At 51.6% G+C, this 230686-nt stretch carries 214 protein-coding genes, 2 tRNA genes, 1 other RNA gene and 6 pseudogenes (2 of these 223 only partly in view); 126 read left to right on the top strand and 97 right to left on the bottom strand.

All coding sequences use genetic code 11. The annotated features are described in order from the left end of the window. The 3 genes in view from cpdA to parE are tightly spaced (at most 28 nt apart) and all read left to right on the top strand, a layout consistent with a single transcriptional unit that may run on beyond the window. Window positions 1-477 carry the 3' portion of a 3',5'-cyclic-AMP phosphodiesterase gene (gene cpdA / locus IB222_RS03350; RefSeq protein ID WP_008785825.1) on the top strand. It extends 351 nt beyond the left edge of the window, so only the last 477 of its 828 coding nucleotides appear in the window; its start codon lies beyond the left edge, outside the window; its stop codon occupies window positions 475-477. Further along, the gene (gene yqiA, locus IB222_RS03355; protein WP_003024575.1) at window positions 477-1058 is read left to right on the top strand and encodes an esterase YqiA; all 582 of its coding nucleotides are present in this window, start codon (window positions 477-479) and stop codon (window positions 1056-1058) included. Before cpdA ends, yqiA begins: the two co-directional genes overlap by 1 nt. Before the next feature lie 28 nt (window positions 1059-1086). Beyond that, window positions 1087-2979, top strand: a complete 1893-nt coding sequence (gene parE / locus IB222_RS03360) for a DNA topoisomerase IV subunit B (protein WP_003024571.1) — start codon at window positions 1087-1089, stop codon at window positions 2977-2979. Window positions 2980-3085: 106 nt separating this feature from the next. On the opposite strand, the gene IB222_RS03365 is transcribed toward parE, so the two are convergent. The 4 genes from IB222_RS03365 to qseB all read right to left on the bottom strand — a co-directional run bounded on the left by IB222_RS03365 (window position 3086) and on the right by qseB (window position 6127). After that, window positions 3086-3400: a putative quinol monooxygenase gene (locus IB222_RS03365; protein WP_003024557.1), complete on the bottom strand. Its 315-nt coding sequence runs from the start codon at window positions 3398-3400 to the stop codon at window positions 3086-3088. 30 nt (window positions 3401-3430) lie between these two features. After that, window positions 3431-4012 carry an NAD(P)H-dependent oxidoreductase gene (locus IB222_RS03370; protein WP_003828397.1) on the bottom strand — a complete coding sequence of 194 codons (582 nt, stop codon included), beginning with the start codon at window positions 4010-4012 and terminating at the stop codon, window positions 3431-3433. A 109-nt stretch (window positions 4013-4121) separates the two neighbouring features. Continuing rightward, window positions 4122-5471 carry a quorum sensing histidine kinase QseC gene (qseC, locus tag IB222_RS03375; protein WP_149384538.1) on the bottom strand — a complete coding sequence of 450 codons (1350 nt, stop codon included), beginning with the start codon at window positions 5469-5471 and terminating at the stop codon, window positions 4122-4124. Next, complete coding sequence (qseB, locus tag IB222_RS03380) at window positions 5468-6127, bottom strand: quorum sensing response regulator transcription factor QseB (RefSeq protein ID WP_003828394.1); 660 nt, start codon at window positions 6125-6127, stop codon at window positions 5468-5470. The genes qseC and qseB overlap by 4 nt, the downstream gene beginning before the upstream one ends. A 150-nt stretch (window positions 6128-6277) precedes the next feature. Here qseB and IB222_RS03385 point away from each other — a divergent pair, with 150 nt between their 5' ends. Then, on the top strand, window positions 6278-6676 hold the full coding sequence (locus IB222_RS03385; RefSeq protein WP_003024544.1) for a YgiW/YdeI family stress tolerance OB fold protein: 399 nt from the start codon (window positions 6278-6280) through the stop codon (window positions 6674-6676). 45 nt (window positions 6677-6721) lie between these two features. On the opposite strand, the gene IB222_RS03390 is transcribed toward IB222_RS03385, so the two are convergent. From IB222_RS03390 to tssD, 3 genes are read right to left on the bottom strand one after another with little or no spacing between them, the layout of a single operon-like run. After that, window positions 6722-7402, bottom strand: coding sequence for a DUF2931 family protein (locus IB222_RS03390; RefSeq protein ID WP_148361472.1), 681 nt, complete (start codon window positions 7400-7402; stop codon window positions 6722-6724). Next, window positions 7399-7842 carry a hypothetical protein gene (locus IB222_RS03395; protein ID WP_332873267.1) on the bottom strand — a complete coding sequence of 148 codons (444 nt, stop codon included), beginning with the start codon at window positions 7840-7842 and terminating at the stop codon, window positions 7399-7401. The genes IB222_RS03390 and IB222_RS03395 overlap by 4 nt, the downstream gene beginning before the upstream one ends. Further along, window positions 7791-8936, bottom strand: coding sequence for a type VI secretion system tube protein TssD (gene tssD, locus IB222_RS03400; protein WP_332873266.1), 1146 nt, complete (start codon window positions 8934-8936; stop codon window positions 7791-7793). Before tssD ends, IB222_RS03395 begins: the two co-directional genes overlap by 52 nt. A 277-nt stretch (window positions 8937-9213) precedes the next feature. Here tssD and parC point away from each other — a divergent pair, with 277 nt between their 5' ends. The 3 genes from parC (at window position 9214) to ftsP (ending at window position 13889) form a co-directional block, all read left to right on the top strand. Then, window positions 9214-11472 carry a DNA topoisomerase IV subunit A gene (gene parC / locus IB222_RS03405; RefSeq protein ID WP_003828391.1) on the top strand — a complete coding sequence of 753 codons (2259 nt, stop codon included), beginning with the start codon at window positions 9214-9216 and terminating at the stop codon, window positions 11470-11472. Window positions 11473-11667: 195 nt separating this feature from the next. Then, a complete protein-coding gene (gene plsC / locus IB222_RS03410; protein WP_003024540.1) occupies window positions 11668-12405 on the top strand; it encodes a 1-acylglycerol-3-phosphate O-acyltransferase in 738 nt (245 codons plus the stop codon). A gap of 71 nt (window positions 12406-12476) precedes the next feature. Further along, complete coding sequence (ftsP, locus tag IB222_RS03415) at window positions 12477-13889, top strand: cell division protein FtsP (protein WP_008785819.1); 1413 nt, start codon at window positions 12477-12479, stop codon at window positions 13887-13889. A 16-nt stretch (window positions 13890-13905) separates the two neighbouring features. Here ftsP and IB222_RS03420 read toward each other — a convergent pair whose 3' ends face one another. Continuing rightward, on the bottom strand, window positions 13906-15381 hold the full coding sequence (locus IB222_RS03420; protein WP_020996330.1) for a TrkH family potassium uptake protein: 1476 nt from the start codon (window positions 15379-15381) through the stop codon (window positions 13906-13908). Between the two features lie 199 nt (window positions 15382-15580). Here IB222_RS03420 and IB222_RS03425 point away from each other — a divergent pair, with 199 nt between their 5' ends. Next, window positions 15581-17752 carry a YgiQ family radical SAM protein gene (locus tag IB222_RS03425; protein WP_003024532.1) on the top strand — a complete coding sequence of 724 codons (2172 nt, stop codon included), beginning with the start codon at window positions 15581-15583 and terminating at the stop codon, window positions 17750-17752. A 155-nt stretch (window positions 17753-17907) separates the two neighbouring features. On the opposite strand, the gene IB222_RS03430 is transcribed toward IB222_RS03425, so the two are convergent. The 4 genes from IB222_RS03430 to yqhD all read right to left on the bottom strand — a co-directional run bounded on the left by IB222_RS03430 (window position 17908) and on the right by yqhD (window position 22092). Then, window positions 17908-18309, bottom strand: coding sequence for an HIT family protein (locus IB222_RS03430; protein ID WP_149384539.1), 402 nt, complete (start codon window positions 18307-18309; stop codon window positions 17908-17910). A 44-nt stretch (window positions 18310-18353) separates the two neighbouring features. After that, entirely contained in the window at window positions 18354-19808 is a 1455-nt protein-coding gene (locus IB222_RS03435) for a DASS family sodium-coupled anion symporter (RefSeq protein WP_003828381.1), read from the bottom strand. Window positions 19809-19996: 188 nt separating this feature from the next. Beyond that, window positions 19997-20824 (bottom strand): 2,5-didehydrogluconate reductase DkgA, encoded by an 828-nt coding sequence (gene dkgA / locus IB222_RS03440; protein ID WP_008785816.1) that lies wholly within the window; start codon window positions 20822-20824, stop codon window positions 19997-19999. A 104-nt stretch (window positions 20825-20928) separates the two neighbouring features. Then, complete coding sequence (gene yqhD / locus IB222_RS03445) at window positions 20929-22092, bottom strand: alcohol dehydrogenase (protein ID WP_149384540.1); 1164 nt, start codon at window positions 22090-22092, stop codon at window positions 20929-20931. 194 nt (window positions 22093-22286) lie between these two features. On the opposite strand from yqhD, the gene IB222_RS03450 reads away from it, so the two are divergent. Beyond that, window positions 22287-23186: an AraC family transcriptional regulator gene (locus IB222_RS03450; protein ID WP_032934199.1), complete on the top strand. Its 900-nt coding sequence runs from the start codon at window positions 22287-22289 to the stop codon at window positions 23184-23186. 90 nt (window positions 23187-23276) lie between these two features. Here IB222_RS03450 and yghB read toward each other — a convergent pair whose 3' ends face one another. Together yghB and metC are read right to left on the bottom strand one after the other, a co-directional pair. Then, window positions 23277-23936: a DedA family general envelope maintenance protein YghB gene (yghB, locus tag IB222_RS03455; RefSeq protein WP_149384541.1), complete on the bottom strand. Its 660-nt coding sequence runs from the start codon at window positions 23934-23936 to the stop codon at window positions 23277-23279. A 131-nt stretch (window positions 23937-24067) separates the two neighbouring features. After that, on the bottom strand, window positions 24068-25255 hold the full coding sequence (gene metC, locus IB222_RS03460) for a cystathionine beta-lyase (protein ID WP_149384542.1): 1188 nt from the start codon (window positions 25253-25255) through the stop codon (window positions 24068-24070). A 250-nt stretch (window positions 25256-25505) separates the two neighbouring features. On the opposite strand from metC, the gene exbB reads away from it, so the two are divergent. Further along, window positions 25506-26240, top strand: a complete 735-nt coding sequence (gene exbB / locus IB222_RS03465; RefSeq protein ID WP_003828371.1) for a tol-pal system-associated acyl-CoA thioesterase — start codon at window positions 25506-25508, stop codon at window positions 26238-26240. 6 nt (window positions 26241-26246) lie between these two features. Continuing rightward, window positions 26247-26672: a TonB system transport protein ExbD gene (exbD, locus tag IB222_RS03470; protein ID WP_003828370.1), complete on the top strand. Its 426-nt coding sequence runs from the start codon at window positions 26247-26249 to the stop codon at window positions 26670-26672. Window positions 26673-26749: 77 nt separating this feature from the next. Here exbD and IB222_RS03475 read toward each other — a convergent pair whose 3' ends face one another. Both IB222_RS03475 and IB222_RS03480 read right to left on the bottom strand, forming a co-directional pair. Further along, window positions 26750-27157 carry a cytoplasmic protein gene (locus IB222_RS03475; protein WP_149384543.1) on the bottom strand — a complete coding sequence of 136 codons (408 nt, stop codon included), beginning with the start codon at window positions 27155-27157 and terminating at the stop codon, window positions 26750-26752. A 1-nt stretch (window position 27158) separates the two neighbouring features. Continuing rightward, window positions 27159-27563: a hypothetical protein gene (locus IB222_RS03480; RefSeq protein ID WP_149384544.1), complete on the bottom strand. Its 405-nt coding sequence runs from the start codon at window positions 27561-27563 to the stop codon at window positions 27159-27161. A 104-nt stretch (window positions 27564-27667) separates the two neighbouring features. Here IB222_RS03480 and IB222_RS03485 point away from each other — a divergent pair, with 104 nt between their 5' ends. Next, window positions 27668-28171: a hypothetical protein gene (locus IB222_RS03485; protein ID WP_003828365.1), complete on the top strand. Its 504-nt coding sequence runs from the start codon at window positions 27668-27670 to the stop codon at window positions 28169-28171. Between the two features lie 68 nt (window positions 28172-28239). Here IB222_RS03485 and IB222_RS03490 read toward each other — a convergent pair whose 3' ends face one another. Then, the gene (locus tag IB222_RS03490; protein WP_079939987.1) at window positions 28240-29280 is read right to left on the bottom strand and encodes an aldo/keto reductase; all 1041 of its coding nucleotides are present in this window, start codon (window positions 29278-29280) and stop codon (window positions 28240-28242) included. A 155-nt stretch (window positions 29281-29435) separates the two neighbouring features. Between IB222_RS03490 and yghX the strand changes: the two genes are divergently transcribed. The 11 genes from yghX to hybG all read left to right on the top strand — a co-directional run bounded on the left by yghX (window position 29436) and on the right by hybG (window position 39304). Continuing rightward, window positions 29436-30323, top strand: a complete 888-nt coding sequence (gene yghX / locus IB222_RS03495) for a YghX family hydrolase (protein WP_149384608.1) — start codon at window positions 29436-29438, stop codon at window positions 30321-30323. A gap of 215 nt (window positions 30324-30538) precedes the next feature. Continuing rightward, entirely contained in the window at window positions 30539-32179 is a 1641-nt protein-coding gene (locus IB222_RS03500; protein WP_149384545.1) for a methyl-accepting chemotaxis protein, read from the top strand. 84 nt (window positions 32180-32263) lie between these two features. Continuing rightward, a complete protein-coding gene (locus IB222_RS03505; protein ID WP_003024490.1) occupies window positions 32264-32551 on the top strand; it encodes a DUF2623 family protein in 288 nt (95 codons plus the stop codon). Between the two features lie 189 nt (window positions 32552-32740). After that, on the top strand, window positions 32741-33859 hold the full coding sequence (gene hybO, locus IB222_RS03510) for a hydrogenase 2 small subunit (protein ID WP_003024486.1): 1119 nt from the start codon (window positions 32741-32743) through the stop codon (window positions 33857-33859). A gap of 2 nt (window positions 33860-33861) precedes the next feature. Then, window positions 33862-34848 (top strand): hydrogenase 2 operon protein HybA, encoded by a 987-nt coding sequence (gene hybA, locus IB222_RS03515; protein WP_149384546.1) that lies wholly within the window; start codon window positions 33862-33864, stop codon window positions 34846-34848. Further along, complete coding sequence (hybB, locus tag IB222_RS03520) at window positions 34838-36016, top strand: Ni/Fe-hydrogenase cytochrome b subunit (RefSeq protein ID WP_003828354.1); 1179 nt, start codon at window positions 34838-34840, stop codon at window positions 36014-36016. Before hybA ends, hybB begins: the two co-directional genes overlap by 11 nt. Next, window positions 36013-37716, top strand: a complete 1704-nt coding sequence (gene hybC, locus IB222_RS03525) for a hydrogenase 2 large subunit (protein WP_003828353.1) — start codon at window positions 36013-36015, stop codon at window positions 37714-37716. Before hybB ends, hybC begins: the two co-directional genes overlap by 4 nt. Further along, window positions 37716-38210: a HyaD/HybD family hydrogenase maturation endopeptidase gene (locus IB222_RS03530; protein ID WP_032944999.1), complete on the top strand. Its 495-nt coding sequence runs from the start codon at window positions 37716-37718 to the stop codon at window positions 38208-38210. The genes hybC and IB222_RS03530 overlap by 1 nt, the downstream gene beginning before the upstream one ends. Then, window positions 38203-38691: a hydrogenase-2 assembly chaperone gene (hybE, locus tag IB222_RS03535; RefSeq protein WP_149384547.1), complete on the top strand. Its 489-nt coding sequence runs from the start codon at window positions 38203-38205 to the stop codon at window positions 38689-38691. The genes IB222_RS03530 and hybE overlap by 8 nt, the downstream gene beginning before the upstream one ends. Then, on the top strand, window positions 38684-39025 hold the full coding sequence (hypA, locus tag IB222_RS03540) for a hydrogenase maturation nickel metallochaperone HypA (RefSeq protein WP_003828349.1): 342 nt from the start codon (window positions 38684-38686) through the stop codon (window positions 39023-39025). Before hybE ends, hypA begins: the two co-directional genes overlap by 8 nt. Before the next feature lie 30 nt (window positions 39026-39055). Next, a complete protein-coding gene (gene hybG, locus IB222_RS03545) occupies window positions 39056-39304 on the top strand; it encodes a hydrogenase maturation factor HybG (protein ID WP_003024459.1) in 249 nt (82 codons plus the stop codon). Between the two features lie 94 nt (window positions 39305-39398). Here the strand turns inward: hybG and yghU are convergent, their stop codons facing one another. Then, a complete protein-coding gene (gene yghU / locus IB222_RS03550) occupies window positions 39399-40265 on the bottom strand; it encodes a glutathione-dependent disulfide-bond oxidoreductase (RefSeq protein WP_048225529.1) in 867 nt (288 codons plus the stop codon). 218 nt (window positions 40266-40483) lie between these two features. Here yghU and IB222_RS03555 point away from each other — a divergent pair, with 218 nt between their 5' ends. Both IB222_RS03555 and gss read left to right on the top strand, forming a co-directional pair. Continuing rightward, the gene (locus IB222_RS03555) at window positions 40484-42772 is read left to right on the top strand and encodes an FdhF/YdeP family oxidoreductase (protein ID WP_149384548.1); all 2289 of its coding nucleotides are present in this window, start codon (window positions 40484-40486) and stop codon (window positions 42770-42772) included. Window positions 42773-42925: 153 nt separating this feature from the next. Continuing rightward, window positions 42926-44785, top strand: coding sequence for a bifunctional glutathionylspermidine amidase/synthase (gss, locus tag IB222_RS03560; RefSeq protein ID WP_126317419.1), 1860 nt, complete (start codon window positions 42926-42928; stop codon window positions 44783-44785). Between the two features lie 353 nt (window positions 44786-45138). Here the strand turns inward: gss and IB222_RS03565 are convergent, their stop codons facing one another. From IB222_RS03565 to tssB, 17 genes are all read right to left on the bottom strand, one after another. Further along, window positions 45139-45483: a hypothetical protein gene (locus IB222_RS03565; RefSeq protein WP_149384549.1), complete on the bottom strand. Its 345-nt coding sequence runs from the start codon at window positions 45481-45483 to the stop codon at window positions 45139-45141. A 438-nt stretch (window positions 45484-45921) separates the two neighbouring features. Beyond that, complete coding sequence (locus IB222_RS03570; protein ID WP_149384550.1) at window positions 45922-46833, bottom strand: LysM peptidoglycan-binding domain-containing protein; 912 nt, start codon at window positions 46831-46833, stop codon at window positions 45922-45924. 32 nt (window positions 46834-46865) lie between these two features. Further along, window positions 46866-47345, bottom strand: coding sequence for an Hcp family type VI secretion system effector (locus tag IB222_RS03575; protein WP_148361483.1), 480 nt, complete (start codon window positions 47343-47345; stop codon window positions 46866-46868). 22 nt (window positions 47346-47367) lie between these two features. Continuing rightward, window positions 47368-48714: a type VI secretion system ImpA and VasL domain-containing protein gene (locus IB222_RS03580; RefSeq protein ID WP_149384551.1), complete on the bottom strand. Its 1347-nt coding sequence runs from the start codon at window positions 48712-48714 to the stop codon at window positions 47368-47370. A gap of 10 nt (window positions 48715-48724) precedes the next feature. Next, a complete protein-coding gene (gene tssM, locus IB222_RS03585) occupies window positions 48725-52156 on the bottom strand; it encodes a type VI secretion system membrane subunit TssM (RefSeq protein ID WP_149384609.1) in 3432 nt (1143 codons plus the stop codon). Between the two features lie 110 nt (window positions 52157-52266). Beyond that, entirely contained in the window at window positions 52267-53688 is a 1422-nt protein-coding gene (tssA, locus tag IB222_RS03590; RefSeq protein ID WP_149384552.1) for a type VI secretion system protein TssA, read from the bottom strand. 2 nt (window positions 53689-53690) lie between these two features. Continuing rightward, window positions 53691-54419, bottom strand: a complete 729-nt coding sequence (gene vasI / locus IB222_RS03595; protein WP_149384553.1) for a type VI secretion system-associated protein VasI — start codon at window positions 54417-54419, stop codon at window positions 53691-53693. Beyond that, window positions 54416-57166, bottom strand: a complete 2751-nt coding sequence (tssH, locus tag IB222_RS03600) for a type VI secretion system ATPase TssH (RefSeq protein ID WP_149384554.1) — start codon at window positions 57164-57166, stop codon at window positions 54416-54418. Before tssH ends, vasI begins: the two co-directional genes overlap by 4 nt. Before the next feature lie 8 nt (window positions 57167-57174). Then, window positions 57175-57933, bottom strand: coding sequence for a type IVB secretion system protein IcmH/DotU (gene icmH, locus IB222_RS03605; RefSeq protein WP_149384555.1), 759 nt, complete (start codon window positions 57931-57933; stop codon window positions 57175-57177). Window positions 57934-57937: 4 nt separating this feature from the next. Beyond that, window positions 57938-59269, bottom strand: a complete 1332-nt coding sequence (tssK, locus tag IB222_RS03610; RefSeq protein WP_149384556.1) for a type VI secretion system baseplate subunit TssK — start codon at window positions 59267-59269, stop codon at window positions 57938-57940. Window positions 59270-59271: 2 nt separating this feature from the next. Next, window positions 59272-59775 carry a type VI secretion system lipoprotein TssJ gene (gene tssJ, locus IB222_RS03615; RefSeq protein ID WP_149384610.1) on the bottom strand — a complete coding sequence of 168 codons (504 nt, stop codon included), beginning with the start codon at window positions 59773-59775 and terminating at the stop codon, window positions 59272-59274. Between the two features lie 26 nt (window positions 59776-59801). Then, the gene (tagH, locus tag IB222_RS03620) at window positions 59802-61091 is read right to left on the bottom strand and encodes a type VI secretion system-associated FHA domain protein TagH (protein WP_149384557.1); all 1290 of its coding nucleotides are present in this window, start codon (window positions 61089-61091) and stop codon (window positions 59802-59804) included. Between the two features lie 24 nt (window positions 61092-61115). Continuing rightward, window positions 61116-62204 (bottom strand): type VI secretion system baseplate subunit TssG, encoded by a 1089-nt coding sequence (gene tssG, locus IB222_RS03625; RefSeq protein ID WP_149384558.1) that lies wholly within the window; start codon window positions 62202-62204, stop codon window positions 61116-61118. Continuing rightward, complete coding sequence (gene tssF, locus IB222_RS03630; RefSeq protein WP_149384559.1) at window positions 62168-64021, bottom strand: type VI secretion system baseplate subunit TssF; 1854 nt, start codon at window positions 64019-64021, stop codon at window positions 62168-62170. The genes tssG and tssF overlap by 37 nt, the downstream gene beginning before the upstream one ends. 4 nt (window positions 64022-64025) lie before the next feature. After that, a complete protein-coding gene (gene tssE, locus IB222_RS03635; RefSeq protein ID WP_149384560.1) occupies window positions 64026-64442 on the bottom strand; it encodes a type VI secretion system baseplate subunit TssE in 417 nt (138 codons plus the stop codon). After that, entirely contained in the window at window positions 64439-65911 is a 1473-nt protein-coding gene (gene tssC / locus IB222_RS03640) for a type VI secretion system contractile sheath large subunit (protein ID WP_149384561.1), read from the bottom strand. Before tssC ends, tssE begins: the two co-directional genes overlap by 4 nt. A gap of 290 nt (window positions 65912-66201) precedes the next feature. Next, window positions 66202-66705, bottom strand: a complete 504-nt coding sequence (tssB, locus tag IB222_RS03645) for a type VI secretion system contractile sheath small subunit (RefSeq protein ID WP_149384563.1) — start codon at window positions 66703-66705, stop codon at window positions 66202-66204. A gap of 626 nt (window positions 66706-67331) precedes the next feature. Here tssB and IB222_RS03650 point away from each other — a divergent pair. From IB222_RS03650 to IB222_RS03675, 6 genes and pseudogenes are all read left to right on the top strand, one after another. After that, window positions 67332-67850: an Hcp family type VI secretion system effector gene (locus IB222_RS03650; RefSeq protein ID WP_032944948.1), complete on the top strand. Its 519-nt coding sequence runs from the start codon at window positions 67332-67334 to the stop codon at window positions 67848-67850. A 216-nt stretch (window positions 67851-68066) separates the two neighbouring features. Then, window positions 68067-70208 (top strand): type VI secretion system tip protein VgrG, encoded by a 2142-nt coding sequence (gene tssI, locus IB222_RS03655; RefSeq protein WP_149384565.1) that lies wholly within the window; start codon window positions 68067-68069, stop codon window positions 70206-70208. Between the two features lie 67 nt (window positions 70209-70275). Further along, a pseudogene (locus IB222_RS03660) lies at window positions 70276-74505 on the top strand (RHS element core protein). A 391-nt stretch (window positions 74506-74896) separates the two neighbouring features. Next, entirely contained in the window at window positions 74897-75241 is a 345-nt protein-coding gene (locus tag IB222_RS03665; protein WP_149384566.1) for a hypothetical protein, read from the top strand. Window positions 75242-75248: 7 nt separating this feature from the next. Continuing rightward, window positions 75249-75530, top strand: coding sequence for a hypothetical protein (locus IB222_RS03670; protein WP_149384567.1), 282 nt, complete (start codon window positions 75249-75251; stop codon window positions 75528-75530). 366 nt (window positions 75531-75896) lie between these two features. Continuing rightward, window positions 75897-76477: pseudogene (locus IB222_RS03675) on the top strand (ISAs1 family transposase); the annotation flags it as partial. On the opposite strand, the gene IB222_RS03680 reads toward IB222_RS03675, so the two are convergent. Next, entirely contained in the window at window positions 76443-76862 is a 420-nt protein-coding gene (locus IB222_RS03680) for a SymE family type I addiction module toxin (protein ID WP_223240784.1), read from the bottom strand. The pseudogene IB222_RS03675 and the gene IB222_RS03680 overlap by 35 nt on opposite strands. Before the next feature lie 3 nt (window positions 76863-76865). Here IB222_RS03680 and IB222_RS03685 point away from each other — a divergent pair. From IB222_RS03685 to IB222_RS03705, 5 genes and pseudogenes are all read left to right on the top strand, one after another. Next, window positions 76866-76988, top strand: a pseudogene (locus tag IB222_RS03685) (transposase family protein); the annotation flags it as partial. A 139-nt stretch (window positions 76989-77127) separates the two neighbouring features. Next, window positions 77128-77304 carry a hypothetical protein gene (locus IB222_RS03690; protein WP_348925664.1) on the top strand — a complete coding sequence of 59 codons (177 nt, stop codon included), beginning with the start codon at window positions 77128-77130 and terminating at the stop codon, window positions 77302-77304. Next, window positions 77231-80263, top strand: a complete 3033-nt coding sequence (locus IB222_RS03695; protein WP_348925665.1) for an RHS repeat domain-containing protein — start codon at window positions 77231-77233, stop codon at window positions 80261-80263. The genes IB222_RS03690 and IB222_RS03695 overlap by 74 nt, the downstream gene beginning before the upstream one ends. A gap of 21 nt (window positions 80264-80284) precedes the next feature. Beyond that, window positions 80285-81271: a tetratricopeptide repeat protein gene (locus IB222_RS03700; RefSeq protein ID WP_149384568.1), complete on the top strand. Its 987-nt coding sequence runs from the start codon at window positions 80285-80287 to the stop codon at window positions 81269-81271. A gap of 80 nt (window positions 81272-81351) precedes the next feature. Continuing rightward, window positions 81352-81823, top strand: a pseudogene (locus tag IB222_RS03705) (RHS repeat-associated core domain-containing protein); the annotation flags it as partial. Between the two features lie 98 nt (window positions 81824-81921). Here IB222_RS03705 and IB222_RS03710 read toward each other — a convergent pair. The 3 genes from IB222_RS03710 to IB222_RS03720 all read right to left on the bottom strand — a co-directional run bounded on the left by IB222_RS03710 (window position 81922) and on the right by IB222_RS03720 (window position 84236). Continuing rightward, complete coding sequence (locus IB222_RS03710) at window positions 81922-82704, bottom strand: hypothetical protein (RefSeq protein WP_149384612.1); 783 nt, start codon at window positions 82702-82704, stop codon at window positions 81922-81924. 643 nt (window positions 82705-83347) lie between these two features. Continuing rightward, window positions 83348-83423, bottom strand: a tRNA-Phe gene (locus tag IB222_RS03715). A 105-nt stretch (window positions 83424-83528) separates the two neighbouring features. After that, on the bottom strand, window positions 83529-84236 hold the full coding sequence (locus IB222_RS03720; RefSeq protein WP_003825390.1) for a DUF554 domain-containing protein: 708 nt from the start codon (window positions 84234-84236) through the stop codon (window positions 83529-83531). A 468-nt stretch (window positions 84237-84704) separates the two neighbouring features. On the opposite strand from IB222_RS03720, the gene IB222_RS03725 reads away from it, so the two are divergent. Beyond that, on the top strand, window positions 84705-86840 hold the full coding sequence (locus IB222_RS03725) for an ornithine decarboxylase (RefSeq protein WP_126956591.1): 2136 nt from the start codon (window positions 84705-84707) through the stop codon (window positions 86838-86840). Window positions 86841-86892: 52 nt separating this feature from the next. On the opposite strand, the gene IB222_RS03730 is transcribed toward IB222_RS03725, so the two are convergent. The 4 genes from IB222_RS03730 to mutY form a co-directional block, all read right to left on the bottom strand. Further along, window positions 86893-88149: a nucleoside permease gene (locus IB222_RS03730; protein ID WP_008785778.1), complete on the bottom strand. Its 1257-nt coding sequence runs from the start codon at window positions 88147-88149 to the stop codon at window positions 86893-86895. A 210-nt stretch (window positions 88150-88359) separates the two neighbouring features. Beyond that, window positions 88360-89445: a membrane-bound lytic murein transglycosylase MltC gene (gene mltC, locus IB222_RS03735; protein ID WP_003825397.1), complete on the bottom strand. Its 1086-nt coding sequence runs from the start codon at window positions 89443-89445 to the stop codon at window positions 88360-88362. A gap of 86 nt (window positions 89446-89531) precedes the next feature. Next, entirely contained in the window at window positions 89532-89801 is a 270-nt protein-coding gene (locus IB222_RS03740; protein ID WP_003027126.1) for an oxidative damage protection protein, read from the bottom strand. Window positions 89802-89828: 27 nt separating this feature from the next. Then, window positions 89829-90881: an A/G-specific adenine glycosylase gene (gene mutY / locus IB222_RS03745; RefSeq protein WP_128611816.1), complete on the bottom strand. Its 1053-nt coding sequence runs from the start codon at window positions 90879-90881 to the stop codon at window positions 89829-89831. Between the two features lie 160 nt (window positions 90882-91041). On the opposite strand from mutY, the gene trmB reads away from it, so the two are divergent. The 4 genes from trmB (at window position 91042) to ansB (ending at window position 94091) form a co-directional block, all read left to right on the top strand. Then, window positions 91042-91761: a tRNA (guanosine(46)-N7)-methyltransferase TrmB gene (trmB, locus tag IB222_RS03750; protein ID WP_003825406.1), complete on the top strand. Its 720-nt coding sequence runs from the start codon at window positions 91042-91044 to the stop codon at window positions 91759-91761. Further along, entirely contained in the window at window positions 91761-92087 is a 327-nt protein-coding gene (locus IB222_RS03755) for a YggL family protein (protein ID WP_149384569.1), read from the top strand. The genes trmB and IB222_RS03755 overlap by 1 nt, the downstream gene beginning before the upstream one ends. A 49-nt stretch (window positions 92088-92136) precedes the next feature. Beyond that, a complete protein-coding gene (locus IB222_RS03760; RefSeq protein WP_079938671.1) occupies window positions 92137-92856 on the top strand; it encodes a DUF2884 domain-containing protein in 720 nt (239 codons plus the stop codon). A gap of 188 nt (window positions 92857-93044) precedes the next feature. Further along, entirely contained in the window at window positions 93045-94091 is a 1047-nt protein-coding gene (gene ansB / locus IB222_RS03765; protein WP_003027108.1) for an L-asparaginase 2, read from the top strand. Window positions 94092-94205: 114 nt separating this feature from the next. Here ansB and hemW read toward each other — a convergent pair whose 3' ends face one another. From hemW to IB222_RS03790, 5 genes are read right to left on the bottom strand one after another with little or no spacing between them, the layout of a single operon-like run. Next, complete coding sequence (gene hemW, locus IB222_RS03770) at window positions 94206-95342, bottom strand: radical SAM family heme chaperone HemW (RefSeq protein ID WP_048236736.1); 1137 nt, start codon at window positions 95340-95342, stop codon at window positions 94206-94208. Further along, window positions 95335-95928, bottom strand: coding sequence for an XTP/dITP diphosphatase (locus IB222_RS03775; RefSeq protein ID WP_003825414.1), 594 nt, complete (start codon window positions 95926-95928; stop codon window positions 95335-95337). Before IB222_RS03775 ends, hemW begins: the two co-directional genes overlap by 8 nt. A gap of 7 nt (window positions 95929-95935) precedes the next feature. Continuing rightward, on the bottom strand, window positions 95936-96226 hold the full coding sequence (gene yggU / locus IB222_RS03780) for a DUF167 family protein YggU (RefSeq protein ID WP_003027101.1): 291 nt from the start codon (window positions 96224-96226) through the stop codon (window positions 95936-95938). Then, window positions 96223-96789 (bottom strand): YggT family protein, encoded by a 567-nt coding sequence (locus IB222_RS03785; protein ID WP_003825417.1) that lies wholly within the window; start codon window positions 96787-96789, stop codon window positions 96223-96225. Before IB222_RS03785 ends, yggU begins: the two co-directional genes overlap by 4 nt. Before the next feature lie 18 nt (window positions 96790-96807). Further along, window positions 96808-97512 carry a YggS family pyridoxal phosphate-dependent enzyme gene (locus IB222_RS03790; protein ID WP_057067562.1) on the bottom strand — a complete coding sequence of 235 codons (705 nt, stop codon included), beginning with the start codon at window positions 97510-97512 and terminating at the stop codon, window positions 96808-96810. Between the two features lie 17 nt (window positions 97513-97529). Here IB222_RS03790 and IB222_RS03795 point away from each other — a divergent pair, with 17 nt between their 5' ends. After that, the gene (locus tag IB222_RS03795; protein ID WP_149384570.1) at window positions 97530-98510 is read left to right on the top strand and encodes a type IV pilus twitching motility protein PilT; all 981 of its coding nucleotides are present in this window, start codon (window positions 97530-97532) and stop codon (window positions 98508-98510) included. Here the strand turns inward: IB222_RS03795 and ruvX are convergent. From ruvX to metK, 8 genes are all read right to left on the bottom strand, one after another. After that, a complete protein-coding gene (gene ruvX / locus IB222_RS03800) occupies window positions 98507-98923 on the bottom strand; it encodes a Holliday junction resolvase RuvX (RefSeq protein WP_008785771.1) in 417 nt (138 codons plus the stop codon). The genes IB222_RS03795 and ruvX overlap by 4 nt on opposite strands. Continuing rightward, window positions 98923-99486: a YqgE/AlgH family protein gene (locus IB222_RS03805; RefSeq protein ID WP_003027086.1), complete on the bottom strand. Its 564-nt coding sequence runs from the start codon at window positions 99484-99486 to the stop codon at window positions 98923-98925. Before IB222_RS03805 ends, ruvX begins: the two co-directional genes overlap by 1 nt. A 175-nt stretch (window positions 99487-99661) precedes the next feature. Then, window positions 99662-100609 (bottom strand): glutathione synthase, encoded by a 948-nt coding sequence (gene gshB, locus IB222_RS03810; protein ID WP_003027083.1) that lies wholly within the window; start codon window positions 100607-100609, stop codon window positions 99662-99664. Window positions 100610-100628: 19 nt separating this feature from the next. Then, a complete protein-coding gene (gene rsmE, locus IB222_RS03815) occupies window positions 100629-101360 on the bottom strand; it encodes a 16S rRNA (uracil(1498)-N(3))-methyltransferase (protein WP_003825432.1) in 732 nt (243 codons plus the stop codon). Between the two features lie 74 nt (window positions 101361-101434). Beyond that, window positions 101435-102142, bottom strand: a complete 708-nt coding sequence (gene endA / locus IB222_RS03820; protein WP_008785767.1) for a deoxyribonuclease I — start codon at window positions 102140-102142, stop codon at window positions 101435-101437. Window positions 102143-102236: 94 nt separating this feature from the next. Beyond that, window positions 102237-102734, bottom strand: coding sequence for a SprT family zinc-dependent metalloprotease (locus IB222_RS03825; protein ID WP_003825440.1), 498 nt, complete (start codon window positions 102732-102734; stop codon window positions 102237-102239). A gap of 78 nt (window positions 102735-102812) precedes the next feature. Further along, window positions 102813-104207 (bottom strand): galactose/proton symporter, encoded by a 1395-nt coding sequence (gene galP / locus IB222_RS03830; RefSeq protein ID WP_008785766.1) that lies wholly within the window; start codon window positions 104205-104207, stop codon window positions 102813-102815. Window positions 104208-104605: 398 nt separating this feature from the next. After that, window positions 104606-105760: a methionine adenosyltransferase gene (metK, locus tag IB222_RS03835; RefSeq protein WP_020996311.1), complete on the bottom strand. Its 1155-nt coding sequence runs from the start codon at window positions 105758-105760 to the stop codon at window positions 104606-104608. Between the two features lie 418 nt (window positions 105761-106178). Between metK and IB222_RS03840 the strand changes: the two are divergent. The 4 genes and pseudogenes from IB222_RS03840 to speB all read left to right on the top strand — a co-directional run. After that, a pseudogene (locus tag IB222_RS03840) lies at window positions 106179-106280 on the top strand (hypothetical protein); the annotation flags it as partial. A gap of 258 nt (window positions 106281-106538) precedes the next feature. Next, window positions 106539-106670: an acid stress response protein YqgB gene (yqgB, locus tag IB222_RS03845; RefSeq protein ID WP_003027062.1), complete on the top strand. Its 132-nt coding sequence runs from the start codon at window positions 106539-106541 to the stop codon at window positions 106668-106670. Window positions 106671-106678: 8 nt separating this feature from the next. Continuing rightward, window positions 106679-108655 carry a biosynthetic arginine decarboxylase gene (gene speA, locus IB222_RS03850; RefSeq protein ID WP_071692619.1) on the top strand — a complete coding sequence of 659 codons (1977 nt, stop codon included), beginning with the start codon at window positions 106679-106681 and terminating at the stop codon, window positions 108653-108655. Window positions 108656-108862: 207 nt separating this feature from the next. Further along, on the top strand, window positions 108863-109783 hold the full coding sequence (gene speB, locus IB222_RS03855; RefSeq protein WP_003825449.1) for an agmatinase: 921 nt from the start codon (window positions 108863-108865) through the stop codon (window positions 109781-109783). A 99-nt stretch (window positions 109784-109882) separates the two neighbouring features. On the opposite strand, the gene IB222_RS03860 is transcribed toward speB, so the two are convergent. Then, window positions 109883-110641, bottom strand: coding sequence for a M48 family metallopeptidase (locus IB222_RS03860; RefSeq protein ID WP_003825452.1), 759 nt, complete (start codon window positions 110639-110641; stop codon window positions 109883-109885). A 279-nt stretch (window positions 110642-110920) separates the two neighbouring features. Between IB222_RS03860 and tkt the strand changes: the two genes are divergently transcribed. The 8 genes from tkt to IB222_RS03900 all read left to right on the top strand — a co-directional run bounded on the left by tkt (window position 110921) and on the right by IB222_RS03900 (window position 120673). Next, window positions 110921-112912, top strand: a complete 1992-nt coding sequence (gene tkt / locus IB222_RS03865; RefSeq protein WP_048215577.1) for a transketolase — start codon at window positions 110921-110923, stop codon at window positions 112910-112912. Window positions 112913-113403: 491 nt separating this feature from the next. Then, complete coding sequence (gene epd, locus IB222_RS03870; RefSeq protein ID WP_008785759.1) at window positions 113404-114432, top strand: erythrose-4-phosphate dehydrogenase; 1029 nt, start codon at window positions 113404-113406, stop codon at window positions 114430-114432. 39 nt (window positions 114433-114471) lie between these two features. Then, window positions 114472-115635, top strand: a complete 1164-nt coding sequence (pgk, locus tag IB222_RS03875) for a phosphoglycerate kinase (RefSeq protein ID WP_003027032.1) — start codon at window positions 114472-114474, stop codon at window positions 115633-115635. 214 nt (window positions 115636-115849) lie between these two features. Then, window positions 115850-116929 carry a class II fructose-bisphosphate aldolase gene (gene fbaA / locus IB222_RS03880; protein ID WP_003027029.1) on the top strand — a complete coding sequence of 360 codons (1080 nt, stop codon included), beginning with the start codon at window positions 115850-115852 and terminating at the stop codon, window positions 116927-116929. A 191-nt stretch (window positions 116930-117120) separates the two neighbouring features. Continuing rightward, complete coding sequence (locus tag IB222_RS03885) at window positions 117121-117981, top strand: small-conductance mechanosensitive channel MscS (RefSeq protein ID WP_149281256.1); 861 nt, start codon at window positions 117121-117123, stop codon at window positions 117979-117981. 196 nt (window positions 117982-118177) lie between these two features. Continuing rightward, on the top strand, window positions 118178-118813 hold the full coding sequence (gene argO, locus IB222_RS03890) for an arginine exporter ArgO (RefSeq protein ID WP_003027005.1): 636 nt from the start codon (window positions 118178-118180) through the stop codon (window positions 118811-118813). A 93-nt stretch (window positions 118814-118906) separates the two neighbouring features. After that, window positions 118907-119653 (top strand): oxidative stress defense protein, encoded by a 747-nt coding sequence (locus IB222_RS03895; protein WP_003825465.1) that lies wholly within the window; start codon window positions 118907-118909, stop codon window positions 119651-119653. Window positions 119654-119776: 123 nt separating this feature from the next. Continuing rightward, window positions 119777-120673: a LysR family transcriptional regulator gene (locus IB222_RS03900; RefSeq protein ID WP_003026999.1), complete on the top strand. Its 897-nt coding sequence runs from the start codon at window positions 119777-119779 to the stop codon at window positions 120671-120673. Here the strand turns inward: IB222_RS03900 and IB222_RS03905 are convergent. From IB222_RS03905 to argP, 5 genes are all read right to left on the bottom strand, one after another. Then, entirely contained in the window at window positions 120670-122136 is a 1467-nt protein-coding gene (locus tag IB222_RS03905; protein WP_149384572.1) for an acetyl-CoA hydrolase/transferase family protein, read from the bottom strand. The two genes, IB222_RS03900 and IB222_RS03905, sit on opposite strands and share 4 nt — an antisense overlap. A 24-nt stretch (window positions 122137-122160) precedes the next feature. Then, a complete protein-coding gene (gene scpB, locus IB222_RS03910; protein WP_008785757.1) occupies window positions 122161-122946 on the bottom strand; it encodes a methylmalonyl-CoA decarboxylase in 786 nt (261 codons plus the stop codon). A gap of 10 nt (window positions 122947-122956) precedes the next feature. Next, a complete protein-coding gene (gene meaB / locus IB222_RS03915) occupies window positions 122957-123952 on the bottom strand; it encodes a methylmalonyl Co-A mutase-associated GTPase MeaB (protein ID WP_149384573.1) in 996 nt (331 codons plus the stop codon). After that, a complete protein-coding gene (gene scpA, locus IB222_RS03920) occupies window positions 123945-126089 on the bottom strand; it encodes a methylmalonyl-CoA mutase (RefSeq protein WP_149384574.1) in 2145 nt (714 codons plus the stop codon). The genes meaB and scpA overlap by 8 nt, the downstream gene beginning before the upstream one ends. 233 nt (window positions 126090-126322) lie before the next feature. Continuing rightward, the gene (gene argP, locus IB222_RS03925) at window positions 126323-127216 is read right to left on the bottom strand and encodes a DNA-binding transcriptional regulator ArgP (RefSeq protein ID WP_003825477.1); all 894 of its coding nucleotides are present in this window, start codon (window positions 127214-127216) and stop codon (window positions 126323-126325) included. A gap of 170 nt (window positions 127217-127386) precedes the next feature. Between argP and rpiA the strand changes: the two genes are divergently transcribed. Together rpiA and serA are read left to right on the top strand one after the other, a co-directional pair. Beyond that, complete coding sequence (gene rpiA / locus IB222_RS03930) at window positions 127387-128046, top strand: ribose-5-phosphate isomerase RpiA (protein WP_003026986.1); 660 nt, start codon at window positions 127387-127389, stop codon at window positions 128044-128046. A 271-nt stretch (window positions 128047-128317) separates the two neighbouring features. Further along, window positions 128318-129550 (top strand): phosphoglycerate dehydrogenase, encoded by a 1233-nt coding sequence (gene serA / locus IB222_RS03935; RefSeq protein WP_003825480.1) that lies wholly within the window; start codon window positions 128318-128320, stop codon window positions 129548-129550. Window positions 129551-129670: 120 nt separating this feature from the next. On the opposite strand, the gene IB222_RS03940 is transcribed toward serA, so the two are convergent. The 3 genes from IB222_RS03940 to zapA form a co-directional block, all read right to left on the bottom strand. Next, window positions 129671-130267 (bottom strand): 5-formyltetrahydrofolate cyclo-ligase, encoded by a 597-nt coding sequence (locus tag IB222_RS03940; RefSeq protein ID WP_003825482.1) that lies wholly within the window; start codon window positions 130265-130267, stop codon window positions 129671-129673. Between the two features lie 19 nt (window positions 130268-130286). Further along, a non-coding RNA gene (gene ssrS / locus IB222_RS03945) (6S RNA) lies at window positions 130287-130470 on the bottom strand. A 41-nt stretch (window positions 130471-130511) separates the two neighbouring features. Continuing rightward, window positions 130512-130841 carry a cell division protein ZapA gene (gene zapA, locus IB222_RS03950; RefSeq protein WP_003026980.1) on the bottom strand — a complete coding sequence of 110 codons (330 nt, stop codon included), beginning with the start codon at window positions 130839-130841 and terminating at the stop codon, window positions 130512-130514. 167 nt (window positions 130842-131008) lie between these two features. Between zapA and IB222_RS03955 the strand changes: the two genes are divergently transcribed. From IB222_RS03955 to IB222_RS03990, 8 genes are all read left to right on the top strand, one after another. Next, window positions 131009-131587 carry a YecA family protein gene (locus tag IB222_RS03955; protein WP_003026978.1) on the top strand — a complete coding sequence of 193 codons (579 nt, stop codon included), beginning with the start codon at window positions 131009-131011 and terminating at the stop codon, window positions 131585-131587. Window positions 131588-131611: 24 nt separating this feature from the next. Further along, the gene (pepP, locus tag IB222_RS03960; protein ID WP_148361497.1) at window positions 131612-132937 is read left to right on the top strand and encodes a Xaa-Pro aminopeptidase; all 1326 of its coding nucleotides are present in this window, start codon (window positions 131612-131614) and stop codon (window positions 132935-132937) included. Then, a complete protein-coding gene (ubiH, locus tag IB222_RS03965; RefSeq protein WP_126317436.1) occupies window positions 132934-134112 on the top strand; it encodes a 2-octaprenyl-6-methoxyphenyl hydroxylase in 1179 nt (392 codons plus the stop codon). The genes pepP and ubiH overlap by 4 nt, the downstream gene beginning before the upstream one ends. A gap of 115 nt (window positions 134113-134227) precedes the next feature. Next, window positions 134228-135430, top strand: coding sequence for an FAD-dependent 2-octaprenylphenol hydroxylase (gene ubiI, locus IB222_RS03970; RefSeq protein ID WP_148361499.1), 1203 nt, complete (start codon window positions 134228-134230; stop codon window positions 135428-135430). Between the two features lie 452 nt (window positions 135431-135882). Then, entirely contained in the window at window positions 135883-136977 is a 1095-nt protein-coding gene (gene gcvT, locus IB222_RS03975) for a glycine cleavage system aminomethyltransferase GcvT (protein WP_003825494.1), read from the top strand. Window positions 136978-137002: 25 nt separating this feature from the next. Then, window positions 137003-137392 (top strand): glycine cleavage system protein GcvH, encoded by a 390-nt coding sequence (gene gcvH, locus IB222_RS03980; protein ID WP_003026965.1) that lies wholly within the window; start codon window positions 137003-137005, stop codon window positions 137390-137392. A gap of 127 nt (window positions 137393-137519) precedes the next feature. Further along, window positions 137520-140393, top strand: a complete 2874-nt coding sequence (gcvP, locus tag IB222_RS03985; RefSeq protein ID WP_003825499.1) for an aminomethyl-transferring glycine dehydrogenase — start codon at window positions 137520-137522, stop codon at window positions 140391-140393. Between the two features lie 78 nt (window positions 140394-140471). Then, window positions 140472-141215 (top strand): SDR family oxidoreductase, encoded by a 744-nt coding sequence (locus tag IB222_RS03990; protein WP_003825501.1) that lies wholly within the window; start codon window positions 140472-140474, stop codon window positions 141213-141215. A 93-nt stretch (window positions 141216-141308) separates the two neighbouring features. Here IB222_RS03990 and bglA read toward each other — a convergent pair whose 3' ends face one another. Then, complete coding sequence (bglA, locus tag IB222_RS03995; RefSeq protein WP_079938634.1) at window positions 141309-142742, bottom strand: 6-phospho-beta-glucosidase BglA; 1434 nt, start codon at window positions 142740-142742, stop codon at window positions 141309-141311. A gap of 120 nt (window positions 142743-142862) precedes the next feature. Continuing rightward, window positions 142863-143591, bottom strand: coding sequence for a MurR/RpiR family transcriptional regulator (locus tag IB222_RS04000; RefSeq protein ID WP_008785744.1), 729 nt, complete (start codon window positions 143589-143591; stop codon window positions 142863-142865). Window positions 143592-143643: 52 nt separating this feature from the next. On the opposite strand from IB222_RS04000, the gene yqfB reads away from it, so the two are divergent. Then, window positions 143644-143955 (top strand): N(4)-acetylcytidine aminohydrolase, encoded by a 312-nt coding sequence (gene yqfB / locus IB222_RS04005; RefSeq protein ID WP_148361500.1) that lies wholly within the window; start codon window positions 143644-143646, stop codon window positions 143953-143955. Window positions 143956-144118: 163 nt separating this feature from the next. Continuing rightward, window positions 144119-144781: a hemolysin III family protein gene (locus tag IB222_RS04010; RefSeq protein WP_063940912.1), complete on the top strand. Its 663-nt coding sequence runs from the start codon at window positions 144119-144121 to the stop codon at window positions 144779-144781. 130 nt (window positions 144782-144911) lie between these two features. Here the strand turns inward: IB222_RS04010 and ygfZ are convergent, their stop codons facing one another. Beyond that, a complete protein-coding gene (gene ygfZ / locus IB222_RS04015) occupies window positions 144912-145895 on the bottom strand; it encodes a tRNA-modifying protein YgfZ (protein ID WP_149281263.1) in 984 nt (327 codons plus the stop codon). A 257-nt stretch (window positions 145896-146152) separates the two neighbouring features. On the opposite strand from ygfZ, the gene sdhE reads away from it, so the two are divergent. Further along, window positions 146153-146419 (top strand): FAD assembly factor SdhE, encoded by a 267-nt coding sequence (gene sdhE, locus IB222_RS04020; RefSeq protein WP_003825514.1) that lies wholly within the window; start codon window positions 146153-146155, stop codon window positions 146417-146419. Next, the gene (locus tag IB222_RS04025; protein WP_003825515.1) at window positions 146400-146807 is read left to right on the top strand and encodes a protein YgfX; all 408 of its coding nucleotides are present in this window, start codon (window positions 146400-146402) and stop codon (window positions 146805-146807) included. Before sdhE ends, IB222_RS04025 begins: the two co-directional genes overlap by 20 nt. Window positions 146808-146908: 101 nt before the next feature. On the opposite strand, the gene fldB is transcribed toward IB222_RS04025, so the two are convergent. Beyond that, window positions 146909-147430 (bottom strand): flavodoxin FldB, encoded by a 522-nt coding sequence (fldB, locus tag IB222_RS04030; protein WP_148361503.1) that lies wholly within the window; start codon window positions 147428-147430, stop codon window positions 146909-146911. A gap of 113 nt (window positions 147431-147543) precedes the next feature. Here fldB and xerD point away from each other — a divergent pair, with 113 nt between their 5' ends. The 5 genes from xerD to lysS all read left to right on the top strand — a co-directional run bounded on the left by xerD (window position 147544) and on the right by lysS (window position 153633). Then, window positions 147544-148440 carry a site-specific tyrosine recombinase XerD gene (gene xerD, locus IB222_RS04035; protein ID WP_126317441.1) on the top strand — a complete coding sequence of 299 codons (897 nt, stop codon included), beginning with the start codon at window positions 147544-147546 and terminating at the stop codon, window positions 148438-148440. A 23-nt stretch (window positions 148441-148463) separates the two neighbouring features. Beyond that, entirely contained in the window at window positions 148464-149177 is a 714-nt protein-coding gene (gene dsbC / locus IB222_RS04040; RefSeq protein WP_003825520.1) for a bifunctional protein-disulfide isomerase/oxidoreductase DsbC, read from the top strand. A 5-nt stretch (window positions 149178-149182) separates the two neighbouring features. Beyond that, the gene (recJ, locus tag IB222_RS04045) at window positions 149183-150916 is read left to right on the top strand and encodes a single-stranded-DNA-specific exonuclease RecJ (RefSeq protein WP_148361504.1); all 1734 of its coding nucleotides are present in this window, start codon (window positions 149183-149185) and stop codon (window positions 150914-150916) included. A gap of 91 nt (window positions 150917-151007) precedes the next feature. Then, window positions 151008-152106 (top strand): peptide chain release factor 2 gene (gene prfB, locus IB222_RS04050; protein ID WP_100194817.1). Its coding sequence is split into 2 segments (ribosomal slippage): window positions 151008-151082 and window positions 151084-152106, totalling 1098 coding nucleotides; the frame shifts between segments, so codons are not numbered across the junction. 9 nt (window positions 152107-152115) lie between these two features. Then, entirely contained in the window at window positions 152116-153633 is a 1518-nt protein-coding gene (gene lysS / locus IB222_RS04055) for a lysine--tRNA ligase (protein WP_003026911.1), read from the top strand. Between the two features lie 95 nt (window positions 153634-153728). Here lysS and idi read toward each other — a convergent pair whose 3' ends face one another. Further along, a complete protein-coding gene (idi, locus tag IB222_RS04060; RefSeq protein ID WP_126317444.1) occupies window positions 153729-154277 on the bottom strand; it encodes an isopentenyl-diphosphate Delta-isomerase in 549 nt (182 codons plus the stop codon). 166 nt (window positions 154278-154443) lie between these two features. Here idi and actS point away from each other — a divergent pair, with 166 nt between their 5' ends. From actS to IB222_RS04100, 8 genes are all read left to right on the top strand, one after another. Next, window positions 154444-155202 carry an amidase activator ActS gene (gene actS, locus IB222_RS04065; RefSeq protein ID WP_032945492.1) on the top strand — a complete coding sequence of 253 codons (759 nt, stop codon included), beginning with the start codon at window positions 154444-154446 and terminating at the stop codon, window positions 155200-155202. A gap of 79 nt (window positions 155203-155281) precedes the next feature. After that, window positions 155282-155355: transfer RNA gene (locus tag IB222_RS04070), tRNA-Gly, on the top strand. Between the two features lie 1215 nt (window positions 155356-156570). Beyond that, entirely contained in the window at window positions 156571-157143 is a 573-nt protein-coding gene (locus IB222_RS04075; protein ID WP_016154337.1) for a recombinase family protein, read from the top strand. A gap of 269 nt (window positions 157144-157412) precedes the next feature. After that, window positions 157413-158192 (top strand): hypothetical protein, encoded by a 780-nt coding sequence (locus IB222_RS04080; protein WP_016154336.1) that lies wholly within the window; start codon window positions 157413-157415, stop codon window positions 158190-158192. Between the two features lie 783 nt (window positions 158193-158975). Continuing rightward, window positions 158976-159866: a hypothetical protein gene (locus IB222_RS04085; protein WP_149384575.1), complete on the top strand. Its 891-nt coding sequence runs from the start codon at window positions 158976-158978 to the stop codon at window positions 159864-159866. Beyond that, window positions 159853-160443, top strand: a complete 591-nt coding sequence (locus IB222_RS04090) for a hypothetical protein (RefSeq protein ID WP_050566847.1) — start codon at window positions 159853-159855, stop codon at window positions 160441-160443. Before IB222_RS04085 ends, IB222_RS04090 begins: the two co-directional genes overlap by 14 nt. 268 nt (window positions 160444-160711) lie before the next feature. Beyond that, a complete protein-coding gene (locus IB222_RS04095; RefSeq protein WP_016154331.1) occupies window positions 160712-161164 on the top strand; it encodes a hypothetical protein in 453 nt (150 codons plus the stop codon). Between the two features lie 404 nt (window positions 161165-161568). Then, window positions 161569-162096: an HNH endonuclease gene (locus tag IB222_RS04100; protein WP_016154330.1), complete on the top strand. Its 528-nt coding sequence runs from the start codon at window positions 161569-161571 to the stop codon at window positions 162094-162096. A gap of 2 nt (window positions 162097-162098) precedes the next feature. Here IB222_RS04100 and IB222_RS04105 read toward each other — a convergent pair whose 3' ends face one another. The 3 genes from IB222_RS04105 to IB222_RS04115 all read right to left on the bottom strand — a co-directional run bounded on the left by IB222_RS04105 (window position 162099) and on the right by IB222_RS04115 (window position 164365). Further along, window positions 162099-162500 carry a hypothetical protein gene (locus IB222_RS04105; RefSeq protein ID WP_016154329.1) on the bottom strand — a complete coding sequence of 134 codons (402 nt, stop codon included), beginning with the start codon at window positions 162498-162500 and terminating at the stop codon, window positions 162099-162101. A gap of 101 nt (window positions 162501-162601) precedes the next feature. After that, entirely contained in the window at window positions 162602-162973 is a 372-nt protein-coding gene (locus IB222_RS04110; protein ID WP_149384576.1) for a hypothetical protein, read from the bottom strand. Between the two features lie 162 nt (window positions 162974-163135). Continuing rightward, the gene (locus IB222_RS04115; protein ID WP_149384577.1) at window positions 163136-164365 is read right to left on the bottom strand and encodes a site-specific integrase; all 1230 of its coding nucleotides are present in this window, start codon (window positions 164363-164365) and stop codon (window positions 163136-163138) included. Between the two features lie 269 nt (window positions 164366-164634). Here IB222_RS04115 and IB222_RS04120 point away from each other — a divergent pair, with 269 nt between their 5' ends. After that, window positions 164635-165801 carry an integrase arm-type DNA-binding domain-containing protein gene (locus IB222_RS04120; protein WP_149384578.1) on the top strand — a complete coding sequence of 389 codons (1167 nt, stop codon included), beginning with the start codon at window positions 164635-164637 and terminating at the stop codon, window positions 165799-165801. Between the two features lie 236 nt (window positions 165802-166037). Here the strand turns inward: IB222_RS04120 and IB222_RS04125 are convergent, their stop codons facing one another. Together IB222_RS04125 and IB222_RS04130 are read right to left on the bottom strand one after the other, a co-directional pair. Then, the gene (locus tag IB222_RS04125; protein WP_149384579.1) at window positions 166038-168128 is read right to left on the bottom strand and encodes a UvrD-helicase domain-containing protein; all 2091 of its coding nucleotides are present in this window, start codon (window positions 168126-168128) and stop codon (window positions 166038-166040) included. Next, window positions 168115-170037 (bottom strand): AAA family ATPase, encoded by a 1923-nt coding sequence (locus IB222_RS04130; protein WP_223145828.1) that lies wholly within the window; start codon window positions 170035-170037, stop codon window positions 168115-168117. Before IB222_RS04130 ends, IB222_RS04125 begins: the two co-directional genes overlap by 14 nt. 533 nt (window positions 170038-170570) lie before the next feature. Between IB222_RS04130 and IB222_RS04135 the strand changes: the two genes are divergently transcribed. The 6 genes from IB222_RS04135 (at window position 170571) to arsC (ending at window position 175804) form a co-directional block, all read left to right on the top strand. Further along, complete coding sequence (locus tag IB222_RS04135; protein WP_149384580.1) at window positions 170571-171296, top strand: hypothetical protein; 726 nt, start codon at window positions 170571-170573, stop codon at window positions 171294-171296. A 199-nt stretch (window positions 171297-171495) separates the two neighbouring features. Continuing rightward, entirely contained in the window at window positions 171496-171849 is a 354-nt protein-coding gene (arsR, locus tag IB222_RS04140) for an As(III)-sensing metalloregulatory transcriptional repressor ArsR (RefSeq protein ID WP_320704912.1), read from the top strand. Window positions 171850-171897: 48 nt separating this feature from the next. After that, on the top strand, window positions 171898-172260 hold the full coding sequence (gene arsD, locus IB222_RS04145; RefSeq protein WP_149384582.1) for an arsenite efflux transporter metallochaperone ArsD: 363 nt from the start codon (window positions 171898-171900) through the stop codon (window positions 172258-172260). Window positions 172261-172277: 17 nt separating this feature from the next. Beyond that, window positions 172278-174029, top strand: coding sequence for an arsenite efflux transporter ATPase subunit ArsA (gene arsA, locus IB222_RS04150; protein ID WP_149384583.1), 1752 nt, complete (start codon window positions 172278-172280; stop codon window positions 174027-174029). 47 nt (window positions 174030-174076) lie between these two features. Beyond that, window positions 174077-175366, top strand: coding sequence for an arsenite efflux transporter membrane subunit ArsB (arsB, locus tag IB222_RS04155; RefSeq protein WP_079927713.1), 1290 nt, complete (start codon window positions 174077-174079; stop codon window positions 175364-175366). Between the two features lie 12 nt (window positions 175367-175378). Continuing rightward, window positions 175379-175804 (top strand): glutaredoxin-dependent arsenate reductase, encoded by a 426-nt coding sequence (gene arsC / locus IB222_RS04160; protein ID WP_054627857.1) that lies wholly within the window; start codon window positions 175379-175381, stop codon window positions 175802-175804. 34 nt (window positions 175805-175838) lie between these two features. On the opposite strand, the gene IB222_RS04165 is transcribed toward arsC, so the two are convergent. The 8 genes from IB222_RS04165 to IB222_RS04200 form a co-directional block, all read right to left on the bottom strand. Then, window positions 175839-176375, bottom strand: coding sequence for a GNAT family N-acetyltransferase (locus IB222_RS04165; RefSeq protein WP_149384584.1), 537 nt, complete (start codon window positions 176373-176375; stop codon window positions 175839-175841). A 124-nt stretch (window positions 176376-176499) separates the two neighbouring features. Beyond that, a complete protein-coding gene (gene arsA, locus IB222_RS04170; RefSeq protein ID WP_149384585.1) occupies window positions 176500-178257 on the bottom strand; it encodes an arsenical pump-driving ATPase in 1758 nt (585 codons plus the stop codon). A 20-nt stretch (window positions 178258-178277) separates the two neighbouring features. Further along, entirely contained in the window at window positions 178278-178640 is a 363-nt protein-coding gene (locus tag IB222_RS04175; RefSeq protein WP_149384586.1) for an arsenic metallochaperone ArsD family protein, read from the bottom strand. 75 nt (window positions 178641-178715) lie between these two features. Continuing rightward, window positions 178716-179261 (bottom strand): sigma-70 family RNA polymerase sigma factor, encoded by a 546-nt coding sequence (locus IB222_RS04180; RefSeq protein ID WP_149384587.1) that lies wholly within the window; start codon window positions 179259-179261, stop codon window positions 178716-178718. Between the two features lie 8 nt (window positions 179262-179269). Further along, window positions 179270-179983 carry an arsenical resistance protein ArsH gene (arsH, locus tag IB222_RS04185; protein WP_149384588.1) on the bottom strand — a complete coding sequence of 238 codons (714 nt, stop codon included), beginning with the start codon at window positions 179981-179983 and terminating at the stop codon, window positions 179270-179272. A gap of 2 nt (window positions 179984-179985) precedes the next feature. Continuing rightward, window positions 179986-180309, bottom strand: a complete 324-nt coding sequence (locus IB222_RS04190) for a metalloregulator ArsR/SmtB family transcription factor (RefSeq protein ID WP_149384589.1) — start codon at window positions 180307-180309, stop codon at window positions 179986-179988. A 319-nt stretch (window positions 180310-180628) separates the two neighbouring features. Further along, on the bottom strand, window positions 180629-181249 hold the full coding sequence (locus IB222_RS04195) for an inovirus Gp2 family protein (protein ID WP_149384590.1): 621 nt from the start codon (window positions 181247-181249) through the stop codon (window positions 180629-180631). 715 nt (window positions 181250-181964) lie between these two features. Beyond that, window positions 181965-182174, bottom strand: a complete 210-nt coding sequence (locus tag IB222_RS04200) for an AlpA family transcriptional regulator (RefSeq protein WP_149384591.1) — start codon at window positions 182172-182174, stop codon at window positions 181965-181967. Between the two features lie 364 nt (window positions 182175-182538). On the opposite strand from IB222_RS04200, the gene IB222_RS04205 reads away from it, so the two are divergent. The 10 genes from IB222_RS04205 to IB222_RS04250 all read left to right on the top strand — a co-directional run bounded on the left by IB222_RS04205 (window position 182539) and on the right by IB222_RS04250 (window position 189143). Further along, window positions 182539-183456 carry a hypothetical protein gene (locus IB222_RS04205; RefSeq protein ID WP_149384592.1) on the top strand — a complete coding sequence of 306 codons (918 nt, stop codon included), beginning with the start codon at window positions 182539-182541 and terminating at the stop codon, window positions 183454-183456. A gap of 121 nt (window positions 183457-183577) precedes the next feature. After that, complete coding sequence (locus IB222_RS04210; RefSeq protein WP_223240786.1) at window positions 183578-184462, top strand: GTPase; 885 nt, start codon at window positions 183578-183580, stop codon at window positions 184460-184462. Between the two features lie 305 nt (window positions 184463-184767). Further along, entirely contained in the window at window positions 184768-185319 is a 552-nt protein-coding gene (locus IB222_RS04215; RefSeq protein ID WP_149384593.1) for a hypothetical protein, read from the top strand. A 5-nt stretch (window positions 185320-185324) separates the two neighbouring features. Further along, complete coding sequence (locus tag IB222_RS04220; RefSeq protein ID WP_149384594.1) at window positions 185325-185951, top strand: hypothetical protein; 627 nt, start codon at window positions 185325-185327, stop codon at window positions 185949-185951. 397 nt (window positions 185952-186348) lie between these two features. After that, the gene (locus tag IB222_RS04225) at window positions 186349-187170 is read left to right on the top strand and encodes a DUF932 domain-containing protein (RefSeq protein ID WP_149384596.1); all 822 of its coding nucleotides are present in this window, start codon (window positions 186349-186351) and stop codon (window positions 187168-187170) included. A gap of 30 nt (window positions 187171-187200) precedes the next feature. Continuing rightward, the gene (locus IB222_RS04230; RefSeq protein ID WP_149384597.1) at window positions 187201-187644 is read left to right on the top strand and encodes an antirestriction protein; all 444 of its coding nucleotides are present in this window, start codon (window positions 187201-187203) and stop codon (window positions 187642-187644) included. 12 nt (window positions 187645-187656) lie between these two features. Next, window positions 187657-188199 carry a DNA repair protein RadC gene (gene radC / locus IB222_RS04235; RefSeq protein ID WP_149384598.1) on the top strand — a complete coding sequence of 181 codons (543 nt, stop codon included), beginning with the start codon at window positions 187657-187659 and terminating at the stop codon, window positions 188197-188199. Then, window positions 188196-188417 carry a DUF987 domain-containing protein gene (locus IB222_RS04240; RefSeq protein WP_149384599.1) on the top strand — a complete coding sequence of 74 codons (222 nt, stop codon included), beginning with the start codon at window positions 188196-188198 and terminating at the stop codon, window positions 188415-188417. Before radC ends, IB222_RS04240 begins: the two co-directional genes overlap by 4 nt. A 25-nt stretch (window positions 188418-188442) precedes the next feature. After that, window positions 188443-188799 carry a type IV toxin-antitoxin system YeeU family antitoxin gene (locus tag IB222_RS04245; protein ID WP_149384600.1) on the top strand — a complete coding sequence of 119 codons (357 nt, stop codon included), beginning with the start codon at window positions 188443-188445 and terminating at the stop codon, window positions 188797-188799. A gap of 20 nt (window positions 188800-188819) precedes the next feature. After that, window positions 188820-189143: a TA system toxin CbtA family protein gene (locus IB222_RS04250; RefSeq protein WP_149384601.1), complete on the top strand. Its 324-nt coding sequence runs from the start codon at window positions 188820-188822 to the stop codon at window positions 189141-189143. A gap of 963 nt (window positions 189144-190106) precedes the next feature. Here the strand turns inward: IB222_RS04250 and IB222_RS04255 are convergent. From IB222_RS04255 to IB222_RS04275, 5 genes are all read right to left on the bottom strand, one after another. Next, the gene (locus tag IB222_RS04255) at window positions 190107-190406 is read right to left on the bottom strand and encodes a hypothetical protein (protein ID WP_062773082.1); all 300 of its coding nucleotides are present in this window, start codon (window positions 190404-190406) and stop codon (window positions 190107-190109) included. A 22-nt stretch (window positions 190407-190428) separates the two neighbouring features. After that, complete coding sequence (locus tag IB222_RS04260; protein WP_062773085.1) at window positions 190429-190695, bottom strand: hypothetical protein; 267 nt, start codon at window positions 190693-190695, stop codon at window positions 190429-190431. Window positions 190696-190770: 75 nt separating this feature from the next. Beyond that, window positions 190771-190977, bottom strand: a complete 207-nt coding sequence (locus tag IB222_RS04265) for a hypothetical protein (protein ID WP_223240787.1) — start codon at window positions 190975-190977, stop codon at window positions 190771-190773. Between the two features lie 5 nt (window positions 190978-190982). Then, window positions 190983-191561 (bottom strand): tyrosine-type recombinase/integrase, encoded by a 579-nt coding sequence (locus IB222_RS04270; protein WP_050863218.1) that lies wholly within the window; start codon window positions 191559-191561, stop codon window positions 190983-190985. 1518 nt (window positions 191562-193079) lie between these two features. After that, window positions 193080-193541: a hypothetical protein gene (locus IB222_RS04275; RefSeq protein WP_085016858.1), complete on the bottom strand. Its 462-nt coding sequence runs from the start codon at window positions 193539-193541 to the stop codon at window positions 193080-193082. A gap of 564 nt (window positions 193542-194105) precedes the next feature. Between IB222_RS04275 and IB222_RS04280 the strand changes: the two genes are divergently transcribed. The 10 genes from IB222_RS04280 (at window position 194106) to IB222_RS04325 (ending at window position 200822) form a co-directional block, all read left to right on the top strand. Then, entirely contained in the window at window positions 194106-194273 is a 168-nt protein-coding gene (locus IB222_RS04280) for a hypothetical protein (protein WP_164530024.1), read from the top strand. A 102-nt stretch (window positions 194274-194375) separates the two neighbouring features. Continuing rightward, the gene (locus IB222_RS04285; protein WP_085016857.1) at window positions 194376-195155 is read left to right on the top strand and encodes a MarR family winged helix-turn-helix transcriptional regulator; all 780 of its coding nucleotides are present in this window, start codon (window positions 194376-194378) and stop codon (window positions 195153-195155) included. Window positions 195156-195166: 11 nt separating this feature from the next. Then, on the top strand, window positions 195167-195445 hold the full coding sequence (locus tag IB222_RS04290) for a hypothetical protein (RefSeq protein WP_047054422.1): 279 nt from the start codon (window positions 195167-195169) through the stop codon (window positions 195443-195445). Window positions 195446-195557: 112 nt separating this feature from the next. Continuing rightward, window positions 195558-195947, top strand: a complete 390-nt coding sequence (locus tag IB222_RS04295; protein WP_149384602.1) for a hypothetical protein — start codon at window positions 195558-195560, stop codon at window positions 195945-195947. Continuing rightward, entirely contained in the window at window positions 195940-196278 is a 339-nt protein-coding gene (locus tag IB222_RS04300) for a hypothetical protein (protein ID WP_149384603.1), read from the top strand. Before IB222_RS04295 ends, IB222_RS04300 begins: the two co-directional genes overlap by 8 nt. A gap of 667 nt (window positions 196279-196945) precedes the next feature. Beyond that, complete coding sequence (locus IB222_RS04305; protein WP_149384604.1) at window positions 196946-197170, top strand: hypothetical protein; 225 nt, start codon at window positions 196946-196948, stop codon at window positions 197168-197170. A 3-nt stretch (window positions 197171-197173) separates the two neighbouring features. Then, entirely contained in the window at window positions 197174-197551 is a 378-nt protein-coding gene (locus IB222_RS04310; RefSeq protein WP_063857745.1) for a hypothetical protein, read from the top strand. A gap of 18 nt (window positions 197552-197569) precedes the next feature. Continuing rightward, the gene (locus tag IB222_RS04315; RefSeq protein WP_149384605.1) at window positions 197570-198607 is read left to right on the top strand and encodes a major capsid protein E; all 1038 of its coding nucleotides are present in this window, start codon (window positions 197570-197572) and stop codon (window positions 198605-198607) included. Window positions 198608-198747: 140 nt separating this feature from the next. Further along, window positions 198748-198942: a hypothetical protein gene (locus tag IB222_RS04320; RefSeq protein ID WP_071889112.1), complete on the top strand. Its 195-nt coding sequence runs from the start codon at window positions 198748-198750 to the stop codon at window positions 198940-198942. Further along, entirely contained in the window at window positions 198942-200822 is a 1881-nt protein-coding gene (locus IB222_RS04325; protein ID WP_149384606.1) for a hypothetical protein, read from the top strand. The genes IB222_RS04320 and IB222_RS04325 overlap by 1 nt, the downstream gene beginning before the upstream one ends. A 27-nt stretch (window positions 200823-200849) precedes the next feature. On the opposite strand, the gene IB222_RS04330 is transcribed toward IB222_RS04325, so the two are convergent. After that, on the bottom strand, window positions 200850-201521 hold the full coding sequence (locus IB222_RS04330; RefSeq protein ID WP_161575269.1) for an EAL domain-containing protein: 672 nt from the start codon (window positions 201519-201521) through the stop codon (window positions 200850-200852). A 155-nt stretch (window positions 201522-201676) separates the two neighbouring features. On the opposite strand from IB222_RS04330, the gene IB222_RS04335 reads away from it, so the two are divergent. After that, window positions 201677-202824 (top strand): IS3 family transposase gene (locus tag IB222_RS04335; protein ID WP_113772681.1). Its coding sequence is split into 2 segments (ribosomal slippage): window positions 201677-201914 and window positions 201914-202824, totalling 1149 coding nucleotides; the frame shifts between segments, so codons are not numbered across the junction. 18 nt (window positions 202825-202842) lie between these two features. Here IB222_RS04335 and IB222_RS04340 read toward each other — a convergent pair. Then, a pseudogene (locus IB222_RS04340) lies at window positions 202843-203088 on the bottom strand (LysR family transcriptional regulator); the annotation flags it as partial. Window positions 203089-203478: 390 nt separating this feature from the next. Between IB222_RS04340 and IB222_RS04345 the strand changes: the two are divergent. From IB222_RS04345 to IB222_RS04375, 7 genes are all read left to right on the top strand, one after another. Beyond that, on the top strand, window positions 203479-204084 hold the full coding sequence (locus tag IB222_RS04345; RefSeq protein ID WP_038633392.1) for an ankyrin repeat domain-containing protein: 606 nt from the start codon (window positions 203479-203481) through the stop codon (window positions 204082-204084). A 126-nt stretch (window positions 204085-204210) separates the two neighbouring features. Next, entirely contained in the window at window positions 204211-204999 is a 789-nt protein-coding gene (locus IB222_RS04350) for a DUF2877 domain-containing protein (RefSeq protein ID WP_148361506.1), read from the top strand. Then, the gene (gene fdrA / locus IB222_RS04355; RefSeq protein WP_063940924.1) at window positions 204977-206524 is read left to right on the top strand and encodes an acyl-CoA synthetase FdrA; all 1548 of its coding nucleotides are present in this window, start codon (window positions 204977-204979) and stop codon (window positions 206522-206524) included. Before IB222_RS04350 ends, fdrA begins: the two co-directional genes overlap by 23 nt. Then, the gene (locus tag IB222_RS04360; protein WP_063940925.1) at window positions 206524-207942 is read left to right on the top strand and encodes a DUF1116 domain-containing protein; all 1419 of its coding nucleotides are present in this window, start codon (window positions 206524-206526) and stop codon (window positions 207940-207942) included. Before fdrA ends, IB222_RS04360 begins: the two co-directional genes overlap by 1 nt. Before the next feature lie 117 nt (window positions 207943-208059). Then, entirely contained in the window at window positions 208060-209610 is a 1551-nt protein-coding gene (locus tag IB222_RS04365; RefSeq protein ID WP_003825560.1) for a hypothetical protein, read from the top strand. A 26-nt stretch (window positions 209611-209636) separates the two neighbouring features. Then, a complete protein-coding gene (locus tag IB222_RS04370) occupies window positions 209637-210587 on the top strand; it encodes a carbamate kinase family protein (RefSeq protein ID WP_148361507.1) in 951 nt (316 codons plus the stop codon). Between the two features lie 12 nt (window positions 210588-210599). Further along, window positions 210600-211982 (top strand): amidohydrolase family protein, encoded by a 1383-nt coding sequence (locus IB222_RS04375; RefSeq protein WP_063940928.1) that lies wholly within the window; start codon window positions 210600-210602, stop codon window positions 211980-211982. Between the two features lie 45 nt (window positions 211983-212027). Here IB222_RS04375 and IB222_RS04380 read toward each other — a convergent pair whose 3' ends face one another. Beyond that, the gene (locus IB222_RS04380) at window positions 212028-212930 is read right to left on the bottom strand and encodes a nickel/cobalt efflux protein RcnA (RefSeq protein WP_149385079.1); all 903 of its coding nucleotides are present in this window, start codon (window positions 212928-212930) and stop codon (window positions 212028-212030) included. A 120-nt stretch (window positions 212931-213050) separates the two neighbouring features. Between IB222_RS04380 and rcnR the strand changes: the two genes are divergently transcribed. Then, window positions 213051-213323 (top strand): Ni(II)/Co(II)-binding transcriptional repressor RcnR, encoded by a 273-nt coding sequence (gene rcnR, locus IB222_RS04385; protein WP_149385078.1) that lies wholly within the window; start codon window positions 213051-213053, stop codon window positions 213321-213323. 52 nt (window positions 213324-213375) lie between these two features. On the opposite strand, the gene IB222_RS04390 is transcribed toward rcnR, so the two are convergent. Further along, window positions 213376-214605, bottom strand: coding sequence for an amino acid permease (locus tag IB222_RS04390; protein WP_149385077.1), 1230 nt, complete (start codon window positions 214603-214605; stop codon window positions 213376-213378). 142 nt (window positions 214606-214747) lie between these two features. Next, window positions 214748-215203 carry a multidrug/biocide efflux PACE transporter gene (locus IB222_RS04395; RefSeq protein ID WP_149385076.1) on the bottom strand — a complete coding sequence of 152 codons (456 nt, stop codon included), beginning with the start codon at window positions 215201-215203 and terminating at the stop codon, window positions 214748-214750. Window positions 215204-215304: 101 nt separating this feature from the next. On the opposite strand from IB222_RS04395, the gene IB222_RS04400 reads away from it, so the two are divergent. From IB222_RS04400 to araE, 5 genes are all read left to right on the top strand, one after another. Beyond that, window positions 215305-216189, top strand: coding sequence for a LysR family transcriptional regulator (locus IB222_RS04400; RefSeq protein WP_149385075.1), 885 nt, complete (start codon window positions 215305-215307; stop codon window positions 216187-216189). Window positions 216190-216291: 102 nt separating this feature from the next. Further along, window positions 216292-217470 (top strand): acetyl-CoA C-acetyltransferase, encoded by a 1179-nt coding sequence (locus IB222_RS04405; RefSeq protein ID WP_003825576.1) that lies wholly within the window; start codon window positions 216292-216294, stop codon window positions 217468-217470. A 484-nt stretch (window positions 217471-217954) separates the two neighbouring features. After that, the gene (gene kduI / locus IB222_RS04410) at window positions 217955-218791 is read left to right on the top strand and encodes a 5-dehydro-4-deoxy-D-glucuronate isomerase (protein WP_003825578.1); all 837 of its coding nucleotides are present in this window, start codon (window positions 217955-217957) and stop codon (window positions 218789-218791) included. Between the two features lie 57 nt (window positions 218792-218848). Beyond that, window positions 218849-219610 carry a 2-dehydro-3-deoxy-D-gluconate 5-dehydrogenase KduD gene (kduD, locus tag IB222_RS04415; protein ID WP_003033923.1) on the top strand — a complete coding sequence of 254 codons (762 nt, stop codon included), beginning with the start codon at window positions 218849-218851 and terminating at the stop codon, window positions 219608-219610. A 315-nt stretch (window positions 219611-219925) separates the two neighbouring features. Then, the gene (gene araE / locus IB222_RS04420; RefSeq protein ID WP_003033926.1) at window positions 219926-221344 is read left to right on the top strand and encodes an arabinose-proton symporter AraE; all 1419 of its coding nucleotides are present in this window, start codon (window positions 219926-219928) and stop codon (window positions 221342-221344) included. 106 nt (window positions 221345-221450) lie between these two features. Here araE and IB222_RS04425 read toward each other — a convergent pair whose 3' ends face one another. Beyond that, window positions 221451-221777 carry a cupin domain-containing protein gene (locus IB222_RS04425; protein WP_003825583.1) on the bottom strand — a complete coding sequence of 109 codons (327 nt, stop codon included), beginning with the start codon at window positions 221775-221777 and terminating at the stop codon, window positions 221451-221453. A 141-nt stretch (window positions 221778-221918) separates the two neighbouring features. On the opposite strand from IB222_RS04425, the gene IB222_RS04430 reads away from it, so the two are divergent. Next, window positions 221919-222626 carry an aspartate/glutamate racemase gene (locus IB222_RS04430; RefSeq protein WP_148362658.1) on the top strand — a complete coding sequence of 236 codons (708 nt, stop codon included), beginning with the start codon at window positions 221919-221921 and terminating at the stop codon, window positions 222624-222626. Here IB222_RS04430 and IB222_RS04435 read toward each other — a convergent pair. Next, window positions 222598-223533 carry a LysR family transcriptional regulator gene (locus tag IB222_RS04435; RefSeq protein WP_148361508.1) on the bottom strand — a complete coding sequence of 312 codons (936 nt, stop codon included), beginning with the start codon at window positions 223531-223533 and terminating at the stop codon, window positions 222598-222600. The two genes, IB222_RS04430 and IB222_RS04435, sit on opposite strands and share 29 nt — an antisense overlap. A 118-nt stretch (window positions 223534-223651) precedes the next feature. Here IB222_RS04435 and lysA point away from each other — a divergent pair, with 118 nt between their 5' ends. Further along, a complete protein-coding gene (lysA, locus tag IB222_RS04440; protein ID WP_148361509.1) occupies window positions 223652-224908 on the top strand; it encodes a diaminopimelate decarboxylase in 1257 nt (418 codons plus the stop codon). Between the two features lie 104 nt (window positions 224909-225012). Here the strand turns inward: lysA and IB222_RS04445 are convergent, their stop codons facing one another. Beyond that, window positions 225013-226023 carry a LacI family DNA-binding transcriptional regulator gene (locus IB222_RS04445; RefSeq protein WP_003825591.1) on the bottom strand — a complete coding sequence of 337 codons (1011 nt, stop codon included), beginning with the start codon at window positions 226021-226023 and terminating at the stop codon, window positions 225013-225015. Window positions 226024-226036: 13 nt separating this feature from the next. Continuing rightward, window positions 226037-227065 carry an HTH-type transcriptional regulator GalR gene (gene galR / locus IB222_RS04450; RefSeq protein ID WP_003033945.1) on the bottom strand — a complete coding sequence of 343 codons (1029 nt, stop codon included), beginning with the start codon at window positions 227063-227065 and terminating at the stop codon, window positions 226037-226039. Window positions 227066-227662: 597 nt separating this feature from the next. Between galR and aas the strand changes: the two genes are divergently transcribed. Together aas and lplT are read left to right on the top strand one after the other, a co-directional pair. Further along, the gene (gene aas / locus IB222_RS04455) at window positions 227663-229822 is read left to right on the top strand and encodes a bifunctional acyl-ACP--phospholipid O-acyltransferase/long-chain-fatty-acid--ACP ligase (RefSeq protein ID WP_148361511.1); all 2160 of its coding nucleotides are present in this window, start codon (window positions 227663-227665) and stop codon (window positions 229820-229822) included. Continuing rightward, window positions 229815-230686, top strand: partial view of a lysophospholipid transporter LplT gene (lplT, locus tag IB222_RS04460; protein WP_008785713.1) — the 5' portion only. It continues 322 nt past the right edge of the window; 872 of the gene's 1194 nt are visible here — the first part of the coding sequence; the start codon lies at window positions 229815-229817; the stop codon falls past the right edge of the window. The genes aas and lplT overlap by 8 nt, the downstream gene beginning before the upstream one ends.

The following is a 230686-nucleotide window of genomic DNA, read 5'->3' on the forward strand; positions in this document are numbered from 1 at the left end:
ATTGGCGAACAGTGGCAAATATTGTTGCTGGACAGCCAGGTGTTCGGCGTTCCCCACGGTGAGTTAAGTGAATTCCAGCTCGAATGGCTGGAGCGTAAACTTGCTGATGCGCCAGAGCGTAATACCTTGTTGCTTCTGCATCATCATCCTCTGCCTGCAGGCTGCAGCTGGCTCGATCAGCACAGTCTGCGTAATGCCGCTGAGCTGGATAACGTGCTGGTGAATTATCCTCGCGCCAGGTATCTATTGTGCGGGCATATTCATCAGGAACTGGATCTGGACTGGAACGGTCGCCGTCTGCTGGCGACACCGTCGACCTGCGTGCAGTTTAAACCGCACTGTTCCAACTTCACATTGGATACCATCAGCCCAGGCTGGCGGACGCTGGAGCTTTTTGCCGACGGAACATTGCAGACTCAGGTACGTCGTCTGCAGGGTAATCGGTTCCACCCTGATACCGCTTCAGAAGGCTACTGATGTCTACGCTTCTCTATCTTCACGGATTTAATAGCTCTCCTCGTTCGGCGAAGGCGTGTTTACTGAAAAACTGGCTGGCGGAGCACCACCCGCACGTTGAGATGATCGTGCCGCAGCTACCTCCGTATCCAGCGCAGGCCGCAGAGATGCTGGAATCGATCATTCTTGAACATGGCGGAGAGTCGCTGGGGATTGTCGGTTCCTCTTTAGGCGGTTATTACGCCACCTGGCTGTCGCAATGTTTTATGCTGCCGGCAGTGGTGGTGAACCCTGCCGTACGGCCTTATGAACTGCTGGTCGACTATCTCGGTCAAAACGAGAACCCCTACACGGGGCAGCAATATGTGCTAGAGTCACGCCATATTTACGATCTTAAAGTCATGCAGATTGACCCGCTGGAAGCGCCGGATTTGATCTGGCTGCTCCAACAAACGGGCGATGAAGTGTTGGACTACCGCCAGGCGGTGGCGTATTACGCCTCCTGCCGTCAGACAGTTATTGAGGGCGGAAACCACGCATTCACGGGCTTCGAAGATTATTTCAACCCGATTGTCGATTTCCTTGGACTGCACAGTTTCTGACGATCAATTCGAATTGCTTATTTAAACCATGACGCAAACTTATAACGCTGATGCCATTGAGGTACTCACTGGGCTTGAGCCGGTACGCCGTCGCCCAGGGATGTACACCGATACGACCCGTCCGAACCATCTTGGACAGGAAGTGATTGATAACAGTGTGGATGAAGCACTGGCGGGTCACGCAAAACGCGTGGACGTGATCTTACATGCCGACCAGTCACTGGAAGTCATTGATGACGGACGCGGCATGCCGGTAGATATTCACCCTGAAGAAGGCGTTCCGGCGGTTGAGCTGATCCTCTGTCGTCTGCACGCGGGCGGCAAGTTCTCTAACAAGAACTACCAGTTCTCCGGCGGTCTGCACGGTGTGGGTATCTCCGTCGTCAACGCCCTGTCCAAACGTGTGGAAGTGAACGTGCGCCGCGACGGGCAGGTATACAACATCGCGTTTGAGAATGGCGATAAAGTGCAGGATTTACAGGTTGTCGGTACCTGCGGCAAACGCAATACCGGGACCAGCGTGCACTTCTGGCCGGATGAAAGCTTCTTTGACAGCCCGCGTTTTTCTGTTTCGCGCTTAACGCACGTACTGAAAGCAAAAGCGGTACTGTGCCCAGGCGTTGAGATCACTTTTAAGGATGAGGTCAACAACAGCGAGCAGCGCTGGTGCTACCAGGATGGTTTAAATGACTATCTGAGCGAAGCGGTGAATGGCCTACCGACGCTGCCGGAAAAACCGTTTATCGGTAATTTCAGCGGTGAGACGGAGACGGTGGACTGGGCGCTGCTCTGGCTGCCGGAAGGCGGCGAGCTGCTGACCGAAAGCTATGTGAACCTGATCCCAACCATGCAGGGCGGTACGCACGTTAACGGTCTGCGTCAGGGACTGCTGGATGCGATGCGCGAGTTCTGTGAATACCGTAACATCCTGCCGCGTGGCGTGAAGCTGTCGGCGGAAGATATCTGGGATCGCTGTGCTTATGTGTTGTCGGTAAAAATGCAGGATCCGCAGTTTGCCGGACAAACCAAAGAGCGCCTCTCTTCGCGTCAGTGTGCGGCATTCGTCTCTGGCGTGGTGAAAGATGCTTTCAGTCTGTGGCTGAACCAGAACGTGCAGTCAGCCGAACTGCTGGCTGAGATGGCGATTTCCAGCGCGCAGCGTCGTCTGCGTGCGGCGAAAAAAGTAGTGCGTAAAAAGCTGACCAGCGGTCCGGCGCTGCCGGGTAAACTGGCGGATTGTACCGCACAGGATCTTAATCGCACCGAACTGTTCCTTGTCGAAGGTGACTCGGCGGGCGGATCGGCCAAGCAGGCGCGCGATCGTGAATATCAGGCGATCATGCCGCTGAAAGGTAAGATCCTCAATACATGGGAAGTCTCTTCCGATGAAGTGCTGGCTTCGCAGGAGGTTCACGATATTTCCGTGGCGATCGGCATCGATCCGGACAGCGACGATCTGAGCCAATTGCGCTACGGCAAGATCTGTATCCTGGCGGATGCGGACTCCGATGGCCTGCACATCGCCACGCTGCTGTGCGCGCTGTTTGTGAAACACTTCCGCACGCTGGTGAAACACGGTCACGTCTACGTGGCGCTGCCGCCGTTATACCGTATCGACCTTGGTAAAGAGGTGTATTACGCGCTGACGGAAGAAGAGAAAGCGGGCGTACTGGAGCAGTTAAAGCGCAAGAAAGGCAAGCCGAACGTGCAGCGCTTTAAAGGTCTGGGTGAAATGAACCCGATGCAGCTTCGTGAAACTACGCTGGATCCGAACACCCGTCGCCTGGTGCAGCTCATTATCGATGATGAAGACGATCAGCGTACCAACGCAATGATGGATATGCTGCTGGCCAAAAAGCGTTCTGAAGATCGTCGAAACTGGTTGCAAGAGAAAGGCGACCTGGCGGATCTCGAAGGGTAATTGCATGTAGAAAAGCCGGAGACGGGCGTAAAATGCCTTATCCGGCTCTCATCTGACGAAGCGATTTATGCCGGATAGCTAAGCGTCACCCGGCAAATCGACAATCTTAAATGCCCGACTCCAGAATACGAATATTCATGTCCAGCACGTCACCTTTCACGGCTTCGCTGTAGGCTTTCATATGCGGGGTCTGCAAATGCGCTTCAAGATGCGCGATGCTTTCCCACTGCTCAACCATCACGATTGAATCTGGCGCTGTGGTCTGAAAACTCACACCCGCGGCATGATCCACCATCGGCGCATAGCCGTGGCAGCCTTCTTCTTTCAGTACGGTCGGAACGATTTTAGCAAACTGATCCAGTACCGCCTGGCGGTGATGTTGACCTGGACGTGTACGGATTTCTGCAATAACGGTAAGCATGGTTAACTCCTTCTAATTCCAGGTTACCAGTTAACCAAAAATTTCGGTCAGATGCTTGCGATATTCTGCGATATAACGCGGGACGTCCGGCATTTTAATCACGTCATTGGTGATAAAGGTCGGCAGCGCTTCCATTCCCAGGAACTGGTTTGCTTTATGGAACGGGAGATAGACGCCATCAACGCCAACGCCATGGAAAAACTGGTCTTTTTCAGTGAAGGCTTCCATCGGTGCGTTCCAGGTCAGGGACAGCATGTATTTTTTGCCCTGAATCAGCCCGCCGGAGCCGTATTTTTTAGAGGCATCTGAACGTGTGCGGCCGTCGCTGGCGTACAGCGTACCGTGACCTTCGGTAAACACGTCATCGATGTATTTTTTCACGGTCCACGGTGCGCCCATCCACCAGCCAGGCATCTGCCAGATAACCGCATCGGCCCAGACGAAATTCTGCACTTCTGCTTTTACGTCATAATCGCTGTCTGCGCGTACGACTTTAACATCATGCCCGAGGTCGCGCAGGATACCGTCCGCGACCTCGGTCAGGGTGTCATTCAGTTGACCATTAGAATGGCCGAATTTTTTCGCCCCGTTGATAATTAGAATGTTGCTCATTTTGTGTCCTCAAGGAAATACGTTTGAGGACGATTTTACTCCCACCAGCGGTGCGGTGAAATTAGCAAAATGTGCAAAGTCTTTTGCTATGTGAGCAACAATAACGCAATTACCAACTGACTTTTGCTTCAAAGCCACCTTCCGGGGCATTGCCAAACGAGGCTGACATCCCATGTAATATCGCGATACGGCGGACAATCGACAGACCGAGACCGCTGCCAGTCACGCTTTGTCCCGGCGGACGATAAAAGCGTTCACCGATGTGTGTAAGTACCTCCGGCGCAACGCCAGGACCATTATCTTTGACGCTGAAGTTACGGGCGTTGAGCGTCACTTCCACAATGCTCCCCTGCGGACTGTAGCGAATGGCATTATCCAGCAGATTTCGTACCATCAGGCTCAGCAACAGCGGCTGTCCTGTGCGCGTTATATTGTGTGCGTTAATCTGCAAACGTACGTCAATATGCGCCTGCTGGGCCGGGTGGTAGATATCCATCACCGCGGATTGCAGTAGCTCCTCCAGCGAGATTTCTGCCACATCCTGAAGATTATCGAGGGAGTCGAGGCGCGAAAGCGTCAGGAGCTGATCGACCAGTCGGGTGGCGCGTTCAATTCCCGCATGCAGCTGCACCAGCGCTTTTTCCCGCGTTTGCGGGTCGTCGTCTGACAGTTGCACCACTTCGGTTTGCACCTTCAGCGCGGTCAATGGACTGCGTAGCTCGTGAGCAGCGTCAGAGGTAAAGCGTCGTTCGCGGACCATCATAGAGTGGATACGGGTAAACAGCTGATTAAGCGATTCAACCAGCGGGCGCACTTCGCTTGGCACACCTTTCGGGTCGAGCGGTTCTTCTGACTCCGGGGCGCGCCAGCGCAGAGCTTGCGCCAGTTTTTTTAGCGGCCTGAGTTCGCGACTCAGCATGACCACCAGGATCAGCAACATCAGCGGCAGCGCAACCAGCCACGGGGTTAACTGTGCGGTAAGGATCGACAGCGCCATATCCTCCCGGTACTCCCACTCCTGGCCCACCACAATGCGATATTTTCCATCAGCGGAATTCAGCCACAGGAAGCGCCAGGAATCGTTGTCGCCCCTGACTTGGCCGTCGCTAAACCCCTCCCGGCTGTAGCTGTAGGGAATATCCTGGCCATTGTCGCCATCGTGTAGCACCATTTTGCCGTCGGTGGAGTAGATGGCAAACGCCAGTGCGTCGTCATCAATATGGCCATGTTTCAGTTTTTTTGGCGTGCGGGCCATCGTGCTTGAGGTGGTGACATCGCTGATATCCAGCGTGCTAAGCCGCTTGGCGAACAGCATCAGCTGCGTATCAAACAGCTCATCGACATTATCGGTAGTCTGCCTCCAGGCCACAAAACTGGATACGGCCCAGGTCGCTGATGCCAGAATCAGAAAAATAAGCGTTAGCCTGACTCGCAGGCTGAGGCGTTGTGTGAGTTTCATGCGTCACCCAGGGTATAGCCAATGCCATGCACGGTACGGATAAAGTCGCTGCCGAGCTTACGGCGTAAGTGATGGACGTGGACCTCAACCGCATTGCTGGAGACATTTTCGTCCCAGGTATACAGTTTTTCTTCAATCAGTTTGCGGGGCAGGACGCGACCTTTGTTGCGCATCAGCAGTTCCAGCAGCGCGAACTCTTTAGGTTTGAGTGACAAAGGTTCACCCGCCGCCGTGGCGACCAGCGCGCCGGGATCGAGCGTTACCTGGCCATGGCACAATGTGTTGCTGGCCTGGCCGCTGGCACGACGTACCAGTGCCTCCAGTCTGGCGGCAACTTCGATCAGCGCAAAGGGTTTGCACAGATAGTCATCTGCGCCCAGGCGCAGGCCTTCAACGCGTTCTGCCAGCGCGTCGCGAGCGGTCAGAATCAGCACAGGCTCCTGCTTTCCGTTGGCTCGCCATTCGCGCAAAATGTCCCGTCCGTCTATGCCTGGCAGCGTCAGGTCGAGTATTACCGCATCATAAGGTGCGCTGTAGAGTGCTTCTTTCCCTTGCCGACCTTCGGTAAACCAGTCGATGCTGAAACCCATTTTACTCAGACCTGTTTTCAGGCCATCGCCAATCAACGTGTCATCTTCGATCAGTAAAATACGCATATGTTCATCCCTGCGATAACTCATTTGCAGTCAGTAAACCTGTGGCTACAGTCTCTGTACAGCAAAAAAAGTATCTTTTTTTGCCTTAAGAACTTGTTAAGGATTAACTTATTTAATAGTCGTAAACCAACATGAAAGGGAGACATGACGATGAAAAAATTAGCTGCAATGGTTGCCGTAATGGCACTGTGTTCCGCACCTGTTCTGGCAGCTCAGCAGGGCGGCTTCTCTGGGCCAACGACAACCACCACGCAGAGCCAAAACGGCGGATTTGTCGGCCCGAACGGTAGCAGCACGACGGTAGAAAGCGCCAAATCACTGCGTGATGACACCTGGGTTACCCTGCGCGGGAACATCGTTGAGCGTATTTCCGACGACCTGTACGTGTTTAAAGATGCGACCGGCACGGTGAATGTGGATATCGACCACAAGCGCTGGAACGGCGTAACCGTCACACCGCAGGATGTGGTTGAAATCCAGGGTGAAGTGGATAAAGACTGGAACTCCGTTGAAATCGACGTGAAACAGATTACCAAAGTTGCTAAGTAATCCCCATCAGGGCCGCATTCGCGGCCCTTTTCTTTAGAACCAGTCTCAATCCCAGTTGCCATAGGGGTAGGTTTTACCGTTGATAAATGCCTGCGTTGACGGGAGGAAGGTAAAACTGCCGCCCGGGACGACGTAGTCTTTACACAGGGTCAGGTCCTTGCCGGAGCGGGTTGTCAGTTTCAGGGGCGTGACCGGCAGGCTGGGGCGTCCGGCGACATCGGAAAACCAGATTTTGACCTTGCCGCCGGGAGACAGGCCAAACACCATACTGTCGTACCAGACGGTCTCGCCATACCAGGTATGATCGGCAGGTGTTTTCATCCTCTGCCAGGTTTCGGGGCCGAAGACGGCGCTGGTTTCATAGGTCTGCTGGTCAATATAGGAATCCCAGCAGAAGACAATGTACTGTGGGGGCTTGTTGACTTTGTTGAACTGATCGCCAAAACCATGCGCGTTTTCAGCCCATTCTTTGACGGAATCAGGGTCGGGAGAAGCCTGGTCAAGCGTATTAAACGTATACAGATAACCATCGGTGTCGATAACTCTTGCGTGGTTGACCATTGAGGGTAATTCATAGGGGGTGATAAAAGCGAAGATCCACTTACCGTAAGGTAGGGTCCAGTCGCCGCTGGCGGCCTGTTTTGACTGTAAAGGGTGAGACTGATGTGGGCTGCAGCCTGCAGCGGCCAGGAACAGGGCAAGCGCCAGGGCGTAAGATATTTTCATCGTTTATTTCCATCCATGTTGTAAATGGTTCTGATCCAGTTAGCGTCCGGCCGGTTGACAAAGCTGACGGTTTCCGAGGCTGATGCTCCACCCTGTAACTCCCCGCTCTGTTTGAGCTCCACTGCATTCCAGTGGGCTGAGCAGTGGATATAGCGGCCGGCAATCCGATCCACCTCTTCAGGCGTAAAGCCGGCGGTGCTTCTGTGCTGACGGGCTGCTTTTCCCATTTCCCGGGCTTGTTCGCACAACGGCTTTAGCGCATCCGGTAGGGCGTGTCTCTGAATTTTATCGACGTCCGACAGTAACGCCCCGGCCTCAACCGCCGCATCGACCATCACCCGCAACGCTACCTTCGACCAGTCGAAAAAGACCGTCCGCTGGCGCAACGTCAGGGCGGCAAAGGTGCGTTTCTGTGGCTGGCTGTAACGGTCAGCAGGCACCCGCGGGTCCTCCCAGACCTCCGGGATGATCTCATGGGTGCGTATAATGGGCATGATAGCCGGTGAATGTTCGAGCACACGCAGTTGCGCCATCGTCTGCGCGTATATGTGAGACTGCGCCCCGGGCTGGCTCTGCGGCTGGGTTTCCACCTGCGGACGGGTGAGAAAGAGGTCTTCGCGTAGTTGCGGCAAATAGCCGCCGCCGATATCGGAGTGCACGCCGGGAAGCGCCAGCTCTGGCCAGGCGGGGGCCACGCTGTTAAGGGCGAAGTACCCGCCCGGGTGCCAATTCCTTCTACATATAGTCTGTTTTGTACATAACTGCTGTCTGCAGGAAATTGCCACTGATATAACTCATTCAACCAGTGAATATTCGTGTAATAACCCAGATAGCTGGTCGCTCCTACCCCGCTGATCCCCATCTTCTCCTGCGCATTTCTGGCAAGAATGCTTTGGGCATCCGGACTCTCAATATCAAAATGCTGCGCGGTGAGCGCCTCAAGCATGTTGCGGGTATTCACGGCGTTATTGCCGGTGCCGTCGAAGAATATCCCCAGCACCAGCGTCACCTTACGCACCGGCTGCTCTGCGGGCAAAATGCTCTTTTGCACCACCGGGAAAAGCCGATCGTAATTGTCCGGTGTCAGCAGGTAATCAAACTCGGTGCAGGCAATCAGATGGCGACACAGAATATGATCGTAATTTATCGATATATATTCATAATCCATATCGTTCATCTTGGACTCCTGGTGAATAGCCTGCACCGTCGCACCACGAAGTTCGATTAAGTAATATTTTTCCATGCGACCGCATCGATTGATGCGGTATATATCAAACGTCATTTTAAGATGTTCATTATTATTAATAGCATTGCAGAATAACGGAGAGCTTTTATCCAGGAGTTTGCAAAAGCGCAGGCCGAGGTGCTTAACGCCGCCTTGTATGCTGCTTTGCGCCTGCGTCAGGCTGAAGACAAAGATACTATCTTCATGCGCTGACTGATAGCGATTGCCCACGGAGGCCTGCGAGTTACAGCCTGCAGAAATCGGTCCTTGAATATCACCCTCGAGCGTTAAATAAATAAGGCTGCTCATTTATTTTCCCTTAAGGAGGTTTTTACTCAGGAAGAAGCGTAATGATAAAACGGATAAAATAACCTGCCATCAATCAAATTAAGTCGCAAATTTAGTTTATTATTTAATCGTAAAAGGAAGCGCTAATAGAAAAAATAGCCTGCATTCTCTCTGCTCGTGATGGCGATACTGCCGCGTATCCGGCCCTTTTCTTTGTGACTCAACACGCCAGATAGGGTAGTATCTGCGGCAATATTGCCCTTCAATAGAGGGGTACAAAGTTGAGGAACCACGATTAATGAGCGATATGGCAGAGCGCCTGGCGCTGCATGAATTCACGGAAAACGCCTATCTGAACTATTCCATGTACGTCATCATGGACAGGGCGTTGCCGTTTATTGGCGATGGTTTGAAACCCGTTCAGCGTCGCATCGTGTACGCGATGTCCGAACTGGGGCTGAATGCCAGCGCCAAATTTAAAAAATCCGCCCGTACCGTCGGTGACGTGCTGGGTAAATACCATCCGCATGGCGACAGCGCCTGCTATGAAGCGATGGTGCTGATGGCGCAGCCGTTCTCTTACCGTTACCCGCTGGTTGACGGGCAGGGGAACTGGGGGGCACCGGACGATCCGAAATCCTTCGCGGCGATGCGTTATACCGAATCACGCCTGTCTAAATATGCGGAAGTCTTGCTGGGCGAACTCGGTCAGGGAACGTCGGACTGGGTGCCAAACTTCGACGGCACCATGCAGGAGCCGAAGATGCTGCCTGCGCGTCTGCCAAATATTCTGCTGAACGGCACGACCGGTATTGCCGTTGGTATGGCAACGGACATTCCGCCACATAACCTGCGTGAAGTGGCAAAAGCAGCGATTACCCTGATTGAGCAGCCGAAAACGACGTTGGATCAGTTGCTGGATATCGTGCAAGGGCCGGATTACCCGACCGAAGCGGAGATCATTACTTCGCGCGCGGAAATTCGTAAGATTTACGAGAACGGACGCGGCTCCGTACGTATGCGTGCGGTATGGACGAAAGAAGACGGCGCGGTGGTGATTTCCGCGCTGCCGCATCAGGTTTCCGGGGCAAAAGTGCTGGAGCAGATCGCTGCTCAAATGCGCAATAAAAAGCTGCCGATGGTAGACGACCTGCGCGACGAATCGGATCACGAAAACCCGACCCGTCTGGTGATTGTCCCGCGCTCGAATCGTGTGGATATGGAGCAGGTGATGAACCACCTGTTTGCCACTACCGATCTCGAAAAAAGCTACCGTATCAACCTGAACATGATCGGTCTTGATGGTCGTCCGGCGGTGAAAAACCTGCTGGAGATCCTCACCGAATGGCTGGCGTTCCGCCGCGATACCGTGCGTCGCCGCCTGAATTATCGTCTGGAAAAAGTGCTCAAGCGCCTGCACATCCTTGAAGGTTTGCTGGTGGCGTTCCTCAACATTGACGAAGTCATCGAAATTATTCGTCATGAAGATGAACCTAAGCCAGAGCTGATGTCGCGGTTTGGTATTTCTGAAACCCAGGCTGAAGCCATCCTTGAGCTGAAATTGCGCCACCTTGCCAAACTCGAAGAGATGAAAATCCGCGGTGAGCAGGATGAGCTGGCGAAAGAGCGCGATCAGTTGCAGGCCATTCTGGCTTCCGAACGTAAAATGAGTAACCTGCTGAAGAAAGAGCTGCAGGCCGATGCAGACGCCTATGGCGACGATCGTCGTTCTCCGTTGCAGGAGCGCGAAGAAGCGAAGGCGATGAGCGAGCACGACATGCTGCCATCTGAGCCGGTGACCATTGTGTTGTCCCAGAGTGGCTGGGTGCGTAGCGCCAAAGGCCACGACATCGATGCACCGGGATTAAGCTATAAAGCGGGCGACAGCTTTAAGTCGGCAGTGAAGGGTAAGAGCAACCAGCCGGTGGTGTTCGTGGACTCGACCGGACGCAGCTATGCCATCGACCCGATTACGCTGCCGTCGGCGCGTGGTCAGGGTGAACCGCTGACCGGGAAGCTCACGCTGCCGCCAGGCGCGACGGTTGAGCACATGCTGATGGAAGGCGACGATCAGAAACTGCTGATGGCCTCCGATGCGGGCTACGGTTTTGTCTGCACCTTCAATGACCTGGTCGCACGTAACCGTGCTGGTAAGGCGTTGATTACGCTGCCAGAAAATGCGCGCGTGATGCAGCCGGTGGTGATTGAAGATGAAACCGACATGCTACTGGCTATTACCCAGGCCGGTCGCATGTTGATGTTCCCGGTGAGCGATTTACCGCAGTTGTCGAAAGGCAAAGGGAACAAGATCATTAATATCCCTTCAGCGGAAGCGGCGAAAGGCGAGGATGGTCTGGCGCAACTTTACGTGCTGCCGCCGCAGAGCACGCTGACCATCCACGTCGGTAAGCGCAAAATCAAACTGCGTCCTGAAGAGTTGCAGAAAGTGACCGGTGAGCGCGGTCGTCGCGGCACGCTAATGCGTGGTCTGCAACGTATCGACAGCATTGAGATTGACTCGCCTCGACGCGCCAGTCACGGCGACAGCGAAGAATAACGCTACCGTCCGGCTCTCCCTGTTAAAGCCCAGGGAGAGCCAACGTTAAAAATTCCCGTGAAACCGTTGTTTATTCGTGCGTTGCGATTAACAATACGCTTTTCCAGAGAGCCGCCCTTAACAAAGCCCTAACCTGATACCGCATGATGAATCAGGTGACGTAAAATGCCAGGCTCTTAGGCCTTAGAGGTTGTTATGCTATATATTTTTCGTTTAATTATTACTGTTATTTACTGCGTTCTGGTCTGTATTTTCGGTTGCATATACTGTCTGTTCAGCCCACGAAATCCAAAACACGTCGCAACGTTCGGTCATATGTTTGGCCGCCTGGCTCCCCTTTATGGCCTGAAGGTCGAGTGCCGCATGCCGGCAGACGCGCAGAACTATGGTAATGCTATCTATATTTGTAACCATCAGAACAACTATGACATGGTTACCGCTGCGAATATCGTTCAGCCGCCGACGGTGACAGTAGGTAAAAAAAGCCTGCTGTGGATCCCTTTCTTCGGGCAGCTGTACTGGTTAACCGGTAACCTGTTGATTGACAGAAACAACCGCGCTAAAGCGCACAGCACCATTGCTGCCGTGGTGAATCATTTCAAAAAACGTCGCATTTCTATCTGGATGTTCCCGGAAGGGACGCGTAGCCGTGGTCGCGGTCTGCTGCCGTTTAAAACCGGTGCGTTCCATGCAGCGATTGCTGCAGGTGTCCCGGTCATTCCGGTGTGCGTTTCCACAACCTCGAACAAGATAAAACTCAATCGACTCAATAATGGTCTGGCGATTGTCGAGATGTTGCCGCCGGTGGATATTAGCCACTTTGGGAAAGATCAGGTTCGTGAACTGGCAGCGCATTGCCGCACGCTGATGGAACAAAAAATCGCAGAACTCGATAAAGAAGTTGCTGAGCGGGAAGCCGCCGGTAAGGTTTAATCCGCGCAATTCGGGTTTTTTACAGGAAATGACTTCCTGCGTGTTAATAGCCAGTTTTTTATGGAGTTTATATGTCATTCAGTCGGCGTCAGTTCATTCAGGCATCGGGGATCGCACTGTGTGCAGGTGCTGTTCCGCTGAAGGCTAATGCTGCCGGTCAGCAACAACCGTTACCTGTGCCTCCGCTGCTGGAATCCCGCCGGGGGCAGCCGCTATTTATGACGCTGCAACGTGCGCACTGGTCCTTTACGCAAGGCACGCGCGCACCTGTCTGGGGAATTAACGGCCGCTATCTGGGACCGACAATCCGCGTCTGGAAAGGGGATGACGTCAAGCTTATCTACAGCAACCGTCTGACTGAAAATGTCTCGATGACCGTCGCCGGGTTACAGGTACCTGGCCCGCTGATGGGCGGCCCGGCGCGCATGATGTCCCCGAATGCTGACTGGGCGCCGGTGCTACCGATTCGCCAGAATGCCGCCACGTTGTGGTATCACGCTAATACGCCAAATCGTACTGCTCAGCAGGTCTATAACGGTCTTGCCGGGATGTGGCTGGTTGAAGATGAAGTGAGTAAATCACTATCTATTCCCAACCACTATGGCGTGGATGATTTTCCGGTCATTATCCAGGACAAGCGGCTGGACAACTTTGGCACGCCGGAATACAGCGAGCCCGGCAGCGGTGGCTTTGTCGGTGATACGCTGCTGGTCAATGGGGCGCAAAGCCCGTATGTCGAAGTCTCCCGCGGCTGGGTGCGCTTGCGTTTGCTGAACGCTTCAAACTCGCGTCGTTACCAGCTGCAAATGAGTGATGGCCGTGCTCTGCATGTGATTTCCGGCGATCAGGGTTTTTTACCTGCGCCTGTTTCGGTGAAGCAGCTCTCGCTGGCTCCGGGCGAGCGTCGTGAGATCCTGGTGGATATGACTAATGGTAATGAGGTCTCTATCACCTGTGGTGAGGCGGCCAGTATTGTCGACAGGATCCGCGGGTTCTTTGAGCCTTCCAGTATTCTCATCTCCACGCTGGTATTGACGTTGCGCCCGACAGGTCTTCTGCCGCTGGTGACTGACAGCCTGCCAATGCGCCTGCTGCCAACGGAAATCCTCAGCGGTTCGCCGATTCGCAGCCGTGATATCAGCCTGGACGACGATCCTGGCATCAACGGTCAGCTGTGGGACGTCAATCGTATGGATATTACTGCCCAGCAGGGCTCCTGGGAGCGCTGGACGGTGCGGGCGGATATGCCCCAGTCCTTCCATATTGAAGGCGTCTCGTTCCTGATCCGTAATGTGAATGGCGCGATGCCGTTCCCGGAAGACAGAGGCTGGAAAGATACTGTCTGGGTTGATGGCCAGGTTGAATTACTGGTTTATTACGGACAGCCTTCCTGGGCCCATTTCCCGTTCTACTTTAATAGCCAGACGCTGGAAATGGCGGATCGTGGCTCAATCGGACAGATGTTGGTGAACCCGGCGCCGTAATGCGCCGGGGTATTCGTTACGCCCGCCAGAACATGCGCGAGAACAGGATCAGAATGGGGTAAATCTCCAGACGCCCCATGATCATGGCCGCGCACATCAGTAGCTTTGCTTCCTCGTTTAAGGTGCCAAATGTCGTGGCGGTGACGCCAAATCCTAGCCCCATATTGTTGATGCAGGCGGCGACGGTGGCGAAAGAGGAGAATAGATCGTAGCCCATCAGATTGAGCGCCCAGATAAAAAAGCTGGTGAACAAGACGTAGAGAAAGAAAAAGCTCCATACCGAACGCACCACCCGGTCGCTTACCACGCTATTGCCCACTTTGATATTCAGCAGGGCACGGGGATGCGCGAGCTGGTGTAACTCCTGACGGCACTGCTTGAACATAATCAAAAAGCGCAGCACCTTAATCCCCCCGCAGGTCGATCCCACACAACCGCCGAAGAAACTGGCGCTGAGCAGCATGAAGATCGTGTGCGAAGGCCACTGCGCGTAATCCGCCGTCGACAGGCCATTATCTGTCAGCATCGAACTGGCCAGAAAAAAAGCATGCACCAGGCTGTCCGTTAATCCGTACATGCCTGCCCGCCAAACTTGCCAGGTGGCGATCAGAGTGACCACCAACGCAATAAGCAAAAAGAAACGCAATTCGGCATTACGACGAAAGGGTTTGAAGGTACGTTTCACGATAGCAACGTACCAGAGGGTGAAGTTAAATGCAGACAGCAGTGAAAATATCCCGGCGACAAGCTCAATGGCATGGCTGTTATAAAAGCCGATGCTCTCGCTGCGAGTGGAAAATCCGCCGAGAGAGACCGTCGACAGCCCGTGGCATAAGGCGTCGAAAAACGACATCCCGGCAGCCCAGTAGGCCAGAGTACAGATCAGACCCAGAATGACATAGGTCATCCACAGCGTACGTGCAGTATCAGCAAGTCTTGGCGTGAGGCGTTCTTCTTTAAAAGGGCCTGGCATTTCAGACTGATACAGCTTCATGCCACCAATACCCAGCAGCGGCAATACCGCTACGGCGAGGACAATAACACCCAGACCGCCAATAAAATTGAGCTGAGCCCGATAGTACAGATACGACTTCGGCAAGGCGCTGACGTCATCAATCACCGTTGCGCCTGTAGTGGTAATTCCAGAAACTCCTTCAAACAGGGCATCCGCAAAAGAGAGGTTTAAGCCATCGTCCATCCACATCGGCATCGCGCTGATAAATGAAAACAACAGCCAGAACAGGACGATAATGACGAAACCATCCCGGGTGCGCAGTTGAATACCCGCATGTTTGGTTGCCAACCACGCCCCGCCGCCGAGGGTGAAGAAAGTCATAAATGTGCTGAAAAAAGCGAACAAGCTCCGCTCTTTATTTAACAAAGCGATGAGCATCGGTGGCAGCATAGAAAAGCTGTAGAGAAGAACCAGAAATCCGCACAGGTGAACAACAACCCGTAACTGGGAAATATGCAGTGAATCGTTGAGTCGCAATGAAAAATCCCCCGCCGAAAAAGAGTTATCTCAGCTGGCTGGCATGGTGTTAATTATGATTGATAAAAATGATCGTCGTAAAATTTAACAATTTATATAACTTTCTACTGGTCTGGTTCAGACTCCACTTCATTTCTTGCCGACATACAGCGTATAATCCTCGGCCTTTGATTATTTTTTTACCATTTTTGGAAGCATTATGAGCGCAATATCCCTGATCCAGCCGGACAGAGACCTTTTCTCCTGGCCGCAGTACTGGGCTGCCTGTTTTGGCCCGGCACCGTTTTTGCCGATGTCACGCGACGAAATGGACCAACTTGGCTGGGATAGCTGCGACATCATTCTGGTTACCGGTGATGCATACGTCGATCATCCCAGCTTTGGTATGGCAATTTGCGGACGTATGCTGGAAGCACAAGGCTTTCGCGTAGGGATTATCGCCCAGCCGGAGTGGAACAACAAAGACGATTTTATGCGTTTGGGTAAACCGAACCTGTTCTTTGGTGTGACCGCAGGCAACATGGACTCGATGATCAACCGTTACACCGCCGATCGCCGACTGCGCCATGACGATGCCTACACACCGGACAACGTTGCGGGCAAACGTCCGGACCGCGCCACGCTGGTCTATACCCAGCGCTGTAAAGAAGCATGGAAAGATGTGCCGGTTATTCTCGGCGGTATTGAGGCCAGCCTGCGCCGTACCGCGCACTATGACTATTGGTCTGATACCGTTCGCCGCTCTGTTCTGGTGGATTCCAAAGCCGACATGCTGATGTTCGGCAACGGCGAACGTCCGCTGGTGGAAGTGGCGCATCGTCTGGCGATGGGCGAAACCATCGATCAGATCCGCGACGTGCGTAACACTGCGATTATGGTTAAAGAAGCGCTGCCGGGCTGGAGTGGGGTGGATTCCACGCGCCTCGACACGCCGGGCAAGATTGACCCGATCCCGCATCCGTATGGTGAAGATCTGCCGTGTGCTGACAACAAACCGGTCGCACCGAAAAAGCAGGAAGCGAAAGCGGTAACCGTACAGCCGCCGCGCCCGAAACCGTGGGAAAAAACCTACGTGCTGCTGCCGTCCTTCGAAAAAGTGAAGGGCGATAAAGTGCTGTATGCGCATGCGTCGCGTATCCTGCACCACGAAACCAACCCAGGCTGCGCGCGTGCGCTGATGCAAAAGCACGGCGATCGCTACATCTGGATCAACCCGCCAGCCATTCCGCTCTCTACCGAAGAGATGGATAGCGTCTTTGCGCTGCCGTACAAGCGCGTGCCGCATCCGGCGTATGGCGACAGCCGCATTCCGGCCTATGAGATGATCCGTTTCTCGATCAACATTATGCGTGGCTGCTTTGGCGGCTGTTCGTTCTGTTCGATCACCGAGCACGAAGGTCGTATCATCCAGAGCCGCTCTGAAGACTCGATCATCAATGAAATCGAAGCCATTCGCGACACCGTTCCGGGCTTTACCGGCGTGATTTCCGATCTCGGCGGCCCAACGGCAAACATGTATATGCTGCGCTGTAAGTCACCGCGCGCGGAACAGACCTGCCGTCGTCTGTCATGCGTCTACCCGGATATCTGTCCGCATATGGACACCAACCACGAACCGACGATTAACCTTTATCGTCGAGCGCGTGATTTGAAAGGCATTAAAAAGATCCTCATCGCTTCGGGCGTTCGCTATGACATCGCGGTTGAAGACCCACGCTATATCAAAGAGCTGGCGACCCACCACGTTGGCGGTTATCTCAAGATTGCGCCAGAGCATACCGAAGAAGGCCCGCTGTCGAAGATGATGAAGCCGGGGATGGGCAGCTACGATCGCTTTAAGGAATTGTTCGATACCTACTCTAAACAGGCGGGTAAAGAGCAGTATCTGATCCCGTACTTTATTTCCGCGCACCCAGGTACGCGTGATGAAGATATGGTGAATCTGGCGTTGTGGCTGAAGCAACGTCGTTTCCGTCTGGATCAGGTGCAGAACTTCTATCCATCGCCGTTGGCGAACTCCACAACCATGTATTACACCGGGAAAAACCCGCTGGGTAAAATTGGTTATAAGAGTGAAGATGTGGTGGTGCCGAAAGGTGATAAGCAGCGTCGTTTGCATAAAGCACTGCTGCGTTACCACGATCCAGCTAACTGGCCGTTAATCCGCCAGGCGCTGGAAGATATGGGTAAAAAGCATCTGATCGGCGGTCGTCGCGAATGTCTGGTCCCGGCACCTACGCTGGAAGAGATGCGCGAAGCGCGTCGCCAGAACCGTCATACCCGTCCGGCGTTGACCAAGCACACACCGGTGGCGCATCAGCGCCAGACGCCTGCTGCAAACAAAAAACGCGGGAAAGTAGCGGGACGCTAATCTGTCTTGCCCGATGGTGAAAGCTTATCAGGCCTACGAATAGCATGATTTTGTAGGCCGGATAAGGTGCTTGAACCGCCATCGGTAGAAAGACGCAGTATTTATGCTTCACGAATTCTGGCCGCTAATGCGGCCAGTTTTGCATCATCCGCTCGTTAGTGGTCATGTGACGACAGATATCCTTCATATTGCTCGAAAAATTTATTCTGCCGCGCTTCAATCGGTTTCCAGTGGGTTAGATCGCCAGTGCCATGCATGGGGCTTAATTTGCTGTGTACATGGTCTACGCCGAAACCTTCGAAGAACATCCCTGTACGACTGACATCCGGGAAAGCCTTATCCAGTTTCTTAGCCACTTTTTGGGTTGCCAGCATCAGATCAGCCAGTGCCTGCGGCGGCATATCGAAGGCATAGCTGGGATAATGCTTTTTCGGGATCACCACGGTAAAACCGTCGGTGTTCGGGAAAATCGACAGAAAAGCCAGATGATGCTCGTCTTCCCAGACCTTATGGCAGGGGGCTTTACCTTCAACTATTTGACAGAAAATACAGGTCATTCCTTTTCTCCGCAGGTAAGGTGATTCGTCTGGACGCAGTCAGTTTAGTACAGACCCAACACCTTCCACCACATCAGACCCACGGTGATAAACACCGCCTGGTTAAACAAGCTGATGATAAATCCTGTGCGCCACCAGACGCCCGTTGGAACATACCCGGCACCAAACAGGATTGGACCGCGAGCGTGGGTGTACTGGGTGAGCGAGCAGTACAAACTGCTGGTGAAGGCCAGCATTAATGCCGTGGGGGCTGCGGGAATATTCAGATGCAGACCGACGCCGAGGAAAACGGCGTACAGCGCGGCAATCTGTGCATTACCGCTGGCAAAAAAGTAGTGGGTATAGAAGTAGGCGGCGTTCAGCAGCAGCAGGACGATCACCCAACTGGTACCGTGCATAGTACTGCTCAGGCTATCGCCGATCAGATTGCCAAACCAGGTGGTGAAGCCCAGTTTTTTCAGCTGGTTCGCCATCATCAACAGCGCGGCAAACCAAATCAGTGTGTCCCATGCACCTTTCTCGCTCTTCACATCTTCCCAGCTCAGAACACCGCTTAGCAATAAAATGGACAGCCCCACGAACGAGGCAGTGGTGGCGTCGACGCCTAACGTATCGCCAAAAATCCATAGCACCAGCAGTACGCCGACGGTAGCCAGCATCAGCCATTCGCCGCGAGACATACTGCCCATTTCCGCCAGCTCTTTGCGCGCCAGATTCGGGGCATCCGGCGTGTGCTTAATTTCCGGGCGCACGATCCAGTAGACCAGCAGTGGAACCAGCAGTAAGGACACCAGGCATGGCAGCAGCGCCGCCATAAACCAGCCGCCCCAGGTCAGCGTGACGCCTGCATTGGCCGCCAGTTTCACCGCCAACAGGTTGCCGGTATAGCCGGTCATAAAGAGCGCGGCGGTGACGTCGTTGACGTTGCCAATACAGGTGATAAGAAAGGTACCGATTTTACTGCGGGACTCATCTTCCGGGTTCGAATGGAAACTGCGTGCCAGAGAGTCAGCAATCGGATAGATGACGCCGCCGCAGCGTGCTGTATTACTCGGCATCGCCGGGGAGAGGATCAGATCGGCAAAAGCCAGACCATAGGCGAGTCCCAGCGTGCGCTTGCCGAGCAGACGGATCATCTGCAGCGCAATGCGTCGTCCGAGGCCAGTTTTGATAAATCCGCGGGCAATCATAAAAGCCACGACGATAAGCCAGATAAGTGAACTGTTCAGCTCACTCAGTGCCGTGGTGATAGCGCCGCTGGCGGTTTTATCCCCGGCAGCATAGGCGAGTGCAAAAACCGTAATCCCAATAATGCCGACCGCGCCGATGGGTAAAACTTTTGCCACGATAGAGGCAATCGTCGCGACGAAGATAATTGCCGAATGCCAGGCTGGCGCACTTAACCCCGAGGGAGGGGTAAGTTGCCACAGTCCGGCAGAAATGAATATTATAAGAATTAATGGGAGCCATTTGACTCCGCTACTTTTTTTCTCAGTCACGCTTACGCACCTATGGATATGGTGAATATATTCATTAAATAAATATATTTATTTAATAATTAACAGGTTATGTTGCGTAATGCTGCTCCAGCGACTGCAAGAAATACATCAATATATGTGCGTGAATTGTTTCCTGATATTTCAAATCAGTAAAGGCCCGACGAGAGTGTCGGGCTGGAGGGAAGGGGTTAACCGCCGAACTGATCCGGATCTGGCCCCAGACGTTTGCCCTGATCGAGTTTCGCGATTTCGCCTAATTCGTCTTTATCCAGGCGGAAGTCCCAGACGTTAAAGTTTTCTGCGATACGCGCCGGGGTGACTGATTTCGGAATCACCACCAGCCCGCTATCCAGGTGCCAGCGGATGACAATCTGCGCCGGTGATTTGCCATATTTCTCGGCGAGGTCACGGATGATCTTTTGATCAAAGACGTCTTTGCCGCCCTGCGCCAGCGGGCTCCAGGATTCGGTCTGGATTTTATGCGTTGCGTTCCAGGCGTGCAGTTGGCGCTGTTGCATAAGCGGATGAAGTTCGATCTGGTTAATTACTGGAGGTACGCCGGTTTCATCCATCAACCGCTGGAGATGATTGATCTGAAAGTTGCACACGCCTATGCTCTTAATCAGACCTTCTTTTTGCAGGTCGATCATGTTTTCCCACGCTTCAACGTAGTGGTCGATCGCCGGAACCGGCCAGTGCATCAGGTATAGATCGAGGTAATCAAGCTGGAGTTTTTCCATGCTTTCGAGCAAGGCTTCCCGGGGGCGTTTTTGGTCATCATTCCACAGCTTGGTGGTGATGAATAACTCGTCCCGTGGTACGCCAGCATCGCGTATTGCTTTGCCGACACCTTCTTCGTTTTTGTACGCAGCAGCGGTATCAATTGAGCGATACCCCACTTCCAGCGCTTTATGAATGGCGGTGATGACTTCTTCGTTACTTGCCTTCCAGACCCCCAGGCCCAGTTGCGGCATGACGTTACCATCCTGTAGTTTGATAATGGTTGGACCGGTCATAATTCCCCCCCTGGATTACAGTCACCGGGGCAGCCCCCGGTGAGTTAGGTGTGACTTAAGCCTGGTATAAATACCCAAAAACGAAAGGCGGAGGTTAAAAAACCTTAGCGGGCAGCTTCGTAAATCCGACGGCTGACTTCAAGCGTAATGTCCTGATGTTCGCCCAGTTGCGTACCACCGTGTGCTTCCAGTTTTTCCAGCAATGCCGGGATAGAGCTACCGTCCAGGCCGTAGTCAGACAGGCGAGTGGGTACACCCATTTGTTCGAAGAAAGTGCGGGTAGCGGCAATGGCGGCGTCGATGCGCTGGTCGTCGGAACCTTCGGTGATATTCCAGATACGCTCTGCGTATTGCAGCAGTTTGGCACGCTTGGTATCACGTTTTTCATTCCACAGCGCTGGCAGAACGATGGCCAGCGTTTGAGCATGATCCAGACCATGCATTGCGGTCAGTTCATGGCCCAACATATGCGTTGCCCAGTCCTGCGGTACGCCTGCGCCAATCAGGCCGTTCAGCGCCTGGGTTGCCGCCCACATGACGTTCGCACGCACGTTGTAGTTTTCCGGCTCCTGCAAGGCTTTCGGACCTTCTTCTACCAGCGTGAGCAGAATGCCTTCGGCAAAGCGATCCTGAATTTTCCCGTCTACCGGATAAGTCACATACTGTTCCACGGTATGAACAAAAGCATCCACAACGCCGTTTGCAACCTGACGCGGCGGCAGGGTGTAGGTGTAAACCGGATCCAGTACGGCAAATACTGGCTGCACAAACGGGGTCATAAAGGCCAGTTTATCGCCGGTGGTTTTACGCGAAATTACCGCGCCGGAGTTAGATTCAGAGCCGGTTGCAGGCAGGGTTAATACGGAGCCCATCGGGATGGCGCTTGTGACGTCGTTGCCGTGAGTTTCCAGAATGCGCCATGGATCGATGCCGTCAGCGTACTGTGCCGCTGCCGCGATGAATTTGGTGCCGTCCAGCACTGAACCGCCACCTACTGCCAGCAGAAACGTCACTTTGTCATCACGCACGATTTTTACCGCGTTCATCAGCGTTTCATAAGACGGGTTTGGCTCGATACCGCCAAACTCCAGCACGTCCAGGCCTTTCAGCGCGTCCTGAACCTGTGCCAGGACGCCAGTTTTTTTCACGCTGCCGCCGCCGTAGGTAACCAGTACGCGAGCGTCCTGAGGAATTTGATCGCGCAGTTCAGCAATTGCGCCTTTACCAAACAAAATACGTGTTAGGGTATGGAGATTAAAGTTGTTCATTGCTCGTTCCCTTTGGTGGGTAATAAAAGAGGGCAGGAGAGTGTCTGCCGGATGATGAACATTGTGGTCGCCCGCCGCGCTGCTCTCAATGCTCATTTCTGCCGATGTCTTGCCCATTTCTACAGACTGCTGGAGAAAACGGATAAATCTGCGCATTATGTCAGGGTCGAAAACCGATGATGAAATGGTGCTCCATGAACCGTGATGAGATCTGCCTTCTGCTGACAGATAAAATTAAGCAGCTGAAAAGCAATGAAAATAGACTTAACGAACTGCTGCCAGATGTCCGCCTGCTATACGGTACGGAGCCGGCGGCACGTACACCAGTCATGTATCAGCCAGGCATCATATTTCTCTTTTCGGGACATAAAATTGGTTACATCAATGAGCGCATATTTCGCTATGACGCCAACGAATACCTGCTGCTAACCGTACCTTTACCCTTTGAATGTGAAACCTATGCGACGCCGGAGGTTCCTCTGGCCGGTATTTACCTGAATGTCGATATTCTGCAATTGCAGGAGCTGCTGATGGACATTGGGGAAGACGAGCTGTTCCAGCCCGCCATGGCAGCCAGCGGGATTAACTCTGCGACGCTCTCTGACGAAATTCTCTGCGCTGCTGAGCGCCTGCTGGATGTGATGGAGCGACCGCTGGATGCGCGTATTCTGGGGAAACAGATTATTCGCGAGATCCTCTACCATGTGTTGACCGGTCCGCGCGGCGGCGCGTTACTTGCGCTGGTCAGCCGCCAGACGCATTTCAGTTTGATAAGCCGGGTGTTAAAGCGGATTGAAACCAAATACACCGAAAACCTCAATGTAGAACAGCTGGCGGCAGAGGCGAACATGAGCGTGTCGGCGTTTCATCATAATTTTAAAGCGGTTACCAGCACGTCGCCGCTGCAATATCTTAAGAGTTATCGCCTGCATAAAGCGCGGATGATGATGATTCACGATGGAATGAAGGCCAGTGCGGCTGCCATGCGCGTCGGTTATGAGAGCGCATCGCAATTCAGTCGGGAGTTCAAACGTTTCTTTGGCGTAACGCCGGGGGAAGATGCGGCAAGAATTCGTATGATGCAGGGGAGTTGATTTCTTGTAGGCCTGACAGGTACACCGTAGGCTATAAAGCTGCGCGCCATCAGGCAAAATGCCGGGGATTACCCCGGCTACGGATAATACTCAGGCGCTACAGTATTTTTTTTTAATCACCACGAACAATGTTCCCAACAGACCTGCGGTTAACAGGGCAATCGGCAGGATCATTAAAAAGGTCATCACCTGATCTTCATGGCGTTTAACGAACGGGATCATGCTCAGCGCATAGCCGAAACTGGTGACGACGGTGACCCACAGCAGGCCACTCAGCCAGTTAAAAAACTGGAATCGACGGTTAGGAAGCCCTGAAATTCCCGCCATCGTTGGCAGCAAGGTACGAACGAACGCCAGGAAACGCCCGGCAAGCAGCGCCATCAACCCGTGTTGGTCAAACATGCAGGTGGCGCGTTGATGGTATTTTTCCGGTAATTGCGCCAGCCAGCCTTTGACCGTGCGCGTGTTGCCTAGCCAGCGTCCCTGAATATAACTCAGCCAGCAGCCCAGACTGGCTGCGGCCGTCAGAATAGCTATGGTAGGTAAAAAACTCATCACGTCCTGAGCGATCAGCGCTCCTGCCAGTAATAACAGGCTGTCTCCGGGTAAAAAGGAGGCTGGCAGCAGGCCATTTTCTAAAAACAGCGTGGCGAACATGACGAAGTACACCACGCTCACAACGTGCGGATCCGCCAGTGCGGCAAAATCGTGTTGCCAGAGTGCGGAGGCAATATCTTGAATGACTACCATGGACTTTCCTGTGGAACAGCGTTTATGTGTGGATTGTACTCCTGAATTGCCCGGGATGCCTTGATCCCGGACGCAACAATTGCAGACTTTTCCACCAGAAGTGTCTGCATATATGTCCATCTGTGGCAATTTTACTCGATTCGGGCAAATCCTGCGGCCAAATCGGCAATCAGATCGTCAACATTCTCTAAACCGATATGTAAACGGATGAGCGTTCCGCTGAAGTCCACCTCGCCTTGCGGACGGATTGCCGCAATGTGTTCCGGCTGGTTGGCGAGAATCAGCGATTCAAAACCGCCCCAGGAGTAGGCCATGCTGAACAGGCTGAAGTGATCGAGATACGCGGCCAGCTCTTCATTATTGAGTTTCTTATTCAATACAAAGGAGAACAGGCCGCTGCTGCCGGTGAAATCACGCTTCCAGAATTCATGCCCTTTACTGCCGGGCAGTGCCGGGTGGTTCACGCGGGCGACCTGCGGATGGCTGGCCAGCCACTCGGCGACCTTTACGCTGCTTTCATGGTGCTGACGCAGGCGAACGCTCAGCGTACGCAGTCCACGGCTGGTCATATAGGCGGTATCGGCGTCCAGCATTTGCCCCATCAGATAGGCATTTTCGCGCAGTTGATCCCAGCAGCGGGCATTAGATACCGCCGTGCCGACCATGCCGTCAGAATGACCAATCAGATATTTGGTGCCTGCCTGAATAGAGATATCGATGCCAAAATCCAACGCTTTGAACAGCACCCCGGCAGCCCAGGTGTTATCAATCATGATGATTGCATCCGGCGCGACGCTTCTGACGGCGGCAACAATAGCGGGAACATCATGCACTTCCATAGTGACAGAGCCGGGAGATTCCAGAAATACGACTTTCGTGTTCGGCTGTATGTGCTTAACGATATCGGCGCCAACCAGCGGATCGAACCAGCCGGTGGACACGCCGAGCTTGCCGAGAATTTTGGTACAGAAATCCTGACTGGGTTCATAGGCGGTATTGGTCATCAGCACATGATCCCCTTGCTCCACAAAGGCAAGGATGGTGTTGGCAACGGCCGCCGCACCGCAGGGGAACAGTGCGCAACCCGCGCCACCTTCCAGTTCGCACATCGCTTCCTGAAGAGAGAAATGCGTCAGGGTTCCGCGACGTCCATAGAACAGTGCGCCGTTCGCCCGGTTGTGCGTGGCCTGTTTTTTGGCCTCTACGGTGTCAAAAACCAGCGAAGAAGCGCGCTGGATAACGCTATTTACCGAGCCCAGCGTGTACTTTTTACTGCGTCCTGCGTGAACGAGTTTGGTTTCAAGTTGCTTATCTGCCATGTTGTCTTACCTATTTTTATACGTCTGGATGTCTAAACTACCATGAATCAAAGATGACGCATCCTGCAGAACGGCCATACAGTAGAAAATAATCTCAAAATGCTTCTGGTGACTTTTTTACTGCGTGAGCGCAAGGAAAAGAAACCAAAGGTGCGGCAATATGTAAATAGTAATGAGAACGACTATCAATTCGACGTCGTTTTGATATGATTACGCTCAGATTTTGTGATTTGCGTCCTGGAGATACAGAGTGGGTAATAATTTGATGCAGACGGATCTTTCCGTCTGGGGTATGTATCAGCACGCCGATATCGTGGTTAAGTGCGTGATGATTGGGCTGATTTTGGCGTCAGTGGTCACCTGGGCTATCTTCTTTAGTAAGAGCCTTGAGTTCTTTACTCAGAAACGCCGCCTTAAGCGTGAACAGCAACTGCTGGCGGAAGCCCGCTCTTTAGATCAGGCAAGTGAGATTGCCGCAGGATTCGATGGCAAAAGCCTGGGCGCACAGTTGATTAACGAAGCGCAGAACGAGCTGGAACTGTCAGAAGGCAGCGAAGATAACGAAGGCATTAAAGAGCGTACCGGCTTCCGTCTGGAGCGTCGTGTGGCTGCGGTAGGTCGCCATATGGGCCGCGGTAACGGATACCTGGCCACCATCGGGGCTATCTCTCCTTTCGTCGGTCTGTTCGGTACCGTATGGGGCATCATGAATAGCTTCATCGGGATTGCACAAACCCAAACGACCAACCTGGCCGTTGTTGCGCCGGGTATCGCAGAAGCGCTGTTAGCGACCGCAATCGGTCTGGTCGCAGCAATTCCAGCGGTTGTTATCTACAATATTTTCGCACGTCAGATTGGCAGCTATAAAGCGATGCTGGGCGACGTCGCGGCACAGGTGCTGTTGTTGCAAAGCCGCGATCTGGACCTGAACGCGAGCGCATCCGCGCATCCGGTACGTGCAGCGCAGAAATTACGTGTAGGATAATGTTCCATGGCAATGAGCTTTAATGAAAACCTGGACGATAACGGTGAAATGCATGAAATCAACGTGACGCCGTTTATCGACGTTATGTTGGTTTTATTGATCATCTTTATGGTTGCCGCGCCGTTGGCAACCGTAGATGTGAAGGTGAATCTCCCTGCCTCCACCAGCACGCCGCAGCCGCGTCCGGAAAAACCGGTTTACCTGTCAGTTAAAGCCGATAAGAGTATGTTCATTGGCAACAATCAGGTGACGGATGAAACCATGATTAACGAGCTAAATGCGCTAACTGAAGGGAAGAAAGACACCACGATTTTCTTCCGGGCAGATAAAACCGTTGATTATGAGACCATGATGAAGGTGATGGATACGCTGCATCAGGCGGGCTTCCTGAAGATTGGTCTGGTTGGCGAAGAGACAGTGAAAGCGAAGTAATCTTCCTCATTGCCGGGTAATGGTTGCCGCCTTACCCGGCGTGTCTCTCCTGATTCAACTCCCTCGCACACTTGTTCTTATCTGTTCTCATCTAACGCGACCGTGGTTATCCTGGTGGGTTCGTAGTTCCCTTCAGACAGCTTTCGCGTCAGGCGTAAGGTGGCCGTTTCCCGCGCGAGTATATGCTGGTAGGTGCTTTCCAGTCGGGCCATGATTTTGTCCCGCAGTTCTGGTTGCTGCTCCATAATGGCTTCGATCGCGGCACCGTAGATCTCTTCTTTAGCCTGTAGCGAGTAAATTTCACGGCGATTTTGCCATTTCATCCGCACCAGTGCAGCGGGAATAGAGACTATCTCCTGAGAAACGCTTTCCAGTGTCGCGTTTTTATTGGCAATCAACACGGCTAAATTTTGCTTTAAGACAAACTCATCGCTTTTATGGTTATCTAAAGCCAAATAAACATTATTATCCTCAACATCTTTCATTTTATTTCTCTTCCAGAGAATAAAAAATAGGGTCGCTGGTTTTACGGGTAATTAAATTAAGCCAAATTTTGTTGCCCTGTTCATTTATGATGGCTGTTTTTTGAGTCAAAATTTTACTTAATTCTTGTGCATTAATGTCGCCTTCTGCCTGTAGTGAATTGAGCAGGCGAGAGAATGACTCAATTTTTGCTGCACGAAATAGGCGCTCTTTTAAATGGCGGTCGCACTCTTCAAATAGCATATTTCGTGACTGGCCGGTAGCAGCAGAGCTAATCAAAATATCGGATTCGTAATCGCTTAATGTTATCTTCCCCTGAGTCAAATTTTCACTATTATCTGTGGAGGTGGTATTGTCAGGTGAGCTGGATAAGTGAAAACGCGAGGGAACAAGATGCTCGGGAAGCATGTTGAAATATCCTTTGATGCCAATGATATGTTGTTTTAAATAAACCATGCCGCGTTGACAATAGCATGGCGTAATTTTAAAATCAAAAAAAATGGAGCCAGTATATGAACAGTATATTTTATTCTGTTATTACCCTGCTATTGCTGACTTGCGGGGTACTTTTGTTGATGCACAGTGCAAATAAAAACCGTAATGCAGAAAATGGATACGCTGAAAACCAGCCGGAAATACTGAGTAAAGAAGAGGGTGAAGATCATTTCTCGGTACTGATGAATTCGATTACTCCGGTTTGGTATTGGCGTGTCAATCACGAATATATCGATTTTATCCACTCGACGATCAAACGGATGACAATGGTGGAGCTGAATGAGACGCCAGGGCTATTTGATGCACAGCGGCGTTGCAGCGATCTCAACTCTGCGGTGTATAAATATTACGACAATATTAAAAAACGCTGCCTGAGTGGCGAGAAAGTCCCGCATGCCGATCTGGACGTGCTTAACTTACGTCAGTGCTTCAGGGAGTTCAGCCTGGAAGCCTATCCTGCACTTGTCGCGCTGGTGTGGCCGGAATATCAACGTCCAGAGATTAAAGCGGAAGAGGTGTGAGGGACTGGCTGGCCCGTATTACGTGCCGGGGAGGCTAACGCCGCCACCCGGCACGGTGTTACCTACGGTTATTTGTCAGATGAGGCCTGCCACAGGTTCAGCTTACCGTCCGCGACGTGCTTATCGATCTGCGCCAGTTCTTCGGTGCTGAACGTTAGATTCGCCAGCGCCTGAACGTTCTCTTCCAGTTGCTCCGGTCGACTGGCGCCAATCAATACCGACGTTACCCGGTTGTCTTTCAGCAGCCAGCTTAAGGCCATTTGCGCCATCGACTGTCCGCGCTGTTGCGCCATCTCATTAAGCAAACGCAGGCTGGTAAGGTTTTCTTCCGTCAGCATGTTTTCCGTTAACCCACGAACTTTTTTCCCTTCACGCTGCATGCGTGAACCTTCCGGAATACCGTTGAGGTATTTCCCAGTCAGCAGTCCCTGAGCCAGCGGCGTAAAGGCGATACAGCCCATGCCGTTGGATTCCAGCGTATCCAGCAGGCCGCTGCTGTCTACCCAGCGGTTAAGCAGGTTGTAAGACGGCTGGTGGATCAGTAGCGGAATTTTCCATTCCCGCATCAACTCGGCCATTTTCTGCGTGCGTTCCGGGGAATAGGATGAGATGCCGACATACAGCGCTTTACCGCTTTGCACGGCGTGGGCCAGCGCCGAGGCGGTCTCTTCCATTGGCGTATTTTCGTCAACGCGGTGCGAGTAGAAGATATCGACATAGTCGAGGCCCATGCGTTTCAGACTCTGGTCGAGGCTGGCGAGCAGGTATTTGCGCGAACCGCCAGAACCATATGGCCCAGGCCACATGTCATAGCCTGCCTTGGTGGAGATAATCAGTTCATCGCGATAGTGTGCAAAATCCTCGCGCAGCAATCGGCCAAAATTCTCTTCTGCGCTGCCTGGTGGCGGCCCATAGTTATTGGCTAAATCAAAATGCGTGATGCCTAAATCAAATGCTTTACGCAACAGGGCTCGCTGTGAATCCAGCGCCTGAACGTGCCCAAAACTGTGCCATAAACCCAGCGATAGCGCGGGTAAACGCAAACCGCTGCGCCCACAGTAGCGATAGAGCATCTGCTCGTAACGTTCAGGATTGGCAAACCAGGCCATGAGATCTCCTTAGTGCAGGTGAATTTCGAAACAACGTTTCTATTCTAGCGGGTTCACGGTGAATATCCCGTTCACCAGGTCACACTGAGATGAAAAACTGGGCAAAAACAGGTCACTGTGCTTTGCTTAAAAAAACATCAATCAGGAGTGCGACGATGCCGCGTTTGACTGCCAAAGATTTTCCGCAAGAACTGCTCGACTACTATGACTATTACGCGCATGGCAAAATAACGAAACGCGAGTTTCTCAATCTGGCAGCGAAATATGCAGTGGGTGGCATGACGGCGTTGGCCTTATTCAATTTATTGAAACCCAACTATGCCCTCGCAACGCAGGTAGAATTTACCGATCCCGATATTCTGGCAGAATATATTACCTATCCCTCGCCTGAAGGGCATGGTGAGGTACGAGGGTATTTGGTTAAACCAGCGAAGGTGAAAGGGAATGTTCCGGCGGTGGTGGTAGTACATGAAAATCGTGGGCTGAATCCGTATATTGAAGATGTGGCGCGACGGGTGGCGAAGGCGGGCTTTATGGCACTCGCGCCTGATGGATTAAGTTCGGTAGGGGGATATCCAGGCAATGATGATAAAGGTCGGGAATTGCAGCAGCAGGTTGACCCCGTAAAGTTAATGAACGACTTTTTTGCCGCCATTGAATTTATGCAACATTATTCGGGGACCACGGGAAAGGTAGGTATCACCGGATTTTGCTACGGTGGTGGCGTATCGAATGCCGCCGCAGTGGCATTCCCGGAACTGGCCTGCGCGGTGCCTTTTTATGGGCGTCAGGTTCCTGCGTCAGATGTCCCTAAAATAAACGCGCCTTTATTACTGCACTATGCGCAATTAGACACACGTATTAATGAGGGATGGCCTGCCTATGAAGCGGCGCTTAAGGCCAATAAGAAAGTCTATGAAGCCTATATCTATCCCGGCGTTAATCATGGCTTTCACAACGATTCGACCCCCCGTTATGATAAAGCTGCCGCTGATTTAGCCTGGGAACGTACCCTTGCGTGGTTTAACAAATATTTGCGATAGAAAACAATAGATTATTTAATGCTTATAACTAATTACCTGAATAATAATGCTACCGAATTTCATTAGCATTCATATTGATATAGTGTGGAGAGATAGTGGATGTACTTAAGAAAGTAAAAAAATAAAGAACGCATTATATCTTCTCTGTTGCCTGCCGATAACAAGGATAAGTATCGCCTGATGGCGAATTCCTCATCAACGGCAAGGAAATTATTATGCGTTTGCTGAAAAACTTCACTATTCGTATTGTCATGTTGGCAATACTGGGACTTTTTTGCCTGCTCTGGTCAGGCGTGGGTTTATTCAGTCTTCATTCGTTATCAAAAATATCTGAAGGCAATGATATTGACCGTCATCTTGTCCATCAGATGACGGTTCTCAGTCAGGGCAACGATCAGTACTTTCGCTTCGTAACGCGCTTAAGTCGCGCCATGGATGTCAAACTGAGCGGCGGAACGCCTGATTTTGCGCCGGCGCAACAGTCCCTTGAGAATATGAGCAAAAAACTCCAGGAGATGAAAACATTATCTCCGGGCCCTATGGACCCTGACGTCGCTAACGCAGTACTGACGAAGTGGCAGGCGCTGCTGGACAACGGCGTGATCCCGCAAATGCAGCTGGCGCAGCAGGGTACGCTTACGGCCTTTGCGGAGCATGCCAGCACTATTACACCCGCGTTGAGCCGTGAATTTGGCGCCAGTGCCGAGCGTTTTAACGCCACGGCAGGCGAGCGACTCGATACCACCCGCGTGATGGTCGATGGCAAAACCTCTATCATCCGGACGCTAATTATCACCGCCGTTATCCTTGGGATTGCCCTCCTTTTCTTTACCGACCGCTACCTTGTTTCCATGATGGTGAAACCGCTGGGACGTATTCGCCAACAGTTCCAGCAGATTGCGCAGGGCGATCTCAGCCATCCCATCGAAGATTTTGGTCGTAACTGTGTGGGTCAACTGGTGCCGTTATTGTGCGCGATGCAGGATAGCCTGCGTGAAGCCGTCAGTACCATCCGTTCAGGTAGTGACAATATCTGGCGAGGGGCGACGGAAATTTCGACCGGGAATAACGATCTCTCCTCACGTACTGAAGAACAGGCTGCGGCACTGGAAGAGACCGCTGCCAGCATGGAGCAGCTGACCGCAACGGTAAAACTGAACGCAGAAAATGCGCGTGAAGCCAGCCAGCTTGCCGATACGGCCACAGAAACGGCAGGCAAAGGGAGCACGCTGGTTTCGGAAGTGGTTGAGACGATGGACGGCATTGCCGCCAGTTCTAAACAGATCGCGGAAATCACGTCAGTTATTAATAGCATTGCTTTCCAGACCAACATTCTGGCGCTGAACGCGGCGGTTGAAGCAGCCAGGGCAGGCGAGCAGGGGCGCGGTTTTGCCGTCGTTGCCGGTGAAGTACGCAACCTTGCCAGTCGCAGCGCCGGGGCGGCGAAAGAGATTGAGACGCTGATTGGCGAATCTTCGCGTCGCGTCGATCAGGGGGCTCGTTTGGTTAAAGAAACAGGATTAACCATGGAGGCGATTCTGCGCGGCGCCACCGAAGTGACTGTCATCATGAAGCAAATTGCCTCTGCCTCGGAAGAACAGAATAAGGGTATCTCGCAGGTGAGCGTGGCGATCACGCAGATGGACAGCGTAACGCAACAGAACGCCGCATTGGTAGAGCAAGTCTCCGCCGCGGCCGTGGCGCTGGAACGACAAACGGAAGAGCTGCAACGTTCGGTGCAACAGTTCCGCCTCTCAGCGAATGATGTGCAGTACGCCGTCGCCAATACCGCTTCCCCTTCAGCAGACAGCAAAACGTCTGCGGCAGCTAAAACGGATGAATGGGTGTCCTTTTAAGCTGGCATAAAAAGTTCGTGATACCTCTGGTTTTTGCTTAAAAAATCGCTATATAATTTATTATATAGCGATTGGAGGTTATGCATGGACAACCATTTTGGTAAAGGCCTGATGGCCGGATTAAACGCCTCAAGTGCGGACAGTGCACGCTCAGTGGCGAATTTTTGTGCGGATTATAAGCGTGGTTTTGTGCTGGGATTTTCGCATCGAATGTTTGAAAAAACGGGCGATCGACAACTCAGCGCGTGGGAAGCGGGGATCCTGACGCGCCGCTATGGGCTGGATAAAGAGATGGTGATGGATTTCTTTAAAGAGAACCAGTCCAGTACAACAATTCGCTTTTTCATGGCCGGCTATCGACTCGAAGCTTGATCCGAAAGGGGTATTATCTTGCTTTAATTAATTACACTATTGACCTACACCTTCGTTTTGTTGCTCCGCCGAAGTATTATAATGCACATAACCATATAAAAAGTGTGGTAATGGCGCGCCGATCGCAATATGCAACATGCGAATGGTGCAAAATAAAAAGCCAGGTCTTCGCAACGGAATAACTATAAAATGACTGGAGATAACTCTCTCATCAATTCGAGCGGCATTAATCGCCGTGATTTCATGAAGCTTTGTGCAGCACTGGCCGCTACCATGGGGCTCAGTAGCAAAGCCGCCGCAGAAATGGCCGAATCAGTTTCTCGTCCTCAGCGCCCACCGGTTATCTGGATTGGTGCTCAGGAGTGTACGGGTTGTACTGAATCGCTGCTTCGCGCGACACACCCTACAGTGGAAAACCTCGTTCTGGAGACAATCTCTCTGGAATACCATGAGGTGCTCTCTGCCGCCTTCGGCCATCAGGTTGAAGAGAACAAACATAACGCTCTGGAGAAGTACAAAGGGCAATATGTTCTGGTAGTGGATGGCTCTATCCCACTGAAAGATAATGGTATTTACTGCATGGTTGCCGGTGAGCCGATCGTGGATCACATCCGTCGGGCCGCAGAAGGCGCAGCCGCTATCATTGCCATCGGCTCTTGCGCCGCGTGGGGTGGTGTTGCTGCCGCTGGCGTTAACCCAACGGGTGCCGTCGGCCTGCAAGAAGTTCTGCCAGGTAAAACCATCATCAACATCCCCGGCTGTCCGCCGAACCCGCATAACTTCCTCGCAACGGTCGCGCATATCATCACTTATGGTAAGCCGCCGAAGCTGGATACCAAAAACCGTCCGACATTCGCCTATGGCCGTTTGATTCACGAACACTGCGAACGTCGCCCGCACTTCGATGCTGGTCGTTTTGCTAAAGAGTTTGGTGATGAAGGCCACCGTGAAGGTTGGTGCCTCTACCATCTGGGCTGTAAAGGGCCAGAAACCTACGGCAACTGCTCAACGCTGCAATTCTGCGATGTGGGTGGCGTGTGGCCGGTGGCTATCGGTCACCCTTGCTACGGCTGTAACGAAGAAGGCGTCGGCTTCCATAAAGGTATTCACCAGCTTGCTCATGTGGAAAACCAAACGCCGCGTTCCGAGAAACCTGACGTCAACATGAAAGAAGGCGGCAATGTTTCTGCCGGAGCGATTGGACTGCTGGGTGGCGTAGTAGGACTGGTTGCCGGTGTCAGCGTGATGGCGGTTCGTGAACTGGGGCGTCAGCAGAAGAAAGATAACGCTGACTCACGGGGAGAATAACCGTGAACAGACGTAACTTTATAAAAGCAGCCTCCAGCGGGGCATTGCTGTTGGGCGCAGCGCCGTCCATCGGCCATGCGGCTGCAGAAAACCGTCCGCCGATCCCAGGTTCTCTTGGGATGCTCTATGACTCGACGCTGTGCGTAGGCTGCCAGGCCTGTGTCACCAAGTGTCAGGATATCAACTTCCCGGCGCGTAACCCGGAAGGCGAGCAAACCTGGTCGAACAACGACAAACTGTCGCCGTATACCAATAACATCATTCAGGTGTGGCGTAGCGGAACAGGCGTTAACAAAGACCAGGAAGAAAATGGCTACGCATACATCAAGAAACAGTGCATGCACTGTGTTGATCCGAACTGCGTTTCCGTTTGCCCGGTCTCCGCGCTGAAGAAAGATCCGAAAACCGGCATCGTCCATTATGACAAAGATGTCTGCACGGGCTGTCGTTACTGCATGGTCGCCTGCCCGTACAACGTGCCTAAGTACGACTACAACAACCCGTTTGGTGCGCTTCACAAATGTGAACTGTGTAACCAGAAAGGCGTTGAGCGTCTGGACAAAGGTGGTTTACCGGGTTGTGTTGAAGTGTGCCCTGCCGGTGCGGTGATTTTTGGTACGCGTGAAGAGCTGATGGCTGAGGCGAAAAAACGTCTCGCGCTGAAGCCTGGCAGCGAATACCACTATCCGCGTCAGACGGTGAAAGCAGGCGATACCTATCTGCATACGGTACCGAAGTACTACCCACACCTGTACGGTGAGAAAGAAGGTGGTGGTACACAGGTTATGGTACTGACGGGTGTTCCTTACGAGGATTTGGATCTGCCGAAGCTGGATGATCTTTCAACTGGTGCGCGTTCCGAACATGTTCAACATTCCCTGTACAAGGGCATGATATTACCCCTGGCTGCGCTGGCGGGCTTAACCGTGCTGGTTCGTCGTAATATGAAAAACGACCATCACGATGGAGGAGACGATCATGAGTCATGATCCTAAACCGCTGGGCGGAAAAATAATCAGCAAACCGGTCATTATTTTTGGGCCGCTTATCGTCCTGTGTATGCTCCTGATCGTGAAACGTCTGGTCTTCGGGCTGGGCTCAGTCTCCGATCTGAATGGCGGTTTCCCATGGGGTGTATGGATCGCGTTTGACCTGTTGATTGGTACTGGCTTCGCGTGCGGCGGTTGGGCGCTGGCGTGGGCGGTGTACGTTTTCAACAGAGGACAATACCATCCGTTAGTTCGTCCGGCGCTGCTTGCGAGCCTGTTTGGCTACTCCTTGGGTGGTCTGTCGATCACCATTGACGTCGGTCGTTACTGGAACCTGCCGTATTTCTACATTCCGGGCCACTTCAACGTGAACTCGGTACTGTTCGAAACGGCGGTCTGTATGACCATCTATATCGGCATCATGGCGCTGGAATTTGCTCCGGCTCTGTTTGAACGTCTGGGGTGGAAAGTTTCCCTCAAACGTTTGAATAAAGTGATGTTCTTTATTATTGCCCTCGGCGCGCTGCTGCCAACCATGCACCAGTCTTCAATGGGTTCATTGATGATTTCTGCGGGTTATAAGGTGCATCCGCTATGGCAAGCTTATGAAATGCTGCCGCTTTTCTCGGTATTAACCGCCTTTATTATGGGCTTCTCGATCGTCATCTTTGAAGGCTCGTTGGTACAAGCCGGTCTGAAAGGTAACGGTCCGGACGAGAAAAGTTTGTTCATCAAGCTGACGAATACCATCAGCGTGCTGCTGGCGATTTTCGTCGTCCTGCGCTTTGGCGAACTGATCTATCGCGACAAGCTGTCCTATGCGTTCTCAGGCGATCTGTACTCCCTGATGTTCTGGCTTGAAGTCGTGCTGATGGTCTTCCCGCTGGTGGTGCTGCGCGTCACTAAGCTGCGTAATGACTCGCGCATGCTGTATCTGTCTGCGCTGAGCGCGTTGCTGGGTTGTGCAACATGGCGTCTGTCCTATTCGCTGGTGGCGTTCAATCCTGGTGGTGGCTACCACTACTTCCCGACCTGGGAAGAGCTGTTGATTTCTATTGGTTTTGTGGCTATTGAGATTTGTGCATACATCGTACTCATTCGTCTACTGCCGATACTTCCTCCTTTAAAACAAAACGATCAAAATCGTCATGAGGCGAGCAAAGCATGAGCCAGAGAATTACTATTGATCCGGTAACCCGTATTGAGGGTCATTTACGCATCGACTGCGAAATCGAAAATGGCGTGGTATCTAAAGCATGGGCTTCCGGTACCATGTGGCGCGGCATGGAAGAGATCGTGAAAAACCGCGATCCGCGCGATGCCTGGATGATTGTGCAGCGTATCTGTGGCGTTTGTACGACCACTCACGCTATCTCTTCCGTTCGTGCAGCAGAAAGTGCGCTGAATATTGATGTTCCGGTGAACGCACAGTATATCCGTAACATCATTCTGGCCGCGCACACCACGCATGACCACATTGTTCACTTCTATCAGTTGTCTGCGCTGGACTGGGTGGATATCACTTCTGCACTGAAAGCCGACCCAGCGAAAGCGTCTGCCATGCTGAACGGCGTGTCCTCCTGGCACCTGAACAGCGCAGAAGAGTTCACCAAGGTTCAGAACAAGATCAAAGATCTTGTTGCCAGCGGTCAGTTAGGCATTTTTGCTAACGGTTGCTGGGGTCACCCGGCAATGCAGCTGCCGCCGGAAGTGAACCTGATTGCGGTCGCACACTACCTGCAAGCGCTGGAATGCCAGCGTGATGCCAACCGCGTTGTGGCACTGTTAGGCGGTAAAACGCCGCACATCCAGAACCTGGCGGTAGGTGGGGTTGCTAACCCAATTAACCTTGACGGCCTCGGTGTGCTGAACCTTGAACGCCTGATGTACATCAAGTCCTTCATCGATAAGCTGAGCGACTTCGTTGAGCAGGTGTACAAGGTTGATACCGCGGTTATTGCTGCGTTCTATCCTGAGTGGCTGGAACGTGGTCAGGGTGCGGTTAACTACCTGAGTGCGCCGGAATTCCCGACAGACGGTAAAAACGGCAGCTTCCTGTTCCCGGGCGGTTATATCACCGATGCCGATCTTTCGACCTATCGTCCGATCACCTCTCACTCAGATGAGTACCTGATCAAAGGGATTCAGGAGAGTGCGAAGCACGCGTGGTACAAAGACGAAGCGCCGCAGGCCCCGTGGGAAGGCACAACGGTTCCTGATTACACCGGTTGGTCAGACGACGGCAAATACTCCTGGGTTAAAGCGCCGACTTTCTACGGTAAAACGGTTGAAGTGGGTCCGCTGGCCAACATGCTGTGTAAACTGGCGGCCAAACGCGAGTCTACTCATGCCAAGCTGAATGAAATCATCGCGATTTACACCAAGCTGACCGGTAAAACTATCGAAGTGTCGCAGTTGCACTCTACGCTGGGCCGAATTATTGGCCGTACCGTTCACTGTTGTGAACTGCAGAACGTTCTGCAGGATCAGTACAACGCGCTGATTGTGAACATCGGTAAGGGCGACCACACCACCTTCGTGAAACCGGATATTCCGGCAACGGGCGAATTCAAAGGTGTTGGTTTCCTCGAAGCGCCACGCGGTATGCTGTCTCACTGGATGGTGATTAAAGACGGCATTATCAGCAACTACCAGGCGGTTGTACCGTCAACCTGGAACTCTGGCCCACGTAACTTTAATGATGAAGTGGGACCGTATGAGCGCTCGCTGGTAGGTACGCCGATTGCCGATCCAAACAAACCGCTGGAAGTGGTTCGTACCATTCACTCCTTCGACCCTTGTATGTCATGTGCGGTGCATGTGGTGGACGTTGACGGGAACGAAGTGGTCTCAGTTAAGGTTCTGTAATGCGGATATTAGTCTTAGGGGTCGGCAATATTTTGCTGACCGACGAAGCCATCGGGGTACGTATCGTTGAGGCATTAGAGCAACGGTACATCCTGCCAGACTTTGTTGATGTTCTGGACGGTGGTACGGCTGGGATGGAGCTTCTCGGCGATATGGCGAACAGGGATCATCTGATCATTGCTGACGCCATCGTGTCGAAGAAAAACACGCCAGGAACGATGATGGTCCTGCGGGATGAAGAGATCCCGGCGCTGTTTACCAACAAAATCTCACCGCACCAGCTTGGCCTGGCCGACGTATTGTCGGCCCTGCGTTTTACCGGCGAGTTTCCGAAAAAGCTGACCTTAGTCGGTGTGATTCCGGAATCACTGGAACCGCATATCGGGCTAACGCCAACGGTTGAAGCGATGATTGAACCTGCGCTTGAGCAGGTTCTTGCCGCGCTTCGCGAATCAGGTGTTGAAGCGATCCCTCGGGAGGCGGCTCATGTCTGAGGAGTTTGTCGGTTTTCAGACGGCCCCGAAGATGCAGATTCAGGCAGCGTTTGAAGAGGTTGCCCAGCGTTCGATGCACGATCTCTCTTTCTTGCATCCGAATATGCCGGTATATGTCTCTGATTTTACTCTTTTTGAAGGACAGTGGACGGGGTGTGTTATCACACCCTGGATGCTCAGCGCACTGATTTTCCCCGGACCGGACCAGATCTGGCCGGTGCGTAAAGTCAGCGAAAAAATCGGGCTGCGTCTTCCGTATGGCGAGATGGCCTTTACCGTTGGTGAACTGGATGGCGTATCGCAATACCTTTCCTGTTCACTGATGTCGCCGCTTTCGCACAATATGTCGGCGCAAGAGGGTGTGCGTCTGACTGACGATTGCGCGCGAATGTTGTTATCGCTGCCGGTGAGCGATCCGAATGCGCCGCAGTTAAATCGCCGCGCGCTGCTGCTGGGCCGTCGGAACTGCGAAAATGCATGAGCTGTCCCTTTGTCAGAGCGCGGTTGAGATTGTTCAACAGCAGGCAGAGCAGCACGGTGTCAAACGTGTAACCGGCGTTTGGCTGGAAATCGGGGCGCTCTCCTGCGTTGAAGAGAGCGCTGTCCGTTTCAGTTTCGACATCGTCTGTCAGGGCACGCTGGCACAAGGGTGTGAACTGCATATTGACTACAAACCAGCCCAGGCATGGTGCTGGGATTGCAGTCAGGTTGTGGAAATCACCCAACATGATGCGCAGTGTCCACTATGTCAGGGCGATCGTCTGCGGGTTGATGCAGGCGATTCACTGAAAGTGAAAAGTATTGAAGTCGAATAACCCATAGGTTGCTATGGGGCGGAGTCAGATATGTGTATTGGAGTCCCTGGTCAGGTTCTGGCCGTTGGTGAAGATATTCACCAGCTTGCGCAGGTTGAAGTGTGCGGCATCAAACGTGATGTCAATATTGCCCTGATTTGTGAAGGTGATACCGCTGAGCTGGTCGGGCAATGGGTGCTGGTGCACGTAGGGTTCGCCATGAGCATCATTGATGAAGATGAAGCTAAAGCCACGTTAGACGCACTTCGCCGCATGGAGTACGACGTCACCAGCGCGTGACAACCGGTTAGTGCCTGATGGCGTTGCGCTTATCAGGCCTACGCCTTCGATGTAGGCCGGATAAGGCATTTATGCCGCCATCCGGCATCTTGCGTTAGCCCTGGCGCTTATCTTCGGTATTGGTGTCGAAGTCGCTGGCGTCATGACGTTCATGAAGCTGCTCGTTCAGCGGCCCGTTAGTGCGGTTTACAATACGACCTCGCTTAACTGCCGGACGCGCGGCAACCTCTTTTGCCCAGCGCTGCACGTGCTTGTAACTTCCTGCATCGAGGAACTCTGCCGCGTCGTACACGTTACCCAGCACCACATTGCCAAACCATGGCCAGACCGCCATATCGGCAATGGTGTATTCATCTCCTGCCACAAACTGATGCTGTGCTAACTGCTTATCCAGTACGTCGAGTAAGCGTTTGGCTTCCATGGTGAAGCGGTTGATCGCGTACTCAATTTTTACCGGCGCATAGTTATAGAAGTGACCAAAACCACCGCCGAGGAACGGCGCCGCACCCTGTAACCAGAACAACCAGTTCAGCGTTTCGGTACGTTTTGCCAAATCCTGCGGCAGGAAATAACCGTATTTTTCCGCCAGATAGAGCAGTATTGCGCCAGATTCGAATACGCGAACCGGTGGGTTTTGCGAATGGTCACGCAGCGCCGGGATCTTCGAGTTCGGATTCACCTCAACAAAGCCGCTGGAAAACTGATCGCCATCGCCGATGCGGATAATCCAGGCATCGTATTCCGCACCCTTCACGCCCTGTGCCAGTAACTCCTCCAGCATAATCGTCACTTTCTGCCCATTTGGCGTACCCAGCGAATAGAGCTGTAGCGGATGCTTGCCAACCGGCAGCGTCTTCTCGTGGGTGGCGCCGGAAATCGGGCGGTTGATATTGGCGAATGCGCCGCCGTTCGACTTTTCCCACGTCCAGACTTTCGCGGGCTGATAGGTATTGTCTGACATATTGACCTGCCTTCTGAGTGGTTGTGTTGATGCAGTGTAGCAGTTAGGTAGAACTCAATTTAACAGATTGGGACTTTATGTCGCTTTGTGCTGAAAGGGGAAGATAAATCTAACCCGTTCATTGTACCTGGCCCGTACTCCATGAAGAGGAAATCAATGTTGGACGGAAATTGCTACCGTATTCACCATCAAAAATTGGCGGTGAATAAGCAGTAATAATGAAAAATGGTGTTCCAGGAGTAAGCGGTTATCAGGGCCCTGCGGGTGGGTGGGGTGCGGTAAAAGCCGTCACTGCTTCGGTGTTTTCGCAAAAGGCTGTCGCGCGCGACATTATCGCGATGTTCAAAATGAACCAGGTGAAAGGGTTCGATTGTCCGGGGTGTGCGTGGCCGGACCCCGGGCATCGTGCGCCAATGGAGCTGTGCGAAAATGGCGTTAAGGCGGTTTCCTGGGAGACAACCAGTAAGAAAGCGTCACCGGAATTTTTCAGCCGTCACCCGGTTTCCACACTCTGGCACTACAGCGATTATGAACTGGAAAACATTGGTCGTTTGACGCATCCAATGAAATACGATGCAGTGTCAGACACCTGGCAGGCGGTGGATTGGGATATCGCCTTTCGGGAGATCGGCGAGCGTCTGCACAGCTATGACTCAGCACAACAGGTTGAGTTTTACACCTCCGGCAGAACGTCAAATGAGGCGGCGTTCCTGTATCAGCTGTTTGCCCGCGAATATGGTAGTAGCAACTTTCCTGATTGCTCAAACATGTGCCACGGACCGACCAGCGCAGGGCTAACGCCGGCCATTGGTCTTGGGAAAGGGACCGTTGAACTTGATGATTTCGACCACTGCGATCTGGTGATTTGTATCGGGCATAACCCTGGTACTAACCATCCACGCATGCTGACCACCTTGCGCGACGTTGCCAAACGCGGAGCCAAAATTATCTCCATTAACCCGCTGAACGAAAGGGGGCTTGAGCGCTTTAGCTTCCCGCAAAGCGCGAAAGAGATGTTCACCGGTCAGGCGACGGAGCTGAGCAACGACTACTACCAGGTAAAAATGGGCGGTGACGCCTCGTTGCTCAAAGGCATAATGAAGGCGCTGATCGAAATGGACGAAGCGCGGATCCTACTGGATCAGCAGCCGACGCTCGATCATGCGTTTATCGACCAACATACCGCGGGATATGCAGCGCTGTATGACGACTTACGTCAGCATAGCTGGGCGGAGCTGGAACAGGATTCGGGCCTGACGCGTAGTCAGATGGAAGACCTGGCGCACAGCTACAGTAAATCCAGCGCCACGATTGTTTGTTATGGTCTGGGTATCACCCAGCATAAAAACGGCACTGAGAACGTCCAGCAACTGGTAAATCTGTTGCTGCTGAAAGGCAATATGGGTAAGCCGGGGGCGGGGATCTGCCCGTTGCGTGGTCATTCTAACGTGCAGGGCGATCGTTCTGTAGGGATCAACGAAGCGGCGTCCGAAGACTTCCTGCAACGCCTTGAGAAGCATTTTTCTATCCGTGTTCCGCGCAAACATGGCCGCTCCAGCGTGGAGAGTATTCGGGCCATCGAGCGGGGAGATGCAAAAGCGCTCATCTGCATGGGCGGCAATCTGGCGGTAGCGATGCCCCAGCCGCAGCGTACCTTTGCGGCGATGAAAAATCTGGATCTGCAGGTCCATGTGGCGACCAAACTGAACAGATCTCATCTGCTGCTGGCAAAGCATAACTACCTGCTACCTGCATTAGGCCGAACGGAGCGCGACATGCAGGCGACGGGGATCCAGTCGGTGACCGTCGAAGATTCTATGTCGATGGTTCACGCTTCCTGCGGCGCGCTGAAGCCGGCTTCCCGCTGGCTAAAATCGGAGCCCGCGATTGTGGCGGGCATGGCGCGTGCCACGCTACCGCGTTCACCGATCAACTGGGAAGCATTTACCGGGGACTACGCGTTGATCCGTGACGCCATTGAAGCCGTGATCCCGGCGTTCCACGATTACAACGCACGTATTGCCGAGCCGGGCGGATTTCGTATGGATACGCCTGCTTCGCGCCGTGAATGGCGAACGGCGAATGGCAAAGCCAACTTTATCGTCAGCCATCAGCGGGCGGTAGAGCGAGAAAATCAGCCTGCCGATGCGCTGGTGCTGGCGACGTTGCGTAGCCACGATCAGTACAACACCACGATTTATGGTATGAACGATCGCTATCGTGGCATTACCGGTCGTCGGGATGTGGTGTTTTTAAGCGCCGAAGAAGCGACGAGTCGCGGTCTGAGCCAGGGTGATGTGGTTAACGTTCAGGCGCTGGACGACAACGGTCAGCCCTGCGCGGATCGCATCATGTACGGCTTAACGGTGGTGATTTACAACATGGCGGCTGGCTCAATTGGCGCTTATCTGCCTGAAGCGAATGTCCTGCTTTCGCTGGATGCAGTAGATACACAAAGTTTGACTCCGGCGTATAAAAGCGTACCGGTCACCCTGACCAAAGCGTAGTTTCTGCTGTGAATTTTTCGCCTCTGAGCGCCAGCCGCTGCGTTGAGGTGTATGATGATGTCGACCTCTGTCCGGTTAGTGTCGCAGAGCAGGCAACCAGAGCGAAAAATTCACGCCAACCTGCTCAGGCTGTATTGTTTTGAGGTAAGGTGCATGAGCAAAGGAACGACCAGTCAGGATGCCCCATTCGGGACATTATTGGGCTACGCCCCAGGTGGCGTAGCAATCTACTCTTCAGATTACAGCTCCCTCGACCCACGGGACTACGACGATGATGCGGCATTTCGCAGCTATATCGACGATGAATACATGGGCCACAAATGGCAGTGCGTAGAGTTCGCACGCCGCTTTCTCTTCCTAAACTATGGCATGGTCTTCACCGATGTGGGTATGGCCTGGGAGATCTTCTCCTTACGCTTCCTGCGCGAAGTAGTGAATGACAACATCCTACCGTTACAGGCATTTCCGAATGGTTCGCCCCGCGCGCCGGTAGCAGGCGCTCTGCTTATCTGGCAAAAAGGCGGCGAATTTAAAGATACCGGGCATGTGGCGGTCGTCACCCAGTTGCTGGAAAACAAAATCCGTATTGCCGAACAGAACGTGCTCCATACGCCGTTGCCTCCCGGACAGCAGTGGACCCGCGAACTGGAGATGGTGGTTGAGAACGGTTGTTATACCCTGTGTGATACCTTTGACGACACCACTATCCTTGGTTGGATGATTCAGACCGATGATACCCGTTACAGCCTGCCGCAGCCGGAGATCGCCAATGACTCGCTGAAAATCAGCGGTGCGCGACTGGAAGATAATGGGCAGTTTGACGGCAAATGGCTGGATGAACAGGATCCGCTGCAAAAAGCCTACGTGCTGGCGAATGGGCATGTGATTAATCAGGACCCTCATCAGTACTTCACCATTACCGAGAGCGCCGAGCAGGAGCTGATTAAAGCCACCAACGAGCTGCACCTGATGTATCTGCACGCGACTGACAAGGTGCTGAAAGACGACAACCTGCTGGCGCTGTTTGATATTCCGAAAATCCTCTGGCCGCGCCTGCGCCTTTCCTGGCAGCGTCGTCGGCATCATATGATTACGGGGCGTATGGATTTCTGTATGGATGAACGCGGACTGAAGGTGTATGAGTACAACGCTGATTCCGCATCGTGCCATACCGAAGCCGGTTTGATCCTCGAAAGATGGGCCGAACGGGGCTACACAGGGCAGGGACACAACCCGGCTGAAGGGTTGATCAACGAACTGGCGGGGGCCTGGAAGCACAGCCGCGCACGTCCGTTTGTCCACATCATGCAGGATAAGGATATCGAAGAAAACTATCACGCGCAGTTTATGCAGCAGGCGCTGCGTCAGGCCGGGTTTGACAGCAAAATTCTGCGAGGTCTGGATGAACTGCGCTGGGATGACGCCGGTCAATTGATTGACGGGGACGGCCGTCTGGTGAACTGCGTCTGGAAGACCTGGGCGTGGGAAACCGCGATTGAGCAGGTGCGTGAGGTTAGCGAAACGGAGTACGCCGCGGTGCCAATTCGTACCGGGCATACGAATCAGGAAGTACGTTTAATCGACGTGCTGCTGCGCCCGGAAGTGCTGGTCTTCGAACCTCTGTGGACGGTTATCCCTGGCAACAAAGCGATTCTGCCGATCCTCTGGCAACTGTTCCCGCACCACCGTTATCTGCTTGATACGGATTTCACTGTTAATGAAGAGCTGGCGCAAACCGGTTATGCGGTGAAACCTATTGCAGGACGTTGTGGCAGCAACATCGATCTGGTGAGTCATCAGGAAGAGCTACTGGATAAAACCAGCGGTAAGTTTGCCGAGCAGAAGAACATTTATCAGCAGCTTTGGTGTCTGCCAAAAGTTGCCGGTAAATATATCCAGGTTTGTACCTTTACCGTAGGTGGTAACTACGGCGGTACCTGCCTGCGCGGTGACGAGTCGCTGGTGATTAAAAAAGAGAGCGATATTGAACCGCTGATTGTGGTGAAGGAATAACCGCGCAACCCCTGTGATGGTGATGTTGCCATCACGGGGTTATTTGATGGGAATAATTTTCGAAATACTCGAAAGCAAGAACCCGCCTTTTGGGCGGGTTCTTTAAATAGTGGTGCCGGACTCGGTGTAGTTCTTTGGGCTAATGAACTGTTTTCAATAAGAATGCTATTTTTTTAGTTTGCCAAGACCACCGGACAGGCCACCACAAAACGAACCCTTATCGAATTGCAGGATTAACCTGCTGGTTTAAACACAACCAGATGATGTGAGTTTGGTTACTACTTCTCTCTCTAAATTATTGTGTAAATGCTAAAATGCTAATCATAAAATTACTCATTACTTTTATTTTTTATCTACGTCTTTTTATATTCGTCATATATTATGATGGTGTCATCATAGACCGTTAGTCTTGCCGAATAATCTTTGTTATTCTTGTATTTGTTTTTCATCGTGGATAGTTTGTATTCAATATCTGAGCAATTTTCTTTAATAACACTTTCAACAATTTTGTAAGTTGTTTTTTCCAAACGTGGATCAAAGTTACTTACCCAAACCTCGCAAGCATCAGCACTTTCAAAAAAATCCTGAAGATCTTGTGGCATTTTTTCTATAATAACTTTATCCACCGCAAATAATAAACTGGAGTATAAGATAAATAATATCATTAAAATGATTTTGAATAAATACTTGTTATTCATGACGTCATCCTAGATGGTGTTTTTAATCCATTGTATTTGTGATAGATTCATATTGGTTTTACAATATAGTGACGAAATTGAGGGGCGATAGCCAGGAAGCGCTCCATCACTTTGTGAGGCGTATTTACATTGTTTTTCGCGATAAAGAATAAATGAGCGATGCAGTTCCGGGAATGTTATTCTTGCTATATGAATATAAGGTTCGTAATCAATAGAGCCATCTTCATTAAGCCCTCTCGCTCCTTCAGTATCATATTGCTTTAGTCTTTTTTCTGCTCTGTCTTCCTCATGTTTAACGCCAAAACGCTCTTCTGATATTTATCCATAAGACACCAATAAACTCTATCTTGTTGTATTAACTGATCGTATGAGCAATCAGATACTTTTATATCATGTGCATTGGTAATATCACACAATAATAATAATGAGAATAAATATTTATTTGTTTTCATTTGCAGTTCTTAAGTATATTATCTGTTTTTTGTTCTCATCAGAGACAATGAGACTATAAACATATTTAAATTTATCTGCATAATTTATATCACCAGGTTTACTGACTGTAGCTCGCTTTGGGTCTCCATTGTATTGGATTTGAATATTTTTAGGAGTAAACAATTTCCATCCTTGTATATACTGTTCCAGATGCGCTTTCTTATATTTAAGTTTATCTCCAGGATGAATGACTTTAACGCCATTCAGTGTGGTAAGAACATTCTGTGTTGTACCTATTTTCTTGGCGATAGAGCTATAGCCAAGATCTCCCTTAACGACTTCATAGATATCTTCTTTTTCATTGTCATAAACAGTTTTATCTTTTTCCGTTTCTGACATCTTTATCATTAAAAGAAAAATACCTGCGCGAATATTATATTCAGGATTGTTTTTTATCATATCAGATTTGTTTTTTAAGTATTTGTCCCAATTTTTCGGGGTTATAATTTTGTATTTTCTTGGGCGAGCAGGAACCGTCACCTTGAGGATGCCGTTATCCCCGATCTTTCCTATTTGCATAGGTTTTGTTTTCCATTCAGTCGATGTCGCACCTGTTTCAGTCCATATCATTGCCTTAATCAATTTCCAGTCCAGTGGCTTATATTTTTCGATGTTTTTCGACATGGATAAATGCTGGTTAATTTCAGAAACAAGTTTCCTGATTGTATTATCATAAATATACCAGTCAGGATTGCCAATCGCTTTTTCTCGCCCGGATTTCCACTCCTCAAGAGGACTAAGTTTTTTGGGCGGTTGTCCAGAATCTTTTCCTGTTGTCCGGGCATTTACCTGGGGTCTTTTTCTCGGATTTTCTGTTGTTGGGATGCCTTTGTGTACCGCTGCCGTGCGCTTTACCATGTGAAGCCCTCCATTCATTTGTAAAATCTTTACTAAAATACCCTCTCATCCCATAAACTGTATGCACTGGTCCCGGCAATGCAGTGTTCCCAGTTGATTGATTCATATATAAAAGAAATACTTTCCTGGGGTTGTGCTTCGCTGTCAATGACTACATGCGCAACCGAGAAATTAATATCACTAATTCGGGCGTTTTTTAATTCCAGCTTGTAATATTTTTCATTAACACCAAATCTATTTGTTCGATAAAAATCAAAAGTGCAGGTCAATATTTCATTATCGTTAATTGCTTTTCCCAGCAAAGGAGATGATTTATCGACAGGTTTTTTTATCGTAACTGAATGATGATTGACATTTTGATCCCGACTTAACCCATGCGTCAGTTCATATACCATAATATGATCAAGATGCAGTAACTGAGCTTTATTACCGATAGAATCAAGTGAACAGCAACCTGCTGAAATCAATCCTTGCTTTTCACCGTTCAGTGTTAAATAAATTAAATTTGCCATGTTGTTCTCCTCGCGTTAACTATTATTTTCCGGATTTTGCATTAGTTGCCGACTCTGGCACTGCATTGCTTTTCAGCAGCAGCCAGCGGCTTAATACGCCATTCATCTGTTCATTAACTTGTTTTTCCAGCGCTTCTGTATTCCGTCCCTGTGTCCTGGCGTCCTGGTACTGTGTCAGCAGGGATTCCAGCGGCGTTTCCTGATTCAGCAGTCGTTCCGCCTGCCAGGTGACTGTCTTAATGTAGGAAAGGGTAAAGCCCTGCTTCTCTGTCTCCCGTTGCATCATCAGGTCGGCAAAGTCGCGCAAATTCTGACGAGCCTGCTGCCAGCCACGCATTTGTGGGCTGCTTTGTGCACGGGCTTTCAGGATTTCATTCCACTGCGCTGTTGCCTGCTGCTGTTGCAAACTCTCCGGCCAGCGACTGTCTGCGGTTTGCATCATCTGCATACCTGTTTCCAGCAGTTGCAGCGGCGAGGTGTCGGGAAGCTGTTGCAGCCGTTGCCCGTAACTGTCCAGTTCAGGCGACGACAGCCAGACTGTTGCCGCGCCCTGTGCTGTATCCCTGACTTGTGAAAGTTGTTGTTGCATCGGGTACACCTGCCACCACCAGAGTGCGGCAGCAGCAGCCGTCGTGCAGGCAATACCCGCCATAAAACCTTTAGAATTCCGGCCTGGCGTAGCGCTGGCGACCGGTGTGGTGCCGTTGTGGACTTCCACCTTCATTTCCGGCAGGTCGGGCAGGGGAGGAAGGCTTTCCTCCGTGACGGGCTGTGTGCTCTCCGGGGCATAAATCAACGTTCTGACGGTGGTCTGTGACGGAGTACCCACGCTGCTTTTTGGCTGTGGTTCTAGTCGTTTACGCGTGTTCTGCACAAAATAAAGCAGGTTTTCTACGTGCGGCTGGCGTTTCAGTTCTACCTGCTGGAGTTTGTCGCAAATCAACTGCAATGCGCGCTCAGTCCGGTACAGCAACGGCAGTTTAGTGTCTGAAAAGGACAGTTGCTGGCGCAGGATATTACCGGTCCGGGTATTGAGCCAGTCAAGCATCCCGGTACGGGCTGATTCATCCTGCGGCCAGAATTTATCCCAGTCGTGGCTTATCATTGTCGCCAGTAGCTCCACCCCTTCGCAAAATCCGGCCAGCCCGTGTGTACGCGTGCGCGCCAGGGTGTAATAGGTCGCCGTGTGCAGATCCACGCCGTTGGCTTTAAAGATCGCCAGTGCCAGTGATTCCACCAGTTTCCAGTTCAGCTCCGGCTGCGACGGGTGAGAGGATTTATTGATCTCTTCCCGCAGGGCGCTGAATTCCGGCAGGCCGCGAGGATCGCTGCCGGTAACAATAATTTGTGTGAGTATGCCTTGGCTCATTTCAGCCTCCTCAGTACAGGGTATCCGGCAACCGGAACTGGCTGAATAGCCCGCCGGTGAACGGGTTATCTACCGTGTCCGTATGCACCCGGTACACCATTGCGCCGCCGTCCACGTTAAAGCGCACGCTGAATGTGCCATCCTGTACGCCGGTGAGTTGCCCTGCGCCAAACAACCTGAACTGTGCCCACGGTCCGCTGAAACCGATGCTGCGCGGCGTTTTGCCGCCGGTGCCAATCAGCGTCAGCTTGCTTTCATTACCCTCACGCATGTTATTTGGCCAAACCAGATGCGCGGTATAATTGCGGCCCTGGCTGTAGTCCACTAACTGACCGTCAAGGTTGAGTACGCTGCGCCGTTTATTACCGGAAAGCGATACGGTTTCCACGGCAAACTGAGCGCCAAGGCCGTTTTGCCTGCTGAAGAAGGCATCGCGAATTTCCTGCGCGGCATTCAGTTGCTCCTGGACGTCTTCGCGAATAATCACGTTGTTATCCCCGTCCTCCAGACTCAGGTCGTTTTCTATAAACAGACGCAAATTCTGTTGGTAGAACGTGTCCAGTAAACCATCCGGTTTAAAGAAGCGTTCAAAGGCATCCAGCGATGCATCCTGTGACGAACGAGGGTTAAACGGATAGTTGTTGGCGAGCTGCTCGTTAAACGGTTTCACCACGTTGTCACGCCAGTCAATCTCCATGTAATGGACTGCTTCCACCATCACCATATGCCAGGCTTGCTCCGCCAGCTTGCCCACCCAGCGGTTAAGCGGGGCAGGCAGGGTTTTTGCCATCTGTCGGGTGGCGAAGATCGGATCGCTGCTGTTTTGATCAAGCCGTAGCTGCACCGCCTTCAGTGCTGATTTTCCCTGTACCGGTGCGTTCTGGATCGCCAGCAGATAACGGTGCAGTTCCGTCAACTGTTGATAAACTGCCTGCAGAGTGTTTTCTTTGTCTTTCTGTACAGCCAGAGTGCTGTTCTCCGGGGAGAACTCATGCCCCAGGCGGGTCAGTAACTGATACTCCGACTCTGCCATGGCTTCCTGAAGCGCTCTGTCATCCAATTTTTCAGAGAGTACGGCGGGCTGTGTATTGTCGCGCAGTGCCGTCAGCGCCCGCTGGAGTGGCTGATCGCCGCTGATAATTTGCTCCAGTGCGCCGGTCAGTTCAGCGATGGATTCGTAATTGCGCACGTTAAGGTTATCCATCCCGGCGCGCCAGGTGGCGGTGTAGTCGCTGAGATACTGTTCGGTGAGCTGACGCTGGATTTCCGCCCGGTCTGCCTCGCTGTATTTCACACTGTGGGTCAGGTTCAGCACCCAGGAATCCATCGCCGTCAGTTCGACCAGCGCATCGCGCTGTTTGACAAAATAACTTTGCAAGCCGTAACGGGTGAGGAATTGCGGAACAATAAGTTTATTATCATCCCCGGAGGTAAACACCTGATCAAACGTGGCGCCCACCTGGTCACGCAGGTTCAGATCGGCGGGCAGCACGCCGAGGGCACGCGTTTTCAGACTCTGGTAAACACGCTGGTAGACGGGCAGCTTGCTGAGTTCTTTCTGGGCCGCCACCACCGGGCCGTCATAAGGCGTCCAGCGGCTGGTGGCGTCGACGTTGCCTGCCTGACGTTCCGCGTGCCAGTCTGTATGCTGCAGGGCATAGTCCAGATGAGACTTAAGCTGCGCCTGGAGATCTCGCTGGCCATGGAACTTATCGCTCCAGCGTTTTGCCATGTACTGTTTCACTACCTCGTTGCTGCGTCCGCTTTTATCCTCCAGCATTCTGATGACGCGCAGTACCGCAAGTTTTTCCTCGCTCTCCGGCGGCGCGGCGTTCATCTCTTTGACCAGACCATTAAACAGGGCGGGCAGGTAACGCTGCTCCAGCAGTTGCAGGTAGGTCTGCTCCACATACGGGCCGACACGCCTGCCCTGATACAATCCCATATCGGCCAGGCGGCTGCGATCGCCCCAGTCACCGTAGGCCAGCGTGGCGTCACGCACCGGGTTGAGTAACGGCAGTTGCAGGTTGCCATAATCATCCATACCCTGCGGTGGCGGAACCGACATAAAGGCTTTGGCCTGCTCCAGTACGGTGATGCCGGAACGCCAGTTGTTATTGTAATAGTGATGCCAGCCCATAATCAGCAGCAGCGCGGCGATGCCCCCGGTGACGGAAAACACCGATAACCGGCGGCGGGACTGCATCAGCCAGACGCGGCTTTCACCGGCGAGGTTAGGCTCTGCCAGTAAAGTCTGTGGAAACAGGTTGCGGGTAAAATAGGGGGCTGTGTCCACCAAAGGCCAGGCCGTCATCGGGCTATTGCCCAGGCGGAACTGACGGGCGGCAGACTGCATAAAAATATCGTCTATCTGGCCGCGTTGCAGGGAGGAGGTGAAGTACACGCCTCGCAGCATGACGTCCATATTTTCCCCGTCCAGTAATCCGCTCAACAGGGATACCAGCGGTTCACGGCTGCCCTGTATCTGACGAACAAAGCTGAACAGGGAACTGCGGGAGCCGGGGGTTAGCAGTCGCTCCGGCAGGGCGTTATTGAGCTGTTCGCTCCAGGTCTGCCAGAATGCATTCAGCTCTGCGCGCCAGTCGTCATTTTCATGAGCATGACGGGTAAAAGTAACGCCAAGAATGGCATCGCGATCGTTCCTGTCCAGAGACTGAAACAGAGCAGCGAAACCGTATAGTAAATCCAGCCGGGTCAGTACCACATACACCGGTAACTGGCAGTGAAGGTGCTGGCGTATATCCTGCAAACGTCCGCGCAGAATTTGCAACAGGTGCTCCCGGCGGCGTTTGTCGGCAGTCAGCAGATCGGGCAGATCCAGCGTCAGTATCAGGCCGTTCAGCGGCTGTCTGGCGCGTTTTTGTACCAGCCAGTCCAGCATAGTTGTCCACAGGCGACGGTGCAGCACATCCGCCTCCTGTTGCTCAAACAGGAGGCCGTCTGCATCAAAAATGACCGCCTGTTTTCCCACATGTGGGATAACATACCGGCGCAATTCCATTCCCCGCACGGCCTCCGGGGCGTAAATAATGTCGGATGGAAAACCTTCGCGCAGCAGCGACGTTTTGCCACTTCCGGATGGACCAATAACCATATACCACGGCAGTTGCCACAGGTAGCGATGGTTGTCGAGATGGCGTTGCAGACGCAGCAGCCAGTGGTCGAGATAACGTTGCTGGGCAGTCAGTTCTACAGTCAGCGGATCTTTTTCCTCTTCACGCTGTTGTTTTTGCTGTTTTTCCAGCAGTTGCAGGCGCTTCATTACCCTGACGGTAAGCCATACCAGCGCTGCGAGCGCCCAGGCTGCCGTCGCCAGCCAGCGGTTCGTCAGAGGTTTAAGCCACTGCTCGTCGTATAATGACCATGACGGGCCTTTCCACCAGATCCATACCAGCAGCACAATCCACGCCAGTGCCAGCAGCCAGGCGGCGGAAACCTTAACGCGGGGCATCGCCGGTCGGAGGACGGATCGCAGACTGCTGAACAGTCGAGGGGTTGGTAATCTGAACACGGTAACTCCTTGTTACGTTATTATTTTTCTGCCGTGAATTTGTTTTCCAGTTGCTCCAGCAGTGACGGCTCCCAGTCAGCCAGCGTCATACGCAGCCCTGCTTTAAACAACATCCGGTACTGCTGCTGTGCAAGCTGCACCATTCCGGCGTCTTCCATCAGTTGCGCGCCCAGATACTGCCGGAGAAACTGATCGCGCGGATCGCCTTCCGGCAGCTTTTCCAGGTATTGCAGTGCGGCTTCCAGTCCCTTCTCGCTGAAACACTGGTGGACAGCCTCTGTGTCTTCGTCGGTCCGCACAATCGGGGCTGTCTGACTGCCCGGAGACGTCGCCAGCCACTGTTTTGTCTGCTCACTCATAAACGGCGTGCGGTCATTAAACCGCAGGGTGGCAAGTTGCGGCAGGCGGACGAGAAAACGGGCCATTTCATCCCGGATGGCTTCTGCTGCACTGGAGTAACCCAGGCGTTGCGCGGTTTGCGCCGAAAGGTAATGCCCATCGAGCCAGTACGGGGCCAGAAGCAGGCTTTTTTCCACCTGTTGCCAGAGCGCCAGATCGGCATTGCTCAGTCGGGTCTGATAATCGGCGGTCATATCAGCAGGTACCGCCGCCAGCGGCGTTCGCCCGTCGCTTTCTGCCTGGGGTACGGATGTAATGGCCTGCCATAACGCATGGCGACGCAGGCGGTAACCCTGCGGCGAATCCGGCTGGCGCTCACAGAGAATGGCGGAGACTTTCAGCAGTGTGTCGCGCCAGGCCTTATCATCATGACTGTCAATATCGACGGTCGGGATAGCGGGGGCGGACACCGATGGCGATACCGGGGAGGGTAGTGTGGCTGCGGCCGGAGGTGCGCCGACGGATGGCGTGGGTGACGGGGCAGACAGCGCAAGCTTTGCCCCGCGAAATGCCCGGCGATACTGCGACGAGAGATCATCGACGGCCTGCGCCAGTGCCGGGATATTTTGCTCCTGCCAGCGCTGCGCCAGTTTTGCCAGCTCAGACAGCAGGCTGTCGCGTTGCGTGATATCTGCCGATTCTGCGAAGCTCTCTGCACCGGATTCAAATCGTTTCAGTACCTGGGCGGCGAAACGCTGTTTATGAGCTGCATTTTGCGGTGCGGCCTGCGTCCAGTAATGTTCCACATATAACGTCAGTAAACGTAACGCCAGCAGCGGATTACCGGCGTGTTGCAGCGTACGTAATAGGTGGGCCAGCAGGCGAAAATCTTTGCTTTCCGACGCCAGAAGCACTAATCCCCGGCGCTGTATTTCCGGGATATCCAACTGACTGTGCGTCAGTGAGCCAAGTTTAAGCATTTCGCCATCGATATATTCCCAGTCGGGATTATCGTCTTTCATCGCGGAGGCATGTTTATCTTCCGGCAGATTTTCCAGCAGGTGTGAAATCCAGGTATCCGGGTTACGTAAGTCCATTGCCATTTTTATTCCCCCGCCCAGTGGCAGGCGTCACGCAGCGGTGCGATGGTTTTCGCCAGCCCGTCAATGTTAAATGTCAGTTTTCCGGCGGCACTGTCCGTACCGGTGTTGATGGTCAGGGTTTTTGCGCCAAAGAGCTGCTTAATTTCGTCAATACCGGATAGTCCGCGGCTGGATTCCAACAGGACACCGTTCTCACGGATAAACCAATGAGACTGAAAGCGTCCGTGGTCAGTGGTCAGCGTCACGGCGATGTCGTTCTGCGTCATGGAATGGGTCAGCGCCACCTGCATCCGGGTGATGTTGTCCACACAACTGAACATCAGTACCGGGCGTGGCGGGACGTTGCCGATGGCAGGTGTAGTAATAACCACTGTTGGGCGTTCGCCATCGCTCTGCGTCATCAGTAGTGCGGTGGAATTATCCGGGCGCTGTTTCTCCTGGGCGAAAGCCCGTTTCCAGGCTTCACCTTCATAACGGGCCTTTACCAGCGCGCCATTAAAGCTGGGTTGCTCTGGTGCCAGAATATGGTCATAGCAGTCAAGACGCTCCAGTGCAGCAGGCTCCCGGCGACAGTCCAGCATGGCACTGAGCGTCGTCTGTGCGTTGGTTTCCGGCACCACAATCCCCGGCAATACGGCAATCACCTGTTTTGCAGGTGCTTCCGCCTGTACTGCGCGGGGGAATAATCCCGGCAGCAGCATTATGATCATGAGCGTCTGTATTCTGCTCATAGAACGGTTTTGTCCTCTGTTTCTGGTTCCGACTGTGTGTCGGAATCAGTGCTATCCTCCGGCGCATCTTCGACATCAGCGATAAACGCGCCGTCCGCCACGCCCAGCACAATACGGGCAATCGCCGTGTTCGCCGCCATTTTCTGCAACAGCAGCAGCGACAGCGGCGGCAACATCTCGCCGTCAATCACCGATTCCAGCATTCGCGCGCCGTTTTCGGCGCGGGTGACACGCTGCATGATTTCATCGGTCACGGCAGGTTCAATCACCACTTCCGCGCCAAAACGGGTACGCAGTACGTTGTCCAGCCGCGCCAGTTTCCCGGCGATAATCACGGCGAGCGTTTCTTTAGATAGCGGCAGATAGGGCACCACTTCCATACGCGCCAGCAGTGCGGGTTTGAAGAAGTCTGCCAGCACCGGGTACAGCGCCTCCTGCATCAGTTCCGGATTGTCGGCATGTTCGACAATCACCTGATAACCGAGGTTGGATGTCAGGAAAAAAACGATATTTTTGCAGTCGATCAGGCGACCTTCACCATCGGCCATTTCACCTTTATCAAACGCCTGGTAAAACAGGTTGAGCACGTCAGGATGCGCTTTTTCCACTTCATCAAGCAGCACCACGGAGTAAGGTTTCTGACGGTTCGCCTCGGTCAGCACGCCCCCCTCACCGTAGCCGACATAGCCCGGCGGGGAGCCAATCAGGCGCGAAACGGTGTGTTTCTCCTGGAACTCCGACATATTGATAGTGGTGAGGTACTGGCGACCACCATAGAGCAGTTCAGCCAGTTGCAGCACGGTTTCGGTTTTACCCACGCCGCTGGGGCCAGCCAGCAGGAATGCGCCGAGCGGACGTCCCGGACGGCGCAGGTCGGCGCGGGCGGTCAGCAGGTGTTTATGCAGATGCTTAATCGCCAGGTCCTGACCTTTGATGGTGTCGCCCAGCCACTGTGGCAAATCGGTGATGACCGACATTTCGTTCTGCGACAGGCGGTTAAGCGGCACGCCGGTCCATTCGGCAATCACGGCGGCAATCTGTTTTTTATCGACGTGCGGGGAAACCAGCAGTTGCGTATGGTGCAACGTCTCCAGTTCGGCGGTTAACTGCGAGAGACGGGCGGCAGGAGGGATTTCAGGTTCCGTGCTCGCCTGCTCTGCCTCGGGTTCATCCGTTGATGCGGCGTTATCGTCAGCGTCCGGTAGCGTGATGTCTTCACTGCTGCTGGCGTCGGTTTCTTCCAGCAGCCCTTTACGCAGCGCGATAATCTCCTGTACCAGCGCCTGCTGCTGGTGCCACGCCGCGTCCAGTTCATCCAGTTCGGCCAGCGTTTCGTCATACTGCACAATCACCTCAGTCAGCCGTGAGGTATCCGACCGCAGGCCGATGCGGATCTCGCGCTCAAGCTGGCGCATTTCCGCTTCACACTGGTGACGCAGGGTGGTCAGCGCCGAAATTTGCTTCGGCGGCGACGAGAGGTTAATCGCCACGCGGGCGCAGGCGGTATCCAGCACATCAATGGCTTTATCCGGCAACTGACGACCAGAGAGGTAACGCTCACTTAACGTCGCCGCTGCCTGTAAGGCTTCATCATCAATCAATACGCCGTGAGACTGTTCATACACCGCCGACAGGCCGCGCAGAATAATGGTCGCTTCTGCTGCCGTGGGTTCACTGACTTTCACCAACTGGAAGCGGCGCGACAGGGCGGCGTCTTTCTCGAAATATTTTTTGTACTCGCTCCAGGTGGTGGCGGCGATGGTTTTCAGCTCGCCACGCGCAAGCAGAGGTTTGAGCAGGTTAGAGATATCCAGCCCGCCCTGCTGATTACCCGCGCCAATCAGCGTGTGGGCCTCGTCGATAAACAGGATCACCGGCGTAGGAGATGAAATCACTTCCGTCATTAATCCTTTAAAACGCTTCTCAAATTCACCTTTAACGGACGCGCCTGCCTGCAATGCGCCAAGATCGAGCGTCATAATATCGGTATCGCGCAGCTTGTCCGGCACCCGGCCATCCACGATGCGCAGCGCCAGCCCTTCGATCAGCGCGCTTTTGCCCACGCCCGCCTCACCGACCACCACCGGGTTGTTTTTGCGGCGGCGGCAAAGAATATCGATCATCAGGTCGATTTCATTATCGCGGCACAGGACCGGATCGAGCTTGCCGCTGCGGGCGTCTGCGGTCATGTTTTTGGCGTAGCGGCCGAGCAGGCTTTCATCGCCAGCTATTGCGGCGTGCTGGCCTGGCTGTCCATCAGTGAGCACCACGGATTCAGCAGACTCCTTCGTCCACCCGGCAAAATCCTGCTGGAGCTGGTCACGGTTAATGGCGGTGAGTAGCCGGACGGCGGCAGGCAGTACGTAGCGCAGCGGCGAATGGAGCAGGGCGAGCAGCAGCACGCCACCGCGCAGTTCGGTGAGCTGCATTTCAGCAGACGCCAGCAGCCAGGCCTCTTTCAGCCATTCAACCAGCATGGGGGAGAACGACGGATAGCTGTCCACTGAACGGGTGGTGGCGTAATTTTCCACCGTCAACGCCTGGCGTAAATCATCGGTGCCGATCCCGGCGCGTTCAGTAATCACCCTCAAGTCGCTGCGTGGGATAGCCAGCATCTGGATCAGTACGTGGCTGACGGTGATTTCCGCTGCCTGCTGGCTCATACACTCCGAGGCAGCGGCTTCCAGGGCATGTTTCGCAAAGGGGTTAAGCCGTTTTACCAGTGTGGCCAAATCAATCTGGATCATATGTGTCCTTACCTGGCGAGCAGCCGGTTTAACTGGTGAAGAATGTCCTGCGTCTGGCTGTCCAGACGCAGCAGATAAAACAGATAAAACAGCGCCAGCACGACGATGCCGCCACACAGCACATGCCGGATGGTCAGTCGTTTGATGAGCTGATAGCGTCCACCCTGGGTTTTTTTATCCTGGTGCAGCAGCGGAAAAGGCGCGTCACCACGCAGTTTATGCAGGACGTGGTACAGGCGGCGGTATATCTGTTCAAACTCCCCCTGATCCTGAGCCGCGACTTTATAACGCCCGCGAAAGCCCAGTGAAAAACAGATATACAAAAACTCCAGCAGATCCTGGTAGCGTTTGGGTTCGCGCATCAGGCGCTCCAGCAGAATAAAGACCTTTTCACCGCCCCAGGCTTCGTTATGGAAATGCACCAGCAGCGACTGCTTGATCCACTCGTTCTTGTTCGACCAGCCATTACCCAGCGCCGCTTCGTCAATAAAGGTACACAGGATGTAACGAAACGAGATAATCACGCCTGGCTCATAGCCCTGCTCCTGGAGTAGTTGCTCCACCGCCTGCACATCCGTTACCACCTGGGTAAACAGATGTTCTGGCATGGCGTGACTGTTCATGCCTGAAACACGCATCACCATCCCCAGCAGCGGGGTGGCGGCGTCGATCATCGGATTCAGGCTGTTGCCGCGCAGCGTAAGCTGATACTGGCGCTGGCCTTCTCTTTCGTATCCGGGTAAGGGGGGCAGTGATAACTCATCCATCGCCTTATCCTCTTATGGCCCACAGTTGCATATTCAGATCCGGGAACGCACCGGAAACATGCAGGGCGACGGCACCGGTGGCCGCCACATCCGCCCAGGCTGCCCCGCTTTTGTCCAGTTCGAAATAGCTGAAACCGGCATGGTACGGGAGCTGGCGTGGGGCCACCATCAGCGTATGCAGCGGTATGCCGGGGATCTGTACGCTGACCATATTGCGAATTTTTTCCGGTGAGGAAATTTTTGACTGCTGGATAAACTGGCGCTGGAGCTGAAGCGTCTCCATTTTCGCCGCTACTGCCAGCACGAAGGTGGCCGACTCCAACAGCGTTGAATCATGTACGTCAGCCTGCCAGATACCATCGCGCAGATGCAGCGGCAGATTAACCGCCCTTGGCGACAGTACGGTATGCAGTGCCCGTTTCACTTCCGGCAACAGTGTGTTGAAGGTGTCCGTCAGGTTACGGTGATCGTAGACATCCAGCGGACAGGGCAGGCGGGACGGCTCGGTAAATGTCATGAGTTCACCCAGCAGCCCGGCAAGATCAAGATAAAAGTCCTCCGGATGGAGCTGCGGTCGGCGGGCGCGGTGCGTGAACCGCGTCTGGTTACGGTTAAGCAGTTGCAGCATCATAAATTCCGCTACGTCTGCAATACCGCTTTGCGCCGGAGAGCCAATGCGGTTAGCCAGGTCATTAGCCCGACCGCCAACCGCTTCCTGCACTTCCCGGAGAAATTCACGCAGCCGTGCGCTGACATGGATGTTCTGACAGGTGGGAATAAAAGTGTCATCCAGTATCAGGGAGCCGTCAGCGTGCCTGTCTTTGATACGGCACAGCGGCAGCGTGACATACGCACTCATATCGTCCGCCCCGCTCATAATGCGGGGCGTTAACTGTCCCAGCGTCAGTGCCCGCGCATCACCATTCTCGGAATGCAGATCCCGGACTTCTGCATCGTGCAGCCGGTAACGCCCGACCTGTTGCCCGTAACTGACTTCGCCTCTCACATCGCTGGCAACGGGTAAGGCCAGATAGACATTACGGTTTTCTTCATCAGGAAAACTGTCCGGATGCAGCGGATCGGGTAGCGCATCCTGATCCGGAAGAGAGAACACCGTGCCATCCGGCAGAGTGCCCGACGCGCTGTCGAGCATGATTTTACCCTGTGCCAGCAACCCGTTGTTGATAGACAATTCCGTAAATCCCCAGGACAAATCATGGATTGTCCGGAAACGCAGATTATTCACATAATCGTTATAACGCTGTTGTTGCTGGAGATGGTGCGGACGCATCAGCGTCCCTTCTCGCCATACCACCTTGTTTCGCGTGGTTGCCATCGTTAATCATCCTCTTTTTTCATTTCAATACTGCTCTGCCGGATATGCACCAGCAGGCGGTAGTGGTGTCCTGTCCCTTCCACCGGCTCGATCTGTTTCCACTGTGTTGTCTGGTCGTCGGAGAAATAGGCAATAATGCCGATAAACTGCGTTTTTTCATCCAGCTTCACCGGTGGCAGGGTTTTTATGGTGTCGGGCAGCAGGCTGAAATCCTGGTGATCGATATAGTTTTTTCCCAGCGCATCCGGTAACGGTGTGCTGGCGAGCTGGTCATAATCCGCAGCTTCTAATTTCGAGTTATCGCTCAGGTAAACCAGTTGAACATCTACCGCTGCCGCTTCACCGTCCGCGTTGATATTGGCATCCGGCTCCGTCAGCAGTGTAATCGTCACCTGTGAGGACTGGTCAGCCAGCTTGCCGACCTGAATATCCGGGTTTTTGATCACCTCACCGATTTTTTTTACCGTTTCACAACCACACAAGGCGATGGTGAACAACGCCACCATCCCCCAGGCGAGGAAACCACGCCCTGTCATGCTTCCGGCTCCCGCTGTTTTTCACGCAGCACCCGGTCATAGACCTGGGCATACACTTCGTTAAAAAGCATCTCAAAGCCCTGCTGGCGGCTGGAGGCCAGTTCGTCGTAGTAATCGCTGTACATCTGCCAGGCTCCGGCATCATCCAGTGGCTTGCGCAGCTCATGGCTGCGGCGGTACTGCACAAAACGGCGCATCAGGCTCTGCGGCGAGAAGGCGTCCAGCAGCACGCGCAGCGATTCCACAATGGCGGCACGGTTGGCCTCTTCGTGATGACGGATATTGCGCAGGCTTTCGCTGACGGCGGCAGGCGCGGCAAGATGTACCGGGCTTTTTCCTTCGGCAAACAGCACGTCCAGCGCGGTGGCGTAGTCCATATTCAGGCGCAGCGGGTTATCTTCCAGCGGGCGCAAATGCTTGTCAGACAGGCTGTTACGGTGTTGCTGTAGCTCAAGCAGCCCTTTAACCGCCGCCTGCAATGTCCTCCCGGCTTCTTCCAGAAAGTCGTCGGCATCTTCCGTGTTATTCACGGCAAGCGATCCTCCCAGCCCGCGCAGTAACGGGGTGACAGCGAGATGGCGCTGCGCCGCGTCTGCCGGTGAAATCGCGTCATCCTCGGCGTCCTGTGGGTCGGCATACATGGACGGCAGATCCATAAACGGCGTGTTGATCCCGCCGTTTATCGCCGGATCGGACAACGGGGCGGAAGGTCGGGCAGGGGTTATACCCGCAAGCGGATTATCCCTGGTGGTCAGACTTTCAGCCTGGAGCGCCTGCAACGGATCGGTGGAAAAGCTATTCACAACGGTATCCGCAAGCTGGTGGCGGGACGGCATTCCCGGATATTTCGGTGCGCCGTCAGTGGACAACAGCGTGTCTGACAGAATGTCGTGGTTAGAAACGATGGTTTCAGGCGTTGCCATCTCTTCGTCGTAATGCCGCATCCCGCCCTGGTTCAGATGGACCCGGAGTATCAGATGCCCGGTCTGGATCTCATCGCCCTGGCGTAACTGCACCTGATCTGAGGCCGCCGTGACTTTGGCTTGGTTCAGCCATAATGGTGACGCCAGCGGATGCAGGCAGAATGCGCCATCATGCAGACTGATGCTGAACGCCTTCGCCGGAACGTTCTGGTGCCTGTCCTGAACAGGCCAGTGGCATTCGCTGCCGTGGCCCACATCCCCGCCCTGAGTGAACAGACACCGTGCGGTACGTCCGCTTTCCAGTTCGTTACCGTTAACGACATGCAGTGAAAGCGTCTGTTGCCGCGCTTTTTCTTCCGCCATATTCTGCTCCATGATAGTGATATTTTACTCCCTGACCCTGATGGTGACAGAGGGATGCTCTCCCGGCTCGCCGAGAAATGACGTCCAGCCCAGCAGTGCACTCTTGTTATCGCCCAGCCGCATAATCCCCACCTGATCCGGGGCCAGCCCCAGGTGCAAATCCCAGGCGAGCTGATCGCGCAGGACGAAGGAGACAAACATCGCCAGCGGCAGAAAATTTTCGCCTGACGGCAGGAACGAGAGAAACTGTTTGCGGCTCAGGTTGTTAATACTTAACTGAAATTTACCGCTGAGATCGGGAACCCGCGTACCGAGGACAAAATTGCCCAGTACCGATCGCCCGGCCAGTTTTTCGCCATTTTTAATCGTGTAACATCCAAGACTGTTCTGCTGATCCGGCTCGATGTCCACCATCCGTCGCTGCCAGTTTTGCAGCGTCACGTCAGGTAAATGTAAATCGAAACAGTGTGCGACCAGCGAGCAGACGATCTCCGGCGAGCGTCCCGGATTCGCCAGTATTCCGGCATAGGCCAGCATCTTGCTGTGGTTAACGGGCAGCCTGTCGCGAAGCTGCCGGTGGCCCAGCCCCACCAGGGAATACATCCGCTGTGAGAACGCATCCACGCCGCCGTTACGGAAAGAGACGTGGTAGCGGTACTTACGCCAGATATGCCAGACAAACTGCGTCAGGCGATGGCTGAACATATCCAGAAAATCGCTGACCGGACTCTGCTCATGCGCGGATTTCCAGGCCAGGTGATCAAGGTAATAACCGGGAAGGGGAGACTGGCTGCCCTGCAATCCCATAAAAGTGGTGGTCATCCGGAACAGTCCGGAAGCATCCTGCTCCAGTGCGCTGATATCGCTTACCGGGAATCCCAGGCTGGCATCCGCCTGGAAACGAATGGTTTCCTGCGCCGGGGGGGTATCCAGGGATAACTCCGGCGTTTCGCCGCCTTCTGATGCCAGCCGGTGCAGCAGCTCAGAGAGCGCGAAAAAATTGCAGGCACAGGCATCCTGAAAAAACGGCTCCCGTAACGTGCTTTGTTCATCCTGCGCCGGAGAAATGTCCGGATTCAGATGAGCGGGTGTTGCCCGGTTCTTTCCGCCCATTTCCATGACTCCTGGCTTTCCGTGTTAACGACGGTCAGCATGTGGAACGAATTGACGCTGGCGTACAGCGACAGAAAATGCGACAGCACCGCGCCCAGCAGGTACATTTCGCCCTCGCAGACAAACGGCTCCGGATGCAGATACAGCGTGGAAGCCAGCCCACGCACCGGTATGCCGGTAAACAGACGATCAACAGGGGCCGTTTCCAGCCGTTCAATGGCGTCCAGCTTCTGCTGTGACAGACGGGCCATCTGCGGATGATGAATGGCGTGGCGATCAAAATTGCCGATGACCTGTTTAAGCGCATCAGCATCCAGCAACGACAGGTAATTCAGGTTCATGGCGGACAACAGCGACCAGTGCAGGCTGCCGTCAATCACCGGCCAGAGTGGTCTGGTAGGGCGGGTGATATTGCGAAATGACGCTACTGCCGCGTTTTTACTGGCTGTATCGGTGATGTCGCCGGGCCGCAGTTGTACCGGAAGTTCACGGTTGGTGCAGGTCAGCGACACCGAAACCACTTCATTATTAAGCAGTGAGGCGTCCGGGAAACTGCCATCGGCATGAATAAAAGCAAGGCTATGATCAAAGCCCCGGTAAAACAGCGAAGTTTTTGTCCGGTGCTGCCAGTAGACCACTTCCCGATTGCGGTTGTACTCCATCTGGTGGCGGAAACTTTCAAAGGCAGGCCAGTGGCGTGCAGCCTGTGTGGTCACAGGGCGTCCAAGATCCGCTTTTCTGTGCTTTCCCTGTGTCTGACTTACCACGCTGTTAACCGAAAAAATGTCGTAATGATCCGGAAAATGACGGCTGGGCACCAGTGCATAATCCTTCCGCTGGTGATCCAGCGTGATGGCTTCGGCATGGTGGACAAACAGATTAATCGCGGGTGCGCAATACAGGCGCAGGGAATCCTGTCGTAGCTGGATATCTGTCGGTAAAGGGCGTGAAAATCGCAGCCGCAGGGTGAAACGATTCTCCTCTAACCCGGCAGGTAGCGCCGGAATACCGCAGGCATCGAAAAAGAGAAAACTGTCGGTGTAGCAGAAAAATTCCTGGAGGATACGATAACCGCTGTGGACATTGCCGGGCCAGGGCAGCATGGCGTCCTCTGACTCAAAACCCACCGCTTTCAGCATAAACTCAGGCATCGGGATCGACTGTTCACCCGTAAGCAGCTCTGCACCCTGTAAATATTCGCAAAACCACAGATAAAGCTGGTAGCGGGTATAGTTATCATCGTTGCCCAGCCAGAAGCGCAACTTGTTCAGATCCAGAGTGGTAAAATCAGTTCCCGGTGCGACGGCAAATGTAATATCAATAATGCCATGACGGGGTGTACTGCGATTTTCAGCCCGTTCCAGTTGAACGGGCAGCAGCCAGATATCCCGGCACAGGGTGAACGTACAGGGTGGGGCGACATCCTGTTCATCAGCAGGCGTAGCGGAAAGCGGCTGCTCCTCCTGAATCATGCGGGAGCCAGTCATGAACTGCTCATTACGGGGGATCAGTACCGGCACGGAGGTTTTGTCCATATCCGGGCTGTATTCAATCAGCGTCATCGACGGCACCGGGCGCAGATAATTGGGCCACAGCATTTTGATCAAGCCGTGTGTCAGCTCAGGAAACTCATCCTCAATTTTCTGGCGCAGATTGCCAGTCAGAAAGGCCACGCCTTCCAGTAGACGCTCGATATCCGGGTCGGCCCCTTTTTCAGCCAGAAACCGGGCCAGATGAGGCTTTTCGGTCGCCAGTTGTTTACTTAACTGGCGAAGGTAATTCAGTTCCTGCCTGTAATAACGCTCTTCGAATTCCATTTTACTACTCCACCCGATAATGCTGACTGCCGTCCGGTGCCATATCAAACTCAAGCACATCGTCGATGTCGTTAAATGTCACCCAGGCGGTGATATGGAATGTTATTTCCTGTGGGCAGGCCACAAGGGGAAGCACCGCCCGAACCTCAGAATGTGAGATTCGGGGTTCATAACGCTCAATGCACTGCACGATGGCCTGGCTCATGACGCTACGATAATTATCTGACCCTTCTGGCTCTTCGATGCCCAGTTCCGGGGTACCCCGACAACTGCCGGATCGGGTGTTCAGGATATTTCGCAGGCTCTGGCGAATGGACTGTCTGAATGCTTCTATATTACGGTCCCCCTGCCAGTTTCTGGCAGGAGGGCTTTCCAGACGCTCAAACAGCGATCCGGCAGGTCTCTCGTGCTCTGGTATCACTTGTCTAACCGTCCGACTAAAGACAGTTCAAATGACGCACCCATATATTTAAAATGGGGCCTTGCGGAAATCGCCACCTGATACCAGCCAGGTTCGCCGTCCACGTCCAGTACCTCAACTTTCGCGCCACGCAGGGGCTTACGGCTGCGGACGTCAGCGGGTGGATTCTCTTGGTCAGCGACATACTGGCGGACCCAAATATTGAGTTCCCGCTCAAGGTCGCTTCTTTCTTTCCACGACCCAAGCTGTTCACGTTGCAGTACTTTAATATAGTGTGCGAGGCGGTTGATAATGAACAGGTATGGTAATTGTGTACCCAGCTTGTAGTTGGTTTCGGCATCTTTGCCCGGAAAATGCTTGGGTTTTTGAACCGAATTTGCGGAGAAAAAAGCGGCGTTATCGCTGCCCTTGCGCATGGTCAGGGTGATGAATCCCTCTTCGGCCAGTTCAAATTCACGGCGGTCGGTGATCAGCACCTCTGTTGGGATCTTGGCCTGAATCTGCCCCATTGATTCATATAAATGTACCGGCAGATCTTTTACCGCACCGCCGCTCTGCGGCCCAATAATATTCGGCGCCCATCTATATTTCGCGAACGAGTCGGCCACATTACTGGCCAGCATCCAGGCGGTATTGCCCCAGAGATAGTGCTCGTGGCTGTGGCTGACATCTTCGGCGTAATTAAAACTCCTGATGGGGTTTTCTGTGGCGGAATAGGGCTGGCGGAGCAGAAAACGCGGTGCGGTCAGCCCCAGGTAGCGAGAGTCTTCGGAATCACGCAGGGCACGCCATTTTGTGTAGGCCGGGCTTTCAAAGATGGCATAAAGATCTTTGATATTGGGCAGCTCAGTCCATGAATTTAGTCCCATAAATTCCGGCGATACGGAAGACAGGAACGGCGCATGGGCCATAGCACCGACGGCGCTGACATAGTTCAGCAGTTTCATGTCCAGCGTGGTATTTTTGAACTCATATGCGCCTAATACTGCCGCGATGGGTTCACCGCCAAACTGGCCAAATCCGCTGGAATAAACATGCTTATAGAAGCCTGATTGGATAATCTCTGGCGCAAACTCGAAATCGTCCAGCAGTTCTTCCTTGGTGACATGCAAGATATTAACCTTAATATTCTCGCGAAAATCAACGCGGTCCACCAGGGCTTTCATTGAACGCCAAAACGACTCTAGTTGCTGAAACTGAGGGGCGTGAATAATAGCATCCATCTGGCGGCTGATACGGGCGTCGATGTCCGCAATCATGCTGTCCACGACCAGTTTGTTAACGGGTTCTGCTGGTGAACTGGATTGCAAGAGGCTGGCAACAAACGCCGTTACGCCCTGGCGGGCAATATCATAACCGTCAGCGCCAGGCTGGATACGGGTTTGTGCCATGATTTCATCAAGCAGCGACGGGGCATGGCTTCCCTGTTCATTGTGGGTGGAAACAAGTTCTTCTTCCTGTAAAGACATACTGAAAATCCTTGAGTTGATCTGTATTTCTGGAGCCAGGTTTCACTGTCAGTGGAATACCTTCCACCAGTGTGGCTTCATCTGCTGGTACCCGTTGATATGGTCGATTTCATCCATCAGATATCCGATCCTCTGGTCAAGTGTCGCGATCAATATATCCAGTGTTTCTGTGTTGATGTCGCCTGTCTGAGTGATACACAACCGAATCACAGTCTGCGTTATTGCTTCATCGGCTCTGGTGGTATTTTTCCGCAAACTCATACCTGGATAATCGCCCTGAAAAATAGAGGTTACTGGTTTTCTGCCAGGCTGATCTCCCGCAGTAACTGTTCGCGGGATTCTTCATTTTCCAGCAATGCCTGAAGCTGGGCGCGAAATGCAGGCAGATTACCCAATGGCCCTTTTAATGCTGTCAGCGCTTCGCGTAGCTCCAGCAATTTGTTCACCTCCGGCACCTGTTTTGCCACACTGTCCGGAGAAAAATCGTTCAGGGATTTGATTTCCAGCGAAACATTCATCTCATCGTCATCTTTTGCGTCATCCTTCAATGCTGCTGGAACTGCAAAATTCAAGCTAATGGACGCTTCTGCCATCACTGAATTGAATGAATGTTTGTCGATTGAAACCATCTGACGTTCATCAAGTGGCGCTGTTTCCTGTGAGTTTCCGGTATCTCCAACTATCAACATATTGAGGGGCAATTCCACCTCAGAAGGCTCGCCATCAGTTTTTGGAACGTAAGAAATATTAATGCGTTCTTTGGGGGCTACACTGCCGTTATAATCTTTGCTCATAGAGATCATCCATCAGGTTATATTATGTGTTCTGTATCTCCGTACAGACCATGGAATACCGTAAAATAAAAATAACTGGTGATCATTATTACGCGAAGAAAATTTTTTGAGAAGCACTTTTTCTAAATGAAATACAGGGGTATTCTTCCGTTGTGGTTATTTTCTGGTGGTGTTGTTTTTATAAGGAATATCTGAAAAGATATTTTAATGAATGCTGAGTATCTTTTAGTTGATTGATTTATGTGTAGTTTTTATTTAAATATGTATAAAGTGAATGCTATCAACATGGATTCATACACTGCTCTTATCTTTATAGGTGGAGTGGCATGATGAATGAGATTTGCGAAGGTGGTGATGATAAAAAAAGAATGGATATAATATCTATTTATGAGTGGGTATCGTCATTATTTTATAAAAACGAATACCGATATATTATTATATGAATATGTTTATATGTAATTTAGTCATCATGTGAATGCTATATAGCCTCGGATTGTACGATTCAGACTGCTACTTGAAGAGAGCTTAAGCTACAAAATTTTTAATGTAATCCGCATGTTTTATCTGTCGGATATCTTTCTGCAGATGTATGTAAGTGTCATTAATCGTTAACAAGGAGTTTATAAATGCCAACACCGTGTTACATCTCAATTACGGGGCAAACTCAGGGCAATATCACTGCTGGTGCATTCACCGCAGATTCTGTCGGGAATATTTACGTGCAGGGTCACGAGGATGAAATGCTGGTACAGGAATTCCAGCACAACGTGACTGTACCAACCGATCCACAGTCCGGGCAGCCGAGTGGCCAGCGTTCGCACAAGCCGTTCATTTTTACTGTGGCGCTGAACAAAGCTGTGCCGCTACTGTACAACGCGCTGGCTTCCGGTGAAATGCTGCCGAAAACTGAACTGCACTGGTGGCGTACCTCTGTTGAAGGCAAACAGGAGCACTATTTCACCACCCGCCTGACGGACTCGACAATTGTGGATATGAAGTTGCATATGCCACACTGCCAGGATCCGGCGAAGCGCGAGTTCACGCAGTTGCTCGAAGTCTCACTGGCCTACCGTAAAATCGAGTGGGAACACGTCAAGTCTGGCACCTCTGGTGCTGATGACTGGCGTGCGCCGCTGGAAGCGTAAGTATCAACAGCATCCCGCGTTTGCGGGATGCTGTTTTTTGTTGGGGGCAGTAAACAAAAAAGCAGTGCCAGTAAGGGGTTACGTTTTTTTACGGGAGATGGCGGACGCCGGAAACTTCGGCGGTAGCGTGCCTGAATGCAAGCGTAGCACTGTACTGTCATTCGCCGCTGTCCGGCACCGGCGGTTCCATTTCCCTGTTAATTCAGGAGGTTATTCATGTCTACAGGATTACGTTTCACACTGGAGGTGGACGGCCTGCCACCTGATGCGCTGGTCGTCATTTCATTTCATCTGAACCAGTCATTTTCCTCGCTTTTTTCTCTTGATGTCTCGCTGGTCAGCCAGCAACTTCTTAATATCGAATTCTCTCAGGTACTTGAAAAAACAGCCCACCTGAAAATCTGGCAGGGCACGGAGATACAACGTCGGGTGAAAGGTATCGTGACCTGGTTTGAGCAGGGGGAAAACGACGGCAACCAGATGTTATACAACATGCAGATACAGCCTCCTTTGTATCGCTCGGGTTTGCGGCAAAACTCCCGTATTTTCCAGAATGAAAATATTGAAACCATACTGGGAACGATCCTGAAAGAAAACGATGTGACAGAATGGAGTCCGTTGTTCAGTGAATCGCATCCGGTACGGGAGTTCTGCGTGCAGTTCGAGGAAACGGATCTCGATTTTCTGAGCCGGATGGCGGCAGAGGAAGGTATGTTTTTTTACGAGGAACATGCCCTCACCAGCGATGACCAGAGCCTGGTGCTGTGCGATACGGTAAGCTCCCTGCCGGAAGCCTTCGAAATCCCCTGGAACCCGAATACCCGAACTGAAGTCAGTACACACTGTATCAGTCAATTTCGTCACAGTGCGCAGATACGCCCCTCATCCGTTGTTGCCAAAGATTACACCTTTAAACGTCCCGGCTGGGCAGGGCGTTTTGAGCACGAAGGTGAGCATCAGGATTATCAGCGCACGCAGTATGAGGTCTTTGATTATCCGGGGCGTTTTAAGGGAGCGCACGGAAAGAATTTTGCCCGCTGGCAGATGGAGGGATGGCGTAACAGTGCTGAAATTGCCCAGGGAAAAAGTCGTTCTCCGGCAATATGGCCGGGGCGTCGCATTAGCCTGACCGGACATCCGCAGGCGAGCCTGAACCGGGAATGGCAGGTGGTTAGCAGTAATCTGCACGGTAGCCAGCCGCAGGCGGTGCCGGGGAGTCAGGGTGGCGGAACGACCATAGATAATCATTTTGCAGTGATCCCGGCAGACAGAACATGGCGACCACAGCCATTACCGAAGCCGAAGGTGGACGGCCCACAATCCGCCGTGGTGACGGGACCCGCGGGAGAGGAGATCTTCTGCGACGAACATGGCCGGGTACGGGTGAAATTTAACTGGGACAGATACAACCCTGCAAACCAGGACAGTTCGTGCTGGATACGGGTGGCACAGGCGTGGGCGGGAGCCGGGTTTGGCAATCTGGCGATCCCGCGTGTGGGGCAGGAGGTGATAGTGGACTTCCTCAATGGCGATCCGGATCAGCCCATCATCATGGGACGAACCTATCACCAGGAAAACCGCTCGCCGGGCAGTCTGCCGGGAACCAAAACGCAGATGACCATCCGTTCTAAAACGTATAAAGGCAGCGGATTTAACGAACTGAAGTTCGATGATGCGACAGGAAAAGAGCAGGTCTATATCCACGCGCAGAAGAACATGAATACCGAGGTGCTGAACAACCGTACCACCGATGTGACGAATAACCATGCTGAAACCATCGGCAATAATCAGGTGATCGCTGTCACCAATAACCAGATACAGACTGTGGGCAATAACCAGATCCAGAACGTTGGCGTCAACCAGGTGGAGACGGTGGGCAGCAACCAGGTAATCAAAGTAGGAACAAGCCAGATTGAAACTGTGGGGCTCCTCCGCGCCCTGAATGTTGGCGTGATATACCAGACCACGGTGGGCGGCATTATGAATACTTCGGTGGCCATGATGCAGTCCTCGCAGGTGGGTGTGAATAAATCGCTGATGGTGGGGATGGGGTACAGCGTTAATGTGGGGAACAAAGTGACCTTCTCGGTGGGGAAAACAAGGTCGGACAATGCCGGACAGACAGCCATTTATTCTGCTGGTGAACATCTGGAACTTCGCTGTGGTAAGGCCCGGCTGGTAATGACGAAAGACGGAAATATTTTTCTTAATGGGACAAAAATTGATCTGGAAGGGGCGGAAAGCGTTAATGGTGACGCGCTGATGATCAACTGGAACTGCGGTGCAACAGGAGCCGTGCCGGATGCGCCGAAGGAAGAGACACCGAAGCCGAAGATGCCTGATATGAGAGAGTTCTGATCGGTGAAGGATAAGTTTGCCAGTAAACGGGATAAAAAAACCACATCAGGATATTAAGGAGCAAGGTATGAGCGGAAAACCAGCGGCGCGTCAGGACGACATGACCATGTATGGTGGAAAAATAGTCCAGGGTTCAGCAGGGGTGCTGATAGGCGCGCCGACGGGCGTGGCGTGTTCGGTGTGTCCGGGCGGAATGACGTCCGGCGAGCCGGTGAACCCGATGCTGGGGGCAAAGGTATTGCCCGGTGAGACGGATTTTGTGCTGCCCGGCCCGCTACCGTTCATACTTTCCCGCGCCTACAGCAGCTACCGGACGAAGACGCCCGCGCCATCGGGGCTGTTTGGCCCCGGCTGGAAGATGCCCGCCGACATGTGCTTACAGATCCGTGAGCGGGAACTGATACTGAACGACAGCGGAGGCCGGAGCATCCACTTTGAATCCCTGTCGCCGGGCGAGTCGGCATTCAGCCGCAGCGAGTCGTTCTGGCTGGCGCGGTGCGGGGTACTGGCGCCGGATAAAAGCAACCCGCTGCACGAACTCTGGCAGACTCTGCCGGAAGATATCCGGTTAAGCCCGAACACGTACCTGGCAACAAACAGTATGCAGGGGCCGTGGTGGGTGCTGGGATGGCCTGAGCGGGTGCCGGGTGCGGATGAGGCGTTGCCCGCGTCGCTGCCGCCGTACCGTGTGCTGACGGGGCTGGCGGACAGTTACGGACGGACGCTGACGTATCACCGCGCCGCAGAGGGTGAACTGTCCGGGAGTGTCACCGGTGTGACGGACGGTGCGGGACGGCGCTTTCATCTGGTGCTGACCACTCAGGCGCAGCGTGCGGAGGCGGCACGCGGGGCGGGTTTACCCGCAGCACAGGCATATCCGGAGACGCTGCCTGCCACGGAGTACGGAACGGACAAGGGTATTCGCCTCTCACAGGTGTGGCTGACGCATGAGCCGGATACTGAGAAAGAGCAGGAGCCGGTGATGCTGTCGCGGTACGAGTACACACCGTGCGGTGAACTGCTGGAGGTGTACGACCGTGGCGGGGTGCAGGTACGCAGCTTCGTGTATGACCCGGACCATCCGGGACGGATGACGGGCCACCGGTATGCGGGCAGGCCACAGATGCGCTACCGCTATGATGAGACGGGGCACGTCACGGAGCAGTTAAATCCGGAAGGTTTGAGCTACCGCTACGATTATGAGAAGAGCCGCGTCACCATCACGGACAGCCTGGGACGGCGTGAGGTACTGCACACGGAAGGCGAAGGCGGGCTGAAACGGGTGGTGATGAAGGAGTTTGCTGACGGGAGCGTGACGCGCAGCGAGTTTGACCCGATGGGGAGGCTGAAGGCGCAGGCGGACGCGGCGGGACGGAAGACGGAGTACAGCCTGCACATGGCGTCAGGGATGGTGACGGCGGTGACGGGGCCGGACGGGAGGACGGTGCGGTATGGCTATAACAGCCAGCGGCAGTTAACGTCCACGACCTACCCGGACGGGCTGCGGAGCGCGCGGGAGTATGATGATAAAGGCAGGCTGACGGCGGAGACGTCGCGGACGGGTGAGACGACGCGGTACCGCTATGATAATCCGCAGAGCGAATTACCGTCCGGGATACAGGATGCGACGGGCAGCAGCAAGTCGATACGCTGGAATCGCTACGGCCAGATGGTGGCATTCACGGACTGTTCGGGGTATGAGACGCGGTATGAGTATAACCGGTTCGGTCAGACGACGGCGGTTCACCGTGAGGAAGGGCAGAGTGTTTACCGCAGCTATAACAGCCGGGGACAGTTAACGGCGGTCAGGGACAGCCAGGACCGTGAAGCCCGCTATGACTATAACGACGCAGGCGACCTTATCACGGTGACGGGGCCGGACGGGAGCCGGACTGAAACGCAGTTCGACGGCTGGGGAAAGGCGCTCAGTACCACGCAGGGCGGGCTGACGCGGCGGATGGAATATGATGTAGCGGGCCGTGTGATGTCGCTGACCAATGAGAACGGGAGCCAAAGCGACTTTACGTGGGACGAACTGGACAGGCTCACACAGCAGACGGGATTTGACGGGCGGGTACAGCGTTATGGCTATGGCCTGACGGGGCAGCTTATCCGCAGCAAGGATGAGGACCTGGTCACGCACTGGCATTATGATGACTCAGACCGCCTGACGCACCGCACGGTGAACGGAGAACCGGCAGAACAATGGCAGTATAACGAACAGGGCTGGCTGACAGAGCTGAGTCATCTCTGCGAAGGCCAGCGCGTGGCGGTACATTATGGCTACGATGACAAAGGCCGTCTTATCAGCGAACGGCAGACGGTAACGGACCCGGAAACGGGAACGCTGTTATGGCAGCATGAGACGCTACAGGGGTACAGTGAGCAGGGGCTGGCGAACCGGTTTAAGCCGGACGGTCTGCCGCCGGTGGAGTGGCTGACCTACGGGAGCGGTTATCTGGCGGGAATGAAGCTGGGGGATATGCCCCTGGTGGAATACACGCGGGACAGGCTGCACCGTGAGGTGTTGCGGCGGTTCGGCGCGGGCGCAGCACCAGAACCGGGTGCTTACGAACTGACCACCACTTACACGCCAGGCGGACAACTTCAGCAGCAACACCTGACGCAACCACAGCTCAACCGGGAGTACGGTTACGATGAGGGGGGCAGGCTGGTACGCATCAGTGGCGCACAGCAGACGAGGGCGTACCGCTACAGCGACAGCGGGCGGCTGACCGGGGTGCATACCACCGCCGCAAATCTGGATATAACCCTGCCCTACGCCACGGACCCGGCGGGAAACCGGCTACCGGACCCGGAGTTTTACCCTGAGAGCAGCAGCAGGGTATGGGCGGATAACCGCATCACGGAAGATATGCAGTACCTGTACCGGTATGACAAATACGGCAGGCTGACGGAAAAAACGGACCGCATCCCGGAAGGCGTGGTTATCCGGATGAACGACGAACGGACGCACCGGTATGAATACGACAGCCAGCACCGGCTGGTTCACTATGTGCGCACGCAGCACAACACCATCCAGGCGGAAGGGCGGTATCTCTACGACCCGCTGGGCCGCCGGGTGGGTAAGCGGGTGTGGAAGCGTGAACTCGTTCACTGGAGCGACATGCGGAGGGAACTGTCGGCCAGGCCGTATGAGACGTGGTACGGCTGGGAGGGAGACAGGCTGACGACCATCCAGACCGGACAGGGCCGCGTCCAGACGGTGTATGCGCCGGGGAGCTTCACGCCGCTGGTGCGCATCGAAACGGATAATGCAGAGCTGGAGAAAACGCAGCACCGGAGCCTGGCGGAGAAGCTGTCACAGGAAGGGAGTGAGGACGGCTAGGCGGTGCAGCTCCCTGCGGCGCTGAGGGCGATGCTGGACAGGCTGGAGGGAGAGCTGAGGCGCAACACGGTGAGTGAAGAGAGCAGGCAGTGGCTGGCGGGATGCGGGCTGACGGTGGAGCAGATGGCGGGGCAACTGGAGCCACACGATGAGCCGGAGAGAACGCTGCATCTTTACCACTGCGACCAGCGGGGACTGCCGCTGGCGCTGATTACGCCGGATAACCAGGTGGCGTGGCGTGCAGAGTATGATGAGTGGGGAAACCTGTCGGGTGAGGAAAACCCGGCGCACCTGGAGCAGGTGATACGACTGCCGGGGCAGCAGTACGATGAGGAATCGGGGCTGTATTATAACCGGCACCGGTACTATAATCCGGGGCAGGGAAGATATATCACACAGGATCCGATAGGGCTGAAAGGCGGGTGGAATTTATATCAGTATCCGTTGAATCCGGTACAGCTTATTGATCCTTTAGGTCTAAAAGATGTAGTTGCTGTTGTTTGGGGACGTAGAGTTTTGGATAAATCTGTTGGCCATGTGTTTTTGGGGGATTCAGATAGTAATGTATATACGAGTAGCTTCCCAACACCTCATGGGAAGCATGGAGTAAATACAACCAAAAATTGGGTTAATACCCAAATAGCCGAAGGACGAACACCTGATGGTATTTATCTTATCTCTGTTCCAGATGATGATGCTTTTGATAAAGCAGCAAAAGATGAGCGAGATAAAGATTCTTGGGATTGGTATTCAAATGAGGCAAATGAAACAAATTGCACTGTTCAGGCATATAAGGCTTTAAAAGCTGGAGGGGTTAAATTATCCACCCCATGGGTGGCTCCATGGTCTCCAAATGATTTTTTGGATGAAATGAATGATTTATCTAAACAAAAAAATAGTGGAGTAACTAAACTTCCAATGCAATGGTGGGCAATGTATCCTGAATAGATGATCCTCGAACTTTATTTTTATGGGCATATTTATATGCCCATTGTTTTGATCTTTTGAGTATTGCATTATGAAAAATACACTCAAAGTATTGCCTGTGGCTTTTGTGTTAATATATACAGTTGTGTTTTTATTATTATTGGATTTTTCAAGGTTATATGAATCAGCCTGGATTATTGCGGTCATAACTATCCCCTTGTCAAGTGTGCTTTACAGTATAATTAGTATTTTTCACATCTCAAGGAACATAATTTTTGATATTGCATTTTTGTATATTATAGGGTGTATTCAATATGGTGTTATTGGATATATATGTTCTAAAATAATCCATGTTTTGGTGATTTTTATAAAAAATAATAAGTGATGTTGTTTTTATATAAGAGGCTGGAATATGTATATTTATCCTCTGAATCCTGCTAATGAAGTTGATCCGCTTGGTTTATGTCCTCCGGGAAGGCATCGAGCTACAAAGGATGAAGCCCAAAAAATATTAGATGCAGCGAATGCCAGAATACAACTAAACACACATCCTTCGCGTCGTGCGTATACGGCTCAGGTATGTAATCAGTTTGTTGACCGTTCAATTAATGATGCTTTTCCTAATGTTATTCAAGGGGAACCGAATACGACACTGATAAGATCTGGCGCAGAATATTTTAGTGAGGTGGATGCTCCAAGTGTTGGTGGCTTGGCTTTGCTATCAAATTATATTGCATACATACAGTTGGGGGAATGATGCAAATTTGAAAGGATGGAATTTAGATCAACCTATCGATCTAAAAACAGCCAGAGAGGCATTGGATAATAGCTTGGCTCAACCAACTTTGGCACCAAGTCATTGTGTAGAGCAAGCGTATACCGAATTAAACAAAAAAGAAAATGAACATATTAATTTATTCATTACGAGGAATTGTAAGCAGGAAACAAGCAAACTATTATTTAAAGCAATGGCCATTTGTACTAATAATAAATGGGGAGCATCTCCATTCCCACCGAAACCTGGTATGTATGGATATTCATATTAATTATGAAGAATTTTTTTATGGTTTTATTGACAAGCATAACAATCAGCGTTGTGGCTGTGGTTATTTATGCTATATCTATTATCTTATGGGGTAAGGCGGTGCATTTTGGCTATATTAGATTATTTTTTACATCAAGTGTTATTGGTGGCGGGTATTTAATGCCTATTTTATCCATATAAATAATGGTGGTTTTTTACAGTATTTTTTATGGCATCATTACTTCCTTGATTATATTTTTCTTGATCGGATTTGCCATTGTAAATATATATGGCTCATAGCGTTACAACTCAATCATAATGAAAGTTGGGTTAGAGTATTAACTTCCCCCGAATTTTATTATTTTAATTCTCTTTCATCACATTATTTATTCCTGTCCATGATACTCTTGCCAGAGTGGTCGCCTGCATTAACCCTAAAAAATTCCATGAATGCTTCATTAACTGGATGCGAGACTGTCATTCATCTGAAGATGGAGATATTATTGCTATTGATAGAAAAACACTTCGTCGCTCTTATGACAAGAGTCGTCGCCGTGGTGCGATTCATATGATAAGTGTATTCTCAACAATGAACAGTATGGTGTTAGGACAGATAAAAACAGATGAAAAATCCAATGAGATTACAGCTATTCCCGAGCTACTTAACATGCTGGATATCAAGGGTAAAATCAGAACTACGGATGCAATAGGATGCCAGAAAGACATTGCATAGAAGATCCGTAGCCAGGGTGGTGATTATTTATTTTCGGTAAAAGGCAACCAGGGGCGATTAAAAAAACATTTGAAGGAAAATCTCCGCTGAAGGAACTAAATAATCCGAAGTATGACAGCTATGCTACAACTGAAAAGGGTCATGGAAGAGAGGAAACCCGGCTTCATATTGTCAGTGATGTTCCGGATGAGTTAATTGATTTTACGTTTGAATGGAAGGATTTAAAAAATATGTGTAGGCGACATTCATGCCTTCAATACAGCCCCACAGTTCGCGGGTATTTTGTGGCGTAATAACGATGTAGTCTTTCATGACCCTAATTTTAACGGGCATTCCGTTAACAAACCCGGCCTGTGGTATCCACTCGCCGTATAAGTGAACCACACGCCCTTTAACGCGCGAGTAAAATTCGCAGTGGCTGAAATCTGGCACGGTATTAGGGCTGCGTATCGATCTCACTTTTTTCGCGGATTTTATCGGGCAGGGATTTTCTGGCTGATGCTCATCGTGATCAACGGGGATCGTAAGAGCGGCATCAGTATTTCGGGGAACAGAAAGCAAATTGCAGTCAGGGGTGAGGGTAGTAGCCTTTAGCATTGCTAATAAAAATAAAAAGGACATCAGATGAGCATTCAAGGTTTGCCTGATTATCTTTATATTATTCCTGATGTACGGCAGCAAGAGAAAGTTAAATACAAATTATCCGATATTTTATTTCTTACTGTGTGTGCTGTCATTTCTGGTGCTCAAAATCATTTTCGTTAAATATTGCCTTTGAATGTTTGCTGTCATGGTTAATACAGCGTCAGTCTGTTTCATACGGATATATGACCGTGGCGGGGCACAGGTACGCACCTTTGAATATGACCCTTCGCACCCAGGACGAATGACGGGCCATCGCTATGCGGGCAGGCCGCAGATGCGCTACCGCTATGATGCGTTAGGCCGGGTGGAAGAGCAGCTTAATCCGGAGGGCTTAAGCTACCGCTATGCGTATGAAAACAATCAGGTGGTTATCACAAGACACCCTGGGACGGCGGGAAGTGCTGCACACGGCAGGTGAAGGTGGCCTGAAACGGGTGGTGATGAAGGTGTCAGCCGACGGCAGCGTGACGTGCAGCGAGTTTGACCCAGCAGGCAGACTGAAGGCGCAGACAGACGCGGCAGGACGGCGGACGGAGTACAGCCTGCACATGGCATCGGGGCTGGTGACGGCGGTGACGGGACCGGACGGGAGGACGGTGCGCTATGGCTACAACAGCCAGCGGCAGTTAACGTCCACGACCTTCCCGGACGGGCTGCGGAGCACGCGGGAGTATGATGAGCGCGGCAGGCTGACGGCGGAGACGACGCGGACGGGTGAGACGACGCGATACAGTTATGACAGGCCGGACAACGAGCTACCGACGGGGACAGAAGATCCCACCGGAAGCCACAGGGCGATGGGCTGGAGCCATTATGGTCAGATACAGGCGTTCACGGACTGTTCGGGATATGAGACGCGGTATGAGTATGACCGGTTTGGCCAGATGACGGCGGTTCATCGTGAGGAAGGGCTGAGTGTTTACCGCAGCTATAACAGCCGTGGACTGTTGACTGCCGTCATGGGTAGCCAGGGACACGGGACTCATTATGACTATAACGACGCAGGCGACGTAACCACTGTCACCGGGCCGGACGGGAGCCGGACTGAAACGCAGTATGACGGGTGGGGGAAAGCCCTTAGTACCACACAGGGCGGACTGATGCGGCGGATGGAATATGATCTGGCGGGCCGGGTGATAGCGCTGGTGAATGAGAACGGGAGCCGGAGTGAGTTTACCTGGGATGCGCTGGACCGCCTGACACAGCAGACAGGCTTTGACGGCAGGGTGCAGCGTTATGGCTATGACCTGACTGGGCAGAGGGTGCGCAGTGAGGATGAAGACCTGGTGACGTACTGGCGCTATGATGCGTCAGACCGCCTGACGCACCGCACAGTGAACGGCGAACCGGCAGAGCATTGGCAGTATGATGAACACGGCTGGCTGATTGAAGTGAGCCACCTCAGCGAAGGGCTGCGGGTGGCGGTGCATTACGGTTATGACGACAAAGGCCGTCTTGTCAGCGAACGGCAGACGGTAACGGATCCGGATACGGGAATACTGCTGTGGGAGCATGAGACACAACAGGAATACAGTGAGCAGGGACTAGCGAACCGGTTTAAGCCGGATGGTCAGCCGCCGGTGGAATGGCTGACGTACGGGAGCGGTTACCTGGCGGGGATGAAGCTGGGGGATATGCCGCTGGTGGAGTACACACGGGACAGGCTGCACCGTGAGGTGCATCGGCGGTTAGGCACGGGTGCAGACGCCTGTGAACAGAGCACCACCTATAACCTCGGCGGACAGCTTCAGAGCCAGCGCCTGAACCACCCGCAGCTTAACCGGGAGTACGGTTACGATAATGCCGGACGGCTGGTGCGCATCAGCGGGCCGCAGCAGACGAGGGAGTACCGCTACAGCGAAGCCGGACGCCTGACCGGGGTGCATACCACGGGGTCCGGCCTTGACATCACCCTCCTTTATGCCACCGACCCGGCGGGAAACCGTCTGCAAGACCCGGAGTTTTACCCTGAGAGCAGCAGCAGGGTATGGGGGGATAACTGCATCACGGAAGATGCGCAGTACCTGTACCGCTATGACAAATACGGTAGGCTGACAGAGAAGACGGACCGCATCCCGGAGAGGGTTATCCAGAAGCATGACGAGCGGACGCACCGATACGAATACGATAACCAGCACCGGCTGGTCCACTATGTGCGCACGCAGTATGGCGAGACGCAGGCGGAGGGGCGGTATGTGTATGACCCGCTGGGCCGCCGGGTGTGTAAACGGGTGTGGAAGCGGGAACCTGTTCACTGGAGCGACACGCGGATGGCACTGTCAGCCAGGCCGTATGTGACCTGGTACGGCTGGGAAGGGGATCGGCTAACAACCATCCAGACGGCACAGAGCCGCGTCCAGACGGTGTATGCGTCGGGGAGCTTCACGCCACTGGTGCGCATCGAAACCGGTGCAGAGGAGCTGGAGAAAACGAATCACCGTAGCCTGGCGGAGAAGCTGGAGCAGGAAGGGAGTGAGGATGGCCAGGCGGTGCAGCTTCCGACAGCGCTGAGGGCGATGCTGGACAGGCTGGAGGGTGAGCTGAGGCGCAACGCGGTAAGTGAAGTGAGCCGGGCGTGGCTGGCGGGATGCGGGCTGACGGTGGAGCAGATGGCGGGGCAACTGGAGCCACACGATGAGCCGGAGAGGAAACTACATCTTTACCACTGCGACCAGCGTGGTCTGCCGCTGGCGCTGATTACCCCGGACAACGCGGTGGCGTGGCGTGCGGAGTATGATGAATGGGGAAACCTGTCGGGTGAGGAGAATTCGGAGCGACTGGAACAGCTGATACGGCTGCCGGGGCAGCAGTATGATGATGAGTCGGGGCTGTATTACAACCGGCACCGGTATTACAATCCGGGGCAGGGGCGGTATATCACGCAGGATCCGATAGGGTTGATGGGGGGATGGAATCCTTATACTTATCCGTTGAATCCCGTACGGTTTGTAGATCCATCAGGGTTGCAGGGTATTGGATCTTTTGGCAAAGGGTATGCCGATTACTGTGGTGCTATGAGTTCAGCAGTGACCCGACTGTCTCCAGAAGATGCAGAAACTGTCAGATATAATATGGAAACAATGCATAATGTTTATAATCCATTGTCTGAGTTTGTATTTGGGGTGAGTGTAGGCGCCCCTCTTATTAGTATAAATGCTCTGGAACTTGGAGCAGCCACGCCAATCACTATAGCAGACAGAAGTGCAGCTTGTATTAATGATGTAGCTAATGCTCTGATTGTTGAGGGAGAAAACGACGCAAAGAATCTAACTTTGACATGCGCAAAATCTTTTTTTAATAAAGACTCAGGCTTCTTACAAGGAAAAGTATCTGATTTTCTCATCGATAGCTTATTTTCATACAAACAAAAACAGTGAGCCATATATAAGAGTTGCATCATGAAAAAACATATTTTCGTGTATCTGGTGATTTTCGGTATTATAGTAATTTTCTTGACAATGTTTCACGGTATTAATACAAATGATGAGCTAACTCACAAAGACAAAAAAGTAAATAACTTACTTAACTGTCAGCATGTTAGCGAACTCGAAGAACAAGCTAAACAGGGAAGAGCATCCGCACTATCCGAACTTGGTTTTTGCTACGAAACTGGACAAGGTGTAGACAAAAACTATGAAAAATCTTTTGCTCTTTATAGTAGGTCAGCAAAACAAGGATATGGCAACGCGCAGTTTAATATTGGGAATGCATACAGACATGGCAGAGGGGTAACTCAGGATTATCAAAAAGCAATCGAGTGGTATCAGAAAGCTGCTGGGCAAGGTATTATAAAATCTCAAGTTGTTCTGGGTAATATGTATATAAGTGGGCAAGGTGTGCCTGTGGACAGTAATAAAGCTATTAAGTGGTATGTAAAAGCAGCTCAAAATAATGACACTGCCGCGATGAATAATTTGGGTAATATATATAGTGATGGCGTTAATATTCCGACAGATAACCAAAGAGCCGAGGACTGGTATCTAAAGGCTGTTGCTCTTGGCTCAATGAGTGCAAGAAATTCACTGGGTGTTTTTTATGGAAGAGGATTAGGACGCCATCCGGACGATCGTGATAAAGCTCTACCGCTAGTCGAAGCATCTGCATGTCAGGGATATGCTTTAGCACAAAGTAACCTCGGTTCATTTTATATGGAAAATGATGGAGAAGTATCTGTAGATTATAAAAAATCTTACGCATGGTATTACGTGGCTTATATTAATGGTGCAAGAAATGTCAAAAACGAACTTAATTTACTAACAAAAAAAATGAATAAAGAAGAACTCATTGACGCAAAAAAAATGGCAGCAGAGTACAGTCAAAAATATCGTTCATCTCCGCTTGAGAATGATATCTACAAGTCTCAAACAGAATGTAAATATCCTTAATTGAAGGTAAACATCCAGCGACGGTGTATTGTTTCCTGTCCCCGTAACTACCATTCTTATCCTACTGATTTCTCAGTTGCAACCTGGCGAAGACGTTATAGCAGGGCGGAAGTGAGGATGGCCAGGCGGTGCAGCTTCCGGCAGCGCTGAGGGCGATGCTGGACAGGCTGGAGGGTGAACTGAGGCGCAACGTTGTGAGTGAGTGAGGAGAGCCGGCAGTGGCTGGCGGGATGCGGGCTGACGGTGGAGCAGATGGCGGGGCAACTGGAGCCACATCATGAGCTGGAGAGGAAAGTGCATCTTTACCACTGTGAACAGCGGGGTCTGCCGCTGGCGTTGATAGGCCAGGGCGGTACCATTGTCTGGCATGTGGAGTATGACGAGTGGGGCAACCTGCTGAATGAGGATAATCCGCACAACCTTGAGCAAAAGATTCGTCTGCCGGGGCAGCAGTATGATGATGAATCGGGGCTGTGCTATAACCGGCACCGTTATTATGAGCCATTGCAGGGAAGGTATATCACGCAGGACCCGATAGGGCTGGAGGGGGGGAATCTTGCCCTGCTGCTCCAGCCCGCCAGGGCAGGGGCAGCAGGTACGCCGGATTTGCTGACGCGCCACTGCAAGTCAATAACGGCAGCCAGGACGGATCACTGGTAACGGTTTACCAGGTCTTTAACCATTGACGCATAGGCTTTTTGCTTAAGCTGCGAAATCTGTTGTTCAGTCGCTATGTCTGCAGCATTTTTTTTCCCTGACAGCGGTAGTAGTACTTTATCTTCATAATTGACCGGTGACCAAGTGGCCCATTCACCCGTAGCCACGTCTACCAGAGTGAAACGCACCAGATAACGTAGTGATGTATTGTCGATTAGTTTTTCATTTTTATAATCTGACCAGACTATGCTTTTTGTCGCAGCGTCATATTTGCCTGACTGCAATGTATCCTGATAAACGATGATTGCTTTCTGATGCCCTTTTGCAGCGATATAACGCAATGCCTGCATCCAGTTCATGTTTTCTACAACAGCAATATCCTGGCTCTCGTCTTTATTTTTATCTTTATTACAAGTCACGGTCTTTTGCCTGTCCGGGATACCGGAGAAGGTTGCGACGGTATAATATCGATTCATTTCCTGCTGCATGATGGCTTCCGGTGCTCGACTACCGGACTGTACCAGAATAACAGGAGAATTCAGAGGTACGTGAAACACATTCCCTTCCAGCGCGGCCTGGATCTCCTCTTCGGACACCGCCAGCGTAGTTTCATTGCCAAAAATATCCTTGTCCGTCAGTTGCTGTGCTGAAGCAGTCTTACTTACGCCGTTCTCTGTCCGTGCCCCTGCTTTCTTTACATCAATAGGAGAGTGTGGCGCGCAGCCAGCCAGCAGAAATACTGCTGTACATAAAAATACTGCTGACCTGGAATTCATATTTGCATCCTCAATGGCGTTAGGTGTTTCCTGCAATTATTTATCTGAAAACTCAAACTGAATTATACACATGAAATAAAGACCTAAAAAGAGAATTGCTTTTTATTAAAACATTCAATTAAATAATGATTAAGGGTTTTGTATGCGTTATTTAAATATATACTATCCTATTGCAGAGTACAGTTTATCCATGTGGGGCTGGCTGGCAGTATTATTGGGAGGGTGGTAACAGTACGAAGAATTTTGGGGGGGGGATGCAATATTCGGGAGCAAAACTATATTATTGCCTTAGCATTGATGCAGGTTTGTTCTCCTGAATGAATTTAAGCCGGAAATACATAATGAAAATTCTGCAATATACAACATCAGAGTAAGACAAGAAGCGTCTCCTTCGGATCAGATTTTAAGATTTCGGGTATGCAGGTGGGGGGCTGTGTGTCTCAACGTTCTGGATTCGCCTATGGTCGCTCTTTCAGTTGTGTGTTGCCGAGAAAGGTAGATGCCAGCAGCTTACGCGTGACTTCTGCCAATCTAATTTGTGTATAAAAGTAGACGAATTGGAGGTGAGCAGTTGTCGGAGTTCGATAGAGAGCCCGTTTCGCCAAAAGCAAAAAACCCGCCATAGGCGGGTTCTTCTAAATAGTGGTGCCCGGACTCGGAATCGAACCAAGGACACGGGGATTTTCAATCCCCTGCTCTACCGACTGAGCTATCCGGGCAACGAGGCGCATTAAAACCGATTCGCTTCGTTTCGTCAACGAAATTTCTTCAAATCAACGCAGACTGCACAATCTATCACCACATTGTTGCTATTGCACGCATTCTCAGGCAAAAAATGCCGTCCACGCGGCGGAAAGCGGCATTGCCAGCAGAAGGGCAGGAAGCATATTCACAACCGCAAACATTTTGATTCCACAAATACGTAAACCGGTTGCCAACAACAGCAGTCCACCTACGGCGCTGAAATCGGCCATCATGGCTGGCGTCGTCAGGGGCAAAATAAGTGCTGCGCAGGTGGCAAGCGTTAGCTGGATTGCCAGCATTGGTACACAAATTGCCGATACCGCGATACCTAATGAACAGGCAAAAATGATGGCCGTGAAGAAATCAAGAAACGACTTCGCGATTAAAATATTCGGGTCGCCGGTCATCCCTTCATGTATCGCCCCGAAGATCCCGGTACCACTGGCGCAAAATAGCACGATGATGGCCACATAGCTCTGGATGAAGGATTCGTGTGTGGTGTTGGCATCCGACCGGGTGAAAAGCTGCTGCGCTTTGGCAACCGCGGTATTGATCCCTTTTTCCAGATAACAGAACTCGCCAATTAATGCACCGACTAACGTAGCCAGGACCATCACCGGTAGGTTAGCGCACTTGATAACCAGCAAAATACCAATTCCCAAAGAGCACAGTCCGAATATGGAGGTCATGGAGGCACGAATGCGTTCCGGTAAATGCTGGCTGAGTAGTGCGCCGAGAACACCACCAAATAAAATGGCGCCAGCATTAATAAAGGGTCCAATTACCACGTTTGCTCCTGCATACCCATTATCGTCTTGATGCTAAAGGCAATTCTCTGGGTAAAATATGTTTTCAGATTGCATTATTATGCCGCGATTGACAGGCGAAATGCTTGTTTATCTGTGAGGTTCAGGCTCCGGATTTTATCTTGCGCCTGAAAGTGAAAGGTGCCATGATTGCGCGAATTTTCTCCTGTCTGAATGGGGCTGCCTGGGATGATATTACTCCCCCTACATCGCCTTCAACATCGCCTTTTTGCGCGACGTTTGCCCCTTCCTGCGACTTATCTTTACGCTCCCTCCATGCGGTGAGGGCAGCGCACGCTCACTGCAGGATAACAGTAAAATCAGAGGCTATCTGCTTTTACTGATGTCTGGCGGTCGGGGCTGGTAACCAGTTTGACCTGTCATTTCGTGGGCAAAGCAATGTGGCTTTGTCCGGGACTTTTGATTTTCCCGAAACGGGTTATTGCGCTTATGAAATCAATGAAAATTGCCGCCAGTGGAGAACTGGTTTCTCGTCTGTCCAGCCATCGTCAGGTGGTGTCGCTGGACAGTACTGATTTTACTGACGTTGCGGCAGTCGTCATTACCGTTGCGGATAGCCGCAGCGGGATCCTTGCTTTGCTGAAACGCACCGGTTTTCATATACCCGTGTTTCTGTTCGCAGAGTCGGATGTTGATCTGCCGGCGGGCGTGAATGCGGTCATTCGCGGTCAGGCGCAGGACTGGCTGGAGCTGGAGTCTGCTGCCTGTCAGTATGAAGAAGATTTGCTGCCGCCGTTCTATGACACGTTGACTCAGTATGTCGAGATGGGGAACAGCACATTTGCCTGCCCAGGACATCAACACGGTGAGTTCTTTAAAAAGCATCCCGCGGGGCGCCATTTCTACGAGTTCTTTGGTGAGAATCTGTTTCGCGCGGATATGTGCAACGCCGACGTTAAGCTTGGCGATCTGCTGATTCATGAAGGCTCGGCGAAACATGCGCAGAAATTTGCTGCGAAAGTTTTCCACGCGGATAAAACCTACTTTGTGCTGAACGGGACCTCTGCGGCCAATAAAGTAGTAACCAATGCGCTGCTGACGCGCGGCGATCTGGTGCTATTTGACCGTAATAACCATAAGTCGAACCACCACGGTGCGCTGATCCAGGCGGGTGCGACGCCGGTGTATCTGGAAGCGGCGCGTAATCCGTTTGGCTTTATTGGCGGCATTGACGAGCACTGCTTTGATGAGGAGTATCTGCGCCAGCAACTTCGTGATATTTCGCCGCAAAAGGCAGAACAACCGCGCCCGTTCCGTCTGGCGATTATTCAGCTCGGCACTTATGACGGTACGATCTACAATGCCCGGCAGGTGATCGACAAGATCGGTCATCTGTGTGATTACATCCTGTTTGACTCAGCATGGGTCGGCTACGAACAATTTATTCCGATGATGGCCGATGGGTCACCGCTGCTGTTGGATCTCGATGCTAACGATCCGGGGATCTTTGTCACCCAGTCGGTACACAAACAGCAGGCCGGATTCTCGCAAACCTCGCAGATCCACAAAAAGGATAACCATATTCGCGGTCAGGCGCGGTTCTGCCCGCATAAGCGTCTGAATAATGCATTTATGCTGCATGCTTCTACCAGTCCGTTTTACCCGCTGTTTGCGGCGCTGGACGTTAACGCCAAAATCCATGAAGGCGAGAGCGGTCGTCGGCTGTGGGCGGAGTGTGTGACGCTGGGCATTGAGGCCCGTAAAGCGATTATTACCCGCTGTAAGATGATTCAGCCGTTTGTTCCCCCGGTAGTCGATGGCAAACCGTGGGAAAGCTATCCGACGCAGGTGATTGCCAGCGAGCGTCGCTTCTTTAGCTTCGAACCAGGTGCTAAATGGCATGGTTTTTCCGGCTACGCGCGCGACCAGTATTTCGTTGACCCTTGCAAACTGCTGTTAACCACTCCGGGCATTGACGCACAAACCGGGCAATATACCGAGTTTGGTATTCCGGCGACGATTCTGGCGCATTACCTGCGTGAAAACGGCATCGTGCCGGAGAAATGCGACCTTAACTCGATTCTGTTCCTGCTGACCCCGGCAGAAAGCGCAGAGAAACTGGCGCAACTGGTGGCGATGCTGGCGCAGTTTGAGCAGCATATTGAAGACGATACGCCGCTGGCAGATGTGCTGCCAACCATCTTCAATAAGTATCCGGTACGCTATCGGGATTACACGCTGCGTGAACTGTGCCAGGAGATGCACTCACTGTACGTCAGCTTTGATGTGAAAGATCTGCAAAAAGCGATGTTCCGTCAGGAAAGTTTACCTGCCGTGGCGATGAACCCACAGGATGCGAACAGCGCTTTTATCCGTGGTGATGTTGAACTGGTGCGGATTAGTGAAGCAGCTGGCCGCATTGCGGCGGAAGGTGCGCTGCCTTATCCTCCGGGCGTGCTGTGCGTGGTACCGGGCGAAGTATGGGGTGGGGCGGTACAGCAATATTTCCTGGCGCTGGAAGAGGGCGTAAACCTGCTGCCAGGCTTCTCGCCGGAGCTGCAAGGTGTTTACAGTGAAACGGATACAGACGGTATTAAGCGCCTGTATGGATATGTTGTGAAGTAAGCGCAAAAAAAGCGGGTTACCTTTTGGCAACCCGCTTTTCTCTGCGTAAAAGTTAGTGCGCGATAGTCTGGGTGCCTGCTGGAACGCGTACGTGTTTGTATTTAAACAGCGCAACGAAGGCAAAAGCCAGAACCAGCGAGTAACCTGCGAAGATCAACCACACGGTCTGCCAGTCGGTAATACCGTTCAGCGTATAGTGTTCAACGACTTTACCGCTCACCAGTCCGCCCAGAATACAACCGAAGCCGTTGGTCATCATCAGGAACATACCCTGTGCGCTGGCGCGGATTTCAGGGCGTACTTCTTTCTCCACGAACACAGAACCAGAGATGTTGAAGAAGTCGAAGGCGCAGCCGTAAACAATCATCGACAGAACCAGCAGCACGGTACCGAACGGCGTTGGATCGCCGTAGGCAAACAGGCCGAAGCGCAGCATCCACGCCACAATACTGATAAGCATCACGTTCTTAATACCGTAACGGCTTAAGAAGAACGGGATGGTCAGGATAAACAGCGTCTCGGAAATCTGTGAAATCGACATCATCACCGATGCGTGTTCCACGATAAAGCTACCGGAGAACAGCGGGTTGTTATCGAAGCTGTGCAGGAAGGTGTTACCAAACATATTGGTAATCTGCAGCTCTGCGCCCAGCATCATTGAGAAGATGAAGAAAATCGCCATACGCTTGTTTTTAAACAGCGCGAAAGCATCCAGACCGAGCATTGATGTCCAGCTCTGGTTTTTCTGCTGATTGGCAACCGGAATATGCGGCAGCGTCAGGGTGAACAGTACCAGTACCAGGGACAATGTCGCACCGATATACAGCTGCATATGGCTCAGTTCAAAGCCGGAGAAGCTCACGGCCCACATCGCCAGAATAAAGCCGATGGTGCCCCAGATACGAATTGGCGGGAAGTCGGTAACGATATCCATCCCGGCAGATTGCAGGCGATAGTAGGAGATGGTGTTGATTAGCCCCAGTGTTGGCATATAGGCCAGGGAGTTAAGCAAGATCACAAAGAACATGGCCCCTGGCGTGGTGACTTCGGCTGCGGCAAACAGCGTTCCTGCGCCGACCAAGTGGCAAAGGGCGTAAACCCACTTCGCACTGATCCATTTATCGGCCACGATCCCTAACAGCGTTGGCATAAACACGGCGGCGATCCCCAGCGAGCTATACACCGCGCCAATGGATGCACCATCGAATTTAAGGGTGACAAACATATAGGAGCCGAGGGTAGTGAGCCAACTACCCCATAAGCAGAACTGCAGAAACGAGAGAACTTTCAGCTGCAGCTTAAGATTCATGTTAATTTCCTCACACCGTAATGCGGATGAATGTTTTAAAAGGCACATTTGCCGTGGCTATATGATGTGATTCTATCAATGAGAGGCACTCTTTTTTTGTTACCTGTGACAAATATTTGCAAACAATTTCTGATTGCAAAGCAAAAGAGTGATGGAGTTAACATTTTTGGTGCTTCAGGCCCCCGTTTTAGGGGGCTGAAGAGGGATACATTAGTGGCGTCGATATGATTTTTGTGCGGAATTGACCTTGTAAAGGTATCGGCGTGATTCAGCAGAGGGATGTCGGGTGGTCAGCGTTTGATAAACGTCACCTGGAGACATGCTGTTAATGATATTTGCGGCCTGAATTTTATCGTTCGAGAACACGCGTAGCACGCTGCCCGCACCGCCGTTATACGCGGTGATTACCGCATAGCGACGTGAGGTCGGATTATCGATACCGCCCAAATAGACATTGTTGAGCATTGCCAGATAGGCCGTACCGGTATCAATGTTACTGGCCGGATCAAACAAGAAGCTACGGCTCGGCGTGCCTGAGCGCCCTTGCGAGCGGAATACATCTTTCCCTGCGCTGTGCTGTACCACCTGCATCAGTCCCAGCGCATCGGCATGGCTCACCGCATACGGGTTAAACGAGGATTCGGTTTGCATGATAGCCAGAATCAGCGACTCGTCGACGCCATACTTACGTGAAGCCTGACGCACCATGCCAACGTATTTATGCGCGCGCTTATCAAGGTGGTTCGGCACCAGATTGATCGTCACGCTATAAATGATACGCAGGCCATTGCTGCGGCTTTTAAGCCGTGTTTGCAGCAGGTAGTTGGCAAAGTTGGTGGCTCGCCCCTCCCAACGAATGGGCTGGCCGGTATTATCAACCACCTGTCCGTACAGGAATGGTTCTTTGGAAATCTTAATGTCGTCGACATCGGAATAGAGGTCGATAGAACCCGGATCATCGCCCATCAGCAATGTCTTGATAATCGCTCGACGCAGGTGTCCAGCGGGATCTGTCCCGGCAATGGTCTCGACGGTTATCGTACCGTCATCAAAGTTGATGTGGCTGCGGGTTTGATACTGATCGGTATACTTGACGTAGTCCTTCGGACCCGCAATCAGCACTTCCTTAAATCCCCACAAATTCTCAATATTATGGGCAAATTGCCCCATCAGAATATCAAAACCGTTGGTATCCTTGACCCAGGCTTCGTTATAGGAATCGCCTTTTTTGGTCGAACTGGAACAGGAGATGAGCAACGGCGCAATAACGGCAAGCGCGAGAAATTTTTTCATCATTCCGGGAGTGCGTGTTGTGTTTGTTGTTTGCAAGGACCAGATTAAAACGTAGGCCGGATAAGCGCAGCGCCATCCGGCAACGGTTCTTATGATTCTGGCGTATAGCCTTCAATATGCACATCCTTACCTTCAAACAGGAAGTTAATCATCTCCTGTTCCAGTAACTTACGGTGTTCGACGTTCATCATATTGAGTTTTTTCTCGTTAATCAGCATGGTCTGTTTATGCTGCCATTGCGCCCATGCTTCTTTAGAAATCTCGTTATAAATGCGTTTTCCCAGATCGCCCGGGTACAGCTGAAAATCCTGGCCTTCTGCTTCGCGTTGCAGGAAAGTGCAAAAAATCGTTCTGCTCATAAAAAGTCCTCTCTATCGTCCGGTACGTTAAACGTGTGTACCGGCACGTAATTGCTGTAACAAACGCTCCACGGGAGCCGCCAGTCCGACCGACGGCGGTTGCGCTAAGTTATACCAGAGCGCGTTGCCTTCATCCATGCATGAGGTGAATGAAGACACGGGAAGCCACATAGGCACAATATCTAAGTGGAAATGGCTAAAGGTATGGCGAAACGCATTAAGTTGGGTCAGATTATCTGCGTTAATTTGTCGTTGCGCCAGCCAGTTGCGCAGTCCATCTTCGTCGTCAAACTGCGGAAAACAGTATAAACCACCCCATAAGCCGCTGGGCGGTCGCTGTGCAAGCAGCACTTCGTCATCATGCTGCATCAGTAAAAAATAGCCCGTTCGTTCCGGTAGCGTCTGTTTGGGCTTTTTACCGGGATACAGCGCCCAACTTGCATTGGCGCTCGCCACACAGCCATTTTCCAACGGACACAGGGAACATTTAGGTTTTGAGCGCGTACAGACCATGGCGCCTAAATCCATCATCGCCTGATTAAAACGCTCAACACCCTGGGCCGGCGTAACTTGCTCACTCAGCTCCCACAGCTTCTTTTCGACCTCTTTTTTACCCGGCCAGCCGCTTACAGCATAACAGCGAGCCAGCACGCGTTTGACGTTACCGTCGAGAATCGGAAAATGCTGACCCAGAGAGAGAGAAAGGATCGCGCCTGCGGTTGAACGTCCGACGCCAGGTAGGGCGGCTACTTCATCAAAGGTTTGCGGAAATATACCGCTATGCAGCGTCACAACCTGCTGCGCGGCTTTATGCAGATTACGCGCACGGGCGTAATAACCCAGCCCGGTCCACAAATGCAGAACTTCATCCAGCGGCGCATGGGCTAAATCCGTTACCGTTGGGAAGCGCGCCATAAAGCGCTCAAAATAAGGGATAACGGTCGCAACCTGAGTTTGTTGCAGCATTACCTCAGAGAGCCATACTTTGTAAGGCGTCTTGTCAATTTGCCAGGGCAGCGTTTTCCGCCCGTATTTGTCGTACCAGCTCAAAACCTGAGCCGAAAATTGAGACGCTTGCATGATTACCGTTTCATTATTGCCGGGGGCAAGATTGCAGCACAGCGGCAACGGGGTGTAAACCGGAACTTTCCGCTGCTCACTTTCTTCCTTTACTTGCATCCGGCAACTAACTTTGGATAATGCCCGTTTTCAGAACTCAAACACAGCAGACTAAACTTTTATGAAGAACGACGTCATTTCACCGGAATTTGATGAAAACGGCCGCCCTCTGCGCCGGATTCGTAGTTTTGTTCGTCGCCAGGGGCGACTGACGAAAGGGCAGGAACACGCGCTGGAAAACTACTGGCCGGTGATGGGCGTTGAGTTCAGCGAAGAGCCTGTAGATTTCGCAGAACTGTTTGGCCGTGACGCGCCAGTCACGCTGGAAATCGGTTTTGGTATGGGAGCGTCGCTGGTTGCAATGGCGAAAGCGCGTCCGGAACAGAATTTCCTCGGCATTGAGGTTCACTCACCTGGCGTTGGTGCGTGTCTGGCTTCAGCCCATGAAGAGGGTGTCGAGAACCTGCGCGTCATGTGCCATGATGCCGTTGAAGTCCTGCATAAAATGATTCCTGACAATTCTTTATCTATGGTTCAGCTGTTTTTCCCTGACCCATGGCATAAAGCACGTCATAATAAACGCCGTATCGTTCAGGTACCGTTTGCTGAGCATATCTTAAGTAAGCTGAAGCTGGGCGGCGTGTTCCATATGGCGACCGACTGGGAAGCGTATGCGGAGCACATGCTTGAAGTGATGTCCTCGATTGACGGGTATAAAAACCAGTCAGAGAGTAACGATTATGTACCGCGCCCGGAATCGCGCCCGGTAACCAAATTTGAACAACGTGGTCATCGTCTTGGCCACGGCGTATGGGACTTAATGTTCGAGAGGGTGAAATAATGGCAAAGAACCGTAGCCGTCGTCTGCGTAAAAAAATGCACATCGACGAATTCCAGGAAGTAGGATTTTCGGTTGCATGGCATTTCCCGGAAGGTACATCTGGAGAGCAGGTCGATCAAATCGTTGATGACTTTATCAATGAAGTTATCGAACCGAACAAGCTGGCTTTTGACGGCAGCGGCTATCTGGCCTGGGAAGGTCTGATCTGTCTGCAGGAAATCGGCAAATGCACCGAAGAACACCAGGCAATCGTGCGTAAGTGGCTGGAAGAGCACAAACTCGAAGAAGTGCGTACCAGCGAACTTTTCGATATTTGGTGGGACTAAGTAGCACAGGGTCGGCAAATGCCGACCCGATTTGTATTGAGGGAAAGATATGATGCGCAAAACGCTGCTGGCGGCAGTCCTAACGTTCACGGCGATGGCCGCACATGCAGATTACCAGTGCAGCGTCACCCCGCGTGACGATGTGATTTTGAGCCCACAAACGGTGCAGGTGAAGGGTGAAAATGGCGACCTGGTTATTACCCAGGCCGGCGATGTCACCTTCAACGGTAAACAGTACAACCTGAACGCCGCACAGCGTGAGCAGGCCAAAGATTATCAGGCGGCGTTGCGTAGCAGCCTGCCGTGGATCGACGAAGGTGCCAGAGCGCGCGTAGAGAAAGGTCGCGTGGCGCTGGACAAAATCATCGCCAAAGAGGTCGGTGAAAGCAGCAACATGCGTGGCCGCTTAACCAAGCTGGATGCGCAATTGAAAGCGCAGATGAACCGCATCATCGAACATCGAACTGATGGCCTGACTTTCCATTATAAGGCGATTGATCAGGTCCGCGCGGACGGACAACAGCTGGTCAATCAGGCGATGGGCGGCATTTTGCAGGACAGCATCAACGAGATGGGGGCGAAAGCCGTGCTCAAAGGCGGCGGTAATCCGCTGCAGGGCGTGCTCGGGAGTCTCGGTGGTTTGCAAACCTCAATTCAGAACGAATGGAAGAATCAGGAACAAGACTTCCAGCAGTTTGGCAAAGATGTTTGTGCCCGCGTCGTGACGCTGGAAAACGATCGTAAAACGCTGGTTAGCACTCTGAAATAATCTTCACCTCTTATTAACGGCACAGAAACATTCTGTGCCGTTTTATTTTGTATATTTCTGTTTTTTTGATATCCATCTCTAAGAATGGCAATTTGGTGGAGATATAAATCTGGTTAATTGGATCTCGTCACATTATTCATCTGTAGGATAGACATAATGCTGCAAATTCAAGTAACTGGAGAAATAACATGGAGTTTTTCAAGAAAACGGCACTTGCCGCACTGGTTATGGGTTTCAGCGGCGCGGCGCTTGCACTGCCAAACATCACCATTTTAGCGACCGGTGGGACGATTGCCGGCGGCGGTGATTCCGCGACAAAATCTAACTACACGGCAGGCAAGGTTGGCGTAGAAAATCTGGTTGAGGCCGTACCTCAATTGAAAGATATCGCTGTCGTGAAAGGCGAGCAGGTGGTGAATATCGGCTCCCAGGATATGAATGACGAAGTCTGGTTAACGCTGGCGAAAAAGATTAATACCGAGTGTGATAAAACCGACGGCTTCGTGGTAACTCATGGTACGGATACCATGGAAGAAACTGCCTATTTCCTCGACCTGACCGTTAAGTGCAATAAGCCGGTGGTACTGGTCGGCGCAATGCGTCCATCTACGGGTATGAGCGCTGATGGCCCGTTCAACTTGTATAACGCGGTAGTAACTGCCGCAGACAAAGCCTCTGCCAACCGCGGAGTGCTGGTGGTGATGAACGACACCGTTATGGATGGTCGTGACGTGACTAAAACCAACACTACCGACGTCGCTACCTTCAAATCCGTTAACTACGGACCGTTGGGTTACATCCATAACGGTAAAATCGACTACCAGCGTACGCCTGCGCGTAAGCACACCACGTCTACTCCGTTCGATGTGTCTAAGCTGACCGAACTGCCGAAAGTTGGGATTGTTTATAACTACGCTAATGCCTCCGATCTGCCGGCAAAAGCGCTGGTGGATGCGGGTTACGCTGGGATCGTCAGTGCGGGTGTAGGTAACGGTAACCTGTATAAAACCATTTTCGATACGCTGGCAACCGCCGCGCATAAAGGTACCGTTGTAGTGCGTTCATCCCGTGTACCAACGGGCGCCACTACACAGGATGCAGAAGTTGATGATGCAAAATACGGATTTGTGGCTTCAGGTTCCCTGAACCCGCAAAAAGCACGTGTTCTGCTGCAGCTTGCGCTGACTCAAACCAAGGATCCTAAGCAGATCCAGGAAATGTTTAATCAGTATTAATCGATGAAGGTGGCTGCGCTTACCGCCCTAACCCTGTAGGCCGGATAAGACGCAGCCGCCATCCGGCAATTTTCCTGATGGCGCTACGCTTATCAGGCCTACGTTCACCAGCCATCACTCCGCCAGAAACAGCTCCAGCAGCGAATTCAAGAACAGCTTACCGTGTTGGGTAATCTGCCAGTACTCATCGCATTCACTCAGGTAGCCCTGGGAAATAGCCTCATCGATCTGTCGACGAATAACGTCTTCGGTAAGACCGGTATATTGCGTGAACTCCGCGCGAGGCGCGGCTTCCAGCAGCCGGAAACGATTCATGAAGAACTCGAACGGCTTATCGGCTTCGGCGACATCGCGCTGGCTTTCGAGATAACGCCCTTGCATATACCCACGCGGATGCCGTGTTTTGGTGGTGCGCAGGATGCGTCCGTCAGGGAATGTGATCTTACCGTGTGCGCCGCAGCCAATGCCAAGATAGTCGCCAAAACGCCAGTAGTTAAGGTTGTGCTGACACTGATAACCCGGTCTGGCGTAGGCTGAGGTTTCGTACTGCTGATATCCCGCGGCGGTCAGTAGCTGGTGGCCTTGCTCAAAAATATCCCACAGCGCGTCATCGTCCGGTAAAACCGGCGGTCGGGAACCGAACAGCGTGTTGGGTTCGATGGTCAACTGATACCAGGAAAGATGCGGTGGGTTGAGCGCGATGGCCTGCTGTAAATCACCCAGCGCCTCTTCCAGCGTCTGATCCGGCAAACCATGCATCAGGTCGAGATTAAAGCTGCGTAGCCCCAGACCGCTCGCCAGGTGTGCTGCTCGTTTGGCTTCTTCCGGCCCGTGAATACGTCCCAGACGTTCGAGTTTGGTGGAGCTAAAGCTCTGTACGCCAATCGAGATACGGTTGACGCCAGCGCGTTGATAATCCACAAAGCGATCGGCTTCCACCGTCCCGGGATTCGCCTCCATCGTGATTTCTGCATCTTCGGCCAGATTCAGCCGTGCTCGCACGCCGTCGAGCAGCGTTTGCATCGCCGGGCCAGAAAGCAGGCTCGGCGTGCCACCACCGATAAAAATCGTCTTTACTTCACGGCCCTGGGCATGGGCCACCTCAGTATCCAGATCGCTCAGCAGATGCTGCACATAGTCATCATGAGGGACTTCGCCCTTTAGCGCATGCGAGTTGAAGTCGCAGTACGGGCATTTCTGCACGCACCACGGGATGTGAATATAAAGACTTAGCGGCGGAAGCTTAACCATTACGCAGGGCATCCAGCAGCAGCTTTAGCGCCTGTCCGCGGTGAGAAATTGCACTCTTTTCTTCACGGGTCAGTTCGGCTGCGGTTTTCCCTTCAGACGGCACAAAGAAGATCGGGTCGTAGCCAAAACCACCGTTTCCGGCAGGTTCACGGGTAATCACGCCCGGCCAGCTTCCGTGGCAAACAACAGGCGTTGGATCGTCTGCATGGCGCATATACACCAGCACGCAGTGGAACTGCGCCTGGCGCTTGTCATCAGGAATATCCTGCAGGGTGTGAAGCAGTTTTTCCAGGTTCTGCTGATCGGTCGCATCTTCGCCGGAATAGCGGGCTGAATAGATACCCGGCGCGCCGCCAAGGGCATTTACTGCCAGACCTGAGTCATCAGCAATGGCCGGTAAGCCGGTAATTTGCGCGGCATGACGCGCCTTCAGAATGGCGTTCTCAATAAACGTCAGCCCGGTCTCGTCTGCAGAATCAACACCCAGTTCCGTTTGGGCAACAACATCAAGACCGAAATCACTCAGAAGAGAGGCGAGTTCACGCACTTTACCGGCATTGCCGGTCGCGAGGACAACTTTTTGCATGGGATACCTAATCAGTTAACGCCGCAATTTCGGGCGGGATCTGTTGCGGATGAATGATTTTAACCTGTTTGTGACGACCAAGCTCGCCCTTCTCAATGACGACCTGGCTTTTTGCCACACGGAACTGTTTGCCGAGAAACTTCACCAGATGGCTATTGGCCTGGCCATCTACCGGTGGGGCGGTAATGGCGACTTTAACTTCGTCGCCATGTAAACCCACAATACTGTCACGGCTGGCTTTAGGCTGAATGTAGAGCCGTAAAACCAGACCGTCGTCGCAGGGTGTAACGGCACTCATAGCGCCATCCACAGCCCCGGCAGCAGCATGTTGCCTGTCGCCTGTAACACTTCCGCGATGCCCATGTTAATAACGTAGAGCAGCAGAACCAGAATCATTGGGGAGAAATCGATCCCGCCCATGCCTGGAAGTATGCGACGGATAGGACGCAGCAGCGGATCTGCCAGTTGAATCAGCACGTACTCTACAGGACTGCGGCCCTGGCTGACCCAGCTCATAATTGCCATCACCAGCAGCACCCAGAAAATCAGCAGCCCGATAGTCTTCAGGACAATCAGTACGGCGGCGATCCAGATGATCGGCTGGAACGTGACCACCTTAAACAGCACGATTGCTTTGATAAAGCTGAGAACGAGCGCAACTAATGCCGATGCGCTGTCGATCGGTCCCATCGGGGGAATAATGCGGCGTAACGGCCCAATGATGGGCTGAGTGATTTTCACTATAAACTGCGAGAACGGGTTGTAAAAATCGCAGCGAGACCATTGCATCCACACGCGCAGCAGCAGCGCCATGGTATACAGCTCAATTACCGTTGAGAGCAGGAAGGTCAACGTATTCATGGTGTTCCTTAGTTTTCCTTATTTTTTAGTGTAATCACGAGCACCAAAAATGGCAGTGCCAATGCGCACCATCGTGCTACCCGCCGCGATGGCGGCATCCATATCATCAGACATTCCCAGTGAGAGAGTGTCGATGCCTGGGTAGCGTGTTTTCAACCCGGCAAATGCTACCGCCATTTGCTGTGCAACTTCAAACTGCCTTACATAATCTGACTCTGGAGCCGGAATCGCCATCAGACCACGCAGGGTAATGCGCGGCAGTGCAGCGACTTCAGCGGCCAGTGCATCAAGCTCTGCCAGCGGAATGCCTGACTTACTGTTCTCATCGCTGATATTAATTTGAATCAGTACATTGAGCGGCGGCAGTTCCGCCGGGCGCTGTTCACTCAGACGGGCAGCGATACGCAGACGGTCGATCGTATGGCACCAGTCAAAGTGCTCGGCGACCAGACGACTTTTGTTGGACTGCAGCGGGCCGATAAAGTGCCACTGCAGATCGTTGACGCCTTTTTCCTGGAAGTAGCGGATTTTATCCACCCCTTCCTGCACATAGTTTTCACCGAAGGCACGCTGCCCTGCGGTAATGGCTTCTTCGATGGCGCTCGCAGGTTTGGTTTTACTGACTGCAAGCAACGTAACTTCTTCTGAAGACCGCCCGCAACGCGTCGCGGCGGCTGAGATTTTGTCCCGGACATGTGCCAGGTTATGCGCGATATCGTTCATTTTCCGAGGATGTTCATATGAATATGGAAGAAATAGTGGCCCTTAGTGTAAAGCATAACGTGTCGGATCTACACCTGTGCAATGCATGGCCTGCGCGCTGGCGCATACGTGGAAAAGTCGAAATCGCACCCTTTACTACGCCTGACGTGGAGAATCTGCTGATGTGCTGGCTCAGTGAGCAACAACAGGTACAGTGGCGGGAACAGGGGCAGGTAGATTTTGCTATTGCGCTGGCAGGTTCCCAGCGGCTGCGCGCCAGTGCTTTTGTTCATCAACAGGGAACCTCACTGGCGCTAAGATTGCTCCCGCTTGATTGTCCACGTTTAGACGATCTCCAGACCCCTGACGTCATACCTGAACTGCTGCGCAGTGAAAATGGGTTAATTCTGGTGACAGGCGCTACCGGTAGCGGTAAATCAACGACCCTGGCGGCGATGGTAGAGTACCTTAATCAGCATGTTGCAGGGCATATTCTGACGCTGGAAGACCCGATTGAATATCGCTACACCAGCCAGCGTTGTCTTATTCAACAACGGGAGGTGGGCGTACACTGCGCTTCTTTTGCCGCCGGTTTACGCGGCGCGCTGCGTGAAGATCCCGACGTCATTTTGCTGGGCGAACTGCGCGACGCGGAAACCATTCGTCTGGCGTTAACGGCAGCGGAAACCGGGCATCTGGTGCTGGCAACGTTACATACGCGAGGGGCGGCACAGGCCATCGCGCGGCTGGTGGACACCTTTTCGGCAACAGAGAAGGATCCGGTGCGTAACCAGTTAGCAGACAGCCTGCGGGCGGTACTTTCGCAAAAGCTGGAGAAAGATAAGCAGGGAGGACGCGTGGCGCTATTTGAGCTGCTCGTCAACACGCCTGCCGTGTGCAATTTGATTCGTGAAGGGAAAACGCATCAGCTGCCCGGCGTAATTCAAACCGGGCAGCAGACAGGTATGCAGACATTTGCACAAAGTCAGCAGCAGCGTCAGGCGCAGGGACGGATTTAGTAACCCTGCTCGAAATAGCTTTCGAGGATGACCACGGCAGAAGCGGAATCTACTTTGCCTTTATTCAACGCCCGGTATCCGCCTTGTTCGAACAGGCCGGAGCGGGCTTCGACGGTGCTCAAGCGTTCATCGTGCAGCGTTACGGTTACGCCAAAGCGACCGTGAATACGGTTAGCGAACTTACGCGCGCGCGCGGTAAGGGGCTGTTCTGTGCCATCCATGTTGAGTGGTAGGCCGACAATGATTTCATCTGGCTGCCATTCTTTCAGCAGGCGTTCAATCAAACTCCAGTCTGGCGTACCGTCCTGCGCCTTAATGGCGGGCAACGGTCTGGCCGTACCGGTAATGCGCTGACCAACAGCAACACCAATACTTTTCGTACCAAAATCAAAAGAGAGTAATGTTCCGCTCATCAGGCATGTCCCGCCACGCCAGGCATGGTCTGAATATCTATCCCGATAAGCTTCGCCGCATCGCGCCAGCGGTCGGCAATCGGCGTTTTGAATAAGATATTGAGGTCTGCGGGCGCCGTGAGCCAGGCGTTATCCAGTAGCTCTTGTTCCAGTTGACCTTTTTCCCATGATGAATAACCCAGCGCAACCAGCACTTCGGACGGTTGCTCCTGCGTACCCAGGGTTTCTAGTACATCGCGGGAGGTTGTGATGATGGTGTTATCTGAGATGCGAATACTGGAGGCAAAGCGTGACGGTGGAGTGTGGAGAATAAATCCACGGTCTTCCGCCAGCGGGCCGCCGAGCATCACTGGTTTATCCAGACGAATGGCCGGATCGCGTTCTTCTGGGGTAATCTTCAGCTTTTCCAGAATCCCTTCAATTTGTAAGTTTTCCAGAGGCTTATTAACGATAATCCCCATTGCTCCGTTCTCATTATGTTCACAGATGTACACCACGGAACGGCGGAAAATCGGATCCTGGAGAGCAGGCATGGCAATCAGAAAGTGATGCTGTAAATTCATTGTCAGAGGTTCTGTTTCCTGGTTCAAAAAAGCAACAGAGCCCAGTATGTGGGCAAAGCTCGAAGATGTCACCCTTTGAAGATAGCTTTGCCGAATGACGGCTCGCCTAATCCGGCCTGCGGGGTGCAATTACAGGCCGGATAAGACGCGATGGCGTCGCTATCCGGCAACGTATTTACTTCTGCAAACGCGCCTCAATGGCATCCATCAGCATACCGGTAATTGAAACGGGGAACTCCGCTTCAATTTCACGAATACAGGTTGGGCTGGTGACGTTAATTTCCGTCAGGCGATCGCCAATGATATCCAGACCGACAAAAATCAAACCTTTCGCTTTCAGCGTTGGCCCAATGCGACGTGCGATTTCCCAGTCGCTGTCGGTCAATGGACGCGGCTCGCCACGGCCGCCTGCGGCCAGGTTGCCACGGGTTTCGCCGCCCTGCGGAATACGCGCCAGGCAGTACGGAACGGGTTCGCCATCAACAACCAGGACGCGTTTATCGCCATCTTTAATTGCTGGCAGATAGTTCTGCGCCATGCAGTAGCGGGTGCCGTGCTCGGTCAGCGTTTCAGCAATGACGCCAAGGTTCGGATCGCCTTCCTTCACGCGGAAAATAGATGCACCACCCATGCCGTCCAGCGGTTTGAGAATGATGTCGCTGTGTTTTTGCCAGAAGGCTTTCAGCTGCGCTTTGTTACGCGTGACCAGCGTTTCCGGCGTCAGGTCGGCAAACCATGCGGTGAACAGCTTTTCGTTGCAATCGCGCAGGCTCTGCGGTTTGTTGACGATCAGCGTTCCTTTCTCTTCTGCACGTTCCAGAATATAGGTCGCGTAGATGAACTCGGTATCAAACGGTGGATCCTTACGCATCAGAATAACGTCCAGGTCTGCCAGCGGGAGATCCTGCTCGCTCTTGAACTCGTACCATTTGTCGTAGTTCTGCTCTACGCTCAGGGTACGCGTATGGGCGCGGGCTTCACCGTTGATCAGATAAAGATCGGCCATCTCCATATAATGAATTTCGTAACCGCGACGTTGCGCTTCCAGCAGCATAGCGAAGCTGGAATCTTTCTTGATGTTGATGCTTGCGATGGGATCCATCACGATGCCGAGCTTGATCATTTTCTTCTCCGTTTATGCCTTAGCCCAGATCGCCAAAACGCACCTGTAGCGCAGTAATGGCGGTGAGCGCGGTTGTCTCAGTACGCAGAACGCGAGGTCCTAACAGAATATCAGTAAACTGATAACGTGCGGTCATGGCAATTTCATCTGCCGACAACCCGCCTTCCGGGCCAATCAGCAAGCGGATGCGTTCCACCGGCAGCGGCAGCGTATTGATGCTGGCGCTGGCGCGCGGATGCAGGTTCAGTTTCAGACCTTCGTCCTGTTCCTCGCACCATGCTTCCAAATCCATTGCCGGGCGAATTTCGGGCACCCGGTTACGACCGCACTGTTCGCAGGCGGCAATGGCGATTTTCTGCCACTGCTGGAGCTTCTTGTTCAGGCGTTCACTGTCCAGTTTAACGCCGCAGCGCTCAGAAAAAAGTGGCGTAATGAGGCTTACACCCAGTTCGATCGATTTCTGGATAGTGAATTCCATTTTTTCACCGCGCGACATCACCTGACCCAGGTGGATGTGCAACGGCGACTCACGATCGTCGAGTTCAGCGTTAAGTACCTTCACGTCCACGCTTTTTTTACTGGCGTGGGTGATTTCAGCGTCGAATACCTGATTGCTGCCATCAAACAGCTGTAGCGCCTGGCCCGGTCCCATACGCAGCACGCGGCCGATATGGTTGGCTGCATCTTCACACAGTGAAATTTGGCTGCCGGAAGTGATTGGCTCAGGGTGATAAATGCGAGGAATGCGCATAGTTAAACATCCGCGTCATGGCCCTGGGCTGCGAAAGGCCTGGGCATGGTTAAAAATATTGACGCTAGTGTAGGTTAGCTCTTTTGCGCCTGGCAAGCGCGTTGCACATATGGGTTATGGTTCCCCTGTACCTTTGCAATGCGTTCGTCGCGCTCACACTCCCAGTCGGTGACCGGATATTGCTTATTCCAGGCGTTAAAAAGCTGAGTTTGCTGGCGGGAGAGCGTCAGATCGTACTGGTCGCGCATGTAAAAATAGGTACGAGCAATGGCACCGCGGGCGCGGGCCGGCGGCTCGGCAACTTTCTCTTTGAAATCAACCTTCATGGCGCATTGCCCATACTGACCCTCGCCACCGTTCCACTGGCTGTACATGAAGTTAGCGCGATCGCCATTTACCTCACCCACCGCAGGTTGCAGGTTATGCATGTCGCTTTCCATCTTACGATAGACTGGATCTTTGGCGCAGTTTTTACGCCCTCCGTCCTGCCAGCACTGACGCTGATGACCAAATTGCCAGGCGGGGACAACGTGCTCCCATTCAATTCGACTGGCGCGGTTTTCATTTTTTCGCACTTTATAGCCGCAGGATTCGAGGTCAACGACCCCTTTTTTGCCTTGCCAGTTAATTTTACAACCGCAGTAGAAATCGCCCGGCGCATCGGCGTTAACCTTGACGCCTGCTGCTTTTGCCTGAGAAAAACTGTTGATGCCTTCGGCTAAAACCGGGCCTGAAAACGCAGCGGCTAACAGGGCCGCAGCAAAAGAAAAATGACGGTACATCACAAACTCCGTGTCAAAACGAGCCCGCAACGTAGCGAAAGTTATTCCAGTATGCAATCAGTTAGGTCAGAAAAGTTCCTGATAATTCTGAAGATTATTCTGCAACCAGTGGCTCGCCGCAGTGAACACAGCGGTAGGTGGCCTCACCGCGCACAACGCGGTTATGGCGGCGGACGGTCAGTTGGTGCTCCTGACACTTACAGCGGTAAGTAAAGGTCTTGCGCTGCACCGATTGCAGTTCGAACTGATGCGTGCGCCGGGCCGGTACGCCCAGCACGCTTTCCATCATCCATTTCCATTCTTTCCCGTGTGGCGGCACGCGCCCAAAGTGCTTCCACACCAGTAAATGCGCCAGTTCATGGGGCACCACTTCGTTAATGAATGCGTCGACGTTTTCCATCAGCAGGACGGGATTAAGGCGAATTTCATAGGTTTGTAGCCATGCGGTGCCCGCGGCGGTGCCGCGCTGTTGGTAAACCAGCTTTGGCTCCGGATATTGGCGTTCGAGCTTGAGATTGGCCTGGGCGAGTTTTTCCCGCAGGCTACGCATAACGGCTTGCTGGATGGCGATAGGGAGACGGGAGGTTTTCATAACGCCAGAGGATAGTGCGACAGGGAAGGGACTGCAAGAGGAAGGCTTCCTCCCACTGAGGGAGGAAGCCTTTGGTGATTAGTCGTGTGCGCCAATTTCGCGCAGTTTACGACCTTTCATCAGGTTACGCTCAATGTGTTCCAGAGAGACGTTTTTAGTTTCAGGGATCAGCCACAGAGTCAGGAAGATGAACAGTACGTTCAGGCCGCCGTAGACCCAGAAGGTGTTGGCGCTGCCCAGCGAGTTCAGCATCGTCAGGAAGGTTGCGCCGACGATCATGTTGGCAATCCAGTTGGTTGCAGTAGAGCAGGTGATGCCGAAATCGCGGCCTTTCAGCGGCTGGATTTCAGAGCACAGTACCCAAATCAGCGGACCAGCGCTCATGGCAAAGCCAACGATAAACATCAGCAGCATCAGTACTGCGAAGTATTGTGCGGATGCCGAGTGAATACCCACGTGCATCATTGTCCCCAGAACGCCCATACCAACAGCCATCACGATAAAGCCAAGGATCAGAGTAGGTTTGCGGCCCCAACGGTCAACCAGGCCAATGGCGATAAAGGTTGCCAGTACGTTGGTCAGACCGACGATAACAGTCCCCCACATCTGCTCAGTGGTGTTGGTGTAGCCCGCCAGCTCAAAGATTTTCGGTGCGTAATACATGATGACGTTCATCCCGGTGAACTGCTGCATCACCTGTAACAGAACGCCAAGGAATACCGCGCGACGGAAGTTGCTGTTTTCTTTAAACAGCGCCCAGCCGCTCTGCTTCACCTGCAGACTTTCACGGATTTCATCCAGCTCGCGTTTGGCTTCTGCGCTGGTGTCACGCAGACGCAACAGGACGCGTTCGGCATCAACAAAACGACGTTTAGCTGCAAACCAACGTGGGCTGTCCGGCAGGAAGATAACGCCAACCAGCAGCAGCAGGGCAGGGATGATGATTACACCCAGCATCCAGCGCCATGCGCCGCTGTAGCTAAACGCTGTATCGGAAAGATACGCGCCCAAAATACCGATGGTGATCATCAGCTGATACATGGAGATCATGCTGCCACGAATCTTTTCCGGGGCAATTTCAGACAGGTACAGCGGCGCGGTATAAGACGCAACACCTACAGCCAGGCCGAGCAGCACGCGGGAAACCAGCAGGACTTCAACGTTTGGCGCAGCGGCGGAGAACAGTGAACCCGCAACAAACAAGATCGCACCGATCATCAGGCTTTTTTTGCGTCCCAGTTTGAAGGAGAGCCAACCGCTGCCGACAGCACCTACCGCCGCACCAAACATCATGGAACTCACCACCCATTCCTGAGTGTGCGGGGTAATTTGAAACTCGTCGGTGATGAACGGTAAAGCACCGGCAATAACACCGATATCCAGGCCAAAAAGTAATCCAGCCAGGGCTGCCAGAAAGCAGACAAAAAATGTCATGGCTTTGTTGGAACGCCCCGTTTTTTTATTGTCAGGCATGATGCCCTCCGGTTGGGTAGCTAGTTTTGTTGATGTTAAGGGTAGGTGAGTACGGGGTAAAAAAATGCGAATCACATCACATTAGTGTAATCGCTTACACTGTCATTCATGCGGGTTATTAGTTAATTCATTGAAAGTTAACATTATTTATTGGGATTAAATAATGTTTGTCGTCTGAATTTAAGACAATGATGAAAGATAATGTAACAGTGATGCAAGTGTGCTGGCTAAGAGATGTTAATTCAAGGTAGAGGGAAATATGGTGTGATGTAATCGCTTTCATTTTCATTTAAAGCAATAGTAATCAGCGCGGTTTGGTGATGGATGTGGGAGAGGAAATAGGTATAAAAAAAGACCAGCGCGAGGCTGGTCTTCATAAGCGTTAAGTCTGGTTTAAATTACTTCAGACCGGCAGCGTCGCGCAGCAACTGTGCTTTGTCGGTTTTTTCCCATGGGAAATGTTCGCGACCAAAGTGACCGTAAGCGGCGGTTTCTTTGTAAATCGGGTGCAGCAGATCCAGCATCTGAATCAGGCCATACGGGCGCAAGTCGAAGAACTCACGCACCAGAAGGGTCAGCTGCTCTGAAGGCACTTTTTCAGTACCGAACGTTTCCACCATGATAGATGTCGGTTCTGCCACGCCGATTGCGTAGGAAACCTGAATCTCACAACGGTCAGCCAGGCCTGCGGCAACGATGTTTTTCGCTACGTAACGGGCTGCATAGGCTGCGGAACGGTCAACTTTAGACGGATCTTTACCAGAGAATGCACCGCCGCCGTGACGCGCCATGCCGCCGTAGGTATCAACGATGATTTTACGACCGGTCAGACCGCAGTCGCCCATCGGGCCGCCGATAACGAAACGACCAGTTGGGTTGATGAAGAATTTGGTTGAAGCGGTCAGCCATTCAGTCGGCAGTACCGGCTTGATGATCTCTTCCATAACGGCTTCTTGCAGCGATTTCTGGTCGATATCTTCAGAGTGCTGAGTAGACAGAACAACCGCATCAATACCGACGATTTTGCCGTCGTCATACTGGAAAGTTACCTGGCTTTTTGCATCCGGACGCAGCCAGGATAAGGTGCCGTTTTTACGCACTTCAGCCTGACGCTGCACCAGACGGTGAGCATAGGTAATAGGTGCTGGCATCAGCACGTCGGTTTCGTTGGTTGCATAACCAAACATCAGGCCCTGGTCGCCTGCGCCCTGTTCCAGCGGATCGGCACGGTCAACACCCTGGTTGATGTCCGGAGACTGTTTACCAATCGCGCTCAGTACCGCGCAAGAGTTGGCGTCAAAGCCCATGTCGGAATGCACATAGCCAATTTCGCGAACCGTGTTACGGGTGATCTCTTCGATATCAACCCATGCGCTGGTGGTGATCTCACCGCCAACTAAAACCATACCGGTTTTGACGTAGGTTTCGCAGGCAACGCGTGCTTTTGGATCCTGTTCCAGGATTGCATCCAGCACAGCATCAGAGATTTGGTCAGCGATTTTGTCAGGATGCCCTTCTGATACGGACTCGGACGTAAAAAGGTGTTTTGCCATATTTAATTTCACCTAAGGAGAATTTGGTTAGCTCAAACTGTCGAGTGGAATAGCCATGTGTAGAAGATTCTACCATGAGTCTGCAGATGACGGACACTGGCAGTCTGAGTGTTAATCGGTATAGATGGATTAACATCTGGACGGCTATTTTAGGACAGTTCTTCGCCTGATTTCCAGCTTTTTTTGATTGAGGTCGCATTGTACTGAAAATGTAACTGGAAATTTTTCCTGACGGTGCTGGCAATGTGCATATTTATCTTTTGCTTTTTGACTTTCTTATCGGTATAAAACGCGGCGCGCGGCTCATACAAAAGCACACGACGTTTTCATCGTGTTGCCACTTCCAGCCGGGTTAAAACTTTAGCTTTGGCTTGTGGGTTCGTTCCGTAAGGAGCAACCGTGGAGGTGATACGAGATAATGAACCGTTGTATTCTGCAGAATCTGTCGCACCGTTCTGGTGTACATATGTCCCCCGCAATCTGCATCTCTGCTTTGCATACCTGTCGATGTTATATACACAAAATCATTTATGCTGCGTCGAGGCGGCAAGTGAATGAGTCCCCTGAACGTACGAGTAGTACGTGACTGGGGCGAATGAGCGTAGCCAACAAAGAGGCTGCATGAAGGATGAAGTGTATACCCATCTCGGCGTATCTCAGGACTGAAGAGCCGGTAACGGTCACTAAGAACTGAACAAGGGCGCTCTTGGTAAACAAGAGTTTTCTCGTGGTTTCGCCGAACCGTCAGCATTAAGTTCGGTTACGTGTTTACATTGATATGAAAAAGAAACCGGTCGCACAGTCGGAGCGTCAGCACTATCTGCTGCAAATTCTGCCTGTATTTGGGTTGTTATCGCGTCTTCGGATTGCGATAGTAGTCAACTGTTTTACACTTGTTAATAAAATTTGAGGTTCGCTATGTCTGACGACATTTCTTTGGGTTCGCCTTCGTCAGCAGGCGAACACGGTGTACTACGCTCCATGCAGGAGGTTGCAATGAGTTCCCAGGAAGCCAGCAAGATGCTGCGTACTTACAATATTGCCTGGTGGGGTAATAACTACTACGACGTCAATGAACTGGGCCACATCAGCGTGTGCCCGGATCCGGACGTACCCGAAGCGCGCGTTGACCTTGCTGAGTTGGTGAAAGCCCGTGAAGCGCAGGGCCAGCGTTTGCCAGCATTGTTCTGCTTCCCGCAGATCCTGCAACACCGTCTGCGTTCGATTAACGCCGCGTTTAAACGTGCCCGTGAATCTTACGGTTACAACGGTGACTATTTTCTCGTTTACCCGATCAAGGTCAACCAGCACCGTCGCGTGATTGAATCGCTGATCCACTCTGGCGAACCGCTGGGGCTGGAAGCGGGTTCCAAAGCTGAACTGATGGCCGTTCTGGCCCATGCCGGAATGACCCGTAGCGTGATCGTGTGTAACGGTTATAAAGACCGCGAATATATCCGTCTGGCGCTGATTGGCGAGAAGATGGGCCATAAGGTCTATCTGGTCATCGAGAAGATGTCTGAAATTGCAATTGTGCTGGATGAAGCTGAACGCCTGAATGTCGTTCCGCGTCTGGGTGTGCGTGCGCGTCTGGCGTCGCAGGGCTCTGGCAAGTGGCAGTCCTCCGGCGGGGAAAAATCGAAATTCGGCCTGGCGGCAAACCAGGTGCTGCAACTGGTCGAAATTCTGCGCGAGCGCGGTCGTCTGGACAGCATTCAGTTGCTGCACTTCCACCTTGGCTCGCAGATGGCGAATATTCGTGATATCGCCACCGGCGTACGTGAATCGGCGCGTTTCTACGTTGAGCTGCACAAGCTTGGCGTCAATATCCAGTGCTTCGACGTGGGCGGTGGCCTGGGCGTGGATTACGAAGGTACCCGTTCGCAGTCTGACTGTTCTGTAAACTACGGCCTGAACGAATATGCCAACAACATCATCTGGGCTATTGGCGACGCCTGTGAAGAACACGGCCTGCCTCATCCGACGGTAATCACCGAGTCTGGCCGCGCGGTTACCGCGCACCATACCGTGCTGGTATCTAACATTATCGGCGTTGAGCGTAGTGAACACACAGAAGCAACGCCTCCGGCTGACGATGCGCCGCGTGCTCTGCAAAGCATGTGGGAAACCTGGCAAGAAATGCATGAACCGGGAACTCGCCGTTCGCTGCGTGAATGGCTGCACGACAGCCAGATGGATCTGCACGATATTCACGTTGGTTACTCTTCAGGTACCTTTAGCCTGCAAGAGCGCGCGTGGGCTGAGCAGCTTTATCTGAACATGTGCCATGAAGTGCAGAAACAACTCGACCCGAGCAACCGCGCGCATCGCCCGATTATCGACGAGCTGCAGGAGCGTATGGCGGATAAGATTTACGTCAACTTCTCGCTGTTCCAGTCGATGCCGGATGCGTGGGGGATCGATCAGCTGTTCCCGGTAATGCCGCTGGAAGGACTGAACCAGGTACCTGAGCGCCGTGCGGTGCTGTTGGATATCACCTGTGACTCTGATGGCGCTATCGACCACTATGTTGACGGTGATGGCATTGCGACCACTATGCCGATGCCGGAATACGACCCGGAGAACCCGCCGATGCTGGGCTTCTTTATGGTGGGGGCGTACCAGGAGATCCTCGGCAACATGCACAACCTGTTTGGTGATACCGAAGCGGTTGACGTGTTCGTCTTCCCTGACGGCAGTGTGGAAGTTGAGCTGTCTGATGAAGGGGATACCGTGGCGGATATGTTGCAGTACGTGCAGCTGGATCCGAACACCCTGCTGACGCAGTTCCGTGACCAGGTGAAAAACACCGATCTGGATACCGAGCTGCAGCAACAGTTCCTCGAAGAGTTTGAGGCCGGTCTGTACGGTTATACTTATCTGGAAGACGAGTAACGATAAATGCCCGCTGGCGCTGCGCTTACCGGGCCTACGAAAGTAGGCCGGATAAGGCGAAGGCGCATTTGTGGCACTCACTTGAATCCGTACAAAATAACGGCGATAATTTGCCGTAAATATGCAGTTACCAAATCAATCCCTTCCTCGTCGGGCTTAACGACGCGGAGGGGATTTTTTTTCATCGATTTTTAAAGAGGTCAGTACATGAGCACCTTAGGTCATCAATACGACAACTCCCTGGTTTCTAACGCCTTTGGTTTTTTACGTCTGCCGATGAACTTCATGCCATACGAAAGCGACGCCGATTGGGTGATCACCGGCGTACCGTTTGATATGGCAACGTCTGGTCGTGCGGGCGGGCGTCATGGTCCGGCGGCAATCCGTCAGGTTTCCACTAACCTGGCGTGGGAACACAACCGCTTCCCGTGGAACTTCGATATGCGCGAGCGCCTGAACGTGGTGGACTGCGGCGATCTGGTTTATGCCTTCGGTGATGCGCGTGAAATGAGTGAAAAACTGCAGGCGCATGCTGAGAAGCTGCTTTCTGCCGGTAAGCGCATGCTCTCCTTTGGCGGCGACCACTTCGTCACGCTGCCGCTGTTGCGCGCGCACGCTAAGCATTTTGGTAAAATGGCGCTGGTGCACTTTGATGCCCACACAGATACCTACGCGAACGGCTGCGAATTCGACCACGGCACTATGTTCTACACGGCGCCGAACGAAGGGCTGATCGATCCGAATCACTCTGTGCAGATTGGTATTCGTACCGAATTCGACAAAGACAACGGCTTTACCGTGCTGGATGCCTGCCAGGTGAACGATCGCAGCGTAGATGACATCATCGCCCAGGTTAAGCAGATTGTCGGTGATATGCCGGTGTATCTGACCTTTGATATCGACTGTCTGGATCCAGCGTTTGCGCCGGGTACCGGTACGCCAGTGATTGGCGGTCTGACTTCCGATCGCGCGATCAAGCTGGTACGTGGTCTGAAAGATCTGAATATCGTCGGGATGGACGTTGTTGAAGTGGCTCCGGCTTACGATCAGTCAGAGATCACCGCGCTGGCAGCGGCTACGCTGGCTCTGGAAATGCTGTACATCCAGGCAGCGAAAAAAGGCGAATAAGTTGTTTTGCCGGATGGCGCTAACGCTTATCCGGCCTACAGCTGGTTGATGTTTGTAGGCCGGATAAGGCGTTCACGCCGCATCCGGCACGATTAACGGTTATTTGATCCCGTCTGCGCTCATGCGATCGCGAATATGTTGCGCACGTTCTGCGGATGCCGGGTGATCGTCAAACATTGAGCTTTGACGTCCAGCTTCCAGTTTGGCCAGTTTCTCAAAGCTGGTGGCTAAACCTGCCGGATTGATCCCGCGTTTGCGCAACAAATCATACGAGTAATCATCCGCCTCGGATTCCTGACGCTGGGAGAACTGCGAGTTCACCAGTTTCTCGCCAAGATCGCCCAATTGCGACTGCGACAGGCTGCCGACAATGCCGCCAGCGGATGCCGCCGCTGCACGTACGGCGTTAGTACCCAGCGCAACCTGCATACCTTTTTTCACGTGACCCAGCGCGACGTGGCCCATTTCATGGCCGATTACCGCTTCGACTTCGTTGTCGGTCATCATATCCATCAGGCCGCTGTACACGCGGATACAGCCGTTTGCCATGGCAAAGGCATTCACATCTTTCGCCATATAGACTTTGTAGTTCACCGGCTGGCCGTTTATGTTATCGCCAAGCGCGGCGGCGATTTTGCCAAGACGCGTTGCGTACTCGCTGCTGGCCGGAGCGATAGTAGCCTTGCTGTCCATATCTTTACAGGCCTGATCGCTCAGCGCTTTTACCTGAGCATCGCTCAGACTGTAGGCCTGAAAAGCCTCCGCGCCAGAAGAAAGCAGTCCGTTGGAGTCCATGTTCTGGCAGCCGGTCAATGCCGCAGCCATGCTCGTAGCAAGCAGTAAAGCGCGAATTTTCATTTTTTCTCTTCCGCACAAAGTCAGGATTATTCTAAAAATTACGTCGTTTGCAGGTGAACCGACGCTCGGCCTAAGTATAAAGAAAAGAACAATACGCGGGCGAGAAGATTGCGCAACTTGCGCGCATGATCCAGAGATTTCTGAAGCGGCAAAAGGATGCTCCATGTACATGACACGCGGCTTGGGTTACATTGTTGGCACTTTTTTCCGGCGTAGCCCAAAACGCGCTGTCGTCAAGTCGTTAAGGGCTCAGCCTTCATTATCCGATCTGGAGTCAAAATGTCCTCACGTAAAGAGCTTGCCAATGCTATTCGTGCGCTGAGCATGGACGCAGTACAGAAAGCCAAATCCGGTCACCCGGGTGCCCCGATGGGTATGGCTGACATTGCCGAAGTCCTGTGGCGTGATTTCCTGAACCACAACCCGACTAACCCGTCCTGGGCTGACCGTGACCGCTTCGTGCTGTCCAACGGCCACGGCTCCATGCTGATTTATAGCCTGCTGCACCTCACCGGCTACGATCTGCCGATGTCCGAGCTGCAGAACTTCCGTCAGCTGCACTCCAAAACTCCGGGTCACCCGGAAGTGGGTTACACCGCGGGTGTTGAAACCACTACAGGTCCTCTGGGTCAGGGCATTGCGAATGCAGTGGGTATGGCTATCGCTGAAAAAACGCTGGCGGCGCAGTTTAACCGTCCAGGTCACGACATCGTTGACCACTTCACCTATGCTTTCATGGGCGACGGCTGCATGATGGAAGGTATCTCTCACGAGGTATGTTCCCTAGCTGGTACGCTGAAGCTGGGTAAACTGGTTGCGTTCTACGATGACAACGGCATCTCTATCGATGGCCACGTTGAAGGCTGGTTCACCGATGACACCGCGAAGCGTTTTGAAGCTTACGGCTGGCATGTGGTTCGTGGCGTTGATGGCCACGATGCTGACGCCATTAAACGTGCAGTAGAAGAAGCACGCGCAGTGACCGACAAACCGTCCCTGCTGATGTGCAAAACCATCATCGGTTTCGGTTCTCCGAACAAAGCGGGTACTCACGACTCTCACGGTGCACCGCTGGGCGATGCAGAAATCGCACTGACCCGTGAACAGCTGGGCTGGAAATACGCACCGTTCGAAATCCCGTCTGAAATCTACGCGCAGTGGGATGCGAAAGAAGCCGGTCAGGCAAAAGAAGCTGCATGGAACGAGAAGTTCGCTGCTTATGCGAAGGCCTTCCCGCAGGAAGCGGCTGAATTCACCCGTCGTATGAAAGGTGAAATGCCGTCTGACTTCGACGCCAAAGCGAACGAGTTCATTGCTAAGCTGCAGGCTAATCCGGCGAAAATCGCCAGCCGTAAAGCTTCTCAGAACGCGATTGAAGCTTTCGGTCCTCTGCTGCCTGAATTCCTCGGCGGCTCCGCTGACCTGGCACCATCTAACCTGACGCTGTGGTCTGGTTCGAAAGCGATTAACGAAGATACTGCCGGTAACTACATCCATTACGGTGTGCGTGAATTCGGTATGACCGCTATCGCAAACGGTATCTCCCTGCACGGTGGTTTCCTGCCGTACACCTCCACCTTCCTGATGTTCGTTGAATATGCCCGTAACGCGGTGCGTATGGCTGCGCTGATGAAACAGCGTCAGGTAATGGTCTACACCCACGACTCCATCGGTCTGGGCGAAGACGGCCCGACTCACCAGCCGGTAGAGCAGGTTGCTTCTCTGCGTGTGACCCCGAACATGAGCACATGGCGTCCGTGTGACCAGGTTGAATCCGCCGTTGCGTGGAAATACGGCGTTGAGCGTCAGGACGGCCCGACCGCGCTGATCCTCTCCCGCCAGAACCTGGCACAGCAGGAGCGTACCGAAGAGCAGCTGGCAAACATCGCTCGCGGTGGTTACGTGCTGAAAGACTGCGACGGTCAGCCGGAACTGATCTTCATCGCTACCGGTTCTGAAGTTGAGCTGGCTGTGGCTGCGTGGGACAAACTGACTGCCGAAGGCGTGAAGGCTCGCGTGGTTTCCATGCCGTCTACCGACGCGTTCGACAAACAGGATGCCGCATACCGTGAGTCTGTGCTGCCGAAAGCGGTTTCCGCTCGCGTTGCAGTGGAAGCAGGTATCGCTGACTACTGGTTCAAATACGTGGGCCTGAACGGCGCAATCGTCGGTATGACCACCTTTGGTGAGTCTGCTCCGGCAGAGCTGCTGTTTGAAGAGTTCGGCTTCACCGTAGACAACGTTGTCGCGAAAGCAAAAGAACTGCTGTAATTTCGATTACAGGTGAAAACGGGTCGCTCAGGCGACCCGTTTTTTTTTGCTTTTCCGGAACGCGCCGCGCGTTGCGCAATCGCACGGCGCAGTCTGCTATCCAGACCGTCTGCGGCATCGTTGAAGGGCTCCGGGACTCGGACCTCGCGCTGGTGATTAGATGTAGGTTAGGGGGCTTTCTGATTTAAATCAGGGTGTGTAACACGACAACGAAATAATTTTGCTACGGTTATTCGTCATTCTGGAATATGGAATAAATTTAGCGTTGAAGGGCGTTAAAATGTGACGCAAGTCAGATAACTGTGTTCTGTTGCTGGACAATCATTCCTTTTATTCCGCGTTTCGCTTATTCTAGCTGAAGCGTTTCAGTCGATTAAATGTTCGACAATTAACCAATTAGTCGCAGTTTGCGACAGGTAAGGTTTCCCTGAGCGATTTGCTGCATTACTCTGTCTGCCACATCGTTTCTGAGAAATCCTTGCAGGAGACCTATGACCGTACGCGTAGCGATTAATGGTTTCGGTCGCATCGGACGCAACGTGGTTCGTGCTTTGTATGAATCCGGGCGTCGGGCGGAAATCACCGTGGTGGCAATCAACGAACTTGCGGATGCTGCAGGCATGGCGCATTTGTTGAAATATGACACCAGCCATGGACGTTTTGCCTGGGATGTTCGTCAGGAACGTGACCAGCTCATCGTTGGCGATGACGCTATCCGCATTCTGCATGAGCGAACACTCGATGCACTTCCATGGCGCGAACTGGGTGTCGACATCGTGCTGGATTGTACGGGGGTCTTCGGCAATCGCGAACACGGCGAGGCGCATATTGCCGCTGGTGCAAAAAAAGTGCTCTTTTCACATCCTGGTAGTCACGACATCGACGCAACCGTAGTGTATGGCGTTAATCAGGATCAGCTGCGCGCTGAGCACCGGATCGTTTCCAACGCTTCCTGCACCACGAATTGCATAATACCCGTCATTAAATTGCTGGATGATGCTTACGGCATTGAGTCTGGTACCGTCACCACGATCCACTCTGCGATGCACGATCAGCAGGTTATTGATGCTTATCATCCTGACCTGCGTCGCACGCGAGCGGCCAGCCAGTCGATTATTCCGGTTGATACCAAACTGGCGGCGGGCATCACGCGAATTTTCCCGCAGTTTAACGATCGTTTTGAAGCGATAGCGGTGCGTGTACCGACCATAAATGTGACGGCGATCGACTTAAGCGTGACGGTGAAAAAACCAGTAAAAGCCAGTGAAGTCAACCAGTTGCTGCAAAAAGCAGCACAAGGTGCATTTCATGGTATAGTTGACTATACGGAATTACCGTTGGTCTCTGTAGATTTTAACCACGACCCGCACAGCGCCATCGTTGATGGTACGCAAACGCGTGTGAGTGGCGCTCACCTGATCAAAACGCTGGTCTGGTGTGATAATGAATGGGGCTTTGCTAACCGTATGCTCGACACTACGTTAGCGATGGCTGCTATTGGTTTCAGGCTCGACGCTTGAGCGTCGACAAAACTTTATGAATCAACGAGAGGATTCACCATGTCTGTAATTAAGATGACCGATCTGGATCTGGCTGGTAAACGCGTTTTTATCCGTGCGGACCTGAACGTACCAGTTAAAGAAGGGAAAGTAACCAGCGATGCGCGTATCCGTGCTTCTCTGCCGACCATCGAACTGGCCCTGAAACAGGGTGCGAAAGTGATGGTAACTTCCCACCTGGGTCGTCCTACCGAAGGCGAGTACAACGAAGAATTCTCTCTGCTGCCGGTTGTTAACTACCTGAAAGACAAACTGTCTGCTCCGGTTCGCCTGGTAAAAGATTACCTGGACGGCGTTGAAGTCGCTGCCGGTGAACTGGTAGTTCTGGAAAACGTTCGCTTCAACAAAGGCGAGAAGAAAGACGACGAAGCACTGTCCAAAAAATATGCTGCGCTGTGCGACGTATTCGTAATGGACGCTTTTGGTACAGCTCACCGTGCACAGGCTTCTACTCACGGTATCGGTAAATTCGCTGATGTAGCTTGCGCAGGCCCGCTGCTGGCTGCTGAGCTGGATGCGCTGGGTAAAGCACTGAAAGAACCTGCTCGTCCGATGGTTGCTATCGTTGGCGGTTCTAAAGTTTCCACCAAACTGACCGTTCTGGATTCTCTGTCAAAAATCGCTGACCAGCTGATCGTTGGCGGTGGTATCGCGAACACCTTCGTTGCCGCTCAAGGCCACAACGTGGGTAAATCCCTGTACGAAGCTGACCTGGTTGACGAAGCTAAGCGTCTGCTGACCACTTGTGACATCCCGGTCCCGACCGACGTTCGCGTAGCGACTGAATTCTCTGAAACTGCACCGGCTACTCTGAAGTCCGTTAGCGATGTGAAAGAAGACGAGCAGATCCTGGACATCGGCGACGCTTCTGCACAGCAGCTGGCTGACATCCTGAAGAATGCGAAAACCATTCTGTGGAACGGCCCGGTTGGCGTGTTCGAGTTCCCGAACTTCCGCAAAGGTACTGAAATCGTTGCTAACGCTATCGCAGACAGCGAAGCGTTCTCTATCGCAGGCGGCGGTGACACCCTGGCAGCAATCGACCTGTTCGGCATTGCTGACAAAATCTCCTACATCTCTACTGGCGGCGGCGCATTCCTCGAATTCGTGGAAGGTAAAGTACTGCCAGCAGTAGCTATGCTCGAAGAGCGTGCTAAAAAGTAAGAATCTAATGGGCAGGGAAACCTGCCCAATTATTAGCGCGCTTTAGAGCACGCTTCAATTCTTTACACAAAATCATTCGAGTTGCATCAAGGCGGCAACAGAGTGAGTTCCCGGGAGCTTACTTACGTAAGTAACCGGGGCGAGCGAGGGCAGCCAACGATGAGGCGGCTTGAAGGATGATGTGTACAACGGCCGAAGATACAGGATTCGTAATATGTCTAAAATTTTTGATTTCGTAAAACCAGGCGTAATCACTGGTGATGACGTACAGAAAGTTTTCCAGGTAGCTAAAGAAAACAACTTTGCTCTGCCAGCAGTTAACTGCGTTGGTACCGACTCCATCAACGCCGTTCTGGAAACCGCTGCAAAAGTTAAAGCGCCGGTAATCGTACAGTTCTCCAACGGTGGTGCTTCTTTCATCGCGGGTAAAGGCGTGAAGTCCGACGTTCCTCAGGGCGCTGCAATCCTTGGTGCTATCTCTGGCGCGCATCACGTTCACCAGATGGCTGAACACTACGGTGTTCCGGTTATCCTGCACACTGACCACTGCGCGAAGAAACTGCTGCCGTGGATCGACGGTCTGCTGGACGCGGGTGAAAAACACTTCGCAGCAACCGGCAAACCGCTGTTCTCTTCTCACATGATCGACCTGTCTGAAGAGTCTCTGGAAGAGAACATCGAAATCTGCTCCAAATACCTGGCGCGCATGTCCAAAATGGGCATGACCCTGGAAATCGAACTGGGTTGCACCGGTGGCGAAGAAGACGGCGTGGACAACAGCCACATGGACGCTTCTGCACTGTACACCCAGCCGGAAGACGTTGATTACGCATACACCGAGCTGAGCAAAATCAGCCCGCGTTTCACCATCGCAGCTTCCTTCGGTAACGTTCACGGCGTTTACAAGCCGGGTAACGTTGTTCTGACCCCGACCATCCTGCGCGACTCTCAGGACTATGTTTCTAAGAAACATAACCTGCCGCACAACAGCCTGAACTTCGTCTTCCACGGCGGTTCCGGTTCTACTGCTCAGGAAATCAAAGACTCCGTAAGCTACGGCGTAGTGAAAATGAACATCGACACCGATACCCAATGGGCTACCTGGGAAGGCGTTCTGAACTACTACAAAGCGAACGAAGCTTACCTGCAGGGCCAGCTGGGCAACCCGAAAGGCGAAGATCAGCCGAACAAGAAATACTACGATCCGCGCGTATGGCTGCGTGCTGGTCAGGCAACCATGATCACCCGTCTGGAACAGGCTTTCAAAGAACTGAACGCGGTTGACGTTCTGTAATTTACGCCGTTCTACGTGACATGAGGCCCGCAAATGCGGGCCTTTTTTATTGCCATTTCAATATGCTGCTGGCAGAGAATTCTGTGATCTGTTTGGCAAAATCCAGGTTTATTGTTTACCCTTGTCAGATTGCCAGTCCCGTCAGGGCGGCTTTATTTCTCCCGTTTGGGTAAGCAAAAAAGGAATATTGAATGGAAGATTTGAATGTTGTCGACAGCATAAATGGTGCGGGCACCTGGCTGGTCCGCAATCAGGAGCTGCTGTTAAGCTATGCCGTCAACATTGTTGCGGCCATCGCCATTGTCATTATCGGTATGATCGTGGCACGCATCGTATCAAACACCGTTAATCGCCTGATGCTGGCACGTAAAATTGATGCAACCGTTGCTGACTTCCTCTCTGCACTGGTGCGTTACGGTATTATCGCGTTCACGCTGATTGCCGCTCTGGGCCGAGTTGGGGTACAAACCGCTTCTGTGATTGCCGTTCTCGGTGCCGCAGGTTTAGCCGTTGGTCTGGCACTGCAAGGTTCGCTGTCCAACCTCGCCGCTGGCGTGCTGCTGGTGATGTTCCGTCCGTTCCGCGCAGGTGAGTATGTAGACCTCGGAGGCGTAGCGGGAACCGTACTCAACGTGCAGATTTTCTCCACGACTATGCGTACCGTAGACGGTAAGATTGTGGTGATCCCAAACGGTAAAATCATTGCCGGGAACATCATTAACTTCTCTCGTGAGCCGGTTCGTCGTAACGAATTTATCATCGGCGTGGCTTACGACTCCGATATCGATCAGGTGAAAAAAATCCTCACCGATATCATTCAGTCTGACGAGCGTATCCTTAAAGATCGTGAAATGACGGTGCGCCTGAATGAGCTGGGCGCTTCCTCGATTAATTTTGTGGTACGCGTCTGGAGCAACAGTAGCGATCTGCAAAGCGTTTACTGGGACGTACTGGAGCGTATTAAACGCGAGTTTGACGCCAACGGTATCAGCTTCCCGTACCCGCAGATGGATGTGAACTTCAAGCGTGTGAAAGAGAGCGCGGCAGAGTAATCGCGTGCCCGGTGGCGCTATCGCTTACCGGGCCCACAGGTTTTATAGGCCGGATAAGGCGTCAGCCGTCATCCGGCATTTCCCCCTCCCCCCGTGGTATTAATTCTTCTTATCCCTGATTAAAATTATCCATTTCCGCTAATGTTTTCCCCGCGCTATAGTCTGCTCCTAAGAGAAACAGTTCGGGATGATTAACGTGTTATCGTATTATTTTCAAGGGCTTGCACTTGGTGCGGCTATGATACTTCCGCTCGGTCCGCAAAACGCCTTCGTGATGAATCAGGGGATCCGTCGCCAGTATCACATCATGATTGCTTTACTCTGCGCTATCAGCGACTTAGTGCTGATTTGCGCGGGGATCTTTGGCGGTAGCGCCTTGCTGATGCAGTCACCATGGCTGATGGCGCTTGTCACTTGGGGTGGGGTGGCATTTTTACTCTGGTACGGTTTCGGGGCGTTAAAAACGGCGATGAGCAGTAACCTGGAACTGGCCAGCGCCGAGGTGATGAAGCAGGGCCGCTGGAAAATTATCGCTACTATGCTGGCGGTGACATGGCTCAACCCCCATGTTTATCTGGATACCTTTGTGGTGCTGGGGAGTCTGGGAGGCCAACTGGACGTTGAGCCTAAGCGCTGGTTTGCGCTGGGTACTGTCAGCGCTTCGTTCCTGTGGTTCTTCGGTCTGGCATTGCTGGCGGCCTGGCTCGCTCCGCGTTTGCGCACTGCTAAAGCACAGCGGATCATCAATACCCTGGTAGGATTGGTGATGTGGTTTATCGCTTTTCAGTTGGCAAAAGAAGGTGTTGCGCACGTTCATGCGTTGTTCAACTAAGTGTTGTCTGATGGACAACGCAGCGAGATCGGCTAAGCTTGCCTGCATGTGCCCTGAGTTTCGGGGTAATTAATGAAACATGGAGGAACGACCGTGAAGTTCAAAATAATGGCCCTGGCGGCATTAGTCGGATTCAGCGCACTATCGGTACAGGCAAATGAGTTGCCAAATGGACCGCACATCGTGACTTCCGGAACGGCAAGCGTGGATGCGACACCAGACATCGCTACTCTGGCGATTGAAGTGAACGTAGCTGCAAAGGATGCGGCTTCAGCAAAGAAGCAGGCTGATGAGCGCGTGGCACAATATCTGTCCTTCCTTGAACAGAACCAGATAGCGAAGAAAGATATTAGCGCGGCAAACCTGCGCACCCAGCCGGACTACGACTACCAGAATGGTAAAAGCGTCCTTAAAGGCTATCGTGCGGTACGTACCGTTGAGGTCACGCTGCGTCAGTTGGACAAACTCAATGCGCTGCTCGATGGTGCACTGAAGGCCGGTCTGAATGAGATCCGTTCGGTATCGCTTGGCGTTGCCCAGCCGGATACTTACAAAGATAAAGCGCGTAAAGCAGCAATTGATGATGCTATTCATCAGGCTGAGCAGTTAGCTGCGGGCTTTAACAGCAAATTGGGGCCCGTTTACAGCGTGCGTTACCATGTTTCCAATTATCAACCGAGCCCGATGGTACGGATGATGAAAGCAGATGCAGCGCCTGCGACATCCGCTCAGGAAACCTACGAACAGCCGGTTATTCAGTTTGACGATCAGGTTGATGTGGTCTTCCAGATTGAGCCGACGGCGGGGCAACCAGCAGCAACGCCAGCCAAAACCCAGTAATCATTGCAGACCCGGCTTTCCAGCCGGGTTTTTTCTGTGAGCAACTGTAAAAATGAGACCCCACATCCAGTCTTTTTTTTCGCCGTAATGAGGATAGGCCATAGCGATTTTTAAGGGGACGCTATGGATATTTTTATCTCGAAAAAGATGCGTAATTTCATTCTGCTGGCGCAAACCAATAACATCGCCAGAGCGGCAGAAAAAATACATATGACCGCATCGCCTTTCGGTAAAAGCATTGCCGCACTGGAGGATCAAATCGGCTATACGCTGTTTACCCGCAAAGATAACAACATCAGCCTGAATAAAGCCGGACAGGAACTGTATCAGAAGCTGTTTCCCGTTTATCAGCGCCTTTCTGCCATTGATAACGAAATCCATAACGCCTCTCGCCGCTCGCGGGAAATCGTCATCGGGATCGACAATACCTACCCAACGATTATTTTTGACCAGTTGATTAGCCTTGGTGACAAGTATGACGGCGTGACGGCTCAGGCCGTTGAATTCAGCGAGAATGGGGTTATTGATAACCTGTTCGATCGCAAACTGGATTTTATTATCTCGCCGCAGCACGTTTCCCCCCGCGTCCAGGAACTGGAGAATCTGGCGATTAGCGAGCTGCCTCCGCTGCGTCTGGGGTTTCTCGTTTCCCGGCGCTACGAAGAAAAACAGCCGCAGGATCTGCTGCGTGAGCTGCCCTGGCTGCAAATGCGCTTCCAGAATCGCGCCAACTTTGAGGCGATGCTGGATGCATACATGCGACCCTGCGGGATCAACCCGACGATTATCTACCGTCCGTATAGCTTTATGGCCAAGATTAGCGCGGTAGAGCGCGGGCAGTTTTTGACGGTAATCCCTCACTTCGCCTGGCGGCTGGTGAACCCGTCGACGTTAAAGTATTTCGATGCACCCGGCAGCCCCATGTATATGCAGGAGTTTCTCTATTCGCTGAAAAATCATCGCTATACCGCCACCATGCTCCAGCATATTGCTGAAGATCGTGACGGTAGCGCAAGTTAACCGAGCATCGATCCAGTCTCGAGAAGGTTGCGATGCAGATCGAACGCATGGCTGAGATCGTGATGGATATGCCCGCCGGGCGCTTTCTCCAGATAGCGGTGCAGATAATCCCGGTAAAGAGGGTGTGCACAGTTATCGATAATCGTGTGCGCCCGCTGCATCGGAGATAGCCCACGCAGATCGGCAATCCCTTGTTCGGTCACGATCACTTTAACGCTATGTTCGCTGTGGTCGACATGGCTGCACATCGGTACGATGGTGGAGATTTTCCCGCCTTTGGCAATCGACGGCGCCATAAAGATAGACAGGTAGGCATTGCGCTCGAAATCCCCGCTGCCGCCGATGCCATTCATCAGGTTCACCCCCGCAACGTGCGTGGAATTGGCATGGCCGTAGATATCAAACTCCAGGCCGACGTTGAGCGCAATAACCCCCAGCCGACGGATGATTTCCGGGTTATTGGAGATCTCCTGCGGGCGCAGCACAATCCGGCTGGCGAAGAAGTCCATGTTGTCGTAAATCTTCTGTAGCGACGGGGCTGAAATGGTCAGGCTGGAGGCACTGGCACCTGTTATCTTGCCCGTTTCCAGCAGATGCACCACCGACTCCTGCAACACCTCCGAATACATCATAAAGGGCGGGATATCCGGGTTTTCCCCCAGCCGCGCCATCACCGCGTTGTTGATATTGCCCACGCCGCTTTGTAAGGGTAGAAATTCCGCTGGAATGCGTTTGTGCGCCATTTCTGCCAGCAGGAAAGTGACTACGTTATCGGCAATTTGCTGGCTGACCGGATTGGTTTTATCCGCCGCATTTCCGGCATCGGGCAGCTCGGTATCCACCACTGCAACCACCTTTTTGGGGTCTATCTGTACGCACTGACTGCCTACGCGATCCATGGTATGAAAAATAGGTACGCTGTTACGCCGCGGCGGCGCACCGGGTATCACGATGTCGGCAAACTCTGCCACGCGCGGATTATGGTAATGATTCAGCTCGATAATCACCTTTTTCGCCCGCAGCAGCCAGGTCGGCGCATTACCAATACCGCTGGAAAGCCAAATCCGGCCATCTGGCGCAATGGCGGAGGCTTCAATGACGGCAACATCGATATCGCCAAAAAAACCGTAATTGACCATTTGCGCCACTTCGCTCAAATGGAGATCGACAAACCTCACCTGGCCCTGATTAATTTTCTCGCGCAGGCCCGATGATGTTTGATAAGGCGCGCGCCAGGAAACGGCATCCGCCGCGGATAGTACATCATCAGCGGCGGCGCCAATTGATGCTCCGGTCAGCAGGCGGATTTGAAAAGGCTGTCCGTTCTGATGCTGTTCACAGGCGCGTTGGGCAATTGCACTGGGTAACGCTTTTGGCGAACCCGCGGGGGTAAAGCCGCTAAACGCCACCATATCATCGTGCTGGATAATTTCTGCCGCCTGTTCGGCGCTCATCCGTTTCATGGCCGTCTCCTTCCTCGGACGTGATTAATGGCCAACAAAATTTGGTTTACGTTTTTCCATAAACGCGTTCATCCCTTCCTGATAATCCTCGCTGTCGTATACCGCGCGGCGCATACCCTGAATACGCTCGAACTCATCGGAATTCATGGTGTGCGCTTCACCCAGCACGCGCAGCTCTTCTTTGATGACAGCGATTGCCAGCGGCGCTTTTTCCGAGATGTGGTGCGCCATTTGCAGAGTGAAATCTTCCAGCTCTTCGACGGGCACGACATGGTTAAGGATCCCAACCGCCATGGCGCGTTGAGCGGTAATGGGCGAAGCGGTAAAAATCAGCTCTTTAACGATGTGAAAACCAGCGTCGCGGGTCAGGTTGTGGATGCCCACAAGGTTATACGGCACGCCGAGGTTGACCGGGGTCATTGAGAAAGTGGAGGTACTGGCTGCAATGATCAGATCGGAACTCATGATCATCTCAAACGCGCCGCCCCAGACGCTGCCTTCGACCATGGAGATCACCGGCTTCGGATATTTTTGGATCATGCGGGTGATCTGACGCAGCGGATCGTCATAGGAGAGCGGATCGCGTCGTCCGGTCGGGAGTTCATGAATATCATGCCCGGCAGAGAACACTTTGGCCCCGCTCGGGGCGCGCAGAATGATGCAGCGAATGTCCGCACGATTGAGATCGCTCAGCGCCTGCATCAGATCGTCAATAAACACTTTACTCAGGGCATTGAGCTTGCGGGCGTAATTGAACTCAATAACCGCGACTTTCTGGATGATGACCACGTTGACGTATTGATAAGACATAATGTTCTCTTTATTGAAAGTAATGATGCTGGATAAATTCGCTGATGTGCCGCAGACCAGTGCGCGGCGAAAGATCATTGTTTTTGACGGCCTGTAGCGTCTGCTGGAAATAGCGGTCGAAATCAGTGCGGGCAAACAACAGATGCAGGGCTTCTTCTTCAGCCTGCTGGTGTAACCAGTCCACCGCCTGCTGCTGGCGAACTTTTCCAAGTTTACCGCTGGCGGTCAGGCACGTTTTAAAATCGGTTATTGCTTGCCAGACCTCCTCGATACCGCGTTTTTCCAGGGCGCTACAGGTCAGGACCTGCGGCTGCCACTCGTCATATTTACGGCGCAGAATATGCAGGGCGGATTCATACATATGGCGGGCGATGGCCACGCTGGTATGGTTCTCGCCGTCGTCTTTATTGATGACGACCAGATCCGCCATTTCCATCAGGCCTTTTTTGATGCCCTGTAAATCGTCGCCACCGCCAGCGATTTGCAGTGAGATAAAGCAATCCACCATGCCTGCGACTTCGGTTTCGGACTGCCCAACGCCGACGGTTTCCACAATCACCACGTCAAAGCCAGCCGCTTCGCACAGCAGCATTAATTCCCGGGCGCGCTGGCTGGCACCGCCTAAATGACCGCTGGAAGGGACCGGGCGAATAAACGCAGATTCGGCGCGGGCCAGCTCCGTCATGCGGGTTTTATCGCCAAGAATGCTGCCGCCGCTGACCGGGCTGCTGGGATCGACGGCGATCACCGCTACCCGTAATCCGTGGTGGATAAGCAGCATGCCGAATGCTTCCAGGAAAGTGCTTTTGCCCGCGCCCGGCGTACCGGTGATCCCCAAACGCAGGGCGTTACCGGTGAACGGCATAATCGCGTCCAGCAATTGCGTACTCAGCGGCTGGTGGCGCGGGTGGTTGCTTTCGGCCAGCGTCATCGCCTGGGCGAGCGTAGCCCGTTCACCGAGTCGCAAACGACGGACGGTATCTTCAAGCGTGGCGGCGTTAATCATGATGCTGACTGATACGGGTTAACACATCGCGGACGCTGTCGAGCATTGGTGTGCCGGGGCCATAAATGGCTGCCACGCCATGCTCGTGCAGAAAGTCGTAATCCTGCGGCGGAATAACACCTCCTGCTACCACGCAGATATCTTCACGCCCCCATTTTTTGAGTGCGGTAACCAGTTCCGGGATCAGCGTTTTATGGCCGGCGGCCAGCGATGAGGCACCAATCACATGCACATCGTTTTCTACCGCCAGGCGGGCGATCTCTTCCGGTGTGGAGAACATCGGGCTGAGATCGACATCAAAGCCGAGATCGGAGTAGGCGCTGGCGATCACCTTCGCGCCGCGATCGTGGCCGTCCTGACCCATCTTGGCGATCAGAATACGCGGGCGGCGGCCATTTTCCGCGAGGAACTGTTCGGTTTGCGCAACGATGGTATCGAACTCATCGGCGGATTTATCAGACTGATGATAGCTTTGCGCAATCACTCCGGTGACGCACTGGCTGGGAACCAGATACCGATCAAAAGCGACTTCCAGCGCGTCGGAGATTTCACCCAGCGTGGCGCGAACGCGGGCGGCGTTGACGGCAGCAGCCAGCAGGTTTTCATTATGTTGCGCGGCGTGGGTCAGCGCGGATAGCGCGGTCTTGACGGCATCGTTGTTGCGGGTGGCGCGGATATGTTTCAGCGAGGCAATCTGCTCGTTGCGCACCTTCACGTTGTCGATCTCCAGTACCGACGTCTCGTCTTCTTTATCCAGCTTGTACTTATTGACGCCGACGATAACGCGCTTACCCTGGTCGATCAGCGACTGTTCACGCGCGGAAGCTTCTTCGATCATCCGTTTAGGGAGCCCGGCTTCGATCGCTTTCGCCATGCCGCCTGCCTCATCAATCTGTTTGATGATCGTGCGTGCCTGCTTCACGATTTGATCGGTGAGTGACTCGACGTAATACGATCCGGCCAGCGGATCGATGGTGCGGCAGATCTCTGATTCTTCCTGAATGATGATTTGCGTATTACGCGCAATACGGGCGGAGAAATCGGTGGGCAGACCGAGCGCTTCATCAAAGGCGTTGGTATGCAGCGACTGGGTACCGCCAAGCGTAGCGCCGAGTGCTTCAATGGTAGTACGCACCACGTTGTTGTACGGGTCCTGCTCGGTCAGGCTCCAGCCGGACGTCTGGCAGTGGGTACGCAGAGCGAGAGATTTCGGGTTGGTCGCACCAAAGCTACTGACCGCTTCACTCCACAAATAGCGCGCTGCGCGCAGCATGGCGACGTTCATAAACAGATCCATGCCGATACCGAAGAAGAACGACAGGCGCGGGGCGAAATCATCTATTTTCAGTCCGGCGGAAAGTGCGGCTTTGATGTATTCAATACCGTCTGCCAGCGTAAAGGCCACCTGCTGTACGCAGTTTGCTCCGGCTTCACCCATGTGATAGCCGCTGATGCTGATGGTGTTAAAGCGCGGCATGTTGCCGGAGCACCAGGCGATGATGTCGGCGATAATGCGCATGGACGGTTTTGGTGGATAAATGTAGGTGTTACGGCACAGGTACTCTTTCAGAATATCGTTCTGAATGGTCCCGGTGAGTTGTTCCGGCGCTACACCTTGTTCTTCTGCAGCGACGATATAAAACGCCAGTACCGGCAGAACCGCGCCGTTCATGGTCATCGATACCGACATCTTATCCAGCGGGATCTGGTCGAACAGCACCTTCATATCTTCGACGGTATCGATCGCCACGCCCGCTTTGCCGACGTCACCTGCCACGCGCGGGTTGTCAGAGTCATAGCCACGATGGGTGGCAAGGTCAAAGGCGACGGAAAGCCCTTTTTGCCCGGCGGCGAGGTTGCGGCGGTAAAAGGCGTTGGACTCTTTGGCGGTAGAGAAACCAGCGTATTGACGAATGGTCCACGGCTGCGCGGTATACATGGTGGCGCGCGGGCCACGCACGTAAGGCGGCAGACCGGGAAGGGTGCCCGTGACTTCCAGATTATCGAGGTCTTCTTCGGTGTACAGCGGCTTGATGGCAATCCCTTCCGCCGTCTGTCTTTCCAGCGACTCGACGGTTTTTTCCCGTCGACTGAGTTCTTTATTGGCGAGTGTTTGCCACTCCTGCACGTTTGCCATTTTTTGCTCCGTATTACGCAATAAGTTGAATCTTTGCGAATACGGTGAGCTTTTTCATTTGGCTTGTCGCCAGCAAAAAATAGCCAACAGGGCGTCGTTTTTTGCCGCGTGGCGTGTTTGATTTTGTGATTTATTTCAAAGACGTGGCGGGAATAGCATGAAAAGAGGGTAAAAGACTTGTCGGCCGGATAGGGCGTTACGCCACCATCCGGCACTCAGAGGTTATGAGCGGTTTAATCCTGACGCAGTACGTTGTGACCATAGGCCAGCAGCGCATCGGTGACGTTGCGCATCATGCGGCTTTCCGGCGCAAAACGGTGCCAGTACAGCATCCGGCGCTGGAACAGGCCCGGCGTTAAGTCGATAAGTTCGCCGCTTTCCAGTTCTTTCTCAATCTGCAAGTGGGGGATCATGCAGCAGGTCGTTCCCTGACGCGCCAATTGAACAAAGGCTTCAGACGAGTTAACGATATGGCACGGCACGCTGCCCGGCGGCAGGTCGAAGTTTTGTTGCAGGAACGCCTGGTGCATATCATCAAGATGGTCAAACGCTACCGCTGGAGCTTTCAGCAGGGCAGAGCGGGTGACGCCGTTAGGGAAATAACGCTCGGCGAAAGGTTTAGAGCCAACAAACAGGTAGTCCAGCGCGCCGAGTTTATCCACCAGGCAGCTTGGCAGCGCCTGATGTTGAATACTCACCGCACCGACCACTTCACCACGACGCAGACGTTCCTGAGTTCGGGTTTCATCCTCAACCTGCAGGTTCAGCCGAATCGGCGAATTTGCCAGTACCGGAGCCAGCGCCGGAAGCAACCAGGTCGCCAGACTGTCGGCGTTCACCGCCAGTGAGAGCAGCAGCGGCGTCGAACCGGTTTGTTCATCACCCAGCCACTCGTCTTCGAGCAGTTCAACCTGACGCAAAAGCGCCAGTAGTTTTTGCCCCTGTTCGGTTGGGCGTGGTGGTACGGTACGCACCAGCAGCGGTTGTCCGAACATATTCTCAAGCTGTTTTATGCGCTGTGAAACCGCGGATTGCGTGATGCACAGCTTTTGCGCCGCGCGCTCAAATCCTCGTTCACGAATAACCGCATCCAGTGCTTGTAGTGTTCTGTAGTCCGGACGTTTCATTGCTTTGACGCACTCCTGAAAATTTTGCTTGTTCTGCACTATGACACAAATTTAGGTTGGGTAAAGACGAAATCCGCCGCTTGCGAGCGGGTGTGGGGACATTTTTCTGCACAATGTTCTATAATGCGCGTGAATTTTCCCACCATATTCACACCACAGGCGAAACGATCATGACGCAGGATGAACTGAAAAAAGCAGTAGGATGGGCGGCACTTCAGTATGTACAGCCCGGTACCATTGTGGGCGTAGGTACAGGTTCAACAGCCGCACACTTTATTGATGCGCTGGGCACAATGAAAGGTCAGATTGAAGGTGCGGTATCCAGTTCGGACGCTTCAACCGAAAAACTCAAAAGCCTCGGTATCCACGTGTTCGATCTTAACGAAGTGGACAGCCTCGGCGTATACGTTGACGGCGCGGATGAAATCAACGGCCACATGCAGATGATCAAGGGCGGCGGCGCAGCGTTGACCCGTGAAAAAATTATTGCTTCCGTGGCGAAGAAATTTATCTGTATTGCCGACGCGTCCAAAGAAGTCGATATTCTCGGTAACTTCCCGCTGCCGGTTGAAGTGATCCCAATGGCGCGCAGCGCTGTGGCTCGCCAGTTGGTGAAGCTGGGCGGTCGTCCTGAATACCGTCAGGGTGTAGTGACGGACAATGGTAACGTGATCCTTGATGTACACGGTCTGGAGATCCTCGATGCAGTCGCGATGGAAAACGCCATCAATGCGATTCCGGGCGTGGTAACCGTCGGTCTGTTTGCCAACCGTGGTGCGGATGTCGCGCTGATCGGTACGCCAGACGGCGTGAAAACTATCGTAAAATGATCTGACGGGAGTGTCTTCTCCCGTTAAAAAAATTTTGGCAGGGCAAATTTGGTGACTTGTGTCACGTTTATAATATTGTCCTGCCGATCTCTCCAAAGAAAAAGTTATCGCCAGTATTTTCCTCTGACATTTCTCTCTGAATGACATTTCTTCAGCACGGCGACGCAAACGTTCATATTGCCGCAATATTATTTTTTGATATGTTGAAGAGACGGATGAAAATCCCACACACAACACATCAGTTTGAACAAAAAAAGACAGGGTCGGGGAAATGGCAAAGGTATCACTGGAGAAAGATAAGATTAAATTTCTGCTGGTTGAAGGCGTGCATCAAAAAGCGCTCGAAAGCCTTCGTGCAGCAGGTTATACCAACATCGAGTTTCATAAAGGCGCTCTGGACACTGAACAACTGAAAGAGTCCATCCGTGATGCCCACTTCATTGGCCTGCGATCCCGTACCCATCTGACTGAAGATGTGATTGACGCCGCAGAGAAACTGGTCGCGATTGGCTGCTTCTGTATCGGCACCAACCAGGTTGATCTCAGCGCTGCGGCAAAGCGCGGGATCCCCGTGTTTAATGCGCCATTCTCTAACACGCGTTCCGTTGCGGAACTGGTGATTGGCGAACTGCTGCTCCTGCTACGCGGCGTACCCGAAGCAAACGCCAAAGCACACCGCGGCGTGTGGAATAAACTGGCTACCGGCTCGTTTGAAGCGCGTGGCAAAAAACTGGGGATCATCGGCTACGGCCACATTGGTACTCAGCTAGGCATTCTGGCGGAATCGCTGGGGATGCACGTCTATTTCTATGATATTGAAAATAAACTCCCGCTCGGCAACGCCACGCAGGTGCAGCATCTTTCCGACCTGCTCAATATGAGCGACGTGGTCAGTTTGCACGTACCGGAAAATGCCTCCACCAAAAATCTGATGGGCGCGCGTGAGATTGCCTTGATGAAACCAGGCGCGCTGCTGATTAACGCCGCACGCGGCACAGTTGTTGATATTCCTGCGCTGTGCGACGCGTTAGCGACCAAGCACCTGGCAGGGGCAGCAATCGACGTATTCCCAACCGAGCCGGCAACCAACAGCGATCCTTTCACTTCGCCGCTGTGTGATTTCGACAACGTGATCCTGACACCGCACATTGGTGGTTCAACGCTGGAAGCACAGGAAAACATCGGTCTGGAAGTGGCTGGGAAACTGACCAAGTATTCCGACAACGGCTCTACGCTGTCTGCAGTTAACTTCCCGGAAGTTTCGCTGCCGCTGCACGGTGGTCGTCGTCTGATGCACATTCACGAAAACCGTCCGGGCGTTTTGACCGCGCTGAACCAGATTTTTGCCGAGCAGGGCGTCAACATTGCCGCACAGTATCTGCAGACTTCCGCGCAGGTAGGTTACGTGGTTATCGATATTGAAGCGGATGAAGATGTAGCAGAGAAAGCGCTGCTGGCAATGAAAGCCCTTCCGGGAACCATTCGCGCTCGTCTGCTGTACTGATTTCCTCTACATGGGCAGGCGGTTGACCTGCCCATCTTTCCTCTGATTTCCCGGCCTCAAAATCTCCTCCTGTCACGCATACATTCTGTTTTCGAGCCTTGCCGCAATTGGCAAAAAAAGCTACCACTCCCAGATTTTGGATGGCGTCACCACCGCAGGCAGTGGGATATCCCATTCTTCGACAGGCAGCTTTTCCACTCGCTGACAATCGTGCGCGTAGCCTACGGGCTGGATCTTATGCTGCTGCCAGTTTTGCAACGTACGGTCATAAAATCCACCGCCCATACCCAGGCGTTGCCCGACCTCATCAAACGCCACTAACGGCGTAATCAGTACATCCAGCTGTGAGAGCGGCAATACGTCACGTACATCAAGCCGTGGTTCCTGGATCTTTAAGCGATTGGTTACCAGGTCGCTGTGCGGATGATAGTGCAGGAACAGCAGGTTGCCAGGGCTGAAGGGATGAAGAACCGGAAGATAGACGCGCTTGCCCGCTCGCCACAGCTGATCTATTAGCGGCTGGGTATCGAGTTCGCCATCGAACGAGAGGAATACCGCCACGGTATGAGCGAGTACAACAGGGGGATAACTGAGCATTCGGGTCGCGGCTTGCTGACCGTATTGTCGTTGCTGTTCGGAAGTAAGCGCACGACGACGCTGCCGAATCAGTTGACGGATTTCTTGCCGGGATAAAGGGAGTTCAGAAAGTAATGTCATGGCTGTTGCCAGGTAGAAGGGAATCTCCGAGATGCCGCCGCAGGCTGTAACCCTTGAACCCTTGGTTCAAGGTGAATGCGTCGTCACAGTTTTAAGGCTTCTCGGACGGGCCGAGCATGCTCACCAACCGTGGAGCGCCACATTCTTGTGGTATGAAATATCGGCTCAGGGGACTGGCCCGCTTGCAAACACCTCAGAGAAATTTTGTCTTCACGGTCACTCTACCACAGTAAACCGAAAAGTGTTATTCAAAGTTTTGGCCCGTTTTTTCGGTTATGCGACCCTGATCAAGCAACGCCTGTTCGATGGTCTGTTGTAGCATCCGAATACGTTGTTCCATGCTCGCCGCGTACTCACGCGTCTTCGCTTTTTCCTGAGTTAATTCATAGCTGATGTTCAACGCGGCGATGAAAACCAACTGCTCAGTATTTGTGACTCTAGTGCGAACTTTCAGATCTTGCAATCGCTGATTGAGATCGTCCGCAGCCTGATTCAACGCATCCCTTTGTTCAGGCGGGCAATTCACTCGCAGTGAACGGCCAAATATTTGGATATCGACGGGTTGTGCAGACATGCCACCTTCCTGCTGATTGACTGCGCTGCCTTCGTCTCCAGACCGTGGGTCCGCGAAGGGGCGACACTATAGCTACCCTGGTATCAAGATACAAGCCCTTTTCTGGTCCACCAGGGTCCAAAGTGGTAGCATACCATGAATATTCCTCCCTTTGATGACGAATGCTTATGTCTATACAGAACGAAATGCCTGGTTACAACGAAGTTAGCCAGTTTTTGAACCAACAAGGGGCTGGATTAACCCCGGCCGAAATGCACGGCTTGATAAGCGGAATGATTTGCGGCGGAAATAACGACAGCTCATGGCAGCCGCTGCTGCACGACCTGACGAACGAAGGTCTGGCCTTTGGTCACGAGCTGGCTCAGGCGCTGCTGAAAATGCACTCAGCCACCAGTGATGCCCTCGAAGACGACGGCTTCCTTTTTCAGCTTTATCTGCCTGAAGGGGATGACGTCAGCGTGTTCGATCGCGCCGATGCGCTGGCGGGATGGGTAAACCACTTTTTACTGGGCCTTGGCGTCACGCAACCGAAGCTCGACAAAGTGACCGGCGAAACCGGGGAAGCGATTGACGACCTGCGCAATATCGCTCAATTGGGATATGACGAAGACGAAGATCAGGAAGAGCTGGAAATGTCGCTCGAAGAGATCATCGAATACGTGCGCGTAGCCGCCTTGCTGTGTCATGACACGTTTACGCGTCAGCAGCCGACCGCGCCGGAAGTCCGTAAACCGACTCTGCACTAAGAACGAAACGCAAAGGAGAGTGTGATGAGCGAGATATCTCAGCAAGAATTCCAGCGTCGTCGCCAGGCTTTACTGGCACAAATGCAGCCCGGCAGCGCCGCGCTGATTTTTGCCGCACCGGAAACGACGCGTAGCGCGGACAGTGAATACCCTTACCGCCAAAGCAGTGATTTCTGGTACTTCACCGGTTTTAACGAACCTGAAGCCGTGCTGGTGCTGATCAAAAGTGATGACACTCATAACCACAGCGTTTTGTTCAATCGGGTTCGCGATCTGACGGCGGAGATCTGGTTTGGCCGCCGTCTGGGCCAGGATGCTGCCCCGGTAAAACTTGGCGTTGACCGGGCGCTGGCCTTCAGTGAAATCAATCAACAGCTGTATTTGCTGCTCAATGGTCTGGACGCGGTATACCACGCCCAGGGCGAGTATGCCTGGGCCGACGAGATTGTGTGCACGGCGCTGGATAAACTGCGCAAAGGCTCCAGACAAAATCTGCACGCGCCTGCCGCGATTATCGACTGGCGTCCGATGGTGCATGAAATGCGCCTGTTCAAATCACCGGAAGAAATCGCGGTCATGCGTCGTGCCGGAGAAATCACCGCACTGGCGCATACCCGCGCGATGGAAAAATGCCGTCCGGGAATGTTTGAATACCAGTTAGAAGGGGAGATTCACCATGAATTTACCCGTCATGGCGCGCGTTATCCGTCCTATAACACGATTGTCGGCAGCGGTGAAAACGGCTGTATCCTGCATTACACCGAAAATGAAAGTGAAATGCGCGATGGCGATTTGGTGCTGATTGACGCTGGCTGTGAATACAAAGGCTATGCGGGTGACATTACGCGGACCTTCCCGGTAAACGGCAAATTTACCCCAGCACAGCGTGAAATCTACGATATCGTGCTGGAATCCTTAGAGACCAGCCTGCGTCTGTATCGTCCCGGAACGTCCATTCAGGAAGTCACTGGCGAAGTGGTGCGTATCATGATTACGGGGCTGGTGAAGCTTGGCATTCTGCACGGTGATGTCGATCAGTTGATTACTGAAAATGCGCATCGCCCATTCTTTATGCATGGTCTAAGCCACTGGCTGGGTCTGGATGTGCACGATGTCGGCGTTTATGGTCAGGACCGCTCACGCATTCTTGAGCCGGGAATGGTACTCACCGTCGAACCGGGACTGTATATCGCGCCGGATGCTGATGTACCACCGGCTTATCGTGGTATCGGCATTCGTATTGAGGATGACATCCTCATCACCGAGGACGGCAATGAAAACCTGACCGCCAGCGTAGTGAAGAAAGCCGATGACATTGAAGCCTTAATGGCTGCGGCGCGACTGCAATGAGTGTGATTATCGTTGGTGGTGGTATGGTTGGCGCGACGCTGGCGCTGGCCATTTCTCAGCTCAGCCATGGGACTCTGCCGGTTCATCTGATAGAAGCGAGCGAACCTGAAACTGACCGCCATCCCGGGTTTGACGCCCGGGCGATCGCGCTGGCGGCAGGAACCTGCCAACAGCTGGCGCGAATTGGCGTATGGCAGGCGATTGCCGATTGCGCAACGGCCATTAAAACGGTTCACGTCAGCGATCGCGGCCATGCCGGATTTGTGACGCTGGATGCGCAGGAATACCGTATTCCAGCTCTGGGCCAGGTGGTAGAACTGCACGACGTCGGGCTGCGTCTGTTTGCGCTGCTGCGCAAAGCACCGGGTGTCACATTGCACTGCCCCGACCGCGTAGCCAGCGTGTCGCGCACGCAGGATCGCGTTGAAGTGACGCTGGAGAATGGCGAGATGATTACCGGTCGCCTGCTGGTGGCTGCTGACGGCACGCGTTCCGCACTGGCGACTGCCTGCGGTGTTGACTGGCTGCAACAGCCTTATGAACAACTGGCGGTGATTGCCAACGTCACGACCTCTGTACCGCACGACGGGCGAGCGTTTGAACGCTTCACGCAATATGGCCCGCTGGCAATGCTGCCAATGTCTGACGGTCGCTGCTCGCTGGTGTGGTGCCATCCACTGGAGCAGCGTGATGAGATCATGACCTGGTCCGACGAACAGTTTTGCCGTGAACTACAAACCGCTTTTGGCTGGCGACTGGGACGTATTACCCAGGCTGGTAAACGCAGCGCTTATCCGCTTTCGTTAACTACGGCGCTGAAAGCGATTACCCATCGTACCGTGCTGGTAGGGAACGCCGCCCAGACGCTGCATCCCATTGCCGGGCAAGGTTTCAACCTTGGCCTGCGCGATGTAATGAGCCTTGCTGAGACGCTGACGCAGGCGCAAAACGGCGCGGAAGATGTCGGTGATTATGCGGTGCTGGCACGTTATCAGCAGCGCCGCGAGCGCGATCGCGAGACGACGATTGGTGTGACCAACAATTTAGTGTATTTGTTTGCCAATCACTGGGCCCCGCTGGTTGTTGGGCGCAATGTCGGGTTGATGGCGATGGAATTATTCACCCCTGCGCGCGATGCGCTGGCGGAGCGGACCCTGGGTTGGGTTGCACGATAAATATGACCTGTAGGTCGGATAAGGCAACGCCGACATCCGGCAAGGGTCCCCGCAAAAATGCCTGATGGCGCTGCGCTTATCAGGCCTACGGATTACAGGTTTCGAGGTATAAACAGTGCAAAGTGTTGATGTAGCAATTGTTGGTGGCGGCATGGTGGGACTGGCGGTTGCCTGCGGCCTGCAGGGCAGCGGGTTGCGCGTTGCGGTGTTAGAACAACATGTTCCGCAGCCGTTGGCGGCGGATGCTCCTCCTCAGCTTCGCGTTTCGGCCATTAATGCAGCCAGCGAAAAACTGCTTACCCGTCTTGGCGTCTGGTCCGACATTGTTGCTCGTCGCGCTTGCTGCTACCACGGCATGGAAGTCTGGGACAAAGACAGCTTTGGACGTATTGCGTTTGATGACCAGAGCATGGGCTACAGCCATTTGGGTCACATCGTTGAAAACTCAGAAATCCATTATGCACTGTGGCAAAAGGCGCAGCGTTCAGCGGATATTACGCTGATGGCGCCAGCTGAAATACAGCAGGTGGCCTGGGGCGAGAACGAGGCATTTCTGAGCCTCAAAGATGGCACAATGCTGACAGCGCGTCTGGTCGTCGGTGCCGATGGCGCTAATTCCTGGCTGCGCAATAAAGCGGACATTCCGCTCACCTTCTGGGACTACCGTCATCATGCGCTGGTGGCGACTATCCGTACGCAGGAAGCTCACGGTGCGGTTGCGCGTCAGGCGTTTCATGGCGAGGGGATTCTGGCATTCCTGCCACTCAGCGATCCGCACCTGTGCTCTATCGTCTGGTCGCTCTCGCCGCAGGAAGCAGAACGTATGCAGCAGGCAAGCGTTGACGAGTTTAATCAGGCGCTGAATATCGCCTTTGATAATCGTCTGGGGCTGTGCAGCCTTGAAAGCGAACGTCAGGCGTTTCCGCTGACGGGACGTTATGCCCGCCAGTTCGCGGCCCATCGTCTGGCGCTGGTGGGGGATGCGGCGCATACCATCCACCCGCTGGCGGGTCAGGGGGTTAACCTTGGCTTTATGGATGCGGCGGAGCTGATCGATGAGCTTAAGCGGCTACAGCGTCAGGGAAAAGATATTGGTCAGTATCTCTATTTACGCCGCTACGAGCGCAGCCGTAAGCATAGCGCAGCGCTGATGCTGGCGGGGATGCAGGGTTTCCGTGAACTGTTTGCAGGCGAGAATCCGGCGAAAAAACTGCTACGCGATATTGGGCTGAAACTGGCCGATACCCTCCCGGGCGTAAAACCACAACTCATCCGTCAGGCGATGGGACTGAACGATCTTCCCGAGTGGTTACGTTAGTGTCCGTAAGGACAATCTTAAGAGTTTGAGACCCGTCACACTTTCCTCTCCCGGCCTTCGCGCCGGGGTGCTTCTCTCATTTGAAATAATCTAATTCCACTCCTTTTTTCGCATTAGTTTTTCTAATTTTACGTTTTTTTCATAACGCCATTTTTGACATTTTTTCCACATTTAATATGGATTGGTGCTGTAATTTTGCGCTTATATTCGTTTGTTGTTCTGATTAATTGCTATGTGTATGGAGTTTTATTCTGTTAGCGATCTGGCTGTTTTTCGCCATAAGCTAATGTGATGGTTAATTTTGACTTATGGTTTAGCGTCTGTTTCGGTGGTAAGTTCAGGACAAAGAGAACGTTTGCGTCGTAGCCCCTGGAGCGGCTGCGGTGCTGGGTTTCGTGGCGAAAATTTCACCGCGAAAGAGTTGGTAGCCCCGCTTATTCAACGAGGAAAAGATGGCTCAACAGACTCCTTTGTACGAACAACACACGCTATGTGGCGCGCGCATGGTCGATTTCCATGGCTGGATGATGCCACTGCATTACGGTTCTCAGCTCGATGAACACCATGCTGTTCGCACCGACGCCGGAATGTTTGATGTGTCGCATATGACCATCGTCGACCTGCGCGGTAGCCGCACCCGGGAGTTCTTGCGTTATCTGCTGGCAAACGACGTCGCGAAGCTAACGAAGACGGGTAAAGCCCTCTACTCCGGGATGCTCAACGCTTCGGGCGGCGTGATAGATGACCTGATTGTCTACTACTTCACTGAAGATTTCTTCCGCCTCGTTGTAAACTCCGCCACCCGCGAAAAAGACCTCTCCTGGATTACCCAACACGCTGAACCTTACGCCATCGACATCACCGTTCGTGACGACCTGTCGCTGATTGCGGTGCAGGGTCCAAACGCGCAGGAAAAAGCAGCTACGTTGTTTACTGACGAGCAGCGTCATGCGGTTGAAGGCATGAAGCCGTTTTTCGGCGTTCAGGCGGGTGATTTATTCATCGCAACCACCGGTTATACCGGCGAAGCAGGTTATGAAATTGCCATGCCGAATGAAAAGGCGGCAGATTTCTGGCGTGCGCTGGTTCAGGCTGGTGTCAAACCTTGCGGTCTCGGCGCGCGTGACACCCTGCGTCTGGAAGCGGGTATGAACCTGTATGGCCAGGAGATGGACGAAGGTATTTCTCCGCTGGCGGCCAACATGGGCTGGACCATCGCGTGGGAACCGGCTGACCGCGACTTTATTGGTCGTGAAGCGCTGGAAATGCAGCGTGAAAAAGGCCACGAACAGCTGGTCGGGCTGGTGATGACTGAGAAGGGCGTGCTGCGTAATGAACTGCCGGTGCGTTTCACCGATGCTTCTGGCAACCAGCATGAAGGCATTATCACCAGTGGCACATTCTCCCCAACCCTGGGTTACAGCATCGCGTTGGCGCGTGTGCCTGCGGGTATCGGTGAGACTGCGATCGTACAGATCCGTAACCGTGAAATGCCGGTAAAAGTGACTAAACCTGTTTTTGTGCGTAACGGCAAAGCCGTCGCGTAATTCATCCTTTTTTGGAGATTGATTGATGAGCAACGTACCTGCAGAACTGAAATACAGCAAAGAACACGAATGGCTGCGCAAAGAAGCTGACGGCTCTTACACCGTTGGTATCACCGAACACGCTCAGGAGCTGTTAGGTGACATGGTTTTCGTTGACCTGCCAGAAGTTGGTGCCACCGTCAGCGCGGGCGATGATTGCGCCGTTGCGGAGTCCGTAAAAGCGGCATCCGATATCTATGCGCCAGTAGGCGGTGAGATTGTTGCGGTTAACGATGCGCTCAGCGACTCTCCGGAACTGGTCAACAGCGAACCGTATGCGGGTGGCTGGATTTTCAAAATCAAAGCCAGCGATGAAAGCGAAATTGAATCGCTGTTGGATGCCACTGCGTACGAGGCATTACTGGAAGACGAATAAGATTGTGCCGGATGGCACTGCGTTTATCCGGCCTACGGTTTTATGTAGGCCCGGTAAGCGTCAGCGCCACCGGGCAATTGAGTTAGAGACCATCACGATTCACTGCACGTTTCAGGAACCATCGCCCATGACACAGACGTTAAGCCAGCTTGAAAACAGCGGCGCTTTCATTGAACGCCACATCGGACCGGACGCCGCGCAGCAGCAAGAGATGCTGAATGCGGTTGGCGCCGAGTCGTTAAACGCGCTGATCGGCCAGATTGTGCCGAAAGACATTCAGCTCGCAACCCCGCCACAGGTGGGCGAGGCGGCGACCGAATACGCTGCGCTGGCTGAATTAAAAGCCATCGCCGGGCGTAACAAGCGCTTTACGTCCTACATTGGCATGGGCTACACCGCCGTGCAGTTGCCACCGGTTATTCTGCGTAACATGCTGGAAAACCCGGGCTGGTACACCGCATATACGCCGTATCAGCCGGAAGTCTCCCAGGGACGACTGGAAGCTCTGCTGAACTTCCAACAGGTCACACTGGACCTGACGGGCCTGGATATGGCTTCTGCTTCTCTGCTGGATGAAGCCACTGCGGCTGCTGAAGCCATGGCGATGGCCAAACGTGTCAGCAAACTGAAAAATGCCAACCGTTTCTTTGTGGCGGCTGATGTTCACCCGCAAACGCTGGACGTGGTTCGCACCCGTGCAGAAACCTTTGGCTTTGACGTCATTGTTGATGACGCGGCGAAAGCTCTGGATCACCAGGATGTGTTTGGCGTGCTGTTGCAGCAGGTTGGCACCACCGGTGAAGTGCACGACTACAGCAAACTGATTGCCGAGCTGAAATCCCGTAAAGTTGTGGTCAGTGTCGCTGCCGACTTTATGGCGCTGGTACTGCTGACTGCACCGGGCAAACAGGGCGCGGATATTGTTTTCGGCTCTGCGCAACGCTTCGGCGTTCCGATGGGTTACGGCGGCCCACACGCGGCATTCTTCGCCGCTAAAGACGAATTCAAACGCTCCATGCCAGGCCGTATTATCGGCGTATCGAAAGATGCGGCGGGCAATACCGCACTGCGCATGGCGATGCAGACTCGCGAGCAGCATATCCGCCGCGAGAAAGCGAACTCCAACATTTGTACCTCGCAGGTTCTGCTGGCCAACATCGCCAGCCTGTATGCCGTTTATCATGGTCCGGTTGGCCTGAAACGTATCGCTAATCGCATCCACCGCCTGACTGATATTCTGGCGGCCGGTCTGCAGCAGAAAGGGCTGAAGCTGCGCCATGCGCACTACTTCGACACTCTGTGTGTTGAAGTGGCCGACAAAGCGGCTGTTCTGGCGCGTGCCGAAGCGGCAGAAATCAACCTGCGTAGCGATATCCATAACGCGGTAGGTATTACGCTTGATGAAACCACCACCCGTGAAAACGTGGTGCAGTTGTTCAATGTTCTGCTGGGCGACAGCCACGGTTTGAATATCGATACGCTGGATAAAGATGTGGCGCTCGACAGCCGTTCCATTCAGGACAGCATGTTGCGTGACGATGCGATCCTCAGCCATCCGGTGTTTAATCGCTATCACAGCGAAACCGAGATGATGCGCTACATGCACTCGCTGGAGCGCAAAGATCTGGCGCTGAACCAGGCGATGATCCCGCTGGGTTCTTGCACCATGAAGCTGAACGCTGCCGCCGAGATGATCCCTATCACCTGGCCGGAATTCGCTGAACTTCACCCGTTCTGCCCGCCAGAGCAGGCAGAAGGTTATCACCAGATGATCGGCCAGCTTTCCGAGTGGCTGGTAAAACTGACCGGTTATGACGCCGTCTGCATGCAGCCGAACTCCGGCGCGCAGGGCGAGTATGCGGGTCTGCTGGCGATTCGTCACTATCACGAAAGCCGTAACGAAGGCCATCGCGATATCTGTCTGATCCCGGCTTCTGCCCACGGCACCAATCCGGCATCCGCACAGATGGCGGGGATGCAGGTAGTGGTTGTCGCCTGTGATAAGAACGGCAACATTGACCTGGACGATCTGCGAGCAAAAGCAGAACAACATGCTGCGAACCTCTCCTGCATCATGGTGACCTATCCGTCTACTCACGGCGTGTATGAAGAAACGATCCGTGAAGTGTGCGACGTTGTACACCAGTTTGGCGGCCAGGTTTACCTTGATGGCGCGAACATGAACGCTCAGGTTGGGATCACCACGCCAGGCTTTATCGGCGCAGATGTCTCGCACCTCAACCTGCATAAAACATTCTGCATTCCGCACGGCGGCGGCGGCCCAGGTATGGGACCGATTGGCGTCAAATCACATTTGGCACCGTTCGTACCGGGTCACAGCGTAGTGCAGATTGAAGGAATGCTCACCCGTCAGGGCGCAGTTTCTGCGGCGCCGTTCGGTAGCGCATCTATTCTGCCAATCAGCTGGATGTACATCCGTATGATGGGTGCAGAAGGTCTGAAGCAGGCAAGCCAGGTGGCGATCCTTAATGCTAACTACATTGCCAGCCGTCTGAAAGATGCTTATCCGGTACTGTATACCGGTCGCGACGGTCGCGTGGCGCATGAATGTATTCTCGACATTCGCCCACTGAAAGAAGAGACCGGCATCAGCGAACTGGATATTGCCAAGCGTCTGATCGATTACGGTTTCCATGCGCCGACTATGTCATTCCCGGTCGCGGGTACCCTGATGGTTGAACCGACTGAATCTGAAAGCAAAGTGGAACTTGATCGCTTTATCAATGCGATGCTGGCAATCCGCGCTGAAATCGATCGCGTGAAAGCCGGTGAATGGTCACTGGAAGATAACCCGCTGGTTAACTCGCCGCACACGCAAAACGAGCTTGTCGCGGAGTGGAATCACGGTTATAGCCGCGAAATCGCCGTCTTCCCGGCTGGTGTGGCGAACAAATACTGGCCGACCGTGAAACGCCTTGATGATGTTTACGGTGACCGTAACCTGTTCTGCTCCTGCGTGCCGATGAGCGAATATCAGTAACTTTTCCGCGCAGTAAAGCTGTTTCCAGGCCGGGTAAGGCGAAGTCGCCTCCCGGCTTTTTCATATCTGGAGGTATCCATGGGAATCGCACTGGTTACTGGCGGCAGTCGCGGCATCGGGCGGGCAACCGCGCTGCAGTTAGCGCAAGAGGGTTACACGGTTGCGGTTAACTTTCATCACAATATCCGTGCGGCAACGGAGGTGGTGAATACTATTGTCGCTGCCGGGGGAAAGGCGTTTGCTCTACGGGCTGATATCAGCGATGAAAGCCAGGTTGTGGCAATGTTTGAATCTATTGACCGCGAAGGTGAACCACTGACTGCGTTAGTGAATAATGCCGGGATTTTGTTTGAACAGAGCACGGTGGAAAGCCTAACCGCTGAAAGAATTAACCGCGTGCTGGCGACCAATGTTACCGGCTATTTTTTGTGTTGTCGGGAAGCGGTAAAGCGGATGTCGTTCAAACACGGAGGGCAAGGCGGGGCGATTGTAAATGTCTCTTCGGCTGCATCGCGGCTTGGTGCGCCATTCGAATATGTTGATTACGCAGCCTCAAAAGGCGCTGTGGACACGCTCACCACCGGCCTTGCGCTGGAGGTTGCGGCGCAAGGGATCCGCGTAAACTGCGTGCGACCTGGTCTTATCTACACTGAAATGCACGCATCAGGCGGCGAGCCGGGAAGGGTCGATCGCGTGAAATCGATGTTGCCTATGCAGCGCGGCGGACAACCGGAGGAGGTCGCGCAGGCGATTACCTGGCTGCTGAGCGAGAAGGCGTCCTACGTAACGGGAAGTTTTCTGGAACTGGCTGGCGGGAAGTAGGATTTAATCGCCGGATGGCGCTATGCTTATCCAGCCTACGGGAATTTAATCTGTAGGCTGGATAAGGCGTTTACGCCGCCATCCGGCAAAAAATCAAAGTTTCTCGCCGTTGCTGGCAATCACCTCTTTGTACCAGTTAAAACTTTTCTTGCGTGAACGCGACATATCGCCGGTGCCGTCGTCGTGTTTGTTCACGTAGATAAAGCCGTAACGTTTGCTGTACTGACCGGTGGTGAACGAGACACAGTCGATGCAGCCCCACGGCGTGTAGCCCATCAGGTCTACGCCATCATAGGTTACCGCTTTCATCATCTCTTCAACGTGGGCGCGCAAATAGTCGATGCGATAGTCGTCGTTGATGCTGCCGTCTTCTTCCACTTTGTCGTAGGCACCAAATCCGTTTTCTACGATAAATAGCGGTTTCTGATAGCGCTCATACAGTTCACATAAGGCGTAACGCAGACCGACCGGATCAATCTGCCAGCCCCAGTCGGACGCTTTTACGTGCGGGTTCGGTACGCTGCCCTCAAAACCAGAAATGGCATCGCCGCTGCCGCCTTCCGCTTTTACCGCGTTGGTCATGTAGTAACTGAATCCGAGATAGTCACAGGTGCCTTCACGCAGGATTTGCTCATCTCCGGCTTCCATTCGGATATTGAATTCGCGGCGTTCCCACTCGTTCAGTACATATGATGGATAGTAGCCGCGCAGTTGAACGTCGGTGAAAACGTAGCGCTCACGCATCGATTCCTGCGCAAACATCACATCTTCAGGCTTACAGGAGAACGGGTACAGTGGCACCATCGCCAGCATGCAGCCGACTTTCATTTCCGGGTTGATGCGGCGTGCGGCTTTCACTGCCAGAGCGCTGGCCACGAACTGGTGATGCAGCACCTGGTACATGGTTTCTTCCGGGTTTTCATGCTCGGTATACACCACGCCGGAGCAGCAATAACCAAACAGCGGTGCGCGCCAGTTGCGCTGGTTATTGATCTCGTTAAAGGTCATCCAGTATTTGACCTTGTGCTTGTAGCGCTCAAAAACGACTTCTGCAAATCGGACAAAGAAATCGACGACTTTACGATTGGTCCAGCTACCGTACTGTTGAACCAGATGCAGCGGCATTTCAAAGTGGGAAAGGGTGATGACCGGTTCGATGTTGTACTTCAGCAGTTCATCGAACATGTCGTCGTAGAACTTTAGCCCTTCTTCATTCGGCTGGGTTTCGTCCCCTTTGGGGAAGATACGGGTCCAGGCGATTGAGGTACGGAAGCATTTGAAGCCCATCTCGGCAAACAGCTTGATGTCTTCTTTGTAATGACCGTAAAAATCGACAGCTTCGTGGTTGGGGTAGTACTTACCGGGTTCAACTTCCTGAGTGATTTCTCGCGGAACGCCGTGTGCCCCTCCGGTCAGTACGTCGCAAATGCTGGGGCCTTTGCCACCTTTGTTCCAGCCGCCTTCAACCTGGTGCGCCGCAACCGCGCCACCCCATAAAAAATCTTTTGGTAAGGTAAGTTTTTTCATCTGCGCTCAGTCTCAAATTAATACAATCTGATTTTGAGTCTAACAAAGGAAAGATAAATGTCACGATATAACAAAATAGCGCTAATGTGATTTGTTACATCCAAAAAACAGATTGTTTTTTTACGCTATTCTTTTCGCCAACTTGCGGCCGAGTGACTCCAGAATATAAATAACAGGGATCTGTGTGGTTATATCGTATACTCCGGCAATGCGCGTCTGCGGAACGTGCCAGGAGAGATTAAAGTCAGCCAATTTGGCCAGCCGCGAATGTTCATGACTGGTGACAGACAGGACCTTACAGTTATGCAGGCTGAACTGGCTGGCAAAGCGCAGGATCTCTTCTGTTTCACCGGAAACAGAAAGCACGATCGCCAGCGCGTTTCTGGCCATGTCATTCGTTACCGGGAAATAAGGATCATCAATGTGATTACTGAATTTTCCAACGTTTGAGAAAAAACGTGCGCCATATTTGGCTAAGGCTCCGGATGTTCCCGCTCCGACGAATATAATACGTTCGGAAGATAATATAATATCAACAGCCTGATCGAGCAGATTATCGAACTCATCGTTATTAACGCCTTTAAAGAAGCTGATAATTTCGCTGGCACCGAAATTAGCCTGTTGCGGTTCATTCTGCTCTAAATATAATTTGAAGCGCACGCGAAATTCTGAGTAACCTTCACACTTAAGCTTGCGGCAAAAGCGCAGTACGGTGGTAGTGGAAACACCCACGGCATCGGCCAGTTCGCGAATGGTCATGTACATGACTTTGTCACGGTTTTTGATGACATAGTTGTAGACCAGCATCTCAAGATTGTTGAGACTGGCGATGGCAGCGTGGGAGAACATACTCACAATGGCAAAACTCACTCATCAGACTTCATCTACAGGGAATAATAACATGCAGCCAAATGACATCACTTTTTTTCAGCGTTTCCAGGATGACATTCTGGCCGGACGCAAGACCATCACTATTCGTGACGAGTCCGAATCACACTTCAAAGCCGGGGAGATTTTACGGGTTGGGCGCTTCGAAGATGACGGTTACTTCTGCACGATTGAGGTTGTAGGCACCTCAACCGTCACGCTGGATACGCTGACGGATAAACATGCCCAGCAGGAAAACATGACGCTTGAAGAACTTAAACATGTCATTGCCGAGATTTACCCGGATCAGACGCAATTTTATGTGATTGATTTTAAATGCCTTTGATTTTAATGGTACGCATGTTAGCTGAAATTTAAAATCTAACACTATGATTTTTAATGATAAATATTTATCTGGTAATTATTTTAGCTAACAGGTGTTCACTGGAACCATTCTCAGTTACGCTAGAGGAGCAATCACGATAGGGTTCGTTTCTCGGGAGTAAGTTATGGTTCAGAAGCCATTAATCGCGCAGGGATATTCGCTGGCAGAGGAAATAGCCAACAGCATCAGTCACGGTATCGGGCTGGTGTTTGGGATTGTCGGACTGGTGTTATTGCTGGTCCAGGCAGTGGATACCAACGCCAGCGCTATGGCGATTACCAGCTATAGCCTGTACGGCGGCAGCATGATCCTGCTGTTCCTCGCCTCAACTTTGTATCACGCGATCCCCCATCAGAGAGCGAAAGTCTGGCTGAAAAAATTCGACCACTGTGCGATTTATCTGCTGATTGCCGGGACTTACACGCCATTTCTGCTGGTGGGGCTTGATTCGCCGCTGGCACGTGGGCTGATGATTGTTATCTGGAGCCTGGCGCTGATCGGTATTTTATTCAAACTAACCATTGCGCACCGGTTTAAGGTTCTGTCACTGGTGACCTACCTGACAATGGGCTGGCTTTCGCTGATTGTGGTGTATCAACTGGCGGTTAAGTTGGCGGCGGGAGGCGTGACGTTGCTGGCTGTTGGTGGTGTGGTGTATTCGCTGGGCGTAATTTTCTACGTCTGTAAGCGTATTCCTTACAACCATGCGATCTGGCACGGCTTTGTGCTGGGCGGCAGCGTTTGCCATTTCCTGGCGATCTATCTGTACGTGGGGCAACACGCATAGATTCAGTGCAACCCCGGGGCGGCGTAAACGCCTCGCCCGGACTGTATTTTATAGGCCGGACAAGCCAACGCCGCAATCCGGTAGCCTGTGCCGAATTGCCTGATGGCGCTGCGCTTATCAGGCCTACCAATTACTCTTCGTCTAACGAATATGGCAGCGGTACGATATGCAGCGTTTTCGCGTCTTCACGAACGCGGAACACGCTGTCGGTCTCCATGTCGTTATTCATCACAACCTGCACCAGTACCTGACCATCAGCCAGTTGTACTGCGGCGAGTACGGTGCCGGTACGGCGCCAGTTCTCGCCCATTTTCAGCTCCAGGTCTTCACCCGCTTCCGGTACTCGACCGGCGGCACCCGCCAAAGTCCACATGGCGCGTTTGTTGGCTCCGCGGAATTTTGCACGAGCCACCATTTCCTGACCGGTGTAGCAGCCTTTTTTAAAGCTGATCCCGCCCAGAGCCTGCAGATTGGTAGCCTGTGGAATAAACTGTGCACTGTTGGCTGTATCAATAACGGGGATACCCGCTTCGATATCCAGCGCCAGCCACTGCTGGCTGTTATTTAACTCAGCTTCGCCACGCAGCTTTTCAACCAAGGTTTCTGCTGTGGTGGCATTAACGATCAGCAGAAAACGTTCGGCAGGGTGTTCGAACCACAATACCGTGGAGGCACCTTCGGTAATGACCTGCTTATCACTGTTCGGCAATTCGCTAAAGAGATTGGCCAGCGCTGCACGTGCCTGGAATCCCGCTACGCCCAGCAGTACTCGTTCATCGTCCGGGGCAATCACCACCTTCGAGAAGACCGCATATTTTTTCAGCTCGCTGAGCTGCGCATCACGCAGGCTACGGCGCTCAAGCCATGCAAAACCGTCACCCTGGCGGAACAGACGCAGGTTGCTCCACATTTTACCTTTGGCGTCACAATGTGCAGCCAACAGGTGCTGATGCTCGGTCATCTGGCTGACATCCGCCGTGACCTGACCCTGAATATACTTCTCACTGTCGACACCGGTGATGGTGGCGAGCGCCCAGTCATCGAGCGTCATTAGCGTCAGAGGCAAACGCGTTGACGCGAAAGGCTGGCGAGGAGGAAAAGATGTAAAAGCCATAATAATGTCCTGATTTGCTTAACGCAGTGATAATGACTAATGGTAAAAGAGCTATGGCCCATTGCAAGCGGTTTAAACAGGCTATTTGTGCCATATGTTGCGCTTTGCGAGGAGACATCCAAAAATGGTGAATCCTTTGGCTTAATAAGGTTTTATTTAGCGAGCGAGCTTCAGTTTACTGATATTCCCGTAAAAAGAGCGGGAAAAACACGTTACAATAACGGGATACTTCGTTTTCGCGAGACAGGGAGAAGAACATGGATATTAACAACAAAGCACGTATTCATTGGGCATGCCGCCGCGGTATGCGCGAGCTGGACATCTCGATCATGCCGTTTTTCGAACATGAATATGACAGCTTAAGTGACGAAGAAAAACGTATCTTTATCCGTCTGCTAGAATGTGATGATCCAGATTTATTTAACTGGTTGATGAATCATGGGAAACCAGCTGATGAGCAGCTGGAACAGATGGTGCGACTTATCCAGACACGGAATCGGGAACGTGGTCCAGTGGCAATCTGATTTACGCGTATCATGGCGCGCGCAGTGGCTTTCACTGCTAATTCATGGGCTGGTCGCGGTATTTATTTTATTGATGCCCTGGCCATTGAGCTACACCCCATTATGGCTGGTTTTGCTCTCTCTGGTGGTGTTCGATAGCGTTCGCAGTCAGCGTCGAATCAACGCCTGTCAGGGTGAGATTCGGCTATTGATGGATGGCCGTCTGCGCTGGCAAGGGCAAGAGTGGTCTATCGTTAGCGCCCCCTGGATGGTTAAAACAGGCATGATGCTGCGTTTGCGATCTGATGCCGGAAAACGTCAACATTTGTGGCTGGCAGCAGACAGTATGGATGATGCAGAGTGGCGGGATTTACGGCGGTTGATGCTGCAAAAGGCGAAGCAAGGGTAACGCATGACGCATGCCTGATGGCGCGCAGCTTGAAGGCCTACAGTTAGGTGCGTCATGCTGGCCGGATAAGGCATTTACGCCGTCATCCGGCAAATCGGTTATCAGGACCAGTGCTCGGCCATTTCCCCAAGAATTTGCTCGCACCAGGCCTGAATGCGTTCATCGCTGAGATCGTACTGGTTCGTCTCATCCAGCGCCAGGCCAACAAACAGTTGTCCATCAGCAATGACGGGTTTATCGCTGGTGAATTCGTAGCCTTCTGTGGGCCAGTAGCCGACAAACTTTACACCTTTGGTGATCAGTTTATCGTGCAGCATACCCAACGCATCCAGGAACCATTCGCCGTATCCCAACTGATCGCCCATACCGTAAAGCGCGACAATCTTGCCTTCCAGGTTGAGGTCGTTCAGTTGCTCCCAGACCGCTTCCCAGTCCTCCTGAATTTCACCGAAATCCCAGGTTGGAATGCCCAAAATGAGCACGTCATATTGCTCCATTAGGGTCGGGGAATCGTCTTTGAGGTTGTGCAGTGTCACCAGTTCGGGACCCAGGATATCGCGGATTTTTTCTGCTGCCATTTCGGTGTAGCAGGTGCTGGAACCGTAAAAAAGACCCATGTTCATGACGTAAACATCTCAATTCTGCTGTAGCGTTGCGGGTAGTGTAACAGAATCGCCGCATTCTCGGCACAATGAGGCATAATGCATCAAAAATGAGAGTGGAATAAGGGGCGCGAGTGGAACAGGATCTGGCGCGCATCGAGCAGTTTCTTGATGCCCTGTGGCTGGAACGAAATCTGGCGGAAAATACATTAAGTGCGTATCGTCGCGATCTGACCATGCTTGTGGAATGGTTACATCACCGCGGCGCTTCGCTTGCGACCGCGCAAAGTGATGATCTGCAAGCCTTGCTGGCTGAGCGGATGGATGGAGGGTATAAAGCCACCAGTTCCGCACGTTTGCTCAGTGCGACGCGACGTTTTTTTCAGCATCTGTACCGCGAAAAATATCGTGAAGATGACCCCAGCGCCTCGCTTGCATCACCTAAACTTCCGCAGCGCCTGCCTAAAGATCTCAGCGAAGCACAGGTTGAGCGGCTGCTACAAGCGCCGCTTGTTGAGCAACCGCTGGAGCTACGCGACAAAGCCATGCTGGAAGTGCTGTATGCAACAGGCCTGCGCGTGTCTGAACTGGTAGGACTGACGATGAGTGACGTCAGCCTGCGTCAGGGTGTGGTACGGGTGATCGGTAAAGGTAACAAAGAGCGCCTTGTCCCGTTGGGTGAGGAGGCTGTGTACTGGCTGGAAACATACCTGGAGCATGGGCGTCCATGGTTGCTCAACGGCGTATCGATTGATGTGCTGTTTCCTAGTCAGCGGGCGCAACAGATGACCCGTCAGACCTTCTGGCATCGTATCAAACACTATGCTGTGTTGGCGGGAATCGACAGCGAAAAGCTGTCACCGCACGTCCTGCGGCACGCGTTTGCCACGCATCTGCTTAACCATGGCGCAGACCTGCGCGTGGTGCAGATGCTACTGGGGCATAGCGATCTCTCGACAACGCAAATTTATACTCATGTCGCAACGGAGCGCTTGCGGCAACTACATCAACAGCATCACCCGCGAGCGTGAGTGCTGACAGGATAGGATAGGCTATGAAAAAACGTTTTATGATGTTCACCCTGCTGGCGACGGCATTTTCCGGCATGGTACATGCAGACGACGCGGCAATTCGTCAGTCATTAGCAAAGCTGGGTGTGCAGAGCACCGAGATTCAACCTGCTCCGGTTGCGGGCATGAAAACTGTACTGACCAATAGCGGCGTGCTGTACGTTACCGAAGACGGTAAACATATTATTCAGGGACCGATGTACGACGTGAGCGGCGCAAGTCCGGTGAATGTCACCAACCAACTGCTGATGAAACATCTGAACGCGCTGGAAAAAGAGATGATCATCTACAAAGCGCCGCAGGAAAAACACGTCATTACCGTTTTCACCGACATCACTTGTGGTTACTGCCACAAGCTGCATGAAGAGATGAAAGATTACAATGCGTTGGGGATCACCGTACGTTATCTGGCCTTCCCACGTCAGGGGCTGGACAGTCAGGCTGAGCAGGACATGAAGTCTATCTGGTGTGCTAAGGACAAAAACAAAGCCTTTGACGACGCGATGACTGGCAAGGGCGTGAAAGCGGCGACCTGTGATGTGGATATCGCTAACCACTATGCGCTGGGCGTACAGTTTGGCGTCAGCGGTACACCGGCGATTGTGCTGAGCAATGGCTATGTCGTACCTGGTTATCAGGGCCCGAAAGAGATGAAAGAATTCCTCGACGCACATGCAAAACAGACCAGCGGTAAATAATTCGCGTGAAACAACAGATACAACTTCGTCGGCGTGAGGCCGACGAGACAGCCGAGTTACCTGCCGACTTGCCGCCACTGCTGCGCCGTTTATACGCCAGTCGCGGTGTGCGCAGCGCGCAGGAACTTGAGCGTAGCGTGAAAGGAATGCTGCCGTGGCAGCATTTAAACGGTGTCGAAAAGGCGGTTGAGATCCTCTACAACGCCTTTCGTGCGGGAACTCGCATCATCGTTGTCGGCGATTTCGATGCCGATGGCGCGACCAGCACGGCGCTAAGCATCCTGGCGATGCGCGCGTTGGGCTGCAGTAACGTTGACTACCTGGTGCCAAATCGTTTTGAGGACGGTTATGGTTTAAGCCCGGAAGTCGTTGATCAGGCCCATGCCCGTGGTGCTCAGCTGATTGTTACCGTAGACAACGGCATCTCGTCTCACACGGGTGTCGAACATGCCAGAACGTTGGGGATCCCGGTCGTTGTAACCGATCACCACCTGCCAGGGGATACGCTGCCGGGCGCAGAGGCGATCATCAATCCTAACCTGCACGACTGTGAGTTCCCGTCGAAATCGCTGGCAGGCGTTGGTGTCGCCTTTTATCTGATGCTGGCGCTGCGCACTTTCCTGCGTGATAAAGGCTGGTTTGATGAACGAGGCATTGCACCGCCGAACCTGGCGGATTTGCTCGATCTGGTTGCGCTTGGCACGGTGGCGGACGTAGTCCCGCTGGATGCCAATAACCGCATTCTGACGTGGCAAGGCTTAAGCCGTATCCGCGCCGGAAAGTGTCGCCCTGGTATTAAAGCGCTGCTGGAGATTTCCAATCGCGACCCCCTAAAGCTGGCAGCCAGTGATTTAGGTTTTGCCCTCGGGCCACGGCTGAATGCGGCGGGGCGTCTGGACGATATGTCCGTTGGCGTAGCGCTGTTGTTGTGCGACAACATTGGTGAAGCGCGCGTGCTGGCCAATGAGCTGGACGCACTCAACCAGACGCGCAAAGAAATTGAGCAGGGTATGCAGGCAGAAGCGCTGACCCTGTGTGAAAAGCTGGAACGCAGTAGCGATACGCTACCTGGCGGTCTGGCTATGTATCATCCCGAGTGGCATCAGGGCGTAGTGGGGATTCTGGCATCGCGTATTAAAGAGCGATTCCATCGCCCGGTGATAGCGTTTGCCCCGGCAGGTGACGGTACCCTCAAAGGATCCGGGCGTTCGATTCAGGGGCTGCACATGCGCGATGCGCTGGAGCGCCTGGACACCCTTTATCCGGGCATGATCCTCAAGTTTGGCGGTCACGCCATGGCGGCGGGCTTATCGCTTGAAGAGGCGCAGTTTGAGCGTTTCCAGCAGTGTTTTGGCGAACTGGTAACCGAGTGGTTGGATCCCGCCTTACTGCAAGGTGAAGTGGTGTCGGATGGCCCACTGAACGCGTCGGAGATGACCATGGAGGTCGCACAAATGCTGCGCGATGCCGGACCGTGGGGACAAATGTTCCCGGAACCGCTGTTTGACGGGCATTTCCGTTTGCTCCAGCAGCGTCTGGTCGGTGAGCGTCATCTGAAGGTAATGGTCGAGCCCGTAGGCGGTGGTCCACTTCTGGACGGTATTGCGTTTAATGTCGATACCACCTGCTGGCCGGACAACGGCGTGCGCGAAGTTCAGCTTGCCTACAAACTGGATATTAATGAGTTTCGCGGCAACCGTAGTTTGCAGATTATAATCGACAATATCTGGCCACTTTAGCGTCACTAATCGCTATAAAAAAGGGCGTGGATTAGTTACAATCCCGCTCTTATCACCGCATTTTGACTAGTCCAATAAAAGAAATCAGACAATGTTTGAAATTAATCCGGTAAATAACCGCATTCAGGACCTCACGGAGCGCTCTGACGTTCTTAGGGGGTATCTTTGACTATGATGCCAAGAAAGAGCGTCTGGAAGAAGTAAACGCCGAGCTGGAACAGCCGGACGTATGGAACGAACCCGAACGCGCGCAGGCGCTGGGTAAAGAGCGTTCTTCTCTTGAGGCCATCGTTGATACGCTCGATCAGATGAGCCAGGGCCTGGAAGATGTCTCCGGCCTGTTGGAACTGGCTGTAGAAGCCGACGACGAAGAAACCTTTAACGAAGCCGTAGCAGAACTCGACACGCTGGAAGATAAGCTGGCCCAGCTGGAATTCCGTCGTATGTTCTCCGGTGAATATGACAGCGCAGATTGCTATCTCGATATTCAGGCAGGTTCTGGCGGTACGGAAGCGCAGGACTGGGCAAGCATGCTGATGCGCATGTATCTGCGTTGGGCTGAAGCGCGCGGCTTCAAGACTGAAATTATTGAAGAGTCTGAAGGTGAAGTGGCGGGTATTAAATCCGTGACCATCAGAATTGCTGGCGAATATGCGTACGGTTGGCTGCGTACTGAAACCGGCGTACACCGTCTGGTTCGTAAGAGTCCGTTCGACTCCGGCGGACGTCGCCATACGTCGTTCAGCTCTGCATTTGTTTATCCAGAAGTTGACGATGATATTGATATCGATATCAACCCGGCGGATCTGCGTATTGACGTTTACCGTGCCTCCGGTGCAGGTGGTCAGCACGTTAACCGTACGGAATCTGCGGTGCGTATTACCCACATCCCGACCGGGATTGTGACGCAGTGTCAGAACGACCGTTCACAGCACAAGAACAAAGACCAGGCCATGAAGCAGATGAAAGCGAAGCTTTATGAACTGGAAATGCAGAAGAAGAATGCCGAGAAACAGGCGATGGAAGACAATAAGTCAGATATCGGCTGGGGTAGCCAGATTCGTTCTTATGTCCTTGATGACTCCCGCATCAAAGATCTGCGTACCGGGGTTGAAACCCGTAACACGCAGGCGGTGCTGGATGGCAGCCTGGATCAATTTATCGAAGCAAGTTTGAAAGCAGGGTTATGAGGAACCAACATGTCTGAACAACACGTACAGGGCGCTGACGCGGTAGCCGACCTTAACAATGAACTGAAAACGCGCCGTGAGAAGCTGGCGAGCCTGCGTGAGCAGGGGATCCCGTTCCCGAACGATTTCCGTCGCGATCATACCTCAGACCAACTGCATGCTGACTTCGACGCAAAAGAAAACGAAGAGCTGGAAGCGCTGAACATTGAGGTATCCGTTGCTGGCCGTATGATGACCCGTCGTATTATGGGTAAAGCATCATTCGTTACGCTGCAGGACGTTGGCGGCCGCATTCAGCTGTACGTTGCTCGCGATGACCTGCCGGAAGGCGTCTACAACGAGCAGTTCAAGAAATGGGATCTGGGCGATATCCTCGGCGCGAAAGGTAAGTTGTTCAAGACCAAGACCGGTGAGTTGTCTATTCACTGCACCGAACTGCGTCTGCTGACCAAAGCGCTGCGCCCGCTGCCGGACAAATTCCACGGTCTGCAGGATCAGGAAGCGCGCTATCGTCAACGTTACCTGGATCTCATCTCTAACGATGAATCCCGTAATACCTTTAAAGTGCGTTCACAGATTATGGCTGGCATCCGTCAGTTCATGGTTGCTCGTGGCTTTATGGAAGTAGAAACCCCGATGATGCAGGTGATCCCTGGCGGTGCGGCAGCGCGTCCGTTTATCACCCATCATAACGCGTTGGATCTGGACATGTACCTGCGTATCGCGCCGGAACTGTACCTCAAGCGTCTGGTGGTTGGCGGCTTCGAACGCGTATTCGAAATTAACCGTAACTTCCGTAACGAAGGCATCTCTGTTCGCCATAACCCAGAGTTCACCATGATGGAACTCTACATGGCTTATGCGGATTACAAAGATCTGATCGAACTGACCGAATCGCTGTTCCGTACGCTGGCGCAGAACGTTCTGGGAACGACTGAAGTGCCTTATGGTGAAGAAGTCTTCGACTTCGGTAAGCCGTTCGAAAAACTGACCATGCGCGAAGCGATTCAGAAATACCGTCCGGAAACCAACATGGCCGATCTGGATAACTTCGACTCTGCAAAAGCGATTGCTGAATCTATCGGCATCAAAGTTGAGAAGAGCTGGGGTCTGGGCCGTATCGTGACCGAGATCTTTGAAGAAGTTGCGGAAGCGCACCTGATTCAACCGACCTTCATTACCGAGTACCCGGCAGAAGTTTCTCCGCTGGCGCGTCGTAATGATGAAAACCCGGAAATCACTGACCGCTTCGAATTCTTCATCGGCGGACGTGAAATCGGTAACGGTTTCAGCGAGCTGAACGATGCGGAAGATCAGGCGCAGCGTTTCCAGGATCAGGTTAACGCTAAAGATGCGGGCGATGACGAAGCAATGTTCTATGACGAAGACTACGTTACGGCTCTGGAACACGGTCTGCCGCCGACTGCGGGTCTGGGCATTGGTATCGACCGTATGGTTATGCTGTTCACCAACAGCCATACCATCCGCGACGTGATCCTGTTCCCGGCAATGCGCCCGGTTAAGTAAGATGTGAAATGCCGGATGGTGGCTGATGCCTTATCCGGCCTACGTGGAGACGATTCGTAGGCCGGATAAAACGCGTTTGCGTTGCCATCCGGCAATCAATTACGGTTAGCAAACTCGCGCAATAATTCTCGTGCTTTATCATTCGATGCCTGCATTACCATCCACGGGCTAAAAGCCCACGGCGTCGCGTCAATCCCGCTTAAGACATCCTCAAGACTGCTCCACTGGCAATCCATCACTTCATCTGGGTTTAGCTGTAGCTCACTGACGATATGTGCGGCATAAACCGGGCACACTTCGTTTTCCACAATTCCACTCGGGTCTGTAGCGCGATAACGAAAGTCAGCATATACGGGGCTGAGCGAGTCGATGTCTGCACCCAGTTCGAAGCGAGCCCGGCGGACAATAGCGTTTTCGTGGGTTTCACCCAGCTGCGGGTGACCACAGACAGAGTTGGTCCAGACGCCAGGCCAGGCTTTTTTGTGCAGCGAGCGGCGGGTGACCAGCAGTTGGCCCTGCTCGTTAAATATCCAGCACGAGAAAGCGGAATGCAGGGGAGTTGTGGCGGTATGCGCCGCATATTTTTCCAGCGTTCCGCAGGGTTGGTCCTGCTCATTCAATAAAATGACATGTTCCTGTCGCATAGCGTCCACCATCAATCTTAAGCACCCATATTATATGCTTAATTAAGTCAGATTGATTAACAGAGGGTGTGAAATGCCAGGACCGACGGTTCGTTGCGCGATATGATTTGGCATCCGGTTTCTGGCTGCTATGATAAAGCGTCTGAAAATGTTGCGAGGTATTGTTTTGAGTGCAGGACGCCTGAAGAAAAATGGCCTGGGTATCGTGATGTTGCTGTGTGTCGGTCTGCTGTTAGCAGGGTGTTCCGGGAGCAAATCGTCTGATACAGGAAGTTATTCCGGCTCCGTGTATACCGTGAAGCGGGGGGATACGCTATACCGTATTTCGCGCGCTACCGGGACCAGCGTGAAAGAGATCGCCCGCCTGAATAATATTTCACCGCCCTATACCATTGAAGTAGGGCAAAAACTGAAGGTCAGCGGTGGCGCGAAAACCAGTTCTAACTCTGGCAAAACAACCAAGAAATCCTCAACCAAAACGGCAGCGGTCAGACCGTCTTCGTCCGTACCGCAGTCTTCCTGGCCACCAGTAGGGCAACGTTGCTGGCAGTGGCCTGCCAGCGGTAAGGTGATCCTGCCTTATTCAACCGCGGACGGCGGCAATAAGGGCATTGATATCTCGGCTGCGCGCGGTACACCGATTTATGCCGCCGGCGCCGGGAAGGTGGTTTACGTCGGTAATCAGCTGCGGGGCTATGGTAATCTCATCATGATTAAGCACAGTGAGGACTACATCACTGCGTATGCGCATAATGACACCATGCTGGTGAACAACGGTCAAAACGTGAAGGCCGGGCAGAAAATCGCGACGATGGGCAGCTCGGATGCGACTACGGTGCGGCTGCATTTCCAAATCCGCTATCGGGCGACAGCTATCGATCCACTGCGTTATTTGCCGCCGCAGGGCAGTAAGCCAAAATGCTGACGGTGATTTAATCGCCAGTCAGTCGGTTAGTCCCTTGCCAAGAAGAGCGTAAGGTTTATAATCCCTTACGCACTTCGATGCGGGCGTAGTTCAATGGTAGAACGAGAGCTTCCCAAGCTCTATACGAGGGTTCGATTCCCTTCGCCCGCTCCAGCTATTTCCACTCTAAAATATTCTTTAGAATCAATAAGCTAAAAGCGGATGTAACCAGTGTTACCTTTAAAGGTACCCACGGGGCTACTCATTGCTGCTGCGATCTGGTATGTGGTTAGGGAGCATATCAAATAGCTGGCGGTGGTTCCACGTTCTTACCGCGATAGCCCAACAACGAACAAAAAGCCGAGCGCCCGGCATAACTCCTACAGCTTTCAGTGAAGCGCATTTTTGCCGATGCTCCCACATGCCACACGTCGAGATGACGTTGCAGGGAATAAACAGGTTTTATGGTGGTTACGGTACTTGCAAACCATATGCAAGCTCTGCCAGCGTCTCAGCCACGCTCCCGAAAGGGTACACGGCGATCCTGATAAACTTCACTGTCTGACATAACCCCCGATGAAGTCGCTACGCTCCGCACGTTGTCTTACCACCAACGGGCTTTATGGCTTGTATTGTCTGAAATCTTGTAATGAGTTAATTCTCAAGGCTTCTCGATATTTACTAAAGTACCAAAAGGCCACGACTGAAAAGTACTGTATTCAGGCGAGGGGGTGTCCCCCACCCAAAGGAAGCCTTTCCCCCGTGTGCCTTTCGGATCTGGGTGGCTGTGGAACGCTACTACAAACGCTCTGTGTGTTCTGCTGGGGATTCACCTTGCTGGTCTATCAGAATTCACGTACAGACGCTTGTTCAGCTTCTGAGCGAGGTTGTTCGTGCGTGGGTACAGTGCCGTTTGTTATGTGCGGTGCACCTGAGGGGTTATAGGGTGCAGCGTAGTGTAGGGGGTCTATTGGTGACAGCACAGATATGCGGTGCAGCTTCCTGTATCAACCTGCGGCATTCTTCAATTTGTGAAGAGGTTTGCTTCTCTCTCTCTGTATAGTATGGAACTATTTACTTGTTGATTTTAAAGAAGTTTACTCTCTTTTTATTCCGGTAGTTTATAGCGATTATGTGATTGCACTACACCAGTTGTGTTAATAGTTCTCTTTGCCCTTTTCCTGAAAGGCTTCGCGGTATCAATAGCTAGGATTGTTATGGATTTTTATGCGGCTAATCGTAGGTGCTGGTCTGGTATCGACAATCGTTCGTTAAGTGATACTAGAATTAGGTATCATGATTGGTATCATTAAAATAGCCATTGACATTAAGTGATTCCAATACATATGATGATACCGTTAATTGATACCAGTCAAGGGAGCATACACGATGAGAACATTTGCATATTGTCGAGTTTCAACCACCGAGCAGACAACCGAGAATCAATTGCTTGCTATTCATAATGCGGGCTACGAGATACCTGATGCCCGAGTAGTGCAAGAGCAAGTATCCGGTGGCGTGCCTGCTATGCAGCGTGATGGTTTTAAGTCACTGGTAGAGCATAAGCTAGAGAGCGGGGATGTTCTTGTTGTGTTGAAGTTGGATCGCTTAGGCCGTGACAATATCGATGTGCAGCAGACTATTGAAATGCTCATGCAGAAGGGCGTTAAAGTGGTGTCACTTGATTTGCCTGTGTCAGACCTATCCAGCTCCGAGGGTAAATTAATGTTACGGATGTTTTCTGCCTTTGCTGAGTTCGAGAAAGACCGTATCCGGGAGCGCACTCAGGAAGGGCTAAGGCGTGCGAAAGCTCAGGGCGTTAAGTTGGGCAGGCCCGAGGCTAAGGACACGACTGTGAGTGTACAGCGATGTAGGGAGGGTGGTCTGAGTCAGTCAGCGGCAGCAAAACAACTAGGTATCGGGATTGCAACGGTTAAACGGCACTGGAATAAACACATCTAAATGGTTTATCCAATTCTGCTGCCTTAACTTAAGCTTCTGTAAGTAATTGAATTTACTATGTGGTAATTAGAACCACACTTGTAAGGGGAAGGAAGCGAGTACCGACTAGGGTTGTAGAAATCCTGTCTTACAAACGATGGTAATTAGAATATCACTCTCTAGGGAAGGAGGCGAAGTCCGCACAAAACGCTTTCGCACCCTCCTGTAATTCTCCGTGGCACGTGTGCTCGGATAGCAAGCACCTGTACACACCCCACAAGGAGATAAGAATGATTGATAGCAGTACCCTACCAGAGCAGTTCCCGGACGTGCCAGCAGACCTGAACCGGATGCAGTCTATGCAGTGGTGCATGTGGATGAACGGACATACCCCATCCCTGAATGAACTACAGTCTGTGCAAACTAAAGAGCTGTACGAGCGCTACCGAGCGCAGAACGGGCGAAGTGACCTGAGGGCCGCAGTAGCAGACAAGCTACGTGCAGAGGCCAGTATACGCCGTATCGCTATGCAGAACCCGAACCGTGTGAGCCTGAACCAATCACAGGTAACACAAGCCGTTAAGACCTCCCTGGATGTGTTCAACAACGGGGAGACTAAGCCCGCAGTTAGCATTGTCCGCGACCTGTTACCCGGAAAGGATGTTAAGCCCGTGATGAATCGACCACAGCAGCGTAAACGCATGAAAAAAGCCATGAAAGCCAATGCAGGACACCCTGCGATTGTTACCGCACAGAAGCAGGGGAACCCTATTCGAATGGATGCAGATACCCTGTCGAGTGGGCTAATGAGCCTACAGAATGCCGCTATGGTTGTCCGTAAGCTGGATGAGCATGAGAAGCGCCTGGGTGATATGGAGTCCCGCCTGAAAGAGCTGGAGGCATTCAAGACTAACACCGAGAAGCGCCACGCTATTGAGGACTCAGGGCAGACACCAGAGCAACGAGTACTTGAGCTGCGTAAACAGGGCTTAGGCTACAAAGCTATCAGCACTGCTACTGGTGTCCCTGCCAGCACTGTGCGCGATATGTGCAAGCGCCACTCGGTTTGAGGGTGTGGGAACCCGCACCCCTCCGCACCCCCTAAAACCCCCAAAAGTCTTACTTACTAAAGTAAGTATATAGCTACACCTCTCCCCGATTATATCGCTGTACAACCTGTATCAGTGTTAGTCCCGTCAGGGTTAATTGACACACGGGTAAAGTACAACCCTGTGTTCGGCACTCCAGTTAACCCTGACAGACATGACACCCGTTATCTCTGCTTTATCAAAGGCAAGGGCTATCTCTGCTGGGATGTACGATGGGATGTACGATGGGATGTACGATGGGATGTACGAAACCAACTTATCAACAGAATGCACCAACAAGGAGACACACAGTATGAAATGGAACGATTACTCCAAGCCCGGTAGCAAATTGGGCACAGGCTACCAGAACGTTTTTGACGTTAAGCCGAAGGGGACAAGCCTAAGCCCATCCGAGCGCTCCCGATTACAGACAATCGGAAAGGAACTACGCACAGCACGGGGGCAGCACCGTGCCCGACTGGTACAGGAACTTGAGGACTTATCCGATAACAAGGAATTTACAGCAGCGGATTCACGCATGATTACGGCGTATGCCAAAGCCGGGGCAATGCAAGAGCAGGATGGGTATGCACCGGGGGATGCACAGCGCATGTTGGATATGGTACGCGATGCCACCGATGAGTAGCCCCTGTACTGAACCCCTGTACTGAACCCCTGTACTGAACCCCTGTACTGAACCCCTGTACTGAACCCCTGTACTGAACCCCTGTACTGAACCCCTAAGAACTACCAAATGGAGAATGTATGAACACAAGCACCAACACTGAGACAATCACCCTACCTGTACCCGGTCCCGCACAGGAAGCCTGTGAGGCCAGTCAGAGCACCGTACAGGATACCGACTACCTTTCACTGACAGCCACAGTGGACACACTGCTGGAGGCTGTGCAGGCCGCTACAGATACGTCTGAGTTACCAAGCATCCAGATGTACAAGCCAGACGCGACACAGGCAGGCGCGTACCTACAGGCACACTATGGCAGTATCCTACGTGGTATGGATGAGGCTTTCCGTGATGTGAGAATCAGCAAGCCGGAGGATATCGAGTTACTGGTGCGTGGATTTCTGATTAAGCTGGTGAATCTGAGCATCCGAAGCAAACACAGCGCCCTGAATCAAGCCAGAATCAACAAGGATACTGCACAGGCCGACGCACTGGGGGAGGAGCTAGCTCACTCTGTGCAAGCGTGCATGCTCACTCAGAAGATGCGGGAGAAGTTCAGCCCGGATGAGGTGCAGCTAATCCAAGAGCACGCTCAGGCCGGGCGCATGAACATCGCCAAGAGCATGGCCGGGCAGGATGTACAGTTCCTGATTGCAGATACCGACTGGAAAGACAAGGCCGATGCAATGGCTAAGATTCCCGGTAGCCGTAGCATTACCGCCAGTATCGGGACAAAGAACACGGGTGATTCTGTGTCTGTGCAGTTCCGAGATGGTGGATGGGTGCTGGCGTGGTGGAACTCTGCTGAAACCGGTAATGGTGACAATCCCGGCTGGGTGGTTATCCAGTGCAGTGAGAACCTGCGGGGCACCTTGCAGCGTGAGCGTGCGCAGCAGCGTGAGATTGATACTCTGTTAGGCCGCCGACGCCCGCAGATGCAAAGCAAGGTGTTCACCGATGAGCTGGCGTAAGGGCAGCACACTACCCCTGCAATCCGGTAAGCACCCCACTAACCGGGAGTTACAGCTTATGCGGTTAGGCTATCCCGAGTACCAACAACGGCTCAGCAGCATTCAGCAGCATAACCCCGCTCGATACAACGCCATTATGGATAAGCAGAAACTCTTCACTAGTGGTGACTTCCGGTGTGTGAAATGTGGCGGTGTCGAGCAGTACACCCGGAATCTGGCTTGCCGTGGTTGCTGTATTAAACGTAGCAAGGCGGTGTTTGTTCTTCTCGAATCGCCTTACATCCTGAATCCCGAGTACCGGTATATCCCCGATGAGGTGGCCTCAGAGCGGTATCAGGAGCGCGTGCAGGCGAAGCAGTACCTCGATTGGTTCAGGGGCGAGTTAATGCTGGTGCGTGTCCAGTGCGGTCAGTGGCTGCTAGAGCGTGGCGTGCTGTTTCAGCCGGGCAAGGGTGGACGTTCTCAGGGAGTGCAGTATCTCCAGCCTAACCAGAAACGACACGCTGAGTTTATGAACAATCCCGAGTATCGGGAAATCTTGAATTATATCGAAAACACTATAGGAGAAAGGCCATGAACGGTGATCTTGGTTGTTCATTACAAGAAGCTATTGCCCTTAACCGCATTTTAAAGCTGTGTAGCGATGCACCGTCGGGGCTGGCGTGGCGAGCACGCTCTGGGAAAGGTAAAGCGAATAAGCGGGAAGGCGACCCAGCAGGCGGTTTAAATAGAACGGGTGGGCGGGATTATCGAGTCATGGTGAACGGGAGGCGGTGGACTGCTCCCGCCGCCGTTCGGATTCTGCTGAGTCTGGAATCTGTCCAGCGAATCAAAAAGGAGGTTTGATGCTGTACACAAAACAAAAGGCGCTCCCTACGCAGGTACCAGCGCTTCACGAGTCGCTTTGCTTAGCCAATGATTCTCCATCCGGTATTCGTTATCGCGTGTCCAGTTCGCTTGGTGTTCACGTCCCGACTTGTGTTGCGGGATTACCCACAGTGGTATCGTCATGGCCTCCTGATGTGGCTGAGATGTTCAGAGGCCAGCACTTGCACCCGTTAGATTATGAAGTGTCAGTACAAACAGGTTGGGATATCCAAGAGATAGGCGAGGGCTTGTGGGACGTTAATCCCTTGCTAGAAACATTCCCTGCTGCTGAGGTTCGCGCTGCTTTGAAGCACTTGGAGCTTGAGCGTGAGATTCAGTTGCTAACGCGAATTGTTGAGACTGATAAAGAGCAAGTGCAGAAAAAAGACGTTAAAAAAGTATCTAGGTTCAATGGTCGGAGCGCCGATTAAGGGGCTACATATCGCCGCAACGTATTTTAACTTCAAAAATAATATACTCCATTGATTTAAAATTCAATCAAACTTGTACCGGTATATCGTCTTATACGTTGGTAATAGCAATCGTGCCTCTAACTCAAATCATCAGTTGGTATAATGTGGTACGGTACTGCTGTCACCAATACCCCCCCCCTATACTATTACTGTGCTGTTAAGTCTCAATCAAAAAAATTTAACCTTGCTCTGCTTCTTGTACATGTTAATCGTTCATGAAAGTAATGCTCCATAATATGTGTGTTCAGTGTTTTTAAATTTATGAGCGGTTAACATGGTTTTAGATTGCAGGGTGTTCCTCATAGGTTTACTGATATTGATTTCTATTGTTGGTTTGTTTTTTGTTGCTCAATATAAACTCAATGTGTTTTAAGGAGTGTCTTATTATAAGTAATGATAAGGGGAATGATATTATAGTTAATTGCTTCGCAGTCGATACAGAATCTCCGAGCGGTTTAACTTGGAAGCGTGCCCTATCCCAGAGAGTTAAAATCGGTGCTTGTGCTGGGACTCTCGGTAAAGATGGTTATTGGTCTGTTCAATTAAAAGGAAAGAAGTACGCTGTACATCGTATTATCTGGTCTGTTATCAACGGTACTATTCCTGCTGGGCATTGTATCGACCATATAGACGGGGATAGAGGTAATAACAATATCCTGAATCTGCGATTAGCTACCAGAGCGCAGAACAACCAGAATGCACGTAAATGTATTACAGGTAATAATCTACCCAAGGGAATTAGTGTTAATAAAAAAAATGGGGTTTATTGTGCTCAAGTACAAAGTGACGGGAAGCGGTGGCGTAAGCATGGGAAGAACCTTGAGCAACTCACCCATGAGGTTCAATTAGCCCGTACAATCTCACACGGGCAATTCGCATGTCATGGATAGATTTATTTATTATCTTCTAGGGCGGGGCAGCGGGGCGTTGTTAAGTCACTGCACCGCCCAATATTTCGACCGTAAATAATAAACTCCCTCGGCTTGGTTGGGTAGTATTTATCGAATAAAGTTATCGTTTCATTTAGTAACTGATTGCAAGAGTCAGGGGAGGCGGTGACGAGATGCCCGTTAACTTCTAATAAGCAACCGAGACTATAGTACCAGCCGTTAAAGCGTTTAATATTAACCTCACGTAAAGAAATATTATCAGTGCCGCTTCCAATATAATATGATGCTTCATCATTCATTGGAGCGCGAGAGAATACAAATAGAATGCTTACTACAAAGCCCAGTGCGATAAGTTGGGCTACTATTGAGATAGCCCGCCCTTTAATTATGGATACCTTGAACATACTAGCCCCTTGCTGAATGGGATTGTTATTATACAGGTACAGTTGTGCCGTTATGTTCCGTAATCTAGGCGGCAACCACTGTGCATTAATACTTTGCTCACCTACCAGTTTGAAAATAAACTGGGATCTCTTTCATAAATTTGTATAAGAAGAGCTGCACCAACAACACGAGCAGGTTCAATCATGTAATTATCAAAGTCAACACTACTTAGTAGTTCCAATTCTGGTAGGAGTATTTTATCTATTATATCTTTGGATGTGGTTCTTTTATATTTCATTAGCAGAGGAGCATACAGGGGTAGAGTTGGTTGGAGTTCATTTACAATGGAGAATGATTGTACTAATAAAGAAGTGCCTAGTCGAGATTTCATAAAATCATTGGAGTCATGATAATTTAAAAACCATTGCTGAAATGGTAGTAATGTTTTGTAATCGGATTTTGATGATCCGAATAATTTAAATAGTATACCCATCCTTTACCTTTTTATTTATTTGAGTTGTTGAGTGAATTTCATTGTGGCTTAAACAATCTCGCCTCTATCTTTTAGGTGGCAGCTTGATTTTACTCCATTCTGCCAGCAGTGCTAGGGTATTGGTAATTGGTTTGATAGATCAATACTCGTTAATCGATCGGTTTAATCGATCATCTTTGGGGGGGGGGGGGCTTCCACATGGTAAATCGCTTGTACCAGTGACACATAATCGGCTAATTCTGATAGAAGTGCACCAGAGCTGTAAGTTTTGAATGATTCAGTCTTGCCCCTTTCATGACCAACAATTTGTGCAATCCTATCCTCCGGTACGCCAGCGCGGTCTAAGGCAGTAATGAACATTCCGCGCAGACTATGAAAGCATTGTCTGTCTGTGGCATTGGGTAAAACCTTATCCCGTAGGCGGGTGAATTGCTGGCTGTACCACGGCCCCCTTTTACCATCGAGCCGCTTTATCAAGTTTGACTGCGGTAACAGGTACTCGCCTAGCTCGCCTTGCTGGTTCAATTGTTTGCATCTAGTAACGACGCTTTGTAACGCTGGGTGCATTGGTACAACCCGTACACCTGCTTTTGTTTTAGCTGCTCTCACGCTAAAGCACATGACACCCTCGATTTCTGAGGCGTCAGAGATCCGTAGAGAGGCGATTTCATCTAGCCGCATACCTGAGTAAAGCCCGATTAAAATAACGTCCCGTAGATCGTCTGAGGCGTTATTAAGTAGGACATTTATTTCATCCGGGGCGAATGCTTCATAACTTTTTATTGTTCTCTTGGCCTCTAGTCTATGCCCGGTAAATGGGGAGGCCGCTGGTATATTGTCGTAGCAACGGCGGGCGTACTCGTACACCGTGTTTAATCCTGATAAATAATTCTGGATAGTCTGCGTGGATTTCTTAGGCTTGAGCGCTCGAATAAATCCCGTTACCTCGGTGCGGCTGATGCCTGTTAGTTCAGTATCAGCAACGTTTAGATACTTGAGAAATAAACGAGAGGCTAGGGCATGTTTGCTTATTGTGCTGAGGCTTCGAGATTGTTTGTACTCGGCAAGATACTCATTCGTAACGGCCTGTAGCATAACCCTTTGGCCTGAAAACGCCTGTGATGATTCTCCTAGTTGTTGTATGGCGTGGATAGCGCGATTTAATAATACCGCTCCGGTATCAATTGCGTGCTTTTCCTTTACGTGGTTCCACTCAACAACTAAGCGGTCTCGAATTACTCTCGCTTTCAGAACGTCTCGCTGCCCTGTGCTTTTCTTGAATAGCTTTCGTCCATCGGTTAAGTGGCGCATATGCCTAGGGACTGATATTTGAAACATCCAAAGGCCTGTTTCATGTTTGTACAGATACTGGTTCTTCTTGTTACTACCCATAGCGTTACCCCATGTGGTGATGTATATTCACCGCACCAGCAATGGGCTTAGGCACTTTCGATTACATAAGAAAGCGATTTAGTTCGATTCCCTTCGCCCGCTCCAAACTCAAGTCTCCTGAAGTCTACCCAACTCAATTTTCCCTTGATAAATCAGCAGTTATAGCATTCTATTAGTCTATTGAACTCAATAATACTCCCCCAGGGTCAAGCTCAATGTGGGGGTATGGATGGGGGTATAATTGTACCCCCTGCTGAGAGGTACCCCCAATGAAGCTGACTGCTCGTCAGGTTGAAACTGCGAAACCCAAAGAGAAGCCCTACAAACTGGCCGATGGTGGTGGGCTTTACCTGCTGGTTAATCCCAACGGTAAAAGATACTGGCGTCTCAAATACCGTTCGTTAGGTAAAGAGAAGCTGCTCGCTATTGGCGTTTATCCCGATGTTTCTTTAGCTGAAGCCCGAAGTAAGCGTGAGGATGCTAAAAGAACATTAGCTGCTGGCAATGATCCTTCTCTTGAACGAAAAATTGAGAAACTTAGTCGTCAACAAGACGCAGAAAACTCATTTGAGGCTATCACGAGGGAGTGGTATCAGCGTCGCTATGACCGCTGGTCTGTCTCCTACCGCGAAGAAATGCTGAGAACTTTTGAAAAGGATGTATTTCCTTATATCGGTCACCGGCCAATCAAAGATATCAAGCCGATGGAGTTGCTTGCAGTTCTTTCAAAGATAGAAGCACGAGGGGCAACAGAGAAAGTCCGTAAGGTTCGCCAGCGTTGTGGAGAGGTCTGGAAGTATGCTGTTGTGACTGGTAGGGCCGAGTACAATCCAGCACCTGATCTAGCCAGCGCCGTAACTCCTCATGAGAAAGAGCACTATGCTTTTTTAACCCAAGATGAATTGCCAGAGTTTCTTCGGATTCTGAACACCTATGCCGGTAGTGTGATTGTCAAGATTGCGATGCAATTACTTATTTTGACTGGAGTAAGGCCTGGGGAATTGAGGCAAGCGGAGTGGCAGGAGTTTGATTTTGAGCGGAAGGTTTGGAACGTACCAGCAGAGCGAATGAAAATGCGCCGCCCTCATCTGGTTCCGTTATCAAGCCAGGCAATTGACCTGCTTAATCAGCTTAAACCCATGACGGGAGCAGGAGCGTTGCTGTTCCCAGGACGTAATAATCCTAAGAAACCGATGAGTGATATGGCATTGACTGTATTGGTAAGGCGCATCGGCTATGCAGGACGCGTTACAGGGCATGGATTCCGCCACACGATGAGTACCATTTTGCATGAGCAGGGATTCAACTCGGCCTGGATTGAGTTACAGCTGGCTCATGTCGATAAGAACTCAATTCGTGGGACATATAATCACGCTCAATACTTGGAAGGAAGAAGGGAGATGATGCAGTGGTATGCGGAATTTATAGCAAAATAATTTATAGTGTGCCCCATAACTATTTCTTGTCTAGTACAGCACCATTACAATGGTTAAGGACCATTCATAAAAGGAACTTTTTTAATTGTGAATTATTTTAACAAGCTATCTTTAATTTCAATCTAAGTTTTTAAATAGATTAAGTGGCTTTTACAAGAGCTCAGGGCCGTATTCGGCCCTACTAAGGAGGTGTTTTTTTTGATGAAATAAATGGGGGCAGTATTAAGCTGTAAAGCTCATGCATTAATTACATCCCATAATGTAGTATCTATTCGTAATTGATTGCACCTAGACTCATCTATAGCAAAACATAATAGGTGCTGAGGTCTTGAAAATCCTACATACATCATTTTTGCATAACGTTCAATTAACACTATTTTTGCTTGCAAGGCATTTATTTTTGCTTTTCTTGTTTTTTCTCCATATCCGTTTTTTAATTTTTTGATTTCAATCTCTATTTTATCAATCTCGTCTTTAATGCTGTTGATTATATCAATACAATTCCTGCCTTCAAAAAACTCTTTTAGAACAAAGGATTCATAGTTTTTTTTGAAATAAGTTTCTAAGTATAATGTGGCGGAATGTGTCTGTCCCTTAACAGAGTGAATTGTACCTGTATAGTGTTCTGAATTTCTTTTAGTACGTGTTTCTTTAATGATAGGAGTTGCGGTTATTATTTTTTTTGCATCTTGCAGAAAGAAATTATCGTTGTGAATATCAATTTCAGAAATTTTTTTGAATATCCAGGTGATCGTTTTTTTAGACATTTCAAAATATACTTCATCACCCAGAATGAACTTACTTGCTACTCTGTATAGGATTTTTTTTAAATTCTCATAATGTTTTTCGTCTAATTTTTTAATGTATTCAATTAATGTTTTTTTTGTGTAAAAATAACCATTGGCATCTTTGATGTTATATGATTTCAGCAAGAATAGAGTTGAGTTTATCAATAAATCACATGTGTCGCTTATTGTCACATTATTTTTTCTTAATAATATAAGAAAATAGTCATGCAATGTATTTAAGTCATTTGATTTTAGTTCTGGTAAACTATCTATATTTATAAAGTTCACAAGAGATAGTTTGTCACCTTCCCTTGGTTTTGCAACCCAAGCAATACTTGCTCTTAACGGGTTATCAAGCTTAGGGATTTGGCCTGAGTTTAAATAATAATCATAAAGCTCATTGAATTTTGGTATGACTTTTTTAATATCTTGACTTTGATAACATAGAATAATTGGTTTTATTTTTGATTGATTATTATTTCCTATAACTACGGCATGTGTAAGGGACAATTTACTTACAACATTTGCAATGGGTGAACTAAGTCTATGACTGCCTTGAATATTTAAGGTTGAGGGACGTCCAACCCAGTTTATACTCTCTTCATTATCTGTGTTGTAAATTGCTTGGTTATTATCACCTATGCGTTGATAAACTGTTTTTCCATTATGAAGACATTTCTCCAAAAGAGAATATTGTAATGCGTCCATATCTTGCATTTCATCTACAAATGCATATTGGAATCTATTACCAATGGTATCAATTATTTTTGGATATGTAGTGATAAATTCATTGGCGAAGAGGTAAGCGTATCTGTAAGACAGAATTCCATTTTTGAATGTATCAGTGAATAACATTTCTAATCCATTGAACTTTAAGTTCTTTTCGTCACTTAATAGAACAGTTGATTCACCTGAAACTTGAAATTTTCTCTCTATAAAGTCAAAGTGTAAATTTTTAATGTTTTCTTCAATTAAAAGTTCACATATTTTATTTATACTTTTGCTGTCTTCATTACCAAGGGATTTTCCGAGTCGTTTTGCTTCGTTGATATTTCTACCGTAAAAAAACTTTGCTAACATTCCATAATTGTCATCCCATTTGATTCTCGTGTAATATTTAATTAATGAGTCGGTGAATTGTTGATCATCAACTATTCTTAATTGAGTATTAAATCTAAGTTTCAGGTAATGACCTGCTAGATAAGTATTTGTGAAGCTTTGTATAGTTCCAATAAAATTAGGATAGGTGAAGAGTTTTGGACAATACTTTCCAATTCTACTTTTAAGTTCATCAATTGCAGCGTTTGTATGGGAAATTACCAGAATACCCCGACCATCTGAAAATGGCATATATCTTTCTAGTATAAGAAGTTTTGCTAGTAACGCTGTGGATTTCCCACTCCCCGGTACTGCTTGTAAATCTATCGTTTGCAAATTTTTGATGAAATCTATACGTTCTTGATCAAAACGATCTCCATTTTTTAATAGAATGGATTCAGCATATAAAACATCATTATCACTTATGTTAATTACAGACATATTTTACTCCTTCAATCAGTGAAGAGATATATCTGTCATCTTCTTGTAAGACTATTCTATGATCGTGTTTTTCAGAGGATGGATCAATTATTTGAGCTAGTTTATATGCAAAGTCTGTCTTACATAGGCTTTTATTGAATAATTTTATTGCTAATTCTTTTTCAATATCATCTTTGTTGATATTTTTGTGCATATCGCAAAGGACTTTTTTTGAGTGTTTACCTAAAGTTGGAGATTTTAGAAGGCTGTATTCTAAAGTCCAGTGCTTTGTTACAAATACTCTGACATTTTGACTATTGAACTCATTCTCTTTTTCAATTACTTTCCTTGTTGATTCTTCTTCAATTATTTCCTCATCTATTTTTATATAATCATACTCATTTTTCTTTGCTTTATCTTCTTTATCCTCATTAATTACTTTTCTTTCGAAGGCTCGAACATCAACATCTGTGATTATTGCAACGGGTATTGGAATCAGCGGTTCCTTCTTTCTAAGAAATATCTTACTAAAACGTATGAATTCTGCGCTAGCAACATTGACAACAGCTATGCCCGCATCAGTAAAATCTTTCGTAATTACCCCTTGTTTTTTTAGAAGCTTTGCTATCGCTGGTAAGAGAATTTCTTCAGACCAACCTTCCACCATTAATATTCCTTTGGCAAAGAATAAATTTGATTTTGTGACATCAAGAAAACGCTCTAAATATAGATAATCTCCATTTTCTACATCTAGCTTTGTATACTCTTCCCCTAAAGGGAAAACATTTCCAGAATGGCAAAGAATTAAGTTTTCTAAGTGAACTTTAGATGTGAGATTTGGGCTGTGTGATGTAATTAATATTTGTATGTCATTATGTTTTTGTAATGATTCAATAACTTTCATTTGAGCTTGGGGATGTAAGTGTGCTTCTAGTTCTTCAATTAAACATAGTTTTAATCCAGACCAATCACTCTCCTCTAAATGAAGTAACTCTGCAGCCATAAATAATTTGTTTAATGTGCCAAGGCCAGGGTTAATGCCGTCTTGTATCTTCAGAGCTAACTTTTCTAAAATCGATTTGATGTTAGCTGGGGTTACTTCAAAATTAGTCGATATAGATTCATCAATAAAATCCCTAGCGAACCCCTCAATTTTATCTTTTAATTCCTTACCTTTGCTGTCATCTGGAATGATATTACCTTGAGAATCTTTCCCTTCAAAATAAAGGGATACGTTAGTATTGAACTCTATAAAAAGATCAAGGAGTCTATGGTTTTTGTCCTTATTATTAAAGGCTGCATGAGTTTTAAGTATTTGTGATAGTCTAGAGTTTTGTTTAGGAGTTAAATCAAAGTTAGCATCGCGAAGTGGTTTTAAATATGTTGTTTTTAAATACTCTTTTGCTTCAGCTTTAAGTGCTTTCCCTTGGTTGTAACTTCCCGCATTTATATCTGATTGTATTATCCTTCCATTCTTTTTATATACCTCGTAAGATAACGTCAAAGAAGGATGTATCCTATCGCCGTCACGATGGTATTCTACCCATTCATTAAAATGATGGGCTTCTTTTTCCATGTCGTCAAAAATTAATTCAATTCTAAGTCTATCTGTATTTTTATAAAAGTCATTTTCGTCAACTTTGATCCATTCAAAACTATGTGTTTTTAAAACCAGTTTAATAGCATCTATTATCGCTGTCTTCCCTGAGTCATTTTCACCTATTAAAACATTAAGACCTTTTTTAAGGTGCAAACATAAATTTGGTTTGTTTAGATCAATCTCCTCCGAAGAGCCATACTTTCGGAAATTCCATACTTTCAAAGTTTTCAGGTACATAACACCACCAAGTTTGTTCAATAACCTATTGATAGTAATGGTTTTATGAATTTTTAAAAGCATTTTCAAATCAGAATGAGATAGAGGCGTCAATTTCTCATCATCCAGATGCAACCTTCTGAAGAAAGATTGTTTTTTGCCATATGTGCAATGCCATTACAAATGTTTTTGTGATCGTGCTCAAGGAAAGACCCACACGTAGAGACGGTGCTGCCTCATGAAGGGTTTCCGCACTACCTTCGAAGCTGATGCAACATACCCCGGCAAGTTACCGTAGAATCATACTCAATATATAAAAAGCAGTACTTTATGAACTGTAATGGTATCTTCGTGAACTATAAATGTGTTCTATCTCATTGATTAATATACTATTATTTCTAACCTTTCTTCTAGAAAGATGTTACTTAAAAGACTTTTAGTCTTTTAAGTAACGGTGCATACTTCGAAAAAACGCGATAATATTTCGATGCGAGGTGTGTATATGTCATTGGAAAATATGGTAAAACTACTTGAAAGGTTAGCAGTGATTTCTGACGATCTCACTAAGTTGGCTCTCTCAATAGCCATCCTTCTTTTTGTCTACTCAATAGTTGTAGGTAAGTGATATGAATTTTCTATGGAAACCAATGCCTTACTACATCATGAGAGATTGCGGTCTCTTAAAACAATTAAAAAAAAACCAAGTATCTCAAGGTATATCGGCGTTGAAAATCTTCATGTTGATTTGCTTAAAATCTGAGATTGATGAAAATGGTATTTACAGTGCTAACCTCACCTATGATCAGATTTCGCAACTCTGTTCGTTGAGCAGAAAGTTGGTTAGCGATGGATTGCGTTTCTTGGAACACTCTGAAGCTATTGAAGTTTCTGGTGATCGGAAGAAGAAGTATATTTTGCTGAATTGTGAACGGAAAGATGGGCTCCGAAGGGTTGCCAGGTTCAGCTCTGCCAATGGACACTGGTGTAAGCTACCGTTTAAAGGGATCATTGATGAAAAAAATAGAATCACGGCCTTTGAGTCTATGACTAACCGCAGCCTTCACGAACTTAATGCGCTGAGGTTATTTTTGTACCTACTCATGGTGCGTTCCCGCGGATGCTCGCATTCCTCTGTAACATTAAAAACAATAAAAACAAGACTATCAATAAATTACCAGGAAGTAATGATAGCAATTGGGTATCTTCAGTCTCTTGGTTTGGTGGTTAAGGTTGACGTTGGAACCAACTTAATCGGAAATTATGATGAGCGATTTGCAATTTCCTTTTTAGTTTGTGGCTGGGAAGGTCTGGAATGGAAGCCACGATATCTCTCTGAGGATCAGTGGAAGAACCAGATAACTGATGTTTTCTAACCCTTCATGAAGTTGAATGAAATTGGCGTCTTTGCTTTGGGCGGTAGATATTTCCATACATCAATGATGGTCATATCGCTGTTTGATTAATGAAGTACACAGTATTGATTGTTCCACCGAGAGTACATATTCGTTTTATCGGATGTGTTGTTGATTTTTTTTGGGTGAAGAGTACCCTACGTTTTACAGCAAAGGAGTCATTATGTCGCTCTCATCTTTACAACTCTTCAAAAATCTCTCCGATGAAACCCGTTTGGGTATCGTGTTGCTGCTCAGGGAAATGGGGGAGCTGTGCGTGTGTGATCTCTGCACGGCGCTGGATCAGTCACAGCCCAAGATCTCCCGCCATCTGGCAATGCTCCGGGAAAGTGGACTTTTGCTGGATCGCAAACAGGGCAAGTGGGTTCATTACCGCCTGTCCCCGCATATTCCTTCCTGGGCCGCTCAGGTGATTGAGCAGGCCTGGTTAAGCCAACAGGACGACGTACAGGCCATCGCCCGTAGGCTGGCATCGGCAAACTGTTCTGGTAGCGGTAAGGCTGTTTGTATCTAAAAAAATTTGCCTGAATATATATGGTTTTTCGAATGTGAGGTATTCAGAATGAAAACGTTAAAGGTGTTTGACCCGGCAATGTGCTGCAGTACCGGCGTATGTGGCTCAGATGTCGATCAGGTTCTGGTTGATTTTTCTGCTGATGTGCAGTGGCTGAAAGGACGTGGCGTACAGGTTGAACGTTACAACCTTGCGCAGCAGCCCATGAGCTTTGTTCAGAATGAGAAAGCGAAAGCATTCCTCGAAGCATCTGGAGCAGAAGGGCTTCCGCTACTGCTGTTGGACGGTGAAACGGTGATGGCAGGGCGATACCCAAAACGTGCTGAGCTGGCTCGCTGGTTCGGTATTCCGCTGGAGAAGGTAGGGTTAGCTCCCACCAGCTGCTGTGGTGGTAATACTTCCTGTTGCTGAATATGTCAGGAGGACATATGAAATTCATACAGAATATCCCGCCTTACCTGTTTTTTACTGGCAAGGGAGGTGTAGGAAAAACTTCCATTTCCTGCGCGACGGCTATCCGCCTTGCCGAACAGGGTAAGCGGGTTTTGTTGGTCAGTACCGATCCTGCCTCGAATGTCGGGCAGGTATTCGACCAGGCTATCGGTAACAACATTCGCCCTGTTACAGCAGTTCCTGGACTTTCCGCACTGGAGATTGACCCGCAGGAAGCCGCCCAGCAATACCGCGCCAGAATTGTTGATCCTATCAAAGGCCTTCTGCCAGATGACGTTGTTAACAGTATCAGCGAGCAACTTTCAGGAGCCTGTACCACTGAGATTGCGGCGTTTGACGAGTTCACCGGCTTATTGACAGACGCAACCCTGCTGACCCGCTTCGATCACATCATTTTTGATACAGCGCCAACGGGCCACACGATTCGCCTTCTCCAGCTTCCCGGTGCCTGGAGTAGCTTCATTGAAAGTAATCCAGATGGTGCTTCCTGTCTTGGCCCAATGGCCGGGCTGGAAAAGCAGCGTGGGCAGTATGCTCATGCAGTAGAGGCGTTATCCGATCCTGAACGTACCCGCCTGGTTCTGGTTGCACGACTGCAAAAATCGACGCTGCAGGAAGTCGCCCGCACCCATGAAGAACTGGCTGCAATTGGCCTCAAAAACCAATACCTGGTGATTAATGGTGTGCTGCCTAAAGCCGAAGCTGAACATGACGCCTTGGCCGCTGCGATATGGCAACGTGAGCAGGAGGCACTGGCAAATCTTCCTGCCGGTTTATCTGAGCTACCGACAGATACCCTATTACTACAGCCAGTCAATATGGTTGGTGTGTCCGCATTGAAGGGACTGCTGGATATCCATTCTGAGGCGTTACCGCTCCCGGCAACGAACGTTCTGTACATGCCTGAAAACTTATCGCTCTCTAGCCTGGTCGAGGATATCGCTCGCAGTGAACACGGCCTGATTATGCTGATGGGCAAAGGTGGCGTAGGGAAAACCACGATGGCTGCGGCTATAGCCGTCAGGCTGGCAGACATGGGATTTGACGTGCATCTCACGACCTCTGATCCTGCTGCGCATCTGAGTACAACGCTGAACGGCAGCCTCAAAAACCTGCAGGTCAGCCGCATCAACCCTCACGATGAAACCGAACGCTATCGTCAGCATGTCCTTGAGACGAAGGGAAGAGATCTGGACGAAGCAGGGAAACGGCTACTGGAAGAGGATTTACGCTCTCCCTGTACTGAAGAAATTGCCGTGTTTCAGGCCTTTTCCAGGGTGATTCGTGAAGCGGGTAAACGGTTTGTTGTCATGGATACTGCCCCTACGGGGCACACGCTTTTACTGCTGGATGCGACCGGGGCTTACCACCGAGAGATTGCCAAAAAAATGGGGAGTAAAGGTCATTTTACTACCCCAATGATGCAGCTTCAGGACCCGGAACGCACCAAAGTTCTGCTGGTTACGCTTCCTGAAACCACACCGGTGCTGGAAGCGGCAAACCTGCAGGCTGACCTCGAGAGAGCGGGGATTCATCCGTGGGGCTGGATTATCAATAACAGCCTTTCCATTGCGGATACGCGTTCTCCGTTGCTTTGCCAGCGTGCTCATCAGGAACGGCCTCAGATTGAGGCTGTTAAGAATCAGCACGCTGACCGTATAGCGCTTGTTCCGGTGCTGGCGTCAGAGCCCGCCGGTATTGAAAAGCTCAGAGAGTTGATGAGTTAATTTTTTGGCATATACAGGGCGACAAAGTCGCCCTGTCAGGAGGTTTTATGTTACTGGCAGGCGCTATTTTTGTCCTGACCATTGTTTTGGTTATCTGGCAACCGAAGGGATTAGGGATCGGCTGGAGTGCAATGCTGGGCGCGGGACTGGCTCTGATATCTGGCGTTGTGAATGTGGGAGACATTCCGGTGGTGTGGAATATCGTCTGGAACGCGACGGCGACCTTTATTGCCGTAATTATTATCAGCCTGCTGCTTGATGAGTCCGGTTTTTTCGAATGGGCAGCGCTGCACGTTTCCCGCTGGGGTAACGGTCGTGGACGTTTGCTCTTTACGTATATTGTTCTGCTCGGTGCGGCGGTGGCGGCACTGTTCGCCAACGATGGTGCGGCACTTATTCTAACGCCGATAGTCATCGCCATGCTGCTGGCACTAGGGTTCAGCAAAGGCACCACGCTGGCATTCGTCATGGCTGCGGGTTTTATTGCCGATACGGCCAGCCTGCCGCTTATCGTGTCGAACCTGGTGAATATAGTCTCGGCGGACTTCTTTGGACTGGGCTTCACTGAGTATGCGTCGGTAATGGTGCCGGTGGATATTGCCGCTATTATCGCCACGCTGGTGATGCTGCATCTGTTCTTTCGCAAAGACATTCCGCCAACGTATGACCTTGCTCTGCTGAAAGCACCGGCGAAAGCGATAAAAGATCTGGCAACCTTCAGAACCGGCTGGATAGTTTTAATTCTTCTGCTGGTTGGGTTCTTTGTCCTTGAGCCGCTCGGTATTCCCGTTAGCGCGATTGCGGCTGTTGGAGCTGTGATCCTGTTTGCAGTAGCTAAACGAGGCCATGCCATTAACACCGGTAAAGTGCTGCGCGGTGCGCCATGGCAGATCGTCATCTTCTCATTGGGGATGTATCTGGTGGTCTACGGTCTGCGCAACGCCGGGTTGACCGAATACCTTTCAGGTGTGCTGAACGTACTGGCGGATAAAGGACTCTGGGCTGCGACGCTGGGTACTGGCTTCCTGACGGCTTTCCTGTCTTCCATCATGAACAACATGCCTACCGTGCTGGTTGGCGCTCTTTCTATCGATGGAAGCACCGCAACAGGCGTTATCAAAGAAGCGATGATCTACGCCAACGTGATTGGCTGCGATCTGGGCCCGAAAATTACACCTATTGGTAGCCTGGCAACGCTGCTCTGGCTGCATGTACTTTCACAGAAGAATATGACCATCACCTGGGGATACTATTTCCGCACAGGGATCGTCATGACTCTGCCTGTGCTGTTTGTAACGCTGGCCGCGCTGGCGCTACGTCTCTCTTTCACTTTGTAATGAGATACTGATATGAGCAACATCACCATCTATCACAACCCGGCCTGCGGCACGTCGCGTAATACGCTGGAGATGATCCGCAACAGCGGTAATGAACCGACCGTAATTCTTTACCTTGAGACTCCACCTTCACGCGATGAGTTGGTCAAACTTATCGCAGATATGGGGATTACAGTACGGGCGCTGCTGCGTAAAAATGTCGAGCCTTATGAAGAGTTGGGGCTTGCCGAAGATAAGTTTACTGACGATCAGTTAATCGATTTTATGCTTCAGCATCCGATCCTGATTAACCGCCCGATTGTGGTGACACCGTTGGGAACGCGCCTTTGCCGCCCTTCCGAAGTGGTACTGGATATTCTTCCGGATGCGCAAAAAGGCGCATTTGCTAAGGAAGACGGCGAGAAAGTCGTTGATGAAACAGGTAAGCGATTGAAATAAACATAAAGGGGGCAGACGCCCCCTTATTCTTGCCTCAAGGCATAAGACCTGAACCTTCTGGCAGAGTACTATTCCCTTCACCAAGTTTCATTTGCAGCAAAACCGTGTCAAGCCAGCGGCCATGTTTGAAACCAATGTCCTTTAATGTGCCTATTTCAGTAAATCCTGCGCGGATATGCAGCGCAACAGAAGCAACGTTAGCGCTGTCACCAACAACAGCAATCATCTGACGATATCCCTGAGATTCGGCCCATTTTAATGCATGATCGAGCAGTGCTTTTCCGACGCCCTGGCGCTGATAAGCCGGATCAATATATATCGAATTTTCAACCGTGAACCGATAAGCATGGCGTTCGCGGTAACGGGAAATATAACAGTAGCCAATGATCGTATCGCCCTGCAGGGCGACATACCATGGGAATCCCCGAGACTGAATGCTCCTCAGTCGGTTAAGCATTTCCTGCGTATCCGGAGGTTCGGTTTCGAAGCTACCTGTACCATGCAGAACATGGTGAGCATAGATATTGCGTATCGCGGTAATATGCTGTTCTTCAGCATTAATAATGTGCATCGTGTTACTCCAGTAATGGTGTTTTACAAACTACCGGAATTCGCGACAGCAGGGTAAGTACTTAAACTTATAACCTGTATAAGCAAAAGTTTGGCTGCAGTAAATGGGGCCGTAGCCCCATCTATTAGCTTGCCATTTTTGCCAGCAGAGCCGCACCCACTGGTTCTTCGTTCTGCAGTGGCGTTAATGCAATACGCTTTGCAAACTGCTCTGTAACGTCATTTATCAGCGGCAGTTCGCGACTGGCTCGGGTTACCAGGAACGGTGAGGACGGTTTCGCAGCAGCCAGACTGCTATTGATTACCCATGCCCATGGTTCAATTTCAGCCCGACGCAAATCCTGTTGCAGGTTTGCTGCTTCCAGCACCGGTGTCGTTTCGGCAAGCGTCACGATAATCACCTTCGTCTTATCCGGGTCCTGCAATTGCATCATTGGCGTTATCACATGGTCATGGGTTTGCCCCATCTGGCGTACCATTTCCCGGTGATAGGCTCCTGTTGCATCCAGTAGCAGAAGCGTGTGGCCCGTTGGCGCTGTGTCCATAATGACAAAATGGTCGTCAGCCTCTTTGATGACCCGTGAGAACGCCTGGAAGACGGCGATCTCTTCAGTACATGGCGAGCGGAGATCTTCCTCCAGCACCGCCAGCCCTTCTGCATCTAACCCTTTCCCCTGATTTTCCAGAACAAAGCGGCGATAGCGTTCCGTCTCTACCTTCGGGTCGATACGGCTGACCTTAAGATTTGGTAGCGAGCCATCCAGAGTATTAGACAGATGTGCTGCCGGATCGGACGTGGTCAGATGGACCTTATGGCCGCGTTTTGCCAGACATACCGCCACCGATGCTGCAACAGTCGTTTTGCCCACACCGCCTTTACCCATCGTCATTACCAGACCTTTACCTGTCAGGCTGAGTTCATCCACCAGCGAGGCAAGTTTCGGTAAATCCAGAGTATTCGGCGTGGTAGTTGGGAGAGACATCGAGGCTTCGCTCTCTGTAAATAACCCACGCAGGGCTTCGAGACCGACCAGATTAAATGGCTTCAGATACAGCTGCGAGCGGGGAAGGTTCGCCAGATTCTCTGGCATAGCAAGTAGCGCTTTTTCCTCCCGAGCTAAAATACTTTGCGCCAGCGGATCATTTTCACCCACAAATGGCGGCAACACACCATTAATGGCAAGGTGTTGATGCCGCAAACCGATAGCAGACAGCTCATCATGCGTATGGGAAACCTCTTTCAGTGTCGAAGCCTGGGCGCGGGCAACCAGAACCAGACGCGTGAGTGCAGCATCAGAGAGCGCCTTAACCGCATCTGAGTACTGGTGCTGTTGTTTCTCCAGCCCCACCAGCGGCCCGAGGTTAGCGGCAGTATCGGGGTTCGCTTCCAGATAACCGCTCCAGGCTCCCGGCAATTCAAGCATGCGGATGGTGTGACCGGTTGGCGCGGTATCAAATACGATATGGTCATATTTTTCCCGCAGCTCATGATTGGTCAGCAGACCAGTAAACTCATCAAACGCAGCGATTTCCGTGGTGCATGAGCCGGAGAGCTGCTCTTCAATACTGCTGACCACGTCGGCTGGCATCAGCTCACGAACGGGGTCGAGCACGCGGTCACGATAAGCCTGTGCTGCAGCCATCGGGTCAACTTCCATAGCGGCAAGATTTTCTACGGTACTGATATCTGTGATTCGGTGGCCGATAGTCTGGCTAAATACCTGGCCGACATTGGAAGCCGGATCGGTACTCACCAAGAGCGTTCTCTTACCCTGATCGGCCAGCCATACCGCAGTAGCACAGGCCAGCGATGTTTTACCCACGCCGCCTTTACCGGTGAAGAAGATGAACGGGGGAATGTCTTTTAAAAATGGCATATTCATCAGTGATTGCTCCTCTGGAATTAAGGCATACGTGGAATGCTGCAGCAGCGTGGTTGCGTGCTGTCTTCACTCCAGTCCTGAGTAAGCGGAATACCTGCCCAACGGGCGATATCTTCACGAGTCGGGAGTTTGCCTGCCATCACGAGTTTGCCGTCGAGCAAGGTGACAGGGAGGGACTCCATTCCTGATGTGTTCAGAAACTCTTTAATGACAGGCGAGTTCAGGAACTGCTGCGGGTTCTTCGCAAGGCTGTAGCGCTGAATATCAACGCCATTTTTTTTCGCCCATTCGGCGCTGGCGTTCCATTTGACTGCTTCGTCGCTGATTACAACGCTACTGGTTGCGCAGCAGCCTGCAGCTTCAAAGATCTCAATTTTTGACATGGAGTGTTTACCTCAGTGTTTAGTCATTTGGCTTTACACTGAGGTAAACGAAGGTGGTGGGAAAAAGATGCGCGATTAATTCATTTTTTTGTGGCAGCAGACGGGAGACGTGTCATCCGCCTCAATCTGACAAAGTTCTGTCATCGTTTCTTTCAGGTGCTTTCTTGCCCGAAGCAAACGGGATTTAAACGCCGTAAGCGTAATTCCCAGTTCATCGGCCAGAGACTGCTGGGGACGCCGGTTAAGGTCGGATTCTTCAATCAACCACCGCTCATCTTCAGGTAATGCCTGTAATGTTTCAGGCAGGCAAATACCCAGCGTTGAGATTGCATCAGGGGATGCGTCTGTTAATGGGGCATCTTCTTCCAGCTCAACAAACTCCCTGGTGGTGCGGTAATCATCAATCAGCAGATTCCTCGTCGCCCGATACAGCCAGGCTCGCGGATTCTCCATCTCGCAGAAACTGTCTGAATGAGCGCGGGCACGCAGGAATAGCTCTTGCAGAAGGTCTGCTGCTTTTTCGCTATCACCTGTCTTCGATGTCAAAAAGCGAGTTAGTTCGGCTTCATGTTGCCGCCAGAACACGCTCATGCAGTTGTTAAATGCCGTTACATCACTCATACCAACCCTCAAATTTTGCTCTGATTAACCCGCCGGGAAAGTTCTTCTGCAGACTCTTTTCGTTCGCTGTAGCGATCAACGAGATAGGCTGAGTTACCTCGGGTCAGCAGAGTAAATTTCACCAGTTCTTCCATCACATCCACGATACGGTCGTAGTACGATGACGGCTTCATGCGTCCATCTTCATCAAACTCCTGCCAGGCTTTTGCCACAGAGGACTGATTCGGGATGGTGATCATCCGCATCCAGCGGCCAAGAATGCGCATCTGGTTTACGGCATTGAAAGACTGAGAGCCACCGCAGACCTGCATAACGGCCAGCGTCTTTCCCTGAGAAGGGCGAACAGCGCCTTCCGAAAGTGGTATCCAGTCAATCTGGGCTTTCATGATGCCGGTCATCGCACCATGGCGTTCAGGGGAACACCACACCATCCCTTCGGACCAACGAACCAGCTCGCGCAGTTCCATGACTTTAGGATGCGAGTCAGGCGCATCATCAGGAAGAGGCAAGCCAGAAGGATTGAATATCCGCACTTCTGCGCCCATGGCGGTCAGTAACCTTGCCGCTTCTTCCGTTGCCAGTCGGCTGTAGGAACGTTCGCGCACAGAGCCGTATAGCATGAGGATTCGAGGCGGATGAGGAAGGACAGGGACACCTAATCTTGCCTCTGTGATTGAAGTGTCGAGCAAACCCGAATCAACATTCTTAAGATCACCTGTCATTTTTACTTCTCCGTCTTCTGGGGCATGGTGAGGCAGTCGTCAGTCCCCGAGCAGCATTCTTCTGTCAGGAAGGCAATCAGAGCCTCAAGGTTTTCATATCGAGCATGGCAAAAGAGCGTTCTGCCCCGACGTTCCTGTCGTATCAGAGAAACTGATATCAACGAGGAAAGATGATGGCTCAGCGTAGACGCTGGGATTTCAAGCCGCTTCTGCAGCTCGCCAACCGGTAAACCTTCATGCCCGGCTTTAACCAGCTCTCTATACAAGCTCAGGCGCGTGGGATGACCCAGATCTTTCAGGGTTTCTGCTGCTTTCGAAAGCTCCATTTGCATCTCATTTCTATATTTCCGGAATTATGGAAATGATAACTTATTTTCCCAGGAAACCATAGTTCAATATGTTTGAGGGTGAACTGGAGCAACAACTTAATCTGCAACGGTGGATACATGGTGGTATGAATGTTAAATAGGTTGACGTGGATTTAGTTGTTGCCGGTCCGGTGCGAGTTCTTGGGCTGACAGTTTGTTGGGATGTCTTCTTCTGGCAGAGATAAATTCAGTAATTTAACTCCCGGTTATGCCTGAATCAGCTGATCAAACAGAGTTCTGCCAGTGCCGGGAGAAAATCTCCCTGCGCTGTACTGACTTATCTAATGCTTCCCCCGAATGAGCGTTCTTCATTGTTGTAGGACTTTGTGTCTTCTTTGGCAAAGTAGCTCAGATGGCCCCGAAGTGTTAGTAACTGCTGTGCGTAGCGGTCAACCCGAAGACGCTCCAGATAATGTGGCTCGTTGTTTAAGGCAACCAGCGTCCTGTACTCCGGAAACTCGAGCAGGCCTAATGCACTTAACCAGGCTTCACAGATATAACTCCCCAGATTTTGTTCTTCCGTCGAGTATTTCCCTAACCTGTTAAAGGTATCTTTGTTGACGAATATCGCCATATGATAATGAGATTTACCGCTGGTTCCCACCTCACGCACCCAGACGTATCTCAGGTCCGTTGGACAAACCTGATGGCCTTTCCTCTTACGTCGTTTCTGATGGGCTTCGATACGGGCTTTCAGTGCCCCAAATACTCGTTCCATCAATCCTGAACTCAGATCAGGGACACAGGCAATACTGTCGCCCGTATCACGATATTCAGGCAGTCTGAGTACGAAGGTGAATACGGATGTCCTGGCGTGGGCTTTTGTCGCGAAGTTGATGATATCCGTAATACGTTTCATATAACCCGGATTGATTGGCCCAAATTTCCTGTTAGTCATAAATATTACTCCTTTTGAGTTTGTTTCAGGCGAGTGAAGCCTCTGCCAGAGCGAATGGCAGTAATGAATGCGTTTACTGTTTGATATTTATGTGCTGCCTGAGTGCTGGGATAGATTCGTTATTTGTCGTTATTATTAACTGATGGCAATCGTTGAGAGATGAACAGCGAGACTGCTATTTTTCACATAAAACGCTACCTGTTTTTCATATTTAAAATGTATCTTTTTGAAGATACTGAAAGGTATTCCCATTTGGCATAACGCATGTGACGAGCATTAACTATGGCTTTGTCTGTGATTTGTTCGCTTACATTTAGTTGCAGAGTGTCCAAGTACTATATAGTAAACACGCATGTACTTATGCTTCCGTTAATGTAGTGTTAATCACTTTGTATGTCTATTTATATGCATTAATACTTTCATTATGTATTAATGTATATATTAATGCCTTTGTATATAATACATATACTGTAAAGTGAAAGAGGCTAGATATATAACAAAGCCTTATAGCATGCGGGGCTTTTTATTCCTGATGCTCAGATTTTACTCCAGGGTTAGCAATTCAGAATGCAACAAAAAATCTTATTAACGGAGGAGCCTGGCGTTCACAACGGAAAGACCGGAGAACATCCCTGATGGGCCGGGATACTTACTGATATAGAACCGCTTATTTTTGCTGGAATAGCCTTTCCTGGGTTGTTTTGTACCTTCATGTTCAGTGATCCCGCGAGTCAACAATACGCTGCTGCATCCAGGTTTCCACTTCGCTCTTTAGCCAGCGGGAACTGCGGCCCAGCTTGATAGGTTTGGGGAATCGTCCTTCGCTGATGAGTTTGTAAAACCATTTATCACTGCATTGAGTGTAGGTCGTTATGAATGCCATATCGACAAGCTGGTCGTTCAGCAGGGCAGGTGATGTGTGCATGGGGATATCTCCTTTACGTTAAAAGTGAAAGGAGGAATGACTGGTTCTCAGTATTGTGTTGCAGCCTTCCTCAGGTGATGGAAGACCAGGTAAAAAAGTAATGAAGGTGTTGATTATCACAATGCTAACACCCCGGCATTACTGACTATCCCGCGATGAAGTTTTCAGACACGCCCTGTCTGCCAGGAGTGAGTACCCAGAATGAACGCTTTGCTGGTGTCGTCTTTGCAACACTCCACCCTCCAGCTGACTCGCCGGATAAGTGTCAGAATAGATACATTAAATATAATTTAATATCAATATGATACAAATAGTGCTGCACTATTTTCATCATAAAAGGTGCTGCACCTTGCGGCGATGTAATATGATGAAAACACCGCCACCACAAAAGAGACATATGATGACAAGCCGGAACCGCATCACCGTCAATCTGCCAACAAACGAACTCCACCGACATATCGAAAAGCTGGCTCTGAGCAGAGGCCTGACCTGCTCTGGATTTATCCGGGACCTTATCAGCGCATCGTTGTCGGATAATGCTGAAGCGGCGCAGTTCATGGATGAAATAAGGGGGAGTAAGCATGGCATTAGTAATAACAGCGAGGAGGATGTAACCCGTATTCTTCGGAACACCATAAAACAGCAAGGAGCGGAACAGCAACTTGTACTGAATGCCCGCGAACAACCTCTTGCAGACTATAATTTCACCATTTCAATTAATGAGTTCAGGCAATTTGAGCAGCAACATTTAATGATGGGAAAATCAGGTGATCTCCTCAAAGAACTGGTAAAGACTAAGCTTAAAATCCATATAGCAGAGAAGGTTCCTTCCATTATTGGCAGATCAGGTGGTGTACCAGATATTGTTCATCTTTTTGTTAAAAATGCGAGAATAAGATATATCATGAATGATAATGGATTATGGGAGTTTCGGTCGCGCATCGTATTACATTTTCTTCCTCTTTTTATTGATGATGCGAAGAAAAGTAGGCTTGATTTTTTTAATATAAAATTTAAACAGTTCAGGCATGTAGCCATATATGGCTGGGATAAGAAAAAGTATGAACGCCTTGTCTTTTTAGAACAGGCATCCAGCTCCCGTTCCGGAGGGTATTTTGTAGGGTTGTCGCCTTATAATATTGATTATGTCATGGCTGAGTATAAAGATTTCACATCAGCTCAAATTACTCATGAAGCGGATCCGCATGCATTAAATTTTATGATACACATCCACCACAGAGATATGAAAATCAAAAAACAGAAAAGCTTTTCATTTCTATAAAAAAACGGATGTATATTATCGTGTTGTGTCTCGCCCGCAGTGCGGATATAAAATCTGCCATGGGAAATGACAGTTTTTATATCTAATAAAAACTGCAGTTCTCTGATAATAAAGGCCAATCATGACAAACAACTCTCGCGATAAAACCTTACTATTTAAGAAAATTCTTTCAACATTACCTGAGGATGTTTACCGAAACCTTTGTTTCCATCTCGATGAGATGATTTCTTATGAGCCTTTCATCGGGCTGATGGGCAAAAGTGGCGCAGGGAAATCCAGCCTGTGCAATACTCTGTTCAGTCCACCGCCCGCCAGGGTCGATGCCGTTAGCGGCTGCACCCGCACCGTTCAGCGCTATCAGGTTACTCATGGAACGCATACCCTGACCCTGGTTGATTTTCCGGGTATCGGTGAAACCCCAGAGCTGGACAGCCTTTACCGGCGTCTGTATCAGGCGTGGTCCGGCAGACTGGACCTGATTGTCTGGGTGCTTAAAGCCGACGAGCGGGCCTGGAACGAGGATATCCGTTGTTATCACGAACTGCTCAGCGCCGGGGCAAAACCAGAAAGTTTTCTGTTCATACTGTCTCAGGCCGACAAAATAGAGCCCTGCCGGGAATGGGACGGGCTGAATCGCCGCCCCTCGCCGCAGCAGCATCAGAACCTGCAGGCCAAAACCAGACTGGCTGAAACCCTTTTCGCCGCTGCCCACCCTGTCATTGCCGTCTCCGCAGCAGAACACTACAACCTGTGTCACTGGGTGGAGACCCTGATACTGACGTTACCGGTACACAGTTGCAGTGCAGTTTCCCGCCATTTGCACCCCGAGCTGAGGACCGACACGGTCAGGGTGACCGCGCGTGAGGGATTTGTCCGCGTGACCGGGGAGATATTTGATGAGGCGGTGAACGCCCTGAAAACTTCCGGGGAGCTGGTTCGCTATCTTCGGCAACTCCGCCAGCAGTTCCTGTCGGTCATTCGTACCATCTGGCACCTCCTGTTCTGATTTCATCGTGGTTTTTTTACTTCCGTTTCGATCTGTTTCAACGATCGAAATCGCACCCATGATAGCCATTAACTATTAAAAACCTTGTTTTGATCGCCATTTCTGATAGTTAAAAACGATCGGTTTTAGCATATCGATCTGAATTAACGATTATCCCGCCTGCAGGTTAGACAGTACGATCTGCACTGAAAATAACCCGCATCCTCTTCCTTAATCATTCCAGTAAGTTGTTTATAAAGGAGTCTTTCCATGTTTTTGTTCGTCACTGTCTTCCATGAAGAAATAATATTCCGGGGGGAAATGGGATGAAATCATATCCGTTGCTTCGCGCAGACCTGTTTGCCTGGTGCCTGGCGGTTATCCTTCCACTCCTCTGGATTGTCCTGGTCCTGAATTTTCCGCAGGCTCTCGCGCTTGTCATTTATATGGTCGTTGCGATGGTCTGGGTGTTACTGGACCGGACAAACCTGATGAAGCAGGGCATCGCACCACCTTCATGGCTGTGGTTTCCTCTGAATTTTGTCTACCTTCGCCAGCGCGACCAGATGCAGGGCAAACCGTGGCGGCTTCTGCAGGTCTGGTTGCTTTGTACTGTGTTGTCATTCGTGGCGATATATCAGTTTAAGAAAACCTCGGGTACAGAAAATCTGGCGCAGAGTGCCTGTGCCGTGGTGACAAAAATCCTGCATAAAGAGGGGGCTGATGAGCGCTGTATTCGCGTGACGGATATGCATGAGGAGGTCAGCGGTCGTTTCTGGCAGGCGCAGGCGCTGCTGAATACCGGCGTAAAGGAGCCCGTGACCATTGAGGTCAGGGGACGGGATATTTATGTCGTTTTACCCGAAGCGGGAGAGTGAACAGGATGAAAACGGTAAACGTTATTCCCAGGCTGCTGATTGTCGTTGCGGTGTTATGGACTCAGGTGAGCCGTGCTGCTGCATATGACATTAAACCCGTTACCTTCACAGGCGTGGTGGCAGGAAATGTGCAGGTCATGCATGACCACATTATGGATGGCGTGGATGATTTTATCATTAGCGCCACAAAAGGTAAGGAAACACAGAAGTTTATTCTTACCTGTAACGGTCCGGAAAAGCGCCTGAATATTCTCTACTGGCTGAAAGATATCACCGGTGGTAAGACATCAGGCGCAACGGGTATGACCATCCAGTATTACCCGGAGGGAGAGCATCAGATGAAGGCTCATGCTGAACAGCCAGTGACTCTTTTCGACAGCCAGGTCGAACTGGACCTTACCCGCACAGCATCACGCATGCTGGATTATAAAACGGGAAGCTTTGTTTTCTATTTTTATGAAAATGACGGCGTATCCGATCGCGGTCCACTGGCATGGAGCTGGCAATATCCGGCTCGGAAACTGGCCCCTGCGCTCGCTGGCGCACTGGTATCCGCCAGAGCTGATAGCTGTAGTCTGGCACAGGGTAACACGCAGATTGCCGCTCTCAGACGCCTCGCCGACCATCAGTAAGGCGCTGATATGTTCATTATTCTGCTGTTATGGGTTATGGCATCGGCTTTTACTGGGTGGTGTGCCAGTGCGCATGGTCGTTCTGGCTGTGGTTTACGGTATCGATGGTATTCGAACCGTTATCTGGTGCCGTACTTTATGCCATGGTGGTGAAATCAAAATGACCAAAGAAAGGATGAAGAGGGCTGCAAAATTTTATCTGAAATCTAGTGTGCTTTACGTTGTGAACCGTGCGCTGTGTATTGTCTGCTTAGCCACCATCCCCGGCACTGACAGTGCATCCGCAGATCTTTTGCAAATGTCTTAAACTTTCTTCCCTTTATTTTCATCTGCCTACAGGCCGTACTTCCCTTCGGAAGTACGGCTTTTTTCATTTATATGTTCGGGGGAATTTTCCGTGAAACTAGCCAGCCGTTTTGGCGCGGTCAACCTTGTACGCCGTGACCGCCCATTAACCCGCGATGAACTGGCGCACTATGTGCCCAGCGTATTCAGTGAAGAGAAACATGAATCCCGCAGTGACAGGTACACATATATCCCAACCATTACCCTGCTGGATTACCTAAAACGCGAAGGGTTTCAGCCGTTCTTTGCCTGCCAGACGAAAGTTCGTGACCAGAGTAAGCGGGAGCATACCAAACATATGCTGCGTCTGCGTCGTGCTGGTCAACTTACCGGCCATCAGGTGCCGGAAATCATTCTTCTCAACAGCCATGACGGCTCATCAAGCTACCAGATGCTGCCGGGCCTGTTTCGCGGCGTCTGTACCAACGGCCTGGTCTGCGGCCAGTCATTCGGAGAAGTGCGGGTACCGCATAAAGGTAATGTCGTCGAGAAGGTCATTGAAGGGGCTTACGAAGTGCTCGGGGTCTTTGACCGGGTGGATGAGAAACGCGATGCAATGCAGTCGCTGGCGCTGCCAGCCCCGGCCCGTCAAGCGCTGGCAAATGCCGCACTGAAGTATCGCTTTGGTGAGGACCACCAGCCGGTCACGGTATCGCAGTTGCTGGCCCCACGTCGCCGGGAGGACTACAGCGATGACCTGTGGACCGTATACCAGCGTGTGCAGGAGAACCTGATGAAAGGAGGTCTGTCAGGGCGAACCGCTCAGGGGAAAAGCAGCCGCACCCGTGCTGTTACCGGCATTGACGGCGATGTGAAGCTCAATCGCGCCCTGTGGGTTATGGCAGAAAACATGCTCGAATTTTTCGGGCGTTAAACAACAGTTCCGGCATAAGGAGATAGTTTAATGAATACACAAAACCTTCAGTTTGCGGAGCATACCGCAATTACTGCCTCAGTGGTCCCGGACGAGTTACGCATCGGCTTCTGGCCGCAGCACTTTGGCTCCATTCCACAATGGATAACCCTTGAACCTCGCATTTTCGCCTGGATGGGCCGTCTGTGTGCCGATTACCACGGTGGTATCTGGCGCTTTTCGACGCTCAGCAACGGCGGCGCTTTTATGGCTCCCGAGTCAGAGCACGATGAGAAGTGGACATTGTTCAACAGCATGAACGGCAATGGCGCAGAGCTTACCAGTGAAGCGGCAGGGATAGTCGCCTGCCTGATGGCATACAGCCACCATGCCTGTCGCACCGAGTGTGGCGCGATGACTGAACACTATTATCACTTACGTGACTTCGTGCTGAACCATCCAGAGTGCAGCGCCATTATGCATCTCATTGACTGAGGAATGCCTGACATGAATACCTCATTATCCCCGGAGTCATCACAGCCTGAACTTTTTCCACTGACGGTTATGGCTCAACATGATTACCTGCTTACCGCGACATCCGGATTAACACCCTATGCTCAACGGACCATCCGACGCGCTACCAATCTGCTGGATAAATATCTGCGCCAGCCCGGCATATCCTTCACCTCAAGCACTGCTGCCCGTGACTGGCTTCGGTTACAGCTGGCCGGACAAGAACGGGAAGTGTTTATGGTGCTCTATCTCGATAACCAGCACTGTTTACTGGAGAGCGAAACGCTGTTTACCGGTTCGATTAACCATGTCCAGGTCCATCCCCGTGAGGTAGTGAAGTCAGCGCTTCGCTTCAATGCTGCAGCTGTCGTACTGGCGCATAACCATCCATCCGGTGACCCGAAGCCCAGTCAATGCGATCGCAACATTACGGGCAGGCTTAAAGAAGCGCTAGCACTGGTTGATGTGAACACGCTCGATCATCTGGTCATCGGTTCAGAGGGCATTGTGTCGTTCGCAGAGCGAGGCTGGATATGAAAATCATCAGCAAACGCCAGGCAATGACCCTGTACCGGCAACATCCTGGCTCCCGACTGTTTCGCTTCAGTACGGGCAAATATAAATGGTCAGGCAGTATCTGCCATTATGCTGGCCTCGAGGTGGAGGACATACGCGGCGTTCTGGCCGTGTTTGCTGAACGTCGTCAGGACCGCAATGGTCCCTATGTCATTCTTCGAAGCGTTACTCTCAATTAATCCTTTACTTTAATCAGGAACAATAATGAACAATCACTCAGAATCTGGTGACAAGCCGGAGAATCCAGCCTGCCAGCAGTGGGGACTACAGAGTACGTTCACTCCGTGTTTTGGAGCTCGTCTGGTGCAGGAAGGCAACCGCCTGCATTTTCTTGCTGACCGGGCCGGTTTTAACGGTGCTTTCAGCGGCAAGGATGCGTTGCACCTGGACCAAGCTTTTACCCTGATACTTAAACAACTGGAACTAATGCTGACCAGCGGCGAGCTCAATCCCCATTATCAGCACTGCGTCACGCTATATCACAATGGGCTCACTTGCGAAGCTGACACACTTGGTAGCTGCGGCTACGTATACATAGCCATTTATCCCACTCAGCGCTAACAAATTTCACGAGAGCAAACATGAAAATTCTACCTGCTACAATTTCACGGGCGGCGAAGCCCTGCCTGCCGCCCGTTGCAGTCTGGCAAATGCTTCTTACACGGCTACTGGAAAAACACTATGGTCTGACCCTGAACGATACGCCGTTCAGTGATGAAACTGTTATAAAGGAACATATCGATGCCGGTATCACCCTCGCTAATGCCATTAACTTTCTAGTGGAAAAGTACGAACTGATTCGTATCGATCCCAAAGGGTTTAGCTGGCCAGAACAAACGCCATATCTCGCGAATATTGATATCATAAGGGCCCGCCGCGATCTGGGTTTATTAAATCGTAATTAGTCTGATACTAACGGTGTCGCAGCTTTCGAGTATGTCTGCCATTTGCTATCATCTCGCTTCCTGCTGATTTATCGACAAAGGTAATTACTTGAATTCAAAGCCTCTGTGCTTTGGGGGTATCTTTGGGGGTATAAGTTAAGATATAACTTGAAAATTATATATTTTTCAATATGTTGTCGGGTTTGTTCTAATCCCTTCGCCCGCTCCAGAATCTCCCCTTGTGGAGCAAGCATTCTAAAATGCTGCTCTGCCAGCATGTTACGCAGTAGTGCTTACTAACATGCTGAGGCGTTCTACCATAGTTCACTACTTTGACACTTGTCACGAATGGTTACTCGGTGAAATGAGAGTTTAGCCAATCGTCGGCGGTGGTTTCAAGTTCTTACCGCGATAGTCCAACAATGAACGCAAAGCCTACACCAGGCAGCGACGGATCGCACTTCTCATAACCTTACAGTGAAGCGCATTTTTTGCCGATGCTCCCACATGCCACACGTCGAGATGACGTTGCAGGGAATAAACAGGTTTTATGGTGGTGATGCTCCGGTAGCTACAGATCCGGCTCTGCCAGCGGTTCGGCCTCGCTCCTTCGGGTACATGGTCATCCTGATAAACTTCACTGTCTGACACTCCCTGATGAAGTCGCCTAACGGCTCCGCACGTTGTCTTACCACCAACGGGCATTATGGCTTCTATTCTCTAAAATCTGTGAGTTGCGCATTTTCTGCACCCTGGTTAACCTAAGATTAATCTGAATAAATCAAGGGTGAGTATGGCTATCGGGAAGAGACAGAATCAAGAGGAATCACCCAAAGACGAGTTAGATCGCTTGCTGGATGAGCTTGAACTCACACAGGCGCAACGGGAGTTTATCGAATCTATGCGGCAAGAGGACGGGGATAAAACCAACGGGGAGTAATACCCTAAAGAAAAAGGGGCATTGCGCCCCCGGCAAGAAATTGGTTAGGCTTCTTGAGCACATTCGCTTTGATACTGTCGCCAGTACATTTGCGCAAAGTCCATAAACTTCGAGAAATCAGCCTTACTTAGTTCTTTGTTGGCTCGGATAATGTTGCATACAGCAATGTGCTCTTTCGCTGCTTCGTCCTTGTCGGCAATGTCTTTAAAACGTAGCGCTATTGCACTTTTCACCTCAAGGATCGCATCTAACCGTTTCTCAGATAGCCGTGGGTGTTTTTCCTGCAACTCTTCTTGATAGAGTTCAATGTCTTGCTTGATTGAATAAGAATTGTATGTCGCCATTTTATCTCCTCGTTCGTTATGGTTATTTCAAAGCCCGTAGCCACATCATAAGCAAATGAAGCTGGCTTCCTGTCATGGCAGGGATTCGGACGGTTTTACCGTTGCTTACGTTGCACAGCGCGAGCGCTAACGCCATAATGTGCTGATTCGGCATCTCTAACTCTCCGTTGGGATTGTTGAATACGGCGGGGGCTGGCTTCTTGGTGGTTGGCGGCCCCTGCCACTTGCTGATCAACTGCTCTTCTAAGGTTTGTTGGTAACAGGTGACGCTGTATCGTCGTCCCTGCAAACTTTACTACCTGCGTATAAACGCACACCGTAGCACCACACCAGATAAAGCTGGTGATTAGCTCTTCTTCCTTTTTCACTCTTCCGAATCCTCTGTATTGAAGGTTTTCGTATAGGGACATTTCCCCTTAGTTACGTAGGTGAACAGGTAATTGCTGTTCTGATACGTGCAAAGCGTTTTTCCGTTCTCCGTCTGTTCCTCCTCTGGGTTGGTCATCGTAATTTGTCCGGCATGTGCGAGGGCAGGCAATAGCGCCAGCGTGAGCACAATTAAGCCTTTCATGTTGATCACCATTCTAAAGAAAACTCCTCTGTTAAATCGTCCTGCACGTCCTGACCATACCCGATGTAATACATGGTTGAACGTGGATCTGTCTGCCCCAGGAAATGGGCGATAGTTTCAATCGGCACCCCAGCTTGATGAAGAATTCGCCCCCGACTTTTTCTCGGCGTATGGCATCCAACGTTAGAGAATCCTGCTCTACGTCCCATCTTCCCAAATTCAGTGAATACCGTGTTACGGGTTACGGCGTTGCCTTTGCTACGGAGATCGCCCTTGCTAAAGATGAAATCCGTCTTCACTGGCATATCGGCTTGCTCTGCCTTGCGTTGTGCCACCACTGACAGCATCGCGGCTGTCACCTTTGGTCTCACCACGTTTCCGGTTTTCTCCTGCTTCACCTTGAGGTGAGATTGCCCTTCTACATCTTCGTACCGAAGTTTGAGCACGTCAGAGATACGCAAGCCTGATTCATACATAAACACCCACAGGCAATAAAACAGGTTGGTGGTGGTGTTGCGCTGTAGCTCTGCCGCCACTGCCTTAACTTCATCTGCACTCTTTAGCGCCTGGCTAATACCTTTCATCTTTACCCTCCTTATGCTCGTTTCGTTGAAATCATCATTGATCATAAATTGATCATTTTCAATAGGTTGTACGATACGTGAGTTTAAGAAGAGCACAAAATGATCAAAAGGTGTGCGCGGTTGCGAGAGCAATTGAACGACCTGATCGAAGGCCACCCAATTCTGTCAGCCGTCCCGCTCGAATATCGGTAAGTGATTGAAAAATAAATAAAAACACACATCACCTCATGGTTCATGAAACAGTGGTTCTGTCAAGAGATTTATTTTCGATGACGGGGAGTTACCCCTGTTTGCACCGTGAAGTGATGGAAAAGTGTTCTGATTCATTTAAATCAATGAGTTACAGAATACACTTTACTAAAGTGTATCGAATCGTGAGGGATTCGCACTGTAAGTGAGAGCTATTCTCATCTGTGGTGATGTGAATTGAGTTTTTGAGAATGGTTCTCAATAATGGGGGTTTTGGCATGAAAAAAGAATTGTTACATTATAACAATAAGGCGAGAAGACTCGTTCAACGAATCTGGCACGGGTGCAAAGTAGTTTTCATGACAAATGGCGCTGTATTCAGCACTACACAACGGTTTGGCTAAACTGATCATTCTGACAATGAAAGTGAACAATCTACTTTAGCTTACATTTACCCTGGATCTTTACCTGTCATTTAAGATAGGTTTTGACGTTATTAATGTAGGGGTTTGATAGGAATAATCTAAGATTTGCCTCTGGCTGTTCTTAGGATTGTTGCATGTGCGATTCGGAGTGAGCAGGGCGACGGTCTGCCGTTGGGTGAAGGGCTGAAAGTAACGTTTTGGTACTCGAGATCACAACGAAAGTAACGTTTTGGTACTTTTAAAGTAACGAAACGGCACACTATAAGATTAAATAAGACTACTAATTAATAAGACTATCTTTTAATACTTTTGCTGTTGTCCCTGCTCGGTACTCTCCGGGCAAGTGACCTGTTTCGCCTTTGGTTGGCTCCTCGGTCAGCCCCGTACCGCTCATGGAACAAGCGCAAGCGTACTCTTTACCTTCTGGACTCGTGCAAACTTCGTTTCTGACGAGAGTCAGGCACGAACGATTATTTGCCATCGGCAAGAGATCGCTTTCGCCGTGGGCGAATACCATTGCGCTGTGCGCGGAATTACCATCTGACCAACCAACTACCGTTGATTGTCCATCTGATAAGCTGACTAACTTCAACCATCCATTCATGAACTAACGTTCACCCATGCAAGGTTTCAGTAAGTCAGTGGCTAAGGCTTCACTGTTCGCTGATGGCTCCAGTTCATCCAGCCTCAATCCAATACCAACACCTACTATCCTGATAACTACCGTTATCCCTCTGTAGTTGTGCTATTGGTTTCGGGAGTAAGTGCCAGAGGGCGGCATAAGTGCAAACAGAACGCCTCAGAGGTGCTGTAATCGATTTAAAGAGGGTAAGAAATGCAAGATGACTACCTATGCAATAAAAGCTCTTAGAATGCTTTACAGAGCGTTTTAGGACTATTGTAGTTAATGAACCAGGCGTGAGCCTCTCAGCACATCCATCGTTAGTATAGTTGGCTGGGCATACGTGATGGTGCTACATAATGAAACGATGGTTTCAATGTCCTGGATGGTGATCTGATAGGTTCCAGCACCGGGCGAGCCAATGTCTCGGCAGAGTATCCAGCCAGCATTATCCAGATCGCCAATGACGGTCATCACTCGTTTCTGAGTCATGCCGAGATTACGGGCTGTACAACTCAGATCGAACATCACACATCCGGCTGTATCGTCCTCACATTCTCTGAGATACGCCCACACTCGTTTATGATCGGTGGTAATGGTCAGTACTTTGGGGTGCTTACCGCGCTTTTGTGGATGCGTTACTTCGGTGAAATAGGGCACCAGGCTGTCAAACATCTGTTCGGTGGTGAGTTCAATTGTATGTGGCGTGTGAGATGTGCTGAGGTGTGGCTGAGAATGATTCATTAAGTCCTCCTGTCTGTTTTTTAGTCAATAAGTCCTCTTGGTTGAGTTGTTATCGTTCATTTTTTAATCACTTGTTAATGTGGTGTCTGGGGTTTTCCCAAGCATTCCGTTCTGGTTGGTAAAACTACCACAAAAACAGATTGATTTCCATCGTTGATTTTGTGTATAAAGAGCACTAATCGCAAAGCAAAAATGCAACGCGTTGAAAAAGATCAAAATTATTTTGAGAAATCACTGTTGAGGGGTTGACAAAAGTTTATAAAAATGTTAAAGTAGTCTTATAGCACAAAACTTTGTTTACCCATCAACGCACTTTGAGCCGTCAGGCTGCAAGGTGTTTTTTATATACGCCAACCATAGGAGGCCACACTGAGATACTTTGACGTTGAAGACACACTTCAACAATTGAAAGACGGAACCACCAACCGTTACCGCATCCGAGCACTACGCAACGCTTGCCGCGCTCGTGGATACCACGAAAGGGAAGCCTTTCTCACAGAAGTATTGAAGCGCTGGGATGAAATCCGCACTTCGACCACTAAATAACCCAGAAGGAGAACAAGAATGATCGAGAAGAAAACCAAACTACCACCGTCCACATCGTTAATGATACCGGATGAGACATTTCAGATTCTGTTCAGAGAAGCGAAGCGCCGAAAAATGAGCGTAAGCGCACTCCTTCTTGAAGAATGCCAAAGTCTGGCGGTCAAATACTCGAAAGCTGGCGCGTAATAACCACGTTTCAGCGTCAAAACCCACCCCACGAATGAGAAGCGGAGAAAACCAAATGAGGAGCATTCGTAATTTACTGAGCATACATAGGAGCAAACAACAATGGCAAAAACCCTCGCCCAGATTAAGGCAGATCCAAAATACCAATACACCGATAAAGATGGTGTAACGAGAGAGCGCACTCTCAACATTCCCCACTACTTCAAAGAAATCCCTTTTATCTACTCCCCACACCTTGAAAAAGGAAGAGTGAAGTTCAGCGCCAGGATGCAAAAGTTGTATTGTTACGTAGCAGACTGGGAGAAATCCGGTGGTGTTTGTTATGAAGAGCAATCCGAGCTTGCAAAGGTTTGTGATTTATCTCGTGGAAAAACAAACGATCTGATCGAACAGATGGAATTAATAGGACTCATTACGAGAACTAAAATACCTGGTAGGAGGAATAAGGAATTACGAGCACTTCCGCTAACTGATGCTCACATTACCCCACCAGAAGCGCCGACAGCGCAGCCTGTAGCAGCGTCTGACGAAGTGCCAGCCCCTGAGCCAGTGAAGGCCGCAGAGGAGCATTCAGTTCCTGATTTTGATGATCTTCCGTTTGTCTGGGATGCTCCAGAATACCTGGAGCCGCCAGCACCAACACCAACGATCCCCACTCAGCAGGACAAGCCAGACCTTCCCTGGGGCGGTGTAGCTATCTTCAAACCGAATGGCGATCCCATTGATGCCGCTTTGAAATGGGCGCTAACAGAGACAATGGGCGATGAGGAAGCAGCCTACCAACTTATTTCACAGACAGCGACCAAACATCTTGGACGTGAGATTATTTTAACCGTATCAACGAATGAAACCTTCGGCGAATTCGAAGATCTACCATTTTAACCAGGAGGATTATGATCCAATACTTAGTGAAATACGGTGTTGACCGTATTCAGATTAATGACGCTGGAAAGCGTGTGTTAGAAACCCTGCATTACTTCTATAAATCCAAACCGACAAAAATCCAACTTGGTGACATTATCGAACGATCTGGATGTTCGCAAGGCGGCGTGATGTTCTGGCTTCACGCTTTAAAATCATTCGGTGTTATCGATTTTAAAGAAGCTGGCTATTTCGACGTAACAGTTAAATCTATGATCTCGGATTATGAGATCATTTATTCAAATGACTAAATAACAATCAATGGGAAACTTTTATGATCATCGCTATCTATTGGCTATTTGCATTTTACGCAGTATGGACATTAACGAGAAAACACAGAGTTTCCCCCTTTACGAGGAATGAATGGGAAAAAGAGAACGCAGTAACATTGTCAGAATTGAAAAAGCAGTAAGAGCAACAAAACGTAAATACAGCCATAAGCTAAAAGATTATTCAAGAGAATCTATTCCAGGCTCACTAAAAACAACTATTTTAGAACACCCTCCCTCTGTACCTTGCGGTGATGAATACAACGCCTTGCAAGAAATAATTAGCACTACGCCTGGCGTATTCTGGAAACCTCGAAAAAGAAAAGAATACATAATTGATAGTAGCCAGCTTAAACCCTGGCAAATTATCGGATTTGAACATTACTCCGATTATGTCGGGTATTCACAAACTAACGGCCTGAGTGGTCACACTGCCGATTTAGATTTTTTATTTAATGACGATAGGGAAAATTATAATGACTAACGACACAATTCAATCTCTACTTCTTAGTTTCGAAGATAATTATCATCTCCCGCTACTACAGGAAGTGAATAAAACATACATTACAGTAACGCCTGAGAGCCTCCTGAACGCTGTCAGACATACTGAGCAAGCCATCACAGCCCTTGAGCACCTTCAAACCTCTGTAGCTCGTTTGGTGGAGCGTGACGGCAGCACCATCACCGCTGATCAGGCGTGGCGAGTAGCAAATACCCTTGAAGAGCTTGCTTGCTCCCTGCAATACATCACGCTTGAGCTGGGAGAGCTTGCCGTTAGCATTGCAGAGAAATACGCTGTAAGCGAGGGTGAATGAAAATGCAAGTAAAGTGAATAAAATGTCGGTTTAGGTATTGACAAATTAACAGAAATGTTATAGAATAAGAAGTAGGGATAGTATTCGAATCACTTCTCCCTCCTGAATGCCGTTTCCCATAGCGGCACTCTCTTTTGAATGCTTTTTTTGAAAGTGTTGGTTCTTTCTTCTTCTTTTTTGTTTAGTTCCGAAGGAATGCGTGGGATGTAATGTCTCGTTGTGTTGGCTTTACATGCAATCACCCGCGCATCTCCGACTTTTTCAGAAAGGGCATTCGCTCTTTACCCCTCATTCATTCCGTTAGGATGAATGTAGTCAGACTTAACTACCCTTGAATTGTGAGAGGTTCAGGAATTACGTTAAGCTGGCAATCTTCTATTAATAACACTCCCGAAAGTGTCAGCTAATAGATAATGAAATCAAGATCTGTTATTGCCAGCGTGAAGGGCTTCACGTTTAACAGATGCAAAGTACCCCCGATCTTTTTAAATCTCCTAAGATAATAAAACGGGGGTCTTTTTATTAGATTGTATTCTTAACTTCATTTCTCCTGAAAAATGACGTTAATAATGCTTTCTTTAGCAAGGGGCATTCTCTCCAGGGCTACTTAGGTAGCCCTTCTATTTATCTGCTGTAAACAAAAAAGTTACAATAAGGAAACTTCTTCATGTTTCTTATGAACTATGACCGTGTGATTACTCACAAAGGCACTTCTCTTATTCTCTCTGAAAAGATGATGAAACAGGCGGCGCATGTATTAGGCGTAAGTGTCGAAGAGATTCGACAGGCTACAGAGAAATTCTGGCCTACAGCCACGATCACAAAATCAAATACCCCTCACCCTTCATCAGGGCTTGAGACACGATTAAAACTAATAGCAAAAGGAAAATAACCAATGCAATTTGGAACATTTCAAACTCTGAACGGGAATAACAGCCACGCCCGTTATAAAATTATCGCCCATGCTTCTGATGCAATTATGCAGGATAAGCTGATCCGTGTGGAATCCGGTATTCCTGCCGATCTTATTGTTGGCGACCTTGTAGACGCTACAGGCGCGAAAGCTGCCGCCCCTGGTGACATTGCGTATGTTGTCGTAGAACCTGCAAACGCTGGCGATAAAGCGTTTATTGTAGCTTCTCCAGAACATACTATTTTAGCCCTGATTGGTGTTGAATTTGGAAGCCTGAATAAATCTCTGGCTCAAGCGCAATTAGCAACTCTTGGCTTTACTTTCACTGACTACGACACAGTAGCCCTACGCACAACCTAATCGAGGATAATAATAATAATGGCTTATTCAGATCTATTTTCTGGCAACATGTACGATTTTGCCAGCCCATTTACATTCTCTACTCAACTAAACCAGATTGTAACTAATCTTGGGGTATTCCGTGTTGAACATCACGATGTAAACTCTATCGCTCTTGAGAAAATCACCGATGTGAAAAATCTCGTTGCTCCTGAAAAGATGCCTTACGCCCAAAGCGATTGGAACAGTGCAGAACGTCCAGAATTTACCAATTCTCTTTACCAACTCAAGTATACGAATTCTTTGAACAGTGTTTCAAGTCTTGATCTGGCACAGTTTAAAGCGAGAGGCGTGGTTGACACTGCTGATCAAATTACCCTCGCTATTAACGATTTCAGCGATGCACAGTATGCACAGGTGAGTAACACGGTAGAGGTTGACCTTGTAGAGGCGCTGTTAGGGCTTCGTGTTAATTCTCAATTCGCCGGACAGGGCGATCTTGATTTCCTTGCTGGCGGTAGCAAAACCACATACACGATGGACATTAGCGCAGACGCTAACGTGTTCCAGCAACTAAGTGAGATCGGACGCATTCAGAATGTGAAACTTGGATCAGGGCTGGCGCAGGCTAAACAAGGAGCGGTGATCTTGGCTTCTGGCAAAGCTGCCGTAGCGCTACGCTATCACCCGTCCGTGAAAGACTTCATGGTGTATACGCTGCCGCTGGAATCTGGCGATAACTTCTACACCCGCACGAAAGGCGCTAATCCTGGTTTCGAAACATGGACGCTAAACGGTGTCACCGTGATCGATGTGACAGGCTACTCTCTGATTACTGATCGTATTGGTGTTGATTCGTTCGTGAGTATCCCATTAATGGCTCCTGAATCAAGTGCCTACGTCCTGCATAGCGGTGTGGGCGTTCGCCATGCGACACAAGGCAAAGGCGCGGATCTGTATCACCAGTATGTGATCGTAGATCAGCGCTGGGGCTTCCCAGAAGTGGCTACCGAGTGTAGCTATCTGCCTATCGTGAATGTGCCTCAAGCGATCATTTTCGGTACTGTCTCAGAATAGAATAATGAGCGATAGACGGTAGCTCTTTCCGTCTGGTAAATAAAGAAGAGCTTTTAAACAGGGCGTGTGGACGTTGGGAACTATGAGAGCGCAAATCTCCCCAGTGTTCCCGCCCTTTTTTATTTTCAGGTGAGGATACTATGCAATTAATTTTAAAATCAGCCAGAGGGCTGCATGTTCAACTTTCTGCATCAGATGCAGAGGGATTATTAAATGTCGCTGCTATTTGCAGACTATTAGATGTTGACTATAACGGCGTGAGACAACGTATTTTTCGTGGTGAAACTGTAGAGCAAGCGATTCACCATTTCTTAGATCAGAAAGGCGGTGAATAATGTCAGGTGGACTATCGATCAACATCGCAGAAATAAAATCGACCGTCACCTTCGTTGTGGACAAGCAGAGTATTGCGGAGGCTAAAAAATCCGCAGATGACCTTCAACGTCATTTTTCTAAGATTAAAGACCCGAAGATTCGTTTTCAGGCTCAAAAGCAACGTAGAACTAAAGCGCGGGAACAAGTGGCTGATGCAAAATCTGCTTTGCCTAAAACGCCCAGTGACTTGAAGCAGCAGCAACGCCAGGCAGAAAAGGCAGGGAAAGCGCAAGCCAGGGAAGCGGCTAAGATTGCCAAACGTAATGAGACAGCCGACCTGAAACGGCGCTCAGCCAACCTCCAAATGAAAGGTATAGCCGGAAAATACGGCGTTGATGCCGCCACACAACACCAGTTTGCTAAATTCGCTCACCAGCAGACTGAATTGTTCCGTAGCGGTCAGATCAGTAGTCAGAAGATGAACTATGAGCTACGCGAGAGAATTGCCCTCATGCGCCGTGAGGCGGCTTTACAGGCTAAAGTGACGGCATCTACTCAGGCACAGGCGGCAGCACTCAAACACGCTAAACGCACGGATTACAAAGGCGCGGCGGCTGGTATCAAAGAGAAGGGGCTGAATGTGATCGGCGGCGGTGCTGGTTTTATTGGTGCTACTGCTGCCCTTGCGGGGGGCGCTGGCATCCTGTCTCGTATCCGTGACAAAGGGAATGAGAATCTGGAACTTGTCCGTATGTCCGAACGTACCAAACTGAATCCTAATGCTGTTAAGGCGATTGTCGCCTGGGGACAGCAACACGGCGTAGACAGTGCCAGCGTGGACAAAATCACTGACGGCTTCGGGAAAGATACGCGCGAGAAAATCAGTGAAACTCTGATGAACAGCCAATTCGATCAGAAGAGTGGTAAATGGAAGGGGGGCAACTCTAACATTGAAGAAATCCTCAACAAGTTTGGTTGGAACAAGTCGCAGCTTTCACAATACGAAGACAACCCTCTGGACTTCCTCCAGGCCAGTGTTAACGAAGGGCAAAGACGCGGATACTCTGACGGTGAACTGTCCCACCTTCTGGAAAACATTTTCGACGATGGCGCTCATTACCTCGATCTCTTCAAGAATAACGGTGAACAATTTATTTCGACTCTGAAAAAGCTGGTTGATAGCGGTCAGACGCTGGACGACGAGCAGATCAAACAAGCCTACGCTTACGGCGATCTGTCCGTTGCAATGGGTAATCTGGTGAATGGTGTTGATAACAGTCTATTCACTGGCTTTATGAAAGGCTTCGCTGACGGTGGCGACGAGCTTGTTAAAAACACGCAAGTTATCACCGAATCGGCTGGAATGCTTGGAGAGGGATTAGGAGATCTGGCTAAACAGGTGACGGGCTTTGTTGGTGAGATTTCCGGCGTAGTGTCTGATCTGAATGAAGGGCTTCGCTCCCGTTTCCCTCAGTGGTTCACTAATAGCGATAAGCCAGCGGCCCAGGCCCTCTACGATGGTGCTGTGGGTGGTTCTGCGAATGCTACAGCGGATTGGATTCAGGATAAGACGGGCTTCAATACTCGTTCAGTGGGGCCAGCTATCATGGATTGGTTGGGCGTTGGTGGCGGTAATGCTGGAACAGCGGCAAATCAATACAGCCTAAATGGTGATTCTCTTCGTGGTTCCGCAATGTCACTCAGCAGCGGCAATGCGCCAGTGTACACGGTGAATCCTACATTCAATCTAAATCTTGAGGCATCCGTACCGCTCACTATCGCCAGCGATAGCTCAAGATTAAGCGATTACATTGATTTCCAGGCGAGAGCTTCTCAAGCCAGCTTTGCTCAGTCGCTAACGCTGCAAATGTCGTCCGGTCAATCGTCTACAGGTGGGTGATACATCAAAGGGGTGATGGTTTCAACACTACAGCAATGAATCCACATTTTTAAAAGGGACAGATTTAATAAGATACCCCTGTAATCCCCAAATCCCCACCTCACGCAGTATTCCCAAATGTTCTCGATTCTCAATCCCTTCGATAATAACTTTGCCGCAGTGTTTTTGAATGGAAGCAATCAGCGGGTAGAAGGTTGGTTTCTGCACCTGCTGATTAAAGAAGCAGCGATCTACTTTTACAACCTCAAAGTATCCTTCCATCAAACTAACTACATTCGAATTACCTGCCCCAAGGTCATCGAGCCACAGCCCATTCACACCCTGGCTCAGCGACTTTAACAAGGGGCTTTTTAATCCTTTATCTAAACCTGGGAAATTCTCAGAAAGCTCAAGTTTGATGAATGGCATCGATTCGAAAGTTTGTCTAAGTATGTAGTCATTACGTATCAGAAAAGCCATTTGCTGATCAATGTTCAGTGTACAAAATAGATTCTTTCGTTCGAACCACTTTTGCATACTGGCAATGTTTCCGCATTGTTCGTATAGGAAAAGCCGTTTCCTATCTAAATCCCAAGATGAAATTACGAACTCAGGATGAAGGGGGCGTCCATCTGGGGAAATGAAGCGAGTGAGAAGCTCAACGCCCAACAACTTTTCGTCAATGCTTACTATAGGTTCAGCAATGAATGTAGTATCCATAACAAACACCTTAAATTTCTACATAGGTTCATTCATAATGTGGTCTTTGTAACAAAAAATCAATAATGGTTTCTGTTATTTAGGTGTGTAACTGAATCGCCACGGGTTTAACAGACACCTCAGAGTCATTTAAGATGGCTTAAAGAGAGGTGCCCATGAGCGGTAAGCGTTATCCCGAAGAGTTTAAAACTGAAGCAGTCAAACAGGTTGTTGATCGCGGTTATTCTGTTGCCAGCGTGGCAACACGTCTCGATATCACCACCCACAGCCTTTACGCCTGGATAAAGAAGTACGGTCCGGATTCTTCCACTAATAAAGAACAGTCAGATGCTCAGGCCGAGATCCGTCGTCTCCAGAAAGAGCTGAAGCGGGTTACCGACGAACGGGACATATTAAAAAAAGCCGCGGCGTACTTCGCAAAGCTGTCCGACTGAGGTACGCCTTTATCCGTGACAACACCTGTTGCTGGCCTGTTCGCCTGCTCTGTCGGGTGCTGGATGTTCATCCCAGTGGTTTTTACGCCTGGCTTCAGCAGCCGCATTCTCAACGCCATCAGGCAGACCTGAGACTGACAGGACAGATTAAACAGTTCTGGCTGGAATCGGGATGCGTCTATGGTTATCGCAAAATCCATCTGGATCTGCGGGACAGCGGGCAACAGTGCGGAGTGAACAGAGTCTGGCGACTGATGAAACGTGTCGGGATAAAGGCTCAGGTCGGATACCGGAGCCCGCGGGCACGTAAAGGCGAGGCCAGTATCGTGTCGCCCAACAGGCTCCAGCGACAGTTCAATCCGGATGCTCCTGATGAGCGTTGGGTAACAGACATAACCTACATCAGGACCCACGAAGGCTGGCTGTATCTTGCTGTGGTTGTTGATCTGTTCTCACGCAAAATTATCGGCTGGTCCATGCAATCCCGGATGACAAAGGACATTGTCCTGAACGCACTGCTGATGGCTGTATGGCGGCGTAATCCCCAAAAACAGGTGCTGGTTCATTCGGATCAGGGCAGTCAGTACACAAGCCATGAGTGGCAGTCTTTCCTGAAATCACACGGCCTGGAGGGCAGCATGAGCCGTCGCGGTAACTGCCATGATAATGCGGTTGCAGAAAGCTTTTTCCAGTTGTTGAAACGCGAACGGATAAAGAAAAAGATCTACGGAACGCGGGAAGAAGCCCGCAGTGATATTTTTGATTACATCGAAATGTTTTATAACAGTAAGCGTCGGCATGGTTCTAGCGATCAGATGTCACCGACAGAATATGAAAACCAGTATTATCAACGGCTCGGAAGTGTCTAGATTATCTGTGGCGATTCAGATGGCGTGGAAGTCATTCAGCAGGTCAGTTGCTTTGCGAAAGAGATAGCGCCCGGACTCGGTCAGCTCAATGCTGCGAGTACTGCGGGTAAACAGCACCACGTCGAGACCCATTTCCATGCGCTTGATGGTGTAACTAATTGCCGATGTGGTTAAGCCAAGCTCCTCCGCCGCCTTGCTGAAACTGCTATAGCGGGCAGCCATCGTAAATGCCAGTAGGTTTTCCTCGGTAAATATTGAATTCATCTTTCTCCCCTCCGGCAACAATGCGCATCCGCAACACGATGATTGTTGAATGTATTTGTAATCCTTATACAGAGCAATCAGTTTTGAACAGAATTTAACACTAGTTTTACATTTGATTTGAAGGCAATCACACTTCTGTATTTTAATTGCAGGCCGCTATCCGTGCAGCATACCGCCTGATTTCCCGGACTACTGATTAGTGGCTAAAAGGGCCACAGCTATAAGGGAAAGATTGCACTACAGCACGTTTTGTCCTCATTGTTAAAATTGATTCAATAATCGATGCGCTAACGATGAATGAAATTTAAGCGGATGTTATTCTCTGCACTCTGTTGCTATTCTCAGGTTATCGGATATTTAAAAAGTCTAAAAAACTGCAGGAGAGCGATTATGTCAGAGAAAGAACTCATTACTGAATTTCTGCTGGCGGCAGAACAGGGCAATGCCGATGGATTAAAATCCTGTCTGGCAAAAAATGTGGATATTAACGCCACCAACCGCCAGGGGCGAACTGCCATTATTATTGCCAGCCTGAATAAACATTATGACTGTGTTTCTTTATTGATTGCTGCGGGTGCCGATATTAATAAACAAGATCAAACTTGTTTTAACCCCTTCCTGATTAGCTGCCTGACGAATGATTTAACGCTGTTGCGTACGGTATTACCAGCTAACCCCGACCTCAATTGCCTGAGCCGTTTTGGCGGCGTCGGTATTACGCCAGCCAGCGAAAAAGGCCATGTCGAGATCGTGCGTGAGCTGCTGCTGCGTACCGATATCAATGTCAACCATACTAATTTTGTTGGCTGGACGCCGCTCCTGGAAGCCATTGTGCTGAATGACGGCGGTGCGAAGCAGCAGGAGATCGTTAAGCTGCTGCTCGACCATGGCGCAAACCCGCACATGACGGATAAATACGGTAAAACCCCGCTGGAACTGGCGCGAGAGAAAGGGTACCACGAAATTGCCGAGCTGCTGATTGCGGCCGGAGCCTGACACAGGAGCGCCATTATCGCTACGCCATCACGGCGATGCGTACGGGCGCTAACCGCAGACGGCGCGTTTCTCACTTTCCGGGGAACGGGACGGGTTGAACAGGTTTTTTCCCACGCGGTAAACCTGTTGATACCCGAACAGCAGCGGATGTTGACGTTACTGAGTGAAGATTGTGATAACGCACCTAACAGCTGTCGGGTGGCGCTGACGCATTGTGAAGACCTGTTTCACCCCGGTGAGCGGGTCAGTTTTAGCGGGTCGGGAATAGTTGTTGGCAATGATAAATGGATAGAAACCGCAGGTTGCCTGCTGTGGCGAATACCACGGTGGACATCTGATGCAGCAAGCCTTGCCGCAGTCGGCTGGCAGCATTGGGAAGAGGTTATCCGCCAACAGCTAAAAAGCGACGACACATTATTTCTGTACCGGGGTGACAATCCGTTTTATCAGGAAATCACCCGTCAATTACTCAACCGCCGACAAACATTACTGACGGCGTTGCGTACAGGAGAAAATATTACTACGGCGGTCAGCCATTTAATTGGTTTGGGGATAGGGCTGACGCCCTCATCGGATGATTATTTAGTAGGTTTAAGCACCATTTTATTTATTCCCGGACATCCGCTGAGGAAATATCGAGACGATTTTTTAGCAGCATTACAATGTGCCGGAAATAATACAACGCTACTCAGCAAAATAACGCTAGAGGAAGCATTTAATCAGCGTTATCGGGAAAGCATCGGACGGCTGCTGAACCAATTTATTACTGAGCAACAACCCGTTTCTACGCAATATATTACTGACATTAAAAATATCGGCTCAAGTTCTGGCTGCGACATGCTGTATGGCATGGCGGATGCCTGCGCCCTGAGCCACAGGTCCGGAGGGAATTATGTCGATCAGGATAGTTGTTAAAAAGAACACGTATTTTGATTCTGTCTCACTGATGTCTATCTCTACGCGCGCAAATAAGCTCGATGGCGTTGAGCAGGCATTCGTGGCTATGGCGACAGAAATGAATAAGGGCGTGCTGAAGAATCTCGGCCTGCTGACGCCTGAGCTGGAAGAGGCGAAAAGTGGCGATCTGATGATTGTCATTAAAGGTGCCAGCGAGGCGGCGAACGACCAGACGCTGGTGGCGATTGACGATCTGTTTACGCATAAAGAGCAGGGTGGCCAGCATGAAGCGCACTATGCCACGCTTGCCAGCGCGAAGAAGCATGTTCCTGACAGCAATCTGGCGGTGATCTCGGTCAATGGCCTGTTTGCCGCGCGTGAAGCGCGTCAGGCGCTGCAAAATAACCTCAACGTGATGCTGTTCTCTGACAACGTCTCTCTTGAGGACGAACTGGCGCTTAAGCAGCTGGCGCATGAAAAAGGGCTGTTAATGATGGGGCCAGATTGCGGAACCGCCATCATTAACGGTGCGGCGCTGTGTTTTGGCAACGCGGTGCGTCGCGGCAACATCGGAATTATTGGTGCCTCCGGTACCGGCAGCCAGGAGCTGAGCGTACGCATTCACGAATTTGGCGGCGGGATTTCCCAGCTAATTGGCACTGGTGGACGCGATCTTAGCGAAAAGATTGGCGGCCTGATGATGCTTGACGCGATTGGCATGCTGGAGGCCGATCCGCAAACTGAGATCATCGCACTTATCTCAAAACCGCCTGCGCCAGCGGTGGCGCACAAGGTGCTGGAACGTGCACGCGCCTGTCATAAGCCCGTGGTGGTGTGTTTCCTCGGACGTGAAGCCGCGCCTGCGGATGAAAAAGGCCTGCAGTTTGCCCGCGGTACTAAAGAGGCGGCGTTGAAAGCGGTACTGCTGACCGGCGTGAAAAAAGAGAGTCTGGATCTGCATCCGCTCAACTGGCCGCTGATTGAAGAGGTTCGCGCCCGTCTGACCCCGCAACAAAAGTACATCCGTGGCTTGTTCTGTGGCGGCACGTTGTGCGATGAGGCGATGTTTGCTGCCATGGAAAAACATGCCGAAGTTTACAGCAACATTCATCCGGATCCGGCGTTCCGCCTGAAAGATCTCAACCGCAGCGTGGCGCATACCTTCCTGGATTTCGGTGATGACGATTTTACCAATGGCAAACCGCACCCGATGATCGATCCCACCAACCGCATTAGTCGTCTGTTGCAGGAAGCGCGCGATCCTGAAGTTGGCGTGATCGTGATGGACTTCGTCCTTGGATTTGGATCACATGAAGATCCGGTTGGCGTGATGCTCGATGCGATCGTTGAAGCCAAAGCGATCGCCGCCGCAGACGGTCGTCCGCTTGAGATCCTCGGCTATGTGCTGGGAACCGATCTTGATACGCCGTCGCTGGAAAAACAGTGTCAGATGCTGACCGACGCCGGGGTTATCTGGGCGAGCAGTAGCACCAACACCGGATTGCTGGCGCGTGAATTTATCTGTAAAGGGGAGGAAGCCTGATGAGCCAGACACTGTTTAACCAGCCGCTGAACGTGATTAACGTTGGCATCGCAATGTTCAGCGATGACCTGAAAAAGCAGAACATACCGGTGACCCAGCTCGACTGGACGCCGCCGGGGCAGGGCAACATGCAGGTCGTGGCCGCGCTGGACGATATTGCCGATTCGCCGCTGGCAGACAAAATCGCGGCCGCTAACCAGCAGGCGCTGGAACGTATTATCCAGTCGCATCCGGTGCTGATTGGCTATGACCAGGCGATCAACGTCGTGCCGGGCATGACCCGTAACACCATCCTGCACGCCGGGCCGCCAATCCGCTGGGAAAAAATGTGCGGCGCAATGAAGGGGGCGGTAACCGGGGCGCTGGTCTTTGAAGGGCTGGCGAAAGATCTGGATGAAGCCGCGGAACTGGCCGCCTCGGGTGAAATCATCTTCTCTCCGTGCCACGAGCATGACTGTGTCGGCTCGATGGCGGGCGTGACATCGGCATCGATGTTTATGCACATCGTCGAGAACAAAACCTATGGCAACCGCGCATATACCAATATGAGCGAGCAGATGGCGAAGATCCTGCGCATGGGCGCGAACGATCAGAGCGTTATCGATCGTTTGCACTGGATGCGCGATGTGCTGGGACCGATGCTGCGCGACGCTATGAAGCTGGCGGGCGAAATCGATCTGCGTCTGATGCTGGCGCAGGCGCTGCACATGGGTGATGAGTGCCATAACCGCAACAACGCCGGGACGGCGCTGCTGATTCAGGCGCTGACGCCGTGGATTATTCAGACCGGTTATCCGGTTGAGCAGCAACGTGAGGTGTTCGAGTTCGTCCTTAGTAGTGATTACTTCTCCGGACCGACCTGGATGGCGATGTGTAAAGCTGCAATGGACGCTGCACACGGCATTGAATACAGCACCGTGGTGACGACGATGGCGCGCAATGGCGTTGAGTTCGGTCTGCGCATTAGCGGCTTACCGGGCCAGTGGTTTACTGGCCCGGCGCAGCAGGTGATTGGACCGATGTTTGCGGGCTACAAGCCGGAAGATTCCGGACGTGATATCGGCGATAGCGCGATTACCGAAACCTACGGCATTGGCGGTTTCGCTATGGCGACGGCGCCGGCCATCGTGGCACTGGTGGGCGGTACGGTCGAGGAGGCGGTTGATTTCTCGCGCCAGATGCGTGAAATCACTCTTGGCGAAAACCCCAACGTCACCATTCCGCTGCTTGGTTTTATGGGCGTACCGACCGCTATCGATATTACGCGCGTGGGCAGCACCGGCATTCTGCCGGTGATCAACACCGCCATTGCGCACAAAGACGCGGGGATCGGCATGATCGGCGCCGGAATAGTTCACCCGCCGTTCGCCTGTTTTGAAAAGGCGATCCTCAACTGGCGCGACCGCTACTGCCAATAACAATAACCGGGGCTAACGCGGTTAGCCCCACAGTAGCGAAGCGAAAAACGTTGCTTACCTGCAGGGCTGGGCGATCTCCGCGATCGCAAACGATGCTTAACCTGTTAAGGATATTCCATGAACAGCATAAAACTAGAATGGAAACGTGGTGACTGGGCGGCTTACTTTGGGCTGATGACCAACAACCTGACTAACCTGCTGACAATGATGGGACTACTCATTTTTGTCGTCGGGATCCCTACCGAAATTGTCTATGGTCGCATTGCGCCTGCCTTTGGTCTGGCGGTGCTGGTGGCCAGCGTCTGCTACGCCTGGTTTGGCCTGCAGATGGCAAAGCACACCGGGCGTAACGACGTAACGGCGTTGCCGTCCGGACCAAGCGCACCGTCAATCTTTACCGTAACTTTCCTGGTGCTGATGCCGGTATATCAGCAAACCAAAGATGCCAACTTCGCTATCCAAATCGCGCTGGTGTGGTGCTTTGTCGAAGCGTTGATCCTGGTCGGTGGCTCCTTCCTGGGCGAGACCATCCGCAAGATGATCCCACGTACGGTACTGCTTTCTTGTCTGTCCGGCCTGGGGCTGTTGCTGCTGGCGATGAACCCGATGCTGCAGGCATTCGAAGCGCCGACCGTCTCTTTCATCGTCCTGTTGCTGATCTTCATTAACTGGTTCGGTAAGAAGCCGATTTTTGCTCGTATTCCTACCGGTTTGCTGCTGCTGATTGCCGGTACGGCCCTGGCATGGATCTCCGGTTTACAAAGCCCGGAAGCCATTAAAGCGTCGATGTCTTCCTTTGGCTTCAACCCGCCGGAAATTCATGTCGACAGCTTCCTGCAAGGTTTACCGCACGCACTACCGTATCTGGCTTCTGCAGTTCCTTTGGGCCTGGCGAACTATATTTTTGACCTTGAGAACATTGAAAGTGCGCACGCGGCGGGCGATGAGTACAACACCCGTAAGGTCATGATGGCGAACGGCTTTGCTTCCATGCTCGGCTGCATGCTGGGTAACCCGTTCCCGGTGACCGTATATGTTGGGCATGCGGGCTGGAAAGCGATGGGCGCCAGCATCGGCTATACCCTCGCTTCAGGCATCACCATGTTCCTGGTGCCGCTGTTTGGGCTGGGGGCGTTTATGCTCGCCATTATTCCGATGACCGCGATAGTGCCGATTCTGGTGTTTATCGGCGTGGTGACCGCCAACCAGGTGGTGCGAGAAACGCCCAAAGTCGAGGTTCCCGTCATCTTCATCTGTCTTTTCCCGTGGATTGCCAACTGGGCATTGACCATCGTCAACAGCGTGATGGGCGCTGCCGGAACATCCGCGGGGAAACTGGGTAGCGACTTGCTGCACAGCAAAGGTGTCTATTACGACGGACTGGTGCATCTGGGAAGCGGCGCACCGCTGGCCAGCATGCTGTGGGGCTGCGTCGCTATCTTCGCCATTATGAACAAGCCGCTGCGCGGCGCGATTGCCGCAGCCTTTGGCGCGCTGTTATCGCTGTTTGGCGTGATTCACTCCCCTGCGGTTGGCTTTGCGGAAGGCAGCTCGATGATGTTTGTTGTGGCCTACCTCATGATGAGCGGAATGTTTGTCCTTAAGCATGTTCTGGATAGCCGTGAAGCGGTGACTGCGCCTGAGCAGGAACCGACGAAAACGACCTGAATTGCCTGCAAGCGGAAGATAACACTATGAAAGAACTTGTGGTCGTTGCCATTGGCGGCAACAGCATTATCAAAGATAACGCCAGCCAGTCGATTGAACACCAGGCTGAAGCGGTGAAAGCGGTAGCGGATACGGTGCTGGAGATGCTGGCATCGGACTACAACATTGTGCTGACGCACGGTAACGGGCCACAGGTAGGGCTGGATCTGCGGCGTGCGGAAATCGCGCACGAGCGTGAAGGGCTGCCGCTTACCCCGCTGGCAAACTGCGTTGCCGATACGCAGGGCGGTATCGGTTATCTGATCCAACAGGCGCTGAATAACCGCCTGGCGCGGCGCGGTGAGCAGAAGGCAGTTACGGTAGTAACGCAAGTGGAGGTCGACAAAAACGATCCGGGCTTCGCTAATCCGACCAAGCCCATCGGGGCGTTCTTTAGCGAAGCGCAGCGTGATGAACTGCAGCGGGTCAATCCGGGCTGGCGCTTTGTTGAGGATTCGGGGCGCGGCTACCGTCGGGTAGTCGCCTCTCCACAACCGAAGCGCATTGTCGAGGCGGAGGCGATCAAAACGCTGACCCAGCAAGGCTTTGTGGTGATTGGCGCGGGCGGCGGCGGGATCCCGGTGGTGCGTAGCGATCAAGGGGATTACCAGAGCGTGGACGCGGTGATTGATAAAGATCTCTCCACGGCGCTGTTGGCACAGGAGATCCGCGCCGACATTCTGGTGATCACCACCGGCGTCGAGCAGGTTTGTATCCATTTTGGCAAACCCAACCAGCAGGCGCTGGATACGGTGGATGTCGCAACGATGACCCGTTACATGCACGAGGGACATTTCCCGCCTGGCAGCATGTTACCCAAGATCGTTGCCAGCCTGACGTTTCTGGAGCGTGGCGGTAAACGAGTGATCATCACCACGCCGGAATGCCTGCCCGCCGCACTGCGCGGCGAAACGGGCACCCATATTGTCCATTCCTGAGAGGAGACGTGAATGAAGGAAAGTAACAGCCGCCGTGAATTTTTAAGCCAGAGCGGAAAAATGGTGACCGCTGCCGCGCTGTTTGGCGCGGTCGCTCCGGTCGCGTATGCTGCTAATCCTGTCGGGAACACCTGCGGGTCGAAGAGCACAATGACGATTAACGATAAACACTATTACCTGGATAACGTCCTGCTGGAAGCGGGCTTTGATTACGAAAACTCAGTGGTGGTGCATACCCGTACCGCGCTGCAAACCGTTGAAATCCAGGACGGAAAAATCGTTGCGCTGCGCGAGAATAAGCAGCATCCGGATGCGACGCTGCCGCACTACGATGCGGGTGGAAAGCTGATGCTGCCCGCCATGCGCGACATGCACATCCATCTGGATAAAACCTTTTACGGCGGTCCCTGGCGTTCGCTGAACCGCCCGGCTGGCACCACTATTCAGGATATGATCCGCCTGGAACAAAAGCTGCTGCCTGAACTCCAGCCTTATACGCAGGAGCGCGCAGAAAAGCTGATCGATCTGCTGCAATCAAAAGGCACCTCGATCGCCCGCAGCCACTGCAACATAGAACCGGTTTCCGGGCTGAAAAACCTCGAAAACCTGCAGGCGGTACTGGCGCGTCGTCAGCCGGGTTTTGCCTGTGAAATCGTGGCATTTCCGCAGCATGGCCTGCTGTTATCAAAATCTGAACCGCTGATGCGCGAAGCGATGCAGGCGGGAGCGCATTACGTCGGCGGTCTGGACCCAACCAGCGTCGATGGGGCGATGGAAAAATCCCTCGACACCATGTTCCAGATTGCGCTGGATTACGATAAAGGCGTAGATATCCATCTGCATGAAACCAGTCCGGCAGGCGTGGCGGCGGTGAATTACATGGTGGAGACGGTGGAGAAAACGCCGCAGTTAAAGGGCAAACTGACCATCAGCCACGCGTTTGCACTGGCAACGTTGAACGAACAGCAGGTAGACACGTTGGCGGGCCGCATGGCGACGCAGCAGATTACCATTGCCTCGACGGTGCCGATCGGTACCTTGCACATGCCGCTCAAGCAGCTGCGCGATAAAGGCGTGGAAGTGATTACCGGAACCGACAGCGTAATTGATCACTGGTCGCCGTACGGGCTGGGCGACATGCTGGAAAAGGCAAATCTGTACGCGCAGCTCTATATTCGCCCCAACGAACTTAACCTGTCGCGGGCGTTGTTCCTCGCCACCGGCGATGTGTTGCCGCTTAACGAAAAAGGTGAGCGCGTTTGGCCGAAAGCGCAGGATGAAGCCAGCTTTGTGCTGGTGGATGCCTCCTGTTCGGCGGAAGCGGTCGCGCGAATTTCTCCACGCACCGCGACCTTCCATAAAGGGCAACTGGTGTGGGGCAATGTCGAAAGCTAGCCTGGTTTTACGCGCAGCGGCAATCGCTGCTGCGCTCTCTTAGTGTTAACCGACGATCCCCATATAGCCGTGAATCCCCATATATAAACCGACCATCGCAATGAGCACACTGGAAAAATAGGGGGCTTTGCGTGCCATCGTGTTAAATCCGCTCCAGCGTTTGGCCGCCTGCTGCACGCTGATTGCCGCTCCCACGCCCACCGTTACCAGCGTCAGTGCCAGCCCGAGGCTAAAGCACAGCACCATGGTGGCACCCAGCGTGAAGGCTTTGAGCTGGATGCAAATCAGCAGCACCGTAATGGCGGCTGGACACGGGATAAGCCCGCCGGTCAGACCGAACAATAATATTTGGCCGTTGGTGACCTCTTTGCCCGCAAAGCGGCGCTGAATATCGGTGGCATGCGCCCGTTCGTGGGCATCCTGATACTCTTTCGAGCCTTCGGTGAGTCCTGCCAGTGCGGCATGGTCGTGATTATGCTCGTGTTCGTGATGGTGATGGTGATGGTGATGGTGATGATCGTCATCGTGGTCATGATGATGGTCGTCATGATCATGGTGGTGGTGATGCCCGTGATCGTGGTCGTGATGCGTCTGGGCCAGCCAGTTCTGCTCTCCCTGCCAGGTTCGCCAGAACATCCAGAATGCGGTCCCGAGAATAATTATCGCCGAGATAAATTGCAGCCAGGGCTCAACGGCCTGGGCGGTAAACGCTTTGCTGATATACATGCCACCGAGCGCAATCAACCAAACTACGGCGGTATGCGACAGCGTTGCTGCCAGCCCCAGCATCACCGCCTGTTTGATGGTCCCCTTAATGGCAATAATAAAGGCCGCCATCATCGTCTTGGAATGCCCCGGCTCCAGGCCGTGTAACACACCCAGTAGAATCGCGCTGGGAATGAAAAACCAGGCGTTGCCTTGCTGAAGAAGCGTAGAAAACTCACCCATGAGAATGATTCTTAGTTGTTTAATTTCGTCTGATTCTACTCCCCCCCAGTATCAAATACTACCCCCCAGTAGAATGTCGATGGTATTGTCCCTACAGCCAGACGTTAAAAAGGTAAAGTTATGTCACATACGATCCGCGACAAACAAAAGCTGAAAGCCCGAATCAGCAAGATTCAGGGGCAAGTAGCGGCGTTGAAAACCATGCTGGATGAACCGCATGAATGTGCGGCGGTATTGCAGCAAATAGCGGCAATCCGCGGGGCGGTAAACGGATTAATGCGTGAAGTGATTAAAGGTCATCTGACCGAGCACATTGTGCATCAGGGCGATGAAATTAAGCGTGAAGAAGATTTGGATGTGATCCTGAAAGTACTGGATTCGTACATCAAATAAGTCAGTTTAACGGCTCATCCACGTAATGGAATGAGCCGTTAAACAACACGTTCTAGCCAAAAAACATCACAGATACGCACAGCAGACCGACAATCAGGGTGATCAGATTACCCACTGAACGGTACGGTTTCAGCGCCGGGATCAGATAGGTAGATAATGTCGGCATGATAAACAGAATCATGGCAATCAGCGGGCCGCTTATCGCGTAAATCATTGAAATGGCATTAGGGTTAATGCAGCAGATGATAAACGTGATAGCCGAGACCAGCATGATGGACAGAGCGCGGTTAAATGCCCGGCTTTTCTTCACACCCACCTGATGCAACGACGTTTTTACTACCTCCGTTGCCCCTTCAATGACGCCAAAGTAGGTGCCGAGGAACGATTTTGACATCGCTACGACGGCAACGATGATCCCGGAAATCGACAGCCATGCCGGCGCGTTTGGCATCATCGACAGCGCGGAAAGAATCGTCACGCCTTCATTTTTCGCGTCTTCGATATAGTTTGTCGGAATCGAAAGCAAACAGCTGAAGACGAAAAACAGTACGCTCAGGCAGATGATGACGTAGGCTACCTTCATGATTTTTTTGCATTTACCCATGGCCTGCTCGCCGTATTTCTCTCGTCTGTCGATGGCGAACGTAGAGATAATTGGCGTATGGCTAAAAGCGAAAACCATCACGGGAATAGATATCCAAACCTGATGAAGCGTGTGCTGATCGAAAGACATCTGGCCGGTGAGTAGCGTTGGCTGCCAGCTTCCGGTCAGGTAGAGCGAAAGGAACAAAAAGTATGCGATGAGCGGGAACACCAAAAAGCCCATGACCCGAATAGTGGCTTGTCGGCCCATCAGAAAAATCAGGTTCAGCACCAGCACCACGCCAAAGCTGACCAGCATGCGGATCCGCAGATCGATAGTAATATGTTTTGCCAGCTGTTCAGTGAGTGAATTGGTTATCGCTACGGCGTAAATCAGCACCACCACAAAGAAGGCAATAAAATAGAGGGTGGTGATCAGGCAGCCAATCTTCTTGCCGTAGTAGTGAGTAACTGCGCCAGTGATCCCTTCACCAGCCGACGTTTTTGAGGACAGGATAAACTGGCATAGCGCCTTGTGCGGCCAGTAGGTTAAAGGCCAGGCGACGAGAGCGGTGATAAACAATACCACCGCGCCTGCAGAACCCAGCTGTATGGGGAGGAAGAGGGTTCCTGCGCCGACGGCAGTCCCATATAGTGCGAAGCTCCAGAGAGTCTCTTCTTTTGACCAAAATTTCGACATTATTTGAACGTATCAACTATAAAATAAACAAAAAGAAGCGCAATTTACCACAAATGGCAGGGGCTGGGGGAGGAGTGAAAAATCGGTCGAGTGAATGGAACAATAGCCGGAACCGAGAAGATTCCGACTATTATTTTAATTATCAGGCAGTAACGCGCTGCTGGCGGCGCTTCATAACGCGCTCGCGTAACGTGTCATAAGCCCAGTTATAGAACATGGTGTACGGCAGGAAGAACAGGAAGAAACCTATTTCCAGCGTGAATGCCTGAACCAGGCTGACGTTTAGCACATACGCCACGATGCTCACCCCGATCACAATAAAACCGCTCTCAAAACCTAAGGCGTGAAATGCTCGCACTTTCGCCGTACGTTTTACCTGGTGTGACGGCCACAAACGGTCAAACAGGGCGTTATAAATGATATTCCAGATCATCGCCGTGGTGGCGAGAAGAATGGTCAGTCCGCCCATTTCCAGCACCGAGCGCTGCATCAACCATGCGGTGGTTGGTGCAAGGATCGCGGTGGCAATGCCTTCAAAGCAGACGGCATGAAAAATACGCTCCACTAACGAGCGACGTTGGACTGTATCGTGTTGCATAACCTAAAACCTTCTTTGATGCCCGGATAACGGAATGGTGGCAATTTTATCGTTTTATGTGATATCTAAAAGATAGTATCCATCGATAAAGTAGATAGCTCATGCGTTATTCTCCTGAAGCATTAACGGCATTTGTGGAGACCGTTTCCTGCGGTTCATTTTCTGCGGCGGCCCGGCGGCTGCGTAAAAGCCAGTCCACTATCAGTACAGCCATTGCGCATCTGGAAGCCGATCTTGGTTTTGCACTGTTTGACCGCTTATCCCGCCAGCCAACGCTGACCGAAGAAGGTAAGCGGGTGTTGGGCTATGTGCAGGCTATTCTGACGGCCAGCGAACGTCTCGATGAGGCGGCGATCTCGCTGTCGGGTGAAACTGAAGCGCGTCTGACCTTCGTGCTTTCGGACACGCTGCATCCGGATGTGCTGGAAGAGTTGATGGTGCAGTTTGATCGCAAGTTTCCCCATACCGAGTTTGAATGCCTGATTGGCGAAGATGAAGACGTGATCGATCTGCTGCAAAAAGGACGCGCACAGGTGGGGTTGATCGAAGCGCGGGAGGATTACCCGACCGACATGGGTGTTACGCGTCTGCCGATGCAAACCTGGATGGGATTATACGTTGCAGCGTCGCATCCGCTCGCGGCTCAAGAAAAACTGCAGTGGGAGCAACTCCACACCTGGCGCGAGCTGCGTCTGAATACCTATCTGGAAAGCGGCACCAACGTGGCGCGCGGTCCCGTCTGGTCTGCTCCTAACTATCTGTTATTGCTGAGTATGGCTGTTCAGGGATTTGGCTGGTGCGCGCTCCCTTGTGCGTTGGTGGAGGAGTTTGCGGCAGAAAAACCACTGGTTCAATTACAACTGCCCGGCTGGCCAAAGGCTATCTCTATCGATCTGTTGTGGAATAAGAAATCACCGCCTGGTGTGGCAGGAAGCTGGTTGCGTGACCATTTGCAGCAGAGTGGCGTTCAGATGACCAATAAGTGATACGAATTTCCTTTGTGATAAAAATCACCGTTTTTAAACAACCTTGATAACTATTTTTAACAATCATCTACTATTGCGGTGTTATTTTGCGCTGAGGTAGTGATGAAAGAGGTTGTGATCGTCGGGGCATTAAGGACACCGATTGGCTGCTTCCAGGGGACGCTGGCGCGCCACTCTGCCGTTGAGTTAGGCAGCATGGTGGTCAAGGCGTTACTGGAACGCACGGGCGTGGACGTTCACGCTGTGGATGAAGTGATCCTCGGACAGGTGCTTACCGCAGGTGCCGGGCAGAACCCGGCGCGTCAGTCTGCCATCAATGGTGGGCTACCCAATACCGTTTCCGCCATCACCATTAACGATGTCTGTGGCTCGGGCCTGAAAGCGCTGCATCTGGCGACCCAGGCTATCCAGTGTGGCGAAGCCGACATTGTGATTGCGGGCGGACAAGAGAATATGAGCCGTGCACCGCATGTCCTTACCGATAGCCGCACTGGCGCACAGCTAGGGAACAGCCAACTGGTCGACAGCCTGGTACATGACGGTCTGTGGGATGCCTTCAACGATTATCACATGGGCGTTACCGCGGAAAACCTGGCGCGAGAATACGGAATCAGCCGAGAATTGCAGGATGCCTACGCGCTGCACTCGCAGCACAAAGCGCGGATGGCAATTGATGCCGGACGTTTTAAAGATGAAATCGTGCCGGTGGTAACGCTGCGTAACGGGCAATCGTTCGTGGTGGACACCGACGAACAACCGCGTACCGATGCCAGCGCCGAGGGGCTGGCGCGTCTGGATCCTACCTTTGACAGGCTCGGTTCGGTAACGGCGGGTAACGCGTCATCCATCAACGATGGCGCCGCTGCGGTGATGATGATGAGTGAGGCCAAGGCGCAGGAACTGAACTTACCTGTACTGGCCCGTATTCGCGCCTTTGCCAGCGTTGGGGTCGATCCCGCGCTCATGGGGATTGCGCCAGTGTATGCAACGCGCCGCTGCCTTGAGCGTGTGGGCTGGCAACTGGCTGATGTTGATCTTATCGAAGCTAATGAAGCCTTCGCCGCGCAGGCATTATCCGTAGGGAAAATGCTGGAGTGGGATGAACGGCGGGTAAATGTGAACGGCGGAGCCATTGCGCTCGGCCATCCGATTGGCGCATCTGGCTGCCGAATTCTGGTTTCACTGGTACATGAAATGGTGAAGCGTCGGGCGCACAAAGGACTGGCAACGCTGTGTATTGGTGGTGGTCAGGGCGTGGCGCTCGCTATCGAACGAGACTAATTTCCCTTCGATTTCTCTGCTTAAATGCCTTTTCTGATGATTTTCTCCTGCATCTATAAAAAAGCCCTCCAACAGGAGGGCAAGGCCAGTTACAGAAACATACACTCTAAACCCTGCCAACATATCAAAACGTTGTTTCATTTCATGTGATTGATAGCGCACTTTGTTAGAAAAGGTGTGTGAACGACGTATGAGCCTGACTGTATTTTCAATATCTTATCCCTGCCACTAATGATCTACTCTTTTGTGTTTTTATCTATCTAATTGTTTTAAATGATTTTCTTGAAACCATTTTTGCGATTTATATGCGCTAGCGTGATCGCACTTACACTTTTGATAATAAGATGCGGAAAAAGTGAAACATCGTTTTAGTTATAATTGAAAACACATTCAGGGAGGGATATCATGAGCGCATAAGATAAAACGGAACAGCGTTTTGCTATTCGTTTAAGCATTCACGGTCAATTTATCACTGGAGGTAAATGTGGACGTAAGACAAAGTATCCATAGTGCGCATGCGAAAACCCTGGACACTCAGGGGCTGCGTAATGAGTTTTTGGTCGAAGAAGTGTTTGTCGCAGATGAATACACCATGGTCTACAGCCACATCGACCGCATCATTGTTGGCGGTATTATGCCAGTGGCCAAAACCGTCTCTGTGGGTGGCGAAGTAGGCAAACAGCTGGGCGTAACCTATTTCCTCGAACGTCGTGAGCTGGGTGTGATCAACATCGGCGGCCCGGGCACGATTACCGTTGACGGCCAGTGCTATGAAATTGGTCATCGCGACGCGCTGTACGTCGGAAAAGGGGCAAAAGAAGTGGTATTCGCCAGTATTGATGCGGCGAAACCGGCGAAATTTTACTACAACTGCGCGCCGGCACACTCGACTTACCCAACTAAGAAAGTCACGCCTGCAGACGTTGCGCCAGTGACATTGGGCGATAACCTCACCAGCAATCGTCGCACCATCAACAAATACTTTGTGCCGGATGTTCTGGAAACCTGCCAGTTGAGCATGGGTCTGACTGAACTGGCACCGGGTAACCTGTGGAACACCATGCCGTGTCATACCCATGAACGTCGTATGGAAGTCTATTTCTACTTCAATATGGAAGAAGATACCTGCGTCTTCCACATGATGGGTCAGCCTCAGGAAACGCGTCATATTGTGATGCACAACGAGCAGGCGGTGATTTCTCCAAGCTGGTCTATTCACTCCGGTGTCGGCACAAAAGCTTATACGTTCATTTGGGGCATGGTCGGCGAAAACCAGGTCTTTGATGATATGGACCATGTTGCAGTAAAAGATCTGCGCTAGTTGCGGGCGACAACCGTGCCTGCTGCGGCGGGCATTATAAAAAATTAAGGATTTACAATGATTTTGAATGCATTCTCTCTTGAAGGTAAAGTCGCCGTTGTGACCGGTTGTGACACAGGTTTGGGTCAGGGTATGGCGCTTGGTCTGGCTGAAGCAGGTTGCGATATCGTCGGTATCAACATTGTTGAACCGACAGAAACCATCGAACGCGTGACCGCACTGGGCCGCCGTTTTTTAAGCCTGACCGCCGATCTGCGTCAAATCGATGGTATTCCGGCGCTGCTGGAGCGCGCAGTGGCAGAATTCGGCCATATCGATATTCTGGTCAACAACGCGGGTCTTATCCGTCGTGACGATGCGATCGACTTCAGCGAAAAAGACTGGGATGACGTGATGAACCTGAACATTAAGAGCGTGTTCTTTATGTCTCAGGCCGCGGCGAAGCACTTTATCGCTCAGGGTAACGGCGGCAAAATTATCAACATCGCCTCTATGCTTTCCTTCCAGGGCGGGATCCGCGTGCCGTCTTACACCGCGTCTAAAAGCGGCGTAATGGGCGTTACCCGTCTGATGGCGAACGAGTGGGCAAAACATAACATCAACGTCAACGCGATTGCACCGGGTTACATGGCGACGAATAACACTCAACAGCTGCGTGCTGATGAGCAACGTAGCGCAGAAATCCTCGATCGTATTCCGGCGGGTCGTTGGGGTCTGCCGAGCGATCTTATGGGGCCTGTCGTGTTCCTGGCGTCCAGCGCATCTGACTATATCAACGGCTATACCGTTGCAGTAGATGGCGGCTGGCTGGCACGTTAATTCGCTTTCCAGAACCGTTAAACCCTGCCCTCTGGCAGGGTTTTTTTATATTCGGATCATTAAAATCCATATTGTGGTTATAAATTATTCCATATTAAATTTCATACGTATAAATTTATTGTTTTTAATATTCTTTAATATCAATGAATTAAATTTAATTGAGTGATTGTCGGTAAATTTTAAAATTGGAATATCCATCACATAACCATGTGGTGTAGCTATTTAATCCATGTTTTTGCCGTTTCCCGCCTGACGCTTCCTGCAAGGGATCCCTTACTTTCAATGGCATGGTTACTCTGTATCTGGCAGGAAAAAATGGTCTCAATAAATAATGATGCTGCTTTAGCGCCGCGCCCAGTGCGCGATACGCGACGTATGAATATGTTTGTTTCTATCTCTGCGGCTGTCGCAGGGTTGTTATTCGGTCTGGATATTGGCGTGATTGCTGGCGCGTTGCCTTTTATCACCGATCACTTTGTGTTGACCAGCCGCCTGCAGGAGTGGGTGGTAAGCAGCATGATGCTGGGTGCGGCAATTGGTGCGCTGTTTAACGGTTGGTTGTCATTCCGCCTGGGGCGCAAATACAGCCTGATGGCGGGCGCGATCCTTTTCGTCGTCGGATCTCTGGGCTCGGCGTTTGCCTCCAGCGTAGAAATGCTCATTTTTGCCCGCGTGGTGCTGGGCGTAGCGGTGGGGATCGCGTCTTACACCGCACCGCTCTATCTCTCCGAAATGGCCAGCGAAAACGTGCGTGGCAAGATGATCAGTATGTATCAGCTGATGGTGACGCTGGGTATCGTTCTGGCCTTTTTGTCCGATACCGCGTTCAGCTACAGCGGTAACTGGCGCGCTATGCTTGGCGTGCTGGCGCTTCCGGCTGTATTGCTGATTATTCTGGTTGTTTTCTTGCCCAATAGCCCGCGCTGGCTGGCGGAGAAAGGTCGCCACATCGAAGCTGAAGAAGTACTGCGCATGTTGCGCGATACGTCAGAAAAAGCCCGCGATGAGCTGAACGAAATCCGTGAAAGCCTGAAGCTGAAGCAGGGTGGTTGGGCGCTGTTTAAAATTAACCGTAACGTGCGTCGCGCGGTTTTCCTCGGAATGTTACTGCAGGCGATGCAGCAGTTCACCGGGATGAACATCATCATGTACTACGCGCCGCGCATTTTTAAAATGGCGGGTTTTACCACCACAGAGCAGCAGATGATTGCCACGCTGGTAGTTGGCTTAACGTTTATGTTCGCCACCTTTATTGCCGTCTTCACGGTCGACAAAGCAGGACGTAAACCGGCGCTGAAAATTGGTTTCAGCGTAATGGCCATCGGGACACTGGTGCTTGGTTATTGTCTGATGCAGTTTGATAACGGCACGGCTTCCAGTGGGCTATCCTGGCTGTCAGTTGGTATGACGATGATGTGTATTGCAGGCTATGCGATGAGCGCCGCGCCGGTGGTGTGGATCCTGTGTTCGGAAATTCAGCCACTGAAATGCCGTGATTTTGGTATTACCTGCTCCACCACCACCAACTGGGTGTCGAACATGATCATTGGCGCAACGTTCCTGACGCTGCTCGACAGCATTGGTGCCGCCGGTACGTTCTGGCTCTATACTGCGCTGAATGTCGTGTTTATTGGTATTACGTTCTGGCTGATTCCAGAAACCAAAAACGTCACGCTGGAGCATATCGAACGTAAGCTGATGGCAGGCGAGAAGTTAAGAGATATTGGGGTGTAAGTCAGACAAGCATGCCGGATAGCGGTTCAGCCTTATCCGGCCTGCGAGTGGAGTCTCTTATAGGCCGGGAAAGCGTCAACGCGACCCGGTTTTTTTTATTAGCGCCTTACCCGTGCAGAAAATCTTCGCGAATTGGGGTAAAGGTATCCAGCAGCGTTCCCGGTTTTAAGCAGACGCAGCCATGCATAATGTTGGGCTGTTTATACAGGGTATCGCCCGCCCTAACGATATGTTTCTCTTCGCCAATGGTAAATTCAAACTCACCGGACAACACGTAAGTCAACTGCTCGTGCGGATGATTGTGCATCGGGCCGATTGCGCCTTGCTCGAAGTTCACCTCAACCGCCATCATGTTACCGCCGTGAGCAAGAATGCGCCGGGTAACGCCATTGCCCAGATCGTCAAGCGTGGTCTCTTTATGAAAAATAAACATCCGGCCTTCCTGTAATTAATTAAAACAATGTTTCATTAAAGCTATATCAGAAAATTAAAAAAAGAAATGCACGCCAACAGATGTGGAAAGTTGATCACATCTTTGGTTCACTGGAGAGACAACAACGAGTCAGGGGAAATGATGAAAACGATCGGTCTGTTAGGCGGTATGAGCTGGGAATCTACCATTCCTTATTATCGACTCATTAATGAAGGGGTAAAACAGCGTCTGGGTGGACTGCATTCGGCACAGATTCTGTTGCACAGCGTGGATTTTCACGAGATTGAAGCCTGTCAGTCAAGCGGTGACTGGCAGCGAGCCGGTGAGATCCTCGCGCAGGCCGCCATAGGGCTACAGCAAGCCGGGGCGCAAGGAATTGTGCTGTGTACCAACACCATGCACAAAGTTGCTGAGGCGATTGAAAGCGCCTGTGATGTGCCGTTTCTGCATATTGCCGACGCGACGGGGCGGGCGATACAAAAGCAGCAAATGAGCAACGTGGCGCTACTGGGTACGCGCTACACCATGGAGCAGGATTTTTACCGTGGGCGTTTACAGACTGAATTTGGCATTAGCACGCTGATCCCTGAAGCTGATGATCGTCAGAAAATAAACCAGATTATTTTCGACGAGCTGTGTCTCGGTGAATTCAGCGAGGCTTCCCGCGATTATTACCTGGGCGTCATCGACCAACTGGCGAAACAGGGGGCGCAAGGGGTGATCTTTGGCTGTACCGAGATTGGTCTGCTGGTTCCCACCGAGCTAAGCCCACTACCGGTTTTCGACACTGCGGCAATCCATGCGCAAGATGCGGTGGCGTTTATGCTTTCGACTGTGGATGCAAAATAGCCTCCAGCGGTTCGATAAGTCTCGGCAGATGGGCTTGCAGATGTGCAGTAAAAGCATCAACCAGCGCCGAGGCGGGGCGATGAAGTGGGTGAATCAGGCTGACTGTAAAGGGTACCGAAATACTGAAGCGGCGGATAACGACTCCGCTGCTGGCGTAATCCAGCGCGGTCAGTGGGTTTACCACCGAGATCCCAACGCCCGCCCGCACCATTGCACAAATTGAAGCAGCGCTATGGGTTTCAATCACCATGCGGCGCTTCACCTGGTGCTCATTAAACAGTGTATCCAGTAGCTGACGGTAGCTGTCGGTGCGCGACAGGCTGATGTAGTTTTCTCCCTGAAAATCCTGCGGCGTTAACACCGCTTTCTTAGTCAGCGGATGGCCCTGCGGCAGCACGCACACTTCATCCAGCGCCAGCAATTCGGTGCGTTTCGTTCCGGCAGGCGTATGCAGCGTTTCCGTTAACCCCAGATCGTGGCGCTGCGCCGACAGCCACTCTTCCAGCAGCGGTGACTCCTGCGGCACTATCTGAATATTGACCTGTGGATAGCGTGCGAGGAATGGCTGCAGCAACGGCGGTAAAAAAGACTGTGAGAATACCGGCAGGCAAACAATCGACAATTCGCCCTGGCGAAACTCACGCAGGCTTTCGGCGGCGCTCACAATTCTATCAAGGCCATACCACGAACGTTGCACCTCTTCAAACAGACGTAACCCTTGCACGGTTGGGTGCAGTCGGCCACGCGTGCGTTCAAACAGCGTTAATCCCAGCACTTTCTCGAATCGGGCCAGTTCCCGACTGACGGTGGGCTGCGAGGTATGTAGCATGCGCGCGGCTTCTGTCAGATTACCTGCCGTCATGATGGCGTGAAAAATTTCGATGTGTCGCAGGTTAACGGCGGGCATGGGCAATCCTCGAATGAACCAGTCCATATCATTTTTGCATAGACTCACGATAAAACGATATTTTTTATTCTTTTCGGGCTGTGGCGTAATCATAAAAAAGCCAATACCGGAGCACACCATGCCACGCCCACTCAATAGCACAGATACTGACCTGACCGCCGACAACCTGCTGCGCCTGCCTGCCGAATTCGGCTGCCCGGTGTGGGTTTATGATGCGCAGATTATCCGCGCGCAGATTGCCAAACTGAGTCAGTTTGACGTGGTGCGTTTCGCCCAGAAGGCGTGTTCGAATATTCATATTTTGCGCCTGATGCGCGAGCAGGGCGTGAAGGTAGATTCCGTCTCGCTTGGCGAAATTGAACGTGCGCTGGCGGCAGGCTTTGTACCGGGGAAAGATGAAATCGTCTTTACCGCCGATATGATTGATGAAGCAACGCTCGCGCGGGTGCATGAATTGCGCATTCCGGTAAATGCCGGGTCGGTGGATATGCTGGAACAACTGGGTCAGGTCTCGCCGGGCCATCGCGTGTGGCTGCGCGTAAACCCTGGCTTTGGGCATGGGCACAGTCAGAAAACAAATACCGGCGGTGAAAACAGCAAACATGGTATCTGGTACAGCGATCTACCGGCGGCGCTGGAAGTGATCCAGCGCTATAAGTTAAAGCTGGTGGGGATTCATATGCACATTGGCTCCGGCGTAGACTACGGCCATCTGGAGCAGGTGTGCGGCGCAATGGTGCGCCAGGTGGTTGAATTTGGTCAGGATCTGGAGGCGATCTCCGCGGGCGGTGGTTTATCAATCCCGTATCGCGAAGGGGAAGAGGCGATCGATACCGATCACTACTTTGGATTGTGGAACGCTGCGCGTGAACAGATTGCTAAACACCTGGGCCACCCGGTCGCACTTGAGATAGAGCCAGGCCGTTTTCTGGTCGCGGAAGCCGGTGTGTTAGTGGCGCAGGTACGTAGCGTAAAAGAGATGGGGAGCCGCCACTTTGTGCTGATCGATGCGGGCTTCAACGATCTAATGCGCCCGGCCATGTACGGTAGTTATCACCATATCTCAGCGCTGGCAGGGGATGGTCGCTCTCTGGAACACACCGCGCAACGGGAAACCGTGGTAGCCGGGCCGCTGTGCGAATCTGGCGATGTGTTTACCCAGCAGGAGGGCGGAAATGTGGAAACCCGACTGTTGCCTGCGGTGGTGCCGGGCGATTATCTGGTGCTGCATGATACCGGGGCGTACGGCGCGTCAATGTCGTCAAATTACAATAGCCGCCCGCTGCTGCCGGAAGTTTTGTTCGATAACGGCGTGGCGCGGCTGATTCGCCGTCGCCAGACCATTGATGAGCTGTTAGCGCTGGAATTAATCTGATTACAGCGTTGTGAAATGCCGGATGGCGCTACGCTTATCCGGCCTACGATATTAACTGCGGGGCCTGTAGGCCGGATAAGGCGCTTGCGCCGCCATCCGGCACGTTATTTGTAATACGGCCCCGTCGTCACCGAATCACGTAGTACCAGTTTGCCGGTAAACGGTGGGATTGGCTCGACGCTCTCGCCGTTGGCCAGCCGGATAGCCTGGTCGATTGCCGTGGTTATCATTGTATCAATCGGTAGATATACGGTAGACAGCCCCGGCTCCAGCCATTTGGCGCTGGGCGCATCATCAAAACCAAACAGTGAGACGTCCGTTGGGATCCTCAGCCCGGCCTGATGTAACGCTTTTGATGCGCCTAATGCCATGTCATCGTTACAGGCGAACAGGGCGCTAAATTTCACCCCTTCCTCCAGCAGTTCACGGCAGGCCTCATAGCCTCGCGTCATCGTGGAGTCGCCGTATTTGACCTTATCGGGATCCCAGGGAATATCGTTTTTTTCCAGCGCTTTACGATACCCCATCAGGCGTGATTTACCGGTAGGCGTATGGCCTGGCACAGTGATACAAGCAATATCGCTATGGCCCTGGGAGATCAGATAATTGACCGCCTGATAGGCCGCGTCTTCCTGTTCAAAGAAAATTGCGCGATCGCGGGCCTGGCTGACATCACGGTTGATGACCAGCAAGGGCATAGCAATGCTGTTCATCAACGACATAATCGCCTTTTCACTCATATAGCGGGTATAGAGAATAATGGCGTCGCACTGCCTGTCCGCCAGCATTTGCACGGCTTCCTGCTCACGCTCTGGTGTGTCGTGGCCGTCGGTGACGATCAACTGCTTGCCGTGAGATTCCGTCTGGCGTGAAGCCTGTTGCAGCAGGCGGCCAAAGTAGAATCCATCAAATGTGGAAACTACCAGACCAATGCTGTTGCTGGTGCGGTTTGCCAAAGAGCGCGCTAAAAAATTAGGCCGATAATCAAGTGCCTGCATGGCCTTAAACACTTTCTGGCGCGTGCTCTCTTTTACCTGACCCGTGCCATTCAGTACGCGCGAAACGGTCGCTTTTGAGACGCCTGCGTGTCGTGAAACGTCCAACATCGTAGTCATAACGCTATCCTGGTTAATCGTTTGACGATGAATTCCCCGGCTCTGTCAGCGTCGAAACGGAATGGCGACGCACCAGAGTTGGGTTAAAAACGTGGGTAATTTCAGGCACGGGACGCTTCTCCGCCAGCGCGAGCGCCAGTTCGGCAGCCTGGGTTGCCATCGTCACGATCGGGTAGCGCACCGTGGTCAGACGCGGGCGCACGTAGCGGGAAACCAGCACATCATCAAAACCAATCAGCGAGATTTCTCCCGGCACATCAATGCCGTTATCATTCAATACGCCCATGGCACCAGCCGCCATTGAGTCGTTGTAGCAGGCTACCGCAGTGAAGTTTTTGCCACGGCCAAGTAACTCGGTCATAGCCTGTTCACCGCCGCTTTCATCCGGTTCACCAAACGTTACCAGGCGATCGCTGACAGGAATATTGCTCTCTGCCAGCGCGTCGTAATAGCCTTGCAGACGATCTTCCGCATCTGAAATCGTGTGATTGGAGCACAGATAGCCAATGCGCGTATGGCCTTGTTGAATGAGGTGTCGGGTCGCGAGCCAGGCGCCGAAACGGTCATCAAGGGCAACGCATCGTTGTTCGAATCCCGGCAGAATTCGGTTAATCAATACCATGCCGGGGATTTGCTTCATGAGTGATGCCAGCTCAGCATCCGGGATAATTTTTGCGTGGACAACAAGGGCTGCGCAGCGGTGGCGAATGAGCTGTTCAATCGCCTGTCGTTCCTTCTGTTCGTTATGGTAGCCGTTACCAATCAGTAAAAAATTACCGGTGTTATAGGCCACCTGCTCGACAGCTTTAACCATTGCCCCAAAGAATGGATCGGATACATCTCCCACCACCAGACCGATGGTCTCTGTGGATTGTTGTGCCAGCGCACGCGCATTGGCGTTGGGGTGGTAGCTGAGTGATTCCATTGCACTTGTTACGGCCAGGCGCGATGCTTCGCTGGCTTTAGGGGAATCATTAATCACTCGAGAAACGGTGGCGACTGATACACCAGCTAGTCGGGCTACATCCTTTATGGTCGCCATGATAGTACCTGTTGTGGGTAAACGCTTACATTCCGTCAGTGTTACGGAAAATGGCTGGCTGTTCAAGCAGATTGCCTGTCAGAAAGTCGCAAATGTGAGCGCACACGAGTGAAGTAAGACAGAAAATAGAAAATGCTAATTTTTGCTTACACTTTGCGATGTGCTGTTGCGATTGTTCGCTGGTGAGGGAACTGAGCAGATTGCTAGAGTTGAGATCCCAGAGGTATTGATAGGTGAAATCAACTTTCGGGTTGATCACTAGAATTACACCAGCCTGCGCAGATGCGCAGGTTTTTTTTTACCTTCAGCCTATCTGTAACAGTAACCGATAATTTACACAACTCGTTGCATTTGGGTTCATTCCTTTGCGTTTTCGCACTGGCGTATCTGGCTGCTGACGACCACAATCAAGATCCCAGAGGTATTGATTGGTGAGATTATTCGGTACGCACTTCGTACCTGTCTCTTGCACCAACCTGCGCGGATGCGCAGGTTTTTTTTCGGATTGTATTTACCAGTTACCTGTCGCGCCCATTCCCCAACTCGTATACTCTCCCACCATTGATGTTTATATAATTAATGGCACAGGGAGTTGAGATGCTATTTGGCTTTTTTCGTAATCTGTTTCGCGTGCTTTTCCGCATTCGCGTCACGGGCGATGTCAGCGCGCTACAGGGAGAACGCGTTCTAATCACTCCCAACCATGTCTCATTTATAGACGGCATCCTGTTGGCGCTCTTTTTACCGATTCGTCCCGTCTTCGCTGTTTACACCTCTATCAGCCAGCAATGGTATATGCGCTGGCTAACTCCGCTGATTGATTTCGTACCGTTAGATCCAACTAAACCGATGTCGATTAAACATCTGGTTCGTCTGGTCGAACAGGGCCGTCCGGTGGTTATTTTCCCGGAAGGACGTATTTCGACGTCCGGTTCGTTAATGAAAATTTATGACGGCGCGGGGTTTGTCGCCGCAAAGTCTGGGGCGACGGTCGTTCCTGTGCGCATTGAAGGCGCGGAGCTTTCCCGCTTTAGCCGCCTGAAAGGTTTGGTTAAACAGCGATTCTTCCCGCGCATCCGCTTACACATCCTACCGCCGACACAACTGCCGATGCCGGAAGCACCGCGTGCTCGCGATCGCCGCAAAATCGCCGGAGAGATGCTGCATCAAATTATGATGGAAGCACGCATGGCGGTTCGTCCGCGTGAAACGCTATACGAGTCACTACTGGCGGCGAAATACCGTTTTGGCGCAGGCAAAAACTGCATTGAAGATGTTAACTTTACCCCGGACAGCTACCGCAAGCTGCTGACAAAGACGCTCTTTGTGGCCCGTATTCTGGAAAAATATAGTGTCGAAGGTGAAAAAATCGGCCTGATGCTGCCAAACGCGGGGATCAGCGCGGCGGTTATTTTTGGTGCCATTGCGCGTCGACGCATTCCGGCCATGATGAACTACACCGCGGGCGTGAAAGGATTAACCAGCGCCATAACTGCGTCTGAAATCAAAACGATCTTCACTTCCCGACAGTTTCTCGATAAAGGCAAACTCTGGCATTTACCGGAACAGCTCACCCAGGTGCGCTGGGTTTATCTGGAAGACTTAAAAGCTGATGTGACCTTTAGCGATAAGCTGTGGATTTTCTCACATCTGCTGGCACCGCATCTGGCGCAGGTGAAACAGCAGCCGGAAGACGCTGCGGTGATCCTCTTTACCTCCGGTTCGGAAGGCCATCCGAAAGGTGTGGTTCACAGTCATAAAAGCATTCTGGCGAACGTTGAGCAGATCAAAACAATTGCTGATTTCACCGCCGATGACCGCTTTATGTCGGCGCTGCCGCTGTTCCACTCCTTTGGCCTGACGGTGGGATTATTCACGCCGCTACTGACTGGCGCAGAAGTGTTTCTTTATCCCAGCCCGCTGCATTACCGCATTGTGCCAGAGCTGGTATACGACCGGAACTGCACCGTGTTGTTTGGTACGTCAACGTTCCTCGGCAACTACGCGCGTTTCGCGCATCCATACGATTTCCACCGCCTGCGCTATGTGGTGGCGGGAGCGGAAAAATTGCAGGACAGCACTAAGCAGCTGTGGCAGGAGAAATTTGGCCTGCGCGTTCTTGAAGGCTATGGGGTGACGGAATGTGCGCCGGTTGTGTCGATTAACGTACCAATGGCGGCAAAATCGGGAACGGTAGGGCGCATCTTGCCTGGTATGGATGCCCGACTGTTGGCCGTTCCGGGTATTGAGGACGGTGGGCGTTTACAGCTGAAAGGCCCTAATATTATGAGCGGCTATTTGCGCGTCGAAAAACCTGGCGTGCTGGAAGTGCCGACGGCAGAGAATGCGCAAGGTGAGATTGAGCGCGGCTGGTATGACACCGGAGACATCGTGCGCTTTGATGAAAACGGCTTTGTACAGATTCAGGGGCGCGCTAAGCGTTTCGCTAAAATTGCCGGAGAGATGGTTTCGCTGGAAATGGTTGAGCAACTTGCGTTGGCGGTATCTGCAGACAAAATGCACGCCACGGCGATCAAGAGTGATGCCAGCAAAGGTGAGGCGCTGGTGCTGTTCACTACCGATAGCGAACTTACGCGTGAAAAACTACAGCAGTATGCGCGGGCGCACGGCGTACCTGAACTCGCTGTACCGCGTGATATTCGCCACCTGAAGCAACTCCCATTACTCGGCAGCGGTAAGCCGGATTTTGTTACGCTGAAAAGCTGGGTCGATGAGCCGGAAAAACAACATGAGTGAGTCAGTGCACACTAACACTTCAATCTGGTCCAAAGGGATGATGTCCGTTATCGCCGCACAGTTTCTGTCGGCGTTTGGCGATAACGCGTTGCTGTTTGCTACGCTGGCGTTGCTGAAGGAGCAATTTTATCCGGACTGGAGTCAGCCGATCCTGCAAATGGTGTTTGTGGGCGCTTACATCCTTTTTGCCCCCTTTGTGGGACAGGTGGCGGATAGCTTTGCCAAAGGCAGAGTGATGATGTTCGCGAACGCTCTGAAATTGCTGGGCGCGGCGAGTATTTGCTTCGGCATTAATCCGTTTCTTGGGTATACGCTGGTGGGAATCGGCGCGGCGGCGTATTCACCAGCCAAGTATGGCATTCTCGGTGAACTGACTACCGGCGACAAACTGGTGAAGGCTAACGGCCTGATGGAAGCCTCCACCATTGCCGCGATTTTGCTCGGTTCTGTCGCCGGCGGCGTTCTGGCCGACTGGCACGTAATTGCCGCGCTTTCTGCCTGTGCCCTGGCCTATGCTGGCGCGGTGGTGGCTAACCTGTATATCCCGAAACTGGCCGCGGCTCGTCCTGGCCAGTCCTGGCATCTGGGGAAAATGACGCGCAGTTTCTTCTGTGCGGCTTCATCGTTGTGGCGCAACGGTGAAACACGCTTCTCGTTGGTGGGAACCAGCCTTTTTTGGGGCGCGGGCGTTACGCTGCGTTTTCTGCTGGTGCTGTGGGTCCCGGTGGCGCTCGGCATCACCGATAACGCCACGCCGACCTACCTCAATGCCATGGTAGCGATCGGGATTGTGGTCGGTGCGGGTGCGGCAGCGAAGCTGGTAACGCTGGAAACCGTTTCGCGCTGTATGCCTGCGGGGATCCT

This window comes from Citrobacter sp. C13 (assembly GCF_014596815.2).
Taxonomy (GTDB): domain Bacteria; phylum Pseudomonadota; class Gammaproteobacteria; order Enterobacterales; family Enterobacteriaceae; genus Citrobacter; species Citrobacter portucalensis.

Excerpts from the sequence above, each read along its gene's own strand:
- yqiA (WP_003024575.1), top strand. The coding sequence starts at position 477 with ATGTCTACGCTTCTCTATCTTCACGGATTTAATAGCTCTCCTCGTTCG.
- parE (WP_003024571.1), top strand. The coding sequence starts at position 1,087 with ATGACGCAAACTTATAACGCTGATGCCATTGAGGTACTCACTGGGCTT.
- IB222_RS03365 (WP_003024557.1), bottom strand. The coding sequence starts at position 3,400 with ATGCTTACCGTTATTGCAGAAATCCGTACACGTCCAGGTCAACATCAC.
- IB222_RS03370 (WP_003828397.1), bottom strand. The coding sequence starts at position 4,012 with ATGAGCAACATTCTAATTATCAACGGGGCGAAAAAATTCGGCCATTCT.
- qseC (WP_149384538.1), bottom strand. The coding sequence starts at position 5,471 with ATGAAACTCACACAACGCCTCAGCCTGCGAGTCAGGCTAACGCTTATT.
- qseB (WP_003828394.1), bottom strand. The coding sequence starts at position 6,127 with ATGCGTATTTTACTGATCGAAGATGACACGTTGATTGGCGATGGCCTG.
- IB222_RS03385 (WP_003024544.1), top strand. The coding sequence starts at position 6,278 with ATGAAAAAATTAGCTGCAATGGTTGCCGTAATGGCACTGTGTTCCGCA.
- IB222_RS03390 (WP_148361472.1), bottom strand. The coding sequence starts at position 7,402 with ATGAAAATATCTTACGCCCTGGCGCTTGCCCTGTTCCTGGCCGCTGCA.
- tssD (WP_332873266.1), bottom strand. The coding sequence starts at position 8,936 with ATGAGCAGCCTTATTTATTTAACGCTCGAGGGTGATATTCAAGGACCG.
- parC (WP_003828391.1), top strand. The coding sequence starts at position 9,214 with ATGAGCGATATGGCAGAGCGCCTGGCGCTGCATGAATTCACGGAAAAC.
- plsC (WP_003024540.1), top strand. The coding sequence starts at position 11,668 with ATGCTATATATTTTTCGTTTAATTATTACTGTTATTTACTGCGTTCTG.
- ftsP (WP_008785819.1), top strand. The coding sequence starts at position 12,477 with ATGTCATTCAGTCGGCGTCAGTTCATTCAGGCATCGGGGATCGCACTG.
- IB222_RS03425 (WP_003024532.1), top strand. The coding sequence starts at position 15,581 with ATGAGCGCAATATCCCTGATCCAGCCGGACAGAGACCTTTTCTCCTGG.
- IB222_RS03430 (WP_149384539.1), bottom strand. The coding sequence starts at position 18,309 with ATGACCTGTATTTTCTGTCAAATAGTTGAAGGTAAAGCCCCCTGCCAT.
- dkgA (WP_008785816.1), bottom strand. The coding sequence starts at position 20,824 with ATGACCGGTCCAACCATTATCAAACTACAGGATGGTAACGTCATGCCG.
- yqhD (WP_149384540.1), bottom strand. The coding sequence starts at position 22,092 with ATGAACAACTTTAATCTCCATACCCTAACACGTATTTTGTTTGGTAAA.
- IB222_RS03450 (WP_032934199.1), top strand. The coding sequence starts at position 22,287 with ATGAACCGTGATGAGATCTGCCTTCTGCTGACAGATAAAATTAAGCAG.
- yghB (WP_149384541.1), bottom strand. The coding sequence starts at position 23,936 with ATGGTAGTCATTCAAGATATTGCCTCCGCACTCTGGCAACACGATTTT.
- metC (WP_149384542.1), bottom strand. The coding sequence starts at position 25,255 with ATGGCAGATAAGCAACTTGAAACCAAACTCGTTCACGCAGGACGCAGT.
- exbD (WP_003828370.1), top strand. The coding sequence starts at position 26,247 with ATGGCAATGAGCTTTAATGAAAACCTGGACGATAACGGTGAAATGCAT.
- IB222_RS03475 (WP_149384543.1), bottom strand. The coding sequence starts at position 27,157 with ATGAAAGATGTTGAGGATAATAATGTTTATTTGGCTTTAGATAACCAT.
- IB222_RS03480 (WP_149384544.1), bottom strand. The coding sequence starts at position 27,563 with ATGCTTCCCGAGCATCTTGTTCCCTCGCGTTTTCACTTATCCAGCTCA.
- IB222_RS03485 (WP_003828365.1), top strand. The coding sequence starts at position 27,668 with ATGAACAGTATATTTTATTCTGTTATTACCCTGCTATTGCTGACTTGC.
- IB222_RS03490 (WP_079939987.1), bottom strand. The coding sequence starts at position 29,280 with ATGGCCTGGTTTGCCAATCCTGAACGTTACGAGCAGATGCTCTATCGC.
- yghX (WP_149384608.1), top strand. The coding sequence starts at position 29,436 with ATGCCGCGTTTGACTGCCAAAGATTTTCCGCAAGAACTGCTCGACTAC.
- IB222_RS03500 (WP_149384545.1), top strand. The coding sequence starts at position 30,539 with ATGCGTTTGCTGAAAAACTTCACTATTCGTATTGTCATGTTGGCAATA.
- IB222_RS03505 (WP_003024490.1), top strand. The coding sequence starts at position 32,264 with ATGGACAACCATTTTGGTAAAGGCCTGATGGCCGGATTAAACGCCTCA.
- hybO (WP_003024486.1), top strand. The coding sequence starts at position 32,741 with ATGACTGGAGATAACTCTCTCATCAATTCGAGCGGCATTAATCGCCGT.
- hybB (WP_003828354.1), top strand. The coding sequence starts at position 34,838 with ATGAGTCATGATCCTAAACCGCTGGGCGGAAAAATAATCAGCAAACCG.
- hybC (WP_003828353.1), top strand. The coding sequence starts at position 36,013 with ATGAGCCAGAGAATTACTATTGATCCGGTAACCCGTATTGAGGGTCAT.
- IB222_RS03530 (WP_032944999.1), top strand. The coding sequence starts at position 37,716 with ATGCGGATATTAGTCTTAGGGGTCGGCAATATTTTGCTGACCGACGAA.
- hybE (WP_149384547.1), top strand. The coding sequence starts at position 38,203 with ATGTCTGAGGAGTTTGTCGGTTTTCAGACGGCCCCGAAGATGCAGATT.
- hypA (WP_003828349.1), top strand. The coding sequence starts at position 38,684 with ATGCATGAGCTGTCCCTTTGTCAGAGCGCGGTTGAGATTGTTCAACAG.
- hybG (WP_003024459.1), top strand. The coding sequence starts at position 39,056 with ATGTGTATTGGAGTCCCTGGTCAGGTTCTGGCCGTTGGTGAAGATATT.
- yghU (WP_048225529.1), bottom strand. The coding sequence starts at position 40,265 with ATGTCAGACAATACCTATCAGCCCGCGAAAGTCTGGACGTGGGAAAAG.
- IB222_RS03555 (WP_149384548.1), top strand. The coding sequence starts at position 40,484 with ATGAAAAATGGTGTTCCAGGAGTAAGCGGTTATCAGGGCCCTGCGGGT.
- gss (WP_126317419.1), top strand. The coding sequence starts at position 42,926 with ATGAGCAAAGGAACGACCAGTCAGGATGCCCCATTCGGGACATTATTG.
- IB222_RS03565 (WP_149384549.1), bottom strand. The coding sequence starts at position 45,483 with ATGAATAACAAGTATTTATTCAAAATCATTTTAATGATATTATTTATC.
- IB222_RS03570 (WP_149384550.1), bottom strand. The coding sequence starts at position 46,833 with ATGGTAAAGCGCACGGCAGCGGTACACAAAGGCATCCCAACAACAGAA.
- IB222_RS03575 (WP_148361483.1), bottom strand. The coding sequence starts at position 47,345 with ATGGCAAATTTAATTTATTTAACACTGAACGGTGAAAAGCAAGGATTG.
- IB222_RS03580 (WP_149384551.1), bottom strand. The coding sequence starts at position 48,714 with ATGAGCCAAGGCATACTCACACAAATTATTGTTACCGGCAGCGATCCT.
- tssA (WP_149384552.1), bottom strand. The coding sequence starts at position 53,688 with ATGGCAATGGACTTACGTAACCCGGATACCTGGATTTCACACCTGCTG.
- vasI (WP_149384553.1), bottom strand. The coding sequence starts at position 54,419 with ATGAGCAGAATACAGACGCTCATGATCATAATGCTGCTGCCGGGATTA.
- tssH (WP_149384554.1), bottom strand. The coding sequence starts at position 57,166 with ATGATCCAGATTGATTTGGCCACACTGGTAAAACGGCTTAACCCCTTT.
- icmH (WP_149384555.1), bottom strand. The coding sequence starts at position 57,933 with ATGGATGAGTTATCACTGCCCCCCTTACCCGGATACGAAAGAGAAGGC.
- tssK (WP_149384556.1), bottom strand. The coding sequence starts at position 59,269 with ATGGCAACCACGCGAAACAAGGTGGTATGGCGAGAAGGGACGCTGATG.
- tssJ (WP_149384610.1), bottom strand. The coding sequence starts at position 59,775 with ATGGTGGCGTTGTTCACCATCGCCTTGTGTGGTTGTGAAACGGTAAAA.
- tagH (WP_149384557.1), bottom strand. The coding sequence starts at position 61,091 with ATGGCGGAAGAAAAAGCGCGGCAACAGACGCTTTCACTGCATGTCGTT.
- tssG (WP_149384558.1), bottom strand. The coding sequence starts at position 62,204 with ATGGGCGGAAAGAACCGGGCAACACCCGCTCATCTGAATCCGGACATT.
- tssF (WP_149384559.1), bottom strand. The coding sequence starts at position 64,021 with ATGGAATTCGAAGAGCGTTATTACAGGCAGGAACTGAATTACCTTCGC.
- tssC (WP_149384561.1), bottom strand. The coding sequence starts at position 65,911 with ATGTCTTTACAGGAAGAAGAACTTGTTTCCACCCACAATGAACAGGGA.
- tssB (WP_149384563.1), bottom strand. The coding sequence starts at position 66,705 with ATGAGCAAAGATTATAACGGCAGTGTAGCCCCCAAAGAACGCATTAAT.
- IB222_RS03650 (WP_032944948.1), top strand. The coding sequence starts at position 67,332 with ATGCCAACACCGTGTTACATCTCAATTACGGGGCAAACTCAGGGCAAT.
- tssI (WP_149384565.1), top strand. The coding sequence starts at position 68,067 with ATGTCTACAGGATTACGTTTCACACTGGAGGTGGACGGCCTGCCACCT.
- IB222_RS03665 (WP_149384566.1), top strand. The coding sequence starts at position 74,897 with ATGTATATTTATCCTCTGAATCCTGCTAATGAAGTTGATCCGCTTGGT.
- IB222_RS03680 (WP_223240784.1), bottom strand. The coding sequence starts at position 76,862 with ATGTCCTTTTTATTTTTATTAGCAATGCTAAAGGCTACTACCCTCACC.
- IB222_RS03690 (WP_348925664.1), top strand. The coding sequence starts at position 77,128 with ATGACGGGCCATCGCTATGCGGGCAGGCCGCAGATGCGCTACCGCTAT.
- IB222_RS03695 (WP_348925665.1), top strand. The coding sequence starts at position 77,231 with ATGCGTATGAAAACAATCAGGTGGTTATCACAAGACACCCTGGGACGG.
- IB222_RS03700 (WP_149384568.1), top strand. The coding sequence starts at position 80,285 with ATGAAAAAACATATTTTCGTGTATCTGGTGATTTTCGGTATTATAGTA.
- IB222_RS03710 (WP_149384612.1), bottom strand. The coding sequence starts at position 82,704 with ATGAATTCCAGGTCAGCAGTATTTTTATGTACAGCAGTATTTCTGCTG.
- IB222_RS03725 (WP_126956591.1), top strand. The coding sequence starts at position 84,705 with ATGAAATCAATGAAAATTGCCGCCAGTGGAGAACTGGTTTCTCGTCTG.
- IB222_RS03730 (WP_008785778.1), bottom strand. The coding sequence starts at position 88,149 with ATGAATCTTAAGCTGCAGCTGAAAGTTCTCTCGTTTCTGCAGTTCTGC.
- mltC (WP_003825397.1), bottom strand. The coding sequence starts at position 89,445 with ATGATGAAAAAATTTCTCGCGCTTGCCGTTATTGCGCCGTTGCTCATC.
- IB222_RS03740 (WP_003027126.1), bottom strand. The coding sequence starts at position 89,801 with ATGAGCAGAACGATTTTTTGCACTTTCCTGCAACGCGAAGCAGAAGGC.
- mutY (WP_128611816.1), bottom strand. The coding sequence starts at position 90,881 with ATGCAAGCGTCTCAATTTTCGGCTCAGGTTTTGAGCTGGTACGACAAA.
- trmB (WP_003825406.1), top strand. The coding sequence starts at position 91,042 with ATGAAGAACGACGTCATTTCACCGGAATTTGATGAAAACGGCCGCCCT.
- IB222_RS03755 (WP_149384569.1), top strand. The coding sequence starts at position 91,761 with ATGGCAAAGAACCGTAGCCGTCGTCTGCGTAAAAAAATGCACATCGAC.
- IB222_RS03760 (WP_079938671.1), top strand. The coding sequence starts at position 92,137 with ATGATGCGCAAAACGCTGCTGGCGGCAGTCCTAACGTTCACGGCGATG.
- ansB (WP_003027108.1), top strand. The coding sequence starts at position 93,045 with ATGGAGTTTTTCAAGAAAACGGCACTTGCCGCACTGGTTATGGGTTTC.
- hemW (WP_048236736.1), bottom strand. The coding sequence starts at position 95,342 with ATGGTTAAGCTTCCGCCGCTAAGTCTTTATATTCACATCCCGTGGTGC.
- IB222_RS03775 (WP_003825414.1), bottom strand. The coding sequence starts at position 95,928 with ATGCAAAAAGTTGTCCTCGCGACCGGCAATGCCGGTAAAGTGCGTGAA.
- yggU (WP_003027101.1), bottom strand. The coding sequence starts at position 96,226 with ATGAGTGCCGTTACACCCTGCGACGACGGTCTGGTTTTACGGCTCTAC.
- IB222_RS03785 (WP_003825417.1), bottom strand. The coding sequence starts at position 96,789 with ATGAATACGTTGACCTTCCTGCTCTCAACGGTAATTGAGCTGTATACC.
- IB222_RS03790 (WP_057067562.1), bottom strand. The coding sequence starts at position 97,512 with ATGAACGATATCGCGCATAACCTGGCACATGTCCGGGACAAAATCTCA.
- IB222_RS03795 (WP_149384570.1), top strand. The coding sequence starts at position 97,530 with ATGAATATGGAAGAAATAGTGGCCCTTAGTGTAAAGCATAACGTGTCG.
- ruvX (WP_008785771.1), bottom strand. The coding sequence starts at position 98,923 with ATGAGCGGAACATTACTCTCTTTTGATTTTGGTACGAAAAGTATTGGT.
- IB222_RS03805 (WP_003027086.1), bottom strand. The coding sequence starts at position 99,486 with ATGAATTTACAGCATCACTTTCTGATTGCCATGCCTGCTCTCCAGGAT.
- gshB (WP_003027083.1), bottom strand. The coding sequence starts at position 100,609 with ATGATCAAGCTCGGCATCGTGATGGATCCCATCGCAAGCATCAACATC.
- rsmE (WP_003825432.1), bottom strand. The coding sequence starts at position 101,360 with ATGCGCATTCCTCGCATTTATCACCCTGAGCCAATCACTTCCGGCAGC.
- endA (WP_008785767.1), bottom strand. The coding sequence starts at position 102,142 with ATGTACCGTCATTTTTCTTTTGCTGCGGCCCTGTTAGCCGCTGCGTTT.
- IB222_RS03825 (WP_003825440.1), bottom strand. The coding sequence starts at position 102,734 with ATGAAAACCTCCCGTCTCCCTATCGCCATCCAGCAAGCCGTTATGCGT.
- galP (WP_008785766.1), bottom strand. The coding sequence starts at position 104,207 with ATGCCTGACAATAAAAAAACGGGGCGTTCCAACAAAGCCATGACATTT.
- metK (WP_020996311.1), bottom strand. The coding sequence starts at position 105,760 with ATGGCAAAACACCTTTTTACGTCCGAGTCCGTATCAGAAGGGCATCCT.
- yqgB (WP_003027062.1), top strand. The coding sequence starts at position 106,539 with ATGAAAAAGAAACCGGTCGCACAGTCGGAGCGTCAGCACTATCTGCTG.
- speA (WP_071692619.1), top strand. The coding sequence starts at position 106,679 with ATGTCTGACGACATTTCTTTGGGTTCGCCTTCGTCAGCAGGCGAACAC.
- speB (WP_003825449.1), top strand. The coding sequence starts at position 108,863 with ATGAGCACCTTAGGTCATCAATACGACAACTCCCTGGTTTCTAACGCC.
- IB222_RS03860 (WP_003825452.1), bottom strand. The coding sequence starts at position 110,641 with ATGAAAATTCGCGCTTTACTGCTTGCTACGAGCATGGCTGCGGCATTG.
- tkt (WP_048215577.1), top strand. The coding sequence starts at position 110,921 with ATGTCCTCACGTAAAGAGCTTGCCAATGCTATTCGTGCGCTGAGCATG.
- epd (WP_008785759.1), top strand. The coding sequence starts at position 113,404 with ATGACCGTACGCGTAGCGATTAATGGTTTCGGTCGCATCGGACGCAAC.
- pgk (WP_003027032.1), top strand. The coding sequence starts at position 114,472 with ATGTCTGTAATTAAGATGACCGATCTGGATCTGGCTGGTAAACGCGTT.
- fbaA (WP_003027029.1), top strand. The coding sequence starts at position 115,850 with ATGTCTAAAATTTTTGATTTCGTAAAACCAGGCGTAATCACTGGTGAT.
- IB222_RS03885 (WP_149281256.1), top strand. The coding sequence starts at position 117,121 with ATGGAAGATTTGAATGTTGTCGACAGCATAAATGGTGCGGGCACCTGG.
- IB222_RS03900 (WP_003026999.1), top strand. The coding sequence starts at position 119,777 with ATGGATATTTTTATCTCGAAAAAGATGCGTAATTTCATTCTGCTGGCG.
- IB222_RS03905 (WP_149384572.1), bottom strand. The coding sequence starts at position 122,136 with ATGAAACGGATGAGCGCCGAACAGGCGGCAGAAATTATCCAGCACGAT.
- scpB (WP_008785757.1), bottom strand. The coding sequence starts at position 122,946 with ATGTCTTATCAATACGTCAACGTGGTCATCATCCAGAAAGTCGCGGTT.
- meaB (WP_149384573.1), bottom strand. The coding sequence starts at position 123,952 with ATGATTAACGCCGCCACGCTTGAAGATACCGTCCGTCGTTTGCGACTC.
- scpA (WP_149384574.1), bottom strand. The coding sequence starts at position 126,089 with ATGGCAAACGTGCAGGAGTGGCAAACACTCGCCAATAAAGAACTCAGT.
- argP (WP_003825477.1), bottom strand. The coding sequence starts at position 127,216 with ATGAAACGTCCGGACTACAGAACACTACAAGCACTGGATGCGGTTATT.
- rpiA (WP_003026986.1), top strand. The coding sequence starts at position 127,387 with ATGACGCAGGATGAACTGAAAAAAGCAGTAGGATGGGCGGCACTTCAG.
- serA (WP_003825480.1), top strand. The coding sequence starts at position 128,318 with ATGGCAAAGGTATCACTGGAGAAAGATAAGATTAAATTTCTGCTGGTT.
- IB222_RS03940 (WP_003825482.1), bottom strand. The coding sequence starts at position 130,267 with ATGACATTACTTTCTGAACTCCCTTTATCCCGGCAAGAAATCCGTCAA.
- zapA (WP_003026980.1), bottom strand. The coding sequence starts at position 130,841 with ATGTCTGCACAACCCGTCGATATCCAAATATTTGGCCGTTCACTGCGA.
- IB222_RS03955 (WP_003026978.1), top strand. The coding sequence starts at position 131,009 with ATGTCTATACAGAACGAAATGCCTGGTTACAACGAAGTTAGCCAGTTT.
- pepP (WP_148361497.1), top strand. The coding sequence starts at position 131,612 with ATGAGCGAGATATCTCAGCAAGAATTCCAGCGTCGTCGCCAGGCTTTA.
- ubiH (WP_126317436.1), top strand. The coding sequence starts at position 132,934 with ATGAGTGTGATTATCGTTGGTGGTGGTATGGTTGGCGCGACGCTGGCG.
- gcvT (WP_003825494.1), top strand. The coding sequence starts at position 135,883 with ATGGCTCAACAGACTCCTTTGTACGAACAACACACGCTATGTGGCGCG.
- gcvH (WP_003026965.1), top strand. The coding sequence starts at position 137,003 with ATGAGCAACGTACCTGCAGAACTGAAATACAGCAAAGAACACGAATGG.
- gcvP (WP_003825499.1), top strand. The coding sequence starts at position 137,520 with ATGACACAGACGTTAAGCCAGCTTGAAAACAGCGGCGCTTTCATTGAA.
- IB222_RS03990 (WP_003825501.1), top strand. The coding sequence starts at position 140,472 with ATGGGAATCGCACTGGTTACTGGCGGCAGTCGCGGCATCGGGCGGGCA.
- bglA (WP_079938634.1), bottom strand. The coding sequence starts at position 142,742 with ATGAAAAAACTTACCTTACCAAAAGATTTTTTATGGGGTGGCGCGGTT.
- IB222_RS04000 (WP_008785744.1), bottom strand. The coding sequence starts at position 143,591 with ATGTTCTCCCACGCTGCCATCGCCAGTCTCAACAATCTTGAGATGCTG.
- yqfB (WP_148361500.1), top strand. The coding sequence starts at position 143,644 with ATGCAGCCAAATGACATCACTTTTTTTCAGCGTTTCCAGGATGACATT.
- IB222_RS04010 (WP_063940912.1), top strand. The coding sequence starts at position 144,119 with ATGGTTCAGAAGCCATTAATCGCGCAGGGATATTCGCTGGCAGAGGAA.
- ygfZ (WP_149281263.1), bottom strand. The coding sequence starts at position 145,895 with ATGGCTTTTACATCTTTTCCTCCTCGCCAGCCTTTCGCGTCAACGCGT.
- sdhE (WP_003825514.1), top strand. The coding sequence starts at position 146,153 with ATGGATATTAACAACAAAGCACGTATTCATTGGGCATGCCGCCGCGGT.
- fldB (WP_148361503.1), bottom strand. The coding sequence starts at position 147,430 with ATGAACATGGGTCTTTTTTACGGTTCCAGCACCTGCTACACCGAAATG.
- dsbC (WP_003825520.1), top strand. The coding sequence starts at position 148,464 with ATGAAAAAACGTTTTATGATGTTCACCCTGCTGGCGACGGCATTTTCC.
- lysS (WP_003026911.1), top strand. The coding sequence starts at position 152,116 with ATGTCTGAACAACACGTACAGGGCGCTGACGCGGTAGCCGACCTTAAC.
- idi (WP_126317444.1), bottom strand. The coding sequence starts at position 154,277 with ATGCGACAGGAACATGTCATTTTATTGAATGAGCAGGACCAACCCTGC.
- IB222_RS04075 (WP_016154337.1), top strand. The coding sequence starts at position 156,571 with ATGAGAACATTTGCATATTGTCGAGTTTCAACCACCGAGCAGACAACC.
- IB222_RS04080 (WP_016154336.1), top strand. The coding sequence starts at position 157,413 with ATGATTGATAGCAGTACCCTACCAGAGCAGTTCCCGGACGTGCCAGCA.
- IB222_RS04085 (WP_149384575.1), top strand. The coding sequence starts at position 158,976 with ATGAACACAAGCACCAACACTGAGACAATCACCCTACCTGTACCCGGT.
- IB222_RS04090 (WP_050566847.1), top strand. The coding sequence starts at position 159,853 with ATGAGCTGGCGTAAGGGCAGCACACTACCCCTGCAATCCGGTAAGCAC.
- IB222_RS04095 (WP_016154331.1), top strand. The coding sequence starts at position 160,712 with ATGCTGTACACAAAACAAAAGGCGCTCCCTACGCAGGTACCAGCGCTT.
- IB222_RS04100 (WP_016154330.1), top strand. The coding sequence starts at position 161,569 with ATGTGTTTTAAGGAGTGTCTTATTATAAGTAATGATAAGGGGAATGAT.
- IB222_RS04105 (WP_016154329.1), bottom strand. The coding sequence starts at position 162,500 with ATGTTCAAGGTATCCATAATTAAAGGGCGGGCTATCTCAATAGTAGCC.
- IB222_RS04110 (WP_149384576.1), bottom strand. The coding sequence starts at position 162,973 with ATGGGTATACTATTTAAATTATTCGGATCATCAAAATCCGATTACAAA.
- IB222_RS04115 (WP_149384577.1), bottom strand. The coding sequence starts at position 164,365 with ATGGGTAGTAACAAGAAGAACCAGTATCTGTACAAACATGAAACAGGC.
- IB222_RS04120 (WP_149384578.1), top strand. The coding sequence starts at position 164,635 with ATGAAGCTGACTGCTCGTCAGGTTGAAACTGCGAAACCCAAAGAGAAG.
- IB222_RS04125 (WP_149384579.1), bottom strand. The coding sequence starts at position 168,128 with ATGTCTGTAATTAACATAAGTGATAATGATGTTTTATATGCTGAATCC.
- IB222_RS04135 (WP_149384580.1), top strand. The coding sequence starts at position 170,571 with ATGCCTTACTACATCATGAGAGATTGCGGTCTCTTAAAACAATTAAAA.
- arsD (WP_149384582.1), top strand. The coding sequence starts at position 171,898 with ATGAAAACGTTAAAGGTGTTTGACCCGGCAATGTGCTGCAGTACCGGC.
- arsA (WP_149384583.1), top strand. The coding sequence starts at position 172,278 with ATGAAATTCATACAGAATATCCCGCCTTACCTGTTTTTTACTGGCAAG.
- arsB (WP_079927713.1), top strand. The coding sequence starts at position 174,077 with ATGTTACTGGCAGGCGCTATTTTTGTCCTGACCATTGTTTTGGTTATC.
- arsC (WP_054627857.1), top strand. The coding sequence starts at position 175,379 with ATGAGCAACATCACCATCTATCACAACCCGGCCTGCGGCACGTCGCGT.
- IB222_RS04165 (WP_149384584.1), bottom strand. The coding sequence starts at position 176,375 with ATGCACATTATTAATGCTGAAGAACAGCATATTACCGCGATACGCAAT.
- arsA (WP_149384585.1), bottom strand. The coding sequence starts at position 178,257 with ATGAATATGCCATTTTTAAAAGACATTCCCCCGTTCATCTTCTTCACC.
- IB222_RS04175 (WP_149384586.1), bottom strand. The coding sequence starts at position 178,640 with ATGTCAAAAATTGAGATCTTTGAAGCTGCAGGCTGCTGCGCAACCAGT.
- IB222_RS04180 (WP_149384587.1), bottom strand. The coding sequence starts at position 179,261 with ATGAGTGATGTAACGGCATTTAACAACTGCATGAGCGTGTTCTGGCGG.
- arsH (WP_149384588.1), bottom strand. The coding sequence starts at position 179,983 with ATGACAGGTGATCTTAAGAATGTTGATTCGGGTTTGCTCGACACTTCA.
- IB222_RS04190 (WP_149384589.1), bottom strand. The coding sequence starts at position 180,309 with ATGGAGCTTTCGAAAGCAGCAGAAACCCTGAAAGATCTGGGTCATCCC.
- IB222_RS04195 (WP_149384590.1), bottom strand. The coding sequence starts at position 181,249 with ATGACTAACAGGAAATTTGGGCCAATCAATCCGGGTTATATGAAACGT.
- IB222_RS04200 (WP_149384591.1), bottom strand. The coding sequence starts at position 182,174 with ATGCACACATCACCTGCCCTGCTGAACGACCAGCTTGTCGATATGGCA.
- IB222_RS04205 (WP_149384592.1), top strand. The coding sequence starts at position 182,539 with ATGATGAAAACACCGCCACCACAAAAGAGACATATGATGACAAGCCGG.
- IB222_RS04210 (WP_223240786.1), top strand. The coding sequence starts at position 183,578 with ATGACAAACAACTCTCGCGATAAAACCTTACTATTTAAGAAAATTCTT.
- IB222_RS04215 (WP_149384593.1), top strand. The coding sequence starts at position 184,768 with ATGAAATCATATCCGTTGCTTCGCGCAGACCTGTTTGCCTGGTGCCTG.
- IB222_RS04220 (WP_149384594.1), top strand. The coding sequence starts at position 185,325 with ATGAAAACGGTAAACGTTATTCCCAGGCTGCTGATTGTCGTTGCGGTG.
- IB222_RS04230 (WP_149384597.1), top strand. The coding sequence starts at position 187,201 with ATGAATACACAAAACCTTCAGTTTGCGGAGCATACCGCAATTACTGCC.
- radC (WP_149384598.1), top strand. The coding sequence starts at position 187,657 with ATGAATACCTCATTATCCCCGGAGTCATCACAGCCTGAACTTTTTCCA.
- IB222_RS04240 (WP_149384599.1), top strand. The coding sequence starts at position 188,196 with ATGAAAATCATCAGCAAACGCCAGGCAATGACCCTGTACCGGCAACAT.
- IB222_RS04245 (WP_149384600.1), top strand. The coding sequence starts at position 188,443 with ATGAACAATCACTCAGAATCTGGTGACAAGCCGGAGAATCCAGCCTGC.
- IB222_RS04250 (WP_149384601.1), top strand. The coding sequence starts at position 188,820 with ATGAAAATTCTACCTGCTACAATTTCACGGGCGGCGAAGCCCTGCCTG.
- IB222_RS04255 (WP_062773082.1), bottom strand. The coding sequence starts at position 190,406 with ATGGCGACATACAATTCTTATTCAATCAAGCAAGACATTGAACTCTAT.
- IB222_RS04265 (WP_223240787.1), bottom strand. The coding sequence starts at position 190,977 with ATGAAAGGCTTAATTGTGCTCACGCTGGCGCTATTGCCTGCCCTCGCA.
- IB222_RS04270 (WP_050863218.1), bottom strand. The coding sequence starts at position 191,561 with ATGAAAGGTATTAGCCAGGCGCTAAAGAGTGCAGATGAAGTTAAGGCA.
- IB222_RS04275 (WP_085016858.1), bottom strand. The coding sequence starts at position 193,541 with ATGAATCATTCTCAGCCACACCTCAGCACATCTCACACGCCACATACA.
- IB222_RS04280 (WP_164530024.1), top strand. The coding sequence starts at position 194,106 with ATGATCGAGAAGAAAACCAAACTACCACCGTCCACATCGTTAATGATA.
- IB222_RS04285 (WP_085016857.1), top strand. The coding sequence starts at position 194,376 with ATGGCAAAAACCCTCGCCCAGATTAAGGCAGATCCAAAATACCAATAC.
- IB222_RS04290 (WP_047054422.1), top strand. The coding sequence starts at position 195,167 with ATGATCCAATACTTAGTGAAATACGGTGTTGACCGTATTCAGATTAAT.
- IB222_RS04295 (WP_149384602.1), top strand. The coding sequence starts at position 195,558 with ATGGGAAAAAGAGAACGCAGTAACATTGTCAGAATTGAAAAAGCAGTA.
- IB222_RS04300 (WP_149384603.1), top strand. The coding sequence starts at position 195,940 with ATGACTAACGACACAATTCAATCTCTACTTCTTAGTTTCGAAGATAAT.
- IB222_RS04305 (WP_149384604.1), top strand. The coding sequence starts at position 196,946 with ATGTTTCTTATGAACTATGACCGTGTGATTACTCACAAAGGCACTTCT.
- IB222_RS04310 (WP_063857745.1), top strand. The coding sequence starts at position 197,174 with ATGCAATTTGGAACATTTCAAACTCTGAACGGGAATAACAGCCACGCC.
- IB222_RS04315 (WP_149384605.1), top strand. The coding sequence starts at position 197,570 with ATGGCTTATTCAGATCTATTTTCTGGCAACATGTACGATTTTGCCAGC.
- IB222_RS04320 (WP_071889112.1), top strand. The coding sequence starts at position 198,748 with ATGCAATTAATTTTAAAATCAGCCAGAGGGCTGCATGTTCAACTTTCT.
- IB222_RS04325 (WP_149384606.1), top strand. The coding sequence starts at position 198,942 with ATGTCAGGTGGACTATCGATCAACATCGCAGAAATAAAATCGACCGTC.
- IB222_RS04330 (WP_161575269.1), bottom strand. The coding sequence starts at position 201,521 with ATGGATACTACATTCATTGCTGAACCTATAGTAAGCATTGACGAAAAG.
- IB222_RS04345 (WP_038633392.1), top strand. The coding sequence starts at position 203,479 with ATGTCAGAGAAAGAACTCATTACTGAATTTCTGCTGGCGGCAGAACAG.
- fdrA (WP_063940924.1), top strand. The coding sequence starts at position 204,977 with ATGTCGATCAGGATAGTTGTTAAAAAGAACACGTATTTTGATTCTGTC.
- IB222_RS04360 (WP_063940925.1), top strand. The coding sequence starts at position 206,524 with ATGAGCCAGACACTGTTTAACCAGCCGCTGAACGTGATTAACGTTGGC.
- IB222_RS04365 (WP_003825560.1), top strand. The coding sequence starts at position 208,060 with ATGAACAGCATAAAACTAGAATGGAAACGTGGTGACTGGGCGGCTTAC.
- IB222_RS04370 (WP_148361507.1), top strand. The coding sequence starts at position 209,637 with ATGAAAGAACTTGTGGTCGTTGCCATTGGCGGCAACAGCATTATCAAA.
- IB222_RS04375 (WP_063940928.1), top strand. The coding sequence starts at position 210,600 with ATGAAGGAAAGTAACAGCCGCCGTGAATTTTTAAGCCAGAGCGGAAAA.
- IB222_RS04380 (WP_149385079.1), bottom strand. The coding sequence starts at position 212,930 with ATGGGTGAGTTTTCTACGCTTCTTCAGCAAGGCAACGCCTGGTTTTTC.
- rcnR (WP_149385078.1), top strand. The coding sequence starts at position 213,051 with ATGTCACATACGATCCGCGACAAACAAAAGCTGAAAGCCCGAATCAGC.
- IB222_RS04390 (WP_149385077.1), bottom strand. The coding sequence starts at position 214,605 with ATGTCGAAATTTTGGTCAAAAGAAGAGACTCTCTGGAGCTTCGCACTA.
- IB222_RS04395 (WP_149385076.1), bottom strand. The coding sequence starts at position 215,203 with ATGCAACACGATACAGTCCAACGTCGCTCGTTAGTGGAGCGTATTTTT.
- IB222_RS04400 (WP_149385075.1), top strand. The coding sequence starts at position 215,305 with ATGCGTTATTCTCCTGAAGCATTAACGGCATTTGTGGAGACCGTTTCC.
- IB222_RS04405 (WP_003825576.1), top strand. The coding sequence starts at position 216,292 with ATGAAAGAGGTTGTGATCGTCGGGGCATTAAGGACACCGATTGGCTGC.
- kduD (WP_003033923.1), top strand. The coding sequence starts at position 218,849 with ATGATTTTGAATGCATTCTCTCTTGAAGGTAAAGTCGCCGTTGTGACC.
- araE (WP_003033926.1), top strand. The coding sequence starts at position 219,926 with ATGGTCTCAATAAATAATGATGCTGCTTTAGCGCCGCGCCCAGTGCGC.
- IB222_RS04425 (WP_003825583.1), bottom strand. The coding sequence starts at position 221,777 with ATGTTTATTTTTCATAAAGAGACCACGCTTGACGATCTGGGCAATGGC.
- IB222_RS04430 (WP_148362658.1), top strand. The coding sequence starts at position 221,919 with ATGAAAACGATCGGTCTGTTAGGCGGTATGAGCTGGGAATCTACCATT.
- IB222_RS04435 (WP_148361508.1), bottom strand. The coding sequence starts at position 223,533 with ATGCCCGCCGTTAACCTGCGACACATCGAAATTTTTCACGCCATCATG.
- lysA (WP_148361509.1), top strand. The coding sequence starts at position 223,652 with ATGCCACGCCCACTCAATAGCACAGATACTGACCTGACCGCCGACAAC.
- IB222_RS04445 (WP_003825591.1), bottom strand. The coding sequence starts at position 226,023 with ATGACTACGATGTTGGACGTTTCACGACACGCAGGCGTCTCAAAAGCG.
- galR (WP_003033945.1), bottom strand. The coding sequence starts at position 227,065 with ATGGCGACCATAAAGGATGTAGCCCGACTAGCTGGTGTATCAGTCGCC.
- aas (WP_148361511.1), top strand. The coding sequence starts at position 227,663 with ATGCTATTTGGCTTTTTTCGTAATCTGTTTCGCGTGCTTTTCCGCATT.